Genomic DNA, 230,686 nt, shown 5'->3' with positions numbered 1-230,686 from the left:
GCATGGGCTGGTCCGCAAGGACATTCAAACCTCGGACATCACTTTGCTTTCAGGCATGTTGGGCGCTGCATTGCGTGGCGACACCGAGGCAGAACGGCTGCGTCTGGCACGGCAAGCGCTGCAAATCATCCGACGCGGTCTTCGCCCTGATTAACGCTTTCAAGCTGAAAATTTGTGACTGCTGCCCCCACCATCTATTTGCGCCGCCCTCCTGATTGGGAAGAGCACGAAAAGCCTGCGCTTCCGGGTTCACCGGCAATGCCGCATCACCATCCGCTGGAACGGGTGTGCTACGCGCTGGTGGCGGTGCTCGTCGGTATCACGGGGGGTCTGGGCAACGCCCTGTTTTCCGCCAATTTGCCGACCATCCAGGGGCAGATGGGTTTGACCACGCTGGAAGCTGCCTGGCTCACCGGCGCCTATGTCACCTTCAATGTGACAGCCAATTTGCTGGTCTACAAGTTTCGCCAGCAATATGGCATGCGCCTGTTCACCGAAATCAGCCTTGGCCTGTATGCCTTGCTATGCGTGCTGCATCTTTTCCTGGGCAGTAGCAGCAGCCTGTTGTGGCTGCGTGGGGCCAGCGGGCTGGCTGCTGCGGCCTGTACCTCCCTGGGAACGCTTTACATGCTGCAAGCGCTTCCACGTACCTACGTACTCAAGATGCTGGTGCTGGGTGTAGGTATCAGTCAATTGGCTACACCATTGGCATGGCTGCTTTCACCCAGTCTGCTCGACCATGGTCAATGGCACAACCTTTACATGCTTGAAGCGGGCCTGGCGCTGCTATCGTTCGCAGCCGTGGTACTGCTCAAGCTACCTGCCGGTGTGCACATCAAAGCTTTCGAGCGGCTTGATTTTCTGAGCATGGCGTTGCTCATCCCCGGAGTGGGCCTGCTGGTGGCAGTGCTGGTGCAAGGCACCACGCGCTGGTGGTTCGATGCTCCGGAACTGGCCTGGTTGCTGATTGGTGCCATTGGCTTGCTCAGCGCAGGTTTGTACATCGAGCATCACCGCCCTCATCCGATGTTTCTGACGCGCTGGTTCACCCAGGGCGCCACCATCCGCTTTGTGATAGGTGCCATCGTGCTGCGCTTTCTCACCACAGAGCAAAGCTACGGCGTGGTGGGCCTGATGCGCACCCTGGGCATGACCCCCGATCAAATGCAGCCGCTGTTTGCCGTGATCTTGTTAGGCACCTTGCTGGGCATAGTGCTGTCGTCGGCCACCTTCGGGCTGCAAACCGTGGGCATTCAGCTGATGGCTGCCATTGTCTTGCTGGGCGTGGGAGCGTATATGGACTTTGGCCGCACCAGCCTGGACAGACCACAGAATTTTTTCATCAGCCAATTTTTGATGGCCATGGGCTCGGGCCTCTTTATGGGGCCATTGATGCTGGTGGGCGTTGCGCAAGGCATCAAAAACGGCGCGCACTTCATGCTGACGGCCATTCTCACCATCTCCATCACCCAAAGCCTGGGGGGCTTGATGGGATCTGCTGTTCTGGGCACCTATGAAACCTACCGCCAGCAGGCGTACTCCGCAGCCTTGGTGGAACAAATCGACCCCAGCCATCCCCAGGTGGCACAGCGCCTGCAAATCCACCAGCAAGCTTTGGCGCCACATATCGGTGATCCCACTTTGCGAAGCGCGCAAGCAACCACGCAACTGGCCCAAATCGTGCGTCGTGAAGCACATGTACTGGCCTACAACGATGTGTTCCGCGTTGTGGCCTATGTAGCGCTGGCGTATTTGCTTTGGTCCATCTTGCTGCTGGGCCAAACCAAAATTGCTGCTGCACGCGCAGCGCGGCAGACAGCCAGCAACCCGCATGAAGTAGGCACGGATGCAGCCATGGAGCCCGACACTGCCACACCGCCTGACGACGAGCAGGCGGCCCCAGGAGTTGCACGCTGAACGTCGCCCACTTTTTCAGGCTCCACATAACAAGTCATAACAAACATCGCCATGAACGCTACCCCTACAACACCTTCAACCCCTGCTGCCCCAACGACTGCTGATGCCACACCATCCAGCACCCCAAAAAAAGAGCGCCCCACGCTACGCAGCGCAGTGATCGCCTTATGCATTGCCACGGTAGGTATCCTGCTGGTGATGCGTGCCTGGAACGTTGGTCCGTTTCAAACCAGCGATATTTCCACTGACAACGCCTATGTGCGCGGACAAGTCACTGTGCTTGCGCCTCAAGTCAACGGCTATGTGACGGAAGTTCTGGTTAAAGACTATGAGCATGTGGTGGCTGGGCAGCCTCTGGTCAAAATTGACACCCGCAGCTACGCCGCAGCTTTGGCTCAATCCCAGGCACAGTTGGCCAGTGCACAGGCGCAGCTGGTCAACGCCGCACAGACGCAGGCGCAAAACCAAGCCGCGTTGAAAGCCAGATATGCCAGCCTCAGCGCAGCCCGTGCAGAAGCTCAGCGCGCGCAGGCTGAACTGCAGCGTTTGAACACTCTGGCCGAGCGTGGTGCAGTCTCGCTGAACGAGCGCGACAAGGCACAAGCCACCGCCCAGCTTGCTCGCTCCAATATGGACAAAGCCAGCGCCGATATCGCAATTGCTCAGGAAGCCATCAAAGCCACGGAAGTGAATCGTGGAGCCCTGAAAGCTGCCGTGCAAATGGCCCAAGCCCAAGTCCGTCAGGCTGAAATCAATCTGGAAAACACCACCATTCATGCTCCCAGCGATGGTCAGGTCAGCGAAGTCAGCGTGCGCCTGGGCCAGTATGTCAGCGCAGGCAGCCAGATGCTGTATGTCGTGCCCCCTCAGCAATGGGTAATTGCCAACTTCAAGGAAACGCAGACCGCCCATGTTCGCATTGGCCAACATGCCAGCTTGCTGGTGGATGCGCTGGACGGAGCGCAGATCACAGGCACAGTGACAGAGATCGCGCCCGCAACGGGTTCGGAGTTCAGCGTGCTCAAGGGCGACAATGCCACGGGCAACTTCACCAAGGTGGTCCAGCGCCTCCCCATCAAAATCGCTTTCGATGCCGACCAGCCTTTGGTTCAGCGTCTGCGTCCGGGTATGTCGGTGATTGCGCATATCGACACCTCCAGCGCATCTTGAAAACAAGCCCTGCGGTGGAGGGGGCATGCTGCTGTGCCCCACTCTCGAGCCGCCTGCACGGCGGCTTTTTTAATGCACGCTGGCAAACAAAGGGTATAGCGACAGCAGCAGCAGCCCCGCCATCACACCATTGAAGATGTGCAACGCACGAGGTGACTGCAGCCACCGACCAATCACGCTGCCAAACAAGGTCCACACGCTGATACAAGGGAAATTCACGACCAGCATCACCGCTGCGCCCAGCAACAGGCTGGCCCAGTAGGCGTGGGCACTGGTGTAGGCAGCAACCACACCTACCGACATCAGCCAGACCTTGGGATTCACCCACTGAAACGCTGCCGCCTGCCAAAAGCCAAAGGGCTTGCTGCATGCACTGGCCGAGTTTGCCCGCCCCGAAGTGGCGATCTTGTAAGCCAGCCAGATCAGGTACGCCGCGCCCACATATTGCAGCGCCGTATACAACTGGGGAAACTGCACAAACACCGTGCCCAGGCCACCTCCCACCAACAACAACTGTACCGATGCACCAACACTGATTCCGAGCATATGCGGCAGCGTGCGCTGGTAGCCAAAGTTGGCGCCCGAAGCAGTCAGCATCACATTGTTCGGGCCTGGAGTGATGGAACTGACAAAAATAAACATCGTCAAAGGCAGCAACACGGCAAGATTGGGCACAGCCAGCAGCGAATTCATCACCAACACCTTTTAAATAATCTGGGCTTGCATGGTAGGCCGCATCAACCATACAGTTACCATACGGTCAAACAGATCAATAAAAGCACTGTATGGCAAAAAACATCCAGCCAGTTCTGGCACACAGTCAGCCCCACAACGACTTGGGATGGACTCCCGTACGCCTAGCTGGCGCCCCTTCATTGGCGGAGCAACTGGTCACGCACTGCCAACAACTGCTCAGCAGCCATAGCCTGCGCGCAGGCACACGCATGCCGTCGGTGCGCCAGCTGGCTGATAGCGCTGGCATCAGCCGCGACACCGTGGTGCAAGCCTATGACCGCTTGGTCGCGCAAGGGTTGCTGACTTCACGCCCCGGAGCTGGCTTTTTCGTCAATGCGCAGCGTTTGCCTATGGGCCGCAGCAGTACCCGCCAAGCGCCAACGCTGGAGCCCGATGCCGCTTTTGACACTCCTTTTTTGCTGCGCAGCATCTTTCGCCAGTACAGCGAAGTGAGCTTTGATGGCAGCACAGGTATGCTGCCTGCCAGCTGGCTGGACCCAGACATGCTCAACGCAGCAGTTCGCAGCGTAGGCCGCAGCGCGGGCATGCAATTGCTGAGCTATGGAACACCCCAAGGCTATGCCCCTTTGCGGCAGCAGCTGGCAGCTCACCTGATGACACAAGGCCTGGTCATCGACCCAGAACTGGAGCTGATGACCGTGACCGGAGTCACCCATGGCATGGACCTTGTATTGCGCAGCATGCTGCGCCCGGGCGATGCCGTGCTCGTTGAAGACCCTGCCTGGTTTTTAATGTACGGGCTGCTGCGCTCCATGGGCGTGCATGTATTAGCTGTGCCTCGATTGCGCGACGGACCTGATATTCAGGTGCTGGAACAGCTTGCACATGCCCACCAGCCCAAGCTTTTCATCACCAACTCGGTGGTACACAACCCCACAGGCTTCGGGCTGAGTTTGCCCGTGGCGTATGACGTATTGCGTCTGGCAGAACAACACAATTTTTTGATTCTCGAAGACGATACCTACGCCGACTTCGTGGAGCACCCCACAAGGCTGGCCACTCTGGACCGATTACGCCGTGTCATCTTGGTGGGTGGTTTCTCCAAAACACTGGCTGGCAGTCTGCGCGTGGGCTATATCGCCGCACAGCCCGAGCGCATTCGTGCATTGACAGATGCCAAGCTGCTCAGCGGCCTGACCAGTCCGGAACTTGGGGAACGCGTGGTACACCGCATCCTGGCAGAGGGCCAGTTTCGCAAGCATGTCCAGCGACTGCGCGAACGCCTGGATGACACTCGCCACCGCTGTCTGCGCATGGTGGAAACCTTGGGCTGGAACGTGCACCAGGAGCCGCTGGCAGGTATGTTTGTCTGGGTAGATACAGGTCAGGACACCGAGATGCTGGCCCGCAAAGTGGCAGCGCAGGGCATTTTGCTGGCACCCGGCGTCTTGTTCTCGCCACAGCAAAAAATCTCCACCATGTTGCGCCTGCCGGTAGCCATTGTGGATGAGTCCGCCTCCCAGCAACTTCGGAAACTCATTTAGTTTCAAGCGTCTCCTATGCAGCCACCATCTTGTCTGAATGACCCTGCCCACGACGCAACGCACTTGCAACGCGTCTGGGCCACCGCACAAATACTGATGCGAGAACACCCCGAGGCTGATGCCCAGGTAGTGCACGCAGCGTGCATGTGGCACGACTGCGTGAATCTGCCCAAAAATCATCCACAACGCGCACAAGCTTCTCGCTTGGCAGCCCAAAAAGCGATGCATGACTTGCGCGGACAAGGATTTCCGGAACACAAACTTGCCGCTGTGGCACATGCCATTGAGGCACACAGTTTCTCTGCCGGTATTCCACCCGAAACCATCGAAGCCCGGATCGTGCAAGACGCCGACCGCCTTGATGCACTAGGGCCAGTTGGTATTGCACGGATGTTCAGCGTGGGCGCCCAACTTGGACGAGCCCTTGCACACCCAAGTGATCCTCTGGCACTGATGCGCTCCTTGGATGACAGCTCTTATACGCTGGATCACATTGCCGTCAAGCTGGCCACATTGCCTGAGAGCATGCAAACGGCAGCAGGCCATCGCCTTGGCGCAGAACGTCTGGCCTGGGTTCTCAGCTTTCGCCATGCATTTGTACAGCAGTGGACTGGCATGCAAAAAAGCCCCTGATCCGGGGCTTCTTGGCAAGCGAATTCTTTCAATCAAGCAACAGGCTTGATACGCAGGTGGTAGACGACCTGGGTTTGCGCCAGCAGCAATGCCAGATAAGCCAGGCTCTCCATCAACTCTTCCACCACCATGACTTGGTAGCCATACCAATCCTGCAAATCAATAAAGCCATGGCCTTCCGCATTGGCAGACATGATCATGCACACCACGAACAGCGCCAAAGCCGTGCCAGGCACAGCTCTTTCAGATACCAGGCGCCGCAATACCTGATTCCAGACGCTGTAACGTACTAACAGGTACAAGGCTGCAATCGCCAGGGCACCTACCACATAGGAAATGACAGGGCGATAAGGCAAAAATTTGGAGCGCCAGGAAGGACCCCATTCGGTCATTTCCAGGGGGGGCATAAATGCTGCACCCCAAGCCAGTTCACGCCCCAGAAAAACCATCCAGAACAAGGCCGCGATAATGAAAAATGCTTTAACGCTTTGCGCCTTGAGTGTGCGCGCCGCAGCAATGGCTGCGAAAAAGCCAGCGATCAACGTAAAGGTTTGTATGTCTTCCCAAAGTCCATTTTCCCAACCTGTCCATTGAGGCAATACAAAAGCCAAGGGAAATGCAGCAATCAAACCTATGCCTAATAAAAGATTCCATAGGCCGTAGCGTGGCCGCAAAAGGGGGATCGAAGGGTCCGTAGCGTGGGTGTTATGAGTCATTGAGAACTTATCGCTATCCGTGGGGAAATCGTAAACACGGTCTGCACAAGGTGCACAGGGCAGACAAAAAAGTAGCCTATCCCTATATGGGAAGGCCCGCGTTGACGTTCATCATGCGCTAACTGGCGGTGGGCTGCGTGCTTCAGGCCAATAACTTGCAACCTGCGTGCAGTTCACATTGCAAGTCTACGTTCCAGGCTCTTTGCAAGCTGTCGCCAAAAAGCAATCGGCCCTGGCGATGTCAATCATTGCGCTGACAGCCAGCAAATACCATGCTGGCGCTCACACAAGAGAGCAGGCATGCTGTGTGACGGATCAGAACACAGACGCTCATGATCTTTTGGCGGTGCAACGCTGGTGTGATGGGGAGCTCAAACCGCGAAACTGCTAATAGGCACCTAACTGGTTGATGTTCCGCTATTGTTGCCAGCAAGAAAACAACCATTTTTATACGTGGTTTGCTTATGACACCATTGCATATTGAACAGCACACCATTCCCTTTCTTGATGGGAGTTTGTTTGCGCAAATCTGGTTGCCCGATGGCGCGCAAAAAGCCCCCATCGTGCTGATGCATGACTCTTTGGGCTGCGTTGCGTTGTGGCGGGACTTTCCATCCCAATTGGCTAGCGCCACGGGACGCATGGTGGTCGCTTATGACCGCCTGGGCTTTGGTCGCTCCAGTGCACATGCCGATGCGCTACCCATGAGCTTTGTTGCAGATGAAGCACACCAAGGCCTTGCTCAGGTTTTGCAGCACCTGGGGCTACACACGTTTGTTGTGCTTGGGCACAGCGTTGGAGGAGGAATGGCTGTATGCAGTGCTGCGCATTACCCGCAGCGCTGTGAAAGTCTGATCACCCTTTCTGCTCAAGCCTTTGTGGAAGCACGAACCATTCTTGGGATTCGTGCTGCCAAAAAACAGTTTTCCGAGCCAGGAGCTCTGGACCGCCTGGCCAGGTACCACGGTGACAAAGCCGGCTGGGTGCTGCATGCCTGGACAGATACATGGTTGTCTTCCGCATTTGCATCGTGGAGCCTGGACACGTATCTGCGCAAGGTGCGCTGCCCGGCATTGATCATCCACGGTGAACAGGATGAATTCGGCTCTGCAGCACACCCACAAAGGATTGCCCAAGGCGTGCAAGGTGAGAGCAGCATGCATCTGCTGGCTGGCTGCGCACACATGCCGCATAAAGAACAGACATTGCACTGTCTGGAACTGATCCAGACACACCTGAACCGTTAAGCAGGATGACCGCAACTATCCATCGGTATGCTGATACCAGCATGCGGTCTTCATTGCCAGATGCAAGCGCCGCATTTCAAACCAGACATCGGCCAACAGTTGCGCAGTAACTGCGTAACTTCATCCAAAAAAAATCTGCCTCAAGGGCAGATTCTTGCAATGCTTGCAGCACGCACCATCACGCTTTAACGCCTGTGGCACTGCTGCTAGACATGGTCAGCTTAGTAGCGGTCGCGGTTAAAACCACCGCCACCAAAGCCACCTTCACGGCCACCACGGAAGCCTCCGCCGTTGTTGCCACGGAAGCCGCCGCCCGCAGGGCGCTCTTCACGAGGACGAGCGATGTTGACCATCATGTTGCGACCTCCCAAAGGCTGCTCATGCAGACCTGCGATGGCCGCTTGCGCTTGTTCAGCTGTTGCCATTTCCACAAAGCCAAAGCCTTTGGAGCGACCTGTATCACGCTCCATCATGACCTTGGCAGAAGTGACTTCACCAAATGGCGCAAAGGCTTGCTCCAGATCATTGTCACGTACAGCGTAAGCCAGATTGCCTACATACAGTTTGTTGTTCATAAAACACTCTCTTGGTTGCCGATACAGCCCGAAGCTGCATTCGAAAAGATCAGGGACAAGTCCCTTGGGGTAAATGAGGAACCCAAACATGTGAGACACACATGTTCAGAATTGGAAGGGGGAGAAAATGTATGCACATCTCAGCGACATGCAGCACAAGATTCAAGAACCAATGTAGCAGCGCAACCGCGACTCGAAAAGCATCAAAGTCACAAAGACAACGGCCAAGCTACAAAGAAAATGATTAAAGGCTGATGAAGATCTGCACAAGCCACGCATTCAAATTGCATCAGCTTGTGGAAAACAGTGAGGAAAATGGCAAAGACACCGGCGTTACTGCAAACTTGTGCCCAAAAACATGTCGCAGGCTACAAAGATACAAGCTGACACTAAAAAGCACATATTGGATAAGGGGCACAACTCTATCAGTATTCGCAAACTGCTGATGCCCCCTGAACAGACAAGGCTGTGAGTTCAAAGGTCTAAGCGAAGCCCCAATCAGTGGCTGCAATATGGCCGCAATGCAGACACCGCACGCTTTGCGCCGTTTGCCAAGACCAACACCGGCAATGTCAAGGATCTTGAGATTGTCTGTGGACTGCCTGGGAAATAATGCCTCAGACACATTCCAATCCGCCTGATGAACATGGCGCTTGCGAGAAAAAACCACCAAACGCATGCTTGGCGGTTTTTTGCTTTTACCTTCAACAGCTTTTTTCTTGTTTAGGCTGCCACTTCAACCGTAGCTTGTATCCGCCAGTCTGTGGAGCGCCGCCCTGCTGCACTCAGGCAAAGCGCGGTTTGCGCTTTTCTACAAAAGCCGTCACCGCCTCGCGATGGTCAGCGGTTTTGTGTGCAACCGCCTGGTAGCCTGCCGAGATTTCCAGCAGCGAAGCCAAGCTGCTGTTCTGACCTTCACGCAGCAAACGCTTGGTCATGCGCATGACTGCAGCGGGATTGGCCGCAATCTTTTGCGCCAAGGCCTTCGCTGTGGACAACAGCTCTTCTGCAGCCACCACACGACTCACCAAACCGCAAGCCAGCGCCTCTTGCGCCGTAATGGCTTCACCGGTGAATGCCATTTCCGAGGCCTTGGCCATACCCACTGCGCGTGGCAGCAACCAGGCACCACCGTCTCCAGGCACAATGCCCACGCGCACAAAGCTTTCCGCGAAGGTGGCTGACTCACTGGCAATGCGTATGTCACACATGCAAGTCAGATCCAGACCAGCGCCAATCGCCGGGCCATTGATGGCACAGATGACGGGCACATCCAGCTGGTACAAAGCGTTGGGAATACGCTGGATACCATTACGGTACTCCTCACGAATCAGATCGGGCGTCAAGGCATCGTCAAAAAATCGCTGCATGTCTTTGACATTGCCACCAGAGCTGAAGATAGGCCCCGCCCCCGTCAGGATGATGGCCTTGGCCGAAGTGTCCTTGCGAACCTCGTCACACAGTTGCACAAACTCCTCAACGGCGGTGTTGCCGGTCAAGGCATTGCGGGTTTCCGGCTGGTTCATGGTGACGGTCAAGATGCCGCCGTCGCGCTCAATATTCAAAAATGCCATGGTCAATGTCTCCTTGGTTTGTCTCATGCGCCATACGTCATGCATGAGCTGTCTTGATGGATGAAAACAGTGAGTGCTTTGCTTGCAGCAGCTTTCATCTTCATCATTTTCACTGCAGGGTTTGCACGTCGGTGATGCGACGCACCACGTCCAGCGTCATCCCATCATGCGCCAGCAAGGCCTCACCGGCCACACCGTACCAGTAGGCTTCACTACCCGCTGTTTGCCGCCATGCATGCAGGCGGCGCGTGAATAGCTGCAGGTCGTACTCCTCGGTGAAACCAATCGCTCCGTGAATGGAATGCGCCAGCTCGGACACCACCAAGGCGGCCTCGCTGCAACGTGCCTTGGCCGTGGCCACACGCAAACGGTCGGGCACAACCCCCTCACCGCAGCACCCTAGCTGCGCAGCCATGCGTGCAGCAAACACATGCTCGCTCATCACTGCCAACTGGTGTTGAATGGCCTGAAACTTGCCAATGGGCCTACCAAATTGCTGACGCTCGTTGGCATATTGCAAGGTGCGCAGAAACACCTGATTCAATGCACCAGCCATTTGCGCTGCCACCACCGCAGCCTGCAAAGTGCGCACTTGCAGCGCTGCATTCATGGCGACCACGGACGAAGTCTCCACCTGAGCAGCAGTCCATGTCAGCGTGGCATCCAGGGCACTGGCCTGTGGTGTGCTGTGTGCCTGCGCCGTCCTGAGCAAGCGCCATGCACTACCCGCCTGTGCCAGCACTGCTTGTGCCATTGCACCGTTGCGCACCAGTGCGCAATGCCAGCTGCCATCTGGCTGCACCTGAGCTTGCGCCAGGGCAATGCTGCCAGGCACACGCGGCGCCCCTGCATGCACCATCAATGCCCGGGCAAGCAGCGTTTCGGCCAGCGGTAATGGCAAGGCGTGGGCTCCACATTGTTCCAGCACGCCAAATACCTGGCTCAAGTTCAAGCCAGCACCGCCATCGTCTTCGCTCAACAAGGCGTCTGCCAGGCCGGTAGCCTCCAGATGCTCCCACAGAGCAAGCGTGACAGCCGAGTTGCGCCCTCCCTCCTCGATGGCACGCACCACCGCAGGCGTACATTGCTCTGCCAGAACTTCACGGGCGGCATCGGCAAAGAGATCGTTGTCATTCATATGCATTGCTGTATCTCCTTTTTCAGCGCAAGCCCAGGCCACGGGCAATCATTCCGCGCAGGATGTCGCGCGTGCCACCACGCAAAGAGAACGAGGGCGAAGCCTCTGTGATGTATTTCAGTGTCATCAGCAGCTCCACCGGCACGTCTTCAGTCTCGCGCGCAAACAAGTCTTCAGCGATGGCCGCTGGAATCATTTGCTCCAGCGTCGTGCCCAGCTCTTTGACCAGCGCGGCTTCCACAATCGGGCTTCCGCCCTGCACCAGCTTTTGCTGCACAGCCACCGACATGGCACGCAAGGGAGCCAGCTGGATCAGTACCTTGCCTGCCAGTCGCTGGGCAGATTCCGTCTTCCCCGCGGGTGTGCGCACGTACTGCAACCACTGGTCAAAAAGCACAATCGACGAGAACAAGCGCTCCGGCCCGCTGCGCTCAAATGCCAGCTCGGCGGTCACCTGCTCCCAGCCCTGGCCTTCGGCACCAATCAAGGCATCAGTGCCCAGTTGCACGTTGTCGAAAAAGACTTCACAGAAGTGGCTATCGCCCGAAAGGTCTTCAATGGGGCGAACCGTCACACCTGGCAGCGACAAATCCACAATCACCTGAGACAGTCCTTTGTGGCGGTCCTCTGCGGTGCCAGAGGTTCGAACCAGGGCAATCATGTACTGACAATGATGGGCATTGGTGGTCCAGATTTTCTGCCCGTTGAGCAGCCACCCCTGCGCATTAGGCACGGCACGGGTCTTCACGCTGGCCAGGTCCGAGCCGGAATTGGGCTCACTCATGCCAATACAAAAAAAGGCTTCACCTTTGCAGACTTTGGGAATGTAGAACTGCTTTTGCGCCTCAGTGCCGTATTTCAAAATCAGTGGTGCACTCTGGCGGTCGGCAATCCAGTGCGAGCCCACCGGTGCACCAAAATTCAGAAACTCCTCCACCAGAACATAGCGTGTAAACGCGCTGCGCCCACCGCCTCCATATGCCTTGGGCAAGGTCACACCAATCCAGCCTTTGGCTCCCAGCTGGCGGCTAAATTCGGTGTTGTAGCCTCCCCATGAACGCGCACGAATGTGGGCAGGCATAGCCTGCGTGGCTTCGCGCAAAAAAGCACGCACCTCGGTGCGCAGCGCCTCATCCTCTGCGGGTATGCGCGTCAATGCCAATGAATCCAGCGTGCTCATCCCAAAACTCCTTGTGCTCTGTAAATCTGCAATGTCTCTGCGCTCAGACCCAGAATGCGGCCAAGCACCGCATCCGTGTGTTGCCCCAGCTGCGGTGGCGCATGGCGATAAGTTACCGGTGTGTCGGACAGACGAATCGGGCTGGCCACCAAAGGTACATCGCCAGCCTGCGGATGTGGCATGCGAATTTCCATTCCTCGCGCCCGCACCTGTGGATCGGCAAATACATCCCGCACCGTGTTGATCGGACCGCATGGCACAGCGTGCTGCTCCAGCAAGGCAATCCAGTCTCGCGTACTGCGCGTGACTGTCACTGCGCGAATACGTGCAATCAAGTCATCACGATGCGCCAATCGTTCCGCATTGCGCGCAAAACGCGCATCTTGTGCCCACTCAGGCTCACCAATGGCTTGGCAAAAGCGGGCGAACTGCGCATCGTTGCCCACCGCCAAAATCATGTGACCATCCTGGGTCGGAAAATCCTGGTACGGCACCGTATTCGGATGCGCATTGCCCATGCGCTCGGGCACTTGGCGCCCATACAGATAGTTCATGCTTTGATTGGCCAGACAAGCCACGCCCACATCGAGCAGAGCCAGATCAATATGCTGACCTCGCCCTGTGTGCTCGCGTACCTGCAAGGCAGCCAGGATGGCTGTACTGGCATACAGGCCCGTCAGAATGTCGGTCAGCGCCACACCCACTTTCATGGGACCTTCGCCTGGCGTGCCATCCGCCTGCCCGGTCACACTCATCAGGCCGCCCATGCCCTGAATCAGAAAGTCATAACCAGCACGCTGCGCATATGGGCCGTTCTGCCCAAACCCGGTGACCGAGCAATACACCAGACGCGGATTCAGCGCATGCAAGCTGTCGTAATCCAGCCCATATTGGGCCAGACCACCAGTCTTGAAATTCTCGATCAACACATCGCACTGCTGGGCCAGCTGGCACACCAGTTGCTGGCCTTCAGGGCGGGTGAAATCCACCGTAACCGACTGCTTGTTGCGGTTGGTGCACATATAGTAGGCAGACTCTCCCGTAGGCTGCTGCTGCGCATCAGTCACAAAAGGCGGCCCCCATGCGCGGGTGTCATCACCCACAACGGGGCGCTCCACCTTGATGACTTCCGCGCCCAAATCTCCCAGCGTCTGCGCAGCCCATGGTCCAGCCAAAACACGCGATAGGTCCAGCACTTTCACATGCTGAAGAGCGCTTGGCTGTACATGCTCAGGCTGACTCATTGCTGCGGCACCTTGGCTTGTTGCACGATGCGCTTCCAAAGCGCAATTTCGTTTTTCTGAAACGCATGCATTTGCGCAGGACCGCCCGTCATCGGAATGGCACCAATGCGCTCGTAAAACTCACGGGTCTCCTGGGTCTTGGATATGGCCGTGAACAGCTCCGCCAACCTGGCCGTTTCAGCTGGTGGCGTTTTTGCACTCACCATGGCACCCACCCAGGTGTACGCTTCAAAACCAGGTAGACCGGCTTCGCTGGCTGTGGGTACTTCAGGCGCCGTAGGCACACGTACATCCGATGCCACTGCCAGCACCTTGACGCGTCCACCCCTGGCCAGCTCCTGCACCGCGGTGACTTCAGCAAAGGCGTAATCGACAGTGCCTCCTGCCAGTGCCGTCATTGTCTCTCCAGCGCCTTTGAACGGAACGTGCACAGACTCCATCTTTGCGGTGTCATTGAGCAACTCTCCCATCAGCTGATAGCCCGCTGAACCTGCTCCAAAGTTCACCTTCCCAGGGTTGGACTTGGCGTAGCTGATCAGACCCTTCAGATCGGCATAAGGTGCATTCGGTGCAACTGCCAGCATGGCGGGCGATCGCATCATCATGGTCAGTGGCGCAAAGTCGGTCACCGGGTCATATGGCAATTGCTTGAACAACGCAGCGTTGACCGCAAGAGTGGAATTGCTGCCGATAAAAACGGTATAGCCATCAGCAGGTGCTGACAGCACCTGTTTGACCGCCAGAAAACCATTGGCTCCTGGTTTGTTTTCCACCACCACAGGCTGGCCTGTCAGCTCTTGCAGCTTCTTGCCAAAGTAGCGGGCCGAAGTGTCTGTGCCGCTGCCAGGACCAAACGGAACCACAAACTTGATGGGTTTGGACGGAAAGCTCTGTGCCCAAGCCAAAGGGCTCGCCACTACGGATGCAGCCAGCCAGGCAGCACCCACCAACCAGCCCAGATGGGCTCTGCGATTTGTCATCTTTGTCTCCATGTTTTTGAACACCCTGTCCTCTGCGTGACGGGCTTGGTGAGACAAATTTAGAAGGCGGGCCTAGGATTCGTCCAATATTAAATAAAGACTTTTTGATACTTTTTAGATATCACCATGAACCTGCGCCAACTTCAGCAAATGGTCACCCTGATGGAGACACGGAACTTTCACCGCGCAGCAGCCTTGCTGCACATGGCGCAGCCACCGCTGTCGGTATCCATAAGGCGCCTGGAAGAAGAGTTAGGCGGCAAACTGTTTGAACGCCACAACAGCGGGTTAATCCCTACGCCCATGGCCAAAGCCATTGAGGGCGATGCACGCTCTGCACTCTTCCATGCAGAGCAATGCAAGCTCAAAGCCCAGGAAGCCATGCGTGGTCTGGAGGGACTGCTGCGTATGGGCTTTATTGGCACTGCCACCTACCAGTTGCTGCCGCAACTGATTCCCCAACTACGACAAGCCTTTCCCAAGCTGAAGCTGGACCTGCGTGAAATGACCTCGCTGGAAATTCTGGATGGCATTCAGACGCAGCAACTGGACATCGGTTTTCTGCGTTTCCCTGTTCTAAGCTCTCAGGACGTGGACATCATCGCATTGGAGCGCGATGACTTTGTGCTTGCAGTACCCAGCCAAAGTCCTTTGGCACATTCGCCCGGTGGATGCATTGCACTGTCGCAGGTAGCCCATGAGCCCTTCATCCTCTACGCAAAATCACGCGTACCCAGCCTGGCGGCGCTGGCGTACACGCGCTGCCAGCTGTCTGGCTTTTCGCCCAAGGTGGAGCAAGAAGCCATGCAGGTACACACCATATTGAGCCTGGTGGCATCAGGTGTGGGTGTGGCACTGGTGGCGGGTGTGGCCTGCCGCGCCCTGATGCCCGGCGTCACCTATCTTCAGCTCAACGACACGCCTTCTGCATTTTGTGTGGGAATGGCCGTTGCTGTGCCGCGCAACCACCGCAATGCCTTGGTGAGCAATGTGCTGGCACATGTGCAAAAACACCATCAGACACCAGAGATGCGGCAGGCAGCACCAATGCCAGAAACTTCATGAGCCCTGCACCGCCCTTGCGCAATCCAATCCTGGAGCAGATACGGTGTGCAATGGCCGAGTCGCCGCTGAAACCTCAGTCTGCTTTATCTGGGTGGCTGTTTTCAGGCAGGCCGCCTTTACCACGTGCAGCAGCCGGAATATGGCGCTGCCCCCGTGCGTTGTAGACCGTCAAACGCGTCACGCCCAATTGTGCAGCCACCTTGGCATCTGAGGCTGTGCCCAGCATTGCCACAGCTTCAGGTGTCCAAACAAACGCACCGCCATGCTTTTCGGTGATGGAGGGTACGCCCAGCGCCTGACGCTTTGCCACCACACTGGCCTTGCTCATGCCCCAGCGCTTGGCAAGCTCAGCGTCGCTGTCGGTCCCCAGCGCAGCCAGCATCTCATCGGTCCACTGCACCATGCCAAAGGCCGCAATCCCCAATGCGTTGCGCTTGAGATTCACTGTCTTGGCCGAAGTACCCCAGCGCTCGGCAAGCACCGCATCGGTTTCTTTGCCCAGTAGCGCCAGCATGTCTTGTGTCCATTGCAAAGCGGCTTTGCCCATGCATCTGCCTTTTCTGTGTTGAATACCTATCAGAGATAAGCACCAGAGGTACAGGTACTCGCGGTACAAGTACTTGCAGCCATGACGCAGTTAATGGGTGTGGCCCCAGTAAATCAGCGCATCACGCCCTTCGACCGACAGTGACACCTGTGCACCCACAGGCAAAACCACTTTGGTAGCCACATGCCCGTATGGCAGGCCCTGCAGCACCGGAATACGCAATTGGGTACGCAACCAGTCAATCACGCTTTGCAGCTTGAAGCCCTTGTCATGCGTGGTGAGCTTGAATTCTGTGAACTGCCCCAGGACGATGGCTTTTTGCCTGGCCAGCACGCCAGCATGCAACAACTGCGTCAGCATGCGTTCGATCTTGTACGGATGCTCGCCCACGTCTTCCAAGAACAAGATACCGCCTTGCACCTGCGGAAAGAAAGGCGTACCCAGCAATGACGTCAATACAGCCAGATTGCTCCCCCAGAGTGTGGCACCACCTTCGACATAAAAATCATCAGGCACAGCCCCCTCAGGCTGCTTGGGCATACGCCAGCCAGCGCCTTCGCCATAGCCATAAAGCACATCTTCAAAGCAGTCGAGCATGATGTCGTCCACTTCGTCTTTTTGACCGAAATCGGCAACCAGCGCTGGGCCCGCCCAGCTAACGGCACCTGTCTGCGCCAACAAGGCATTTTGAAAGGAAGTGAAATCGCTAAGGCCCACAAACTGGGTGCCTTGCTCAATACTTTTGGCCACTGCACCATAGTCAATCCCCGGCAAGATGCGCGTGAGGCCATAGCCGCCACGCGAGATCAATGCCACATCGGCACCGCTGGCCGCAGCGCGGTGAATGGCCGCCAGGCGCGTGGCATCGTCGCCTGCAAAACGCTGGTGGCTGCTCAGCGCATCGGCATCCACTTCCACCTGATGGCCCATGCCTTCCAGCCGTTTGACCGCACGCTTGAAAGCGGCCTTGTCACGCACGGCACCAGACGGCGAATACACGTAGATGTGCTTGGGGCCAACGGTATGGTCGTGACCGCAGCAGGCGTCATCATGTGCATGCTGGTGCCCATGCTCGTGGCAGCAATGTTCACCCTGTGCATGCGTGTGCCCGCAGTCATGGTGCTTGTGCGCATGGTCATGTGCATCGCGTCCTTGCTCATGCTGGGCGTGATCGTGTGCATGTTCCTCTGCATGTGCAGAAGTGGCAGCAGCAGCTTTATTCTGTTTGGAAGTCGCCAAAGCGCTTCATGTCACAGCAAGGTGACATGCTCCGTAAAGTGTTTTCTGAGAGTGCTAGGACGCCATCGTCCTGGCTGATGGCGCAAAGTATTCCATAGCCTGCCGTGTACTGGCAGCAGCTTGCGCGGGAACCATAGGCGGCACCGGGGTCTGTTGCAAGGCCTGCTTGTGCTGCATCAAAGCAGGCACTGTGCCCAGCCATGCAGTTTGCCACTGCGCTACAGGCAGCAGACGGTTGTTGGCACTGTGGCTGATCAGACAGCGCCCTTGCTGCAACCAGTCGGCCAGCAAATCAACGGGCAGCGCGGGCAACTGCGCTTGCACCCTGGGCCAGGCTTTCAATGCAGCCCTGTGGCCTGCCTGCACAAACGGCGCCGCAAACAGCGCACGCTGCGTCTCATCCAGTGCGCCTGCCCAACCGGCCTCTTCCATGCCTTGTGCCACGTCCCAGTGCGGTTTGTTGGCTGCCGCCTGTAACCATTGCACCAAAGCCTTTGGTGGCTGCGCATCGGGCCAGACGTCCATCAACCAGCCCCCGACAAATCGCTGCGCCATGGCCTGCGCGACAGACAGGCCCAATCTTGCGCCATCGCCATGCCCCACCAGCACCACATTGCGCAAATCCATCTCCTGCACCAATTGCTGCAACACATCCATATGCCAGCTGGCGCTGTGCGCCTTGTCGCGCTTGGGCTGGTCACTGCGGCCAAACCCGGGTAGATCCGGCACGACCACACGGTGTCCGGCTTGCAACCAATGCGGCAGCAAATGGCGAAAGCTGTAACCCCAGCTGGCAGCACCATGCAGGCACAGCCAGGTCACAGCTGCATTACGCGGCCCTTCATCCACCACGGCCATGCGCAGCCCGGCCAAAGCGGGCAGATCGCGGTGCCACTGCACCGCATACGGCCAATCTCCCATGTCTGCAAATGCGTTGTCGGGATTGCGCAGCGCCGTATCTTTGAGCGGGTGATTGGCCTGTGCCAGAGCCTTGTGCTGCACACGGCGCTGCTGAAAGAAAGTGGACAGAATTGCTGCGCATTCCTCTGCCATTACGCCACGCACTACCTGCGTCTGGTGGTTGATCTGCGGATAGGCAAACACGTCGAGCACGGAGCCCGCCGCCCCTATCTTGGGCTCTGTTGCACCATATACCACGGTGTCCACACGTGCATGCAGCATGGCACCGCTGCACATGACGCATGGCTCCAGCGTGACATACAGCGTGCAGCCATCCAGACGGTAGTTGCCCAGCTTCTGCGCCGCTGCACGCAGCGCCAGCACTTCTGCATGGGCTGTCGGGTCATTGCCAGACAAAGGCGCATTCGCGCCCTCGCCCACAACCTGCCCATCTTTGACCACCACGGCACCCACCGGTACCTCCCCGGCCACAGCAGCACGCTGCGCAAGCTGCAAGGCATGGCGCATCCAATGGTCGTGTGGGTTCTCAAGAGGCTCTGGCATCGCGGTTTCCTGCATGGACGCACATTATCCCGCAGGCAACTTCGGCTTGTCGCAAGCCTTTCCCCCGCGCTAGGGTGGCAATGGGCGCGTTGGCAGCAACGCCGCGCACGCCTGACGCAGCACCGCCTCCACTGAGGGCACCATGGCACTGAAATTGGCAAAACCGTGCACCATGCCTTGCGCTTGAATATGGGTAGTGGGCACTCCGGCCTGCATCAAACGCTGAGCCATTGCCTCGCCCTCATCGCGCAGGATGTCCAGCTCCGCCGTAACCAACACCGTCGGAGGCAAGCCCTGAAGATCTGGCGCCAACCCCACCGAAGCCCAGGAATGCACCGCGCCTTCCGGGCAATACAGTTGCCACATGCGCTGCATATTGCTGGAGGTGAGCATGGGGATATCGCCAAACGCCTGATAGGAATCCGTCTTTGCCTGCACATCGCACACAGGGTACAGCAGCAATTGCTGGCCAATGCCTGCCCATCCGTCGTGCTTGGCTCGCAGGCTGCAGGCCATGGCCAGATTTCCGCCAGCGCTGTCACCTGCCACCATGAGTTGCTGTGGATCACAGTGCAAAGTGCTTGCGTGTGCTGCCAGCCACCGTACGGCGTCATATGCATCAATGAGTGCGGCAGGAAACACATGTTCCGGAGCTAGGCGATAGGCCACTGAACACACGTTCATTCCCGTCAGATAAGCCAGATGGCGACACAGTCCATCGTGGGTTTGCAGTGAGCCGATGCACCAGCCTCCTCCATGAAAAAACACCATCATGGGCGCCTTCTCATCAGGCGTGGAACGGTATAGGCGTGCCTGCATATGCCCGCCGCTGGTGCGGGGAATCTGCATGTCCTCGACCACATGCAAAGGCACAGAGGGGCTAGGCAGCTGAAGCTGCTCCATTGCGGCTCGCAATGCTGGCAGCGCATGCGCCGTGAACTCCATCTCAGCCATGCCTTGAAAGGATTCAAGCACTTGGGCCAAATCCCTGGCTATGCAGGGAAGAACCGCTTGTTGGTGTGTCATCTCTTTGATCCTTATGGCGTTGTGATCACAGCGGCTACGCGGCAATGGCCTCGCGCATGTGCAGCACATAGTCCTCCCACACAGGGGCGCGCATCGTTTCTCGAAAACGTGACTGCGACCACGGCCAGGTATTGGGGATGCCGTTTTTATCCAGGTACCAGCTGTTGCAGCCCGAGCCAAACACCGAGTTTTGGGCTGCCTGCGTGCGTTCTCTGTCATAGGCATCCAGTGCCTCTTGCCTGGCCGACACACCGACAACCACAGGGTCTGTCAGCTTGTCCATGAGCTGGCTGACATAGCCCCATTGCATTTCCGTGGTGTCGATCAATGAAAAGTTGCCGACCGGCGAGGTCGGACCATTCAAAAAGAAGAAATTGGGAAAACCTGGCACCGATATTGACTGGTAGGCAGTAGGCACATCGCTCCATGCCTGCTCCAGCGTTTGACTTTTCAACCCGGTCACCGCCATGGGCCGTACATAGCGATCAGTTTTGAATCCGGTGGCCAGCACAATCACGTCCACGGGGTGCAGCGCACCATCGATGGTGCGTATGCCCCGATCCTCCACATGCGCTATACCTTCGGTGATCAGCTGCGAATTGGGGTGCTGAATAGCGCGGTAATAATCGGGTGAATAAATCAGGCGCTTACAGCCTGCTCGGTATTGGGGCTGCAGTTTGTCGCGAAGGACAGGGTCTGCCACAGATTGGTCCAGATTGTCCTGGCAGATTTTCTGAATCTCTTTGATTTGCTCAGAGTTCGGATCCAGCACGCCTTGGGTAAAGCGCTCCACATTGGCCAGATAGGTGGGCTCACGCTGCAGATACAGCAGCAAATCTCGGTCACTGCGAAACTGTGCTCTTTGCTCAGGCGTGAATTCAGGGTTTTGTACCGGAAATATCCATTGCGGTGTTCGCTGAAAATGCCGTACATGGCTACGCTCTGCCAAAGCCGAAACCATTTGAACACCGGTTGAACCATTGCCGATGATGGCAATTTTTTTTCCATCCAGCGTCACCGAATGGTCCCAGCGCGCACTGTGCAGTACGGCTCCCTTGAAGCAGGACAAACCTTCAATCTGCGCGTAGTGCGGATGGTGCAACACCCCAGTGGCGGCAATCACGACCCTCGCACGATATTGCTTCCCGGATTGATCGTGAAGCAACCAATGATCATCGCACCAATCAGCCTGAGTCACCTCACAGTAAAAACGTGTCTCATGCACCAAGCCGTATTTATCAAAAACCTGCTCAAAATACTGCTGAATTTCACTACCAGGTGGTAATGCACGTGTCCATTCAGGATTGGGTTCAAAAGAATAGGTATAGGCATGGGATGGAACATCGCAGGTCAAGCCAGGATATTTATTATCGCGCCATGTCCCACCCAAGGTATGGGCTTTCTCCACAATCAAGAACTTCTTTCCAGCATTCTTCAAATGGATGCCACTCAAAATTCCGGACATGCCACAGCCAATCACCAGTGCATCGTATATCATGGTTTCTCCTCAAAATAATTCAATAACTTTGGCTGCAGTAAATCCGCCATCCACGGGCAAATTGACACCGGTGATAAAAGATGCCAAATCTGATAATAGAAAAGCCGCAACGTCTCCAACTTCCCGCGCCTCGCCGCAGCGGCCCAGCAAATGCTGCTTTTCAAAAGCCGAACGCGCTGGCATGGCATCCAGCATGGCCGTCATTGGGGTGCGTATCAGACCGGGGCTGATGCTGTTTACGCGCACGCCGTAACGCCCCACATCGGCCGCAACGCTGCGCACCAGTTGAATGACTCCCGCCTTGGACGTGCAATACGCCACATTGCTCGGATTGCCCAACATGCCATTCATGCTGGCAATTGCCACCATGGAACCTTGCCCTCGTTGCTGCATATGCGCTGCCACAGCGCGCATGCTCAGCATGCTGCCCGTAAGGTTGACAGTTAGCACCCGCTGCCACTGCATCAAGTCCATCTGCTGCAAATAACCTACAGCCGAAATCCCGGCGGACGTCACCAGTCCATCAATCCGTCCGTACTGCTGCAACACCCGTGCAACCACTGACTGCGTCATCTCCCAGTTGGTGACATCCAGGCGCTCAAAGACACAACAAGTCGGCAAGGGCTCTCCTTCCTGCATGTCAGCGCACACAGCCAGGCCACCGCAGGCTACAACAGACGCTGCACAGGCTCGGCCAATGCCTGAAGCACCGCCAGTGATCAATACCACCTTGTTTTGCAAACCACTTAATAACTGCATGGGATAAGGCCCTCAGATGAATTCATTCATACACTCAAGATCCTTTTGCATTTTTATAAGAAATGGTTTTTTTATTATTTATGAATTCCCCTCTTTACAAAGTCACTCCTTATTCACAGTCTCTGGTATTTACCCTTGTTTCAGAACATATTACTGTGCCCCTCCTATTTTTAGGTCAACCATGGTTTTCAATTAATTCATATGGACTATTCAAAATCTCTTGCTTGATTGAAAAATTGCATGAAATGGATATGACAGGCAGATATTTATCGTTTTTTCCATAGCACACTCCACAAGGATTTTCATGAACGTTGCAGTCATTACTGGAGCCGCCAGCGGCATAGGGGCCGGGCTGGCACGCGAGGCCATTGCCCGAGGTATGCATGTGGTGCTCGCTGACCGCGATGCGCAAAGCCTCAATCACATCGCGCAGGAGCTGGGCGAACACGCGCTCGCAGTCCCCACCGATGTGACACAGGCCGCTTCAATGGAAAATCTGGCCGAGCAAACTTATAGGCGCTTTGGTCAAGTCGACATGCTGTTCAACAATGCGGGCGTCCTGTCCACTGGCCGCAGTTGGGAGATCTGTGACGACAAGTGGCAACAGGCCTGGCAGGTCAATGTCAACGGCATCATTCATGGGCTGCGTGCGTTTGTGCCACGCCTGCTACAAGCCAACCGCGCCGCACGCATCATCAACACCAGTTCGGTCGGTGGTTTTCTCCCCAGCCCGCTGATGGCGCCTTACTCCGCCACCAAATTTGCCGTGGTGGCACTGACCGAGGCATTGTCCGGAGAGCTGGCGGCACTGAACTCGGCCATACAGGTCTCTTTGTTGGCCCCAGGACCAGTCAAAACGGGCATCTTCAACGAGGCGCCCATGGATGCCTCCCAAGACTTCCACCAGCAGATGCGCAACATGCTTGATGCCCACGGGTTGGACAGTGCGACTTTCGCGCACCGTGTCTTCGATGCCATCGCCGAGGGCGCGTACTGGATCATCCCGCAGCCCGAAACGCTTGATCCATTGCTTCAAGCACGCAATACCCGCATTGCACAGCGCCAGCCCCCTGTGTTTGCCTGGTCGCAAGAAAGCACAGCTGCTTAGGCCCCCTGCTCGCCACATCGGCTGGGTGACGCAATACATGGAACGCATTCACTCACATGCCGTCACGGCGGTTTATTGGCCCTGTGCCTCCCACAAAATGCGCAGCGCAGGGATAATTCGTCCCCTATGTCTCTCCTGCCCCACCAACTCGAACTTTTATCTCCTGCCCGCAACGCCGACATCGGTATCGAGGCGGTGAACCATGGTGCGGACGCCGTCTATATCGGCGGCCCCGGCTTTGGGGCACGTGCCACGGCAGGTAACGAGACGCGCGATCTGGAGCGCCTGGTCAAGCATGCCCACCGTTTTGGCAGCCGCATATTCATCACGCTCAACACCATTTTGCGCGACGATGAACTCGAAGGCGCACGCAAAATGGCCTGGGATATGTACAACATTGGTGCCGATGCGCTGATCATCCAGGACATGGGTTTGCTCGAAATCGACCTGCCCCCCATCCAGCTGCATGCCTCCACCCAGAACGATATTCGCACACCCGAGAAAGCCAAGTTCCTGCAGGACAGCGGTCTTTCGCAAATCGTGCTGGCCCGGGAGCTTGACCTCAAGCAGATCAAAGCCGTGCACGATGTGCTTGATGCCGGTACCACCATCGAATACTTCATTCACGGTGCGCTGTGCGTGGCGTATTCGGGACAATGTTTCATCAGCCATGCGCACACCGGACGCAGCGCCAACCGCGGTGACTGCAACCAGGCCTGCCGCCTGCCCTACGAAGTGCTGGATCAGAGTGGCCGCATCATTGCGCATGAAAAGCACGTGTTGTCGATGAAGGACAACAACCAGTCCGAGAATCTGCGTGCGCTGATCGACGCCGGTGTGCGCAGCTTCAAGATCGAAGGCCGCTACAAAGATATGGCCTATGTGAAGAACATCACGGCCCACTACCGCAAGCTGCTTGATGGCATCATTGAAGAGCGCGAATACTCCGACTACCCGCTGGCGCGCTCGTCTTCCGGCACCACCACGTTCACCTTCAACCCAGACCCGGACCAGAATTTCAACCGTGAGTTCACCGACTATTTCGTCAACGGCCGCAAACAAGACATCGGCGCTTTCGACACCCCCAAGACCCCAGGCCGGGCCGTGGGATGGGTGACACAGGTGGGTGACAAGTGGTTTGAGTTCGAGAGCAACGACAAGACCGCCATCTTCAACAATGGCGATGGTCTGTGCTACTACGATCTGCAGAAGGAACTCGTGGGCGTGCACATCAACCGTGCCGAGAGCGTGAATGCCAAAAAGGGCATCTGGCGTGTGTTCCCCAAAGATCCGATTGGTGGATTCAAGGATTTGCGAAAAGGTCTGGAGATCAACCGCAACCGCGACATGAACTGGGTGCGCATGCTCGATAAAAAGTCGAGCGATCGCCGCATCGGTCTGTGGGCAGAGTTCAAAGAAGTAGCTGAAGGATTTGCACTGACGCTGACTGACGAAGATGGCTTTGTGGGCCACGCCAAGATTGCGCAAGAGCACCAAGCAGCAACCGATGCCAGCAAGGCTGAAACCACGCTGCGTGAGCAACTGGGCCGCTTTGGAGCATCGATCTTTACCGTCAACGATATCAGCCTGAGCATCAGCCAGCCCTGGTTCGTGCCTGCCTCAGCCTTGAACCAATTGCGCCGCGAAGCGCTGGAGTCACTGGAGGCAAACCGAGCCACTGGCTTTGTGCGTCTGCCGCGCGCCACTCCCGTGGAGCCTCCCGTACCCTTTCCTGAGGAAACACTCACCTACCTGGCCAACGTCTACAACCATAAAGCGCATGACTTCTATGTCAAGCACGGCGTAAAAGTGATTGATGCAGCTTATGAGAGCAAGGAGGAGGAAGGCGAAGTCTCGCTGATGATCACCAAGCACTGCGTACGCTTTTCCATGAGCCTGTGCCCCAAGCAGGCCAAAGGCGTGATTGGCGTCAAGGGCACCATCAAGGCCGAACCGCTGCAGCTCATCAATGGCAAGGAAAAGCTGACCCTGCGCTTTGACTGCAAACCCTGTGAAATGCACGTGGTGGGCAAGATGAAGAAGTCTGTGATCAACCAGCACCACAAGGAAATGAAAGAATTTCCCATGCAGTTCTACCGTACGCGCCCAGTCCCCAAGCCAACGGCCTGAAGTGCCATGAAGCACCTGAAAAAGAGCCCGCTTACCAACAAGGTGGCGGGCTTTTTCACATCAATAAAAATGCGCTCACGTATTGGTAAAAACCCTTGAAAGAGCAGTTTGCAATGGATCGTTCATTTTTTGTGCAATCCATGCAAAGCACCATATGGCGCGGCCTGTACGAGTTTTACTCAAAGTTTTCCACAAGTGCTTCCACATGTTGCGGGGATAAGAGTCACCCGACCTTGCAATCCGCTCGCAGTTCCAAATCCAGAGCTTGTGCGCTTTGGCTTCTGCGAAGCTTGAGTGAGTCTGAACACACTTCACAACCTCCTTGCTGCAAAGATCCTATTGGAACGATCCATCCATAGGTAAGTACCTACTCTTCCTTAAAAATTCAGCACACATCAGCCCAACTTGAACCACTGTTCATGAATGTCAGCTTTGTAACAGCCAAACGTCACACTTGGTGACACATCGCTCACACAAACTGTTCATTCATCGTTAGGATTTTGGCGCTGGGCTGCTTCCACCAGAAGCTTGCGCAGTGTCCCATCACAAAGGCGTTTTTGCTCACAATTTGCAGAGACTGCGCTTTCACATTCTTGCGACTGCATGCCTCAGACAGCTCACCATCCAGCGGCTCACGCTCCGCTACAAGGCGACGCCTTGCTTTCCTATATTGACAATGCGCTGGATCAGCTGTTCACAGAGAGCCACTCTGCCAGCATCAGCCAAAGCGACCGTGCCAATGCGCTGGCCGAGTTGCTGGGCCAGCAGTCCTTCGCCCCTCAAACCTGGCAGGAACTCGAGCGTCTTTACAGCGCCTGGATGTATGCAAACCAAGCCACTACGGCGGTGCACACTCTGGACACCCATCAAGGCCAGATTCTGCAGAACCTCCAGGGCGTTGAACTGCTGCAGACACAGGCGCAGCTTGCACTCAGTCGTGCGCAGAGTTTGTCCAGCCACGACCGTGCAGCAGCCCAAGAGGCACTTCGCGCTGCATTGCCCTTCCTGCAGCAACTCGAAGGTGAAGACCTCGCTGCGCCATACCACCACTGGATGTCCCTGGTAGATGCCTGTCAGGCCTATGAATTGGCTGATACCGCCGTTGAAAGTCTGGCTGCACGTTTGGATCCCGATGGAGAAGCTGATTTCTCGACCCTGATACAACCCTGGCTGAGCAAAGCAGCTTGGGCACAAGCACGTGGCGATGCCAACGCAGCTCTGGCCCATGCACACGCTGCAGTGGATCGCATGGCTCAGTTCAGCAAGAACGATTCCTATGCTGACTTTGATGACTGGGCCCAGCTTGGTGACACACTGCAGCAATCCGTGCCCGCCAGCGTGGCACATTGGGCGGCTGTCAGCCAGGCCCATCTGCAGCGCACCGAAACAACACGGCCCAACCTCGCGGTGCAAAAGCACCGTGCTATCTATACCGCCCGCATACAAGCTCTGGCCTGCGCACAGCAGGGACAGATGGAACAGGCGATTGCTTTTGGGCGACAGGCACGCTATGAGCTCTCAGGATATGAAGGCGATGAATTTGTTGCCACCTGGATGGAGTGGCTATATGCAGCAGGCATGCTGGACGAGCTGGCCCCCATTGCCATGGAAAGCGCATTCCACAGCCGCCCAGCCAGCTTGCAAATGGCCTGGAAAGTCGCCCACGAATGCATTGAAAGCGATAGTGCGCACCGTGCGACCTGGGCACGTATTCTGGCGTGGTGCTGCATAGACCGCGAATGCAGAGAGCGCGTACCTGCACCTCCAAAGTCTGCCCAGCAGTATCTGGACATGGTTTTGGCAGAATCTCCCAACGACAGCATCGTCACGCTGATAAAGGGCCTGGAGCTGGCACGCACTCGCAAGCAGTGGGACAAGGCATTACCACTGCTGGAGCAAGGTTGCGCCCAATGCCCCCAGTTGTGCAATTCCGAAGTGGTGCTGATGCTGTGGGCTGCACGCTTTCATATACACGGCGAAGCGGCACTGCAAATGCCTATTCCCACAGCCCCCTCTGGCCAGTGGAGCTATGCCATGGGCGTGGCGCTGGATGACGACGATGACATGAAACCCTATATGGGTGGCAAAAAAAATCTGCCCGCACACGAATTGCGTCAGCCGTTGGTGCAGCACTACTATGAACAGGGCCTTGCACATTTCGAGCATTTCTGGCAAACCGGCCACGGCAGTTTCAAGGATGCGGACATCCACGTCTACTCGATGCTGTGCAACAACCTGGCCATCAAACTGCGCCACAGTGACAACTACCCACCAGCCATTGAGCTTCACCAGCAAGGTCTGGCCACCAGCCCTTTTGCCGAGCATCTGCATGGTCTGCTGTGGTGCTACATCATGCCGGACGACTATGCGGGTATTGCCAGCACCGCCGAAGCACTGTGGCACTTTGCCTGCGAACACGGCTATGGCCGCCACAACCCCTACAAGTACTTCAATTGGGTGGCCGAGGCACTCTACCACCTGGACCGTCCTGCAGAAATCAGCATCTGGCTGGAACGCCTTGAATTGTGGTGGCAGGAAAACGCCGATGAGGACGATCCCGAGGACCGCCAAGCCTATCTCGAATGCCTGCTGATCATGCTGGACTTCTTTACCAACACACACGCCCAATTGGTTGCCCCGCGCTTGCCAGCCTTGATGCAGGAAGTGCGCTCCCTGCGCAATATCGCTCTGCAGCGCCGCATGGGCCGGGTATTGATGGGCTGTGACCAAAATTCACAAGCCTTGCCTTTTTTGCAGACAGCGGTCAGCCTGATTCCAGAGGCCAATGATGACTTTGAAGCCGAGCGTGCAACCGAAGACCTGCAACGCTGCGAGGAAGCACTTTCCGCACCTGCAACCAACAGCAAGCCTTGGTGGAAACTGTGGTGAAAGCAGCCGTTAGTTCTGGCACGCCTGCACTCAGTTACCAAGCCAGAGACGTGGTGAATGCGCCGGACATCAAGGCGCGCATCCAGGCTCGTAGCATCGTACGCGGTGATAGTGCTGAAATTGCGGCATGGCTGGGCAACCACTTTTACCGGCACATCATTGGCAATCTGCAGGCCGAAGCACCTGCAGTACAAGCATTACGCAGCCAGAGCGACTTGCAGCGCTTGATGCCGCAGAACACACCTGCTTGGGCACTCAAGAGGCTGCCAGTGATGCCTCCTGTCCATGACGAACCTGCCTCTCTGTGGTGGATCGATCCAGATAGCCGCGCAGTACTGCTGCTCGAAACGCGCTTGGTCGAGTTTCTATCCAGCCGCGCAGGGACTTCCCTGGAAGGCAAGCTGCAACGTATCAATGCCCCTCAGGCACTTGCACGCTGGACGCTGGAACACCTGGCATTTGAAAAGCGCAAAGCAGCAGGTCACTACGACCACCAGCCCGAAGCCGTCCAGGGCATGCTGCGCACCCCGAACGGAACATTTGTGGAGTTTCTGTCCGCAAGCCCGCAACTGCGCGAAGAAATGGCTTATGAAAGCCAGGAGATGGGGCACTGCGTTGGTCAGTTTGAAAACCGCAAGAACTTGCGTGGGGGTTACGGTGAACGATATGCCACAGCCTGCCAAAAGGGCCAGATGCGCTTGTTCAGCTTTCGCACAGGCAACAACCACCCACGCATCACCATCAATGCTTTTGTGCAACCTAATGGCCTGTTAGCGGTTGAACAGATCAAAGGCAAACAAAATCGCCCTCCCATCGCACGTTATCAGGCTGATGTACTGCATCTGCTCAACCATCTACCGCTGGACGACAGCTTGCCAGATGACGCCCTCGCCATGGGTTTGGTACGCCTGCCCACGCATTTGCTGACCATTAGCGCATCCCCCTGGAAATCGATTGCAGAGTTGCAGCAAGATGACGAGCAGCTATGGCTAATGCAGCAACATCCTGAACTGATCAACCAACTGCCAACGCTGCGCCCTCTGGCGCAATGGATGGCGCTGGCCAGGAACGATGGCTTGTCTGCCAAGACGTTGGAGAAAATGGACATCACACCCGCGTTGCAAGACACCCTGACTCTGACTCGCCAACGTAACGCTGCCAACAACACTCAAGGAGGACTGGCATGAAGCTGCTGCTTCCTCCACTGCTGATCTTCGGATGCCTGGCGGCACTGGCCTTCTGGCTAGCGGGCTGGTGGGGCCTATGGGGTCTGTTCCTGCTACTGGTATGGCTGATTCACAAAGCTTTGGGACGTGCCCAACGCATGCGCAGCGAAGGTCATGTCAACAACTACCGTGCTGGCAGCGAAGAACTCAACATTGCCCTGGCGCTGGCGCATCCCCTGGCCTTTCACTGCGTGCACGGTGGAATTGCCGACGAGCAAGTAATGCCGCCCGATGACCATCTTGCGCAACAGCTACGCCCCATGTTGCTGCATCACCTGGGTCTGCGTACCGATCTGGACGATGTGCAAATCCAGAAACAATTTCCCGATCAATTGCGCCAACGCTGGTTCAAACTGGATTTGCAACAACCCCACTCCAGTGACGATCCTCGTGCTTCGATGGCATTTGCATGCGCACGCGTTGCTTTTTTTGTGCGCTGTGCCCACATGATGGGCTGGGTGCCCAAAGGATTGCACGAAGATATCTTGCGCCTGAATGCCCGCCGTGCTCGGGACTGCTTTGGCGGATGGCTGGAATTTGGCAATGCTTATGCCCGAGGCCGCCAGCAATGGGTGGCATTGGGCCGCTCAGACATACTGGGAGTCGAATTTAGTCAGGCCGATGTATCGCAATGGCTGCAAAGTGACAGCCATCCATGGAATGCCTTGCCCTGGCAGCCAGACGTGGCACCGTCGACAGCCAGTGATGCCATCGATGTACAGCCGGCAGTACCGGCTACCAATGCTTAGGCAGTGCATAGGAATACCGTTTTCAGGACAAAGGCAATGCAAGAAAATCCCTAGCAAAGGCCTTTCCCGATACAGTGCCTTGTCTCAAAACTTCAGTTGCAGCACCTTTGGCTACAGCCAGTATCAATAAAGCGTGTTAGCTAAAGCAATGCAAAAGCCCACCGTTGTTGCTTGCCAAAGCCCCCATCCGCAAGCATGGACTGCACGGCTGCGACAATCAGCTCGCTTCTGATTGCATCCATGCCACGCCTTAAACCTCCTTCCAAAGAAGAAAGCCAACTGCTGCCTGACTATGCAGCACTTGCCGATAGCGCCATTGCCGTACCCGCCACAAGTGCCGAATTTGAAGCGGCACGAAGGATTTTGCTCGCCCAAACAGCATTGGGTTTCGACACTGAAAGCAAGCCACTGTTTCATGTCCACCAAGTCGATACCGGCCCACATGTAGTACAGCTTGCCACACCAGGCGCTGCGTGGATTTTGCAGTTGCACCACCATGCTGCATTGCAATTGGCACGCGAGGTCATTGCCCACGCTGGTATTGCCAAAGTGGGATTTGGGCTGGACAACGACAAGTCCAGCCTACCCAAACGCCTGGGCGTTGAGCTGGCCAATGTGGTGGACCTTGATCGAATCTTCAAGCAATACGGCTATGGGCCATCCACCGGTGTGCGCGCTGCCATCGCATTGGTTTTACGTCAAAACTTTCACAAATCCAAAAAGCAATCCACCAGCAACTGGTCGCTCAAAACACTCAGTGAAGCGCAGATACGCTACGCTGCCAACGATGCGCACGGCCCCGCCATGGTGTATGCCGCGCTGTCGGCTTGGCAGGCCACACAAGCCACATCACCGCCTCCACGCCCCTCACCTCTGGAGCCCCGGCCTGCAATGCAGCAGCGTCCCCGCCCACAACGCGCAGCCTTACTATGCGCCCCCATAAAACCTGGTGCTTGAAGTACGGATTCACGGATTCCTCCCAGCTTGCCGGCAATGGTTGCGCGTCATCTCTCAGGCTTTGATTTGGCATAAGCACATAGCGTTTGCGTCGTTGGCAGAGAAGTCTTTCTTTTTCACAATGGAAGTTTTTAAGACCAACCATTGGAGACAAAAGAAATGCGCCTTGAAACCTTGGCCGTCCATGCAGGCTACAGCCCAGACCCCACGACCAAAGCCGTTGCAGTCCCTATCTATCAAACTGTGGCCTACGCATTTGACAGTGCTCAGCATGGCGCTGATCTGTTTGACCTGAAGGTGCCCGGCAACATCTACACACGCATCATGAACCCCACCACCGATGTGCTGGAAAAGCGTGTGGCCGCTCTGGAAGGCGGCATTGCAGCACTGGCTGTCGCTTCGGGCATGGCTGCCATCACTGCCGCAATCCAGACACTGGCCGAAGCGGGCGACAACATCGTCAGTGCCAGCACCCTGTACGGCGGCACCTACAACCTGTTCGCACACACCTTTCCACAGCAAGGCATTGAAGTACGTTTTGCCGATCCACGCGATCCAGCCAGTTTTGCTGCGCTGATTGATGCCAAGACCAAGGCTGTTTTCATTGAGTCCATTGGCAACCCACTCGGCAATGTGACCGATATTCGAGCCCTGGCCGATGTCGCTCATGCCCACGGAGTGCCACTGATCGTGGACAACACCGTTCCCTCCCCCTATTTGCTACGCCCCTTTGAGTTTGGTGCAGATATCGTGGTGCACTCGCTCACCAAATACCTCGGTGGTCATGGCACCAGCGTGGGGGGCGCCATTGTCGATAGCGGCAAATTCCCATGGGCCCAGCACAAAGAACGCTTCAAACGGCTCAATGAGCCCGACGTCAGCTACCACGGCGTGGTTTATACCGAAGCGCTGGGTGAAGCCGCTTTTATCGGCCGCGCCCGTGTGGTGCCACTGCGCAATATGGGAGCAGCCATTTCACCGCAAAACGCCTTCCAGATCCTGCAAGGCATTGAAACGCTGGCGCTGCGCATGGATCGCATCTGCGAGAACACCCAGAGAATTGCCGAAACACTGCAGCAACACCCCAAAGTGGAATGGGTACGTTACGCCGGGCTGAAAGACCACCCCGATCACGCCATTGTGCAAAAACAATCGCAAGGCCGTGCCTCAGGGATTCTGTCATTCAGCCTCAAGGGCGATGATGGCCGTGCCGCAGGTGCGCGCTTTTTGGATGCGCTGCAACTGTTCACGCGCCTAGTGAATATTGGTGATGCCAAGTCCCTTGCCACACACCCAGCCTCCACCACGCACCGACAACTCGATGCCGCAGAACTGGATAAAGCTGGCGTAACAGAGGGCATGGTGCGCCTGTCTGTTGGCATTGAACACATTGACGACTTGCTTGCGGATCTGCAGCAAGCGCTTGAGCAGGTGTAAACGCCCTTAAACCGCTACTACATATGTCGCGTCCATGAAATGCCTGCTTTCGCAGGCATTTTTTGTTTGCTCCACATAATCAATGAACGCAAAAAAACCGCTGTGAAACACAGCGGTTTGAAAAGCCCCTTGGAGGAGAGCTGGAAATTAGAAGCGGTAACCGACGCCCACACCAACCAAGACGGGATCCAGCTTGACCTTACCCAGGCCCAGACCGTTTTCCTTGGTGTCCATGTACACCTTCTTCACGTCAAAGTTGATGGACCAGTTTTTGTCCAGTGCGTAGTCAAAGCCCACTTGCAAAGCGCCACCCCAGCTGCTGCGCTTGATGTCAGCACCTGGCACATCCAGATCTACGCTAGAGAAGCGTGTGTAGTTAACACCAGCACCAACGTAGGGCTTGAAGGCACCAAAGTTAGTGAAGTGGTACTGAGCCAGCAGTGTAGGAGGCAGTTCCTTGACAGTACCAATCTTGCCAACACCCTTCAAACGCACATCGTGCTTCTGGGGATATGTCAAGATCAGTTCAGCAGCAAAATTAGGTGTGAAGAAGTAGCTGATATCCACTTCAGGAATAGTCTTGTCCTTCACGCTCAGGCCATTGGAGCCTGCAGACTTCAAATCAACATTCACGGCACGAACACGAACTTGCCATTTGCCATCTTGCTGCTGCGCCATTGCAGCACCGGAAGTCATTGCACACAGAGCGGCCACGGCCAACAGAGTCTTTTTCATAATGGATGATGAATTGAGTCCGGGGACAACCCCCGTGACATCTATTGCAACACTCCGTGACAAGCCGCCATTTGCCCTAGGTCAATGCATCACCTGCTTACATTTCACTCTTTTCTGAATTGTTGGAATTTAGCAACAAGCAGCAATTCAGTGGCCAGATGTCGTACCACGCATTCGGTTCCAGATAGAAACGAGAGCCACAATCACGCCGCCAATCACGGCACCGACCAGCACGTGCACGAACAGCGGAAGTACAAATGCCACCACGCCACCTTGCGCAATGAGCACGCTGTCCACCCACGCCTGAATAGGGGCAATACCGTGCACCAGCAAGCTGCCGCCCACCAGAAACATTGCAGCAGTGCCTACCACCGACAAACCTTTCATAAGCCAGGGATTGAACGCAATCAGTCCTCTTCCCAAAGCCTGCATAGCACCGCTTTCCTTACGCATCAGCGCAAGACCCACGTCATCCATACGCACGATGCAAGCAACAAGCCCATACACAAACAAGGTAATTGCCAGGGCGACCACCACAAGCACAGCGACTTGTTTTTCCAGCGGCTGCTCTGCCACGGTGCTCAGCGCAATCGCCAGAATTTCTGCGGACAAAATGAAGTCGGTGCGCACAGCGCCACTGACTTTCTGCTTCTCGTAGGCAGCGGGCTCCATTCCCGCCTCGCGCGCGCCCATGACCGAGGACTGAGCGACGCCTTGGGCCTTGGCCGCTTCATAGTCTTGCCCGGGTACATGTGACGTTTTGCGCTTGTGCAGCGAGTGCAGAATTTTCTCCACTCCTTCAAAGCACAGGAACGCACCGCCAACCATGAGCAGCGGGGTAATCAGCCATGGAATGAATGCGCTGATGAGCAAAAATGCCGGCACCAGCACTACCTTGTTGAGCAGCGAACCTTTAGCAACCGCCCACACCACAGGCAGCTCACGACTTGATTTGACACCAGCAACCTGCTCAGCATTCAGCGCCAGATCGTCCCCTAAGACTCCGGCTGTTTTTTGCATCGCAACTTTACTCATCACACCTACGTCGTCGGCCATAGCCACCGATTTGCGCGCTGCCACCTTGGTCATCATCGCCACATCGTCGAGCACCGCAGCGATGTCATCGAGCAGCATCAATAGTCCGGCACCTGCCATATTTTTCACTTTCCAAAAAGAATGAATACATCTTCAAACGAGATGTGCAGCCATTGTGTAGGAAGACCCCCGCAAACGACCGCTGCCATTGCAGCAAGTCGTTCTCTCAGGCCCGTTGTAATACCTAATCTGGCCGTTCTGATCTGCGCTCAACGCAAAAACTGCTGCGCTATATAGGTACAACTGCCAAGATTATCTGGCTTATTTTTTACCTTCAATAATTGGTGGTGAGCGACTTACCCATTTGCCTGTCCGGTAAAGGCATGGTCTGTTTGACCAATCTTTTTTTGATCGCATTGACTGCTTGCCAAACTGCGCTAGCCCAGCCCTCGCCTGCTGCTAGTACAAACGCATTATCAATTCAGCCATCTCTGCAGCACGCACCGCAGTTATGCTCAGTGCTGACCGGCCTTCATGCAAGATTGCATGCATCCCACACTGCCGTAAATACCCAGTGCGGAATGTATTGCTTCACAAATTATCGTGATGACGGCTCCTTGGAAAGGTGCAGGACGCTTGATTTTCTTATTGAGAAATCCAGCATCAAAGGAGGTTCTTACTGACACGAAAAAGCTACCATCGCGGCACAATGCAGCAGCATGATTTGGCTGTCCGATCACCCGCCCACCAACTTTCTCGAAGCTCTGCTAGCCTTGCTGCGCTGGCTAGGGAAACTGATGGAATGGCTGAGTTTTTAATTCAGAAGCGCTTTTTGTCTTTGATACATATTTTCCTGGTGGGAATATCTCTTTGAAATGCCGGATCGCACAACTCCGGCTTTAACCGTGTTGATCTTTTGCATGGGATTGCTGCAGATATCAGGTATCTGCACGGCGCAGACCATTGCACTGTGCCTCAATCTGCGCCAGCAATTGCAACGCCAGACTGTTTTCAAGATCATCAAACGCATCCAGAGCGGCTTGCGCAGTCTCGGCCCAAGGATAAAGCTGGGCTCCTTGCACCAACTCTTCCAATAAATGCTGTGCTGAAAAATTACCTGCTGCCACAAGTGGACGTGCACGTGCTATCAATGCCAGCACAGCCTGTGGCTCCAAAATAGCAGCATCAGCACTGACCTGCATTTGCTGAGCTTGCCAGAATTCAAGCGCATCGCGTACATCATCCAGACAAGCCTTCATCAACTTGACAAAGGCGCCCGCATGCTGACTAACGACCGCAGCATCACAACGACGTGCTGCCACTTCGATGGTGTCAGCCACATCACAAAGTGCCGTAGCATTCAAATAGCTCGCACTACCTTTTATCTGGTGTACCAGCCCCGCAAGCGCTGACCATTGCCTGGAGGCCAAAAATTCGTCAAAGCGCTCCGGCAAGGTCTCGAAATCTTGCAAAAAACCTCTTAACAATTGCGCACGGCGAGCAGGAGATTTCGCCAGGTTTGCATATGCACCACTTTCGACATCACTCGCCATTTGAACTCCTTTTGCTGTGCTGATCTCCGTAAGCTTGCCGCCATCCTGAACTCGTGTGCCTGTGCACAATTGCTGTAATGCACTGTACAGTGCTGATTCATCAATCGGCTTGGTCAGATGATGATCCATGCCTGCTTCGCGGCTGCGCTGCACGTCTTCGCTGCGCGCTTGAGCTGTCAATGCAATGATGGGCAAATCCTTCCAGCGCAAATGGCGGCGAATCTCACGAGTGGCGGCCAGGCCATCCATATCCGGCATATGGATGTCCATCAGCACCGCATCCACATCCTGCGCATCCAGACAGCGAATAGCATCCCAACCTCCAGCTGCAGTGATGACTTGAATACCTACATGACGCAAGAAGTCTGTAGCCACTTCTCGATTGAGAGCGTTGTCATCTACCACCAGAACGCGTTTACCGTGCAAATCCGCAAATGCGGCCAAATCACTTGGCGCATAACCTGCCATGGCGGATTCACGCTGCATTTCTAACTGCATGTTCTCTGATGACGCACCAAGCAGTGTGTTGTACATGGCAGATTGGGTCACCGGTTTGAGCAAGATCCCTTGCAAATCCACCCCTTGTGCTGCTTCCAGCATGGCTTCTTGCCTGTAGGCAGTCACCATCAAAACTGCAGGCATTTTTTCCAGTTGCGCATCAGTTCTGATATGACGCGCAGCTTCCACGCCATCCATCAAAGGCATGTGCCAGTCCAGCACCACGATATCAAAGGCCTGCTGCTTCACTGCATGGCTGTGCAACTTTTCCAATGCTTCCTGACCGTTGCAGACCAGACTGACCTGCATGCCGAACCCTTCCGCCATTTCAGCCAGCGCCTTGCGCGCCATGCTGTTGTCATCGGCAATCAAAATTCGCAGCCCTTGCAGCGCATTCCCGTGCGCTGCGTGGTGATGCGATTGCGCAGTATCGACCTCATCCATGCGTACCGAGAAATAGAAAGTGCTCCCCACCCCTTTCTCACTGTGCACGCCAATACTTCCTCCCATCATTTCCACCAAGCGCTTGGAAATTGCCAAACCCAGCCCCGTCCCACCATATCGACGAGAGGTGTCTGGCTGGGCCTGACTAAATGGCTGGAACAGGCAACGCAACTGATCCTGATCCAAACCAATACCCGAATCCGTGACAGAAAAGTGCAGCATCGCACCAGATGCTTCATTGCGATGCTCTACCCTCACCACCACGCCACCGGTCTGCGTGAATTTGATGGCATTGCTGACCAAATTAGTCAGCACCTGACCCAATCGCAACGCATCGCCACGCAAAATCACAGGAAGGCCCGGAGCCATGGCATAGGTGATCTCCAGACCTTTTTCTTCAGCCTTCAAAGTCGTGACAGCAGCCACGGTATCTAGTACTGCCTCCAGTTTGAATGGAGCCCCTTCCAGCACCAAGCCACCAGCCTCGATCTTGGAGAAATCCAGGATGTCATTGATGATGCCCTGCAAGACATTGGCAGATTCGTTGATTTTTTCCAGGTAATTACGCTGCAGCGGATTCAGCTCCGTGCGCATGGCCAGGCGTGCCATGCCAATCACTGAATTCATGGGAGTGCGTATCTCATGGCTCATGGTGGCCAGAAAATCACTTTTGGCCCGCTCAGCCTGTTCCGCAGCTTCTTTGGCACTTCGCAATGCGTCCTCAGCTGCTCGCTCGGCAGTCACATCACGCGCGATGCCATCCCATACAGCCCCACCTGATCCAGGGTAGCGCAACGCAGCACGGCAATGAATCCATATCTCGTTGCCTGCCTGGGTACGCAATGCAAACACCTCATCCAGCACATGCCCAGCATCTTGAGCCCCTTGCAATACCCGCAGCAACTGACGCAAATGTGATGGCCGAATGGCCCGTATCAAACTGCCCTGGTGCTGCAAGACTGCATTGGCAGATAAGCCCGTCAAGGACTCAAGCCCGGCACTTAAGAACTGCAGAAGCAGGCGCCTTTCATGACTCCGCAGGAACCTGAAAATGACTCCGGATGGCAAGTTATCAGCCAGCGCAGCCAAACGCTCGCGCTGCTCTTTACCCTCACTGATATCTTGCAAGGTGCCATTGATGGCAATCACCTTTCCACTCGCATCAAGCTCGGCTGCACCCCGCAAATACGCAGCATAGGTGCTGCCATCTCGACGAGAGTGATCGACCTCCATGGCAAAGGGCGTACCATCTTCCAGACACTGCTGCACTGCTGCTTGCAGAAGCATATAGCTTTCCGGCTGAAGCCTGGAGCGCAAATCCTCCAGCTGAATCACAACGGTTTTAGCGGGATCACCAAACAACACAGAGAGCATCTCAGAACACGTGATCTCACCTGTTTTCCCATTCAGCGACCAGTGGCCCAGCCGTGCCTGCTCCTCTGCCGCCTGCAACACCGCCAAATGTGTCTGCGCCTCGGATTCCGCCCGCTGACTTTCTTGCAAAGAACGCTTCAGCACCTGATCTGCCTGATCCAGGCTACGTCGCAAGACTTCAAATTCAGCCACCAGGGCAGGAGGTACTTGGGCTAACCCATGCGCATCCTTGCTCTCTCCCGCAGCGATACGTTGAGCCCGGGCAGCCAGTGATCGAATAGGCTGCAATGCTTTTCTTGCCAGCAGCATGGCCAACAGCAGCGCCAGGCAAATCGCGATGGTGGCAGCACTCAGCATCACCCGAATAGGGCGCTGCGAACGTTGGTTAAAGCTGTGGGCTGACTCCCCTACAACGGCAGCCCATCCTGGCGTTCCTTCAATACGCTGGAAGGCAAAGATAATTTGCCCCCCTTCCAGTGTTTGCGCTGTAAATGAGCCACTACTTCCAGGCTGCTGCACCAAGGTCTGCCAATCCGGTACAGGTTTCCCGATAAATTTTTGGCTATCAACCGAGCGCGCCAATATGCGCCCTTGCCCATCCACTATGGCCAAGATGACTGACACGCTGCCATCGCCATGGCGTGCCAACGCATTGAGCAAATGTTCTGGAGAAGTTGTCAATGTAGCCACCTGAGCCACATACGGAGAGATACTGCTGGGTATCGCCAACACAACCTTCATGCCAGCTTCTGCATCTGCTGGCATCAGAATGTCTGATACCTGCAGCTGACCAGTCTGAGCTGCTTGCACAAGCAATTGCTGCACCGTGGCATCCAGTGCTGTGTCAGACATGTTTTGCCACTGTGCGTTGCGCTTCTCCAGCAGATGGGTCTCCAGCTCTCCGTGCGCAAAACTGGAAACCATGTGGCGACGCAGCTGTACATCCTCACCCACCGCTTGCAACTGCGCAAGATGCTGAAGCACGTTGGCCGTCAGGTCCAGCTCACTGATGGTTGAGCGCGCTACCGTGCGCGCTGTTTCTAGCAACTGCCTCGTACCTGCTTCTTGGAAGGATCGGCTAGCACCATACAAGGTTGCAGTCACAACCCCCAGAGTTGGCAAAAGGACTACAAAAATGATGCCAATGATGGTGAGTCTGAGAGATGGTTGCCGAAGTCCAGCCAGCGCATGCTTTTGCATGAATATCCTTGTGCGTGCAAGCGCTGATTCACCATGCTCAGTGCTGTCTTTGCCGCTTGCGTGACTATATGTGGGTACTTCTTGCCAGACAACAGGATTTGCTGCACCGGGATGACTACGCAGTGATTTGTCTAAGCGCTGCTACACATTCTGCGTATCCTTTTTAAAAAAAGCCCCAAGGTGCAAAACCTTGGGGCTTTTCCAAAAGATCAATTGCCCAGAGCCGTTGATCAACCCAGCCACTTGCGGGCATTGCGCCACACACGCATCCAGGGGCTGAACTCAGACTTGTCACCCGATGTCCAGCTCATCTGCACATTGCGGAACACGCGCTCGGGGTGGGGCATCATGGCGGTGAAGCGGCCATCAGCCGTGGTCACCGCAGTCAGCCCCCCGGCCGAGCCATTGGGGTTGAAAGGATACTGCTCCGTAGGCTGGCCAAAGTTATCTACATAACGCATTGCGCCAATTGCTTGCTCTGGATTGCCACGGAACTTGAAGTTGGCATAACCCTCTCCATGCGCCACAGCGATAGGCAAACGCGAGCCAGCCATGCCTTGCAGGAAAATGGAGGGAGAATCCAGCACTTCCACCATGCTCAGACGTGCTTCAAAGCGATTGCTCTGGTTTTGGGTGAAGCGAGGCCAGTCTTGCGCACCGGGAATGATATCGGCCAGTTCGGCAAACATCTGGCAGCCATTGCACACACCGAGGCCAAAGGTATCGCCGCGACCAAAGAACTGCTGAAACTGCTCTGACAAACGCTCATTGAACGTGATCGAGCGTGCCCAGCCAATGCCCGCGCCCAGCGTGTCACCGTAGCTGAACCCACCACAAGCCACCACACCGGAAAAGTCCTTGAGCTGCGCACGACCCGACTGCAAGTCGGTCATGTGCACGTCCACGGCCTCAAAGCCCGCTTCCGTAAAGGCGTAGGCCATTTCCACATGCGAATTCACACCCTGTTCACGCAGCACAGCCACACGGGGCTTGGCCTGCAGGTTGAGGAATGGCGCAGCCACGTTCTCTTGAGGATCGAAGGTCAGATGCACGTGCATGCCGGGGTCTTGCGGCACACCCGCCGCAGCGTGCTCGCTGTCAGCGCAAGCTGGGTTGTCACGCTGCTGTGCAATCTTCCAGCTCACGGCGTCCCACACCTGGTGCAGATCGGAAAGCGTGGCGCCAAACACCTTGTTGGCATCGCGCCAGATCTGCAGCTCGCCCTTGCCAGCATCCACGGTGGAAGAATCAGGGCGGGTTTTGCCAATGATGGTGGAGCACTGGATCAGGCCGTGCTTGCGCAGCTCATCCATCACAGCAGTGCGGTCTTCAGTGCGAATTTGCAGCACCACACCCAACTCTTCGTTGAACAGCGCGCGCAGGGTCTGCTCTTCGCGACGGCCCGCGACCTGCTTGCCCCAGTTCTTGCCTTCACCAGAATCCATGCGGCTGTCGGAGATGCCATCGCCTTCGGTGATCAGCATGTCCACATTCAGCGCCACGCCCACATGACCGGCAAAGGCCATCTCAGCCACAGTAGCCAGCAAGCCGCCATCACCCTTGTCGTGATAGGCCAGAATCTTGCCCTGCGCACGCAACGCATTCACTGCATCGACCAGCGCAATCAGGTCCTTGGCATCGTCCAGATCAGGCGTTTCATTGCCCGACTGGTTGAGCACCTGACCGATGATGGAGCCCCCCATGCGGTTCTTGCCACGGCCCAGGTCGATCAATACCAAAGACGAATCCTCGACTTCAGCGTTCAGCTGGGGCGTCAACGTGGTGCGCACATCGTCAATCGAGGCAAAGCCGGTGATCAACAAACTCACAGGCGATGTGACCTTCTTGGTCACACCGTTGTCGCTCCACTGCGTGCGCATGGACAGAGAGTCCTTGCCCACGGGAATGGAGATGTTCAAGGCGGGGCACAGCTCCATGCCCACAGCCTTCACGGTGGCGTACAGATCAGCGTCTTCACCAGGCTCACCACAAGCGGCCATCCAGTTGGCCGACATCTTGACCCTGGACAGCTCGATGGGCGCAGCCAACATGTTGGTAATGGCTTCGGCCACAGCCATGCGGCCCGATGCAGGTGCATTGATAGCTGCCAGCGGTGTGCGCTCACCCATGGCCATGGCTTCACCCTTGAAACCCTTGAAGTCCGCCAGGGTCACGGCCACGTCGGCCACAGGTACTTGCCAGGGGCCAACCATCTGGTCACGGTGTGTCAAACCACCCACAGCGCGGTCGCCAATGGTGATCAGAAAGCGTTTGGACGCTACCGTGGGATGTGCCAGCACTTCGATCACCGCCTTTTCCAGCGGCAGACCATTCAAGTCCATAGCGGGCAGCTCGCGCTTGACGGTCGCCACGTCCTTGGTCATCTTTGGTGGCTTGCCCAGCAGCACGTCCATGGGCATATTCACGGGGAACTTCTGGTCACCGGATTCGACGGCGGTGTCTTCCAAAATCAGCTCACGCTCTTCGGTAGCCACGCCAATGACGGCAAAGGGACAACGCTCGCGCTCGCAGAAAGCAGTGAACTGCGCCAGTGATTCAGGCGCAATCGCCATCACATAGCGTTCTTGCGATTCGTTGGACCAGATTTCCTTAGGCGCCAGACCTGACTCCTCCAGGTTCACTGTGCGCAAATCAAAGCGTGCACCACGGCCTGCGTCATTGGTCAACTCCGGGAAGGCATTGGACAGACCACCTGCACCCACGTCATGGATGGCCAAAATCGGGTTTTTGTCACCCTGCTCCCAGCAATGGTTGATCACCTCTTGTGCACGGCGCTCAATTTCTGGATTGCCACGCTGTACAGAATCGAAATCCAGTTCTGCCGCGTTCGTGCCCGACGCCATCGAGCTGGCAGCACCACCGCCCATGCCGATGCGCATGCCAGGGCCGCCGAGCTGGATCAGCAAAGTGCCTGCGGGAAACAGAATCTTTTTGGTCTGATCCGCATCAATCACACCCAGGCCACCAGCCAGCATGATGGGCTTGTGGTAGCCACGGGTGATGTCACCGACTTGCTGCTCGTATTCGCGGAAGTAACCGGTCAGGTTGGGACGACCAAATTCGTTGTTGAATGCCGCGCCACCCAGAGGGCCTTCAATCATGATCTGCAGCGGGCTGGCAATGTGCTCAGGCTTGCCCACTTCGCTACCCCACAGCTTGGAAACCGTGAAGCCTGTCAAACCGGCCTTGGGCTTGGAGCCGCGGCCTGTTGCTCCTTCGTCGCGGATTTCTCCACCTGCACCGGTGGAAGCACCAGGGAATGGCGAGATGGCCGTGGGGTGGTTGTGCGTTTCCACCTTCATCAGCACGTGGTTGATGGCAGATTGCTTTTGATAGCTAGGTGCGCTCACAACATCTGCATTCGCATCAAATCTCGCTACAAAGCGCTCCACTTCATGGCCTTCCATGATGGAGGCATTGTCGGCATACGCCACGATGGTGTGCTGCGGCGAAACTGCTTCGGTGTTGCGAATCATGCCGAACAGCGACTTGTCCTGCGCTACGCCATCGATGATGAAGTTGGCATTGAAGATCTTGTGACGGCAGTGCTCGGAGTTGGCCTGCGCAAACATCATCAATTCCACGTCAGTGGGGTTGCGCTTCAGGCCATTGAAGGCATTGACCAAATACTCGATCTCGTCATCAGCCAGAGCAAGGCCCCACTGCTTGTTGGCAGTTTCCAGCGCCGCACGGCCACCGCCGAGCACGTCCACAAACTCCATGGGCTGCGCCGCCAGTGTGGTGAACAACTTCTCCGCTTCAGCACGGGAGGCAAACACAGACTCGGTCATACGGTCGTGCAGCAAAGCGGCAATTTGTGCTGTCTGCTCTGTCCCCAGTTCAGGCGTACCGCCCAACAGACCAGACTTGAGCTGAATGCGGTATTCAGTGATGCGCTCCACACGGAACACTTCCAGACCACAGTTGCGAGCGATATCGGTCGCCTTGGAGGCCCATGGTGAGATTGTGCCCATACGCGGCGTCACCACCAAAGCGACTCCCTCGGAGGCACCTTCATACGGATCACCATATGCAAGCAAGGCCGCCAGACGTGCAGATTGTTCAGCAGACGGTGGGGCTTCGGTCGCAACCAGGTGCACAAAGCGGGCACTGATGCCCGTGATCTTGGGATGAATGGCGACCAGGTCGGTCAGGAGTTGCTGGGCGCGGAACGAGCTGAGCGCGTTTCCGCCCTCAAACTGAGTCAGATGCAAGGTCACGTGGCGGCCTTTTGGGCAAATTGGAGAGGCAATGCGGCACAGCGTTGCACTGTGCGGTGGCACACCTCACCCCCCAAGGTTCGAGCCCTGAGGACACCGATGGCCTGCACAGCTTGTCGCTGTGGGAGACAGCCTCCGATTGTACTGCGCTCTGCATATTCCCTTCAGGGTCGTCCCTAGGAGCAATCGGCATGGTTTGAGCACGAGTGGGATAATGTGAGGCTATGAGCATCACCATCAAAACCCCTGAAGAAATTGAGCGCATGCGCGTTGCAGGCCGATTTGCTTCAGAAGTGCTGGACTACATCACCCCCCATATCAAGCCCGGCATCACCACTGCAGAGATCGATCGCCTGGGTGCCGAATGCATGGCCAAGCAAGGCACCCGCTCCGCCACCATCGGCTATCAGCCTCCGGGATATCCGCCCTATCCGGGCCACCTGTGCACCTCACCCAACCATGTGGTCTGCCACGGCATCCCCAATGACAAGCCTTTGAAGAAGGGTGACATCATCAATGTGGACGTCACTGTGATTACCGAAGATGGCTGGTACGGCGACAACAGCCGCATGTTCCAGATCGGCCAGGGCACAATTGCGGGCAAACGCCTGGACAAACTGACCTTTGAAGCCATGTGGCTGGGTATTCAGCAGGTCAAACCGGGAGCCACGCTGGGTGACATTGGTCACGCCATCCAGACCTTTGCAGAAAAGCACAACCTTTCTGTAGTGCGCGAATACTGCGGCCACGGCATTGGCCAGAAGTTCCACGAAGAACCCCAGGTGCTGCACTACGGCAAGCCCGGTGAAGGTACCGTGCTGGAAGAAGGCATGGTCTTCACCATCGAGCCCATGCTCAACCTGGGCAAACGTGAGGTCAAGGAACTGGGCAATGATGGCTGGACCATCATCACCAAGGACCGTAGCCTGTCCGCCCAATGGGAGTTGATGATGGCCGTCACCAAGACCGGTTACGACATCCTGACCTGGTCAGACGGCTCCCCCACACCTCCCGATTTCATCAAGAGCATTCGCTGCTAATGTTTAGCTACAGCTTCTGACCGCTCAGGCAGCCTGCATTCGCACGCTGCCTTTTTCTTTGCCGCACCTGGCTTTACTTGGTGCAAACTGGCTGCCTCATGCGCTCGCACTGTTTCAGTGCGCATATTTCTTGCTTGGTTTTTATTCATCCCTATTTATCTGTCTCGTCTGACGAGTCGTATTGCGCCATGAACACCGAACTGAGCAGCCTTCGCTGCGCTTATCGCCAAGAAAAGAATGCCATCAGCGATGGTCTACGCACCCCTGCTTCCAGCACGCGCAGCATCCGCGGGGTACTGCAAAAGCTCTCACGCCTGACCGACAAGCATTTGTGCGCAATCCGCGCCACATCCGGCTTGCCCGATGAAGTTACCCTGATTGCCGTGGGTGGCTACGGACGTGATCAGCTGTTTCCAGCTTCTGACGTAGATGTCTTGCTGCTGCTGCCTGGAGCCCGCACGGATGAGCACGCTGCACTGAAAGAAGATCTGGAGCGTTTCATTGGTGCATGCTGGGATGCTGGCTTGGAAATTGGCTCCAGCGTAAGAACCATTAGCGAGTGCATTGCCGAAGCGCAAAACGACGTCACCACCCAGACCGCCATGCTCGAAGCACGTTTGATTGACGGTGACAAGGCCTTGTTTTCTGAGTTTCAAAAGCAATACCGCGCCAGCCTTAACCCGAAAGCCTTTTTTACTGCCAAAACCCTGGAACTGCGCCAACGCCACATCAAACACGAAGGCACACCCTACTCGCTGGAGCCCAACTGCAAAGAGTCTCCCGGCGGTCTGCGTGATCTACATACGATTTTGTGGGTCTCTCAAGCAGCAGGCCTTGGGCGCACCTGGCGCGAGCTTGCAGCCTCCGGAATCGCTACAGAATTTGAAGCTACCCAACTGGAACACAACGAGGCAACGCTCAGCCTTATTCGAGCCAAACTGCATGCACTGTCAGGCCGGCATGAGGATCGCCTGATTTTTGACCTGCAAACGGCAGTAGCCGAATCTTTTGGCATTCAAAGCCACACGCCTGTTGGCAAGACCAAGCCGGTGCGCGCCAGCGAGGTACTGATGCGCCGCTATTACTGGGCGGCCAAGGCCGTGATGCAACTGCAGCAAATCTTGCTGCTCAACATCCAGGAGCATCTCTACCCCAACAACGCCGAACTCAAATACATTGATGAGCGGTTTTTTGATAAGGATGGCCTGATTGAAGTGTCCAGCGACGATCTTTACCTCAAAGATCCTCAAGCGATTCTGGCCACTTTCCTGACCTATCAAAAATCCCCCGGCCTGCGCGATTTGTCTTCCCGCACACTGCGTGCGCTGTACAGTGCGCGTGATCTGATGGACTACAGCTTCCGACAGGATCCGGTCAACCGCCAGACCTTCATGCAGATTCTTCAGGCGCCTAGCGGGCAAACACACGCATTTCGCCTGATGAACGCAACATCCGTGCTAGGGCGCTATCTGTGGTCTTTCCGGCGCATCGTAGGTCAGATGCAGCACGACCTGTTTCACGTCTATACCGTGGACCAGCATACGCTGATGGTGCTGCGCAATATGCGGCGCTTTTTCATGGCCGAGCATGCGCACGAATACCCGCTGTGCTCACAGCTAGCCAGTGGCTGGGACAAGCCCTGGCTGTTATATCTGGCCAGCCTGTTTCACGATATCGGCAAAGGCCGTGGTGGAGATCATTCCGAAATTGGCGCGATTGAAGTGCGACGTTTCGCACGCCAGCACCGCATGAGCGACGACGATGCCGCGCTGGTGGAGTTTCTGGTACGTGAACACTTGCAAATGAGTACCGTGGCACAAAAGCAGGACACATCGGACCCCGAGGTGATTCGCGCGTTTGCCGAGCGTATGGGCAATGAGCGCCAGCTCACTGCACTGTACCTGCTGACTGTGGCCGATATTCGTGGCACCAGCCCCAAGGTGTGGAATGGATGGAAAGCCAAGTTGCTGGAAGACTTGTTCCACAACACCATGCGCGTTCTGGGCGGACGGGCACCTGATGCGCAATCTTTGGTGGAAGCGCGCAAACGGGATACCTTGGTGCAACTGGCGCTTTCAGCCCAGCCTCATGAATCGCACAAGGCCCTGTGGGACACACTGAGCGTGAGCTACTTCATGCGGCATGAACCCGCTGACATTGCCTGGCACACGCGCCATCTCTCGCGCCATGTGGGTAGCCCCACACCGATTGTGCGCGCCCGCCAGTCATTGGCAGGAGAAGGTGTTCAGGTCTTGGTGTATGCGCCCGATCAGACAGATCTGTTTGCCCGCATCTGCGGTTACTTTGACAAAGCCGGTCTGGCTGTAGTCGATGCGCGCATCCATACGGCACGCAATGGCTATGCACTGGACACCTTCCAGATTTCGTCAGAGCAACTGCATATGCACTACCGAGAGCTGACCACCCTGATTGAAAACGGTCTGCCTCAGGCCATCCAGAGCAAAGAACCACTGCCCGAGCCTATCAAGCGCCGCCTTTCGCGACGCGTGCGCAGCTTCCCCATGGTGCCTCGCGTCACACTCACACCTGACGAGAAAGCCCAAAACTGGTTGCTCAATATTTCCGCCAGTGACCGCGCAGGCCTGCTGTACTCCGTGGCACGTATCCTGGCAACGCATGGCTTGAGTGTGGAGCTGGCCAAAGTCTCGACGCTGGGCGAGCGTGTGGAAGACAGCTTCTTGGTACAAGGATCCAGCCTCTCCAACAACGCCAAACAACTGCAAATCGAAACGCAGTTGGTGCAGATGCTGGAAGAGTAGGCACAACAAAGAAAAGCGCTCGGCACAGATTTCAAAGCACACAAGAATCATTGCTGTCTTGTGATGCTCATCTTCTGCGTCAAGCGCCGTCCTATCTGCTTTCTACCTAAATACCGGCCAACTCTCAGTAATGCGGCGGCAACTCATCACGCAAATTGCGCGGTGCAGACTGCCCACCTTCGGGCACTTGCTGGCGTAGCTGCCGTACTTCGTTGATCAGCACATCCAGTTGCTGCTGCTGGCGGTAGATGGTCATGTTCAACTGCTCAAGCAAGTCGTCGGCATAACTGGCCTTTACCTCCAGGTCCATCACCCGCGCTTCCAGCGCTTCCAGACTTTGGGACTCGCTCATGCTGCCATCGCCTTGGCCAGTCGGGCCACACCTTCACGGATCTTGTCTTCATCAGCAGTGGCAAACGACAAGCGCAGCGTGGATGTATCAGGATGCTGGCTAAAGAAAGGCGCCCCCGGCACAAATGCCACACCTTCTTCAATCGCACGCTTGGCCAGGACATTCGCATCGGCCAGCTTACCGCCCTCGCCTGTCAGCTTCACCCACAGAAACAGACCGCCTTGTGGCTCGGTAAATGACACAGCGTGACCCAGTTCGGAGCGCAAGGCATCCATCATGGCCTTGGCACGTGCAGCGTAGACCTTGCGCACCTTGGCCAAGGTTGCAGGCATATTTCCCGCCAGCAGATATTGTGCAGCGGTAGCCTGGGCAAAAGTGCTGGTGTGCGCATCACTGAACTGCTTGCACATCACGGCCTTGCCCAGCAACTCTGCATTGGCGATCAACCAGCCAATACGCAGGCCAGGACTGAGCACCTTGGACAGCGAACCACAGTGCGCGAGCCACTCTCGGCTACCCAATACCTCGCTGGACAAAGCCAGCAGACTGGCCGGTGGCGGAGCATCGAAATACAGATCACCATAGGGATCATCCTCCACCACCAAGGTCTTGTACTGCACTGCCAGCTCCAGCACGCGCTTGCGACGCTCCAGGCTCAGTGTTGCTCCGCTGGGGTTGCCAAAGGTGGGAATCAAATAGACAAGCTTGGGCTGATGTTCGGCAATCAGTCTTTCCAGCTCTTCAACCACCACGCCGTTGCTATCTACGGGCGCACTGATGACTTCAGCACCATACAGGCGGAAACACTGGATCGTAGCCAAGAAAGTAGGGCCTTCCACAATGACTTTGTCGCCAGGGCTGATCATGCATTTACCCAGCAAGTCCAGCGCTTGCTGACTGCCGGTGGTCACAATCAGGTTCTCGGCATACACATCATTGGCACCTTTGGTGGCCATAAAAGCTGCCAATTGCTCACGCAAAGGCCCGAAACCTTCGGTTGCGCCATATTGCAGCGCCAGCCCAGCATTCTCAGCCAAGGCCTTGCTGGAAGCCTCTTGAATCCCCTGCACATCAAACATGGCGCTGTCTGGGAACCCACCTGCAAAGCTGATGATTCCAGGCTTGCCCAGCAACTTGAACAACTCACGTATGGCGGAGGTTTCAACGTTATCCAAACGTTTTGCAAAATGCATCGAAGTCCCTTTCTTTCAATTCAATACTTTGTAAATCTGTACTTCAAATTACAAAAAATCCCAATAGCCCATTCGAGCAATCAATTTCATTTTTATCAATATCTGAAACTGTGTTTCACCATGCATGAATTCATGGAATCTCAATCATCGTCACTTCAATGCTTTGCTTATTCTGTTTTTATAAATGCACCTGAAGCGGGGGCAGTCTTGTAGATGTCGAGCGGCAGGATTGGGATGCAAGATGAAAGCATGCACTGTCTTTGCCTTGCAAAGTGCAATCGATCATGCATCCTCCCTTCTCTAAAAACGTTGGCCCAACTCAGCCCGAATGGTAGCTGTTGCAAACTGACCGCTTGACGTCCCTGCTTATCACTGTGCTCCTTCCATGCAGCTCAGCACACGCTGCCTGTCACCGGCTTTTATCTCACCTTTGCGAGATGGTGCGAGAAACAACCGAAGGTGGCCGCGCAAACCCATATGGCGGCAGCCTGATGCTTACTAGAGATCGGGCCAACAATGTTGCTGCTTCACAGCATTGTGACCAATGTCACCGAAGGTTTGACCAACCACGCTGTGCAAGTTGTTGCCCCGTGCTGATCGAACATTTCCGATCATCTACAGCGCTTGCGCCACTTTCAAGCTGGTGACAGCGGAACAGCCCAAACGAGCACCAAGCAACTTGAAAAATCCCTTGCATGAGCAGCGATACTATGCCTTGAACTTCGCAGTGGCCGCATACCACGGGCACTGAGTCTGATAAGCCCGAACAAAAACTCAGCACTGACCTGAGTCAGGCAGCTTGAGAAACTGCCGCATGCCCACGCCAAGCACGCCATGAAAAAAACTGAGATTACGCCCTTCTTCGCCACCCTGCGCGAAGCCAATCCTACGCCGCAAACCGAACTGGAATACACCACGGTCTTCGAGTTGCTCACTGCCGTGCTGCTGTCAGCGCAGGCTACCGATGTGGGCGTCAACAAAGCCACCCGCAAACTCTTTCCTGTAGCCAATACACCGCAAGCGATTCTGGATCTGGGGCTGGAGGGTTTGGAGAGCTATATCAGAACCATTGGCCTGTACCGCAGCAAGGCCAAGCATCTGATGGAAACCTGCCGCATTCTGGTCGAACAGCATGGCGGCAAAGTGCCCAACACCCGCGAAGCCCTGGAAGCACTGCCCGGTGTCGGACGTAAAACGGCCAATGTGGTGCTCAATGTAGCCTTTGGTCAGCCGACCATGGCGGTCGACACTCACATTTTCCGTGTCAGCAACCGCACAGGCTTGGCACCGGGAAAAACACCACTGGAAGTCGAAAAGCAATTGCTCAAGCGTATACCCGCCGAATTTGCGGTGGACTCGCATCACTGGCTGATCTTGCTGGGCCGCTATGTCTGCCAGGCGCGCAAGCCCAAATGCTGGGAATGTCTGGTGGCGCCGCATTGCGATTTCAAGCCTAAAAGCCAGTCACCCCAAGCTAGTCAATGACCGCTCAAAATGTCATGAACTGTCTCTCATCTCTTGATGCTTGTTAAGTCTTGACCCAGAACAATAAGTGATAACCCTAGTCTCTCTACATTGTCTTTGTCACATAAACACAAAGACCAAGAAGGACTATCTATGCCAAGCACCTCAGCTTCCCCTCCCCAAGCAGCTACTGCCGCCCCTGCCAAGCTGATGCCCAAAATTGGCTTTGCTGCGGCGATTGCCGCGTTGCTGCTCGTTGTTTTCATGCCCCCGATCGCCGGGCTGCCCCAGGCAGGGCAGATGATGCTGGGCATTCTGGCCTTCGCTGTGATCGTGTGGATGACCGAAGCCCTGGATTACGCAGTCTCTGCACTGGTGATTGGTGCATTGATGATCGGCCTGCTCGCCATCAGCCCCGTCCCAGGCAAAGAAGGTGCTGACGCTGTGATGATGGGCACCAAAGCAGCGCTGCCCTATGCTTTGGGTGGCTTTAGCAATAGCGCTGTGGTGCTGGTGGCTGCGGCCTGCTTCATTGCCGCCGCCATGACGGCCACCCGTCTTGACCAGCGCATCGCACTGCAAGTGCTGTCCTATGTCCCAGCACGCGCCAAACACGTGGTCATGGGGGCCATCCTGGTTGGTTTCCTGTTGTCTTTCTTGGTGCCCAGCGCCACAGCACGGGTTGCATGTCTGATGCCCATCATGCTGGGTTTTCTGACCGCATTCGGCGCAGATCGGCGTAGCAAGTTTGCCGCCTTGGTAGTGATCACAGCGGCACAAACAGGCAGCGTCTGGAACATTGGTATCAAAACCGCAGCTGCGCAAAACATGGTGGCCATTGGCTTTATCGAGCGCCAATTTGGTGAAACCATCACCTGGGGTGACTGGTTTGTTGCCGGAGCCCCCTTCTCTGCCTGCTTGACCGTGCTGCTGTACTTCATCATGACGCACATGCTCAAGCCCGAGATGGATCACATTGAAGGTGGACGCGAAGCCGTACGCCAGCAACTGGTCGCGCTTGGAGAGATGACGCTCAACCAGTGGAAACTCTTGGCCATCACACTGATTTTGCTGGGATTTTGGGCAACTGAAGGGGTGCTGCACAACATCGACACCACCTCCTCCACCATCGTCGCGATTGCCTTGATGCTGATGCCCCGCATTGGCGTAATGAGCTGGAAAGAGTCACAAAAGGGCTTTCCCTGGGGAACTGTCGTGCTGTTTGCCATCGGCATTGCAATGGGCTCAGCTTTGCTCAAAACCGAGGCTGCTCCATGGCTGGCGCAACTGATTGTTAACCATCTGGGGCTGGCCAACGCCACCGCATTTGCCATCCTGATGCTGCTGTCGCTTTTCCTGATCGTTATTCACCTGGGTTTTGCCAGCGCTACGGGTCTGGCATCAACCATGATTCCCATCATCATCAGCGTGCTTCAGGCTGTGGAAACTCCGGGCATCAACCCCATCGGCATGACCATGCTGCTGCAGTTTGTGGTCAGCTTTGGCTTCATCCTGCCTGTAAACTCACCCCAAGGCATGCTGGCCTACGGCACCGACACCTTTGATATCAAAGATTATGTGCGCACCGGCTTTGTGCTGACACTTGCAGCCACAGCGCTATTGGTCATCTTTGCACTGACCTATTGGCCCATGATGGGCTACATGACGCTACCCACTGCAGGTTGATTACCATGGCCTGAAACAAAAAAAGCCCCGTTTGTCGGGGCTTTTTTCAAGAGTCACCCAATGCTACAGCGTGACTTCCGGCCCTAATCGGGCAGCCCGCTTTTGCGACAAACTCTGTAAAACGCGTGGCACGATCAACACCAGCAGCACAATCACCACCAATGTCAGAGACATAGGACGCTGCAGGAAGATCCAGAAGCTGCCCTCGCCAATCGCAACGGCATTGCGCATCTGTGCTTCCGCCAATGGGCCCAGGATCATGCCGACCACCACTGGTGCCGTAGGGAAGTCAAAACGTCGCATCACTACGCCCAGCAGACCAATTGCATACAGCAAAAACAGGTCAAATGTGCTTTGACGCATGCCGTAAGCACCTACCGTGGCAAAAATCAAAATACCGGCATACAGGTAAGGCCGAGGAATCTTGAGCAGCTTCACCCACAGACCCACCATCGGCAAATTCAACACCAGCAGCATCAAATTGCCGATATACAGCGAAGCAATCAAGGCCCATACCAAGGCCCCGGCACTGCTGAACAATTGCGGCCCTGGGTTGATGCCATAGTTCTGAAAAGCACCCAGCAATACTGCCGTGGTGTTACTTGTGGGAATACCCAAGGTCAGCAACGGAATCAACGCTGCCGTCACCGTCGCGTTGTTGGCAGCTTCAGGTCCCGCCACCCCCTCGATAGCCCCTTTCTTCCCAAATTCGGCCTTGTCTTCACCTTTGGCAAGTTTTTTCTCAGTGGCATAGCTCAAGAATGTTGGTATCTCCGTACCACCTGCGGGAATACAGCCAAACGGCGTGCCAATGACCGTCCCGCGCAACCAGGCCGGCAACGAGCGCTTCCAGTCCCGTCGGGTCATATGCACCCGCGTGACTTTGTTTTGCGTCTCCACCACCTTGCCTTCATACAAAGCGGCATACAGCACTTCGGCCACCGCAAACAGGCCGACTGCAACCAGAACGATGTCGATACCGTCCATCAACTCCATCTTGCCGCCGGTGTAGCGAGCTGCACCAGAAATCTGGTCCATGCCGATGCATCCCAGGGCCAGGCCAATGAACAGCGCCGTCATACCGCGCAGACTGCTCTGACCCAGCACTGCGCTCACTGTCGTGAATGCCAGCACCATCAACATGAAATATTCCGGCGGCCCCAGGCGCACCGCGAAATCAGCCACCGATGGTGCAAACAAAGTCACCACCACCGTTGCTACTGTGCCAGCTACAAACGAGCCAATTGCAGAAGTAGCCAAGGCTGCGCCTGCCCGCCCGCTCTTGGCCATTTTGTTGCCTTCCATGGCCGTGACCATACTTGCCGTCTCGCCCGGTGTATTCAGCAAGATAGAAGTGGTGGAGCCCCCGTACATGGCCCCGTAATAAATGCCGGCAAAGAAGATCATGGAGGCGGTGATTTCCACCTTGGCCGTGATCGGCAACAGCATCGCCACCGCCACCGCAGGGCCAATTCCTGGCAACACCCCCACAGCGGTACCCAAAGCACAACCCAGCAAGGCCCACAGCAGGTTGACCGGCGTGGCAGCTACAGCGAAACCCTGCATCAAAGCGTCAAAGAGCTCCATTACAGCCACCCCGTTTCCGTCAGACCTGGCAAGTTAATAGCCAGAAATTGCGTGAAAGCCCAAAACACTGGCGCTGAGATCAGCAAGCCAATGGACACATCCTTGAGCAACGACTTGCCGCTCAAGGTGTTGGCTTGTCCTTGGGCACGGCGCAAACCTTGCACGGCCAAAACAAAGCACAAGGTGCAACTGACGACAAAGCCAAGATGTTCAATCAGGGACGCATTGAGCAGCAAACCAGCAGACACCCATACAAAGGGTCCAATATCCGCATGCTGGCTGCCGCTGGGCGGCGCTGCATGGCGAAAACCGCCCGAGAGCGCCTCCCACACCAGCCAGATACCACAAATGGCCAGAACCACCGTGCACATCCACGGCAAGAAGTTGGGTCCAGCACCACCGTAACCCGCATCGCCGGCAATCATTGCGGCGCCTACGCCCATGACCACCGCCACACCAATCACCGCCACACCCACAGCGGCTTGCCAGCGCGCAGGTGGCGCGCTGATATTGAACTCGGCATCTGGCGGCGAGGAATCAAAGCTCTCAGACATGCAGAGCTCCTTTACGAATTAAACAAGGTCCATCAATTGCACACCCCACAAACGCTGTTGTGAGGTGTTCGAGGATCACACCATGCCTGCGCGGGTCATGGTGTCTTGCAAGGTCTCGAACTCCTTGTCAACAAAGCTTGCAAAAGCATCACCAGCCAGCCATGCGGGCATCCAGTCGTTCTTTTTCAGCGCTTCCTGCCAGGCAGCACTCTGGGTGGCTTTTTCCAGCTTGGCGACCAGTTCGTCGCGCTGCGCCCTGTTCAAACCCGGAGCACCATAAACGCCGCGCCAGTTGCCAATTTCCACATCAATACCCTGCTCTTTGAGCGTAGGAATGTCGACACCAGCCAGACGTTGTGCAGACGTCACGCCAATGGGCTTCATCTTGCCGCTGGAAATGTATTCCGCGAACTCGCTCAGGCCACTGCCTCCCACTGTGACATTGCCACCCAGGATGGCAGAAATAGCCTCTCCGCCCCCTCGGAATGCCACGTAATTGATCTTGGCGGGATCAACGCCTACTGCTTTTGCAATCATGGCAGCAGCGATATGCTCGGTCGAGCCTCTGGAGCCGCCGCCCCATTTCACACTGCCAGGGTCCTTTTTCAGTTGCGTGACCACGTCTGCCATGCTCTTGAAAGGCGAGTTGGTGGGCAAAACAAACACGTTGTATTCACTGGTGATTCGTGCCAAAGGTGTGACCTGCTTGAGCGTCACAGGAGGCTTGCCGGAGATGATGCCGCCCAGCATTACGGCACCCATCACCATCAGGGCATTGGGATCGTTCTTGCTACCGTTGACAAACTGCGCCAGTCCAATCGCGCCAGCAGCGCCGCCCTTGTTGTCGTAAGTGACTGATGAAGCCACGCCGGCATCTTGCAAAGCCTTGCCCAATGCACGGCCTGTGGTGTCCCAGCCGCCTCCGGGATTGGCTGGCAGCATCATTTTCATGGCTGTTGCTTGCGCCCAGCCTGTATGTGGCAGCAAACCCGCTGCTGCCATGGCGGCCATGCTCTTCAAAAAGGTATCGCGTCGCATTGTTTTGTCTCCTGTGTTGCTATGAAATGTCAGGATGGGCGGTGCACATCACAATCTGCACCACTGGCAACCATGATGCGGCGCAGTCCTGTCAAATGGCTGTCTGTAAAAGCTGGTGAAAACCCGAGGCAAATCTCTGCGCAATGCCGCATGACGCAGTGCTAACGTGTGCATCTATGCACATTCTTTTGGTTGAAGATGACAATGCCATGCGTGCCAGCCTGGAGCGCGCGCTGACACGCCGCGGCATCAGGGTGAGCCTGTGCGCCGATGGTCATCAGGCTGCACAGCGCTGGCAAGAGCTGCAACCGGATGCCGTCGTGCTGGATCTGAGTCTGCCTGGAATGGATGGTCTGCAAGTGCTGGAGCAAATGCGCAGCCAAAAATCCACCACACCAGTGCTGATCCTCACGGCCCGCAGCACTGTGGGTGACCGTGTACTGGGACTCAATGCCGGAGCCGACGACTATCTGCCCAAGCCCTTTGATCTGGATGAACTGGAAGCACGCCTGCGGGCTCTGGTGCGCCGAGCGCCGAGCACACAAGCCAGCCCGAACGAGAGCCAGGATACGGTGCTAGGTCATTTGCGACTGGATCGCAGCAGCGGGGCTATCTACCATCTTGGTGAAACCATGGATTTCACGCCACGCGAACGTGCACTCATGCAGGCCTTGCTTGCCCGGCCCGGGCAGGCTCTGGCCAAAGAGCGGCTGTATGAGCTGGTATTTCCAGGCGAAGTTGATGTGAAGTACGAAGCCATTGAAGTTGTGGTCTATCGCCTGCGCAAAAAACTGGCTGGCACAGGCGTGGATCTGGTGACACTGCGTGGTCTGGGTTATCTGCTCAAACCTGCGGCCTCACAGCTCACGCCATGAGTCTGCACACACCACTCCGCACATGGTCACTGCGCAAGCAGTTGCTGGCCGGCATTTTGTTGCCCGTCACAACTTGCATCGCGCTCAACATCTGGTGGGACTACCGATCATCCCTGGAGGTGCTTCACACCGCCTATGACCGCAGCCTGCTGGCATCCGCCAAAACCATCAGCGAACAACTGACCGTGGATGGCTACGACGAGCACGCGCATATTGAAGCCACGGTTCCCTACTCTGCGCTGGAGGCTTTCGAAGCCGATACGCAAACACGTATGTATTACCGCGTCTCCACTATGGATGGTGGCTTGATCTCCGGTTTTGAAGACCTGCCGACATGGAATGGAAAAATTCCGGCGCAACCACCTTATGCGGCATTGGTAGATTTTTATGACAGCACCTACCGTGAGCAACCTGTGCGCATTGCAGCATTGCTGCAACCCGTTGCCAGTGCTACCGGCCGGGGCATGGCAGTCATTCAGGTGGCTGAGACTTTGCAACTGCGCCGCATGCCTGCCTGGCGGTTGCTGCGTGAAACCATCTGGCAGCATGGGGTGCTGTTGCTGCTGATCACCGCCACGGTTTTGATCGTGGTTCAACGCGTCACACGCCCGGTTCGCAACGTTGGCAATGCCATAGGCCAGCGTCCCAGCAATGATTTGCGACCGTTTCAACTCAGCGCAGTGCCACGCGAGTTGCAGCCCTTGGTCGATGGCATGAACCGTGTCATGGAGCGTCTGCGTCTGCTGCTTTCACACCAGAAACGCTTTGTACGCGATACCGCCCACCAGTTGCGCACCCCGTTGGCGGTACTCAAGGTGCAGGTTCAATCGGCACGCCGTGGTGATCTGCCAGCCGAAGAAGCCCTGCAGGAAATCGAGGCTACCGTGGATCGTGCCACTGATCTGGCCAACCAGATGCTGTCGCTGGCCAAAGTTGAGCAGCTTCGCCAGCAGGAAGCACCTATCACGTACTGGGATGCCGTGGTACGTGAAGTGGCACTTGATCTGGCACCGCTGATTGCTGAAAAAATGCTGGACTTTGAATTACAGGCGGACACACCGGTGCAGGTCAAAGCCCACGAATGGATGCTGAGTGAACTGGTGCGTAATCTGCTGCACAATGCCATTCGCCATACGCCACTTGGCAGTGCCTTGCTGGTGGTGTTGAATATGGATGCCAGCCAGCGGCAAGCGCAACTGCGCATCACAGACCAGGGACCTGGCTTGTCCGACGAGCTGCAGCAGCGCCTCTATCAACCGTTTTCTGCAGGTGACAGCCTGCATGGTTCGGGCTTGGGACTGGCGATTTGCCAGGAAATAGTGCAAGCGCTCGGCGGCCAGCTTGAGCTGCGTAACTGCCGCGCATCCACAGGCACCGTAGGCCTACAAGCCATCAGCACGCTGCCTGTACCCGCAACAACCACCAACCAGCCACACTAATACTCAACACGATGTTTGAGTTGCTGCAGAGCTGGCGTTTGAACGCATTTCTAAAACAGCCCAATACCCAGAAAAATTTTATGGACTTCCACGAGCAATTGCACCCCAAAAGATGTACCAAGCACGCCTGCTTGCACCAATGTTCAATTTGCAGCTATGCATTGGGTAGCACTCTCATGTAAGACATAAAATCAAAGAAAAGCCAATGAACATCAACAAGTAGCGCTATCAAAAAAAGGAACCACAATCAGCGCTTTGCACAACTGCAAAGCCACAAGAAATTTCACACAACAGGCAAGGAATCAGAATGGGTGATCAAACACAGATCCAAGCAGCTCGCGTGCTGATCGTGGGCGGCGGTGTCGCAGGACTGGAGATCGCTTCAGCGCTCGGCAAACTCGGTGATGCCAACATTGCCTCCGTCACCTTGGTGGATGCTGACTCTGCCCATGTCTGGAAGCCCATGCTGCACACCATTGCCGCTGGCACCCGAGATTTGGCCCAACAGCAGACCACTTATCTGGCCCAAGCCACTGATGCGCACTTTGCTTACCAGCCTGGGGCAATGGCAGGCCTGGACCGCACTGCCAAAACCATCACCCTCGACCCCATCATGTCCGAGGATGGCCGTGAAGTCGTGCCTGCACGCCAGATTGGCTACGACAAGCTGGTAATTGCAGTGGGCAGTGGTGCCAATGACTTTGGCACACCCGGTGTGCTTGAGCATTGCTACATGATCGACTCGCGCCGCAAAGCCGATGACTTCAACAGAGAAATCCGGTTGCGCATGCTGCGTGGCATGACCGAAGGTGAAACCCTGCAAGTGGCCATTGTGGGGGCTGGAGCCACCGGTGTCGAACTGGCTGCCGAGCTGGTGCAATTGTCCGAAAGCGCCGAAGCCTATGGCGCCTTGGGCAAGGCAGCCAAATTCCAGATTGTGCTGATTGAAGCGGGCGCGCGCATCCTGCCAGGCTTTCCTGAAGAAATTTCACAAGCCACGCAACAGCGCCTGGAAAAACTGGGTGTTCGCGTTCTGGTGAACCGCAAGGTGCAGGCTGCACGTGCAGATGGCTTGATATTGGATGGTGAAGAGCTGGTGCCAGCAGGTCTGAGCGTGTGGGCTGCCGGCGTGAAAGCACCCAACTTTTTATCCACATTGGGCCTGCCAACCACACGTGGCAACCAGCTGATCGTCAATGAAGATCTGCAAACCGCTGACCCAGACATCTACGCTGTGGGAGATTGCGCCAGCTACACCCTGCCCGGTCAAAAGCAGCCACTGCCACCAACTGCCCAGGTGGCGCACCAGCAGGCACGCTATCTGATTGAGCTGCTACCCAAAGTGCTTGCCAGCCGCCAGACCTATGCAGGCAAAGGCTTCGCTTACCGAGATTTTGGTGCGCTGGTATCACTGGCCCATTACGATGCCTACGGCTCACTGGGCAAATTTGGTCTGTTTAACGGTGGTTTGATTCGCGGTCGCTTGGCCATGCTCAGTCATATCTGGCTGTATCGCTCGCACCAGGCACGCCTGTACGGATTTTGGCGGGGTGGTTTGCTGTGGCTGGTGGATTTGATGAACGCACGCCTGCGCCCCACGATCCGGCTGGATTGAGGCTATCACGGTGGCAAAAAAAGCGTGCCTTGTGGCACGCTTTTTTGTAGAAGCAAACGGTTCCTTAAACGCTTTTGGTTGCCACACCTGCAGCGCTGAAACTGGCCATCTCACGCAGAACAGCACAGGCTGCCGTCAGCAATGGCCAGACCGTGGCTGCGCCCGAACCCTCACCCAGGCGCAATTGCCAGTCCAGCAATGGCTGCGCTTGCAAGGCCTGCAGCATCATGTTGTGGCCCGGTTCACCTGAGCGATGGGCATACACACAGCGCTCCAGCACAGCCGCTTGCAAGCGGCTGGCCACCAGCACTGCAGCCGTGGTGATAAAGCCATCCACCACAATCACGCGGCGCTCCTTCGCAGCTTGCAATACAGCGCCCACCATGGTCGCCACCTCAAGCCCACCGATCGCTGCCAGCACCTGCAATGGCTCAGTCACGCTTTGGTGCACTGCCAGCACCTGCTGCAACACTGCCACCTTGCGCTTGACGCCCTCTGTGTCCAAACCTGTGCCCATGCCTGTGACTTGCTCCACGGGAACTGCGCAGAGCTTGGCCAGCAACAGCGAAGCCGTGGACGTATTGCCAATCCCCATTTCCCCGAGCAGCAAGGCATTGCCGGGGAGCCTCTTGACCAGCTCCACACCGTTGCGCATGGCCAAGGCACACTCCTGCTCACTCATGGCCACGCCCTGGCTGCAGTCTTGCGTGCCATAGGCTACTTTGCGACGCCATAAACGCGGTTGCCCCGCTTTGGGCAGCTTGTCCTCGGGGTCTTGTTCACGCGGGGGAAAGTCGCGCGCAACACCACAGTCCACCACATTCAGGGCAATACCGTGCTGACGTGCCAGCACACTCACCGCCGCGCCTCCTGCCATGAAGTTCTCCACCATCTGCCAAGTCACATCCACCGGATAGGCTGATACGCCTCGCGCCGCCAGACCATGGTCTGCAGCAAACACCACCATCTGCGGCGCTTGCAGCACAGGCTGGTCGGTGCCAAGAATGCAGGCAATACGGTGTGCCAGTTGCTCCAGCACACCCAGTGAACCTACAGGCTTGGTCTTGTTATCTAGCAATCCCTGCACGTGGGCAGAAAAACCGGCATTCTGGATGGAAACAATTTCAGGAATAACAAAGGACATACAAGCAATCTTTTACGCAAGAAAGATGGCGCCGAAGCGCCTTGGCAGCAAGTATGCCCTCATCAGCCGCTTCAGCCAGTCGTCCCACATCAAACCCATGCCATGAAAAAACCCGGCAAGGCCGGGTTGGTTTACGGCTAAAAGCCGGTTATCAGCGAATGGGTTCTACAGGCGGTGGCAACACCTGGGGCTGCTGCACTGGAGGTGGCCCGTTGTATTGCACCGGTGGATTTGCGGGCTGTGCAGGTTGAGGCACCTGCACAGTTTGGGTGTATTCACGAATCACACCGCCCCCTTGCACGCTACCGCTGATTTGCGGCTGACGCACACGCTCCACACACGCACGGCGATCATCGTCCGTCTTGAAGACTTCGCAGCGGCGCAATGCATTGCGCTGGTATTCGGTCAATTCATCGCCTGTTTGCGGGTTGGCAGGCCCCACACCACGCTTGCGCTCACCGGCCACAGCGGCAGCCTCATGCTGCTGGGGAGTCGCATATTTTCCCGAGCCATGATGCTTGGGCGCACGCGGATGAGGATGAGCTTGCTTGGCAGGATGATGCGGTGCATGCACAGGCCCAGGAGCAACCGCAGGTGCAACTTCCGGCGCTGACTGGGTTTGCGCAGATACCGTAGCGCAACCGAGCAATGCTGCAGTACACAGAGTCAGGCGCAATGAAGTGTTCCATGGTTGTGTCATCGAAGATTCCTCCTTGGAAAAAACAATGACCACAGCATGCAATGCACGACAAATCTCAGCCTATCGGCTCAACGCGCCAAAGATTGCAGTCTCACACCTACATACAGAGTACGCGCTTACATTGACACACAAAACCAGCGTTTCACCCCAGCTGCCATCCGTGCAAATACATCGTCCAGCGAAGGTGTCTGTGCACCAAACAAGGCCCTCAAAAAACTGGCGTTCTCGAACATGCCATGCCAGTACGTGCCCCAGATATGACTTTGCGCACCTTGCCACACCAGTCCGGCAACCAGCTCTTGTGAGCGCAAGGCCTGCTGCGCCTCCATATCAGCGCGCAGCTGAGTTTGACCGTGGTGTATCTCATAGACCTCCAGGTCAACCCCTGAAAGCGCAGACCATCTGCCCTGCAAGGCTGGCAGATGCACACGCACACGTCGCACAGTTTTCTCGCGCTCAAACAGCGACACCAATGGCAGCAAGCCCAGACCTGCCGCATTGTCATCCACACCGTGCAGATCAATCAGTGCCTCACCCAGCATCTGCAGCCCCCCACAGATACCCAGCACTTTTTTGCCCGCATGGGCATGCGCTGACACTGCTGCGTCAAGTCCCTGCTGACGCATCCAGCCCAAGTCGGCTGCCGTCGCTTTAGAGCCCGGAAGAATCACCCAATCAGCATCTTGCAGCTGCGCTGGACTACGTGCCCAGATCACACGCACGCCTGGCACGTTCAGCAGAGGCTGAAACTCATCATGGTTGCTCATGCGCGGATAAGCCACAATGGCTACCGTGGTGTGCACCACACCTGTCGAATGTGCATGCGCATCAAACACCCCATCTTCTTCGGGCAGGCCATGCTGGTATTGCATGGGGATGGTGGCAACCGTGGGCACCCCCGTCAGGTCTTCCAACATCTGTGGTGCCGGCGCCAGCAAGCTGGCATCACCGCGAAACTTGTTCAGCACAAAACCCTTGATGAGCGCCTGCTCCTGCGGGGGCAGCAAGGCCCAGGTGCCATACAGGTGGGCAAAAGCACCACCACGATCAATATCGGTCACCAGCAGACAATGTGCCTGGCAATGTCTGGCCACACGCATATTGACCACATCGTTGTCGTGCAGGTTGATCTCGGCAGGCGAGCCAGCGCCCTCAATCACCAGGACATCATATTGCTCGCGCAGACTATCGAGTGCCTGCGCAATATGCGGCCAGACATGCCGGCTGCGCTCACGCCACGGCATGGCTGAAAGAGTCGCATCGGCCCGCCCCATCAGCACCACCTGGCTGCGTGTGTCCGCTTCAGGCTTGAGCAGCAAAGGGTTCATGCGCACATCAGGCTCCACACCTGCGGCCAGCGCCTGCAGATACTGGGCCGTGCCAATTTCACCCCATTGCCCATCCAGCGTAGCAACCACCCTGGCGTTGTTGCTCATGTTCTGCGCCTTGAACGGAGCCACCCTCAGACCCTGCGCACGATAGTAGGCACATAAAGCCGTAGCCACCCAGCTTTTCCCAGCATTGCTGGTGGTACCCAGCACCATGATGCAGCGCGCAGACATGCTTATTGCTCCTTCGACAGAGGCAACACCATGCGCTGCAGGATGCGCTCCAGCGCAGCCCCTGTTTCATGGCACAGGCCGGTATGCACAGGCGATGTCTGGATGATGCTGCTGCGCTTGGCGGTCAGCCAATGAAAGCGTGCGCGCAACGGCAGCTGCGCTATCGGGCCTCCTTCGGCTTTCCCTTCGCAAATCGCCACCATGGCGGCCAGATGGCGGCGCACCGTCTCCATATCCACCTGCGGGTCCAGTGCGAGCAGGCGCTGTTCATCCAATGCAATGGCGGCCCGCAAGAAACCTGTGCGCTGGCAAGAAAGAATCACACCTGCGTTGATGAACTCTTCGCGCTCCACACGCGGCACCACACGCACGATAGCGTAGTCATACAGCTCAGCCGCGTGCATCCATCACCCCTTGCAACCAACGGCCACGGTCTTGCAAACGGGCCATGACATAACTTATATAGGCCGCGCGATGGGCCTGAACATCTTGGAGCAGCGGGCTGTCAATGCCATCGGCAGCCTGCTGCAAGAAACAATCCGGCACAGCAGCTACCACGGCTTCCACCACACTGGGTGTCAAGCGTGCAGCCAGCTCAGCATCCACCTGTGCCAAGGCTGTCGCATGGGGCAGCAGCACATGCTCCGCAATCGGCGCAAAAGCCTTACCCGGATCAGCCACCTCGCCCTTCCAGGCGTGGTGAAACGTCAGGCTGGCTCCGTGGTCAATCAGCCAGGGCTCGCGGCGCCACATCAACATATTGGTGTTGCGTGCAGTGCGATCCACATTGCTCACCAGCGCGTCAAACCACACCACCCGTGAGGCAAAGTCAGCATCCAGCACATCCACGGCTGGATCAAAATTCACCGCGCCCGACAGGTAATCCAGCGCCACATTCGTGCCTTCGCTGGCCCGGATCAGATCTTGTATTTCAGGATCGGGCTCGGTGCGCGCGAGCAAAGCATCCAGATGCGCCAGCACAATCTCTGGCACCGGCAGGCCCAGGGCACGCGCAATGCCACCCGATATCACTTCCGCAATCAGCGCGCGCACGCCCTGCCCGGCACCTCGAAACTTCAACACATAGGTGCCCAGATCATCCGCTTCCACAATGGCCGGCATGGAGCCACCTTCACGCAGCGGCGTGACATAGCGCTCCACCCGCACCAAAGGCAGTTTGAGAATTTCAGCGTTCATACGCCATCCTAGCCGCAGGCTGATCTGGCGTGTACGCACCAGTCAATTCCAACGCCTTCCATGCCGACTCCAGGGCTTGCTGTGAGGCCTGCGGCAAAACACCCATGCGCACGCAGCCAGGCAAACCAAAGCTGGCACAGTCGCGCAGCTTGATGCCTTGCGCGCGCAGATCGTTCAGCATGGCCGACATCTGTGTCTGCAATTCCTCAGGCCAGCGCGCCACCATGTAATTGGCTTGATGCCCAGGTATCAGCTGCCAACCCAAGCGTTCGCACATCTGCAGCTGTTGCGCTTTCCATGTCTGTAGTTGCTGCAAGCTGTGCTGCAGCCACTGCTGCACCACCGCGGTGGTCCATGCCTGCAACATCGCCACGCCGTGAGCACCCACCACCCATGAAGGTGCCAATTGCCGCAATGCAAGCAACTCTTGAGCACTCGTGTGCAGCGGTGCAATCGCATAGGCAGCGCGCACACCCGTCATGCCCAAGGCTTTGTTGGGCGTCCACATCTGCCAGATGTGTTCCAGCGGAAATGCTTGCGAGGCTTCCTCCAAACGCAGCGGCGCATAGGCGCAGTCTAATACACGCCATCCAGCATCAACACTGGTTTGCGCCCACAGCGTGCACACCATGTCTTCTTGCCCCAAAGGGCTGGAAGGCGCACAGGCCCAATGCAAACCTGGGCCAGCAGCGCGACGGGCGCGGTCTGCCACAAGCAGCCCCCATACCTGCGCAGCCTGTGCGTAGTCACCATAGTGATGCTCGGGCAAAGTCACGCAGGCTGCGCCTTGGCGCACAGCGTGCATGGTGATGCGATGGATGAACTCGCTGGCACTGCCTGCCACCACGATGCGCTGCGCGCTGACGCCATGAAATTGCGCCAATTGTTCACGCAGAGCCGTGTAGCTGGGGTCGGGATACTGCGCGCAATGCGCATCCTGCAAAGCCTGCACGGCCTGGGGACAGGGTCCACAGGCATTGCGGTTGGTGGAAAAGTCGTGCGCCGGAATGCCCAAGGCATCGGTGCCACCATGTACCCACGCTTCAGCCATAGGCCACCACTGCTGCACCTGCCAGCACTGCCCCCAGAAACACCACCAAGGCTACAGCGCTACCTGCCAGCCGCACGCTGCGCTGCACATGATTGCTCTGCGGCACCTGTCCCTGCGGATTCAGTACATACACGCCGGGCTTGCCCAGTCGCACACCCAAGGCCTGCGCCATGGCGCCCATGGGCCAGCCTCCATTGGGTGAAGGCGTAATAGCGGCATCGCGCCGCAAGACTCGAAAAGACACGCCGCGCCCCGCCACGGCCAGCAACAGTGCTGTGATACGTGCAGGAAGCCAGCTCATCACGTCATCGGCCCGTGCTGCCCATTTGCCAGCCCATTGCCAGTAGCGGCGCTGCTCACCCTGACCGCGCCAGCCAGGGTAGCCCCACATGGCATCCGCCGTATTGCTCAGGCGGTAAAGCGCAGCCCCCGGCAACCCCAGCAAGGCAAACCAGAACAAAGGCGCAATGACCGAATCACACAGGTTTTCTGCCAGTGTTTCAATTGCACTTTCGCGTACCGTACCCGCGTCGAGTTGCATGGTGTCACGACTGACCAGCCACGACAAACGCTCTCGCCCTGCCGGAAGGGATTGCTGCAAAGCGGTTTCCACAGCCAGAACCTCGTCTTTGAGCATGCGCCACGACAGCATGGGCTTGAGTAAAACACCCACCACAAGACCATGCCACCACCACTGTGCAGGTGGCAGCAGCCATTGGCACAAGGCATACACTCCGAAAAACAGGATTGCCAGCACCCACCAGGCCAGCGCGCCCAGTACCAAAGACGTGAAATCTCTGGTTTTCTCGGTGTGGGGCGCAATACAGTTGCCTGCAAACCCCAGCAACTTTCCCATCAGCACTACCGGATGCAGCCAGGCGGGCGGTTCCCCCCATAGACGATCGAGCAACAAAGCCACCAGCACTGCCATGACCGCCGCCATGAGGTGTTGCGCCCAGAACGTTTGCGAGGCGCCTTCTGCGCCCCACATTTGGTAAATCCAAGCTAACGGACTCAATGCCACAGCCAGCACAGATGTGAGATCAATTCCGCTCATTGGCTCTGATCAGGTGATGCCACCGAAGGTGCCTGGCCCCAGCGTTCATCAAACAACATGTCTTCCAGCGGTGCGCGTGCGGCCCACTTCTCTTGTTGCAGCATGGGCTCCGCGTAATAAGCCTGCACCGGCCCCAGACACAGAACGGCCAGTGGATAGCTGCCCTCTGGCATTTGCAGCCATTGCGCCAAGGCCTGCGGGTCATAAATCGACACCCAGCCCATTCCCAGCCCTTCGGCGCGCGCAGCCAGCCACATGTTCTGGATCGCGCAGGCTGCAGAGGCCATGTCCATCTCCGGCATGGTGCGGCGGCCAAAGACATGGGCTTCTCTGCCCGGTGGCAGTGCCACGATCAGCACTTCAGCGGCTTCCAGCACGCCTTGCACCTTGAGCTGCATAAAGTCTTCCTGGCGCACACCCAAAGCCTGCGCCGTGAGCAAGCGCTCCTGCTCCACCAGCGCATGAATCCCTTCGCGCATGCTTCGAGATCGGATGCGGATAAAACGCCACGGCTGCATAAAGCCCACGCTGGGTGCGTGGTGCGCCGCACGCAGCAGACGCAGCAAGACCTCATCGCTCACCGTACCGGGCACAAAGTGGCGCATATCGCGCCGCTCATGGATGGCGCGGTACACTGCCGCGCGCTCTTGCGCAGAAAAAGGCGTGGCCGCAATGGTGTCGTAGTGCTGAAGGTCGTGTGTATCGCTCATGGCTGCATTGTCAGTCTTCAATGCCGCGTTGCGCAGGAATTCCTGCCTTGAATGCATGCTTAATCATGGTCATCTCGGTCACAGTGTCGGCCATATCAATGATTTCCTGAGGGCATCGGCGCCCCGTCAGGCATACGTGCACTTCTTTGGGTCTCGCTGCCAGAGTCTCCATCACCTCCTCCAGCGGCAGCCAGCCGTAGATCAAAGGATAGGTGATCTCGTCGAGCACAACCAGAAAATACGCGCCAGACAGAATAGCTGCCTTGGCTTTTCCCCAGCCCTCGCGTGCCAGTTCAGCCGAGCGATCCAGGTCTTTGCTTTTCCAGCTAAAACCATCTCCCAGCCCTTCGACCGGCAAGCCCACCTGTTCGGCCAGACGATGTTCACCAAAGCGCGCGCTTGGCACTTTCATGAACTGGAACACTTTGACGGCTTTGCCCCGCCCCGTGGCACGAAACGCCAAGCCAAAGGCTGCCGTGCTTTTACCTTTGCCATCGCCGGTGTTGACGATGACCAGCCCGCGGCGCTCGCCCTCAGGTTTTTCGTAGGGCTTTTCAGAAGGAGGTGTTTCAATTTGCATAGCTTTGGGGGCCAACTTCCAAGAGTCGTCAACACCACCCAGCAAACCAAATGTTTGCGACCGTCAGGAGGCACCAAGCCGCAGGCAGTACGCCGGTACGACAAGGCAAAACAACGACGTACCAGGGGTGTTGTTAGCAAATCCAAGTGTTGACTATGGTTTTCGTTCCAAGATTTCAAACAGCTTTGCCCACTGTGGGCAAAGCCATCCACATGCCGTCGACTTCGCGGATGCGAATACGATGGTCAAACACGGCCTCTAACGCGGCATGCGTGCCAGCATCACGCGTATTTCCCTGGTGCAATACATGGCCCGATTGCATAACCACCATGTAGTCAGACTGCAGCGCAATCCCCAGTTCGTGCAGCACACTGATCACCGTGTGGCCGCTAACTACGAGACCTTGCACGGTTTCCATCCATGCACTTTGGTGCGGAGGGTCCAGATTGGCCAAAGGTTCATCCATCAGCAGCACCTGTGCCTGCACGGCCAAGGCACGTGCCAGCAGCACGCGCTGGCGTTCCCCCCCTGAAAGCTCTGCCAAGGGCCGATGCTGCCAATCCCAACACTGACTCACTTGCATGCACTCCTGCACCACGGCATGGTCCTGTGCGCTGGGTGGCGCCAGCCACGCCTGATGCGGCATGCGCCCAAGCATGACAACGTCATAGCTACTCAGTTCCTGCGACACCGCTTCGTTCTGCCCCAGCCAAGACAAGCTGCGCGCACGCGCCTTGGCAGGCCACTCATTCAATGCTTTACCCAGCAGTTGCACCTGCCCTTGCCAGTTTTTACGAGCATGCAGGCCCGCCAAAGCTCGTAGCAATGTAGATTTGCCCGCCCCATTAGGCCCCACAATGGCCGTCCATTGCTGCGCTGGCATCTGCACATCCACACCTTGCAGCAGGCGGTGCGCACCTGCACGCACAATAACATCGCGAGCTTGAAAGGCCCATCTGGAATTTTTAGCTGCATCAGCCATGGCTCACCCCCTTGCCTGCCGCGCAGCATGGCCTCTGTGCATCAGCCACAGCAAATAACTGCCACCCAGCAGCGCTGTAAGTACTCCAACGGGCAGCTCTTCCGGTGCCATCACCCAGCGCGCCAGAATGTCGGCAGTGAGCAAGACCACGCCGCCCATCAAGCTGCTGAGCACAATGCTGCGTGCATGGCCCACACTGACCATGCTGCGCACCAAATGTGGTGCTGCCAATCCCACGAAGGCAATCAAGCCGGTTTGCGCCACCGCTGTGCCGGTCGCCAAGGCCATCACTGCAATCAGCCCCGCACGCATGGGAGCCAGCGGCAGGCCCAGGCTGGCAGCGGTGGATTCACCTAAGGTCAACCCGTCCAGCACACGTGACAAGCCCCAGGCAGCCACCGCACATACCGCCCACGCAACCGCCAGCAAAGAACACGAAGCCCAGCCGATAAAAGCCGTGCTGCCCAATCCAAAGGCTTTCATGGGCTGCAAGATATCGGGGTAGCGCATCTCCAACATATCACGCACTGCACCGAGCACCACGCCCACGACCACGCCCGCGAGCAACAGACGCAAGCTGTTTTGCACGCCTTGCGCCATCAACAAGGTAAGCAACACGGCAAACGCTGCACCAGCGAAAGCCATGCCGGTCATGCCCAGGCGCTGCATCCACTCCATCCCCATGGCTGCCGTACCGCTCAACACCATGGCCACGGCACCACCCAAAGCGGCTCCCGAGGCACTACCCAGCAAATACGGATCTGCCAAGGGATTGCGAAACAGACCCTGCGCCACAGCCCCCGCCAAACCCAGCAAGGCACCAGCCAGCCAGGCTCCTGAAGTGCGTGGCAGACGGATATCCCAGACGATCTGCAACGCCACCGCGTCGCTTTGCATACGCCACACACTTTCCCACCCCGTGCTCCCAACGCTGGCGCCCAGCATCAGCAAAATCGCGGTAGCCAACAACAACAGCGCAGCCAGCCAACAACTGCGCTGCGCACCCTTGGACATACGTGCTTCAACCGCCACGACGAGGCGCTTTCTCCGCCAAGCAGCGGGCAATGATGCGGGCAGCCTCATCCATGCGCGGGCCTGGCCGCACGATGATGCCGGACTCTTCGGCATTGAATGCACACACTCGTTTCTTTTGAACGGCTTCCAGCGTGGCCCAGCCTGGGTAGCTATGTGCAACTTGCATGCTGTGGTTGCCCATCAGAATCACATCGGGGCGTGCACGCAAAATGAACTCCGGGTTCAAGCGCGGAAATGGGCCCATTTCTTCTGGCACCACATTGGCCATTTTCATATGTGTCAGCACCTCACCGATGAACGAGGAGGGCCCTGCCACATACGGCCCACGGCTGACTTCAAAATACACTTTGGCACCTTGCACACCTGCAGGCAGGGACTGCGCTGCCGCATCCATCCCCGCCTGCACACGCTGCCATTCACTTTCTGCCCGCTCTGGCGGCAAGCCCAGCAACACGCCAATGCTTTGCAGCACGCGGTGCACATCGGCCTGGGTACGCGTCTCCAGCGTGATGGTACGCAGGCCCAAAGCCTCCAGGCGCTCCACCACGCGCGAGGCATTGGAGAGCAGGACCACATCAGGCTTCAGCTCCACGATGGCCTCCACATTCGGGTCCATGCCACCTCCCAGAATAGGCAACCTGGTTTGCAGCGATGCTGGCCAGTTCGAAAAGCGATCCACACCCACCAACCTGTCGCAAGCGTCCAAGGCACAGATGGTTTCCGTCAGGGATGGCAGCAAACTGACAATGCGCTGCGGTGACTTTGCTGTTGCCATGACCCGCCCCCTGTCGTCCTTCAACGCAGCTGCTGGCACATCCGCTGCCTGCGCGCATCCCCACCCCAAAGCAGCAAGCACAGTGACAGCACCGAGGCTGCGGCGGAAAAGATTCATCATTTAAGCTGCAACGGTAAACCCGCTGCCATCAATGTCGCGCGGCTGCACACTCGCGCGACGTCCTGGTTCAAGGCACCCAGGGCATCCACAAAGGCACGCACTTCTTTGCCTAATGGAATCACCCCCATGCCGATCTCGTTGCCGACCACCACAACCGGCCCAGGGCAACGTGGCAACACCTCCAAGAAAAAGGCTCGTTGCACACTCCATTCTTCTGTAGCCCATGCACCATTTGCAGCACTTGCGCCTTCCATGGGCATCATCCAGTTGGTCAGCCACAGCGTCAGACAATCCACCACCACCAAGGTGTTGGGACTGCTGTGCGTCTGCAAGGCCTGTGCAAGCTGGCGGGGGGCCTCCACTGTCTGCATACCAGGGACACGCTGTGCACGGTCTGCCTGGTGGCGCGCAATACGCTGGCGCATTTCAGCGTCCCAGGCTTGGCCTGTTGCCAGATAAACTGCATTGTGACCAACACCCGCATCCAACCAGTCGCGCGCAGCCTGCTCGGCACGGCGGGTTTTGCCACTTTTTTGTCCGCCCACAATCAGCTCTTGCCAAGGCTGCATGGTGCTGTTGTTCAAAGTATTCATAAAACCTGCAAATTATGCCGATGTAGCCCGCTCACCCCATTGCACAGGCTCTGCACCTAACAGTGCCGCCACTGCTCGCGGATGCGATGCAAACCAGGCATGAAAATAGCTCGCGTGCACACTGCCATGCTGATAGATTGCCTCGCCCAGCTTCTCTTGTGCTGGTTGCTTGGGCCTGCTGGTTCGAGCCACTTGCACTGCAGAGCTTTCAAAACGCGAATAGTGAAACGTATGCCCGCGCAACACCCCGCCCTGCAGCGCACATTGCTGCATGCCCAGCCCGGCCAGACGTGGCTGCATATGCGCCGCGCCCGGCACGATGCCCCACATTGGCGAACTCTGACCTTGTACAGAATGCAAACTTTCTGCCAAGGCCAACATGCCGCCACATTCTGCCCAGATAGGTTTGTCTGCCTGCACATGGGCTTGCAGATCTGCCTGCAAGACTGAGTTGGCAAGCAATTTTTCGGTATGCAATTCCGGATAGCCCCCTGGCAGCCAGACCGCATCACACGCAGGCAAGCGATCACCAGCCAAAGGAGAAAAAAATGCCAAACTTGCTCCCATGGCCTGCAAACAATCCAGATTGGCAGGGTAAATAAAGCTGAAAGCAGCATCACTAGCCACAGCCACGGTTTTTCCCTGAAGCCACGGCTCAATTCGCGGCACCGCCCCATGGGGTTCATTCGGAAAATCGACCGCCCAACGCTGCCACTCTTGCCAATCCATCAGCCCCAGTGGCGTTTGCCCTATCGCATCGGCAACCAAATTGAGTCGCGCCATGGCATCAGGCAACTCGTGCGCGGCCACCAATCCCAGGTGACGCTCTGGCAGCAACTGCACTTCCTGCCCCTGCACAACACGTTGCAAGGCTCCCAGCCACAATGAGGGCTCGCGCAAGCTGGCTTGCAGCATCTGTGCATGCATGGCACTGCCTACACGATTGGCCAGCACACCAGCCCATGGCAGACCACTTTGGTACTGCTGCATTCCCAGCACCACGGCACCAAAGCTTGCTGCCATGGCCGCTGCATCCAGCACCAGCAACACGGGGATCCCCAACTGCTCTGCCAAATCCGCCGCTGTTGGGCTGCCGTCATACAGGCCCATCACACCTTCGATCAAGATGACATCGGCTTGCGCTGCTGCGGCAGCCAGACTTGCACGCACCTCATCCATGCCCACCATCCAGGCATCCAGGTTATGCACTGTGGCACCACTGGCAAGCTGGTGCCAATAAGGGTCTAGAAAGTCTGGTCCACACTTGAAAACACGCACACGGCGCCCTTGCCGCGTGTGCCAGCGCGCCAAGGCAGCAGTAACCGTGGTTTTACCTTGGCCTGAAGCAGGCGCTGCAACCAGCAGCGCCACGCAACGGTGATGAGGGGTATCAACTGTCATGGTATGGAAAAGCTAGCTATTGGTGTTTTTGCGGCACGTAGGATCTTCTTCACAAGCATGCATTACTGAGGCGTCCACTTCAGACCCACATAGAAGCTGCGCCCCGGGGTTGCGTAATTCCCGCCCTTGGACGAGGAATCGGCCGCCAGCACATAGTCTCGATCGGCCAGGTTATCCAGCCGCATATTCAATGTGAAATCTTTGCCCAGCTGCGTGGACGCCGCCAAGTTCAGCAAGCCATAGCCAGCCAGGGATTTCTTTTTCTCCGTATCCGTGTTGTAGCGACGGCTTGCTGCCTGCATCTCCGCACCCAAGGTCCAGCCCTTGACCATCGTTTCAACCGCCAGCGTGGCATAGCGTTTGGAGCGACGCTGTAGCAAATGCCCTGTCTGGGCATTGTGAGGATTCTGGAAATCCACAGAGCCCGACCACTTCAGCGCTCCGGTACGTAGCGCACCGGAGACACTCACACCCTCCAGCACGGCTCTTTGCACGTTGAGGTAGCAGCCTGCTGCACCGCAGCTACCCAAGCCTGCGCTGTAAGTGACCAGATTGTCGACCTTGTTGCGATAAACACTCACGCCCAGATAGTCGCCCCTGTTTTGCCAACGCAAGCCCAGTTCCGCATTCCGGCTGGTTTCAGGCTGCAAACTTGCATCGCCACTTTGTGAAAAGCGCTGATACAGGCTCGGCACTCTGAACCCGCTTCCGACCGAAGCCGTTGCGCGCCACATGGGGGCAAACTGCCAGCCGTAGGCTGCTGAATAGGTGTTTTTGCTGCCAAAATCACTATCTCTATCGTGGCGTAACGCCAACTGCACACTATGCCCCCCCCAGCTTTGACCGTAGGCCAATGCCACAGCATTTTGCTGACGGTCACGTTCACCAGAACCTGCAAAATCTGCGTTTTCCAACTGGTCTTCGCGCCGCTCCAGATTCAGGCACCACACGCCCCACTGGCTGCGCCACTCGTTTTGGAGCATGAAATTGCGCAACACCGTCTCTGTGCTGTACATCGTGGCAGTCCGTGTTTTGTACACATTGCGCGACTGGCTGGCTGAAATACGCGTGCTCAAGGCAGACGACCAGCGACTTTCCCAATTCAACCCGTATGCATCGGTGTTGCGAATACTGCGGTCATTGCCTTGCACTCGGTTGTCATAGCCAGCATTGGAGTCGGTCGTCAAAGCAGTGAAATCCACGCGGTGCGTTGCGTCAATCTGAAGGCCAAGCCGTGCGTTGGCTGCTTTGCGCAGGTAGCCGTCTTTGTCCACATTGCGCCTTGTGCCACCAGTTTTGGAATCGAAGCCTTCACTCTCCGCATACGACATACCCAACGCGAAGTCCCAGGCACCTTGCGCGCCACGCACGTTAGCACTGGCTTTGCGCGTGCCATAACGACCTGCGCCTATCGAGACAGAGGGCTGCAAGCCAGCCTCGCCGCGCTGGGTGAAGATTTGTACAACACCAGCCATGGCATCTGAGCCATAAACGGCGCCGGCAGCACCGCGCAACACCTCGACCCGCTCAATCGCATCCACAGGCAGTGTCTCCCATGGCGCGCCACCGGAGCCATTTTGTGCATCAATGCGAATGCCATCGATGTACACCGCCGTATGCTGCTTGTGCGCCCCCCGCAAGAAAAACTGGGTCTCCGAACCTGCACCACCCGTACGCGTGATCTGAACACCTGGCACCTTGGCCAAGATATCTTCCAGTGCCAAAGCACCACTTCGTTCAATAGTTTCACGGTCCACAATCGTGACATCCGCCAAAACATCGGAAAGCGGTTGCTCAGTACGAGTGGCCGCCACCACGACCTCATCCATCGATTGCGCAGCCCAGAGCGCGCTTGGCATGCATGCGGCAATCACCACCACAGCCTGCACCTTGCGTGAAGACGAAGCAACGCAGCAACGCTGTTGTTCCAACAAACTCATTTGAAAAATATGAGAATCCGCCCGTGCCAGCCTCCCCGCCAGCAATGGGCAAACCATGCCCACTTGCATGGGCACACCGATGTTGGCCGGTATCCGGGCTGGTTCTTCAACGCCATCGCCTTCCCAAATGCTTGTTCAAGGCATTCAGTGGCTTGTGATGATGGGTTGGGGCAATTGCTTGCGCCAAGAACTCACCGTTGCGGGGGCAGCGCAGGCTAGTGATGTTGAAGTGTCAACACCAACACCCTGCTTCCCGTTGAACTGCAGACTTGTGAACCAAGCTGCGAGCACCAACATATGAGCCAGGGATTTTAATCACGTCAAACGCCATCGCGCTCCCTCCGCGCACGTAAAGAACTTGGAGCAAGCAATCTAATAGGCAAAAACCGCTGAAATTGACAGCTTGAAACAAGCTTTTGTAGCTAAATCTGCCGATCTGCCATAAATTTGCAATTCCCTATAAATGGGCAGTCCTACAATTACAGCAATCCATGACGAAACCATCCATTCTTGATCCCGTTGCTGAGCGTGTAGAGCTGTTACTGGAAAAGTACGAGGCTCTACAACACGCGAATAACTTACTCGCCGAAGAGATTCATGCTTTGCACAAAGAACGTGACTCTTTGCGATCACGTCTGAAGGCTGCGCGCGCGCGCGTGGATGATTTGATTGAACGGCTACCTGCCAACAAGGAGTCCTCTTGAGCCAGATAGAAACCCAGATCCTGCACCAAGAGTATTTGCTCACTTGCCCAGATGGACAGGAAGAACAACTCCTGGAAGCCGTGGAACGTGTGGACCAACAGTTCCAACAAATGCGCGACACCTCCAAGCTACGCTCACGTGAACGTGTGTGCGTGCTGTTGGCTGTGAATTTGGCCTTTGAAAACCTGGAACTGCGCAACCAGTTGCAGTCACTACAGCAAAAACTGGCCACGCACCAGGGCACGCATGGTGCCGAGCACGTGGATACAGGTGTCGATGCATCGCTTGATGTTGATATGGAGCGTTTGCAGACGCTGGAAGCACAAGCTGCGCATGACCAGGCAATTGCCAACGAAATTGTTGAACGTATGAATCAGGTTCTGGCAGAACCTGTCGAAGAGCCTGCTCAAGCGAGTGAGGGACTGCCAGTACCAGAGTTACCCCAGCAGCTTGACGTGTTTGAAGACGCCTCTGCCAAGCAGGCTGCTACATTTACCGCTGCACAAGATCTGTTGTCTAACATAGATTTAGACAATGCCAGGCAAGAGGACTTGACCTCAACTTCTTCGGAAAACCTGTAAAATCCAATTGTCTGCAACCCGCCGGGCTTTATATTGCCTTGAACCAATGCTCATTGAGCACGGGCTTGATATATTGCCTAGCAAGCGTGATCGTCTCGCGTCAGACGAACCCAACGCTAGGCTGCTCTCGCCCACCTGAACCCCCGGTTCAGGTTGACGGCTCGGTGGTCTTGCAGACACCTTCAATCGCACTGCAGCGAATTTCACACCACACAAGCACCATTGCCTCAGCGGCACCACATGGACGGCTTGTAGACCAAGTCCATCCACAACGCTGCCAGAGATACCGCAACCAGCATCAGTCCTGCGATACGCGTTCCCCACTCTGTGCGAAAACGACTGACCCGCCCACTCAGCCAGCGCCAAGCAACCGGTGCAGCTAATAGCCAAAGTCCGCTGCCAAGACCGAAGGCCAGCATGCTTGCAGCGCCGCTCCAGGCGGCCCCTGAAAGCGCAGCAACAAGCACCGCCGAATACAGCAAGCCACAGGGCATGAAAGCCCATGCCACCCCTGTAAACAGCGCTCCACCACGCAATGAAAGAACTGGCTGTACCTTACCCCATACAGACCGCCCCGCACGCTCCAACCATGCAGGTTGCTGCCCCTGAAACAGCATCAGCAACCCCCAGGCCAAGATAGCCAGGTGCATACCCACCCAGACAGGATGCAATGCCGAAGTTTGGTCTGAGAACCAAGCCACCTGCTCCATAGCCAAGGCAGCAACCCCACCCAGAAAACCGTAACCCAGCAAACGCCCCACATGAAACTGGCTGGCACTCCAGTTCAACGCCCATACAGGCTGCGCAATTCTGGCATGCATTTGCACGGATGACTGTCCATGCCCTTGGATCACTGCGTGACAAGGCGCAGCACACATGGCAAGACAATGGGGCCCACCCACGAGCCCCATGAAAAATGCAGTCCAAAGCAAAGAAAGTGTCATAAGGATCAGATGATCCGCGAGAATCTGGCTCTGTTGCGGTCAGCCTGCAAATAGCGGTCAAACACCAAGGCCACACCGCGTACAAAGAACCAGCCCTTAGGCGTCACCTTGATGCAGTCGTCCAGGATTTCCACCAAGCCCTCATCTTGCTGTGAGGTCAGGATCTCAATCTCTGAAGCAAAGTACTTGGTGAAATCAATCAACCAAGCACTGTTGATCGATTCATAAAGCACCTCCCCCTGGCACATGATGGTCATGATCACGGCACGACGAATCAAGTCATCTCGGCTCAGCGCCAATCCACGCACCACGGGCAAGCGCCCTTGATCCAGCAGATCGTAATACTCTTCGAGCGTTTTCGCATTCTGACTGTAAGTTGCTCCCACGCGACCAATCGCTGACACGCCTAATGCAATCAAGTCGCAATCAGGTTGTGTGCTGTAGCCCTGGAAGTTGCGGTGCAACCGTCCCTGGCGTTTGGCAACAGCCAACGCGTCATCAGGCAGTGCAAAGTGATCCATTCCCACATACACATACCCTGCCGCGATAAAACTCTCAATGGCAGAAGCCAGCATGCCGACTTTGTCGGGTGCAGATGGCAGATCTTCCTGATGAATTCGGCGCTGCGGTTTGAAACGTTCCGGTAAATGCGCATAGGCATACAGCGCAATACGGTCTGGACGCAACTGAGCAACTTGCTGAAGCGTCCGAGCAAAAGATTCTGGATTTTGCTTGGGTAGACCGTAAATCAAATCCACATTGATGGATTGAAAGCCCAGCTCTCGCGAAGCAGCCACCAGATCAAAGACCTGCTGAGCCGGTTGCTCACGGTGCACCGCCTTCTGCACATCAGGGTCGAAATCCTGAACGCCAAAGCTCAAACGATTGAAGCCAACCTCTTTGAGCACCGCCAAACGCTCACGCGTTACGGTTCGCGGGTCAACTTCAATCGAGTATTCCCCAGCGGGATCAAACTCAAAACGTTGACGCAACATGAGCCATAGACTGCGCAGTTCATCGTCACTCAGGAAAGTAGGTGTTCCCCCCCCCACGTGGAACTGACTGACCACTTGACCGCGGCCACAGTGCTGCAAATGCAAATCAATCTCGCGCTCCAAATAGCGCATGTACGTCACTGCACGTTCATGGTGCTTGGTGATGATTTTGTTACATGCACAGTAGTAGCACAGAGAATCGCAAAAGGGGATGTGCACATACAGCGACATTGGCTGCTTGGCAGTCGCTGCAACTTTGCGTTGCTTCAGCGCCAAGATATAGTCGCTATCTCCAAACGCCTCAACAAACCTATCCGCTGTAGGGTAGGAGGTGTAACGTGGTCCTGGTACGTCATAGCGACGCAAAAGTTCTGGGGTGACAACGGTCATGTATCTTTTTCCTTGATTCCACGACTTTGCAACAATTGTCAACGTTTATCCTTGACATGAGTCAACATGCCGCTGTAGAACTGGTGTCACAATTTGACTCACATCATTCGCAATCACTTCACCCATTTCGACAATCCTTCATCTTCTTTAACCGCACCAGCCCGTGCCTTCACCCAAGTCACTTTGGCTTCTGAGTACATGACTCCTCCAACCATTAAAGTTACCTGCTCCAACTGCAATCTGCGCGAACTCTGTATGCCCGTGGGTCTGAATGAGCAGCAGCTGCAGCGCATTGACGACATTGTGGCCACCCGCCGCAAAGTCAAACGAGGGGCAACGCTGTTTCGCAACGGAGAGGCATTCACGTCGTTGTACGCGATCCGCACTGGTTTTTTCAAAACCTGCGTGGCAACTGAAGATGGGCGCGACCAAGTAACAGGCTTCCAGATGGCGGGCGAAATCATTGGTTTGGATGGCATCGTGAATGACCACCACACCTGCGATGCGGTAGCACTGGAGGATGCAGAAGTATGCGTTATGCCTTTTGATGGCCTGGAAGAAATTTCCCGCGAAGTAACGGCCCTGCAAAGCCATGTACACAAAGTCATGAGCCGTGAAATTGTGCGCGAACACAGCGTAATGCTTTTGCTTGGCAGCATGCGTGCGGAAGAGCGCCTGGCAGCCTTTATTTTGAATTTGGTACAGCGTCTACACGCCCGAGGCTTCTCATCGTCAGAGCTGGTTTTGCGCATGACGCGCGAGGAAATCGGTAGTTATCTAGGCTTGAAGCTTGAAACCGTCAGTCGCACATTCTCCAAATTTGTGGAAGAAGGCATTGTTGAAGTCAAGCAACGGCACGTACGCATTTTGAACACTGCAGCATTGCAGCGCTTGGTCAATAGTCAGCACGAATGCAATAAGTAAGCCCTATTGGTCGTCTTCATAAAAAAAACCTCCCCTAGCGAAGCGGGAGGTTTTTTTTTCGACCTGATCGCCGGGAGAAATGGGCATCAGACCGCCAAGCATCATGACAGCGAATGTGTGGCATTGAGCTCAGTTTGAGGCAAAGATAAAAGAACCATCACATATCCTGCCACCATAAAAACACCCCAGAAAACAAAAAAAGCCAGCGTATAGACAGTGGTTGGTGTGATCTCTGCACTTTGCCCAAGCCACAACATATCGCGAGGATCAAACATCGCAAAAACCAGCATTTCCATCACCCCTGCTGCCAAGAAAGCTGGCCAGCCAATCCACATCAGATATCTTTTCCACATGTGCTCTCCTTGAGATGAAGTACGCACACATTGTGAGCACCCACTGCTTTTCAGCGGAGTGGGACAAACACTCAATTAAAAACTCTGCTGATCAACACCTCCCGCAGCTTTTCGTCAGGGGTTATGACTCCTAAACCATGTTTATGCATGCTCAAATGCTATAAAAATAGAAGCACAAACTTATTTAGGGGTGAGATCAGGCAAGTCCGCATCTGGTGTAGCAGCGTGGTTGCGCGCGGCATTTGCAGGTGCAAGACTCTTTTCAGACTTACGCAGTTCTTGATTGATGTTAAGACCCTTCTGGTAATAATTTTCATCAACCACTGGATCTGCCCCATTGGTGGCAATCATGGCGGTCACTATCCCTGCAACCACAACAACTGCAGGCCCACCCAGCACCAGCCACATGTGACCATACTTCCACCATGGGCCTGAAGGGGTTTCCTGCTTCTTTGCAATCTGCGTCATACCTAACTCTCTTTGAATTTATCCATATGTGCGAAGCTTGCACCTCGCACACCATTCCAACACTCTCTCAGCGAGGCACCAAGAAGACCGACTTTTCCTTCACATGCCCCTTCCCACTTTGAGCCGCAATCTCGAACTCAATGGGATACGAACCCGGACCGGTAGTTCCATAAGGAATTTGCACCCGTACAGCAACTCCACGCGTTTGTGCTGGCTCCACATCCACCAGAGAACCTTCAGCCATTGTGATATCACTCAATCCCTTGACAGAGACCGAGTAAGTTTGTGCTTGCTCCGTTGCATTCATCACTTGCAGGCGATATACGTTCTCAAGCTTGCCACCAGAGACAATACGAGCCAAAGATGCGCGATCGCGAATCACATCCACTTTCAGCGGTTCACGGACAGCGAGGCTAATCACCATTGCCAGGGTCAAACCCAACAAAATAGTCGAATAAATCAATACACGTGGACGTGCAATTCGACGCAAGATTTGTGCGCTTGTCCAAGACTTGCTCAATGCATTTTCTGTGGTCAAACGAATCAAGCCACGCGGGTACGCCATGTTATCCATAACGTTGTTGCATGCATCCACGCACAAACCACATCCGATGCACTCGTACTGCAAGCCATCACGAATATCAATGCCTACAGGGCAGACCTGCACACACAGTTTGCAATCAATACAGTCGCCCAGACCTTTCTCTTTGTAATCCACATTTTTTTTGCGAGGGCCACGAGTCTCACCGCGCTGAGTGTCATAACTCACAATCAACGTGTCTTTATCAAACATGGCACTTTGGAAACGAGCATAGGGGCACATGTATTTGCACACTTGCTCACGCATATAGCCGGCGTTCCCGTAAGTGGCAAAACCGTAAAACAGCACCCAGAATATCTGCCAACCTCCTTGCAGAGCCAATAGCTCTACACCCAAGTCTCGGATAGGAACAAAATAGCCGACAAAGGTAAAGCCAGTCCATAGTGCTATAGAAATCCACAGCAGCTGCTTAAGCGACTTCTTCCAAATTCTTTCAGCTGTCCAGCCTCCCTGGTCCAAGCGAATTCGAGCACTGCGGTCACCCTCAACCTTGTGCTCGATCCACATAAAAATCTCGGTATATACCGTTTGCGGACAGGTAAACCCACACCAAAGACGCCCCGCAACTGCCGTGAACAGAAACAGTGATAAAGCACTGATGATGAGCAAACCTGTAAGGTAGATAAAATCCTGCGGATACAGCACCCAGCCAAACAGATAGAACCTACGCGCGCCCAGGTCAAACAAGACCATCTGACGCTGCCCCCACTCCAGCCATGGCAAGCCATAAAAGAGCAACTGTGTCAGCCACACCATGGCCCAGCGCCAATTCATGAACTTACCGCTGATAGAGCGCGGATAAATTTTCTTATGCGCCTCAAAAAATGAAACAGTCTTTTCCTGGCTATCCGCTTTGATAGGAATGATTTTTTGCGGTTTTTCTTGCTCGGAACTCATCACTCACACCCCCTAAATCGCACCAATGAAAAAAGCGGCACACAGTGCCGCCTTTGCAATCGCTACGCCGATTAATTACCCGAAGGTTTGTTGGACAAACCCCAGACATAAGCAGTCAGCACGTCAATCTGTGCAGGAGTCAATTTGCTCTTCTGCGCTGGCATTTCGTTCATCTTGCCGTTTGTAATCTGCTCCACGATTCTTTGTTCGCCCCAACCGTGCAGCCAGATATCGTCAGTCAGGTTCGGCGCACCCAGCAAGGTATTGCCCTTCCCATCCATACCGTGGCATGCAGCACAGACGGTGAAGTGAGTCTTACCCAGCGATGCCTTCAGCGAGTCATGCGGGCTGCCCGACAGACTCAGCACGTAGTGCGCCAGATTGCGAACATCTTCCGGCGTGCCAATGGCTTCAGCCTGTGGGGGCATCATGGCCATGCGACCTTCCGTGATGGTCTGCTTAATGTTCTCTGGGGCACCACCACCAAGCCAGTCGTGATCGGTCAGATTGGGGAAGCCTATGCTGCCACGCGCATCAGAGCCGTGACACTGCGCACAGTTGTTCATGAACAGTCGCTCCCCAACTGCCATGGCTTGGCCATCCTTGGCCATCTCTTCTGTGCTCATTGCCGAGAAACGCGCATACAGTGGTGCCAATTCAGCATTCGCCTTTTCGACTTCAGCTTCATAAGCACTGACTTGGCTCCACTGCAGCTTACCGGTATACGCCCCCAAACCTGGGTACGCCACCAGATACAGCAAGCCAAATATGATGGTGATGACAAACAGCCAGACCCACCAACGTGGCATCGGATTGTTCAATTCGCGCAGGTCTTCGTCCCACACGTGGCCGGTTGTGTTGTCTCCATCAGACACTACCTTTTTACGGGCAGTGATGATGAGCAAGATGAGGCAGGCAATGATGCCCACAACAGTAATGCCAGCGACATAGACCGACCAGAAGTTATTTACGAAATCGCTCATGGGATGTTCTCGTTCTGGTAGGGAAATCAGTCTTGCTGAAACGGCAACTGTGCCGCTTCTTCAAAACGGTCCTTGTTGCGGCGGGCATACGCCCACCACCAAATGCCGATGAAGCACACCATCGAAACCAATGTTGCAACAATGCGCATGGTGGTGATATCCATAGCCCGTCCTTTCCTTTTTACTTAAGCGCTGTACCCAAACCTTGAAGGTAAGCAATAACTGCCTCCATCTCGGTCTTACCCTTGACTTGCTCCGCTGCACCAGCAATTTGCTCATCGGTATAAGGCACGCCTACCGTACGCAAAGCGCTCATGCGTTGTGCCACCACGGCGTGATCCACCATATTGGTGTTCAGCCATGGGTACTCAGGCATGTTCGACTCGGGCACCAGATCACGTGGATTGTTCAGGTGAATACGATGCCATTCATCGCTGTACTTACCGCCCACGCGGTGCAAGTCAGGTCCTGTACGCTTGGAGCCCCACTGGAAGGGATGGTCGTACACGAACTCTCCAGCTACCGAGTAATGGCCGTAGCGCATAGTTTCAGCACGGAAGGGGCGGATCATCTGAGAGTGACAGTTGTAGCAACCTTCTCGGATGTAGACATCACGTCCCATCAACTGCAGCGGCTGGTAAGGCTCAACACCTTGCACAGCTTCCGTAGTCGACTTTTGGAAGAACAAAGGAACGATTTCCACCAGGCCACCCACTGCGACCACCAGCAAGATCAGGACGATCATCAAGAAGTTGCTGGTTTCCACTTTCTCGTGGGTGAAACCTTTTTTGTTGTTTACAGACATTTGCGGCTCCTCGTACTTAGGCGTGAGCTGGGTTAACGGCAGGCACTGCCACCTTCACAGAACGACCCGAAGCCACAGTCTTCACAACGTTCCAAGCCATGATCAACATACCGATCAAGTACAGCAGACCACCGATCGTGCGAATCACGTAGAAGGGGTAAGAAGCCTTCACGCTCTCCACAAAGGTGTAAGTCAAAGTACCGTCGGCATTAACAGCGCGCCACATCAGACCTTGCATCACACCAGAGATCCACATTGCAGCGATGTACAGAACGATGCCGATTGTGGCCATCCAGAAGTGCAGCTCAATCGCGGATTTGGAGTGCATTTCCTTGCGGCCGAACAAGCGAGGAATCAGGTAATACAGTGAACCCATCGAGATCAGGCCCACCCAGCCCAATGCACCGGAGTGAACGTGACCCACAGTCCAGTCAGTAAAGTGCGACAGGGCATTTACTGTCTTGATCGACATCATTGGCCCTTCAAAGGTAGACATACCGTAGAAAGACAGCGAAACGATCAGGAAGCGCAGAATGGGGTCTTCGCGCAACTTGTGCCATGCGCCAGACAGAGTCATCACACCGTTGATCATGCCGCCCCAAGAGGGAGCCAACAGAATCAGTGAGAACACCATACCGACGGACTGGGTCCAGTCAGGCAACGCGGTGTAGTGCAAATGGTGAGGACCTGCCCACATATAGGTGAAGATCAGCGCCCAAAAGTGCACGATTGACAAGCGGTATGAATACACTGGACGGCCTGCTTGCTTAGGCACAAAGTAGTACATCATGCCCAGGAAGCCTGCGGTCAAGAAGAAGCCCACGGCATTGTGGCCATACCACCACTGCACCATGGCATCTTGCACACCTGCATAAGCAGAGTAGCTCTTCATAAAGCCAGCAGGAATTTCTGCACTGTTCACTATGTGCAGCAAGGCCACAGTCAGGATGAACGCGCCGAAGAACCAGTTGGCCACATAAATGTGCTTGACCTTGCGGGTTCCAATCGTGCCAAAGAACACGATGGCGTAGGACACCCAGACCAAGGCGATCAAGATGTCGATGGGCCACTCAAGCTCGGCGTATTCTTTGCCAGTGGTAAACCCCAGAGGCAAGGAGATCGCTGCAGCCACGATCACCAACTGCCAACCCCAGAAGGTGAAGGCAGCCAGCTTTGGCAGGAACAACGTGGTCTGGCAGGTGCGCTGCACCACGTAGTAGCTTGTTGCGAACAAGGCGCTTCCGCCGAACGCAAAAATCACCGCGTTTGTATGCAATGGACGCAGTCGTCCAAAGCTGAGCCAAGAAATACCGAAGTTGAGTTCGGGCCAAGCCAGTTGGGCGGCGATTATCACGCCAACCAACATGCCTACCACCCCCCACACGACGGCCATGATTGAAAACTGCCTGACTACGGTATCACTGTAGTGTGCAGCATTGGTTTTTAGAGAATCCATCGGGCACCTCTTAATATGCAGTCGAAAGTGTTCACTGTTACGGTTTTTACGTTGTTGACAAACATCAATCGTCTCGAAGAATGCGCTCGGCCTCTTGTTCGACGCTCTCAAACTGACCGCGGTACACAGCCCACCAAAGCCCTCCGGCAATGAACAGGACCAAAACAACGGACAGTGGAATCAGGAGATACATAATTTCCACAACACATCCTTCCTTAGGCTACGGGGGCAGAGTTGATCAAGGATGGCTGGGACAGCTGTGCTGCAGCTGGCTTCAGCTTTAATGGTTTGGCTAAACGGGCCGCATTCAGAACCACCAGCAAAGAACTCAAAGCCATCCCCAAACCAGCCAGCCATGCAGGCATCCAGCCCATCATTGCCAGGGGAATAGATACAGCGTTGTAGAAGGCTGACCAGAAGAGGTTCTGCCGAACAATTCTTAGCGTTTTGCGCGCCAATCCGACAGTCTGCTGCACGAGTTGCAAATTGTCACCCAGAACAACGAAGTCAGACTTCGCCTGAGCCAGAGGTACAGCTCGCCCGAACGCGAAAGAGGCGTCTGCTCCAGCCAGCACCGGCCCATCGTTGAGTCCATCGCCCACCATTGCGATGCGATGACCCACTTGCTGTAGTGACTTGATAAATTCAAGCTTTTCTTGTGGGGAACATTCTGCTCGGTACTGGGCAATGCCCAATTCTTCAGCAACACGGACGACAGCTTGATAACCATCACCTGAGAGCAATTGCACCTGTACGCCATTGCGTTGTAAATGTGCCAATACTGACTGCGCCTCCAGGCGAACGCCTTCGTGCAGTTCAAAGAAAGCAAGCGACCGAATCTCATGGGGAGAAATCTCCACTGCCAGATATACCGCCTGAGCATCACTGAGCAAATCAGATGTACCTGCAAAGCGCTGTGAACCCAAACGCACCCACATTGCTGAAGAGTTCGCATCCCCTAACGGCACAACTTGCGCACGCAACCCTTGTCCGCTGATTTCTTCAACAGATAGCACCTTCCATTTGGCCGCCCAGGACTGGCCAAAACCGGCAACTGCCCTAGAAACCGGGTGTCTGGAATGCATAGCGATGGCAGCCCCCAACCCTTTGCATGCCAATGCATCGTCCCCCACTGCGGCGCTCATGCCAGCCACCTGAATGCCATCCCGCGTCAAGGTACCCGTTTTGTCAAATACCAGTGTATCGACCGACGCAAGTGCCTCCAAACCCTGCAGATTACGCACCAGGACCCCATGCCTCGCCAGCGTTCCTGCAGCCGTCAGCATGGCCACCGGTGTAGCCAGTGACAGTGCGCAAGGACACGTTACGATCAGCACCGCTGCAGCAACCATCAAAGCTTTCCCAGGATCGGTAGGCCACCAATAGATCGCTGCAGCAGCCGCCAAAACGAGTACAACCACCAAAAATGGTGCGGCAACCTTATCCGCCAGTTGCGCCAGACGCGGCTTTTGCGTTGCGGCACTCTCCATAAGGTCCACAATCTGGGCAAATTTGGTCTGTGAACCGATGTGATCCACCTGAATTTCCACGGCGGCCGTCAAATTGAAGCTGCCTGCAATGACGCGATCACCCTCACCATGCGAGACGGGGCGAGACTCTCCTGTCAGCAATGCTTCATCGGCCTGAGTACGACCTTTCAGAATCCGGCCATCCGCAGGAAATGCCTCCCCCGGTAACACGCGAACAACATCACCGGCATTAATACGGCGCATGGCAACACGCTCAAAACCACCATTGGGCATGCGTTTTTCCACACTGTCGGGCATGCGATTGAGCACCGCATCCAGCGCACCTGCTGTTCGGTCACGCAAGCGTATTTCCAACCAGCGTCCGATCAGCAAAAAACAGACAAACATGGTCAAAGAGTCAAAGAAAACTTCTTTGCCAAACACACCTTCCGGTGCAAACGTACCAACCGTACTCACAATGAAGGTGATGAACATTCCCATCGCCACAGGCAGATCCATGCTGACACGACGATGTTTGAGGTCCCGCCAAGCACCGCGGAAAAACGGCCCACAGGCAAAAATCAACATAGGAATACATATCACCCAGGATGCCCAACGCAGCAGGCGCTCGTACTCCATCGATAAGTCATTTGGATTGGCGTTGTAGGAAGGCCATGCGTACATCATGACTTGCATCATGCAGAATGCAGCGAGCATCCATCGCCACAGAGCCTTGCGGTTATGCGCTTTGCGAATTTCAGAGGCCTGTGCATCGTGGGCAGGAACTGCCCGGTAACCAGCATTTTCAATGGCCTTGATCCATTGCGAAGGCAGTACCTGGTTTGGCCGCCAGACTATACGTGCGCGCTTGGCAGCAACACTGACTTCTACTTGCTGCACTCCAGGCACTGCTCGCAACGCATCCTCGATAGTCAGCGCACAGGTCGAGCAGTACATGCCATCCAAAGCAACCTGTGAGTCCCAAACTTCGACATTTTCGGGAGCAAGCTGCATTGAATCCGCTATAGCCAGCCCATATGGTTTACCGAAGCTATCCCACTCAGCAGGATCATCCAGTAAATTCACTGCACCAGAAGCCATGGGCAAGTGTGCGCTGAAGCCACCACGCTCTGTGCTCAGAGGCGGTTGTTGGGAATCTTGGGACATGGTAAAGAGCGTATCCAGAACGCCACATTCAAATATTGACTTACATCAAGACAAGCAGGAGCGCGTACTCTATGCTTTGAGTCATCACCTCAGTCGAAAAAACCTGGAGATCAACAAGATGTATGAACGTATTTTGGTTGCTACCGATGGCTCTCCGCTGTCTGACAAAGCTGTTAAACATGCCCTTGAAATGGCAAAGTTGAGCGGCGCTGCTTTGGTTGCACTGAAGGTGATCCCGCGCTACCCCCGTAGTTACCTTGAAGGTGGTGCATCGGTGGATATGTCGGAAATCAAACGCATTGAAGCCAAGTGGGCAGAGCAAGCCCAAGACGTGCTCAACAAGATCAAGGCTGAAGGCAAAGAGCTGGGAGTCAGCGTCAAGACCAGCATCGCCAAGTCAGACCTGATTGCAGAGTCCATAATCAGTGCTGCAGAGAAGCAAAAAGCCGACCTCATCATCATGGCCTCGCATGGACGAAAGGGCATCAAGCGTTTGCTGCTAGGTAGCGAAACTCAGCATGTACTGACACACTCGCAGGTGCCTGTTCTGGTGCTGCGTTAATGACGTTCACATCTACCCAAAGGGATCCCCAGGATCCCTTTTTTTATGACGAAATTGGACGTGTCAGCACAACATCGCCAAAGTTTGAGCCTTGCTATTTTGCATGGTGCGCTGCACGATCGAGCAGTGTTCCCGTACCATCGGCATCACATGTGTAAATCGCTGCACATTCACTGAGAAACGCGAGTTTGGACACCCAGCCAAACACTTCCGGTGCGCACACGACGATTTCAGGCTTTCTCTGCTCAATGATGCTCCCGACTTCAGATTGCGCGGTACCAACATCAACCGCTAGCATTTGAGCACCGGCCGCGTCTATTGCTTCACTCAGCATGGCTCGCGCTGGAGCGCAAGCCAGCATCACCAAAACGCAAGCCCCTCTTGACACGGGGAGTACTGAAAAAAGCAGTTTGACAGGCTGCGTGTAAGACTGCCATTGCGCAGTCGTAGTTAAAGTTTGGTTCGCATCAGACATACCGGCATTCTGTCTAAGATCAAGCTCCGTGAAGGCGCTGACATTCAAAAACTGGGGATGCGTTTAGCCAAGAAAGCAGCAATACCTTCTCTATGCTCCACCGAGTCCGCATAGGCGTAGGGTGATATCACTGGCTCAGCACAAGCCAAGTTGCGCAAAGTCTGCTTGTTCAAGCGTGCTGCTTGCGGTGCCAAGCTGGCAATGCGCTGTGCAGTATGTAAAGTGAGCGCCTGCAATTGATCAGCTGGAACCGGATTGGCACACCAGTTCGCAGATGCCATCTCGGAAGCTGAAAAAACTGCGGCCTCCAGCAGCATGCGCCTAGCCATATGCTGTCCAACAGCGGAGGCAACCAAGTGCAGCTCCTTGGGGGCCATGGGGAAACCCAATTTAGCTATAGGTGCACCAAACTTGGCGCCCTCTGCGACTAAACGCACATCGCAGCAACTGGCAATTTCAACACCGGCGCCCATGCATGCACCTGTAATGCAGGCAACGACAGGGACATCACAGGCCAAGATGGCACTTAAGCCTCCCCAGACATCGTTTTCATGAAACTGCTCCAGCATTTGCGCATCAAAGCGGAATGCAGGGTATTCAGAGATATCACCGCCTGCACAGAAAGCATTGCCACGCCCACGAATCACCACGCAACGAATTTCAGGATTGACTTGCAGTCCCGTAAACACCGACTTCAACTCTCGCCACATGTTTCGGGTCATCGCATTGAGCTTGTCCGCATTGTCAATCTCGACTATCCAGATTCCAGTCCCACTGTCTTGCATATCGGCCCAGGGTTGGGCTGTGATTTGACCGCTCACACTCCGCTCTCTTCCAAATTTTTTGTAAAAATATTACCCAATCCCATACTCTTCACACGCTGCGCCCATTGCATGGTGTCTTGCTGGACCATGGAGGCAAATGCATCTCCATAAAGTCCACCCCAACGTATGCCCATGGCCTCGAAATTAGCGAGCATGGTGGGGTCTTGGCCCATCCGCATGAAAACATCGTACATGGCTTGCGCCTGAGGCTCGGTAAGCTGTATGGGGGCAAATAAGCCATACCAGGTGACCGTGTCCAGCACGTTAACGCCCATTTCCTGGGCACACGGTATGTCCGGCAATACTGACGCCCGCTGCTTACCCGTGACCATCAGCGCTTTCAATCGACCCGACCGAATGTGGGGAAGGCACGAGATAAGACCATCGATCATCATGTCTACAGAGCCCGCCAGCAAATCTTGCATGGCCGGTCCTGCACCGCGGAAGTGCACAAACTCATATTGCAGAGATTCCTCATGCTTGAGCATTGCCGAAGCAATATGACTTGATGAGCCAATCCCTGCAGTGGCCATTCGGTAGCGCCCGGGTTTGCGTGCCAAGTCGGCCAGCCATTCCATTACCGTACGTGATCGAATGCGTGCAGGGTTGACCACAACCACCTGAGGCACTTCACACAGCAAGGTCAGCGGACGCAAATCCTCAATCAGATCAAACTCTTCATTGCGCAGCAAAGCACGCACCACTGCTAGGTGGCTGCCACCGATGAAAATATTTTGCCCGTTGGCTTCTGCCTTGGCCGCAAAATTTGCCCCTTGCAGCCCTCCAGCGCCACCTTGATACTGGATACGCAAAACCTGATTGGTGGTTCTCTCAAACGATTGCGCAAGTTGCTTGGCCAATATGGCGCTGGGGCCACCTGCGGGAAAGGGAACAATCAAGTTCACCGGTTTACTCGGCCACGTGGAACTCTTTCGTTGCGCTGTGCTCGCTTGCGTGCAAGCAGGCATTGCGACAGCCATTGCAGCCAACCATTGCAAGTATGCACGCCGCTCTAACACGCTCCCCCTCTTTCTTTATTGATTGCAGCCGCTCGCAAACACTTAGTTGGCTTTGCGCTGCTGAGCCCAGACCCACATCGCCGCACCGGCAAACACCATCGGCAAGCATAACCACTGCCCCATGCTCAGGCCCAGTGAAAGAATGCCCAAATAGGCATCTGGCTCCCGGAAATACTCGGCAATAAAACGCAAGCTCCCGTAACCCATCAGAAACACAGCAGCCACTTGGCCTGGTTTCCGCTCTTTTTGTGCGTACAGCCAAAGCAGCACAAACAGCAGCAAACCTTCCAGCAAAAACTGGTAGATCTGCGAAGGATGCCGTGGTTGCATGGTGCCACTCTGTGGGAAAACCATGGCCCATGGCAAAGAGGGATCTGCAAAGCGCCCCCATAGCTCGCCATTGATAAAGTTACCTATGCGCCCTGCAGCCAGCCCCGTCGGCACGCAGGGAGCAACAAAATCCACCACTTGCAGCCATGAGCGCTTTCGCGAGGAGGCAAACCAGATCATGGCGGCAATAACTCCCAGCAAGCCACCATGAAAGCTCATGCCGCCTTCCCAGACGGCAAAAATTTCCAAGGGATGGCTTAAGTAATAGGCAGGCTTATAGAAAAGGCAATATCCCAAACGCCCACCCACAATCACACCAACCACACCTTGAAACAGCAAATCTTCGACATCACGGCGTGTCCACGCCGCCTCGCCTTGCAAACGGTTAAACGGAGGATGTTTGAGTCGGCGTGTGCCGAGCCACAAGAACAGGCCAAAGGCGGCCAGATAGGTCAGGCCATACCAGTGGATGGCAATAGGCCCTAACTGCAGGGCGACAGGGTCAATCTGTGGATACATCAGCATGGGTGCATTGTGCCGCAGCCGCACGCCCTCACACATACATAGATACAGTGACGATCAGCGTCAATCGCGAATGATTCTGCGTTTCGCATGCATGCAATGCGCAAAATCAGGGGTTTGCACACAGATGATTGAACCTCCTGTCGCTTGCCGCGATACTGCAAGCATCCGTCACTTCAATGAAAAAAATAACCATGCAAGGCCATCCAGAAGTCATTGCCAGCCTCAACGAACTCCTGCGCGGCGAGCTGGCTGCACGTGACCAGTACTTCATTCACTCGCGCCAGTATGAAGACCAAGGTTTCATGCGTTTGTACGAGCGTATCAACCACGAGATGGAAGAAGAGACACAGCATGCTGATGTCATCTTGCGCCGTGTGCTCTTCTTGGGTGGCAAACCAGACATGCGGCCCCATGCATTCACTGCAGGTGAAACTGTGGAAGAAATGCTGCGCAAAGACTTGGCCGTTGAATACCAGGTACGCGACAACCTGCGTGCGGCCATGGTGTTGTGTGAGAAACACCAAGACTTTCAGTCGCGTGACTTGCTTTTGGCACAGTTGAAAGACACCGAAGAAGATCACGCCTATTGGCTGGAAAAGCAGCTGGGTCTGATCGATATGATGGGGTTGGCCAATTACCTACAAGCACAAATGGGCACGGCTGCTTAACCTTGTTTTCAGTATTGCACCACATAAAAAAAGCGCCTTTGAAGGCGCTTTTTTTATGTGGTATGTCCGTCAACAGACACCCAAAATTAACACTACAAGAACATTGCTCACCAATCTTTGCACAAGGCCTCGACCTCCGCAGAAGCTGGCACTTTACCTTTTGCCAATGCTTCTCTGTGCTTGTCCAGACGCTTGAGATCATATAAATAATTCACCATCAGGCCCAGCGACTGCTTGAGACCTTTGCCAGACAAATCTGCCGCCCAGTTGATACGTTCAACCCGCGCACCATTGCCAAGGTGAAAACGTGCAACAGGATCAAGTGGGCGCCCCTTGTCCATACCTTTGCTCAAGTAATACGCCGCGCACCCCATCAAGGCTTTGCGCAGCACATGTGTCTCGCTCCACTGCTGTAAATCTTCACTGGCCTGCACCAACTGCGCAGCCTGTACGGGCGACTCCACGCCCAAAGCCTTTTCAACGGAAGCTTGCTGTTTGGGCGACCACTGCGCAATTACGGAATCTCCGTGCTTGAGCAACCATTGCCGAAAACCAGGAATAGGCGACAAAGTTGCAAAGCTGCGCAGTTTTGGCAGCTCGCACAACAAGTCATCAACCACGCGCTTGATCAGCGAATTACCAAAGCTCACACCACGCAATCCGATTTGGGTATTGCTGATGGAGTAAAAAATAGCCGTGTTAGCTTTGCTCAGATTAGCGCGTGCCCCATGCTCATCCAGCAAAGGGGCAATCGCTGCAGACATCTGCTCGACCAACGCCACTTCCACAAATATGAGTGGCTCATCAGGCATCTTGGGATGGAAGAAACCATAGCAACGGCGGTCGCTATCCACCCGATTCTTCAAATCTGCCCAGCTTCGGATGTCATGCACCGCTTCATACTCAATCAACTTTTCCAGCAAAGAGGCCGGTGAATCCCAGGTCAGTTTGCGCAACTCTAAAAATGCCACATCAAACCAGTTAGAGAACAAGTGCTCCAGTTCTGCATCCAGAGCAACAAAACGCTTATCGCTTTTGGGAAGCTTCAATAGCTGGGCACGCATATCAATCAGAAACCGCATCCCCCCTGTCGGGACGGAAAATCGCTGTAGCAGCCGAGTCCGTGCAGACACCAGTACTTTGCGCAGCGCTATTTCTGCCTGAGCCATTTCCGTGGAGTTACTCGCCTGCTCCAGTTGCTGACGTACTGCGTGAATACGCTGAACATCTGGCCCAAACTCCTGGCACATCAAAAGCCACAGGTCTTCCCTTTGTGCATCATTTGCACCCTCATACCAGTCCATGACGGTCTGTGCGTGCTTGGCAGCCTCCACTTCACTGAGTTGCTCACTAGCAGCCGCTTGCAGGTCGTCCATCAAACGCCTCAGTACATGAGGCGGCAGGGCTTCCTGACCACGTCGTAACGTGGCTTTCAAACGCTCCTCCAATGGGCGCTGCGCTGCGCTCGCATCGGGTTGTGAAGATACGCCACGCAGCTTATCCAGACTACGTGCCAGCCAATCAGAAGCAGTTTTCATGAACAGGATTCAGTGAGAGTCAACAACTAGCACAGAGGTAAAACAATCAACTCGTGCGACTTCATTATCAACACAGCTTTCACCCCCACATTCGCAACTGAGACCTCGGCCTACAAGCAGCGGATCGCAGCGTTAGTGGAGCCACAAACTTCTCCAAACCGAGCACATTGAGGTCACATGCCATCTGTGATACCACGCTGTTTGACCAACTGCTGCACTTGCGCCGTAGTTTGTTCGACCATTGCCTCCAAATCCCGCGGCGTGCCGCCCATGGATGCAACTCCCAGCTTCGCCAAGTGTGCTTGCAGCTGTGGTTGTTGTAGCGCTGCGTTGGCTGCTAGGTTCAGACGCATGACCACGGCATCTGGCGTAGATGCTGGCACGACCAGACCAAACCAGGTAATTGCCAACGCGTTGAGTTGCGGGTAGCCAAGCTCTTGCAAGGTCGGCACCTGTGGCAAATCAGCCAAGCGTGCATGGGCTGCCACCGCAAAAGGCAGCAGTCGAGCCGCTTGAATATGTGGAGCGGAAGATGGATATTGGTCACTCAAAACCTGAGTTTGTCCCGCTAAAACGCTCTGGACCACCGGCCCCATACCTTTGAAGGGGATATGACGCAGACGCAATCCCAGCTCGGCATTCAGCGCCTCCAAGATGACATGGCCAATAGAGCCCACCCCCGAAGACCCTGCCGACCATTCATCACCTTGCTGACGTGCAGCTTTGAGAAACTGCTCAAAATTCATCACCCCAATTGAAGGTGTCACAGAAAACACCGATGCGATAGATGCCAATGGCAGCACCATTTTGAAATCACGCAGCGGTTGCACTCTTGCTGCTTTGAGCACAACAGGGTTAACGGCCAAGGTGCTGATAGAGCCCAGCCCTACGGTATAACCATCGGCATGGGCTTGCGCGACCTGCTCCGCCCCCAGCATTCCACCAGCCCCTGCTTTGTTTTCCACATACACCGTTTGCTGAAGCTGCGCTTGCATCCCCTCGGCAACCAAACGTGCCACGATGTCAGTTGAGCCTCCAGCCGCAAAAGGCACAACCAATTTGATGGGATGCTGTGGAAACTCTTTGATTTGCGCCCAGGCTGGCACCACCACGCTAGCCAACATGGCGCAAGTCAGCATGCGCAAAGTACGATGCCACAACCGGGGATGAAACATCACATCAGCCTTTCACAACCAATTCAGATAAACATTACTAAAAATGACCTGCTAACGAGGCCAAACAAAGGCTCTCAAGTACTGATGTACTGATCGTCTCGAAGAATTCTGCAAGCTGCATACAACAGCGCAAGCTTGTCATCCATGTGGATGAGATTGTCAACCTCGCCCACAGCCATGCTGCACGGACGCAAAAAAGCCGCCTATGAAAGGCGGCTTTTAGCGCTGCGCAGAGATGGTTTAGTCGTCCAGTTTGGACAAATCACGCACCGCGCCAGTATCCGCCGAAGTCACCAACTTGGCATACGCCTTGAGCGCAGCCGACACCTTGCGAGGACGTGGCTGTGCAGGCTTCCAGCCCTTGGCATTTTGCGCTTCGCGGCGACGCGCCAGCTCTTCATCGCTGACCAGTACGTTGATCGATCGGTTAGGAATATCGATACGGATACGGTCACCGTTCTGTACCAAGCCAATTGCACCACCAGCCGCAGCTTCCGGCGAGCAATGACCGATTGACAGCCCCGATGTGCCACCCGAGAAGCGGCCATCGGTCAGCAACGCACAGGCCTTGCCCAAGCCCTTGGATTTGATGTAGCTGGTGGGGTACAGCATTTCCTGCATGCCAGGCCCCCCCTTGGGACCTTCGTAGCGCACGATGACCACATCACCCGCAACCACCTTGTCATCCAGAATGTTCTGCACGGCTTCATCTTGTGACTCGGTCACGTGGGCATTGCCCTCAAACACCAGGATGGACTCATCCACCCCTGCCGACTTCACCACGCAACCGTTTTGCGCAATGTTGCCAAACAACACGGCCAAGCCACCCTCTTTGCTGAATGCGTGATCATAGGAACGAATGCAACCCTCTGCACGGTCCAGATCCAGGCTGGGCCAGCGGGTGTTCTGGCTGAACGCGACCTGGGTGGGAATACCTGCCGGGCCAGCCAGGTAGAACTGTTTGACAGCTTCATCTTGGGTCACCATCACATCCCACTGCGCCAGCGCATCCGCCATGCTCTTGGCATGTATGGTTGGCACATCGGTGTGCAGCTTGCCTGCTCGCGCCAGTTCACCCAGGATGGCCATGATGCCGCCCGCACGGTGCACATCTTCGATGTGGTACTTTTGCGTATTGGGTGCCACCTTGCACAGCTGAGGTACGACGCGCGACAAACGGTCGATGTCTGCCATGGTGAAGTCGATCTCAGCCTCTTGGGCAATCGCCAGCAAATGCAGGATGGTATTGGTGGAGCCGCCCATGGCAATATCCAGGGTCATGGCATTTTCAAACGCCTTGAAACCTACAGAACGGGGCAATACCGAAGCATCCTCTTGCTCGTAGTACTGCTTGCACAACTCGACAATGCGACGGCCAGCCTGCTTGAACAGCGCCTCGCGATCAGCATGCGTGGCTACGACCGTACCGTTACCAGGCAGCGACAGGCCTAATGCTTCAGTCAGGCAGTTCATGGAATTGGCTGTGAACATGCCCGAGCACGAACCACAGGTAGGACACGCCGAGCGCTCAACCTGCGCGACCTGCTCATCGGTGTAGTTCTTGTCCGCAGCAATCACCATGGCATCCACCAGGTCCAGCTTCTTGAACTCAATGACGTTGGTGGTGGGGTTGGCTAGTTTTGTCTTGCCCGCTTCCATCGGGCCACCGGAGACAAAGATCACGGGAATGTTCAGGCGCATGGCGGCCATGAGCATGCCGGGGGTAATCTTGTCGCAATTGGAAATGCATACCAGTGCGTCGGCACAGTGGGCATTGACCATGTACTCCACCGAGTCCGCAATGATGTCGCGACTGGGCAGCGAATACAACATCCCATCGTGGCCCATGGCGATACCGTCATCCACAGCGATGGTATTGAACTCCTTGGCGACACCGCCTGCCGCCTCGATTTCACGGGCAACCAGTTGCCCCAGATCCTTCAGGTGCACGTGACCCGGCACAAACTGGGTAAAGGAGTTGGCAATGGCAATGATGGGCTTGTCAAAGTCGCCATCTTTCATGCCAGTGGCACGCCACAGGGCGCGGGCACCGGCCATGTTACGGCCGCCGGTAGAAGTCTTGGAACGGTAAGCAGGCATGGTGGAGCTAGTTCTTGGAGGAATGAATGTCTCGGTAGCGGGCACTTTCGACCCATCCGATCATTATGGCCCACCCCATGCGCCAAGCTGCTGCGTCTTCCCCCACAGTCCACGGCCTACGACCTTCGCAATTGGCGAATGCAGACATCAGCGCTTGCGGCGCACACCCAGCGCGTCGCGCTGCTTTTGGATACGTGCTTGCTTGCGCTCGCCCATGCGTTCCATGGCTTTGCGCGTCGTGAGACCTGAAAAGTCGGCATAAGCAAACCATGCTGCGCTCAGTGCAAAACCACCGATGACCCACCACCAAGACAGTGCGGAAATACCTGCCACATCCACCACCTGCAGATGTGCCAACACCCGCAGCAACGCCACCAAAGATACCGTGCCTAGCAACCACATTGTTAGATACCCTCCTTCACCATGCCTTCACTGAGGCGATAAGCTGCATTCACACGTTGCACTCTACAATGCTTGCCAGAAAAAGCCCACAGAAGAAAGTTGAGCGATGAAGCATTCTTTGATCACTATTGCATTGACCCTGAGTGTGGTCTCGCCAGCTATGGCCAACCAGGCTTTGGCAACGGCAAAAAACTGCATGGCTTGCCACGCAGTGGAGAAAAAACTGGTTGGACCATCATTCAAAGACGTCGCCAATCGTTATGCCAGCCAAAGTGATGCCGCCAGCAAGCTGGCCAGCAAAATTGTTAAGGGTGGCAGCGGTGTGTGGGGCCCGGTGCCCATGCCTGCCAATAACCAAGTCAGTGAAGCTGATGCCCAGAAACTGGCCGCTTGGGTGCTGAGTCTGAAATAGCCAAGCCTTCCTGCTGAAAGCCAAAAACAAAAGCCACCTTTCGGTGGCTTTTGTTTTTGGGAGGCTCTGCGTATTCCATGCTCCATGTTCTACGAGAGACTGTACTCAATTCAGCATGTAAAGCCTTACGCAAAAGGCGCCCTGTCTCATACAACGCCGCCCCACTTCAACTTCAAAACTGCGTATTGCGCGGTGAGATGTCCAGGGGATCAATGGTTGGCTGATCTGCTCGCTCCGGAGCGTTAATAGTTTTGGGATTTGCACGCAATTGCTGCTCCAGCTGCCCCACATAGGCCGCAGTCGAGTTGTCACTTTCTTGCGCACGCGCATGCAGATGCGATTCCAGCACATCCATGCGCTCCAGCAAGCGACGCTCTTCTTCGCGATGCAGGCTTTCAATCGCTACCCGCAACTCCGTAAACCTAGAAGCTTCAGCCTTGTCCGCCAGTTCACGCTGCGCAGCCATTTCCTTGGCATGCGCACGGGCCTCCAGCAACCATGCACCTTGCATGGCAATGACATAGGCCACAAACACCACTGCCATCAAAGCAGTCAATGCCATCAAGATCAAACCCAGCGGGGCGTCAATGCTCGTAAAACCCAATGACATAGGCACTGTCTGCGCCAAATAAGGGAAGTTAAAAAAGCCCAGTACACCGATCAACACGATGATTAGCACCAGTAATGCAATGCGAGATTTCATACCTGTTTCCTTTACGCTATAGGCTGATTTGTACCTCAATATCTGTTGTGTTTGCGCCAGTTCAGTGCGCGTTTGGGATTCGCTTGAATTCCTACAGGCGAAAAAAAGCCACCTGCTGGTGGCTTTTCTCAAAGCGCTGCTTGAGCGCCATTGCAGGCGAAACCTCAATTGGTTTTGGCCAACTGCTCCAAAATGGCCGGATTCTCCAGCGTACTGGTATCCTGGGTGATGGCCTCGCCCTTGGCAATGGAGCGCAACAGGCGGCGCATGATCTTGCCGCTACGCGTTTTAGGCAGATTTTCACCAAAACGAATGTCTTTGGGCTTGGCAATAGGACCAATTTCTTTGGCTACCCAGTTACGCAACTCATTGGCCAGCACCTTGGCTTCTTCTGGATCGGAGGGCAATGGCCGTTTGAGCACCACGAACGCACAGATCGCCTCTCCGGTCAAATCGTCTGGCCGCCCCACAACTGCAGCTTCTGCCACCAAGTCGGTTTTTGCAACCAGTGCCGACTCAATCTCCATCGTACCCATGCGATGCCCTGATACATTGAGCACATCATCTATACGCCCCGTGATCCGGAAATAGCCACGATCTTCGCTGCGCACTGCACCATCTCCAGCGAGGTAGGTCTTACCGCCCAGCTCTTCAGGGAAATAGCTTTTCTTGAAACGCTCCGGATCCCCCCAGATATTGCGAATCATGCTGGGCCATGGACGCTTTACCACCAGCATGCCACCCGCACCATTTGGCAGTTCATTACCAGTCTCATCCACGATAGCCGCCTGGATGCCCGGCAAAGGCAAGGTGCAAGAGCCTGGCACCAGCGGTGTAGCCCCTGGCAGTGGCGTGATCATGTGACCACCGTTCTCGGTTTGCCAGAAGGTATCCACAATCGGGCAACGCTCCCCGCCCACATTGCGGTAATACCACATCCAGGCCTCAGGGTTGATCGGCTCTCCCACGCTGCCCAGAATACGCAAACTACCGAGATTCCAGTTCTTGGGATGCACCTTTTCATCAGTTTCTGCTGCTTTGATCAGTGAGCGGATAGCCGTAGGTGCGGTGTAGAAAATGGTGCAGTCATGACGCTCAATCATTTCCCAGAAGCGACCAGCATGCGGATAGGTAGGCACGCCTTCAAACACAATCTGTGTAGCGCCTGCAGCCAGCGGCCCATAGGCGACATAAGTGTGCCCTGTAATCCAGCCTATATCCGCCGTGCACCAGAACACGTCGCTGGGCTGCATGTCAAAAGTCCACTCCACCGTTTGCTTGGCCCAGAGCATGTAGCCACCGGTGGCATGCTGCACGCCCTTGGGTTTGCCGGTAGAGCCGCTGGTGTAGAGGATGAACAGCGGGTGCTCTGCCTCCACGGCCACTGGCGCGCATTCGTTACTCTGACCATCCAGCAGCCCATCAAACGTGATGTCACGCCCCTCCACCATGGCGCAAGCCGTGGCCGTGCGCTCAAACACCAGCACACGCTGCACTGCCTCGCAGCCGCCTAAACTCAAGGCCTCATCCACAATCGCTTTAAGAGGCAGCTCCTTTCCGCCACGCATTTGATAGTTGGCGGTAATGACCACTTTTGCGCCCACGTCCACGATGCGCTCTTGAACCGCTTTGGCCGAGAACCCGCCAAACACCACGGAGTGTGTTGCGCCGATACGCGCACAGGCCTGCATGGCCACCACACCTTCAATCGTCATGGGCATATAGATCAGAACCCGATCGCCTTTTTGAACGCCCTGCGACTTGAGCCCATTGGCAAACTGCGCCACACGGTTCAGCAATTCACGATAGCTGACCTTGGTAACCTGTCCATCGTCAGCCTCAAAAATGATGGCCGTCTTGTGCTCAACTGCTGTGCCCATGTGCTTGTCCAGGCAGTTGGCACTGGCATTCAGCTCACCGTCGGCAAACCAGCGGTAAAACGGCGCATTGCTTTCATCGAGAATCTGTGTGAAAGGCTTGGTCCAGACCATGTTTTCGCGCGCCAGCCTTGCCCAATAGCCTTCATAGTCCTGGCTCGCCTCTGCGCATAAAGCGTCATAGGCCGCCATCCCGGAAATACGTGCTGCCTTTTGGGTGGTTTCCGATGGGGAAAACACGCGGCTTTCCACCAACACAGATTCAATCGAGGAACCGGGTGCATTCATGGCTTTGTCTCCTTGCTCTTTGAGGTGTCATAGTTTGAGAGCAAATGTCAGCCCCAGCACTTACATACCACTGACTGCGTGTCAGACAATTCCGAGGAAAACTAAGGACTTAGACAGGGTTAACCATTAGATCATCACCCTAAAATGCCGCCCCTGCGCAATTTTTGCGCGGCTTGGCTACATCTGTTTTCGATTGAATTTATGGCTTCCCTGGACCCGAATACCGAGTCACCTGCACCTCCCTCTTGCAACTCCTCCATGCGTACCCTCCCCAGCTTGATTTTTGCCAGCCGCTGGCTACAACTTCCCCTGTACTTAGGCCTGATTGCAGCGCAAGGTGTCTATGTCTGGCATTTCTTGGTAGAGCTATGGCACCTGATAGAGGCTGCATTCGGCAGCCAGGAGGCCTTGCAGGCACTGGTCAACAATATCGGCTACAAACCCGATGCTCCAGTGACAGGTCTGAACGAGACCATCATCATGCTAGTAGTGCTGGCCCTGATTGATGTTGTCATGATCTCCAACTTGCTGATCATGGTGATCGTTGGCGGTTATGAAACCTTTGTCAGCCGACTGGGCCTGGACAGTCATCCTGATCAGCCCGAATGGCTGGACCACGTGAATGCATCGGTACTGAAGGTAAAGCTGGCGCTGTCCATCATTGGCATCAGCTCTATCCATCTGCTCAAAACCTTTATCAATGCGGGCAACTACGATGTCAAAGTCCTGATGTGGCAAACCATCATCCATCTGGTGTTCCTGCTCAGCGCCCTGGCCATCGCTTATACCGACAAGCTAATCCACAGCCAGCATCCTCCCGCACACTAATTCGCCCACGACACCATCTCAACCGGCCTTTGGGCCGGTTTTCTATTTTTGTCATCTTTTGCCTACATCTGAGACCAGAATGTCTACGAATGCAATGGATTGCATTCATGAATGCTGAAATTTATTCTTGACAACCATATAGCCAATAGTTAGAATACGCACCTCATTAACAACCTGCCATGCAGGTAATCCATGCATTTCTTGCATGGATTCATCTGGTGCAAGCGCTGTATCCGCAGTTGCAGCACCACAGCGCCAGATGTCTGGCACTGATGCACGGAACCGTTTGGATTAAGTGACGCACACACAGAGTGCGCTGCCTCTGCCCTTTCTTCGTGGCCCTTGCGCACTTACGTTGCCATTCGGGCCCGACACACCCTCTTTTCGCGACTTTCCATGATGTGGCAAGGTCGCCGCATCGGTTGGCATGACATTTGGCTTCGCGTGTAGGCCGTCCAAGCACCGCTTGTGACGCGGCTGCACTGTGTTTAACCCCCCAAAGAAAAAATCAAGGGAGGACAACCAGTGGCCAAACAAATTCGCATCGAAAACGTCTTCAAGGTCTTTGGTGAACATCCAAAGCAAGCCTTGGACCTGGTGCGCCAAGGGCTTTCCAAGCAACAAATTCTCGAACGCACAGGTCAATCGATCGGCGTGTTCGATGCCAACTTCACCATTGAAGCTGGAGAAATCTTTGTCGTCATGGGTTTGTCGGGTTCCGGCAAATCCACGCTGGTGCGCATGCTCAATCGCCTGATCGAGCCAACCAGCGGTCGTATCGTCGTTGACGGCCAAGACATCAACAGCCTCAGCGACAAAGATTTGCGTGCATTGCGCCGCAAAGACATTTCCATGGTCTTTCAGTCGTTTGCCTTGATGCCGCATATGACTGTGCTGGACAACACCGCTTTCGGCCTCGAGATGGCTGGTGTCGATAAATCCGTTCGTCAGCAAGCTGCACAAGAAGCGCTGGAGCAAGTGGGCCTTGGTGCCTGGGGCGCCAGCTACCCCGATGAACTATCGGGTGGTATGCAGCAGCGTGTTGGTTTGGCCCGTGCCCTGGCTTCAGACCCATCCATCTTGCTGATGGACGAAGCTTTTTCAGCGCTCGACCCCATCATTCGCACTGAAATGCAGTCCGAGTTGCTGCGTTTGCAGGAAACCAAACGCCGCACCATCGTCTTCATCTCGCACGATCTGGATGAGGCCATGCGCATTGGTGATCGCATTGCCATCATGAAAGATGGCCAAGTCATCCAGGTGGGCACACCTGACGATATCCTGCGCAGTCCTGCTGACGACTATGTCCGCAGCTTTATCAAGGGCGTGGACGCAGCAGCAGTTTTCAAAGCCTCGGACATTGCGCGTCAGGCACTGACCATCATCTCCGAGCACAACGATCGCGGCTGCCGTGCAGCGCTACGTTTGATCGATGATTCCGATCGCGATCACGCCTACGTCTTGAATGCCCGCAAGCGTCTCATGGGAGTGGTTTCCGCCCAATCGCTGCGTGATGCCTTGCATGGCCATGAGGGCATGCTCGGCCTCAAGCACGCATTTATCGACAATGTCGTGACCTGCGAGGCCTCAACACCTGTGGCCGAGCTCTTTGGTCCGATGGCTACTGCGCCCTGCCCGATGCCTGTGCTGGCCGAAGACGGCAAGTTTCTCGGCGTAATCAGTCGCACCACCATGTTGCGCTTCCTGGACCGCGATACACCGCCCGTACCGCCACCGCAGCCAGTACGCCCTCCCGTCACACTCAACCCTTTGTTCCCCACTGGTGAAACCGACTCGCCCTCCATGCTCCAAGAGCATTCGGACAGCGTATCCACCAAACCACAAGGAGAACAAGCATGAGTGAAGTGACTGCAAACAACGACCCTTGGGCAACTGCAGCAGAGCCTGCCACTGCCAGCACAGACCCATGGGCAGCAAGTACTGTAAACACCGCCGAATCTGCGTCTGCCGACCCTTGGGGAACACCTACAACTCCCGATACGGGCGCAGGCACTGACTGGCTGGCTGGAGCCACCAACACGAGCGATACGCCGCTGAACTGGTGGGAACAACTGTGGGCTGATGGTCTGCCGCTTGAAGGCTGGATCAACCAAGGCCTTGAGTGGGTGGTGGAAAACTTCCGTCCTTTCTTCCAGGCTGTTCGGGCTCCTATCGACGCCACCTTGTCAGGTGTCGAGCAGCTCATGTTGGCAGTTCCCTGGCCCTTGCTGACACTGCTGGTTGCCTTGTTTGCCTGGCAGTTTGCTGGTCGCGGTCTGGCCATTGGCACCGCCTGTTCGCTGATAGCCATTGCTGTGCTGGGCATATGGCCTGAGGCCATGGTGACGCTGTCCCTGGTGCTGACCTCTTTGGCATTCTGTATCGTGATTGGACTGCCACTTGGCATTTTGATTGCGTCCAGCGACCGCGCTCAGCGCTGGACCCGCCCCATTCTCGATGCCATGCAGACCACCCCGGCATTCGTCTATTTGGTGCCTGTGGTCATGCTGTTTGGCATTGGTAATGTTCCCGGCGTGATCGTGACCATCATTTTTGCGTTGCCACCCTTGGTGCGTCTGACCAATCTGGGCATTCGCCAAGTGCGCCCCGACCTGATTGAAGCCAGCCGCGCTTACGGTGCATCCCCATGGCAGTTGCTGTGGAAGGTTCAGCTGCCTTTGGCCATGCCCAACATCATGGCAGGTATCAACCAGGCGCTGATGCTGTCCCTTTCCATGGTGGTGATTGCATCCATGATCGCCGTGGGTGGCCTGGGCCAAATGGTTCTGCGTGGAATTGGCCGTCTGGACATGGGCTTGGCTACCGTGGGCGGCCTGGGAATTGTGCTGCTGGCCATTGTGCTGGACCGCATTACCCAAGCCATGGGCCAACCCCACCGCGGCGGAGAGCGCTGGTGGCACCGCGGCCCACTGGGACTGCTGTTCAAACCCAAGAAACAAGCCTGATGCACCACTGCAAACGCTGTTTTGGCAGCGTTTGCAGACCCTTACATTGATTTTTACCTGGAGGACGACGATGACATCCATGATCCGTACAACCGCCCGCACCCTGACCGCCGTGGCAGCAAGTGCTCTGGCGCTCACGTGCATGAGTGCTTACGCCAATGATCTACCCGGCAAAGGGGTAAAGGTTTATCCGCTCAAAAGCTCGATTGCAGAAGAGACTTTTCAGACCTTGCTGGTCATGAAAGCCTTGGAAAAACTGGGTTACGACGTGCAACCCATCAAAGAAGTGGAATACCCCACAGCACACCTTGCGATTGGCAACGGTGATGCCACCTTCATCGCCTCGCACTGGAATCCCCTGCACGCTGATTACTACAAGAATTCTGGCGGCGATGCAAAGCTCTATCGCAAGGGCATTTATTCCGACAATGCCGCCCAAGGCTATTTGATCGACAAGAAAACGGCCGACGCCTACAAGATCACCAATATCGACCAGCTCAAGGACCCCAAGATTGCCAAACTGTTTGACACCGATGGCGATGGCAAGGCGGACATGACTGGCTGCAACCCTGGCTGGGGCTGCGAAGCCATGATTGAGCACCACCTGGATGCTTATAAGCTGCGCGACACCGTCACACACCAGCAAGGCACCTACTCCGCACTGATTGCCGACACCATCGCGCGCTACAAAGCAGGTAAACCCATTCTGTACTACACATGGACACCCTACTGGGTGAGTAACGAACTCAAGCCTGGCAAGGACGTGGTCTGGCTGGAAGTTCCTTTCTCTTCAGCGCCCGGTGAACAAAAAGGCACAGACACCAAGTTGCCCAATGGCAAGAACTATGGTTTCGTCGTGAACAAGCAGCACATCGTGGCCAACAAGGCATGGACCGATAAGAACCCTGCTGCCGCCAAACTGTTTGAAGTGATGCAAATCTCTGTCACTGACATCAATGCCCAAAATCACATGATGAGCCAGGGCCAAGGCAAACCTGCCGATATCGAGCGCCACACCAATGGCTGGATCAAGGCTCATCAAGCGACTTTTGATGGCTGGATCAAACAGGCACTGGCTGCAGCCAAGAAGTAAAGCAGCACTCCATCATTAAGGCGCCGCTTGCGAGCGCCTTTTTTTCATTTTTTCTTTTTGTGCCCATCGCGGCATTCCATCGCCTTGATTCGGGGTAGGCACCCACAACAGGAAAGGAGACTCCGTGCCACACAGCACACACCCAAACCCTCAAACCACCCAATTCAAAACTACACAATGGTGGACGGCCAGTGCATTGTTGAGCGCAATGCTCTGGAGCCATGCCCTGCCAGCAGCTGCTGCAGACCAACCACTGCCTGGCAAAGGGATCAAAGTCCAGCCTATCAAAGGCACTGTTGATGAAGAAGCATTTCAGACCTTGCTGGTCAGTCGTGCGCTCGAGCGCCTCGGTTATGAGGTACTTCCCCTCAAAGACCTGGAAAATGGCACGCAACACGTGGCAGTAGCCAGCGGAGATGCCACCTTCACGGCCACACACTGGATGCCTTTGCACCGCGCCTTTTATGAAAACAACGGCGGTGATAAAGCCTTTTATCGCGCAGGCACCTACTCGCGCAATGCAGTACAAGGCTATTTGATCGACAAGAAAACCGCTGATGCATATGGCATCACCAGCATCACCCAGCTCAAAGATCCCAAGCTCTCCGCTTTGTTCGACAGCGATGGAGATGGCAAAGCCGATTTGACGGGCTGTAACCCTGGCTGGGGCTGTGAGCTGGCAATTAACAAGCATCTGCAAGGTCTGGGCCTTAGCGAACACATTACCCATCGCCAAGGCAACTATCAAGCCTTGATAGCCGACTCAATCACCCGCTACAAAGAAGGCAAACCTATTCTTTACTATGTCTGGACACCGTTTTGGGTCAACACTGTATTGCGCCCGGGCAAAGAAGTGACATGGCTGGAAGTGCCCAATATTCCAAACGCCAGCGGTGATGACAATACGCAGCTGCCCAACGGTAAAAACTACGGCTTTCAGCTCAACCAGCAATACATTCTGGCCAACAAAGCATGGGCACAAGCCAACCCTGCTGCCGCCAAACTCTTTGAAATGATGGAAATCCCCCTGGATGACATCAACGCACAAAACATGCGCATGCGCCAGGGCGCCAACTCCATAGCTGACATCAACAAACATGTAGATGGCTGGATCCAAGCGCACCAAAAGACATTCGACGGCTGGGTGGAACAAGCCCTTGCAGCAGCCAAGTCTCAATAAGGCCTGCCCGGAATATTTGTGTCTACGCACAGCATTGGGTGGCAACATCCAATGCTTTTTCTTTGTGATGCACCAAATGTCTCCAATGCGCCCATAATCACTTTCGTTTTGTTACTTTTAACGACCAATTGATCTATGCGCGATGTCAATAACGTCCCGGTGCAAGGCACTGATGAGCTGCTGGTCAGCTTGTGCAACTCGGTGACCCGTGTCCTCAATGTGGCCACCACCTCACAGGTGCAGTACTCCGGCATGGTCCAGCGCATCCAAAAGACTTATCTCAAGCCTGATATTGGCTGCTTCGTCCTGTTTGACGGAGGTTTTTCAGGGCTGGTCATCATCAACTTGTCCGCCGCAGCCGCCATGGAGCTGTATCGCAGCTATTTGCTGAACATGGGCATGTCTGAGAGTGATCTGGCCAGCTCGCACACCTCGGACGATGTAAGCAATGTGATGGGCGAGCTGATGAACCAAGTCGTTGGTGACTTCACGGGAAAAATCCGCCGTGAACTTCAGACTCACATCACGCAAAATCAGCCCAAAATGCTGGTGCTCAACAAGCAGGTGCAACTCAGTGTGGACGCCAATCTGGACAACCCACAAGCACGTCGGGTAACGTTCTATACCGCCAACAACAATATCTTCTACCTGGAGTTTGCCGTAGATAGCACAGAATTCATCAAGCTGCATGATTTTGATGCCGACGAACTGGTTGACCCTGATGCCATCATTGCGCAAGCAAATGCACACTCTATTCCGCTTCCCACACAAGTGGGCACTAGCAGCACCGATACGGAAACCGAAGCACTCTTGAAATCGCTGGGCATGTAAACAATCTTCAACGCCCACCAGCAAGCCCTGCTTTGCAGGGCTTTTTTGTTGACTAAGCATGCTGCACCTAGTTCACTGAGCAATCATGAGCGTTAATGTGCAGCAGCGCGAAAGCCCCTCAATCACATGTGCTGCGCCCCATAGCCCCAGCCACCTAAAAAAACCGGCACATTGGCCGGTTTACATGGATGTGAAGCACGCTTTAGTGCAAGTGACGTGGTCTATGGCCGCCACCTCCGCGGGGACCATTGCTTCCACCGCTAGGGGGCAACTTGCCAATCTCCAAAGAACTCAACAGGCTGTCAAAGCGCTGCATAAAGAGCTTATCGATTTCAGAAACAACGCCCACCAGTTCTGACGCTTCAAAGTGACGTTCCATCATTTGAATAACGTCCTGCACCAACATATCGCGCTGCACTTTCATAATGGCAGCAGGGTTAGGCCCAACGAACAACATCACAAAGTCGTCACGTGCCTCTTTGGAGCGATCACCCTCTTCTTCGTCAAACTCAGCATCATAGAAAGTCACCTCAATGGCTGCGCCTTCCTGAGCTAGTTCATTAAGGCCCATGCAGACATCATCCAGCGCCTGCCGGAAATCTTCATCGCCTGAAACCGTCCAGCACATTTGCAGTGTGTGCTCTTTGCTGTTGAACTGGATGCCAGGCTCTTCCTCATAGGCGCTGGCGGCACCCGCAGCCAGGGATCGCGCCCCAGCGTACATCCATAGCGGCTTTAGCGCATCCTGCAACTGCTCAAAAGTCACATCATCGCGCAACAGCACTTGGCCGTGAACGTGAATTTCAAAAGGAGCGTTGTAGCTAGACATTGTTCTCTTCAGTTAAAGCAGCAGCGCAAGGCATGCTGCACCCCCATCAATCATGGACGTCTATTTTCGCACGCAACCATTGAATGTGTGTGCATCGCTTCAGTGCCTGCTTTGAGACTGTCAGCATTACCAAAGACAGCTCCCAAAAAACTTCTCAAAAATACTGTCAGACTGAACTGTCCCTGGACAGACAGACAGACCGATGTCTTCGGTGAGGTTTAAAACGTCTCAATGTTGCTAAACATGCCATTGCATGCTTCTTGCCTTGTAACAGAGATGTGCCTGCAGATACGAGCCCACTTTAACAACTGCAAAAAGCTTTTGGCAAAAGCATTGTCAAAGCAAGCTTTTCGCCAGTTCAGGCTTGGCTACCGCTTGCCACCCTTGCCACTTACGACTTGCAAATTGGCAGCTTGGTCTGAATGAGCCGTCGACACCTCGCAAGCTGTGCGCAGGCAGCCCACATCACACAATTTGGTCACTCGTTTGAAGCTGTGCTTAAGGTGCCATCGCTCTGCGCTCCGACCAAGCTGATCCGACGCTGCAACAGCAGTTGTTAGCTGTGAGCGCCCCACTTGTGCTGGCTATGTGTGCTCACGCCTAAACGGCGTGAAGCATTGCCTACGCTGCGGTTAAGGGCCGCGATAGCTCGAAAGCATCAATCCGTGATTATTCTGAGTTTCGTAGCAAATTCATATGCACTCTTAATTGAACAAAACTTAAATTATATGGGTCAACCACACAAATTTAGTCTATTCAAATATCAACCTCAAGCCTAACAAAAAATTCCATTTCTCACTCACTGAAAGCATGAATTAATTTCAATTGATTCATGAAGCATTGACAAGTTTCAATAGCATCCGTATCAAAATACGTTCAGAAATATCCAACTCCAAGATCATCAATCACCCAGCTTTCTCGGTGGTAAGATGATGGCATAAGACTTGATCTTCCTAGCGTCAAGTACTGAAATTTTAGCGTAGTACCAGACATATTCACTTCAGAACAAGGACGAAAAGCTTATGGGTAAACGTGAATATGCAAAATTGGCGCTTCATTCATTGCTGCTACTTCTCATGGCAGGGCTGCTCCTTGGTTACCACCAAGACGACCTCTTGAAGCGAGATCGCAAGGTGCGTGACTCTATGAACAAGCATCTTCTTACACTGATGCATGTACGTGCTGATGCATTCTTTGAAAAATCAAAAAATAATGCCATCTCTATCGCAAAATCTTACACTTTAGAAAATTTTTTAAATAATCCTTCTGCAGAAAACCTTTCCTTTACAAAAAAAACACTAGTTGAACTTCTTTTGCTACATCCATATCTCGAGAAAATTCGATACATAGATAAGAGAGGCAAAGAGCTGATACACATCAGTCGATGGGAGTCATCAGAAAAAACTTTCAAAGAAAATCAGGATAAAAATCATCAGGAAACTAAAAATATATTAGACACTCAAGATATTTACTATTCCAATATCAATCTTGACGTTAAAAATGGAAACGTCGAGCCACCATACACGCCCACGATTAGCGCCACTGTCAAAGTTGAAAGAAATGAAAAGTATTACGGCCTGATCACTATCGATCTAAATGTTGCAGAACTGCTAGAGGGATTACAGACGATGCTGGGCGCCAATTCAGAGCTGATTGTCCTAAACAGTACAGGTGGCTGGATTACCGGAGGTGGTTTTCGTGATTGGCAATTCACCCTCCAACCGTCTCCCTCTGAATCGAACTTGAAGCAACACAACCCTGATTTATGGTCAAGCATTCTTACCCAAAATGAAGGTCAGTTCAAACTCAATGAGCAATGCCATTATTACCATTGGTACAGCACTGATTTCAAAGAAGCTCAATCACCTCGCTGGATTTTTGGATTTCGTTCAAAGAATGAGGAATGCCGACAACTTACTACTGCTGCTATTAAAAGCTGGGCCATACAGCTCTCAGTAGCCCTGGCAATTGGTCTACCCATGCTTTTCCTGGGGCATTTGACCAGATGGCGAGCACGGGAATTGCAACGTGCTCTCGTTGAGAGCAAGGAGCAGTTGGAACTGGTGACCCAGGAGGCAGACCTTGGCCTGTTGCTGGTTGATCATCACTGCCGTGTATGCTGGATTAATCCTGAAGCCGAGCGCCTGCTTGAATGGAGTGCAGCCGATCTAATCGGTGAGAACCTACACGAAAAAATCCACAAGACACCTCAGGGTGAATCCCTGCACACCGAAGCTTGCCCAACCCTTTTGGCGCTGGAAACAGGACAGCGCTATCGAAACGATAATGATCGGATTTTCAACCGATCAGGGAACGAGCTACATGTAAGCATGCGAGTGAGCCCTTATGGCAATGGAGAAGAACGCAAAGCTATCCTAGCAATTACCGATGTGAAGGATTTTGTGGAACGCGAGCGTAACTTGACGGTACTGGCGACCACTGATGAACTCACGAAAGTTTTAAACCGACGTTCCATCTTGAGAGAACTGAAAGCCTTGATAGATAGCCCAGGCACGCCCCCCTGTGTGCTAATGGCTGATATCGATTTCTTCAAGCGAGTCAATGACACACATGGACATGCTGCTGGTGATGCCGTGCTTAAGAATTTTGCAAAAACACTTAGAAACCACCTGCGCAAGGAAGATCTCTTAGGCCGTTACGGTGGCGAAGAGTTCTTAGTCGTTTTGTGCAATACAGATCTTGAAAATGCGTACATCATGGCAGAAAGATTGCGCATAGCTGTGGCTGAAGCTGAATGTATTTGGAACATCGATACAACTATAAAAGTCACCTGCAGCTTTGGTCTTGCCGTTTTCGATGGCACTGAAAAGATCACACAACTAATTGCTCGAGCAGATGAGGCCCTTTACAGGGCAAAAAGCCTAGGACGTAATCAAGTGGTGATATCAAGATAATCAAGCATTATCAAAGTTGTTTTCTCGAGATCACAGGAATGTTTTTCACAAAACTTTCTTTGCGCACTCACGTATTCTTTGAGCGATGTCTCACCAGACCACTGTTACTTAAGTAGAAGAAGTGGTTTTACTCACAAATCCAGTCACGCCCATTGCGCTGCTGCCTGCTGAAAAGATTCTGTTAATTAAATCAATTCGATAAAGCAGCTCAGATGTGCTGTGCGTTCACTTGGGACGTGTCGTAACGAACAATCGTGCACTTCCCTGCCGCTATTACGGCCATGCTTTATCCCACAAGGTCTGGCGACCGGCAGCTTCAAGCCATCCATATCTTTGTCCCCCTGCCTACCACTAGCAGCAGCTTTCCACACTGTGATGCGTGCCAGCGATTTTCGCCTGCGTATTCGCACATTCTTTGGTGCCAACTTCTGGATGCACTTTCATTATTCCTGTCGAGCCGCTAACTCTACCCAGCAAACCCAAGCTTTGCGATTGAGACGAGGCGCGAAGCCGCAGGCAGTACTGGCGTACGACAAGGCGAAGCAACGACGTATCAATGGTTGTGTTGGCAGGTCTTAAAGCTGCAAATCAGGACACGCTATTGCCCTTCCAAACCATCAAAGAAGCTGATGCTTGATGGCAGAGTTGTATTGCGGCCAGCTTGACAAGCAACTGCGTGCGCTTTCAACCTGGCTCTATTCCAAGCCAGATCCTGAAAAACCTCAGTTCATGCATGAAAACCTATGCAGGCAGAGGTTCTAAAAACCAAGCGATTTAAATCGATTTTGGAACAGTCACGTCTCTTTTTGGTGCGCCGAAAGATGCCCTCCAAAAATAGACTGACAGTCATGCAAACGAATTCATCTTGAGATGCGCAGCGATGAAGACCTTTGTGATGGCTCCCGGTGTGGCAACTCCATTGCCTAGAAATTTCTGACACCGCTATCTGATCTGTCTTCATCACATAGCTGCTTGAGCGCTTAACCCGGCTGCTCCTAGCAATTTACAAAAAAACTGACCGGATCAATACGGACTCCTACATTGGGGAGCACCTTTGCAGATCCTAAGTTCATTTCAACAAATAAGGAGTACATATGACAATCCAAGTTTTTGCACAGGACCTGAAGTTTCCTGAAGGCCCCATAGCTCTGCGTGATGGCTCAGTACTGGTGACCGAGCTGCTCAGCCAGTCAGTGACAAGACTCTTTGCCGATGGCCGCAAACAGATAGTTGCCAAAGTCGCTGGAGCCCCCAATGGTGCAGCCCTGGGGCCGGACGGGGTTGTTTACGTTGCCAACAACGGGGGCATGTCATGGGAAGAAAGCGATGGTCTGATCGCACCAGGGCCGCAACCTGACGACTTTATTGGTGGACGCATACAAACCATCGCTCCTAATGGACTGGTGCGCGATCTCTACACGCACTACGACGATGGCCCCATACAAGCGCCAAACGATTTGGTTTTTGATGGCCTAGGAGGTTTTTACTTCACAGACCATGGACAGCGTCGCGAGCACGATATGGATCTGGGATCGCTGAGCTACGGCCGCATTGATGGCAGCATGGTCAAGCGCTTGGTCACACCGCTATTCACACCCAATGGCGTGGGTCTGTCACCAGACGGCAAACGCGTATACGTGTCCGAGACCATCACTGGTCGCATCTGGTGGTGGAATGTCACAGCCCCCGGAGAGCTGCAACGAACAGGTCCGGGTCATGGTGCGAACCTGCTGGTGGGCTTGGGCGGATTCACTTTTTTGGACTCATTGGCTGTAGATGCGCAAGGCAACGTCAGTGTTGCCACCATGCCCCGGGGAGGCATCACCACCATCTCGCCCGAGGGAGAAGTGCTCGATTTCACGCCTGTTCCGCTCCATGACGCCACCGTCACGAATATCTGCTTTGGTGGCCCCGATATGCGCTCTGCATTCATTACAGCCTCAGGCACGGGTCGTCTTTATCAAGCGGCATGGCCACGTCCAGGGCTGGCACTGCACTTCGCTGATTCATTTCCAATCACAGGAGCATCACATGACTAAAGCATTTCAAAACAAAGTTGTCCTTGTCACTGGCGCCGGTTCCGGTATCGGCAAAGCAGCAGCGCTGGCTTACGCCGAGCGCGGTGCAAAAGTCATAGGAGCCGACTTGAATGATGAAGGCGGCCAGGCTCTCGTCCAGGAAGCACTGCAAAAAGGCCTGTACATGCGTTTTCAACATGCAGACATCAGCCTTGAAGACGATGTGGAACGTCTGATTGGCGGCATTGTGTCTCAAGAGGGGAGGCTGGATGTGGCCTTCAATAATGCAGGCATCAGTGGTGTACACGCCCCCATCGTGCATGCTGAAAAGAAAGACTGGGACCGCATCATCGCAGTCAACCTGACCAGCAACTTTTTGCTGATGCGTGCGGAGGCACGTCAAATGCTCAAGCAAGGCAGCGGCGCCATCGTCAACACATCGTCCATCGGCGGCATGACTGGCGCAGCCAATCTTGCGGCCTATGCCGCCTCCAAAGCTGGTCTGATTGGACTTAGCAAAGTGGTCGCCATGGAGTACGCCCCCTTTGGCATTCGCGTGAACGTCGTGGTTCCCGGCTACACCATCACGCCGATGAGCGACAAAACCGCAACCATCATCTCGAATTTTGCTGAGCATTCTCGGCAAGCCACGCCCATGCACCGGGGAGCAGATCCACTTGAGGTTGCAAATCTGGCCCTGTGGCTCAGCTCTGATGAAGCCTCGTTTGTCACTGGTCAGATCGTGGCAGCGGATGGTGGCTACCTGCTCAATGGCATGCCCTTGACCCAAAAGCCAGAGATCTAAACCAATTTGCGCTGTGCAACTTTCGCATTTTGGTTGCAAGCGCACATCACACCCTAACCAGTTAGGAGAAAACATGTCTACATCGTTCCAATCTCAGCGGCGTCAATCACTCAAAGTCGGCGCATTGGCAGCCATCGGGGCACCATTGGCATACGCAGCCAGCACTACACCTCCCGCTATTCACAAAGGGAGCTTGGTTGAACATAGCTTATTCGCCGGTCATTTGGTCTCAGGACCTTATGAGAGAGTGATATTGACACCCGAGCAAGCTCCGCAATACATCCGGAACTACCTCGATTATCTTGATGGCAAGATTGAGTACGAATTCCGCCTCAAGGAATACCACAACCTGCAAGTAGTTGGCTTGCAGTCAGCGTTGGGCGACGTATCGCTAGTGGTCATCGAAAATGAGAATTTGGCAACCTTGCCTGACTACATTCAGCAGACAAAAACCATGTACGTGGTGGACTCGATTGATGCAGTCTATGAAAAAGCAAGACTTAACGGGATTCCCATCCTGCAAAAACGCACACCGAACATCATGGGCGCTCAAGGTCGCCTGCTGCTAGCACCTGGCTACATCATCGAATTGGCGGAAGCCACGAACCAATCTCTGTTCAACCCTGATTTGGAGGCCATGAAACTCCCTCCAGCCCAAAACCTCAGGTCATGATGAATTGCATTTGAAAGTAGACGCAATTTGGTCTCGACTGAGTTTAGCAACACCTGAATCAAGCAGCTTTTGCTGAAACTCTGGCAGCTTCACGTTTGAAGAACCTCGTTTTTAGACTACGTAGCTTAAGAACATTCTTCCCGCACAATGACCTGATATCTGGCCGGTCTTGGCGAGGTCTAAGACTATCAAATCGCGCAGCAAACACCGCGCCTCTTTGAATGCCAAGCGGGCGTTCGAGACCGCGCTGCGCGGTAGCGCATCCCGTCATTGAGCTGGCTCCGCATTCTGAGCTTCATCCCAGCTAGGTTGCCCGTTGGAAGCAGCTACGACCAGAGTAAATTGCTGATGTGTTTGCTGCAGCACCACCTGTAGTTGACAACAAAGAGCTACAGATCAAGTTAGGGCTGCAGAGTTTGAAAAAGTTCTCTGGTGAAGAGCGCTGAGCAAAGCAGGATTGCTTAGCGACAAGCAACGACTAAACGCAACCATAGCTTGCCGTTCACACATCAGGCACAGCTCCTGCGCGTCAGCCGAGGCTATGTTTCTTTGCTTAGTACCACCGCAAACCTTCATGCACGACTAACGTGCAGTTGATGTACTGCGTAAATGCGCCACTCTTTTCGCTGCAAACACCGTACCAGTGCGCACATCACCCATAGCGCAGGGTCTACCCATATCTGCACAAACGCTAGGCCGAGCACACTGCTTCCATCTCTATTGTGGATAAGGGCGCCTAGTATGACTATGTCTTTATGAAGCGGCTACGAAACCGCAAAGTGATTCACATTGTTCAAGCTTTTGTGAGCAGGAATATCGGTTATGCTTAGAGGATTGTCAGTCTGTTGATCAGAGTTGCAGCCTCGGTGGTGAAATTGGTAGACACATCAGACTTAAAATCTGCCGCCTATAACCAGGCGTGCCGGTTCGATTCCGGCCCGAGGCACCATATCCCTTTCGAATCACCCGCTTCCAGTGGAAATCACTCAGTCCTGTGAACTCTCGGGAAAAGATTCGACACACTCAGAAATCTGCCAAGGGAAGATAGCGGATCCCAATGCAGCCAACCTGATATTGGGTAGAAGTTCTTCCATGAAGGTTTTCCAAGACCTGCTGCGCTTGGCCCCTTCATCTACTCAAGCCCACCAAATCAAGCTCGGCTAACACACAGCCACTTGCCTCATTGCATACAGCGCGCATCCCGACCGAGTTTGCCCATCCGTACAGGGCACCATTGTGCTCTGAAGACTGGTCAGGCGGGAGCGTCTATCAACGCACGCATTTGACACTCTTGAAAATTTCGTTGTTGCGGACGAGTAATGCAACACCGGACCATCATCTGGCGACAGCTTGCTACATGAATTCTTTGCGCAAAACGTGCCAAAAATTAGAGCCAACAGCAGTGTGTGCAGGTGTCCACAGTCTAGTGAAATCACAATCAGCAGCATTGGCGCTCGTACGCAAAATGCAGCGCACATATTGCGCCTGATTGCATTAACGAAAAAAGGAGCCGAAGCTCCTTAGTCCCTAGCACCAACAAGCTCAGAATGCTATAGGCATAAATAAATGGAGCGGGAAATCGGGTTCGAACCGACGACCTATACCTTGGCAAGGTATCGCTCTACCAACTGAGCTATTCCCGCATTCTGGAGGCGCGATCCGGAGTCGAACCGGACTAGACGGATTTGCAATCCGTTGCATAACCGCTTTGCTATCGCGCCATTCCAAGGAGCTATGTTAACCCCTCAAACCTGGAGCGGGAAATCGGGTTCGAACCGACGACCTATACCTTGGCAAGGTATCGCTCTACCAACTGAGCTATTCCCGCTTGTGCTTCCAATTGCTTGGAAACCATGAAACTTATCACAGACAAGCTCCAGAAAACCTGGAGCGGGAAATCGGGTTCGAACCGACGACCTATACCTTGGCAAGGTATCGCTCTACCAACTGAGCTATTCCCGCTTATCTTGCGAAGCCTTAAATTCTACAACAGAAATCAAGCATCGCTGCGATGAATTGAATTGTAGCGCAATTTTTTGATGCTCCAGAAGACTGCGCTACAAATTTTCATCAATGCTTCACCGCTCTCGTTTTCTTGGCCACAGTTTTACCAGCCACAGCCTTGGCAGCCACAACAGGCGCCTCATCCTCCAAAGCAACAGGCATGCGCTCCAGAGCGATCTTCAAGACTTCATCAATCCAGCGTACCGGAATGATTTCCAACTCTGATTTCACGTTCGCTGGAATTTCCTGCAGATCCTTCACGTTTTCATGAGGGATCAACACCGTCTTGATACCACCACGCAACGCGGCAAGCAACTTTTCTTTCAATCCACCGATTGCGGTCACCTCACCACGCAAGGTGATTTCACCTGTCATGGCCACATCCGCTCGCACAGGAATTCCAGTCAACGCCGAAACAAATGCTGTCGTCATTGCAGCGCCCGCACTAGGACCGTCCTTGGGTGTGGCACCATCTGGAACGTGCACATGGATGTCGCGCTTTTCGAACGCGCTATCTTCAATCCCCAAAGCACGTGAACGGCTACGCACCACAGTACGCGCAGCTTCGACAGACTCCTTCATCACATCACCGAGGGAGCCTGTGCGCAGGATGTTGCCCTTGCCAGGCATGGTGGCCGCTTCAATCGTCAGCAAATCACCACCAACTTCAGTCCATGCCAAGCCGACCACCTGACCAACCTGATTTTGCTCTTCTGCGCGGCCATAGGTGTACTTGCGCACACCCAAATAGTCATCAAGGTTGGCAGACTTGACGGTTACCTTGGGTTTAAGCTTCTTGAGCTGCAATCCTTTGACTACCTTGCGGCAAATCTTGGATAACTCTCGCTCCAGCGAGCGTACCCCCGCTTCACGCGTGTAATAGCGCACAATGTCCCGGATCGCCTCATCCTTGACTTCCAGCTCCCCCTCTTTGAGACCATTGTTGGTGATCTGCTTGGGCAGCAGATAGCGCTTGGCAATGTTGAGCTTTTCATCCTCTGTATAACCTGCCAGACGAATCACTTCCATGCGATCCAGCAAAGCCGGTGGAATGTTCATGGAGTTGGATGTAGCCACAAACATCACATCGCTCAGGTCGAAGTCCACCTCTACATAGTGGTCACCAAAGGCATTGTTTTGTTCAGGGTCCAGCACCTCCAGCAATGCGCTGGAAGGATCCCCCCGAAAGTCCATACCCAGCTTGTCAATCTCGTCGAGCAAGAACAAGGGATTGCGTGTGCCAACCTTGTCCAGGCTCTGCAGCACCTTGCCAGGCATGGCTCCAATATAGGTACGACGGTGACCACGAATTTCAGCCTCATCGCGCATTCCACCCAAAGCCATGCGCACATACTTGCGCCCTGTGGCCTTGGCAATCGACTGACCCAGCGAAGTCTTGCCCACGCCTGGAGGCCCTACCAGGCACAAGATAGGCGCCTTGACCTTGTCCACGCGCTGCTGCACCGCGAGGTACTCCAGAATGCGATCCTTGACCTTCTCCAGGCCAAAGTGGTCTGCATTCAAAACTTCCTCGGCATTTGCCAGATCGTGCTTGATCTTGGTTTTTTTACTCCAAGGCAGACCTGTCAGCACATCAATGTAGTTGCGCACCACCGTCGCTTCAGCCGACATTGGTGACATCAGTTTGAGCTTTTTCAGCTCGGCTTCCGCCTTCTTGCGGGCTTCGGCAGGCATCCTGGCTGCCTTGATTTTCTTTTCGATCTCTTCCAGGTCGGCGCCATCCTCGCCTTCGCCCAACTCCTTCTGAATGGCTTTGACCTGCTCATTCAGATAAAAGTCACGCTGGTTCTTTTCCATTTGGCGCTTGACACGACCACGAATTTTTTTATCGACATTCAAAATGTCGACTTCGCGTTCGAGTTGCTCAAACAGATTTTCAAGGCGCTCCTTCACATCTGACAAATTCAATACGATCTGCTTGTGATCGAGCTTCAAAGGCAGATGCGCGGCAATGGTGTCTGCCAAACGGCCTGCATCATCAATGCCTGCAATCGACGTCAGAATCTCAGATGGGATCTTCTTGTTAAGCTTGACGTATTGATCAAACTGCTGCGACACCGCACGGCGCAGTGCCTCAATTTCGCTGGCTTGCTCACTGGTCGGCTCTTGCGCAGAAATGGCTTCACAACGTGCCACAAAGTGGCTGTCCTGATCCTCCACACTCAGCAACTTGGCACGTTGCTGGCCTTCTACCAGCACCTTGACGGTGCCGTCCGGCAACTTGAGCATCTGCAAGATGGTGGAAATGCTTCCCACCTCAAACAGATCATCAACCGCAGGCTCATCCTTGGATGCCGTCTTTTGGGCCACCAGCATGATGCGGCGATCTGCCTCCATCGCCAGCTCCAGCGCCTTGATGCTCTTTGCACGACCCACAAACAGTGGAATCACCATGTGCGGGAAGACCACCACATCCCTCAAAGGCAACAGCGGCAACTCCAACGCTGCCTCACTGCTCAAAACAGTAGGTTCTGACATAGAACTCCTTCTCCATCCCGGCATCCTGTGCCAGGACTCATCAATTTTTTGTACCGCAAACTACTGCTTGCAGCGAAATGGGCCTGCCACAAAACAGGCCACACCCCATCAATCAGGCCTTTTTTGCAGCTTCCCGGTAGACCAGCAAGGGGGCTTTGCCCTCTTCAATGGTGGACTCTTCCAAGACCACCTTTTCGACATTCTCGAGGTTGGGCAAGTCAAACATGGTCGACAGCAGCGACTGTTCCAGAATCGAGCGCAGACCACGAGCACCTGTTTTACGAGCAATGGCCTTGCGCGCAATAGCCGACAGCGCTGAAGGACGCACTTCCAGCTCCACGCCCTCCATGGCCAACAGCTTGTTGTATTGCTTGACCAGTGCGTTCTTGGGCTCCGTGAGAATGCGCACCAAGGCTTCTTCATTCAGCTCGGTCAACGCCGTCACCACGGGCATACGACCGACCAGTTCAGGGATGATGCCGAACTTGATCAGGTCTTCTGGCTCGATGTCCTGAAACAGCTCGGTCAGAGAACGGTTGGCCTTGCTGCGCACTGAAGCGCCAAAGCCGATGCCCGATGCCTCGGTGCGGTTCTCAATGACTTTTTCCAGGCCCTGGAAAGCACCACCACAGATAAACAAGATATTCGTGGTATCGACCTGCAAGAAGTCCTGATTGGGATGCTTGCGACCACCTTGAGGAGGCACACTGGCCATGGTGCCTTCAATCAGCTTCAGCAAAGCCTGCTGCACGCCTTCACCGGACACATCACGGGTGATGCTGGGGTTATCTGACTTACGTGAAATCTTGTCGATTTCGTCAATATAGACAATGCCACGTTGTGCACGCTCTACGTTGTACTCGCAACTTTGCAGCAACTTCTGGACAATGTTCTCAACGTCCTCACCCACATAACCAGCTTCAGTCAGCGTCGTGGCATCAGCCATCACGAACGGCACATCAAGCTGACGCGCCAGTGTTTGTGCCAACAAGGTCTTACCTGACCCGGTGGGGCCAATCAGCAGGATGTTGCTCTTGGACAGCTCCACATCATCCTTGCCCGCCTTGTCTTTGTGATTGAGGCGCTTGTAGTGGTTGTACACCGCCACCGCCAGTGTGCGCTTGGCCTGCTCTTGGTCAATCACGTAGTTGTCCAGATTGGACTTGATTTCAGCAGGCGTAGGCAGATCACCGCGTGCCTCGCGCGCGCTGTTGTCCGGTACCTCATCGCGAATGATTTCATTACACAAATCAATGCACTCATCACAGATGAAGACGGACGGACCAGCAATCAGCTTTTTGACCTCATGCTGGCTTTTGCCACAGAAGGTGCAATAAAGGTTTTTTTCGCTGGTTGTGCCTTTTTTCTCGGCCATGGGGGCTACGCCTTGTTTACGTCAATAAGAGGAGAGGATGATAGCAATGTAAAAACGGCGCTACCCGAAGGGGAAAGCGCCGTTTGCTGCTGATCAGCGCTAATGGTTAGGCGCGTTTTTCAATCACGCTGTCAACCAGACCGTAGTCTTTGGCTTCCTGCGCAGACAGGTAGTAATCGCGCTCTGTGTCGTGGCGAATCTTTTCCAGTGGCTGGCCGGTACGCTCCGCCAAGATTACATTCAAACGCTCACGTGTTTTCAGAATTTCACGTGCATGAATTTCAATTTCTGTTGCCTGACCGCGCGCGCCACCCAAAGGTTGATGAATCATGACCTGAGAGTTAGGCAAAGCAAAACGTTTGCCCTTGGCGCCTGCAGCCAGCAGGAAAGCACCCATGCTAGCAGCCATGCCGCAGCACAAGGTGGACACATCTGGCTTGATGAAGTTCATGGTGTCAAAAATCGCCATGCCTGCCGACACACTACCACCAGGAGAGTTGATGTAGAAGGAAATATCCTTCTCAGGGTTTTCACTCTCCAGAAACAGCAGCTGAGCGACCACCAAGTTCGCGGTCTGGTCGTTCACTTCACCAACCAAAAAAATCACGCGCTCTTTGAGCAAGCGGGAATAGATGTCATAAGACCGCTCACCGCGGCCCGACTGCTCAACCACCATGGGCACCATGCCCAAGCCTTGCATATCCAATGCGCTCATGTTTTCTCCAAACGGGGGAACAGAACAAATACTGTAACCAAGAAATGAAATGGGGCTTGTGCTGAAAAGCACAAGCCCCGGATCCAGAACTTTTTTGCCAAACCGCCCAATCACTAACGAGCGATGAGCGGCTTGCCTTGCTCGAGGGTGCCTAATTAGGCTTGACCCATCAGTTCATCGAACGACACTGCCTTGTCGCTTACCTTGGCTTTGCCCAAAACGAACTCGGTCACGTTGTTTTCAATCACAACAGCTTCCACTTCCGCCAAACGCTGACGATCGCCAAAATACCAGCGCACCACTTCTTCAGGCTTCTCGTAGGAAGCAGCCAGTTCGTCTACATGCGCCTTCAGTTGCTCAGGAGTGGCTTCCAGCTTGTTGGCCTTGACCAATTCAGCCACCACCAAGCCCAGACGCACGCGGCGCTCGGCTTGAGGCATGAAGATGTCTTCAGGGATTTCAGCCTTGTCAGCATCCTTGATGCCACGCTGCTTCAGGTCAGCGCGAGCGCTTTCCATCAGGCGAGCCACTTCGGCTTGCACCGAAGCCTTGGGCAGATCCAGTTCAGCCACGGAAACCAGAGCATCCATCACGGCTTGCTTGTTGCGCGCCTGCAAACGGAACTTGACTTCACGCTCCAGGTTCTTCTTGATGTCTGCGCGCAGTGCTTCCACGGAACCGTCAGCAATACCCAGCGACTTCACCAGAGCCTCGTCCACTTCGGGCAGATTGGCTGCTTCAACCTTGTTCAAGGTCACCAGGAAGTCAGCTGTCTTGCCTGCCACGTCCTTACCATGGTAATCCTCAGGGAATGCCAAGGGGAAAGTCTTGGATTCGCCGGCCTTCATGCCACGCACTGCATCTTCAAATTCCTTGAGCATTTGACCTTCGCCAACCAGGAATTGGAAACCTTCAGCCTTGCCGCCGGCAAAAGTCTCACCGTCGATCTTGCCTTCAAAGTCAACCGTCACGCGATCACCGTCCACGGCAGCTTCAGTGGCTGCACGCTGAGCAAAGGTGCGGCGCTGCTTGCGCAGGATGTCCAAGGTCTTGTCGATTGCGGACTCGTCCACATCGGCAGTCAGTTTTTCAACTTCTGCAGAAGCCAGATCACCGATCTTCACTTCGGGAAACACTTCGAAGATGGCCTCAAACTCGGCATTGCCTTCAGCAGCGCCTTCCTTTTCGGAAATGCGAGGCTGGCCAGCAACGCGCAGACCGGCTTCTTGCACGGCCTTGGCAAATTCTTCACCCACCTTGTCGTTCAGCACTTCGTACTGCACAGAGTAACCATAACGCTGGGCAACAACGTTCATGGGCACCTTACCGGGACGGAAGCCGTCCATCTTCACAGTACGCGCAACCTTCTTCAGACGCGCTTCAACTTCGCTCTGGATTGCAGCAAGAGGCAAGCTCAGCGAAATTTTGCGCTCGAGCTTTTCAAGGGTTTCAACTGTAACGGCCATGGTGATTCCTAATTCTGGGGAAATAGTGGACTGTGCCGACTGCAGTTCACAGCCTGCACCGTATTCCGCATAGTCTCACTGGAATGTGGTGCGCGGGGCGGGACTCGAACCCGCACAGTGTTGCCACCGTCAGGACCTAAACCTGGTGCGTCTACCAATTTCGCCACCCGCGCGGTCTTGATAACTACAGAGCTAAATTCAAGTCTGAGTCATAGGTCAATCAGCGATTTTAACCTCGAAAAAAGGCCGCCGCACACTCCTTGGCATCATTTTTCTTCTGCGTATTCAACTTCTGGGCGCTTGACCCGAAAACATGCTGCATACATGGCAGGCAGCGCAAACAAGGTCAACACGGTTGCAACGATCAGCCCCCCCATGATGGCAACCGCCATGGGCCCCCAAAAGACACTGCGCGACAATGGGATCATCGCCAGGACTGCCGCAGCCGCTGTCAGCACAATAGGCCGCAGGCGACGCACAGCGGCCTCCACAATGGCATCCCACGTCGCCACACCGCGGGCACGGTCGGTCTCAATCTGATCAATCAAAATCACCGAATTGCGCTGAATCATGCCCATCAACGCAATAACGCCCAGCAAGGCCACAAAGCCAAATGGACGATCCAGCAGGATCAAAGCCGCCGCCACACCGGCAATACCTAAGGGCCCAGTCATAAACACCAGCAATGCACGACTGAAGCTATGCAGTTGAACCATCAGCAATGTAAACACCAGAAATAGCATCACTGGGATGCCCGCTGCAATGGACAGGGCACCCTTGGCACTTTCTTCCACGGCACCTGCCGCCACGATACGGTAGTCCGCAAGCCCCTGCGCCTGCCACTGCGCCTGCAACCTGTCCATTTCAGGCTGCAGCGCCTGTGTCATGGTGGCACCTTGCAAGCCCGCACGCACATCACCTTGCACTGTGATGGCGTAAGTGCGCGCTTCCCTCCAAAGAACTCCAGGCTCCCAGCCAAGCACTGGACTGGCAATCTGTGCCAATGGAATGGATTTTCCAGAAGCGGTGGGCAAATAAGTGGCTGCCAGGTCGTCCATAGCGTCACGCTCTTGCAGAGGCTGGCGCATAACCATGTCGATCAACTTGTCACCCTCACGAAACTGACCAATGGTGGTGCCTGACAACAATGTCTGCGTGGCCTGCGCAATGGACTGGCTGCTCACGCCCAAAGCTCGGGCTTTTTCCTGGTCAATTTCTAATCGCATGACTTTGACTGACTCATTCCAGTTGTCATTCACACCGCGCATATCGTTGTTCTTGCGCATCACTTCTTTGACCTGGTCTGCAAGCAAGCGCAATTGCGTGGCATCTGGCCCCATCACACGAAACTGAACAGGATATGGAACAGGTGGTCCACTGGGCAACAACTTGGTACGAGCCCGCACCTCTGGAAAGGCCTGAGCCAATTCGGTGGACAAAGTTTTCATCAGCTGGTCACGCACCTTCAAGCTCTGCGGCATGACGATGAACTGCGAAACATTGCTTTGCGGAAAAACCTGGTCCAAGGGCAAATAAAAGCGCGGCACGCCAGAGCCCACCCATACCGTCACGCCTTCCACCCCGGCCTGCTGCCTAAGGTAGGCCTCCATATGTCGCACCACCTGTTCGTTGCCGGCAAATGATGTACCTTCTGCAAACCAGGCATCAACCAAGATTTCAGGTCGGTTGGAGTCCGGAAAAAACTGCTGTTGTACACGGGACATGCCGAACATGCCCAAGCCAAACACCAAGGCAGTTGCACCAATCGTCAGCCAGCGATGGGCAACACACCAATACACCGCAGCACGAAAGCGCTGGTAAAAAGGACTGTCAAACACTTCATGCGGATCTGGGGCAAAACCATCCTTTGGCGCTCTGCGCTTGGGCTCCTTCAAGAAGATGCTGCCCAGATATGGCACAAAGTACACCGAAGCCACCCAACTGACGACCAACGCGATCACCGTGACCGCAAAAATGGCAAAGGTGTATTCGCCCGTCATCGATTTCGCCATGCCAATTGGCAAAAAACCTGCCGCTGTGATCAATGTCCCGGTCAGCATCGGCATCGCTGTGATGTCATAGGCAAACGTCGCTGAGCGCAGCTTGTCGTAGCCTTCTTCCAGTTTGCGAACCATCATTTCCACCGCGATGATGGCGTCATCGACCAGCAAACCCAGCGCAATGATCAACGAACCCAGCGACACCTTGTGCAGACCAATCCCCCAGTACCACATAGCCAGAAACGTGGCTGCCAGCACCAGTGGAATCGTCACGGCCACAACAAGTCCGGGGCGGGGGTCGATGTACCAACGCCGCCACCAGACGGCGGCCCCCTCACGCTTGTGCAGACCCAGGCTGATAAAGCTCACGGCCAACACCACCGCCACGGCTTCTATAAGGACTTTGATGAACTCATTGACCGACTCCGTCACCGCCTTGGGCTGATCCTGAATATTGACCAGCTCCACGCCAACTGGCAAGGTTTGCGCAATATGCGCTACTGTTGCATGCAAGGTCTTGCCCAAGCCAACAATATCCCCCCCTTTGGTCATCGAAATGCCCAGCGCAATCACCTCTCGCCCATCGTGGCGCACTTTGACACTGGGCGGGTCCTCATAGCCGCGAGTGATGTCGGCAATGTCTCCAAGCCTGAACTGCACCCCGGACGTGGCACGCACCGGCATGGCGCGCACCTGCTCCACCGCATCAAACTGCCCGGCAATGCGTACTTGCACCTGCTCTTGAGGGGTTTGAATCACTCCCGCGCCTTCCACCGCGTTTTGCTGATTCAGCTGACCGACCACCTGATTAATGTCAAGTCCCATGGCTGCCAGACGTTTTTGCGAAAGCTCCACAAAAATTCGCTCGCTTTGCACCCCAAACAACTCGACCTTGGCAACATCTTTCACCCGCAATAGCTGCTGGCGCACGTCGTCAGCAAAGGTCTTGAGCTCTGCGTAGCTGTACCCCTCCCCCGACAAGCCATAAATCACGCCATACACATCACCAAACTCATCATTGAAAAAAGGCCCTTGCACACCTTGCGGCAGGCTATAGCGCATATCTCCCACTTTTTTCCGCACGGTGTACCAAAGGTCTGCCACCTCTTGAGGCCTGGAGTTGTCACGCAATTGGAAGATGACTTGCGACTCTCCTGGCTTGGAGTAGCTGCTGATCTTGTCCGCGTAAGGCACTTCTTGCAGCACGCGCTCAATCTTGTCCGTCACCTGTTCAGCCACTTGCTGCGCGGAGGCCCCTGGCCAATACGTGCGCACCACCATGGCGCGGAAAGTAAAGGGCGGGTCTTCGTCTTGCCCAAGCTGAAAATAGGCGGCACCACCTAACAGCAAGATCACCACCATCAAATAGCGCGTCAGCGGAATATGCTGCAACGCCCAGCGCGAAAGATTGAAGCCCTCTTTCTCGGGCAAAAGTTTCTTTTCGGTCATGACAGACTCCAGATTCAGCGCACTTCTGGATAACGGGGCTGGTAAACACTGACCTTTTGCCCCTCCGCCAAGACATGCACACCGGCGGACACCAGTTGCATGCCTGTCTGCACACCGCTGGCAATCACAACATCGTTGCCCTCCACCCCTGCCAGTTCCACCTTATGAGCGTGTACTGTGGAGGTCTGTGCGTCAAACACCCAGACCTTGGATACCCCTTCCTGCTCCAGCACCGCCGTCGACGGCAATCTGATCGCGGAGTGAGGCACACGCCCGGATTGCTCCATCTGCACATAAGCCGTTGCACCCAATGGAGGCTGCCCTCCTCCAAGCACCTGCACTTTCACGGTATAGGTTCGCGTCACCGGATCAGCGCTGGCCGCCACTTCGCGTACCACGCCCTCCATACGTTCAGCTTGTGACCAGATTCGCACATGCACCGCCTGACCTTCCTTGATTGTGCCTTGCACGCTCTCCGGCACAGAAATCACAATATCACGCGCTCCTTCATGCGCCACCACCACCACGGGCGCCCCCGCCGCCACGACTTGCCCAGGCTCTGCCTGTACCGCAGTCACCACTCCGGCTGCATGCGCCACCAGGCGGGTATAGCTGCTCTGGTTGGACTGGGTTGTGGCCTGCGCCTGCGCTTGCTCCAGTTGGGCTTGCGCAGACTGCAGGGTCGCCCGACGCCGATCCAGTTCAACGCCACTAATGAACCCTTGATCTTTCAAGGCTGAAAACCGTTCCCAATCGGCCTGCGCCAGATCGCGCTGGGTTTTTGCTGCTGCCACTTGCGCCTGCGCAGCCTGCGCAGCCAGTGCATAGTCCTGCCCATCCAGCTCTGCCAGCAACTGCCCCTTGCGCACTTCGTCACCCACATTCACCAGCCGCTGCACCAGCTTGCCTGCCACTTGAAAGCCCAGACTCGACTCCGTACGTGCCCGAACTTCCCCCGCGTACTCCACTGTGGCGGTACTTGCCTGCGTCCCCACCTCTATCAGCTTGACTGCCCGAATGGGCTCAGGGGCAGGATCATGACGCGAACATGCAGCCAACAGTCCCATGGTGAGGACACAAACAAAAAGGCCCCTGAAGGGCCACACGACAACAGAAGAATGCATGGTGAAATCAATTACTGACTGATTGGTTAGCAATCTAGGTAAGGCCTTGCGCGATGTCAAGCGACAATGCATTGGTGAATGCCCCTGTCCCCCACCCCACGCAGCCCCGTGCTGCCCCCGTCACACACTACGAGAACTTTCCCGTAGCCTCGTGGCTGTGCCCTGCCCATCTGCGTCAGCCCATTGCCGCCATCTACGCTTTTGCTCGTGCTGCGGACGATATCGCAGACGAAGGCCAAGCCAGCGCCCAAGAACGGCTGCAAACACTGCGCAGCTACCGCCAGGAGTTGTATTCAGTTGCTGAAGGTGCAGCACCCCAGAACACCTGGGCAGCCATTTTTGGCCCTTTGCAATACAACATCCAGCTACACCAATTGCCTGTCGCTTTGCTTGATGACCTGATCAGCGCTTTTATTCAGGACATTGAAAAGACACGGGATGCAAGCACCTACGCAGACCGTACCGCACTGCTGGATTACTGCCGCCGCTCGGCCAATCCTGTGGGACGTTTGCTGCTGCACCTCTACGGCATCAACACGCCTGACGCGCTCACACGCAGTGACGCGATTTGCACCGCTCTGCAACTCATCAACTTCTGGCAAGACCTGAGCGAAGACATCCCGCGCGGCAGGCATTACCTGACTGATACAGACTGCGCGCAATTTGGCGTCACACGCGCCGCACTGGCTGCGCAAAAGGTCACACCAGCCATCCAGGCACTGCTAGCCAGCAATGCGCAATGGGCTCGCGCGCTCATGCAAACTGGCGCCCCGCTGGTACATCACCTACCAGGGCGAATCGGATGGGAGTTGCGTCTGGTGGTGCAAGGTGGGTTATGCATTCTGGACAAAGTCGACAAACAACAAGGCAACAATCTGCATACGCGACACACCATCCAAAAAATAGATGTTCCCCGCATGATGTGGCGCGCACTCTGGATGTAACCCACAGCCCTTCAGCCAGATATCAAAAAGCCGGCATCACGCCGGCTTCGGTAAGATTAGCTTTGGAGCGCCACAGCAGCGCTGCCTCTAATTGAATTCATTGACTCGACAAAGCAGGTGCCGGCATGCTGCGCAAAGCCGCCTGCCTAATGTTGGGCTGATGGGCAAAATGCTGCGCGTGACCGGCAAAGCCATTCGACACTGCTCCGGCTTCCAAGACAAACTTGGCCGACATCTGCGCCATCTGCCTCGCCTGTTCTTGCAAGGCCGTGGAGGCTGCAGAAGTCTGCTCCACCAAAGCAGCGTTTTGCTGGGTGACATCATCAAGGTTAGCCACCGCATCGTTGATCTGCGCCAAGCCTTTGGATTGCTCAAGACTGGCTTCCGCGATCTCACTCACGATATCGGACACACGGGCAATGCTCTGAACAATGTCTTCCATGGTTTCCCCGGTCCGATGTACCTGCTCACTGCCCGTACGCACACGCTCCACGGAATCATTGATCAAGGCCTTGATTTCCTTGGCCGCCTCCGCTGACCTGCCAGCCAAAGAGCGCACCTCGCTGGCAACCACGGCAAAGCCACGGCCTTGCTCCCCGGCACGCGCGGCTTCAACAGCAGCATTCAGAGCCAGGATATTGGTCTGGAAAGCAATCGAATCAATCACACCAATGATGGCTTCTATCCTCTTGGCCGATGTGTTGATATCTTCCATGCTGGAGACCACCTCCGAGACCATCAGGCCGCCGCGCGCAGCCACATCCGTGGCGCCTCTCGCCAACTCGCTAGCCCGTGCAGCGCTGTCCGCGTTTTGCTGCACAGTGCTGGACAGCTCTTCGGTCGCCGCAGCTGTCTGCTGAAGCGAAGCGGCTTGCTGTTCGGTACGCATGGACAGATCGCTAGTGCCCACCGCAACTTGGGTTGATGCCCCGGCAATGGCTTCGGCACCGCTACGCACGCTGAAGATGATCTCGTGCAAATGCCTGCGCATGTCCTCCATTTGCAGCAGCAATTCCGAGATTTCGTCTTTACCACTCACATGCAACTGTTGTGAGATATCACCTGCAGCAATGGCTTTGGCCTCGTTATGGGCCTGCTTGAAGCCTGTTTTCATGCGCTGCAACAAGGAGTAGGACAGCAAACTTGCAGGCAATCCACCCAGCAGCACACACAATGCAAACACGCCAATACTGATGTTGTAACGCGCATGTGCCGCCTGATATGCCTCATCGGCCTGCGTGACCTGCAAGCCCTTGAAAGCACCAACCAGAGCAACCAGCATGTCACCCTCTTCACGCCCCAAAGTCAGGAAGCGCGACATCAAATCACTACTGAAATCACCCGACTCCATTTGCTGCACCAAGGTGCCCAGTTTGCTATTCCAGTCGTTTTGCACACGAGCAGCTTCGGCAAACATGTCTTTGTCCATCCCGGGATCAATCATGGCATCCAGCTCTTTTTGCCATTCCGTACCCAAATTCAGACTGTGCTTGACGATGTCCAGATGCTCCGTGACTGGATGGTCGTGCAGACTGGCCAACGCGCTGTCAGGCGCATGCTGGAAAGACAACAGCATTTGCATACGCGATTGCGCCACACTTTCGTTGATCGAGTCTGCCAACAAGATGCGTTGCAAGGATTGATTGTGCAATGCGCCCAAGCTGTCACGCGCACTCATCAAGCCATACCAGCTCATTCCAATGACCACCGCCATCGATAAAAAGTAAGCAACGAAGACCAGCATGAAGCGCTGCGTCAATCGCAGGGAATTGAAACTGAGCATCTTGTTCTATGTATCTGATTGCAACAAGACAATCTTAGATGGCATGCTCGCCAAACCCCAGCATCTAGAACCACTCACCTGATTCACATCAAGCTCAAGCCTCTTCTCCTCGAATTGCCGCGCCAAATGCCAGCCGTGGGACAATCACACACCATATGACTCCGGAAACCTACGTCCAACAAAAAGCTGCTGCATCGGGCAGCAGCTTTTATTACGCATTTCTTTTCCTGCCCACCAGCCGCAGAGCCGCCATCACAGCGTTTTATGCGTTTTGCCGTGAGGTGGATGACGTAGTCGACGAGGTACAAGATCACGGTGTGGCCGCACAAAAGCTTGCCTGGTGGCAACAAGAAGTCGCTCAAGCCTTTGCCGGCAAGCCCAGCCATCCTGTCATGCAGGCTTTGATGCCGCACACAGCGCCATTCCAGATCGAACAACGCCATCTGCTGGCTGTGATTGAAGGTTGCCAGATGGATCTGGAGCAGACACGCTATCTCGACTATGCGGGCCTGCAACGCTATTGCCACTTGGTGGCTGGTGTAGTTGGCGAGGTGGCCGCACGCATCTTTGGTCAAACCGAAGCTGCGACTACCGCTTATGCACACAAGCTTGGGCAAGCCTTCCAGTTGACCAACATCATCCGTGATGTGGGTGAAGACGCCATGCGTGGCCGCATCTACCTGCCCATCAGCGATTTGCAGCAGTTTGATGTCAGGGCACACGAGATTACAAAGCGCGAATACTCCGAGCGCTTTACCGCGCTCATGCGCTTTGAAACCCAGCGCGCACACCAGCTCTACGAAGAGGCATTTGCACTTTTGCCTGACGCTGACCGACGTGCTCAAAAACCAGGCTTGATGATGGCCAGCATTTATCGCACCTTGCTGCGTGAAATTGAAGCTGAAAACTTCCAGGTCCTGCACCAGCGCATTGGGTTGACGCCGCTGCGCAAACTCTGGCTGGCATGGAAGATGCAGGCCTTGGGCCGTATGTAGCTGTGGGTACCAACTCCTTGCCTTTGCGTATTGCCATTGTGGGTGGCGGCTGGGCTGGCATGGCTGCTGCCGTGCAGCTGCAAGCGCGGAAACACCATGTCCAGGTGTGGGAGACCAGCCGCACCTGGGGTGGACGTGCCCGAGCCTTAGAGCTCCAAGGCCCTCAGGGGCAACAATGGACTGTCGATAACGGGCAGCACATCCTTATCGGAGCCTATCAAGCATGCCTGCAACTCATGCAAACCGTTGGCGTGAGCCCTGCATCCAGCATGTTGCGACTACCGCTGGATTTGCGCTGTGCAGATGGCACAGGCCTGCAACTCCCTGACTTGCCCCCCCCATGGGATGCCGTGCTGGGTATTGCTCGGGCCAAAGGATGGAGTTGGCGTGAAAAGCTGGCTTTGCTGCGCTTGGCCCACACTTGGCAGCAGCGCCAGTTCTGCTGCGCCAGCACCGATACCGTCGCTGATATTTGCCAAGGGCTGCCGGCACGGTTGATGCGCGAATTTGTTGATCCTCTTTGCATCTCGGCGCTCAACCTCCCAGCGGACCAAGCCAGCGGAGCCATTTTTTTGCGTGTGCTGCAAGATGGACTTTTCAGCGGTCAGGGTGGATCTAACCTACTGATTCCGTGCACGGACCTGAGTACGCTCTTTCCTGCCTCGGCAGCACAGTGGCTCAACCGACAGGGTGCACAGCTACACCTTGGCGTTCGTATCGATGACATCGTGCTGCAAGAAGACACCGCCACCTGGCATATTCAGGGCCAGCAATTTGATGCGGTCCTGCTTGCGACTTCCTCGGCACAAGCAGCCCGGCTGGTACAGACGGTGCAGCTTCCCATACCCTGGCAAAAACACGCCAGGCAGTGGGCTGACACGGCCTCAGCATTGCCGCACACAGCCATTGCCACGGTATATGCCTACTCGCCGGAGATACCAAGTCGCCGCGCGTTGCTGCCTGCGCCCATGGTGGCTTTGCGCAGCCACAGCCACGCACCTGCCCAGTTTGCCTTCGACAAAGCCCAGCTTGGTGGCCCGCCCGGTGTTATCGCCCTGGTGGTCAGCGCCAGCCATGGAGACAGAGCATTGCTGGAATCGCAAGTGATAGCGCAGGCACGCTCAGAACTGAAGCTGCCTGATTTGCAGCCGCTAAAAACAGTTATCGATAAGCGCGCCACGTTTGCATGCACGCCGCAGGTTCAGCGCCCTGACACGCAGATAGGACCCGGCTTGTGGGCTTGCGGAGACTATGTGGAAGGCCCATATCCAGCCACATTGGAAGGTGCCGTGCGCAGCGGCAATGCAGCTGCCGATGCTGTGCAGCAACACTTTCAGCAGCTGTAGTACAACCACCAAGCAAGCCTCTTGCCCGGCTTGACCGGGCAGATTCAGATTTCCAGATACCACTGAATCACGGCCTTGGCCACAAAGCCGATAAAGCCCACAGCCAAGCCCAGGAACAGCACAAAAGTGCCGAACTTTCCTGCTTTGGACTCCCATGCCAAATGACCAATGATGAACAGCATGAAGAGGATGAATGCCCCCACACCGTAGGTCATAAAAAATTGCGAGATTTGTTCTTCTGTATAACCAAAGATCACGACACGTGTCCTAGAAACCACGGAGCTTGTGCTACGGCGCTGCCTCCCGCAGCGCAAAGTCCGATGCATCCACCAAATCACGGTAGGCGTGCCAACTGGCATGACCCAGCATGGGCATCACAAACACCAGACCCAGCAATAACGAAGCCAAGCCCAACAATGTAAAAATCACAATCAGCGCCGCCCACAACGCCATAGCGATAGGGTTTTGCAAAATCACCAACCAGCTAGTGCAAACGGCCTGAGGCAACGAGACTTTGCGATCCAGCAAAAAAGGCATGGAAATCACACTGGACGCAAAAATAGGGGCCGCCAGAAAACTCCCCAAACTCAGCCATGCGTAAAACAATGTGCTGTCCGAAGCCAGCATGACATGCTGTACAAAGTCCATGGGCGACGCAATACGCACCGGAGAAAACAACGTGATGAGCGATGCAGAAACCACCACCCAGCCTGTTGCCGAGATAGCCAGCAAAAGGCCAAACTGCACCAGACACCAGTAGTCATTGCTGCGCTTGCTGCTGCCACGTTGCCAATACGTCCAGGTACGTCGCACCAGCCCGAAATCCGCCGCTTCACCACGCTCCAGGGCCCGGCTGATAGCGTACAAGCTAGTGGCGACAGCTGGCCCAATCACCAGAAAACCGGAAAGTGCGCCTGCCATCAACCAAAAGCGATTGTGCCCTACCAGCAGGATCAGCGCACCAAACAGAGCCAGCGCAAGCCCGTGCGCCAAACTCAGCCACGGAGCACGGCAGATATCGCGCCAAGCCAAAGCAAGCCAAGACAAAGGCTGTAGCAACTCAACGCGCTGGGGCATTGGCAAATCAAGCCGAGGGGAACGCAACAAAGTCTGCGGCATACACGGTCTCCTTACCCCCATAGAGCAGTGACTCAGTCAGTCGGCCAAGATCTCACACAGCTCCAACAAGCTGACAACCGTAGCGGGGGGATGCTGATCGTCTAAAGGCCAATCTAAGCCACTGCGGTTGAGCCAAACAGCGTGCATACCCGCATTCCTCGCACCCGCCGCATCCATCTTGGCATCGTCTCCTACGTGCAGAATGGCCGAAGGCGGCAACTGCAAGGCCTGTGCGACGCAATGGAACATGCGTGCATCCGGCTTGGCAAAGCCCGTGCGCGTCACATTGAAACTATCTTGGAAATATTCGCCGATGCCCACGCGGTGCACATCTGCATTGCCATTGGTCACGGCAACTACCGGCCAGCGCTGTGACAGAAATTCCAGCGCCGTCAAAGCATCGTCAAAAAGTTGAACACGCTGTCGTTCGGCAAAAAATATCTCAAACGCAGGGATAGCCAAATTCTCATCATCACCTGCTTGTCGCAGTGCCAGCGCAATCGACGCCTTACGCAACCCGCTTAAATCACCGTGCAGGTCTGGACGCTCAAGCTCAACTTGCAGTCGAATGGATCGCAAGGCCTCTGCGGACGAAAAAACTTGTGCAGTCCGCGCCGCATGCTCTTTTAACCATAGCAGCAAAACTTCTTCGGCCCGGCGAATCGTTGGCCAGATCGGCCATAAGGTGTCATCAAGATCAAGGGTAATGGCACGAATTTGAGATGAGTCAAGCATGAATCAAGAATACTGAAATGGACTAAGGACGCAGTTGTGCTCTTCGGTATGACGGCCAGCTTTTGTCACAATGGCAGACATGCTGTCTCGCTTTGCTCCCGAACCCAAGCTTCCCGCAGGTCAACCCGAACGCACCGGTGTTTTGCTGTGCAATCTGGGTACCCCCGACGCCGCCACGCCCTCTGCCGTGCGCCGCTACCTGGCGCAATTTCTGGCAGATGACCGTGTGGTGGAAATCCCCAAGCTGGCATGGTGGCCCATTTTGCACGGAATCATCCTGCGCACCCGCCCCAAAGCTTCGGCTGCCAAGTACGCCACCGTATGGGATCAGGGCGGAGCCCAAGGCTCACCTTTGATGTATTTCACGGAGCGCCAAGCCACTTTGCTGCGTGGCTGGCTGGGTGACGCAGGCGCTAACGTGCTGGTAAGCCATGCCATGCGCTACGGCAACCCCTCCATAGCGTCGCAGCTTGATGCACTCAAAGCGCAAGGCGCGACACGCATCTTGATCGTGCCGCTGTATCCGCAGTATTCCGGCACCACCACGGCCAGCGTGTGTGATGCCGTCTACGCCTGGGCACAAACCCAGAGGCATATTCCTGAGCTACGTTTTGTGCAGCGTTACCACGACCACAAGGGTTATATCGATGCCTTGGCACAAACCGTGGAAAAGCACTGGCGCGAAAATGGACGTGCTCAAAAGCTGTTCTTGAGCTTTCATGGCGTGCCTCTACGCACTTATGAACTAGGCGACCCCTACCGCGACGAATGCATCACCACGGGGCGTTTGCTGGCACATCGCTTAGGCCTGAGCGACGATCAGTATGTGCTGACCTTCCAGTCGCGCTTTGGCAAAGCCAAGTGGCTGGAGCCCTACACCGAGCCAACATTGGTGAAAATGGCGCAACAAGGTCTGGAGAGTGTGGACATCATGTGCCCAGGCTTTACCAGCGACTGCATTGAAACGCTGGAAGAGATCAACCAGGAAGCCCGTGAAGCTTTTATACATGCCGGTGGCAAGACCTACAACTTCATTCCCTGCCTGAACGACCATAACGCTTGGATTACGGCACTACGAGACATTACGCAGCAGCATATGCAGGGCTGGCCCGTGCAAGCATAAAGCCTCGTCACAAGGAGAAAAAGCCCGGTTGAATGTCTTCGCGACAGGCTTCCGGGCTTTTTCTTATTGAATGGGGAATGGATTATTGCTGTCGATGGGACGGCTGTACTCCACTACTTTGGGGGCTGGAATTTCGTAGTCCGAGAGATCCTTGCCTTCCAGCCATTTCGGCATTTTGCCGCGGCCAGTCCATGACTTTCCTGTCGCAGCGTCATAGTACTTGGCCTGTACTTTTTTCTTCTCCTGAGGCTGGAAAGGAAAGACTTGTTGTGCCGTAAAGCCGAAAGTCGCAATCAGTTCATGGATGGTCTTCAGTGCAGCGGCACTTTCCGTGCGCCGTGCTTGCTCAATGGTTTTATCCAGCTCGCGCTTGCGCGCCAAGAGTTCTTCGTATTGGGACATACCTATCTTCATAAACAAGGCTACATCGCCGGTGGCGTGGCAACCATTTTTGACAAACTGCACATTTTGCTAGAGCTTGCTTGTCCCATGCAGGCAATTTGATGACAAACTTGTTTTTTTAGTGTTTATTTGCGAGCCTGATCAAGCACATTCATGCAGAAGCCATCCAACAATCTGAACGCGAATCGCATAAAACAAACATTTGCGCTTGGAGAGACATGGATTGGCTGGCACCGTACAAGGTTGATTGAAGTCTTGCTGCGCTCCTGTCGCAGGCCTGCATAGAATCACGCTCCGAATCTACGGCCTGCACATTCTTGCAGGCTTTTTAGCGCGGGCAGACAACGTCATCGCCTGCACTACGTGGCTGAGTTCTTGGCCCCGAGGTCTTTGCACCTTGGGGTATTTGCTTTTTGTGGGAGCACCCTACGGTGCACTATCAAAAACAAGGACAACAACAGCCATGACCATTTCCCCCTCTTCGCCTGCTGGGCAGCCTACTGAAGTCAACGGCTACAGCTGGAAAGCCTTGATCGGATCCGCTGTCGGCTATGCCATGGACGGCTTCGACCTGCTGATCCTGGGCTTCATGCTCAGCGCCATCTCCGCAGATCTGAATCTCACACCCGGACAGGCTGGTTCACTTGTGACCTGGACGCTGATTGGCGCCGTCTTCGGTGGCATTGTGTTTGGTGCCCTTTCTGACCGCTATGGCCGCATTCGTGTGCTGACTTGGACCATCGTACTGTTTGCCGTGTTCACTGGTTTGTGCGCCTTCGCTACCGGCTATTGGGACCTGCTGATCTACCGTACCATCGCCGGCATTGGACTCGGTGGTGAATTTGGTATCGGCATGGCACTGGCGGCTGAAGCATGGCCAGCAAGGCACCGCGCCCGTGTCTCCTCCTATGTAGCCCTGGGTTGGCAAGTTGGCGTGCTGGCTGCAGCGTTGCTGACCCCTCTATTACTGCCCGTCATTGGCTGGCGTGGCATGTTCCTGGTGGGTGTGATTCCAGCATTGGTGGCCTGGGTGATCCGCAACAAAATCCACGAGCCCCAAGTTTTTGTCCGCAAACCCAAAGAGACAAAAGCGTCACGCCTGAAAGCCTTCAAGCTGCTGGTCAAAGACAAGGCCACGGCCAAGGTCAGTCTGGGAGTCATTGTTCTGACGTCCGTGCAGAACTTCGGCTACTACGGCATCATGATCTGGATGCCCAGCTTCCTGTCCAAGCAACTGGGATTCAGCCTGACCAAATCGTCCATGTGGACTGCAGTCACCATCGTCGGCATGATGGCCGGCATCTGGATCTTTGGGCAGCTTGCTGACCGCATCGGACGCAAACCCAGCTTTCTGCTGTTCCAGCTGGGGTCGGTCATCATGGTAATCACTTACTCACAGCTGTCCGATCCGACAGCCATGCTCTGGGCTGGAGCTGTCCTGGGCATGTTTGTCAACGGCATGATGGGCGGCTACGGTGCTGTGATGAGCGAGGCCTACCCTACCGAGGCACGCGCTACCGCGCAGAATGTGCTGTTCAACATTGGCCGCGGTATCGGTGGTTTTGGCCCCGTAGTGGTCGGTGCCGTGGCGATGAGCTACGGTTTCCAGATGGCCATTGCCTTGTTGGCCGCCATTTATGTGATTGACATGATTGCCACCGCCTTCCTGATTCCAGAGCTCAAAGGCAAAGAGCTGCATTAAGCCCCTGTTAAGGCGACCCTCGTTAGGTCGCTGATTCCACCTGCAACACATACAAATCTTAGATTTGCTGAGCGGTGTGCGACTTGCTCCGAGATAGCGGCTCCTAGGCTGCGACTCTTTGGCATCAAAAAAGGCACCTTGCGGTGCCTTTTTCTTTGCAGGATAGCGATCACTCAATCAGCCTGAATGTTGGCCTCCTTGACCACCTTGGCCCACATTTCCCAGTCCTGCCTGACCATTGCCCCCAAAGCCTTGCTGTCCTTGAAGTCAGCCGTTGCACCTTGATCCAGCGCCTTCTTCTGGAAGGCAGGATCACTGAGCATGTTGCGCACGTCTGCCTCCAGCTTGCTCACAATATCTTGTGGCGTTTTCGCCGGAGCAAACAAGGCAAACCATGATGTCGCATTGACTGCAGGCAGCCCCGTCTCGGCAGTAGTTGGCACCTTGCTCAAGCTAGGCAGACGCTCTTTGCCAGTCACGGCCAGCACCTTGAGCTTGCCTGCCTGAATGTGTGCCATGAAGGGCGGAGCCGTTCCGAATGTCAGGTCCACCTGCCCACCCAGTAAGTCCTGCAACGCAGGACCCGTTCCCTTGTAGGGCACGTGCACCATCTGAATGCCTGCTGCCTGTTCGAGCTGCACGCCCGTGACATGCTGCAAGGAGCCGTTTCCCGATGAGGCGTAGTTGAGCTTCATTGGATTGGCCTTGGCATACGCCACCAGCTCCTGCATGGTGTTGACCGGCAAATCACCGCGCACCACCACAATTTGCGGCGCGGACAAGACATTCGCTACAGGCACAAAATCAGACAGCGCCCAACTGCTCTTGCCCAGGTGAGGGGAGATCACATGGAAGCCCGAATACTGCATGAGCAGGTTGTAGCCATCAGCTTCCGCACGCTTGGCCTGGGCTGCGGCAATATTGCCGTTACCACCGCCTTTGTTCTCTACCACGATGGTCTGTCCCAGAACTGGCCCCAGGGCTTGCGCTGTCATGCGGGCAGCCAGGTCGGTGGTACCTCCAGCTGACGCAGGCACCACCATATTGATGGGTTTGCTGGGGTAGTTGTCCTTGGCGGCCACAACGTTCCAGCCACTCAGTGCCAGACCTGCAGCCAGCGCAACACGGCCAAATTGTTTGCGGTTCATGTTCATGATTGTTTCTCCTTGGATTTTTGTCATGGGCCAATGCCCTAGCGATACAGGTTTGCTGCCCCCGTTACGCAGCCTGCAAACGTTCCTGCGCACGTGCGCGAATTCCTGGCAATGAGGTGGGCGCCGGATGCAATTGCGACACAGGGCCGGCCTTGACGATGGCACTGGGAATGTCATGGCCGATCCAGCGTGGCAGATCAGCAGCCACCCGCGTCAGCGCAGCCAGATCAACGCCAGTGTCATAGCCCATGAGTTGCAGGGCATGCACCAGTTCCTCGGTACAGGCATTGCCACTGGCCCCAGGCGCATATGGGCAACCGCCCATCCCGCCAACCGATGCGTCAAATCGGTCTGCTCCCGCCGCAATGGCCGCCAACACATTCGGCAGCGCCATGGCCCGGGTATCGTGAAAGTGCAAGGTCAGCACGGTTTGCGGCCAACGCGCCCTGAACGCACTGACCATGGTGTGTACCTGCGCAGGATGGGCCATGCCCGTGGTGTCGCACAAGGTAATGCCCTGCACGCCCATATCGACAAAGCGCTGCACCCAGGCAAACACTTCATCAACAGGCACCTCGCCCTCCATCGGGCAGCCAAAGCTGCACGACAAGGACACATTCACCGCCACGCAGCCTTGCTGCGCCACCGCAATCACGTCCTGCAACCCAGCAAAAGACTGCTCACGCAACATGCGCAGATTGCACAGGTTGTGCGTCTCGCTCACGGACATGACGAGATTGAGCTCATCAGCTCCCGCCTCCATTGCCCGCTGCGCTCCCTTCACATTGGGCACCAGGCATGTCATCACCGTGCCGGCAGGCCGCTCAATGCCTTTGAGCACATCCTGCGCATCGGCCAGCGCCGGAATGGCTGACGGCGAGACAAATGCCGTCACTTCCACCTTGGCCATGCCGGCTGCCGACAGCGCATTCACCATGGCAATTTTCTGTGCCGTCGGTACAAAAGCCTGCTCCATCTGCAAGCCATCGCGTGGCCCGACTTCCTGAATGTAAATACGGCGACCTGCACCCTGCCACACAGATAGCGTACTCATTGGATCACTCCTTGCTCTCGCAACTGAGCAATCTGCTGTGCACTCAAACCCATGCCTGCGAGCACCGCATCGGTGTCATCACCCAGCTTGGGCGCGCTGCTGCGAATCGTGCCCGGTGTGCCAGACAGCTTGGGCACAATACCTGGCACTTCAACGCTGTAACCATCACGGGTGGATTGCTGCAAGATCATGTCGCGGGCACGGTAGTGCGGATCCTCGCAAATATCTTTGGCGGTATAGACCCGCCCTGCGGGCACACGAGCTTCTCCCAGCGCTTGCAGCACTGCATCAATGCTGCGGTCTTGTGTCCACGCGGCAATAGCCGCATCAATCTCCTGTACCCGCGCCACACGACCGGCGTTGTTGGCCAAGTCAGGTGCTGAGCCCAGGTCTTCGCGCCCGATAGTGCTCATCAGGCGCTTGAAAATGCTGTCCCCGTTGCCCGCGACCAAAACCCAGCCATCGGAGCAAGGGTAGGCATTCGACGGCGCAATTCCCGGCAACGCACTGCCAGCCGCTTCACGTACTGCGCCAAAGGCACTGTATTCAGGAATCAGACTTTCCATGACGTTGAACACCGCTTCATGCAAGGCCACGTCGATCACCTGCCCCTGACCACCGTTGACTTTGCGGTGGTACAGCGCCGTCAGCACGCCAATCGTGCCATGCAGAGCTGCCAAAGTATCACCAATTGAAACCCCTACACGCACCGGTACGCGCCCAGGCTCTCCCGTCAGGTGACGCAACCCCCCCATGGCTTCACCAACCACACCAAAACCCGGTAGATCACGATACGGCCCCGTTTGACCATAGCCCGAGATACGCAGAATGACCAGCCCCGGGTTCAGCGCATGCAGCTCCTCGGGCGACATGCCCCAGCCTTCCAGGGTGCCGGGGCGAAAGTTCTCAATCAGCACATCGGCTTCCTTGAGCAACTGGCGCGCCAAGTCCTGACCTTGAGGCTGGCGCAAATCCAGTGCCACCGATTTTTTGTTGCGCGACTGAACCTGCCACCAAACGGAGGTTCCTTCTTTGAGCAGCCGCCAGTTGCGTAGCGGATCACCTGCGCCTGGTGCCTCAATCTTGATGACCTCGGCCCCAAATTCACCCAATGTCTTGCCTGCGAAAGGGCCTGCAATCAGTTGCCCCATCTCCACAATCCGCACGCCCTTCAAGGCTCCAGCCTGCACTCCCAGCTCGGGTTGAATCTTCTCTTGCATCTTCACATCTCTTCCATCAGCACGCCTGTGTTGGCACGCTTTCAATAGACATGATGCAAAGCCTTTCTAGACAGCCAAAACACTTATTGGCGAAACCGCCATCGCATTCCAGCATAGCTACAGGAGAAATCAGTAAATACCCTTATAAATATAGCTACACAAATATGAGCGTATTGCTCAAATGGCAAAGCAAAATGACCGCATGCGTCTCGACCCTATCTCTTTGCGCCTGTTTGTTTCCGTCATGGAAGAACGGGCCATTGCCCGCGCCGCCTCGCGCGAGCACATTGCCACATCTGCAGCCAGCCGCCGACTTAGCGACTTGGAGGCCCAACTCAGCGTACGCCTCTTTGAGCGCAGCAATCGCGGCATTCATCCCACCCCTGCCGCCTACACCCTTCTGAACCTGGCGCGCAACGTACTTGGAGAAATGGATGGCATTGCCCTCCAGATGCGTGAATACGGCAAAGGTATTCGTGGCCACGTGCGCATGATGGCCAATATCTCGGCCATCACTCAGTTTCTGCCCACACAGCTGCAAAGCTTCATGGCGCAACATCCTGAGGTACAAGTGCATCTACAGGAAAAAATCAGCAGCGACATCGCTTTGGCTGTGGCACAGAACAATGCCGACTTCGGCATTCTGAATACAGGCACATACGGCAATGACCTGACATACGTTCCCTATCAAAAAGACGAGCTGATTTTGATTGCACCCACTGGCCATCCTCTGGCAGCGCACCAGTGCATTTCCATGCGCGAGGCGCTGACTTATGACTTTGTCGGTGCGCACACGGGCAGCGCCATCAACGGTCTGCTCACCCGAAGCGCTGCTCAGCTGGATATGCCATTGCGCTTGCGTATTCAAGTCACCAGCTACGACGCGTTGTGCCTGATGGTTGCTGCAGGCTTGGGCGTAGGCGTGCTGCCAAGGCAAAGCGCAGCCTTGTACCGGGGCAGTCTCTCAATTGAAAGCATCACATTGGACGAACCCTGGGCTCAGCGCCAGTTGCTGCTGTGCATGCGCAGCTATGACGCACTGCCCCCCGCTGCCCGCGCATTGGTGGATCACCTCATTGCGCCCCCAACGCCCCATCCAGATTGAGCTGTGCCTATCTATACTGAGCACATCTGCACATACCAACACGCGACCATGCTGAACTACGCCGACCTGCCTCACCTGATTGCTGACGCCCAAGCCATTGACTGGTCGTGCTGTGAACCTCGCCGCAAACTGCACCTTGGCAGTTGGCAAGAAGACTGGGAAGACAACCTGGCCATGCTGGAAAGCTTTGTTGCAGATGGTGCTTACGGGGTGCCCAGCAGCGACATGGACAGTTATGAGCTGCAAGATGCCTGCATGCAATGGGACAACGCAGCAGAGACTGCATCCACCTTGCTGCGGCTGGCACTGGACCGCGGCGCACCGGCCTCCGTGCTGCGCCCACTGTATCTGCAGGTGACGTCCGTCTGGCGCGACTATGCCGACCTGCTACAGCAATCCCGTAACAGCGGCTGCGCGCATACCAGCCAGGCCATCCGTGCAGAGACTTCCGAGTACCAATTTGCACTACAGCTTTTAGCCATGGCCGTGCTACTCGATGAACAAGGCGAAATTCCAGCCATTGTGGAGCACCTGCTGCATTTTCAGTCAGATCGCTTACTGGATTACCTCAGCGCTGCAGCCACTGGGCTGCAAGAGGCTTCGGACGAGTACTTTCACCCCAGCCCTTTTTCAGGCTTGAATGACTTTCTCGATCAATACGGCGATGTGTTCCCCGAGCCTCTGCAGCCCTACCTGGAGCAACACTACGACCGGTTTTTTGCGCTTTCTCCCAAAGAGCAATCCAGGCAGCAGCGTCTCACCGGCCCGCAAGCCTGGGGCTGGTGGGCTCTGGAAGTAGGGGCTTTGGTCGTTCTGTATGACCTTGACGATAGCGTCTTGCGTGACAACCCCCACTACCCTGCTGATCTGGTGGACTACGCTCTGGGCGTGCGCGATTGAACCCACTCCCCTTTCCACAGACGTTGGGGGAGGTGCAAACTTGCATTTCCAAATTTCAGTTAGCTATATGCAAGCAAAGAATTCTTCGTTGTAGGCATATTTCTATCCAGGGACAATACCGCCTTTGCCACATCCATGGCTTTCGCACCTGTCCTTGCACGGATGCTTACTATGAAGAACCATCAAATCCTCGCTCTGGCCCTGACCGTGGGCTCCAGTAGCTGGGCACTGGCTGCACCCGCCCTGCTCACGCCCACTGAACTCTCGCCTTTGCTCACGCAAGCTGAAGTACGGGTTGTGGATATCCGCGACCCCAAGAGTTTTGCCGAGAACCATATTCCAGGTGCCGTCAACGCACCCTATGGCAAGTGGCGCGGCCCAGCCACCAATCCAGGCGAGCTGCCAGACCACGACAAACTGGTAGCCTTGCTGCAATCACTCGGGTTGACCGCGCAGACACATGCCGTGGTCGTCTCCACTGGCAAGGATGCCACTGATTTTGGCGCCATGGCTCGCGTGTACTGGACCCTCAAGTCACTGGGCTTGAAGGAGCTGTCGATTGTCAACGGCGGCATGCAAGCGTGGAATGAGACCAAACTGGCGCTGTCCAAACAGCCCGTCAAAGTGACTCCCAGCACTTACGCCCCCAGCTTTGATGCCAGCTGGCTGTCCACACGCGAAGACATCACGCAGAGCATCAAGCTGAGCAATGCCGTGCTGGTCGACTCGCGCCCTGATGCGTTTTACCAGGGCAAAACGCAAGCCCCTGCCGCCAAGCTTGCAGGCACTTTGCCAGGAGCCGTGCAGCTCGATTTCAACCAATGGTTTGTGCCTGGCACCACCCGGTTTGTCGACACAGACAAGGCCAAGGCCATCGCCGCCCAAATTCAGGTGCCATCGGGCCAGGGCGCCGTCGCCTTTTGCAACACCGGCCACTGGGCGGCCACAGACTGGTTTGGCATGAGTGAAGTTGCAGGTATGCCTAATGTAAAGCTCTATGCGGGCTCCATGGTGGACTGGACCCAGCAGCCCGACTACCCCCAACTGCAAAACGCGCCGGGACGAGGTGAGCAGTTGCTGCGCTCCACCAAGCAGTGGTGGGAGCGGAAGTTCAACTGAATACCTATTGAGAAAACAAGCACACCAGAGCATGAGTTGGCACTTGCAAACACTTTGCATGAAAGCCTGGGCATATGAAGCATCGCTGTAGTGCATGCTAACCGCTCTGGCTGAACCTATTGATAAGAGAGGCAGTCTTCTAATGAAGCGATTACCTTTGGCCATCCTCATGGCCGTTTTCTTTGCCTGGCTGTTGTGGTCAGTATCTGTGCGCCAGGCGGCACTGTTCGCTGTGGGTATTGGCCTGGGTGCCGTGCTGGCAGGCAAGCGCTTTGGCTTTACGACAGGCTGGCGCATGCTGGTGGAGCAAAAAGACCCATCTGGTGTGTTCGGCCAACTCTTGCTGCTGGCACTCGCTGCCTGCATGGCCATGCCGCTGCTGGGCCACTTCCCTGAACTGACCGCAGCACTGGGCCCTCCCAGCGTGAGCCTGATCGTTGGAGCCTTCGTGTTTGGTCTGTGCATGCAGATCGCTGATGGCTGCGGCAGCGGCACGCTGTACAAGGCAGGCATGGGCATACCGATGAATACGGCCATCCTGCCCGTGTTTGCCATCGGCAGCTTCCTGGGCAGCGTGCATCTGGGCTGGTGGCTGGACCTGGGTCGTACCGCTCCGGTTGGCCTGGTCACCGAATGGGGCTGGGATGTGGCCCTGGCCGCCACATTGGCAGGCTTGGCGCTGGTTGCAGCCGCAGTGAGCTTTTACTGCAAGCGTTTCAACCTGAAGGCTGGGCTTGCACCCAAGCCTCTATTTGTACGCAAGTGGATAGTCGGAGCCATCTTGCTGGCATTGTTGGCCACTGCCAATCTGGTGATCGCCGGTCAGCCCTGGGGGGTGGTTTACGGCTTTGGTTTGTGGGCGGCAAAAATTGCCAACACCACTGGCATCATGGATGTGGGCAGCACCTGGTTCTGGAGCCAGCCTGGCAATGCAGCTCGCCTGACCGAAACAGTGCTGCTCGACGTAACCTCCATCACCAACATCGGTATTTTGGCCGGTGCCCTGTGGGTGAGCGCCAACAATCCCGCCAATGCCAAGCCTCTGAGCGGTACACAATGGGCGGTGGCGCTGGTGGCTGGCCTGGTTCTGGGTTACAGCTCTCGCCTGGCATTTGGCTGCAACGTGGGGGCCATGTTCTCCGGCATCTCTACAGGTTCTATCCACGGCTGGATATGGGTACCGCTGGCATTTGCCGGCACCATTTTTGGTTTGCGCATCCGCCGCCACTTTGGTTTTTAAGAAAGGACGCACACCATGCAATCAAACACTGTGCTGCGCACTGCGTTCTGGGTGGTACTCGTGGCCTTTCTGGCCTGGGACTTCCACACTTCCAAACCCGTTGATCTACGCTTTGAAGCGCCCTTGATTGCTGCTGGCTCAGGTCAGGCCGTGCAAGGGGGTCATTGCTCCATGCCAGATTGATTCCAACAGCTCCCCTTGAAAGGCCGCTAATGCGGCCTTTTCTTTTGCGCTCCAGCATTGGATATCCACGTCAATCGCAGCCACCGATACCTGCACGATGTTCGCCTGCGCGACCCAAAATTTGTAACTTTATAAATACATCATTAACAATCTGCCACAATTTCGGCCATGTAAGCGCTGAAGACCATGGGTCAGACAAGCACTCATGCACACCCTCCAGAAGTGCAGATTTTTTAAAAAACACAGGGTTTAGACATGCAAGCAATGAGGAATCTGAGTATTCGCACCAAGCTATGGCTATTGGTTGCGGGGTTGTTGATACTGACAGTCAGCATCACTGCCGCACTGGTTCACCAACTCAATACCAGCAACCAGCGTTTGGCGAACATCTACGAAAACAACGTAGTACCCATGCAGCACCTGAAGCTGATCTCTGACAGCTATGGCATCAAGCTGGTGGAAATCAGCAACAAAGTCTACAACCAGCAAATCCTGGCGGAATCAGGCAAAGATGACCTTGCGGCCATTAAAGCCAATGCGGAAGCGGCATGGAGCGCCTATCTGCAAACAAACATCATGTCCGAAGAGCAAGAAGTGGTGAACCGCGTGGGTACTTTGATAGAAGCTATCACTCCCCGTATCAACGATTTGCTGCGCCTGTTTGAGCAGCAAGACCACGACTCCTTGGGCTCTTTCATCGAATATCGACTCTTCCCCAGCGTCAGCCCTCTGGCTGCCAACTTGCATCAGTTGACCACCATGCAGGAACAACAGGCCCACCTTGCCTATGAAGAAGCGCAGACCGCCCTCAAGAGAACCTTTACCCTGGCAGCAGTGGCTCTGGCTACACTGCTGGTGCTGGCCTTTATCGGCGCTACCTTAATTATCCGCACGATCACCCGCAATCTGGACAGTGCTGTCCGAGTGGCCGAAACCGTGGCCCAGGGCGACCTGAGTTCACACATCGAAGTCACCTCCCGCGATGAGCTGGGTCGTTTGATGCAGGCTCTGCAAAGCATGAATAGCAACCTGATTGGCATCGTCAACCGCATTCGTGAAAGCAGCGAATCGATTGCCACGGGCTCCACTCAAATTTCCACCGGCAATAACGACCTGTCACAACGCACAGAGGAGCAAGCCAGCAACCTGCAGCAAACTGCAGCCAGCATGGAGGAGCTGACCTCCACGGTTCGCCACAACACCGACAACGCGCAGCAAGCCACCGCTTTGGCTCGTGATGCAGCACAGACTGCGAGCCAAGGCGGTCTGGCGATGGAGCAGGTCACGCGGACCATGGAAACCATTTCTGCCAGTTCGCGCAAGATTGCCGACATCATCGGCGTGATTGATGGCATCGCGTTTCAGACCAACATCCTGGCACTCAACGCTGCCGTGGAAGCTGCCCGCGCTGGCGAGCAAGGCCGGGGATTTGCTGTAGTGGCCGGCGAGGTGCGAGCCTTGGCTGGTCGCAGCGCGGAAGCCGCCAAAGAGATCAAGCAATTGATCCAGCAAAGCGTGAACCAGGTCAGCGAAGGCACCCGCCTGGTCGATATGACGGGACAAACCATCCAAGACGTGGTGCGCCAGGTGCAGGGTGTTTCAACCCTGATTCAGGAAATCAGCAATGCCAGCCAGGAGCAAAGTCAGGGCACCAGCCAGGTCAGCGATGCGATTGCACAGCTTGACCAGGTCACCCAGCAAAACGCTGCCTTGGTGGAAGAAAGCGCTGCGGCAGCCCAGAGCCTGAGCCATCAGGCCTCAGAGCTGAACCAATTGGTCGCCACATTCAAAACTGGAGCGCACACCGCAGCAGCAGTGCATGCAACAACACCCCAGTTGGCCCCAGCGCCTGCGGCACCCAGAGCCGTTGCAACTTCAATAGCACAAGCAGAAGAGCCAATGATGCTCCACTAAGACTCAGCAACGCTCACAGCAAAAAAGGCCTTGGCATTCACCAAGGCCTTTTTTGCTGAACACGGATGGACGACAGTCAATGCTGCTGTTGTTCTTCCAGCGCCATCGCGCGCGCTTGGGCCATGCGGTAATTCGCCCACCGCTGCAACAACCGAGGCACTACCACCAGCGCAATCACAATCAGCAACAGCATCAACGAAATGGGCCGTTGAACAAAAATTGCCCAGCTCCCGTTGCCCACCGCCAGCGCTTGGCGCAACTGCACCTCGGCCAACGGCCCTAGTGCCAGGCCCACAACCAACGGTGTCAGCGGAAAATCAAAGCGCCGCATGACCACGCCCAGCAGCCCCATGCCGAAGAGCAAAAACAGGTCACCCACCCTTTGGCGCATGCCATACACCCCAGCCGTGGCCAGCACCAGCATGGTGGCATACAACTGCGGACGAGGAATGCGCAGCAACACCGTCCACATACGCACCATCGGCATATTCAGCACCCACAACATCACATTGCCGATAAACAGCGAAGCGATCAGTACCCACACAAAGCTGTGTCCACTGGTGAACCACTGTGGTCCAGGCTCGAGCCCATAGTTATGGAATGCTCCCAGCATGACCGCCGTGGTATTGCTGGTGGGAATACCCATGGTCAGCAAAGGAATCAACGCAGCAGTCACCGTAGCATTATTGGCAGCTTCGGGCCCCGCCACTCCTTCAATGGCACCTTCGCGGCCAAACTCTGCACGGTATTGCTCACGCACCACGTAGCGCTCGGAGGCATAGCTCAGATAAGTTGGCATATCAATGCCGCCTACGGGCACGCAGCCAAAAGGTGTCCCAATCATCGTGCCGCGAAGCCATGGACGCCAGGAACGTTTCCAGTCCGAGCGCGACAAGCGCACCCGCCCCACGGTATTCAAGGTGACACGGGCATGCCCTTCGTACATGGCTGCATGCAACACCTCAGCCACCACAAACAAGCCTACCGCCACCACCACCATGTCAATGCCGTCATGCAGCAACGGCAAGTCTGCCGTCAGGCGCTCCACACCACTGACCGTTTCTTTGCCCACACATGCCAGAGCCAGCCCAATGAACAGGGCCGTCATGCCACGCAAAGTGCTTTTACCAATGGCTGCGCTCACCGCGCCCAACGCCATGACCATCAGCATAAAAATCTCTGCAGGCCCCAGCTTTCGTGCCACATCGGCCACCCAGGGCGCTGCCCAAACTACAAACAGTGCAGCCAAAGTGCCTGCAACGAAAGAGCCTATCGCTGCCGTAGCCAGTGCAACCCCTGCCCGCCCGTTAAGCGCCATGCGATTGCCCTCCATAGCTGTGACCATGCTGGCACTTTCGCCGGGGGTATTGAGCAAAATCGATGTGGTGGAGCCGCCATACATACCGCCACAGGCAATGGCGATAAAGAAGATAAAGGCCTGGGTGATATCCACATGAAAAGTCATGGGCAACAGCAGCGCCACCGCCACCGATGGTCCAAACCCCGGCAACACACCCAGCGCCGTTCCCAGTACACATCCAGCCAAAGCCCAGGCCAGGTTCTCCGGAGTGCTGGCCACCAGCAATCCCTGCCACAAAGCCAGCATCACTTCCATATCGACCACCCTGAGGGCAATGCAATGCCCAGAATACGCGTAAACACCCCATAGACCGCTGCCGCAATCAGCAACCCAATGGCAATATCCGATAGCAAGCGCTTACCACAAACCTGACAATGCGGCTGAGCTGCCAAACGCAGGCCTTGCAACGCAAACACATAGCACAGTGCTGCAGCCACGATGAAACCACTGAACCGGACCAACAATGCACTCAGCAGCAACCCGGCACTGACCCACACCCAAGGCATTATTTGCACGCCGACAAGCCCCAACAGCGTTTCCGAATTGCGCCAGCCCCCATGGCGCGCCTCCCACACCAGCCACAAACCACACAGAAATAGCACGCCTGCGCATAACCCTGGCAGCAAGCGTGCACCACCGTCGATAAGTTGCTCCTGCGCTGGCAGCAGCCAAGTTCCCCACGCCAGCACCAATGCCACCAATGCCACAACCACACCTACGCCGGTTTGCCATGCTTTGCCAGGTGATGTTTCTGGAAGCCGCCCGTCTTCCTCAAGTGCCTGCACAGGCACTGCTGAGTCTTGCTTTGTCATGTCTCGCACCTTCTTTGTGATTGTGTTGCCAAGTCAGCCAACACAAAGGCTGCCACCGGCTGCCAGGTGCTGTTCTGCGCAGGATCAAGCTTGTTTGGCAAGCCGCATCATCCCGTTCATCGGCACATCTGCAGTCGGTAAAAACCCGCATTTTTGCGCCAGGCAGCGCGATGGAATACCCATCGTTTGCGCATCAAGCAAAATATGTACATGAGTGATATTTCTTCCATGCGACTGGATAAATGGCTGTGGGCTGCCCGCTTTTACAAGACTCGCAGCTTGGCAGTGGAGCAAATCAACAAAAACAGGGTGACCGTCAATGCAGCGTCAGCCAAGGCATCACGCGAAGTTCGCGTAGGAGACACTATTGCCCTGCGCCAAGGCGATGTGCCCAAAACCGTCAAAGTGCTTGGCTTGAGCGCCATTCGCGGGCCAGCCCCTACGGCGCAGCAGCTTTACCAAGAAACCGCCGACAGTGTGGCACTGCGCGAGCAACTGGCGGAACAACGCCGCCTTGCGCCAGAGCCGGCCAGCACCATTGCTTTACAACACGATGGACGTCCCAGCAAGAGGGACCGTCGCCATATTGAACGCGCACGCAACCAGTGGAATGACCGCTGGAGTGCCAGCATGGACGACAACTGACAACTGAAACACAGACATGCACTTCATGTCTGCCTCAGGGGGCAGTGCGCTGTGTAGATGCATGAAGAGATAACCGTTCATCGGAACTTTTACTCAAAAGCTGCTCCAATCCCTGCTATTGATTTGTGAACATCAACCTTAAAGGTTGCAAGGGATTCCAGTGATTTTTCAAAAGTTCTCAGCGCGCAGTGCACGCGCTGTAGCAGCATCCATCGTAGGTGCAGCGTTGCTCTCGGCTTGCTTGGGCAATGCATCTCCCAAACCCACGGCCGCGCCAGCAAGCAATGCGGCAAGCACCGCCTCAGCACACGCAGCTTTCCAGGATTGCCGACAGTTTTTTGCAGCAGGGCAACCACCTGCAGTCGCACCACAAGCCAAGCTCCGAGACCTGTGTTTTGAGGCTTTTGCCATCATGCACAATGGCAACACACGCACCCCCATGTTTGTTGCCCAGCGCATGAACCGTGCTTTGGTCGCCGATGCCGATGAAAAGCGCAGCGACAAGTTCTATGCCGATGCCCGCTTGCCCAGCACCGAGCGTGCAGAGCTGAGTGACTACAAGCGCTCAGGCTATTCACGTGGCCATATGGCTCCCGCCGCAGACATGCCCAACTCCACAGCCATGGCACAAAGTTTTTCCCTGGCAAATATGGTTCCCCAGTCCATCAAGCAAAACGGCGGCCCCTGGGCTCGCATTGAAAACGACACACGCCTTTATGCGGGCCGCGCCAAAGGGGATGTGTTCATCATCACCGGCCCGGTGTATGAGACCAATCCAGTCACCATAGGCAGCAACCAGGTGGCTGTACCTGCCTATTTGTACAAACTGGTGTATGACGCCACCACCAACCGCGCCTGGGCGCACTGGCAACCCAACCAGGACAATGCAAAAGTGACCAAGCCCATCAGCTATGCGGAGCTGGTGGAGCGCACGGGCATTGAATTTCTGCCGGGAGTGAAACCCCAGTGACCATCATTGTGCCTACCATTAGCGCTCAGGAGACCGGTGACTTTTTGTAGGTGCTGCATTGGATACAACACCAGCTTACACAACTGGTGCTGTTTGCAAAATGCGTTCCGCCAGCAGCATGATGGCGATACCTACCATCAATACTCCCGACAGCCGTGAAACCCACTGGGCTGCAGTAGGTCGTGCGCCCAATACATGCCGCGAACCCAACCCCACCCCCATATAGACAACCGCACAACTTGCGGCATGCAACACACCTAAAACCACAATTTGCACATTCACAGGCCACTGTGCAGTGTGTTGCACGAACTGGGGCAGCAACGCCAGCAACAGCAACAGTTGTTTGGGGTTCATACCACTCACAAAGGCACCTTTCGCCAGCCAGTGCCAAGGCGTATCGCCAGTCTGCCCCTGCGCAACACCAGCCTCTGAAGGACGAAGTAGCATGGAAATTCCCAGCCACAGCAAATACCCAGCCCCCAGCCCTGTGATAACCGTTAGCACCATCGGATGCTCGGCGACTACGGCTCCAACACCTGCTGCAACTGCCAAAGTGGCCAATATGGCTCCGAGCGCGAGCCCAGAAACTGCAGGTGCCACTTTGGAGCGTCCTCTCAGCCCCGCCGAAATGGCATACGCCCAATCAGCACCCGGCGTAATCACCAATAACAAAGAAACAACCCAAAAAGCAGCCATTGCAGACACTGACACCACACACCCACATGGTTTTGAATATGCAGCAAGGATATGAAGAGCACCAGAGAATGTGCTTCCAATAAATCCCTCAAAAAATCCCAATTGAGGGAAAATCCACCCCATGAATGCCTTGGATCGAAAAATTCTTGCCGAACTAGAAAATGACGGGCGTTTAACAGTGACCGAACTGTCCGAACGCGTAGGTCTGAGCGTCTCCCCCTGCCACCGCCGGGTGCGGGCGCTGGAAGAGTCTGGCGTCATTCGTGGTTATCGGGCACAACTGGATGCCTCAGCCCTTGGGCTGGAGTTTGCGGCACTGGTCTTTGTCACACTCACTGGCAGCAAAGCCGTAGCGGAGTTCGAGGAAGCTGTGGCGTTACTGGAAAACGTGGTGCAAGCCCAGCGCCTATTTGGCGAGCCTGACTATTTGCTTCACGTGGTCGCGCGTGACTTGCCCGCATTTCAGCGCTTTTACGACGAGCGGCTGACAGCCCTGCCAGGCATGCACCGCATGACATCCACCTTGGTGATGAAAGAAGTAGTGGCACACCGTCCGCTCACGGCAGCAATGGATTGACTGTGATGAATCTGACCCTGCACACCCGATGCAGCCTTCTGCCAAGCTGGGAACACTGACACTGCACGCCACATGGAGCGAATGAAACTCCTCTGGCTCTTAGACCTTCACCTCGCTACAACAACTGCCGGGTACATCCAACCAGCGCCACGCCGCTGCTTGCAGTGCTGACAAAGCGCCTGTTGTCATCAAGCGGATTTGCGCAGCCTGCGCATAGGCGCCGGTCGGCGCATTCATAGACTCTGGTGGGGATAGCATCTGCGCCTTGTCCAGCAAGCGTCGCGTCTGCCGCGCTACAGCAGCCCCAGTGTCTATGAGCTGCACATCCGGCCCCAGAATTGCGCGCAGTTCCTCCTTGATAAAGATGTAATGCGTGCACCCCAGCACCAGCGTATCCATCTCCCCTGTCTTTAAACCGAAGGCGCCCAAAGCAGACAGGTAACGTTTGCACAGTGTTTCAATTTCTGAGCCATCTGCGATGGTCTGTACCTGCTGCTGGGTGCTTTGCTCAATTGCACGCGCCAAGCCATCACAGGCCTGCACATGAAAGTGCACATGCTGACCATAATCAGCCTGCAGTTTTTTGAAGCGACGACTCTCCACAGTTCCGCGCGTGGCAATCACCCCCACATGATGGGTTTGGCTGGAGGCAGCAGCCGGTTTGATCGCTGGCTCAACGCCTATCAATGGCAACTGTGGCATGGCAACACGTAAGGATTCCACCGCTGCCGCTGTAGCGGTATTGCAAGCGATCACCAACGCTTTGATGTCATGCTGCTTGGTCAGGTGCTGCGCAATGGCATGGGTACGCTCCGCCACAAATGCATCGCCACGCTCACCATAAGGTGCATTGCCGCTGTCTGCCAGATAGACGAAGTTTTCATATGGCAATTCGTGGCGCAGTGCTTGCAGCACGCTCAAACCTCCAATACCGCTGTCAAAAACGCCAATTGCCGAAGTCGCCAAAGTCATGATGGGAAAAAAGGTCTCGCAAGAAGAGGTGCCAAAGAGGCAAGTATGCGCTTGTGCTGACCGGCTATGCAGTCCCATAAACAACAAGCCCCTGCGCACTGATGTCTTGCAGGGGCTTGTTGTCGGGAAAGCAAAGCATTACGGCATGCTTTCCAGATAGCTGGCCACCGCACGAATATCCTGGTCATTCATGACCTTGGTGACAAAAGCCATGTTCGGATCGGAACGTACGCTACTGCCGTCGCGATAGCGCTTCAGTGTGAGATCTACATACCCTGCGTGCTGTCCTGCAATGCGCGGCAGCCGCTCATTGCCACGGCCATCTGCGCCATGGCAGTTAAAGCAGATACGCTCGTAATAGGCCTTGCCCTTGGCATGCAGCGCGGCATCTTTGGGAGCGCGTGAAGGCGGCTGCTCCTTTTCATAGAAAAGCACCATCCCGACCATCTCATCACGATTCATGGCTCTCAAGATACCTTCCATGAACTCATTTTTGCGCAGGCCTTGTGAAAACTGGCGGATTTGTTCCACCAGATAAGCAGGATTTTGGCCATCCAGATAAGGCACCTCCAAAATCGCTTGACCGTTCTGGTTTCCGTGGCAATTGACACACACTGCAGCCACTTTTTTACCCAGTACGTAAAGTTTTTGCTCAAGTTCAGGACTTGATTTCGCCTCCAGCAACCGAGCCTGCAGTTCAGCTTGAGAAATGTTTTTTCCCTGTTGCGCATAGGCTGCTTGCCCAAGCACAACTGACAGCAGCGCTACGTTCAGCACGGTTTTGAAGCAAAAGTGCAAAGGGGCAAGAAAACGCAAATGCATGGGAAGATCCAGGGCCAATAACAAGATGTAACGCCTTCATTATCTGTACATCTTTGCGCTTTACCAGTCATCGCGACAAGCTCACCAAAGCTTGATCTAGCACCTTGCCAAAGCCTCCAAAGCGCGCTCTCTCACTGCGCACTGCCACAAGACTGCACTCAGCCTCATACCACTACCCAAGCACGCTGTTGCACGCACACTCCCGCTTTGACTTGGCGCAACCAGCTACGTCGCAATGCCCTGGCTGTAACAGGCAACCAGCTTCTGCCAGACTCCTGCCCCGCGCTCATACACACTCATTGCGACTTTGGAACTGCAAGGCGCAAGCTAACCACATCTTTCCCAAAAAAACTCCGCTGCACCTGCAGCAACGCCGGCATGGGTTCGGACGGCAACTCGTCATAGCTTTCACTGTCAATGCAGAACTCAAAGAACATATAGCGGATGTCTTCCACCTTGAGTTGATAGCGGCAACTGTAGCGCCCAGAACTCCTGTAGGTTTTCACCATGGCAGGCTCCTGCACTTGTACCGACCATAGCTTGGTGATCACAATCGGCAAAGTCTGCGCCACATTCATCCAGAAAATCAAGACCATGAAAGCTATGCTGCCCACACCCAGCAGCACGCGCTTGACCGGCCCTGCTCCCAGCCATGGACCAGAAGGAGCCCATTGCCCCTTGCGGTAGAAATACCACATGCCCAGCAATGCGCCCAGCGTAAGCAGCGCCACCACCACCCAGGACACTTGCTGCCAGCGCGCACTCGGCACAAAGCTACGCACAAACAGCATGGGCACCATGGCACCCAACATAGTCACCACCATGCAACTGATGACCCATTTTTGTCCGCCAGTGGCATCATGCTGCCAAAACCAGCGCTGCCAACCTCTTTTACCCTCTGCTGCCATAGTCCTTTTTCTTTGAAATCGATGCGCACCTCAGCGCATGCTTCTCACGCAGCAACAGCTGTACCCATGGAGCGCGCTGCGCACTGGCGCGAAATCTGCCAAGCAAAATCCCGCGCACATCTTAGATGCAGCTAGCCCATGAGCGTAGAGCATTTACGTCAGCTCACATGTTCACAGCACTCTCAGCGCTAAGCCACAAGTGCCGCTTTACGGCGAGCACGGATATCCAGCCCCCAGCCCATCAGCGCACCCACAGCGGCAGGCACAAGCGCCATTAAAGGAATCCAGACCACGGCCAGGCCGTTTTGCACATCTGACACGCGATCCACACTCGCATGCGACCACAACGCAAACCCCAGCCCCAGAATGCAGGAGGGCCACATGGCATGAGGGAAACGGTACAACCAAGTCAACCCCAGCAAAGGCAGCCACAAAACGGCCCCAAGGGCGAATAAGAAAAGATTCGCAGTGAGGCCGTAATGCCAATATCCCGCAGCATCGCCCGCCAGATAAGGCAAGAACACTCCCAACCCTACAATCGCCAGACGCACCATGCGCCATGTGCGTTGAAAAGGCCGGGAACTAGAAGTTGGCATGGCAATTCTCCTGGCAAGGTAGCGCACTCTATAGGGCACATCCAAGAAGCCGTGCACGTCATCTAGAAGCAGGATGGCTTCATGTCGGCACACAAGACATCAGCTACCAACCTATGTTTCAGCCACCGCGCACCATGGACAGGATTTTTGCAGTGTTCAAGCCTCTTGCAGTCTCCTGTATCTGAGGCATATAACGCGCCTGCAGTTGACGCCCATCCTGCATCACGTGTTGATAGGCATCCTTGAGCATGTCAGTGCTCAAAATACGCCCACCTGCGTAGTACTGGTTGGCCACATGGCCCAAAGCATAGGTGCTGGCAAAGCTCATGCCACTGCTCACAGCCTGTTTCCCCAGCCCTCCTAACAACCCTCCCCCCAACTTGCCGAGCAAACCACCCAGCAATTTGCGCCCAGCCTCCTCCAGGTACTGCGATGTCAGCCCCACCCCCAGAGTTGCCAGCAAATCTTTGATGTGGCCACGGTCCAGTTCATAGCCATAGCTTTGACCGATTTGGTAAACCAGACGCATCTGCAGCGGAATGATGGCCAGCGTAGACAAATTCTCGGGCAGCAATTCAATGGCACCGTTCAGGATGGATACCTTCAAGATCTTGCTGTCCATCTCCTGCACAGACAATGTGCCTGAGCGCTGCTGTGCTGCAGTCTGGGGCAAGCTATCGACAGCCTGCGGATGGGGCACATTGGCATCTGCTGGCAGATGAACCACCGCTTCCGGCGCATCAGCCACCTGCACGGGTGCATCAGCCACGGCATGGGCCTGCGCATCAAACTGGGTATATGCAACATCCACGGGTGCAGTCGTAATGGCCGCGTTTGTTGCTGGCGAAGCTGCTGTCCCCGAGCCCTGCGCCAGCGCCTGTCGCAGCTGCGTTAAGAACGACTCCTCTTTCGGGCTGGTATTCCCGTCTGCGTCGCACACACACACTGACATTTCATAGGCCAGCTGACGAGATTCTGCGCTTTGCAGCTGCGCCACTGCAGACTCCATATTCACGCGCCGCAGCAAAACATCCTGGTACAGGCCTGGCAGATTAATGGACTGATCACCTGCCAGGCCCTCTGCCACTTGGCGAATCTGCTCGCGTTCACGATCATGTTTTTCGCCGTCGGCAAACGATGCCAGCAAACACAGGGTCAGAGTGGCTCGAATTTCATCGTGTGTCATGCAGTGTTCCAAAAATAAGGGAAAGCGAATCTGAGTCAGTCACACAATGAAGGTTCCCCCATCTCTTTTCAAGGCCCAGCCGAAGCTACATGCTCTGCACTGGCATTACCTGTTGGGAACGTCTTACAGCAAAAAAAGGAGAAAAATTTTTCGCAATTATCCGTGGTTGCGGCGAAGAAACAGACCACATGACGAAGCAAACTACGCATGTACTATTGGATAGCTTACTGTGTCAAGACCTATTACAGACAGCTCCCTAGAAGAGAGCGGAGGAAAATTTATTCTCAAAGTAGTCGATTATAGGAAAGCTATTGACTAAAATCCACCAACCTTGCCTAATTAACTCCAATTCCACGCAATACACTGTCGACTTCCATTGCCATATTCAACATATTGCTCTTCAGTGCATCATAAATAAATACCTAAAATAAAAAAACCCATCACGCTAACTTGCGCCCAGAAAAACATCCCATACGGCAATAGCATACCTCGAGAAGCCCAACGCCAAAGTTGTGATGGATGTTGAGCACCACAGCGCCAAACCGCGAGAGTACAGAAAACAAAATAAAGTCCACAAACCAATACTGCGACAAAAAATATAAACAGCAATTCTAATTTCTCATTTAAATTAAATATCCCAGTTTGTACTGAAATCAAGCCAAACATCAGTATTAACAGGAATAGTCCCAGTAGCAGGTGCCCCCCACAAAAAGCAACCAGAACGCCTTCCATAGTGGCTGGCTACCATGCAGAAAACTCCGTCGATGCCTAAAAGGCGCCGAATCAACTTCAATCATATGTAGGCTCCAAAAAGCATGTATATTTGTGCGAATGGTCAGTAGTAATATTGAAGTGAATCAAATCATCTGTATCTTCAACACTGTCAGTGTCCCGGATGATTGGCTGCTTAAAAACAAGCGACCTGTGCTTCATGGCCGAGAGGTGATAAAGGTGGTTCTGGCAACATGGCAGGCATCTGCCAAGGATGCTGCCATGAGGATTGCCCTGCACAAAAACGCAGCCACACGCTTGGCATTGCAGCAATGCTAGCGGCACTGGCGACGGCGCACAGCCTCATGCTTTCTGCACTTCCTCTCGCCTACGCCCAAACACTTGATCCCTGTTGAATCCATCAGCAGGAGCAGTCCTGATGAACTGCATGTGTAAGGCACCTGCAAATTCAGATCAAGTTGTCGTCTGCATCGTGTGCTGAAGTCTGGAACTGACTATGTAATGCCACACAGTTGCCGCACCGATTGCACCATCCAAGTGGTTTGTCTGAGCGCCAAACCAAACAGGTGCTTGAGCGGCCAACAAAATTGAGTCGCTGCATCCGAGAACTTCAGCTACGCCCGCGTTTGCCGTTGTCAGCGGCAAACCAGCACATGCGCTTAGCCAGCCATACCGTCAACGAGTCTCGGGCTTTTAGGCAGGCGTTGTATTGCTTCCAGTGCGAAGCTTACAGGACGGACTCATGCACCAAGCCTACAACTTGGCGGACAAGCTTTTTGCAACAACGCCTGTCCACCCTTTACACCCCTCACAGGAACGACGCAAGCAGATCTTTGCAGAGAAAGAACTGCTGCATCTTCTTCAGAAACTCACGCTTTAGGCCCGGATGCTTCTGCCTCCCGGTGCACATGTGTGCGCGAGTTTTTCAAAGGTTCCTTAATAAGCCAAGCATGCTGTTGGTCAACTCATTACAAACACCAAGCACCGGTTGTTGGCAGGCATGGCATGGTCTGCCGCCAAGTGCAAGCCATGCTGCGCGGCCAGTTCCTGAACTGCTTCGAAATCGCGAATGCCACTGGATGCATCACGTGCTTTCAGCCACGCATCAAAAGCGCGGTTGCTCTCAGTGGTGAACATTCCCCCGTAGTTGAACGGACCGTAGACCACCAATACACCGCCTGCAGGCAAATGTTGCCCCAATAAGGCAAAGAGCCGCTCAACCAACGGCCAAGCCACTATGTGCAAGGTATTGCTGGTAAAGGCTGCATCGAATGCACCACTCTCTGTCTGCGGCCAGGGACTGCAGGACAAGTCCATCTCCACAGGCAAGCGTAAGTTGGGTGAGGGCAAATGCGCATGCCATGCGGCAATACCTGCATGCAGCGCAGGAAGCTCACTGGTCTGCCAGATCAGATGCGGCAAACGAGGAGCAAAGTAGACGCTGTGCTGACCTGTACCAGAGCCGATTTCCAGGACATGCTTGCGATCAGCGAAGGCGTGCTGCAGCACTTCGAAAATCGGTGCCTGGTTGTTTTCGCAGGAAGGAGCGTGCATACGGTTCATGCCATACATGCTGGCATAGAAAAGCACGCCAAGATACAAGGAGTCTTTGCCATTCCGACCACAACAGCCTATGGCCTATGGCACACAACCATGTTTGGCAGGCAGCGAAGCCAGTGACTGGGTCTTCAGACCACTCCGTTCAGAACGTTATGTGCACTGAGGCGGCACTTCGACTCGCTGGCCCATGGTAGACCGCTTCAATGTTGTTGCCGTCTGGATCAAGAACAAATGCTGCGTAGTAGCCCGGATGATAGGCCCGCTCACCCGGCGCACCATTGTCTGTGCCGCCATGCGCCAGTGCTGCCTGGTAAAACTTGCTCACCATGTCCGGATCTCGCGCCTGGAATGCCAGGTGATGCCGGCCTGTGAGCGCCCCCAGAGCGGCAGGGCTGTCGGCGGCAGTGACAAACAGCTCATCCACCCAGAAGTATCCATCGCCGGCTCCGCCGAGAGGCACACCCAGCGCAGCCATCACTGCTTCGTAAAATCTTTGGCTGGCAGCCAAATCTCGCACGACCAGCTGAATGTGATCAATCAGGCGACCTCGATGCAGCTCTTGGGTTTCCATAACGCTCTCCGATCTGGTTTGTCTGCGTCTTGCTGCTGCGAAGCAGCATGTCCCACAAATGCATGGATCATAGCCACACGAATGTGGGCAAGCAACGTGCTTGGATGCTTGCTGGCGGTAGCTTTCAAGTCAACAAAAAACCGCCCGAAGGCGGTTTTCATTAGCAGCTTATTTGCTACTGCGCAGTTCATGCACCAGCGACGCTGATGCCTTTGAACTCACCCGTTGCAATCTTCTCTTTCCAGATAGCAGGGCCAGTGATGTGAGCGCTGGTGCCGCCGGCATCCACGGCCACAGTCACGGGCATGTCGACCACATCGAATTCGTAGATGGCTTCCATGCCCAGGTCTTCAAAGCCCACGATCTTGGCAGCCTTGATGGCCTTGGAGACCAGGTACGCTGCACCACCCACAGCCATCAGATAGGCCGACTTGTGGTTCTTGATGGATTCAATGGCGACTGGCCCACGCTCGGACTTGCCGATCATGGCGATCAGACCGGTCTTCTCCAGCATCATGTCGGTGAACTTGTCCATGCGGGTAGCGGTGGTGGGACCTGCTGGGCCAACCACTTCGTCACGCACAGGATCCACAGGGCCGACGTAGTAGATCACGCGGTTGGTGAAATCCACTGGCAGTGGCTCGCCCTTGGCCAGCATGTCCTGAATGCGCTTGTGCGCAGCATCGCGGCCGGTCAACATCTTGCCGTTGAGCAGCAAGGTATCACCAGGCTTCCATGAAGCGACCTCTTCCTTGGTCAGCGTGTTCAGATCCACGCGCTTGGACTTGTTGTAGTCTGGTGCCCAGTCCAGCTTGGGCCACACGTCCATGGATGGAGGGTCCAGGAACACGGGGCCGGAGCCATCCAGGACAAAGTGGGCATGGCGAGTGGCCGCACAGTTGGGGATCATTGCCACAGGCTTGGAAGCCGCGTGCGTGGGGTACATATTGATCTTGACGTCCAGCACCGTGGTCAGGCCACCCAGGCCTTGCGCGCCAATGCCCAGCGCATTGATCTTTTCGTACAGCTCCAGGCGCAGCTTTTCCACATCATCCAACTCTGCACCGCTGGCTGCCTTTTCCTGCAGCTCATACATGTTCAGGTCTTCCATCAGGCTTTCCTTGGCCAGCAAGGTCGCCTTTTCCGCGGTGCCGCCAATGCCGATACCGATCATGCCGGGTGGGCACCAGCCAGCGCCCATGGTGGGGATGGTCTTGAGCACCCAGTCCACCAGATCGTCACTGGGGTTCATCATGATCATCTTGGACTTGTTCTCGGAGCCGCCGCCCTTGGCCGCCACGGTCACTTCCACGGTATTGCCGGGCACGATCTGCACATTGATCACGGCAGGCGTGTTGTCCTTGGTGTTCTTGCGCTTGAAGTGCGGGTCTGCGACCACGGAAGCACGCAGCGTGTTGTCTGGATGGTTGTAACCACGACGGACACCTTCGTTGATGGCATCTTCCAGTCCCATGGTGAAGTCGGCCCACTGGATGTCCATGCCAACCTTCAGGAACACGTTCACAATGCCAGTGTCCTGGCAGATTGGGCGCTGACCGGTGGCAGCCATCTTGGAGTTGGTCAGGATTTGCGCCATGGCATCCTTGGCGGCAGGGCTTTGCTCGCGCTCATAAGCACGGGCCAAATGCTGGATGAAATCCGGCGTGTGGTAGTAGCTGATGTACTGGAGGGCACCTGCGATCGAATCGATCAGGTCCTGCTGACGGATGGAGGTGGTCATCGTGGAGCTTCTCTGGTTGTTGTAGCGCCGGTTGCGCGCAAAAAATCCCGTCAATTATCAGCCCTTCTGGAACGGAAAGCGAGGCAAAGACCTACAAGTCTTATATAGGACTTGGCAATAGGGGCACATCGATGGGAGTGATTGAGAATTACTCTCAGGCACTGCGTTAACATCAGACTTTCTTCACCCCTTGAGCGGCAAGAAGAGGCAGCCAGAACCCGGTTCCAGCAACCCATGCCGCAGCACCTTTACGGAGCTTTGCACCATGACTGCGACTCGTCTCGAAAAAGACACTTTTGGCCCCATCGCTGTTCCAGCGAACAAACTCTGGGGCGCACAAACCCAGCGTTCACTCCAGAACTTCGACATCAGCGGAGAACAGCAGCCGCGTGAGATCATCTTCGCGCTGGCTCAGGTCAAAAAGGCCAGCGCCACCGTCAATCACCAACTCGGCTTGCTGGATGCACAGAAGGCACAAGCCATCAACGCTGCTGCCGATGAAGTGCTGGCCGGCAAGCACCCCGATGAATTTCCGCTGGTGGTCTGGCAAACTGGCTCGGGCACGCAAACCAATATGAATGTGAACGAGGTGTTGGCCAACCGCGCCAGCGAACTCCTCGGTGGTGAACGCGGCGAAGCGCGACTGATCCACCCCAACGACGACGTCAACAAAAGCCAATCCAGCAACGACGTCTACCCCACTGCCATGCACGTCGCAGCCGTCACAGCCATCGAAAGCAAGCTGCTGCCCGCCATCGCCAAACTGCGCGCCACGCTGCAGGCCAAAAGCGAGGCGTTTGCCGAGATCGTGAAGATTGGCCGCACCCACTTGCAAGACGCCACACCGCTCACATTGGGCCAGGAGATTTCGGGCTGGGTGGCCCAACTGGATCACAGTGAAAAGCATGTACGCGCCGCGCTGGCACATTTGCACGAACTGGCACTGGGCGGCACCGCAGTGGGCACGGGCTTGAACGCCCCCAAGGGCTACGCAGAAGGCGTGGCGCAGGAGCTGGCCAAGCAGACCGGCTATGCATTTGTGACATCGCCCAACAAGTTTGAAGCGCTGGCCAGCTGTGACGCGCTGGTGCACGCCCATGGCGCGCTCAAAACACTGGCCGCCAGCCTGATGAAGATTGCCAACGATGTGCGCTGGCTGGCCAGCGGGCCGCGCAGCGGGCTGGGAGAAATCTCCATCCCCGAGAATGAGCCCGGCTCGTCCATCATGCCCGGCAAGGTCAACCCCACACAGTCAGAAGCGGTGACCATGCTCTGCGCCCAAGTGTTCGGCAACGATGTAGCCATCAACTTTGGCGGCGCCTCGGGCAACTTTGAGCTGAACGTGTTCCGCCCCATGGTGGCGCACAACTTCCTGCAAAGCGTGCGCCTGCTGGCCGATGGCATGGTGAGCTTCAATGACCATTGCGCTGTGGGCATCGAACCCAATGTGGCTCGCATTGAAGAGCTGGTCAACCGCTCGCTCATGCTGGTGACGGCATTGAACCCTCACATCGGCTACGACAAGGCCGCCTTGATTGCCAAAAAGGCGCACAAGGAAGGAAGCAGCCTGCGTGATGCCGCGATTGCGAGCGGGCACCTGACGGCCGAGCAGTTCGATCAATGGGTGGTTGCCAAGCAGATGGTGGGCAACCTCTAACGCTTGTACGCTGCTTCAGCGTACGCAGCCTTTGCATCTTTCTGGTGCTACACGTTGGCAAGTCGCTGCGCGCCGGGGCAAAGATAAGGAGCAACTCTCATGCTGATTACATTGACGCGAGACAGCGTTGCCCCTGGGGATGACATGCAGGCGCCCCATCGCCTGCAACTACCGCTGGCAGATGGCATGACCCTGTTGGAGTTGCTGCATCCATACGGACCTCTGAGCGATTACTTACCCGCTGTCGAAGGCATGTCCACGCTTTGGGCCGTCCAGTTGAACGGCCACCATGTGGCCGATTTGCGCCACTGCCACAAGCTAGATCCGATGTTGCAGGCCACCCTGCGCGCAGCCGACCTCAGCTTGTCCGACGGTGAAGTCTTTTTACAGGCCATCGGGCAGCAAGCTTTGGCCTAGATTGCAAGCAATCCAGCCTCAAAAGATAAGTTGGAAATAAAAAACCTACTTATTAATTGTTCCAGGAATAAAGCGTTTTCCCTAGGATCAGCATCCATTGATTGATTTGCTGTTCTGCTCCATGTCTGCCGCGCTTGCTTCTTCTACTTCTTCATTCGTTTTTCCATTCACCATTACGCCTTCTGGAAAAGCCCTGGCAGCCGATATCAGCGGACTGGACTTGTCCAAGCCGCTGAACACAGCCACAGTACAGGCCTTGCAAGCCGCCTGGGATGCACACTTGGTACTGCGTTTTCGTGGTCAATCTCATTTGAGTGTGCAAGACCACATCCGCTTTTCCGCTTACTTTGGCCCTCTGGACCAACGTCCTCAAGCAGCAGCTCAATGGCATGCCAGCACCGCTGAGCTACCGCTGGAAGTGGCTGTCATCTCCAATCTCAAACAGGAAGGCAAGCCCATTGGCGCGCTGGGTGATGGTGAGGCTGTCTGGCATGCAGATATGACCTACAAACCCGATCCGCCCAAGGCAGCGCTGCTGTTGGGCCGGGAAGTGCCTGACAGCGGAGGCGACACCCACTTTGCCAATATGTACGCCGCTTATGAGACTCTGCCCGCCGATTTGAAAGAGCAAATTGCTGGATTGCATTGCGTACACGATGCCAGCCGCAATAGTGCTGGTCAGTTGCGCCTTGGTTTTGCAGACAACACAGACCCACGCCTGACCGTGGGCGCAGTGCATCCTCTGGTGCGTGTAGATAACAGCACCGGACGGCAAAGCCTGTACCTGGGCCGCCGTCGTAATGCCTACGTGCAAGGCCTGAGCCTCGAAGACAGCGAAGCCTTGCTGGACGCTCTGTGGGCGCACGCCACACAGCCGCACCTGACCTGGAGTCAGCAATGGCAAGTCGGCGACCTGGTGGCCTGGAACAACAACGTCACCTTGCACCGCCGCGACGCTTTTGACGCAAGTGCACGCCGCTACATGCATCGCACCCAGGTTGGCGCCACTGCAGCCGCCTGAGCGAACCCTTCATTTCCACACTTGCCACCCTGCTGCTGAAGTACGCCGTACTTGGGCAGAGCCAGGCTAGCCACGACCTGATTTTCCCAACATGACTGCCTCTCTCCACTCCGCTCTCACCTCTCGCCGCACATGGCTGCGTTGGTCGCTGGCTGCCTCAGCCAGCGCTGTGGCTACCCCCTGGGGTTTGCATGCTGCGCATGCAGCAGCACCGCTGCTCACCTTGCCAGCAGTACCCGGAAAAGCCGTCACCATCATCGTCGGCGGGCCTGCCGGAGGAGCCACCGATGGCGTAGCCCGCGTGATCGCCCAAGCGCTGTCACACAGCTTGGCACGCGAGGTGATTGTGGACAACAAGCCCGGCGCGGGTGGCACCATCGGCTCCAAACTGGTGTCACAGTCCAAAAATGATGGGTATACGCTGCTGCTGGGGCAGATTGCACCCAACGTGCTCTCCCCGTTGATGCAAAATCCGCGCCCTTACGACCCCATCACCGGCTTCACGCCGATTGGCCAGATTGGCAACACAGCATCTGTGCTGGTGGTGCCCGCCAACGGACCCCAAACATTGAAAAAAGCGCTGCGCATCTGGAAGCAAAAAGGCAGCTTCAGCTACGCATCCACTGGCGTCGGCTCTGGTGCGCATTTGCTGGGGCATTTGATGGCTTCGTCGCTCGAAATCGAGGGCTTGCATGTGCCTTACCGAGGCAGCCCCTTTGCCTTGCAGGATTTGACAGGCGGCCGTGTAGACGCCTTCTTTGTCACAGCAGGCGCATTGGGCTCATATCTTGAATCGGGCAAGCTGATCGCTCTGGCCACAGCGTCACGCGCACGCAGCCACTTCTACGCCCAACTACCCACACTGCGTGAAGCGGGTCATTCCACAGTCAGCAACGAAGGCTGGTTTGGCCTGTTCGCTGCGGCCCAAACGCCGGCAGATATCGCCAGCACTTTGCACCAGCACCTGAATGCCGCGTTGCAGACAGCAGAGGTCAAGCAACAGTTGCAATCCCTGGTGGTAGACATTGCGCCCAGCGCCAGTCCTGAGCAATATGCAGACTTCATCCGTCAGGAAGTCGCACACTGGAGTCAAGTTCTGGCACGTATGGGCAGCAGCCTTCAAGCGACCTGAGCACCCGCATAGCTCGTTTGAAAGCACCCATAAAAAAACCGCTGCGGCTTTGCGCCCAGCGGTTTTTCTCACGGTGTTCATGCGCCCATACGTTCCTTGCGATAGCGCAGCAGACTGCGCAAGCACAACAGCGCACAGCACCAGTGCAACAGCGCAAGCACCAGCACCTGAGTCATCAGCAGCAATGAAGCCGAATTGACCAACCAGCGCGGCAAAACTCCGTAGTTAAGCAAGATCGCGGTCAACACCCCACCCAAAACATAGATCAACACAGCGCCTTGCGCCCATGCCTCCTCGCTCTCAGCATGCTTGCGTCTGGATATCACCAGCAGGCCCACACAGGCGGCAATCGAAATCCATGCCTGCCACAACCCAAGCTGTGCCAGATAGCTACGTGCATCGTGCCAATATGGCACGGTGGCAACGATGACTGGCGCGGCCAACACACTCACACTGGCCACCAGCATCCACAAAACCGCCAAGAGCAGAGGTATTTTGAGTGATTCTGTGGCTGGCCTCATCTGCTGAGTACGTGTAGTTTTAGAGGTATTTGACGGCCACGATTTCGTAGCGGCGTACCCCACCAGGGGCTTGCACCTCGGCGGTATCACCCTCTTCCTTGCCAATCAGGGCACGTGCAATCGGACTGGAAATGTTGATCAGACCGTGCTTCAAATCTGCCTCATCTTCACCCACGATCTGATAGGTGACCTGATTGCCGGTGTCTTCATCTTCCAGATCTACGGTCGCACCAAACACCACGCGGCCATTGGCTTCCAGTTCAGTGGGGTCAATGATTTGCGCCGCCGAGAGCTTGCCCTCGACTTCCATGATGCGGCCTTCAATAAAGCCCTGGCGATCTTTGGCCGACTCGTACTCGGCGTTCTCGCTCAAGTCCCCCTGGGCTCGCGCTTCAGCGATGGCCTGAATCACTTCTGGGCGATCCACGGTCTTCAGACGCTGCAGCTCGGCCTTGAGCTTTTCAGCACCACGCTTGGTAATTGGAATAGTTGCCATGTCAGTTTCTCCACATACGGCTGGGCGTACACGTGCAAACCTGCACAGTCGCGCCACAAGGGCATGTCCAGAGCGCCACACGACGTGGCTGGTTTGGGACACCCCAAAAGCAAACCGCCGCGCAGTGAGCCGCGCGGCGGTGTTCCTAGGTTCAGGAGTGAATTATGCCGTGTTTACGGCCAGTCACCCCTCAGTAAAACCCGACGAATGTGACTTAGTGCGTCAACATCGCGTGCAGCTCTTGCACGGAATGCACGTCGAGGTTGCCACGCATGGCCTTCATGCCTTCCACGGCTGCTTCCGCGCCGAAGATGGTTGTGAAGGTGGTCACACGCGCCAGCAACGCACTGGTACGGATTTGGCGCGAATCGGCAATGGCATTGCGACGCTCTTCCACGGTGTTGATGACCATGGCGATTTCGCCATTCTTGATCATGTCCACAATGTGTGGGCGGCCTTCTGCCACCTTGTTCACGGCCTGCACCGCAATACCTGCTTCTTCCAGCGAGGCCGCAGTGCCACGGGTAGCGCACAGCTCGTAGCCCATGCCCACCAATTCCTTGGCCACAGCCACGGCACGTGCCTTGTCATTGTTTTTCACAGACAGGAACACCTTGCCCTGCTCAGGCAGATGCACGCCGGCACCCATTTGGCTCTTCACGAAGGCTTCACCAAAGGTCTTGCCCACGCCCATGACTTCACCGGTGGACTTCATCTCTGGGCCGAGGATGGTGTCCACACCAGGGAACTTCACGAACGGGAACACGGCCTCCTTGACGCTGAAATATGGCGGCGTGATTTCCTTGGTGACGCCTTGCTCGTCCAGCGTTTCACCCGCCATGCAGCGTGCGGCCACCTTGGCCAGTTGCACGCCCGTAGCCTTGGAGACGAACGGCACGGTACGCGAAGCACGGGGGTTCACTTCCAGCACATAGATAATGTCCTGGCCGTCTTCCTCCTTGATGGCAAACTGCACGTTCATCAGGCCGACCACATTCAGGCCCTGAGCCATGGCCGCAGTCTGGCGCTTGATTTCAGCGACGGTGTCTGCCTTCAGGTAGTAAGGCGGCAGCGAACATGCGGAGTCGCCCGAGTGGACGCCTGCTTGCTCGATGTGCTCCATCACGCCACCAATGTACACAGCCCCGGTCTTGTCGCGGACACAGTCCACGTCGCACTCGATGGCGTTGGACAGGAAGTGGTCCAGCAAAACGGGCGAATCGTTGGACACCTTCACGGCTTCGCGCATATAGCGCTCCAGATCACGCTGCTCGTGCACAATTTCCATCGCACGGCCACCCAGCACGTAGGAAGGACGCACCACCAGGGGGTACCCCAGGCCAGCAGCCTTTTCCAGAGCTTCGGTTTCAGTGCGTGCTGTTGCGTTGGGGGGCTGACGCAGACCCAGATCGTTGAGCAGCTTCTGGAAGCGCTCACGGTCTTCTGCCGCATCGATCATGTCAGGCGTGGTACCAATGATCTTCACGCCTTCACGCTCCAGACCCAGCGCCAGCTTCAGCGGAGTTTGGCCGCCATACTGCACGATCACGCCATCGGGCTGCTCCACATCCACAATTTCCAGCACATCTTCCAGCGTCAGTGGCTCGAAATACAAACGGTCCGAGGTGTCGTAGTCAGTCGACACGGTCTCGGGGTTGCAGTTGACCATGATGGTTTCGTAGCCATCTTCGCGCATGGCCATGGCGGCATGCACGCAGCAATAGTCGAACTCGATGCCCTGACCGATGCGGTTGGGGCCACCGCCCAGCACCATGATCTTCTTCTTGTCGGAAGGCGCGGCTTCGCACTCTTCGTCGTAGGTCGAATACATGTAGGCAGTGTTGGAGGCAAATTCTGCCGCACAGGTGTCCACGCGCTTGAACACAGGGCGCACATTCAGCGCCTTGCGCGCTTCACGCACAGCCTTGTCGGTGGTGTGCAGCAGCTTGGCCAAACGGCGGTCCGAGAAGCCCTTTTGCTTCAGAGTGCGCAGGGTTTCGGCATCCAGCGATGCCAGCGCGCCTTCCCCCTTGGCGGCAAACAACTGGTCCAACTCAAGTTCGATCTTCACGATCTCTTCGATCTGCACCAGGAACCACTTGTCGATCTTGGTGATGTTGTGCACCTCGTCCAGCGACCAGCCAGCCGCAAACGCATCGCCCACATACCAGATACGGTCGGGACCAGGTTCACCCAGTTCCTTTTCCAGGATTTCGCGGTCCTGGGTCTTTTCGTTCATTCCGTCCACGCCCACTTCCAGACCGCGCAATGCCTTCTGGAAGGATTCCTGGAAAGTACGGCCAATGGCCATCACTTCACCGACGGACTTCATCTGCGTGGTCAGTCGGTTGTCGGCAGCCGGGAATTTCTCGAACGCAAAACGTGGGATCTTGGTGACCACATAGTCGATAGTGGGCTCGAACGAGGCAGGTGTGGCACCGCCGGTGATTTCGTTCTTCAGCTCATCCAGCGTGAAACCGACTGCCAGCTTGGCTGCAATCTTGGCAATCGGGAAACCGGTTGCCTTGGAAGCCAGCGCCGAAGAGCGCGACACACGGGGATTCATCTCAATGACGATCATGCGACCGTCCTTGGGGTTCACCGAGAACTGCACGTTGGAGCCGCCCGTATCCACACCAATCTCACGCAGCACCGCCAGCGAGGCGTTGCGCATGATCTGGTATTCCTTGTCAGTCAGCGTCTGGGCAGGCGCCACGGTGATGGAGTCACCCGTGTGCACACCCATGGGGTCCAGGTTTTCGATGGAGCACACGATGATGCAGTTGTCCGCGGTGTCGCGCACCACTTCCATCTCGTACTCTTTCCAGCCCAGCAGCGACTCTTCGATCAGCAACTCGTTGGTCGGCGATGCTTCCAGACCGCGCTTGCAAATCGTTTCGAACTCTTCCGAGTTGTAGGCAATGCCGCCACCAGTACCGCCAAGCGTGAAGCTGGGGCGAATCACCGTGGGGAAGCCCACGCGCTTTTGCACTTCCCAGGCTTCGTCCATGCTGTGTGCAATACCCGAGCGTGCAGAACCCAGACCAATCTTGGTCATGGCGTCCTTGAATTTCAGGCGGTCTTCGGCCTTGTCGATGGCTTCAGGCTTGGCACCGATCAGCTCCACCTTGTACTTGTCCAGCACGCCGTGCTTCCACAAGTCCAGCGCGCAGTTCAGCGCAGTCTGTCCACCCATGGTGGGCAGGATGGCGTCAGGACGCTCCTTGGCGATGATCTTCTCGACCGTCTGCCAGGTGATGGGTTCGATGTAGGTGACATCCGCTGTGGCGGGATCGGTCATGATCGTCGCTGGGTTGCTGTTGATCAGAATGACCTTGTAGCCTTCTTCGCGCAATGCCTTGCAGGCTTGCACGCCGGAGTAGTCAAACTCGCAGGCCTGACCAATCACAATAGGGCCAGCGCCAATAATCAGGATGCTTTTAAGGTCGGAACGCTTAGGCATTTTTGTGGTTCTCCATCAACGCGGTAAAGCGGTCGAACAAATAGGCAATGTCATGAGGTCCGGGCGACGCTTCGGGGTGGCCCTGGAAGCAGAAGGCAGGCACATCGGTACGCTCCAGGCCTTGCAGCGTGCCGTCAAACAGGCTCACATGGGTGGCGCGCAGATTGGCTGGCAAGGTTTCCAGCTCGACCGCGAAGCCGTGGTTCTGGCTGGTGATGCTGACGCGGCCAGTATCCAAGTCCTTGACCGGGTGATTGGCACCGTGGTGGCTGTTTTGCATCTTGAAAGTTTTGGCGCCCGAGGCCAAGGCCATGATCTGGTGCCCCAGGCAAATTCCGAACAAAGGCTTCTTGGCCGCCATGATTTCCTGCGCCGCAGCAATGGCGTAGTCACAAGGCGCCGGGTCGCCGGGGCCGTTGGACAGGAACACACCATCAGGATTCAGGGCCAGCACATCCTTGGCGGGCGTTTCAGCCGGCACCACAGTCAACTTGCAACCACGCTCGGCCAGCATGCGCAGGATGTTGCTCTTGACGCCAAAGTCATAGGCCACCACGTGAAACCTGGGGTTTTCAAGCTTGCCGTAGCCTTCACCCAGCTTCCATTCGGTTTGATCCCATTCGTAAGCGGTTGCAGTGGTCACTTCCTTGGCCAGATCGAGACCCTTCATGGCTGGAGCGGCCTTGGCTGCGGCCAGTGCTTCGTCGATCTTGATCTGAGTGACCGCTTCGCCTGCGGCCAAACCTACGATGGCGCCGTTTTGCGCCCCCTTGTCACGCAACAGTCGGGTCAGCTTTCGGGTGTCAACGTTGGCAATGGCAACGGTGTTGTTGCGAACCAAATATTGCGACAAATTCTCGCCCATGCGGAAGTTGCTGGCGAGCAATGGCAGGTTCTTGATGATCAAACCTGCGGCATGGACTTTGTCTGCTTCCACATCCTCTGCGTTCACACCATAGTTACCGATGTGGGGATATGTGAGCGTAACGATCTGCTGGCAATAGCTGGGATCCGTCAGGATTTCTTGATAGCCCGTGATGGCGGTGTTGAACACCACTTCACCTACCGTGGTGCCTTGTGCACCAATGGAATTGCCAATAAAGACCGTGCCGTCTGCGAGCGCCAGAATGGCGGATGGGAAGCTTCCCTTAAGAGACAAAAGCACTGGGTTCTCCGGTTTTAAGTACGGTTACGCCCAGCGCGAGCCCCTGACCTAGCGTCAAGAGCAAGTTGCTTGTCTGCAATGTGGATGGCGAGGAAAGCGTCGCTAGGCGTAAGGAAATAATGCTGAAAAGCCTCTCATTATATCCACCTTGCTTGCAGCCGTTTATTAATCCCCAGTTTGGGGCTTCATCACTTCAGAGCACTTACTGCACTGGCATGCAAGCAAATCGCTGCGGCAGCAGCCACGTTCAGGGACTCTTCCCCGCCCGGCTGCGCAATACGCACATATTGCGCAGCCAAAGCCTCCACGGCTTCTCCCACGCCCTGCCCTTCATGCCCCATCGCCCAGGCGCACGGCCAAGGCAACGTCGTTGCATGAATCAGATCACCGCGATGTGAACTCGTGACCAGCAGCGGCACCTGCAACTGCTGCAGGACTGCAGGCTCCACCCCCTCCACGAGATGAAGCGCAAAATGCGCCCCCATTCCTGCGCGCAGCACTTTCTGGCTCCACAAGGCTGCAGTCCCCTTGAGGGCCACGATTTGCTGAAAACCAAATGCGGAAGCTGAGCGCAAAATCGAACCCACATTGCCCGCATCTTGCACACGATCCAAGACAATCGTGGCGACACCAGCCAGCACTTGTACATCCGCAGCCCATGGCATCACATACCCCATGCGGGCAGGCGACTCCAAACCACTAATATCGGCAAACAGTGCATCGTCCAGAACGACGACTTTAGCCGCTGCCGTCGCCCATTCGGAAGGCACTTGCGACCAGAAAGATTTGGCAAACACAGCCACCTTGGGCTTGAGACCGCGCGTGAGTGCCGCACGGCACAGGTGATCGCCTTCCAGCCACGAATAGCCCAGTTTGCGGTACATACCGCTTTCGCGGGACAAGCGACGCAATTCTTTGACAAACGCGTTATCGCGCGAGCTGATTTCTGTAATGTTCATACAGTTGTGACTGCAGCTTGAACCACTGCAAATCTATGAATAACGTGAGTGACTGGTGCAAAGCTGCGGCGATGCTCCGGCGTAGCACCCAGGCTGTTGAGTGCTTGCAAATGCGCTGCCGTGCCATAGCCTTTGTGTGCTGCAAAACCATATTCGGGATAAGCACGGTCAAACGCCTCACACCAGCGGTCTCGGTGCACCTTGGCCAAAATGGACGCAGCGGAAATGGCCTGCACTTTGGCATCGCCTTTGACAATGGCTTCTGCGTGCACATCCAGTAAAGGAATGCGGTTGCCATCGACCTGCACCAAAGCAGGTTTCAGACGCAGTCCATTGACCGCTCTTTGCATCGCCAACATGGTGGCCTGCAAGATATTGAGGCGATCAATCTCTTCTACCGAAGCCTCTGCAATGGAGAAGCACAAAGCCTTGGCACGGATTTCATCAAACAGCTTTTCACGGCGATTGGCCGTGAGTTTTTTGGAATCTGCCAGGCCTTCAATCGGATTCAAATCATCCAGAATCACAGCGGCAGCCACCACAGGACCAGCCAGCGGGCCTCTGCCTGCTTCATCTACACCCGCTATCAAACCCGGGGCATGCCATTGCAGGCAGCTTTGCTCAGGAAGCGATGACTTTTTGGATGGCATGGGCTGACAAGGTTGTGGTGTCTTTATGCAATGCATGGTGCAAAGCACTAAAGCGTTCTTCTACGGTCCGGACTTTGGCACGTGCATGCGAACTGTCATCCAGCCATTGCGCAACAGCATCAGCCAATGCACGCGGCGTGGCTTGCTCTTGTAGCAACTCTGGAACCACAAAATCGCCACACAAAATATTCGGCAACCCCACCCAAGGCTGCAATTGCTTACGCTGCATGAGCTTGAAGCTCCAAGGATGCATGTTGTAAGAAATCACCATGGGGCGCTTGAACAAAGCCGCCTCTAGCGTAGCTGTGCCACTGGCAATCAAGGTGCAATCACACGCGGCCAGCACATCATGCGATTGACCTCGCACAATTTTCAGCCACCCTGCTACACCCAACTCATGTGACAGCGCCACCAGCCTGTCGTGCAATGCAGGGACTGCAGGCAAGACAACTTGCAGATTGGGCTGCGCCTGTTTAAGCAATGCAGCAGCTTGCATGAATGGCCTGGCAATATATTGCACCTCAGCTCTGCGGCTACCAGGCAATAGCGCAAGCACGGGCTGTGTTTGCACCAAGCGCAGACGCTCACGCGCAGCAGCCCGGTCAGGCTCCATCGGTATCACTTGCGCCAGAGGATGCCCCACAAATGTGGCAGGAATATCATGTTGCGCCAAAAGCGCAGGCTCGAATGGAAAAAGGCACAACACATGGTCAGCTGCTGCGCGAATCTTGTGCACGCGCTCCGCACGCCATGCCCAGATGGAAGGGCAGACGAAGTGCACAGTCTTGATACCCGCCGCGCGAAGATCGCGCTCCAATCCCAAATTGAAATCTGGCGCATCAATACCCACAAACACATCCGGACGCTCTTGCAAAAGCTTGGCACGCAACTGTTTGCGGATCGACAAAATGTCCCACAAGCGCATCAAGACTTCAAAGCTGTAGCCATGTACTGCCAGACGCTCGCTGGGCCATAAAGCCTCAAATCCGCGCTGCTGCATGTGCGTGCCGCCAATGCCATAGCTGGGCACTTGCGGCCATTGGCGTTGCAGACCATCCAAAAGCAAACCGGCGAGCAAGTCTCCTGACGTCTCGCCGGCCACCATGGCAACGCGTGGTTGCGGAATCTCTAGTGAAGACATGGCCTTAGCGTGCAATACCTCTGGTTGAAGCAGCCAGGAACGACTGCATCATGACAATATCTTGCGCTGCCTCTGGAATTTCTGCCCGCAACTCACCAATAGCCTGTTGCGCTGCTTCCAGCGTCATGCCCTGGCGATAAAGCAATTTGTGCATTTGCTTGACGGCTCGCAAGCGCTCGGGCGAGAAGCCCCGGCGTCGCAGACCTTCAATGTTGAAGCCACGCACTGCCAGAGGATTACCCTCAATCATCATGAAGGGAGGGACGTCTTGGGCCACACGGCTGGCAAATCCCGCCATGGCATGCGCTCCAATTTTCACAAACTGGTGCACACCGGTCAGTCCACCAAGAATCACCCAGTCGCCCAGGTGCACGTGACCAGCCAAAGTGGCATTGTTGGCCAAAATGGTGTTGTTACCAACCACGCAGTCGTGCGCAATATGCACGTAAGCCATGATCCAGTTGTCACTGCCTACACGCGTCACCCCTTCGTCTTGGCTGGTACCCGTATTAAAGGTACAGAACTCTCGAATGGTATTGCGATCACCAATCACCAGCTGCGTAGGCTCCCCCGCATATTTTTTGTCCTGGGGCTGGGCGCCCAAAGAAGCAAACTGGAATATGTGGTTATCTGCACCGATAGTGGTGCGCCCTTCAATCACGCAATGCGGGCCAATGCGAGTGCCTGCACCCACGGCGACATGCTCACCGATGATGCTGTAGGCCCCCACAGACACGGAAGGGTGCACCTTGGCACCCTCGTGAATGATGGCGGTTGGATGAATGTTTGCGCTCATCAAGCCTGCTTCTCAGGACCCACATAGCGCATGGTGCACATGAGCTCGGCTTCGCAAGCCACCTCATCACCCACACGCGCAACACCTTTGAACTTCCAGATGCCACCGCGCACGCGGTCGATCGAAGCTTCCAAGATCAGCTGATCTCCCGGTTCAACAGGGCGCTTAAAACGCGCAGAGTCAATACCGACGAAATAGTAGATATTGTTTTCATCAGGCACTTGTCCCATGGCGTCAAAAGCCAGTAGACCAGCTGCTTGCGCCAAAGCCTCCAGCATCAACACACCCGGCATGACCGGACGCCCCGGGAAGTGCCCCTGAAAAAATGGCTCATTGAACGTAACGTTTTTAACCGCACGAATGCGCTGATTGCTCTCAAGCTCAATCACTCGGTCCACCAACAAGAAGGGGTAACGGTGTGGAAGCTGCTTGAGAATTGCGTGAATATCCATTATCAAATTCCGTTATTGCTGTTCTGCGCCGCTAACGCTTTCTCCAGCTTTTTAATGCGCTCTCGTAGCGCGTGCAATTGTTTGAATGATGCAGCATTTTTCTCCCACTGCTCATTTGTCTGCAGCGGAAAGATGCCAGTGTACAAACCAGGCTGATGAATCGAGCGCGTCACCATTGAAGTCGGTGAAATACTGGTTCCATCTGCAATCGTCAGATGCCCCAGGATATTAGCCGCACCACCGATTGAACAATTGCGACCCAGTCGTGCACTACCGGCCACTCCTGCATTTCCTGCAATGACCGTGTGCGCACCGATATGCACATTGTGTGCGATTTGAACGAGATTATCGAGCTTCACACCATCTTCGATGATGGTGTCATCCAGTGCCCCCCTGTCAATACAGGTGTTAGCACCTATCTCCACATCATTACCCACACAAACTCGGCCCAGTTGCTCGATTTTCACCCACGCCCCAGCTTCGTTCGCAAAGCCGAAGCCATCAGCGCCAATCACGACACCAGGGTGCAGCAAGCAGCGCTCACCAATCTCACAATCATCGGCAACCGTAATGCGCGAGCTCAGCACCGTACCAGCACCAATCTTTACGCCGGCACCAACCACGCATTGAGGGCCGATATAAGCACTTTCTGCGATCTCTGCAGAGGCATCGACTACAGCGCTGGGATGAATACCAACAGGCTTTCCCCCTTGTCTTTTTGCGCGCCAAAACTGGGTTAGCTTGGCAAAATAAACATAGGGATTTGCAACAACAATGCAAGCACCGCGCTCTGCAGCAGCCTCTCGCATTCCAGGCGCAACAATGACACAGGCCGCCTTGGAGGCGGCCATCTGGGCAACATACCTTGGATTGCTCAGGAAACTGATGGATCCAGCATCTGCCGTCTCCAGCGGGGAAATGCGAGAAATTTCCTGTTCTCTCGCTCCCCCGACTAGTTCCCCACCCAAGGCATCAAGGATTTGTCCAAGTTGAACAATCACATGATGTCCTTGTCGGTTTACTTCGATGCGTTGTTCAAAGCCTTGATCACCTTGTCAGTGATGTCATGCTTTGGGTTTACATATACCGCTTCTTGCAAGATAACGTCGTACTTTTCAGACTCGGCCACTTGCTGAACAACACGGTTGGCTTGCTCCAGTACACGCGCCAACTCTTCGTTTTTGCGCGCATTCAGGTCTTCCTGAAATTCGCGGTTTTTACGCTGGAAGTCACGGTCTTGATCAACCAGATCTCGCTGCTTGGAAATGCGCTGGCTCTCCGACAGAGTGGGAGCGTCGCGCTCAAAAGCTTCCGAAGCAGACTTCAGATTTTTTCCTGCGGCCACCAAGTCGCGCTCACGCTTGGAAAACTCTTGTTCCAACTTGGTTTGCGCAGCCTTCGCAGAATTTGCCTCACGGAAAATACGATCCGTATTGACAAAGCCAGCCTTGAATTCTTGGGCATAAGTTGTCAGAGCCATGCTACCCAGCAAGGCGGACAGTGCCAGTGTGCGATACATTTTTTTCATTAGAAAGACGTTCCGATTTGAAATTGAAGCTTTTGAAGCTCATCACCCTCTTTCTTACGAATCGGGGTAGCCCATGCAAGACGCAATGGCCCTAACGGAGAAATCCAGCTCAAGCCAATACCTGCAGATGCACGCAACTCATCAGCCTTGAAAGGATCATTTTCGCCGTAGATGCCGCCAACATCAACAAAGGTGAACCATCGCAAGGTCTTATCATTGCCCGCGCCAGGGAATGGAGCGATCAATTCAAAGTTCATTACGGCTTTTTTGGCACCACCCAAGTATGAGTAGCTACCCGAGCCATAGTTCTCAATGGCGCCATCCACGCCAATGTATTGGTTCGCCCGTGGGCCCAGGCTACCCTGCTCGAAACCTCGAACAGAGCCCAGACCACCGGCATAGAAATTCTTGAAGATGGGGTAGCTCTTGCCCCCCAGACCCTTACCCCAACCCAGCTCCGCATTCATCGCAAAGGTGACAGCCTTGGTGACAGGCAGATATTGCTGGAACTGGTAATTGGCCTTGACGTAGTTGAGGTCTCCACCGGGCGACCACTCCGCATTAAAGCGCTGATAACGTCCCGAGTTAGGCGCCAGAGCGCTGTCGCGGGAGTCCCGTCCCCAACCAATGGTCAACGGTATTGCCGTTGTGCTTTTATCTGCAAAAGGCGCATACTGAATCGGCATGTATACGCCTTCATCAATCGACGTCTGCTCAACACCTACGCCAAAGTACACCGTATCAATTTCACTAAAAGGCACCCCAAAGCGGATCGACGCCCCCTTGGAAACGATTTTGTACAGGTCTTCCGCATCCACGAGATCATCGCCTACATAGACGTCCCCTGAATATGGGCGAGATGTACGGTAGTACGCATCGATGGTGCGAGAGATACCGTCTTGTGTGAAATAAGGATCCGTCGTGCTGACAACCAGGGTACGGTTGTATTTGCTGGTATTGACGTCCAGGCCCAGGTAATTTCCCGAGCCAAACGCATTTTCCTGCTTGATACCGAAGCTCAGAGAGACTTTTTCAGCGCTCGAAAAACCTGCACCCAAGGTCACTGCGCCGGTGGGTTTTTCTTTCACATTAACCACCAGATCCACCTGGTCAGGAGAGCCTGGGATCTCTTGCGTATCAACATCCACCTCGGTGAAGTAGCCCAAACGATCCACGCGGTCGCGCGACAGCTTGATCTTGTCTCCGTCATACCAGGAAGACTCGAACTGGCGGAATTCACGACGAATCACTTCATCGCGCGTGCGGTCATTGCCTGTCACCAGAATACGACGCACATAGGCACGACGCGAAGGCTCCGCACGCAAGACAAAAGACACGCGATTGTTCTCGCGATCAATTTCCGGTACAGCTTCTACCCGCGCAAACGCAAAGCCAAAGTTACTAAAGTGATCCGAAAAGGCCTTGGTTGTCTCCGTTACCTGATCTGCGTTGTAGGCCTGGCCTGGGCGAATTTTCACCAGCGACTTGAACTCGTCGTCACGTTCCAGGTAGTTGCCTTCAAGCTCAACACCCGAGACCACAAACTTTTCGCCTTCATGGATGTTCACCACCAGCGAAATCTTTTGCTTGTCCGGAGAAATGGCAACCTGTGTGGAGTCGATACGGAAGTCCAGGTAACCGCGCTGCAAATAGTAGGAGCGCAGGGTTTCCAAGTCAGCATTCAGCTTGCTGCGCGCATAGCGGTCAGACTTGGTGTACCAGCTCAGCCAACCACCTGTATCTTGGTCAAACTGCTTTTTGAGCGTCGACTCGCTAAATGCCTTGTTACCAACAATACGAATGTCGTTGATCTTGGCTGCATCACCCTCGGTCACCGAGAAGGTCAAGTTGACACGGTTGCGCTCAATAGGTGTCACCGTGGTCACCACTTCAGCGCCGTACAGACTGCGATTGATGTACTGGCGCTTGAGCTCTTGCTCCGCACGGTCAGCAAGTGCCTTGTCGAAAGGGCGACCTTCAGCCAGGCCAACGTCACGCATGGCTTTCTGCAAAGCCTCTTTGTCGAATTCTTTGGTCCCGACAAATTCAACACCGGCAATGGTTGGGCGCTCTTCCACCACCACCACCAGCACGTTGCCATTTGCTTCCAGCCGGACGTCCTTGAACAGTCCAAGTGCAAACAAGGAGCGAATCGCGGCAGCCCCCTTGTCGTCGTTGTAATCATCCCCGACCCGCAAAGGCATGGATGCGAAGACCGTTCCAGCCTCAACGCGCTGCAGGCCTTCCACACGGATATCTTGAACCTTAAATGGTTCCAAAGCCCACGCGGCCTGGGCTGCGCAAAGCAAGGCCGCGACGGCAGTAACCGTACGAACGCCAAAACTATTTTTCGAGAGTTTCATTTGTGATGCAGGCGCCAACTTCAAAGTTCGGCAAAGTGACAAAGTTGATTAGCCCCAAAGGCGGCTGATATCGTTGAATAAAGCGATGGACATCATCATTAGCAAAAGGCCAATGCCGACCCGCTGAAAACGTTCCATCCAAACGTCGCTGACGGGATGCCCTGTGACACCTTCCCAAAGATAATACATCAGGTGCCCGCCATCCAATACAGGAAGCGGCAACAGATTCAGGACGCCGAGACTAACGCTGATGAGCGCCAAAAACAATACGTATTGGGTCAGCCCCAGGCTTGCAGACTTGCCAGCGTAATCCGCTATGGTTAAAGGACCACTCAAATTCTCTAGAGAAGCCTGCCCAATGAGCATTTTTGCCATCATTTGCACGCTTAAAACTGAGATTTCCCAGGTCTTGATCACCCCTGACAGCACCCCGTCGAACAAGCCTTTTTGCACAAGAACCATCTCGGGGTCACCACCCACGTACGCTCCGATGCGGCCAATCTGTCCCTCAGGCGTGCTCTCCAGCTGCGGAACCACTGAAATGGTTAGCGATTGTTTGTTTCGCTCAATACCCCACACCTGTGTCTGCCAATCTCTGTCTGCTCCTGCCAGTTTGATCAGCGCCCTGAGCTGGGCCCCATCCTTGATGGCATGACCATTGACGCTGCGCACCACATCCCCCGACAGCAAGCCAGCCGCCTCTGCAGGCATGTCCTTGGAAATTTCTCCAAGCACTGCAGGCGTCCAAGGTACATCAATACCAATGCGCTTTAATGCGGCCTGATCCAGATTGCCACCAGACAGCGTGGAAGTAGCAATCAGACTCTGACCTTGCTTGGCACTTTCGGTGTTGAACCAAGACAGTGATATGTCTTGTCCATGTAGTGCTGCCTGCGTGAGCTGCCAACGCAGATCTTCAAAAGACTCCACGGGCACAGCTTCGTTTTGCCCGATCTGCACGGACTGGACAGCCTCACCACCTTGCAAACCCGCTTGCTCAGCCAACGTTCCGGACTGGGGAGCCGACAGCACAGCCTTAGGTTGCTCCATCCCTACCCAGTTCACCACGCTGTAAAGCGCAATGGCCAGCAGCAAGTTGGCCAGCGGCCCAGCGGCCACAATTGCAGCCCTCTTGCGCAAAGGCTGACGATTAAAGGAGCGGTGCAACTCAGCTTCAGGGACAGCCGCCTCACGCTCGTCCAGCATGCGCACATAACCACCCAATGGCAGTGCAGCCAAAACGAACTCGGTCTCGGTGTTTCGTCCTCGCCATTTGATCAGCGGCTTGCCAATTCCAATCGAAAACCGCAGAACCTTGACACCGCACGCGACAGCAGCACGGTAATGTCCGTACTCATGAATGGCTATCAACAAGCCCAGCGCAATGATGAACGCAAGCAATGTCAGCATGAAATCAACACCTCTGCGGTTGAATGCGCCATATTAAGCGGCAAGCTTTGACAGCATTCCTGACGCAACGCTTCGTGCCTCATCGTTCAAAGCCAATAAATCCTCCAGGCAATGGGGACGTGCTGGTTGCAATTTTTCCAGCGTTGCCAGATTCAGAGCATGAATGCGGTCAAATCTCAGCTGGTTTGACAGAAAGGCCGCAACAGCCACCTCATTGGCGGCATTGAGCACAGCGGTCGTGCCTTCCGGGGCTTTCAATGCCTGCCAAGACAGATGCAAACCCGGGAAACGCCGGGCATCTGCTTCTTCAAATGTCAATGCGGCAAGCGTTGAAAAATCCAGGCGCTCAACGCCACTTTCAATACGCTGCGGCCATGCTAGCCCACATGCGATCGGCACGCGCATATCTGGTGTACCCAGTTGCGCCAGTATGGATGCATCCTTGAACTGCACCATGGAGTGCACGATTTGCTGTGGATGGATGACAACCTTGATCTGATCAGGCTCTACATCAAACAACCAACGCGCCTCAATCACTTCCAGCGCTTTGTTCATCATGGTGGCAGAGTCCACCGAAATTTTGCGCCCCATCGAAAAATTCGGGTGCTTGCAAGCCTGTGCCGGCGTGATTTCAGCCAGCGTAGCGGGATCTCGTTGGCGAAAAGGGCCACCTGATGCAGTCAAAAGCAAGCTGTCGATACGTGACTTCCAGGTGCTGCGATCTTCTGGCAGACATTGGAAGATGGCAGAGTGCTCGCTATCAATTGGCAGCAGTGTGCACTGATTGGCATGGACTGTTTCCATGAACAGCGCACCACCCACCACCAATGCTTCTTTGTTGGCCAGCAGCAAGCGCTTGCCAGCCTTGGCAGCGGCCAAACAGGGCGACAGACCCGCTGCACCCACAATGGCCCCCATCACGGCATCAACATCCGGGTGTGCGGCAATCTGCTCCAGCGCATCCGACTCAGTCAGCACTTGCGTAGCGATACCGTTGGACTTCAATTTATCAGCCAACTGCTGCGCATGGACTGCACCGACCATGACTACATAGCGCGGCTTGAACTCAGCACACTGCGCCAACATCAGTTCAACTTGGGTCGCTGCACTCAGTGCAAAAATTTCATAGTCATCAGGATGTCGACGCACGACATCCAAAGTACTTGTTCCAATTGAGCCCGTCGAGCCCAACACCGTCAAACGTTGTTTCATCACTGCACCAAAGAAGTCAGCATCATGGCCAGAGGCAATGTAGGCAGCAAGGCATCAATACGATCCAGCACACCACCGTGACCTGGCAAAAGCTGGCTGCTGTCTTTAAATCCCGCACTGCGCTTGATCAAAGACTCCACCAAGTCCCCAACCACACTCATAGCCGCCATGAACAAGGCCGCGACCAACAACAGCCAAGCACCCTGCTCGTAAAGACGTGAATAAAAACTCGCAATCTCCGCACGCTGAGCCACATCCATCCAGACCCAGACAAAAGCCATCAGTACCACACCCAGAGCGCCGCCCCAGGCTCCTTCCCAGCTCTTACCGGGACTGATCGATGGTGCCAGCTTTTGCTTGGTGAACCGCAAACCCAAAGCACGACCAGAGAAATACGCAAAGATGTCTGCCACCCATACCAGGGTTAGGACCGAGAGTAAGAAATTGATGCCAATTTGACGTGCCTGCACCATGGCCAAACCGGCAACCCACAAAGCCAGTAAACCGACGACCCAGCGCAGCGCCAAAGGAATGCGACTCCATGCCGACACACCAGCCTTGATCAACAAGGCACTCGCAAGTACCCATGCGCCTCCGGCCACCACCCACAAAGTGGTGTAGGACTTGGACAACCAGCCCAACTGCCAGGTCAGCAGGCATATCACCAACATGATCGCACCAGTAACCACGGCACCAGCGGCTCGCAGCCCGTTCAAGCGGGCCCACTCCCAGGCTCCTGCGACAAGCATGACCACGACAATGACGTTGAAAGCAATTGGGTTTGACGCAAACATTGCTGGCAACAAAATGGCCAGCAACACCAAAGCCGTGATGACACGCTGCAATAGCATGGGAGTCTCTCCCTTGTTAAACAGTCACCTGCGAAGTCGGCAACTGCGAGATTTGTTCAGATGTTTGGCCGAAACGACGCTCTCGGCGAGCGTAGTCGGCAATGGCAGCATCCAGCTCCGAGGCACCAAAGTCTGGCCATAGCGCGGGGCTGAAATACAACTCCGAGTATGCCGCCTGCCAGAGCAAGAAATTACTTATCCGGAATTCACCACCCGTACGAATCAACAAGTCCGGATCCGGCACATGCGCCATGCCCATGGCTGCATTCAGTGTGTGCTCCGTGATCATCTGCCCCTGCTGCGCCAAACGCGCAGCAGCTTGCACGATATCGCTGCGGCCACCATAGTTGAAACAGACATTCAACACCAGACGCTCATTGCATGCCGTCAAGCTCTCTGCCTGCACGAATCCTGCCTTGACTTTTTCGGACAACCTATCGCGCTCGCCCACAAAATGCAGTTGCACGCCCTCTTTGTGCAGACTGGGAACCTCGCGTCCCAGCGCACCTGCCAGCAGGCTCATCAAGCCTGAAACTTCTTCTTCCGGGCGATTCCAGTTTTCAGACGAAAAGGCAAAAACTGTCAATACCCGCACTCCACGCGCAATGCAATGGCGCACACAATTGCGCAAGGCTTCAACGCCTTGCTTGTGGCCCGCCAAACGTGGCAAAAAACGCTTTTTTGCCCAACGCCCATTGCCATCCATAACGATGGCAATGTGGCGGGGAATAACAATGGATTGGGTCAACTCTATTCCCCGCTAGCACCAGCGCTTTAAACAGCCATGATTTCCTGCTCTTTGGCCGCGACCAGAGCATCAATTTCTGCAATGTGCTTGTCAGTCAGCTTTTGCACTTCGGCTTCCGAACGCTTTTGATCGTCTTCCGATGCTTCCTTGTCTTTCACCAGACGCTTGACTGCTTCGTTGGCATCACGGCGCAGATTGCGCACAGCCACCTTGGAAGCCTCGCCCTCGTTGCGCGCCAGCTTGGTCATTTCCCGGCGACGCTCTTCGCTCATTGGAGGCATGGGCACGCGAATCAGTTCACCCATGGAAGCAGGGTTCAAGCCCAGATCGCTTTCACGAATCGCTTTTTCCACTTTGGAGGCCATGTTCTTTTCCCATGGCTGCACACTCAGGGTACGCGCATCCAGCAGCGACACGTTTGCCACTTGTGACAGCGGAACCATGGAGCCGTAATACTCCACCTGAATCACATCCAGCAACTGAGGGCTGGGACGCCCCGTACGCACACGGGACAGATTGTTCTTCAATGCCTCGATGGACTGTCCCATCTTGGTTTCGGCGGTTTTCTTGATTTCAGCAATCGTCATATTTCTTACCTCTGAAAGCAAACGGCCTTCCATGCTTACACAAGGAAGGCCTCAGGTCGCTTTAAATTAATCAAGCGTGTACCAGTGTACCCTCGTCCTCACCCATTACCACACGCAGCAATGCGCCAGGCTTGACGATGGAGAAAACGCGAATCGGCAACTTCTGGTCACGGCACAAAGCAAAAGCCGTAGCATCCATGATGCCCAGATTACGACCAATCGCTTCATCAAAAGCCAGCTTGGTGTAACGGGTAGCCGTGGGGTCCTTCACTGGGTCAGCAGTGTATACGCCATCCACCTTGGTGGCCTTCAAAACCACTTCCGCACCAATTTCTGCACCACGCAACGCTGCAGCTGTATCAGTGGTGAAGAAAGGGTTACCCGTACCAGCGGCAAACACCACTACCTTACCTTCTTCAAGGTACTGCAGCGCTTTGGGACGTACGTAGGGCTCCACCACCTGCTCGATACCGATGGCAGACATGACGCGCGCCGTCAGACCTTGCTTGTCCATGGCATCTGCCAAAGCCAGCGCATTCATGACGGTTGCCAGCATTCCCATGTAATCGGCGGTAGCGCGATCCATACCGGCCGATCCACCTGCCACACCACGGAAAATATTGCCCCCGCCGATCACCACGGCAACTTCCACGCCAACCTTAGCGACTTCAACGATCTCTGACACCATGCGCTCAATGGTGGCGCGGTTGATGCCGAACTGATCATCCCCCATGAGCGCCTCGCCAGACAGCTTAAGCAAAATGCGCTTGTGGGCTGGTTGAACTTGTGTCATGGGTAACTCCGGTATTGTGCGTGGTTATGGATTGGGAATCGGTCGAGAGCAGCAAGGCCAGGCGGTGATTAAGCGCCCTTGGCAGCAGCCATTTGGGCAGCCACTTCAGCAGCGAAGTCGTCTGCCTTCTTCTCAATGCCTTCACCCACAACGTACAGGGTAAAGCCCTTTACGGTGGTATTGGCAGCCTTGAGCATGGCAGCCACGGTTTGCTTGCCATCAGCAGCCTTCACAAACACTTGGTCAGCCAAGGAAACTTCCTTCAGATACTTCTGAACAGAACCTTCTACCATCTTGGCGACGATTTCAGCAGGCTTGCCGGATTCGGCAGCCTTGCCTTCAGCAACGGAACGCTCCTTGGCGATCAGTTCAGCAGGAACATCAGCAGAAGTCAGAGCCACAGGCTTCATGGCAGCCACGTGCATCGCGACATCCTTGGCAGCAGCAGCATCACCATCGAACTCAACGATCACACCGATGCGCGAGCCGTGCACGTAAGTTGCCAGGTTGCCTTCAAAGCGCTTGAAGCGGCGGAAAGACATGTTTTCACCGATCTTTCCGATCAGGCCCTTGCGCACGTCTTCCAGGGTGGGACCAAAACCATCCTGCTCGTATGCCACGGCACCCAGTGCCTCTACGTCTGCTGGGTTGTGCTTGGCAACCAACTGAGCGGCAGCAGCGGCCATTGCCAGGAAGCTGTCGTTCTTGGAGACGAAGTCTGTTTCGCTGTTCACTTCGATCAGGGCACCTACGTTGCCATCAATGAAGGAAGTCACCACGCCTTCAGCGGTCACACGCGATGCAGCCTTGCCAGCCTTGGTACCGAGCTTCACACGCAGCAGCTCTTCAGCCTTGGCCATGTCGCCATCAGCCTCAGTCAGAGCCTTCTTGCATTCCATCATGGGCGCATCAGTCTTAGCGCGCAGTTCAGCCACCATGCTTGCGGTAATTGCAGCCATCTTGTTTCTCCGTATTCAGTTCAAATCGTTACAGGATTTCAGCTTAAAAAAAGGGGGCTACCTTGAGCCCCGCTTTTTTATCGCGACAGGTCGCGCAGCCAGGACTTAGGCAGCGGAATCTTCCACTTCGACGAATTCGTCAGCACCTTCGCCGGCAGCAACCTTGGCCACGTCGTTCAGACGGGCTTCACGGCCTTCCAGGATAGCGTCAGCGATAGCGCGAGCGTACAGAGCAACTGCCTTGGCAGAGTCATCATTACCAGGAATCACGTAGTCGATGCCATCGGGATTGTGGTTGGAGTCCACCACACCGATCAATGGAATACCCAGCTTCTTGGCTTCGGAAATAGCGATCTTGTGGAAACCAACGTCGATCACAAAGATAGCATCGGGCAGGGTGTTCATGTCTTGAATACCGCCGATATCCTTTTCCAGCTTTTCCAGCTCACGAGCAAACATCAGTTGCTCTTTCTTGGACAGAGTTTCCAGACCAGCTTCTTGCTGAGCCTTCATGTCCTTCAGGCGCTTGATGGAAGTCTTCACTGTCTTGAAGTTGGTCAGCATGCCGCCCAACCAGCGCTGGTCCACGAAAGGCACACCTGCGCGCTGAGCTTGCTCAGCCACCAGTTCGCGGGCCTGACGCTTGGTACCAACCATCAGAATGTTGCCGCCGTTAGAAGCCAGTTGCTTGGCAAACTTCTGGGCTTCCTGCAGCATAGGCAGGGACTTTTCCAGGTTGATGATGTGAATCTTGTTACGGTGACCGAAGATGAACGGAGCCATCTTGGGGTTCCAGAAACGGGTTTGGTGACCAAAGTGGACACCTGCTTCCAGCATTTCGCGCATGGTAACGGACATGATTTTCTCCAAAAGGTTGGGTCTTAAATGCAGCTCGATTTTGCGGGCCTCATGGCCGTGCAACACCTTGAGGGAGCTGATTTGCGATTTACTTTGCTAGTTTTGCCCAGAACAATTCCAAGCAACCAACCGCAAAGCCGAAAAATTTTAGCACAAGACAGCCAAGATTCTTGCAAAGCCATTGACTTACCAATTTCATGCTTTGTCCAAGCGACAACATGTCACTTGAGATTTCTTTGCGAATGGTCCTATGGTTGCTGTGCTTTGCACGTCAAAATCCTTACTTTCGCAATAGCGCCTATATGCCATGAATATCGCCATCGTGGGAGCCGGCATCACCGGCATTTCCACAGCCTTGGAGCTTGCCCGAGACGGACACCACGTCACCGTCTACGAACAAATGAATGCCGCCGCTGAAGACGCCAGCTTTGCACCAAGCGGCTGGCTTTCACCGAGTGCCGCGCAAAGCCTTGCGGCTCCAGGCGCGGGCATGGACCTGCAGCAAATGCAAAATGGCAACGGACTGCTTCAGGCTTCCAGCATGATTGGCTCCGCCACTTGGCGCTGGATGCGGCAATGGAAAAAGCACGAGAAAAATGCTGCAGAACACGGCAATCATGCTTTCAGTCAAGCACTGCATGCCCTCAGCAATTACAGCGCGAGTTTGCGCTGGCAAGATTGTGCTGACACCGACATGGCTGCCGAGCGCAAATCTGGATCACTGGTTTTCCTACGCACACCACAGGAGGTCGAGTTCTGGAATGCGCAACTTGATTTGCTCCAAGCACAGGGCACATCCATCCAACTTGCAAGCCCCCAGCAAGCACAAACTCTGGAGCCGGGGCTTGGCCAGGAGATTGCCTGGCTTAAAGCCCTGCACTTTCCCGAAGCCGAGTCCATCAACCCACGCTTGTGGACACAATTCATGCGCATGCAAGCGCAAGAGATAGGCGTGCGCTTCGTTACAGGTACGTCCATTCAAAGACTGCACCATCAGCCCACGGGAGTGGAAATCGCCGGACAGATGAAGCCCTACGATGCAGTGGTGCTTTGTACCGGCGCCAACCAGCATTTGCTTTCTACACTGGGTCTTCAACTTCCCCTGATGCCCATAGCCGGCTATAGCATCACCGCTCCAGTGCGGGATTCGCTGCATGCTCCACGCGCAGCCATCATGGATTGGTCGCAGCAAGCCATCATCAGCCGCATGGGTCAGCGCATTCGCATCACAGCAGGCCTGGAAATGGCCAGCCCTGCCGATGCCCCGCACCACAAGCCAACCCTGGAACGGATGTATCGGTTACTCAACGACTGGTTCCCAGGTGGCGCCCAGCTTTCTTCGGCTCAAGTACAAGTTTGGCGCGGCGTGCGCGGTTATTTACCCGATGGTCTGCCTGCATTGGGCAACAGCGGTCATGCCGGTATCTGGGTCAATCTGGCGCATGGCAGCCATGGCGCAAGCCTGGCCTCAGGTTGCGCGCGCGCACTGGCCGACATGCTGCTCCAGCGAGCACCCGCCATCGACATGCAAGCCTTCTCTCCCTTGCGCTTTTAGGAGCCTTCATCCATGCTGCATCGCATTCACTGGCACAACACCGCTCCTCAGCCGCTGTGGAATGCGCGCAGCAGCAAACACATTGAACACGCCGCACTGGCACAGCCCCAGCAGCCCAGCTTGATGCTACGCGCTGGCCGCTCCGTTGCCCAGCTTGCATGCGCCATCGCCCCTCACGCCCGCAAAGCCTGGGTGCTGTGCGGTCCCGGCAACAACGGAGGCGACGGTCTGATCGCCGCCTACCATCTGGCCCTGCACGGCCTGTCAGTCGGTGTGCACTGGCTTGGAACGCCCGAGCAATGCAGCATAGACACCCTTCAGGCATGGCAACTCGCCCAGCAAATGCCCATCCAGTGGCTCACCCTCTCAGAGATCCCCCGCCTCAGCAACAACGATGTCATCGTGGATGCCCTGCTCGGCTTGGGGCAACGTGCCAGCACCACCCCAGTCTCCACCGGCATCCAGCTGTTGCTGCAGCACAGCTACCTCAGCCCTGCCCACTCACTGGCTGTTGACCTACCAACCGGCCTTGACACAGACCATGGTGCCTGGTTGCCCGGCTACGCTCCCAGCACAAGCTGGGCTCCGTCGAGCCGACACACTCTCAGCTTGCTGACCCTTAAAACCGGCCTCTTCACCAACCATGGTCGCGATGCCTGCGGAAGCATTTGGTGGGACGACCTGGAGTGCAGTACTCACCTAAAGCAACATACACCTGATGCCTGGCTTAGTGCTGCGCCACCCGATGCACAGCGCCCACACAATAGCCACAAAGGCAGCTTTGGTGATGCACTCATCATTGGCGGCGCACCAGGAATGACAGGCGCAGCGATTCTGGCTGCCAGCGCCGCCTTGCACCATGGCAAAGGCCGCACTCTGGTGCACCTGCTAGGCAACACAGAGCCTACCATCTACGCACCATTACCCGACCTGATGCTGCTGGATGCCGCAACAACCCGCGCGCAAATTGCAAACAGCACTGTTGTATGCGGCTGCGGTGGCGGACAAGCTATCCGTGCCTGGTTGCGCGATGTGCTTGAGCACGCTCCGCGACTGATTTTGGACGCTGACGCACTGAACGCACTGGCAAGCTCCGAAGATTTGCAAGCCACTCTGCGCTCGCGACATTCCCGCAACCTAGGCACCGTGCTTACCCCACACCCACTCGAGGCCGCACGCCTGTTGGAGCAAAACACGGCACAGGTGCAGGCACAGCGAATGCAAGCTGCTCAAACCCTGTCCGAACGCATGCAATGCACGGTTTTGCTCAAAGGCTCAGGAAGCGTCATTGCTAGTCCCAAGCTCACCCCGCACATCAACCCCACCGGCAATGCACGCCTGGCGATAGGTGGCACCGGCGATGTGCTGGCAGGACTTCTCGCGGCACGCTGGCAGCCCGGCATGTGCGCACACACAGCCGCCACCGACGCAGCATGGGAGCACGGCGCATTGGCAGACCAATGGCCTCAAACCCAGGCACTGACTGCCTCCGAACTGGCCAAAGCCCAACTTCAGAGCATTCACTGCTCACGATAAGCCATCTGCACAGAATCATCCAGCGCCTCAATAGATCCAGCTACCTAGATCCAACCATTGAAGTGCCAGAAAACTCCACACAAGCAGCACTGGTCAGCAATGCTTGCGCAAGAGCAAGGTGTTAGCGGCGCTTTCTCGCCGCTTTGGTTGCTGCCTTGCCTGCTGGTTTTGCAGCCCCGTTTTTCTTTCCATGCACAGCACCAAAAGCAACTGCTGCAGGATCAGCCCAAGCAGCTCCTGCCTGTCCCGCAGTCTTGTGCTGTTTGGAAGCGGCGCGCTTCTTGTCCTGAGAACGCGCTCGAGGAGCTGGCTCAACATATGGTGACGAATCTGAATCACGTCGTTCACGGCGAGCATCACGTTGACGCCCCGCTCCATTGCGCATGGGTGCAGCAGCTGCATCGTCTTGCACGATACGGAAGTCAATCTTGCGACCATCCAAGTCCACACGACTGACTTGCACCTGCAGGCGTGTACCAATGGTGTAGCGCACACCCGAGCGCTCGCCACGCAACTCCTGACGCTGCTCATCGAACTTGAAGTAGTCACCTCCCAGCTCGGTGATGTGCACCAGACCTTCCACATACATGGCATCCAGCGTCACAAAAATGCCAAACGTTGTGACCGCAGTGACCGTACCCGAAAACTCTTCGCCCAAATAGTCGCGCATGTATTTGCATTTGAGCCAGGCCTCCACATCGCGACTGGCTTCATCTGCCCGGCGCTCATTAGCGCTGCAATGCAGGCCCGCAGCTTCCCAACCCGCCATTTCCGCCTGCGCCAGCTTGCTGCGCGGCTTGATTTGCGGCTCCGTCACCCGGCTGGCCAAGCGTTTTGCCAGCTTCTCCTGCGCTTCACCCGGAGTCGGCAATTTAGGCAGCTTGTACTTCGCGTCCAGCAATATGGACTTGATAACGCGGTGCACCAGCAAGTCCGGGTAACGACGAATGGGACTGGTGAAGTGCGTATAAGCCTCGAACGCCAAACCAAAGTGCCCCGCATTGTCTGGCGTGTACATGGCTTGCATCATGGTGCGCAGCAGCATGGTGTGGATTTGCTGCGAATCGGGCCTGTCTTTGGTGGCATCCGCAATCGCCTGAAATTCCGCAGGCTTGGGCGAATCGCTCACCGACATATTCACCCCCGTGGCCTTCAAGTAGCCACGCAGCAAATCTATTTTTTCAGCTGATGGTTTGTCGTGCACACGGAATAGCGCTGTGCGCCCGCTTTGCTCAATAAAGTCTGCCGCGCACACATTGGCCGCCAGCATGCACTCTTCAATCAAGCGATGCGCATCATTGCGAGTGCGCGGCACGATTTTTTCAATCCGGCCATTTTCGTCGCAGACGATTTGGGTTTCCACTGTGTCAAAGTCCACTGCGCCGCGCTGGTGACGCGCCTGCAGCAACGAGCGAAACACGCCATGCAGATTCAGCAGATCAGGCACACGTGCTTTGCGCTGCGCAGCCTCTGGACCGCGTGTATTGCTCAGAATGGCCGCCACCTCGGTATAGGTAAAGCGGGCATGGCTGTGCATCACGCCGGGATAAAACTGATAGGCATGCACCTCACCTTTGGCCGTGACCAGCATGTCACAGACCATGCAAAGGCGATCCACGTCCGGATTGAGCGAGCACAGTCCATTCGAGAGCTTCTCAGGCAGCATGGGTATCACGCGACGCGGAAAGTACACGCTGGTGGCGCGATCATAGGCATCCACATCAATCGCATTGCCGTTTTGCACATAGTGACTCACATCTGCAATCGCCACCAGCAGACGCCAGCCCTTGCCACGACCGACCTTGGCAGGCTCGCAGTACACCGCATCATCAAAGTCACGCGCATCTTCACCATCGATGGTGCACAGCGGCACATCACGCAAATCGATGCGATCTTTACGATCTTTGGCCATCACCTTCTCGGGCAATGCTTTGGCTGCCTCCAGACACGCATCCGAGAAGATATGTGGCACGCCGTATTTGCGCACGGCAATCTCAATTTCCATGCCCGGGTCATCCATTTCCCCGAGCACTTCAACAATGCGTCCCACTGGCTGACCAAACAAGGCTGGTGCCTCAGTCAACTCCACCACTACGACCTGGCCGGTTTTCGCACTTCCGGTAGCCCCTTGCGGCACCAGCACATCCTGCCCGTAGCGCTTGTCTTCCGGTGCCACCAGCCAAACGCCACTCTCCTGCAACAGACGTCCGATCAAGCTCTTGGTGGGGCGATCAACAATTTCAACAATGTGCCCCTCTGGGCGACCGCGCTTGTCCTGGCGAACAATATTGACGCGTACCCGATCCTTGTGGAGCACAGCACGCATTTCATTGGCGGGGATGTAAATATCGGCATCGCCATCGTCACGAATGACAAAGCCATGCCCGTCTCGATGCCCTTGCACAATCCCTTCAATCTCTTTAAGTGAAGTGCGAGAGTTGGTGCGAGGGTCCATTTTTTTGCTATACAATCTAAATCTTTCCTGAAAAGCCCAGGTGGCGGAATTGGTAGACGCACTAGTTTCAGGTACTAGCGGGTAACTCCGTGGAGGTTCGAGTCCTCTCCTGGGCACCAAGTTTAACGACAACTGCTTGCAGTGTTGGAAAACAAAAAGTTCACAAATTACCAAGTGAACGTTTTGTTTGGAAGTAAACTACTCTTTTCAGCGAAATATGAAATTTATTGAAAGACCCTAACGGTATTCAGTAAATATCAGCCCAGGTGGCGGAATTGGTAGACGCACTAGTTTCAGGTACTAGCGGGTAACTCCGTGGAGGTTCGAGTCCTCTCCTGGGCACCAAAATTTGCGATGCTTGCTTGTTCGGCAGGCATCAACAAAAGCAAGTTGTTGAGTGCTACCTCACTTATAAAGTAACAATTTGTCTTTTGCCCAGGTGGCGGAATTGGTAGACGCACTAGTTTCAGGTACTAGCGGGTAACTCCGTGGAGGTTCGAGTCCTCTCCTGGGCACCAAAATTTGATCCGGCATATGTATATATATGTATGCCACGAAGCTAGATTGCCGGGTGCTACCACACTCCCAGAAAAAGCAATATGGCTTTGCCCAGGTGGCGGAATTGGTAGACGCACTAGTTTCAGGTACTAGCGGGTAACTCCGTGGAGGTTCGAGTCCTCTCCTGGGCACCAGACACATCAAGCCGTTGTATGCAAATACAACGGCTTTTTTTGTTGCGCACCTCTCTCATCAGAAGAAAAAAAGCCAGCACCTGAAAATGGTGCTGGCTTGAAGAGCTCGGTGTAGGCATCCAAACGTCGAATGCCCACACGCAATCAGCAGTTACTTTCGCAACAAAGGCTTGAGCACATTCTGCAGTCGACGTGCTTGCGCATCGCTGTGCTTGGAAGCCAGCACCGCAGCAACATCTTCCGCCCAGGTTTCGGCAGGAGCGGGAGCATTCCGGCGCGTGAGCAGTTGCAGCTGCAGCATGCGGCGAGCAGACATATGCTCTGCAGGCGTTGCCGTATCAGAGGCGATCTCCAAGCGCAGCATGGCTTCAGAGGCATCGCTGGCAACCGGTGCAGCCACCGCCTGCGACCAGGCATTGCGCACCTGTGCCGTCACCTTGCCACCCAGCTCCTGAGCCGTAGGCACAGCCTGCGCATCACGCTTGCTCCACGCCTCCACCAGCTTGCTCAAGGCCTCGCCATGGGCCTGTGCCGCCAGTTTACGCAATGCAAACTGTGCACTTTCCATGGCATCACGCTGCGCACGGAAAGCGGCATCACCCAAGCGAGGACTACGCTCAGCGCGCATGGGACGCGCATCTTTACGTGCTGGACGTGCATCGCGTGCCGATGTCGCAGCCGCCTCTTTTTTGGCACCAGGGCGGTCATCACCACGTACCGCAACCACAGGACGCTCCAGCTTGGCTGCATCAGAGGCTGTCGATTCCGTAGCAGCCTCTGGCTCACTCGCCACTGTCGACTCTTGCGGTTGATGACGCACAGCTTCTTCCAGCGCTGACATGGCTGCGCGAATCTGCTGAACGTCACCCGAGGCATTGGCCGCCTGCAAGGCCTTCGAGGCCTCCAACACAGCACGATCGTGAGCGGGCAGATTCTCTAGCGATGGCGCACGACCTCGCTCTGCACCTTTGCGGTTGAATGCATCATCCAAAGGCTTGCGGAAAGCATCCCACAACTTTTGCTCGTGCTTGCGATCCAGAGGCACAGCCTGCGCCTCGGCCTGCCAACGTTGCTGCAAAGACTTGACAGCATCGATCCGCAAAGTGGGTGCGTCCGACAATGCCTGCGCCTCCTCAATCATGGCATGGCGACGATCCAGGCTGGCTTTTTGCGCCGCATGCAAGGGAGCCTCCGCCAAGGCCATGGCTTGCTTGAAAGATGCCTGCAATTCAGCGAACACTTTTTCACCGACATGACCACCTTCGCGCCAGCGCTCGGAGAACTGACGCAGTGTGCGTGCGACTGCCTTGAGGTCTTGAGCATTGGCGTTGGCCGCAGCCCACGCCTTGATTTCCTCGATCAAAGCGACACGCGAGGCTTTATGCTGCGTTGACTCTGCACGCACGCGCTCCAGCCAGGCCTCCACCTGCTTGTAAGCATTGTTGCAAGCTTCATCAAACTTTTTCCAAAGCGCATGGTTCGGCGCAGCACCCTGGTCTGCAAGCTTCCATTGCTCACGCAACTGGCGCAGCGATTCTTGCAACTTGCGCCCCCCCAAAGTCTGTCCGTCTGGGCGCGCCAGCAAGGCCTCGGCTTTGGCGATCAACTCTTCACGCAAGCGGTCTACTGTCTGTGGCTGCCAGCCCTGCGCATCTCCCGCAGCCAGCAATTGCTCGTGCACCTGCTGCGCTGTGGCCTCATCCAGCCAACGGCCATGCTGCTTGAGTACCGCGCGCACAGCCTGAATAGCCTGGCCCTTCTTGCCTTCAGGGGCAGCCTGCAACACTTTCAACGCAGGGGACAGCGCCTGTGCTGCAGCCTGTTGCTTCTGTGCGCTATCAGGCTTGACCGCCTTGATGACAGCCTTAACTGGTGCCGCAGCCAGCTCCGAAGGCAATCCACGAGCTACACGGATTTCATCCGCCCAGACCGGCACCGGAGGCAGCGCGGCTTTTTCGTCTGCTGCCGCAGCCTGCGTCAGCGCCAGGGCAGATTGGTAAGCCTCCCAAACCACCAACAGTTGCGCACGCGACGCATCCAACTGCGGCGGAAAGCGAGCGTCCACACTGGCCCAGCTGGCATCGTTGGTCAACTCTTCAGCCTGTGCCTGCCAATGGGCAACATCAGCACGCAGACCTTCTTGCGCAGCCTCCGCATCGCGCCAAGGCTTGGTCGACAGTACTTCAATGCGCTGCGCCAGCAGCACTGCTGCTTCACGTTGTACCTGTACGCGATGCTGCAAATCTTCAATCGTCTTCACACGCTCCACCAGTTGCTGCTTGAGCGCAGACAACGGCTCGCGCGACAAAGGAGCTCCTGCCTTGGCGGCATCACGCTGCCAGGACACCGCTTCCGCAACATTCAGCGTAGTGGCAGCCAACAGAGCATTGGCCTTCTCGGCCCACTCCACGGCGATCACTTCTTGATCTTTGGCGCGACGAATGTCATCCATGCGCTCACGAACCAGGCGCGCAACGCTTTTATCGCGCACGCTCAATTCTTTAAAAACTTCTTGCAATTGCGCGTCAGTCGGCTGTGCAGACAGCCAATCACGAATACGGGCGGCACGTTCACCCGAAGTGGCGGCCGAAAACGCACCACCAGTCAGTGCATCTAGAGGATGTGCCTCGGAGTGCTTGGCTGTGGAAGGATTCATTTCAGGTGCGTCGGACATTTTGCTGCGGATAATTTAGAAATCATGAAATAGGAAAACAGCCCTTCATGCCCAAGGCATGAAGGGCTATGTATATGGCACAAGACTCACAAAAAGCCTGTGCAATGCTTAGCGGGTATTTTCGCCGCTAATTGAAAAGACCCAAAGTATCACTGGACAGAAATGTTCAATAACACCGACGGGCTGGGCTCGCCTGCAGCTTTTGCGCCCACAGCGCCCAAAAACACGCGCTTTGGGTCTACACCTTGCACCAACAGATAATCACGCACATTTTGCGCCCGCTCTGACGCCAGGTCATGCCAGGCGGTGGCAGGAATGACCATGTTTTGCAAGATCAGGGCTTCCATCTCCTCACGAGCCAAATCCTTGCTCAAGCCAAGCATGTTGCGAGGAAGGTCTTTGACTGTCTCTCGATACACACGCTTGAGAGCAGCAAGCTTTTGCTTTTCGCTACGCACAGGCTTATCGGCATCTCCATCCTCTGTCGCATCGGTGCCTTGCACCCGACGCTCCAGTTGGGCCTGTTTCCATCCCTGCTCTTCAGCTACATGATCAGCCTGCCCTACCAATGTCAGCTTGAGCTGCGGCTTGTCGTTCATTGCCTTGGCCAGTTGCTGCAGATTGGTTTGTGCTTGCTTATCCAACCTGGACTGTCCGGGGGCAAAGTTGATGCCACTGCTCTCATCGTCCGAAGCAAAGGCACCCGTCAACAAACTAAACGGTGCCGTGACCGCCTTGCGAATGATGTTGCCAATGATCTTGAAGACGACAGGCGCAATGCGGAACTGTGGATCGTTGAGAGAGCCACTGATGGGCAAGTTCAGATCAATAACACCATTGCTGTCTGCCAGCAATGCCACCGCCAGACGCACGGGCAATGACGCCGGAGCACCTTCTACAGGCTCTGAAAAAGTGAGCTGGTTCAGCACCAGTTGATTGCTTGCCGTGAGCTGTCCATCAGGCTGCACCTCATAGCGCACATCCATGCTGAGCTTGCCCTTCTCAATACCGTGCCCCGCATACTTAATAGAGTAAGGCGTGAGGGGAGACAAATCCAAGCCTTGCACCTGCGCACGCACATCGAGCGCCAAGGGCTGTGCCAGTGGATTGATGACACCATCCACATTGAGCCGGGCAGTTCCTTGCGCCACGCCTTCAAGCGTCAACTTGGCCAAGGCAGGCGCTTCACCCGGCGCCACTGGATGGGAGGAGAATGCCTCCAAACTGCCATTCAACGCCGTTAGGTCAGCGGTGTAGTTCGGCTGGATGAAATAGTCGGAAAATTTGATCACCCCGCCGTGCAAGGCAATCGGCCCCATATCTATCCGCGCAGAAGGCTCTGCTGGTGCTGCCTCTACTTTCAGCACCTCTTCTGAAGGCTTGCCCAACTCTGCACTACCCTCATCTTCAGCAGGCGCATCACTTTTAACCAGATTCTGCAGGTTCAAGCGGCCCTCAGGCAGCACCACCACGCGCGCGTAAAAGTCTTGCAGTTCCGTGCTGCGTACCTGAACGTGTGGCGGTTGCGCTGGCTGCATATTCAGCTGCACACCCTGCAATCGCAGCTGCTTCCAGCGCAACAGGTCCTCCGCACCCAACGTTGGCGATGCATGAGGCCCTTGCACAGCTTGCGAGGCTTTTTCATCGCCAGCAACAGTTTGCACATGAACATCAGTAACCCGGCCTTGCCCCTGCAACTGCAACTGCGGCCCTTTGGGACGTTGCGCATACTGCACATTGCCATCAAAGCTGGCCAAGGCGCGCACAAGGCGCACATTCATATAAGGAGCCATATAAGGCTCAAAGGCTTGTAGTGGCAAAGCATTGAGTTGCACACGACCTTTGGTGAGCAATGGATCCAGTTGCAAACTTCCCTCATAAGACAAGCCCCCCGGCTTGCCCCAACCACCACGTCGCGTACGCTCTGCCATGCGTGCAGACAGCTTCGTTTGCGCTGTGCCCTTGATGCTGTCCACGTTCTGCATTCGCAGTTGGACATCCGTCAATTTGATGGCCAAAGGCATGCTGCCTAGTGATGCATCGGTCAACTCCACCTGCCCTGCCGCCAGCTCCATGTCCTGCACCAATACTTGCCACGGCTTTCCGGCAGGCGATGCCACTGTCTCTTTGCCCTTGGCTGGTGCACCCACCACGGGCTGCAACCATTGCTCATACATCCAGCGGCCCTGGGCATTGCGTTGGACACGTGCAGTCGGTGCATTCAGCGCAATATGCTCCACCTGCACCTGCTGGTCCCGAGTATCCAGCTCAAGGTTACGCAACTGCAAACCTGTCCAGGCTACTTCTGGTATTTTGGTCTGACCCAGGGATACCGACTCGATCGCCAATGAAGGAACCTTGGCGTGCAAGCGCCCCTGCTTCCAAGCAATGCCAGCCGTCAAAGATGCCAATCCCCCGACTGGCAACTTCAACCACTGTTTGGCATAGGCCTGCAGCGCCTGGGCATCCAGTTTATCCACGATCAATGTCGCATGCCCACTCTCCAAGCCCCCCTTGCCCGTGCTACGAACACTGCCACGCGAGGTCCGGTCTTCGCTTTGCAGTTGCGCGCTCAGTTGCCATTGCGCATCTGTACCCATCGGCCACTTCAAGTCTTGCGCGTGCAATTGCAGGTGATCCATCCGCAAGCTGGCACCAGCTTGTCCCAAATCATCGCGCCAATTCGCCCAGCCGCCTTCAACGTTAAAGCGATCAACCCATAGTTTCCATTCTGGACTGGCAGCAGAACTCTCAGCCGCAAGCGCTGCACCTGAACCCTGCCGAGCAGAAGCAGCCTCAGGCGCCATGGGAAGCAACACTCCATCAGCTCTTCGATGCACATGCACAAATGGCTGTTTGAGAGTCACATTGGTAACTCGAACCTGCTGCTGCAAAGGACGTGTATCCCCCAGCTCCACCTGAACCTGCCCCCATCCAGCCAGCGGTTGCTTATCGCGATCTTGAAGTTTCAGGTTCGACAACTGCAGCGTACTACCTTGCAGCTGCACCGTGGGCTGGTCTTTCTGTTCAAAATTGACCAGCAAGGATGCATCCAACTCGCCTTCTTGCAGTCGTATGGGCAGATACTCTGGTAGATAAGGTACATATGTAGCCAGGTCAAACTGCTTGATTTCCAATTTGGCCTGCGTGCTCTGCGTCGCATCGAAAGGGGTGCTCACAGCCTGAGAAGCTATTTCGCTTCCATTCAGACGCATGGAAAGCTGAGGCAGAACCTTGACTTCGCGCTGCGAAGAGAGCGTGCTGATAAATGGCAACTGCAGTTGCAAAGCCTCTATGGTGTGCAAAACACCAGTTGCTTTATCGTTTAGCTCAAAACGACCATCACGAATCTGGATGTTATAGAGCGCCATCCGCGTCGGCCCTGCTGCAGGATCATCCGGATGCGAATCTTGCTGAAGTTTTTCCAACACATCCGCAAAATCCCATTTGCCATCTGCCTCCTGGCTGACACGCACCACCGGCTGATCCATTTCAACAGCATCCAGCACAGGCGCCCAGCGCAACAAGCTGGTCAGCGATGCATTGATATATGTGCGCTCTATAGAAAGTGCTGGTGCCCGACCTTGCAAGCCTGCGACCTCCAGGCCATGCACTGTCACTGCCAACGCCCATGGCGACACGTCAACACCACGCACAGTCACCGTACGGCCCAGCGCTTCCGAAGCTTTATCCTGGATTTGTTGCGCAACAACCCGTGGCATGCCCAGCCACAAGCCCCCCCAGATGATGCATACAGCGCCAACTGCCATTGCAGCCTTACGACCCACTCCTTTGCCCCACCCAGCATGTTTTATCTTTGTCATCGTTATCGCCACCCGTATCGGTGATTACCAGCCTTCAGACCTTAACGTTCACCACCGCAAGACGGTGACAAGCTCAGAAAAATTGACACTGTTTCCTGTATGCAGTGCACACCACTTGATATGACCGCTTGTCCGAAAAACATTTCTTCTATCAAACTCATAAATTAATTCAAAAAAAACACAGCCATGTCTTTAGTTTCATAGCAGTCAACCCATTGACAAATGCAGCACACTGAGAAATTACCGACAGTTACAACCAATGACATGTACATAAACACATACTCATAATTTCCAAAAGAAATAAAAAATACAATCTTAAGTATTGACTAGTAATTTAGACGATCCTTAGAATCCGCCAACTTCAAATCACAAGACTTAGCTCATCGTTGTTACTTCACTTCCCCTAAAGGGGAACGTTCATGCCCTCTAGGCGCTGAGTAAGCGCATGAAACAGTAGCTATCGGATTCAGGCTGGATCTTCGAAGTGACCTCGTACGGTCACTCCGCCCACGCCTCAAGAAAGGAAACGCCATGTCCAACCCAGGAAACTGGCTGACTTCTATACGCACAATCGCGTCAGATATCACCGAAGGTTTTCTTGAAATTACCCACAACGGCTTTGCCCTGATCGGTCTGATCGTGGCATTAGCCGCCGCCGCTTTGCTGACACAGCCTGATTGGCGTGTCCAAGGTGAATCACAGCTGCGTACCTGGCTTCAAGATCGCTACGTTAATGTTGTAGGCTTCACCCCCGAGCCTGAAGCCATTGAACGCACAACGGCCGTCAACCCGCAGGAATTGCCTAAAGATCAGGCAGCCGTCGCTTTCTGGATCAGCAAAAAGTACCGAGTTGCGCCGGAACCTATTGCAGCCATCGTGGCTGAAGCCTACAAGCAAGGTGCACAACAAAAGCTCGACCCCACCCTGATTCTTGCCGTGATGGCTGTGGAGTCGAGCTTTAACCCCTTTGCCCAAAGTTCTGTCGGTGCACAGGGTCTGATGCAGGTGATGACCCGTGTTCATACCGAAAAGTACGACAACTTTGGCGGCAACCACGCAGCATTTGATCCGATCAGCAACCTGCGCGTGGGCACCGCCATACTCAAAGAATACGTCCAGATCACCGGGTCAGTGGAGGGCGCGCTGAAGTACTACGTCGGCGCAGCCAATCTGCAAACCGATGGAGGCTATGCAGCCAAGGTACTGGCTGAACACAACCGTCTGCGCCATGTTGCTGGCAACAGCACGCCTACCACCTCTGCCAAACCCGCACTGATTGCCAAGCGCATGATCACCCCGATCAAAGAGGCAGTTGATGCCGAAATGGCAACGGCATCCCTAGCTGCCAACAACCATGTGCCAGAGCAAACCCAGGTAGCACTCAGCTCCAATCTCTGAGCCCTGGCTGCACATACGCAACAAAGCGCAAATATTTGCAATGGCCATCAAGCCTTGCTGTACTTGCGCTTTGTTGTTTCTGGATGCGGCTCGCTAGGCTACACTTGCAAGGTACGCAACTGGCGATAGGTATGGCAGGGTTTTATCAATGCCATGCTGACGTGGAATCGCTGCAAAAGACTTCTCATAGGCCCTTTGCCAACCACCGGGGAGCGTACCGCCCAGACTGATCGGGCGTTTCAGCCGTTCGCCTGGGCAGCCCTTTTCAAGGGAATACAAGTTCACAGGACTGCCAAATCATGTTCCAACGCACCAATACCGTCGAGATCGTCGATCCCGAAGTTTTTGCCGCCATTCAGGCTGAAAACCAGCGCCAGCAAGATCACATCGAGTTGATCGCCAGCGAAAACTACTGCTCCCCCGCAGTGATGGAAGCCCAGGGCTCTCAACTGACCAACAAGTACGCCGAAGGCTACCCGGGCAAGCGCTACTACGGTGGCTGCGAGCACGTAGACGTGGTCGAGCAACTGGCGATTGACCGTATCAAGGCCATCTTTGGCGCAGAAGCGGCCAATGTGCAGCCCAACTCCGGCTCTCAAGCCAATCAGGCAGTGTTGATGGCCTTTGCCAAGCCTGGCGACACCATTCTGGGCATGAGCCTGGCCGAAGGCGGTCACCTGACTCACGGTATGGCGCTGAACATGTCCGGAAAGTGGTTCAACGCCGTGGCCTATGGCCTGAACGAGAAGGAAGAGATCGACTACGAACAGATGGAAGCTTTGGCCCGTGAGCACAAGCCTCGCATCATCGTGGCTGGCGCTTCGGCTTATGCGCTGCGCATCGACTTCGAACGTTTTGCCAAAATCGCCAAAGAAGTTGGTGCCATCCTGTGGGTTGACATGGCCCACTACGCCGGCCTGATCGCTGCAGGCGTGTACCCCAACCCTGTGCCTTTTGCAGATGTGGTCACCACCACAACACACAAGAGCCTGCGCGGCCCCCGTGGTGGCGTGATCCTGATGAAGGCTGAACACGAAAAAGCCTTGAACAGTGCCATCTTCCCCGGCCTGCAAGGTGGCCCTCTGATGCATGTGATTGCTGGCAAGGCAGTTGCATTCAAGGAAGCGCAGTCTCCCGAATTCAAGGCTTACCAAGAGCAAGTCGTGAAGAACGCCAAGGTGGTGGCTGATACGCTGACCGAACGCGGTCTGCGCATCGTCTCTGGTCGCACAGAAAGCCACGTCATGCTGGTAGATTTGCGCGCCAAGGGCATCACCGGAAAGGCTGCTGAAGCAGCACTGGGCGCAGCGCATATCACCATCAACAAGAACGCCATTCCTAACGACCCCGAGAAACCATTCGTGACCAGCGGCATCCGTGTCGGCACCCCCGCAATGACAACCCGTGGTTTCAAGGAAGAAGAAGCCCGCATCACCGCCAATCTGGTGGCTGACGTGTTGGAAAACCCCAACGATGAAGCCAATCTGGCACGCGTACGTGAAGAGGTGGCCAAGCTGACCGCCCGCTTCCCTGTTTACAAGTAATTTGCAGCTCTATGAAGTGCCCTTTTTGCAGCCATCCAGACTCCCAAGTTGTGGAAACCCGCGTGGCCGAAGAAGGGGCCTTCATTCGACGAAGGCGCCAATGCCTGGGCTGTGCGAAACGCTTTACCACCTATGAACGCCCCGATGTGAGTTTTCCAACGGTGGTCAAAAAAGATGGTCGCCGCATTGAATTCAGTCATGAAAAGCTGCAAGACTCTTTCACACTCGCTTTGCGCAAGCGCCCCGTCGCTTCGGCTCAGGTGGATGCCGCCATTGAGCGTGTGCAAGAGCAATTGCTGACTGCAGGTGTGCGAGAAGTCCCCTCCAGCCGCATCGGAGAGCTGGTAATGCAAGAGCTACGCAAGCTCGACAAAGTTGCCTATATCCGATTTGCCAGCGTCTACCGCAGCTTTGAAGACATTGATGACTTCAAACATCTGGTGGATGAGGTTCGCACCTGAGTCGTGACGATGTTCACAATAAAAAATGCCGCAATTGCGGCATTTTTTATTGACCAAGCACAGCAAGCTCCAGCCGCAGTGCCTTCATGCACACCAAGCTTGGATCTGTACCAGCAAATCCAAGCTTGGACGCAGGTCCCTTAAGCGGCAGATGCCGGAATCGGTGGAACGATCTGCTGTACATCGCCGCACTGCGCCCGATGGCGCAAAGCGTGGTCCATTACGACCAAGGCCAGCAATGCTTCTGCAATAGGAGCTGCACGAATGCCCACACAAGGGTCGTGGCGTCCCTTGGTGATCACGTCAGTGCTTTGCCCATGCACATCAATCGATTCGCGCGGACTCAAGATGGAGCTGGTGGGCTTGATAGCGATGGACACTTCCAAGTCTTGACCAGTACTGATACCTCCCAGAACTCCTCCCGCATGGTTGGTGCGAAAGCCTGCCGGACTCAGTGAGTCGCCGTGCACAGTGCCTCGCTGCGCCACGCTGCCAAACCCGGCACCAATCTCCACACCCTTGACCGCGTTCAACCCCATCATGGCGTATGCAATGTCGGCATCAAGTTTGTCGTACAAGGGCTGCCCCAACCCCACGGGCATTCCCGTCGCCTGCACACGAATTCGTGCACCACAGCTATCCCCCGCTTTGCGCATAGCATCCATATAGTCTTCAAGCTGCTGCACATCTGAAACTGGTGCAAAGAAAGGGTTGTTGCGCACATGCGCCCAATCTTCAAAACCAATAGGCAACTCGCCAAGCTGCGTCATGCATGCCCGAAACTCGGTGCCCAAGTGCGTTTTGAGCCATTTTTTAGCTACCGCACCAGCGGCGACTGTTGGTGCCGTCAAACGTGCCGATGAGCGACCTCCACCACGTGGATCACGAACTCCATATTTGTGCCAGTAGGCGTAATCCGCATGACCTGGGCGAAAGCTCGCCGCAATATTTGCATAGTCTTTGCTGCGTTGATCAGTATTGCGGATGAGCAGGCCAATGGGCGTTCCCGTGGTAACACCTTCGTAAACACCCGACAGGATTTCAACTTGGTCAGGCTCTTGCCGCTGGGTCACATGTCGGCTGGTACCTGGTCGGCGGCGATCCAGGTCAGCCTGGATATCCTCAGTGGACAGCGGCATGCCCGGAGGACAGCCATCAATCACGCAGCCGATGGCTGGACCATGCGATTCACCAAAGTTGGTGACAGTAAAAAGTGTTCCGAATGTATTGCCGCTCATAGTGCCGTGGATTATGCCCGCGCAAAGAAAGAACACCTTGGCGCACTACTGACGGCTTGCTTGTATTTGCAAAAAATTCCTGAAAGCCACTTGCCAGGCTATGGGCTGCAAGACGGCAAGATGTGCAGCGCAAGCGGACGCTTCAAGTGTGCTTGCAACATCCCCAGAGATTTCCCCATATATTCGCGAGCACCACCTGGACCGGGGATTCTGCAACGGAAGACTTCGATTGCTTAAACCCCGATGCCCCTTTGGTGGGGACTGCTGCCACCATAAATACCCTCCGTCGGCACCCCTACCACGCCCACACCGACCAGCGCTGAGCGATATCAGCTTTACCAAGCACTTTGAAGCCTTAAGCGCCAGATGCTGGAGGGTTTGTCCATGGGAAAATCGCAGAACCATTTGCTTCACGCAATGTATCAGGCGTTAGAGCAGATCACTACCCAAGTCTGCAGTCGCACATTGTGGTGAGCATGAAAGACGTGCGCATAGAGCTTAACAATGGTGTCTCAGACACTGTGGCCTTAACTGGCGCAAGGTCAATGACCATGAAATGGCTCAAGATGCTGGATCGTGTGAAAACGCCGCATGTGCATGTACAGACAGAATTACACGCCTGATGGGCTGTTCCTACCAAACACCATGAAAAAAGGTTTTGGGTACATTGCTGCTGCACTCCAACACTCAACGCAGCTCAAAGGAGTTGCACTGCCGATGGGGGCTTGCCTGTCTGCATTTGTGTTCCACTGCCAGGGGAACGAGACTCCATCAGATGCAGCATGCAGCACCTAGCTCGCAATGGCAGCCTCACGCACCTGCGCAATCAGTGCATGTGGAAAGAGTGTGCTGCACAAACCTTGCATATTTGGCTTGGACGGCCAAGCGCAAGACAGATGTTCAGCTTTGCTGCGTGGTACTGTCTTCCGATTCTGGCCAGTCACGGATATAAGCCTTAAGCAGTTTGTTTTCAAAGTTTTGGCTATCCACCACTGCCTTGGCCACATCGTACAAGCTCACGACACCTGTCAGTTGGCGGTTGTCCATCACCGGCATGTAGCGCGCATGATGGTCCAGGATCATGCGACGCACTTCATCCAGCTCTGTCTCTGATGTGCATGTCAGCGGCGCATCATCCATCACCGAGCGCACACGCGTCGTGCCCAGGTTGCCTCCGTTTTTGGCGATGGCCTGAATCACTTCTCGGAAAGTCAGCATGCCCACCACATCATCGTGCTCAATCACGACCAGTGAGCCTACGTCCTTTTCAGCCATCAACGCTACAGCGTCAGCTAAGGCATCATCGGCCTGCGCCACATACAAACTGTTGCCCTTGAGGAGCAGGATGTCGCTCACTTTCATTTCGGTATATCTCCAAAATCAGGCCGCTGCTACCCAATGCAGCGGCTGTCACACAAATATAGCCCACAACGCAAGCGTACAGGCGTTTGTGCGCAACTAAGCGAACATTTAGCTAGCAGCGTGATACCCAACATCAACAGCCCTGCCTGCTCGCATAAAGGCGCATCTTCATCCCCACAGCATCCGCACAAGACTGCCGAGCAGTGCCTGCAATTGCACAACAAAGCACTTTGAATGCCTAAGTCCCTAGCAAGCCGTCACCAATAGTGCAGACCAACGTCCGCTTCTGTGCCAGCATTCACGCCATTCACAAAAAAAGATGGAGATATTGCATGCCTGGTTACAGCGATCCTGGATTTGACACATTGAGCCTGCACGCAGGCGCCCAACCCGATCCAGCCACAGGCGCACGCGCCGTGCCCATTCATCTAACCACATCGTTCGTCTTTGAATCCAGCGATCACGCAGCAAGCCTGTTCAACCTTGAGCGCCCCGGCCACGTCTACAGTCGCATCAGCAATCCCACCAATGCCGTGCTGGAGCAGCGCGTCTGTGCATTGGAAAACGGTGTGGGCGCTATTGCAGTAGCCAGCGGGCAGGCAGCGCTGCACCTGTCGATTGCCACGCTGATGGGTGCTGGCAGTCACATCGTGGCCAGCACAGCGCTGTATGGCGGTTCACAAAATCTGCTGCACTACACGCTGCGCCGCTTCGGCATTGAAACCACCTTTGTGCAGCCCGGAGACATTGACGGCTGGCGCGCTGCGGTGCGGCCCAACACCAAGCTTTTCTTTGGCGAAACCGTCGGAAACCCTGGCCTGGATGTACTGGACATCCCCACCGTTTCTGCGATTGCGCATGAAGCCGGAGTGCCTTTACTGGTGGACTCCACCCTCACTTCTCCATGGCTGATCCAGCCCTTTGCGCACGGCGCCGATATCGTTTACCACTCAGCCACCAAGTTTCTCTCCGGTCACGGCACGGTGATTGGTGGCATCGTGGTGGATGGCGGCAAGTTCGACTGGGACAAGTCCGGCAAATTTCCAGAGCTGACCGAGCCTTACGACGGCTTTCACAACATGGTGTTCACCGAGGAAAGCACCACCGGCGCCTTCTTGCTGCGTGCGCGCCGCGAAGGTCTGCGCGACTTTGGTGCCTGCATGAGCCCACACAGCGCCTGGCTGATTTTGCAAGGCATCGAGACACTGCCGCTGCGCATGGAAAAGCACATGAAGAACACCGAGAAAGTGGTGCAGTTTCTGGCCAGCCACCCGCTGGTCAGCCGTGTTGGACACCCCATGCTGGAAACCCACACTTCGCATGCGTTGGCTCAAAAACTGCTGCCACGCGGCGCTGGTTCCGTCTTTAGTTTTGACATTGCTGGCAACCGCAATCAAGGCAAAAAGTTCATCGAGACACTCAAGGTATTCAGCCACCTGGCCAATGTAGGGGACTGCCGCTCTCTGGTCATTCACCCAGCCAGCACCACCCATTTCCGCATGAGCGATGAAGCACTGGCACAAGCCGGCATTGGACAAGGCACGATTCGTTTGTCGATTGGACTGGAAGATGCCGACGACCTGATTGACGATCTCAAACGGGCACTGAAAGCCGCCGAGAAGGCCGCGTAATGGATGTCCGCTGCTTTGCGCTGGCAGATACCGAAACCGTGATGCAGCTCTGGAGCGACTGCGACCTGACTCGCAGCTGGAACAATCCCTATAAGGACATAGAGCGAAAGCTCAGTGTCTCACCCGAACTTTTTTTGGTGGGTTGCGATGCTGCAGGGCAGGTCATGGCTTCCATCATGGTGGGCTATGACGGACACCGCGGCTGGGTCAACTATCTGGCAGTACACCCCAGCCACCAATGCCGGGGACAGGCCCGCGCTCTGATGCAGCAGGCTGAACAGCTCCTGGCGCGGCTTGGATGCCCCAAGCTCTCTTTGCAGGTGCGCACAGGCAACCAACAAGCACTCGATTTCTACACCCACCTCGGCTATATCGAAGATCAAACAGTCACGATGGGCAAACGCCTCATTGCAGATTTCTAAAACAGGCCCATCCAACTTTTTTGGAGACAACAATGCAAATTAACGTGCAAGGTGTAAACATTTACGCTTACACCGGCGGAAAGCAATTCGATACGAATCAACCCACTGTCATCCTGATTCATGGTGTCCTGTGCGATCACAGCGTCTGGGCATTGCAAAGCCGTTATCTGGCCAACCACGGCTGGAATGTGCTGGCCATTGATCTGCCTGGCCACTGCCGCAGTGAAGGCGATGCTCCCACGTCGGTCGAAGCAGCAGCCACCTTTATCGAACATTTGATGGATGCAGCAGGCCTGGAAAAAGCCGCGCTGATCGGGCACAGCTGGGGCAGTCTTATTGCCCTGCAAGCTGCGGCACAACTGGGCTCACGCATCACCCACCTGGGTTTGGTGGGCACCGCCTTTCCCATGAAGGTTTCGCCAGCATTGCTGGACAGCGCGCTGCGCACGCCTGACAAAGCCATCGCCATGATCAACACTTTCTCACGCGCCACGCTCTCTCCACCCAACGGGGCTGGCAGCTGGGTATATGGAGCAGGCATGGCGCTGGGCCAACGCGTGCTGGCCAGCAATCGCAACACCAATTTGCTGCACACAGGCTTTAGCGCCTGCGACCAATACGCCAACGGCGAGCAAGCCATTGCGCAAGTGCAATGCCCGATCTTGTTTGCCCTGGGCCAGCAAGACCAGATGACACCACCCAAGGCAGCCCAAGGCTTGATCGCTACAGCCAAGGCAGCGGGAAAAACTGTACAGCTTGCAATGCTGCCCATGGGCCATAACCAGATGACGGAGTCTCCCGACGAAACCCTGTTTGCCCTGTACAACTTCCTCAACGGTTAATTGCCAATCCTGTTGAGCAATCCAGCCCTGCTTTGCAGGGCTTTTCTTTATTGCACTGCCGCGAGACATGAACACCCATTGTCTCTATAAGTATGTGGACTCGTCCACTCGAAAGATGGAGGCCTGCATGTCCAGCACTACAACACCGGTTGATGCCAAGGCATTCACCAGCTTTACCGAGTTCTATCCGTTTTATCTGAGCGAACACAGCAACCGAATTTGTCGTCGCCTGCACTTTGCAGGCAGCACCCTTGGTTTGCTCTGTCTGGTGCTGGCACTGTGGCTGCGCCAGCCTTGGTTTATTGTGCTCGGCCTCTTTTTGGGTTATGCACTGGCCTGGATCGGTCACTTTGCCTTCGAGCACAACAAGCCCGCCAGCTTCAAACGCCCGCTCTACAGCTTTATGGGTGACTGGAGAATGTATGCCGATATCTGGCGGGGGCGCATCCGCCTGTAACGCGGCTTGCGCCTACGGACAGCTCATGCGCGAAACCGGCATATTAGGCGTTCGCCCATTCGGAGTATCGCCATTTGCTGCGCGCCCTTTTACGCTTGATGCAAGCGCCTCCCGGCCTTGCGATTGATTTCACACAACCAGCCCACGCCCCGGCACTTGCTCCAGCCGACGGTGTCTCATGGCGCATTTTCTCCAACCCTGTATCGCTGTTTATTGGTGGTGTGAGTGCTGTCCTTCTGGAGCTGGCCGAGCCGCGGGTGCGCACCGGGGTGTGGGAACACAGCAGCTTTCGCAGCGACCCTCTGGGCCGCCTGCACCGCACTGGCTATGCCGCCATGGTCACCGTTTACGCGCCACGTGCGCAGGCAGAGTCCATGATTGCACACGTGGTGCACATGCACGAAAAAGTGCGCGGCACAACACCGGACGGGCAAGCCTACAGCGCCAATACCCAAGAACTGCTCGACTGGGTACAAGCCACTGCCATTTTTGGTTTCACCCAAGCCTATAGCTGCTTTGTCCGGCCCATGACACCGGATGAAAAAGACCAGGCTTTTGCTGAGGGCCAAGCATCTGCGAGCCTGTATGGTGCCCATGGCTTGCCCAACACTTGGCAGCAATGGGAACAATTGCTGGCGCACACCAGCAGCACGCTGGAAGGCCATCCCATCCTGGCTGAATTTATCGACATCATGTGCCACAGTCCGATACTACCTGGCCCCCTGCGCCCCCTGCAGTTGCTACTGGTCAAGGCCGCAGTGCACATCACACCCTCACCAGTGCGAGAGATGCCACCGCTACAAGCTTTGGCGCTGCGCCCTTGGCAACTGCGGCTCGTACGCACTTTGGCTTGGCTGGCCGAGCGATGGCCACTCCCCATGCTTCCCCCGGCACAGGCTCGGCAACGCATGCAAATGCGCAGAAGATAAATAGTACGCAAACTCTATGTATAAAAAAACGGGCTGACCAACCCGTTTTTACGCGCTTATGAAGCAGACCCTATGCCGAACGACGCTTGCCATACAAGGTATCAATGTCCAGGGCATAACGCTCCAAGATCTGTTTGCGCTTGACCTTCATGGTCGGAGTGAGCAATTGGTTTTCCACACTCCAAGGCTCTGTGGTCAACAGCAATGCCCGTGGCTGTGCATAGCTGGGAAAGTCTGTGCTCAGCGCCTGCAAGCGCCTGAGCACGGTCTGCACCACCATGGGTTGGCGCAGCGTTGCCGGGTCGCTCGCATCCCAGCTATTTTCAGCAGCAAACAAACCCCAGTTTTCTTCGTTGAGCACAGCTATCGCGCTTATGAAAGGGCGATGGTCGCCCAACACCATGATCTGCTCAATCAGCGGATCGCCCAGCAGTGACAACTCCACATCCGCAGGAGAAATCTTTTCACCGGTGGAAGTGACAATGATTTCCTTCAAGCGGCCCATCAAACGAATGCGCCCCTTCACCAATTCAGCTTGGTCACCGGTGCGCAGCCAGCCGTCTTCCGTGAATGCCGCAGCAGTTTCCTCAGGGCGCTTCCAGTAGCCCCTCATCACGATCGGACCGCGCACCTGCAACTCACGCTGCTCACCAATGCGCACCTCCACACAGGGCAAAGGTGCGCCTACTGTGGCTGGATCGTTGCTGTCCAGAGTGACCACTGAAATCACCGGCGTGGTCTCGGTCATGCCATAGCCTTGCAGCAAGGGCACATCGAGGGCCAAAAAGTCTTTGGCTGTTTTGTGAGGAATGGCTGCGCCACCAGTGATTGCCATGCGAATGCAGCCACCAAACAGTGCTGCAATTTGCTGGGCAATGGTGTCATATGCCGCAGGCTTGGGGGCACCAATCAGCGATGCATCGTGTTTGTGCAAATCTGTGATGTCTTGCCGCGCACAAAAGTTGGCCCAACCCCATTCCACCGCAGCAAAGTAAGCCTGACGCTCTTCTTGCGAGCCTGCCAGAACTTTCTCAAGCACCTTGGCATGGGCCCGCTCATAAATGCGCGGCACGCACACCAGGATGGAGGGCTTTTCTGTCTGCATATCCTGCATCAGCAATGCAGCCGAGCGGGCATAAGAAGTACAGGCGCCACAGGCAATCGCCAGGTAGTAACCCACGGTACGCTCGAAGGTATGCGAAAGTGGCAGGAACGACAAAAACCGATCGCACTCATCAGGCTGCAACCGATCCACAAATGCGCCCACATCAGCCATCACGTTGGCGTGCGTCAACATCACGCCTTTGGGCTTGCCGGTCGTACCCGAGGTGTAGACGATAGCAGCCACATCACTGGCTTGCGGCAAGGGAGGTACATGCACAGCAGCCAACGCCTCCCCCTCCTGCAACCAGTCTGTCAGTGAGATGATACGAGGCCCCCCCACTGCAGACGCTGCACTTTCTGCCCATTCCGTGACCACGACAGTGCGCAGTGTGGCCATGGGGTATTCCGTAGCCTGCAAGCGCTCCCATTGGATTCGCGTGGACACCACCAGCAAACTGATCTCGGCGTTGTCAAAAATGTAGGCAATGCTGGCGGGGTTGTCCGTGGTATGCACGGGCACTGCAATTGCCCCCATCTGCAAAGCCGCCTGATCCATGCACATGGCATTCACACTATTGGGTAGCCAAATTCCTACCCGGTCTCCATGCGCAACATCACTGCCCTGCAAAGCACGGCAAAAACGATTGACTTGTACGCCTGCTTCTCGCCAACTGAGCTGTTTCCATGGTTGATCCTTACCCGCGAATTCTCGGTAGGCAGGTAGGTCAGGAGTAGCAGCCACGCGTGCGTTCAGCGCGTGGGCCAAGGTAGGTTGCAACCAAGGCTGAGAGATAGATGCGCTCATAAGCAATCACCAGAAATAAATGCACCAAAGCGCAGCCTAGAGCCATGCTCTGGCAATGTTTGTAGGTAGATATGAAGTTTGTCCGAAGGCTGGACCCAAGGCGATCTGCAGCAGTGCTGCAACGAACATTTCGTTTTGCCGTCACTGCACAAAAATACGATTCACGCCGTCCAAATGCAATGGCCCTGGCAAGCGCCCGCATTTGTCAAAAATGCAATCACTTCACCAAGGCCACAAACCTTCAAAAATAGAAGCATAAAGTTCTTACCTATCAAGGGTAAAAACCTTAAAACATTAATATTTTAACGCGGTACATTCAAACTTGCAGCAGTGCTGTCTTCTCCCGCTGGGGACTCTGTGCCCGGCAGCTTTGGCAGGGCGTCACGCAACAGACAATGCTCCCAGCCTGCGCTTTGCCACAGCTGCTCTGTAGTTGGCGTATGGGTCAGCAACATATGCTCAATCAACGGCGCTAGCAGCGTGTGATCGGGGTCTGCCAACAAGACATAACGTGGCTCCCCTTCTTCCAGGTAAGCGGTACCTGTATCAGGCATAGCCCCCACCCAGCGAATAGTGGTCAACGCGCTCAACGCAGGCTCCAGTTGCAAGCGATCCACCCGCAACCGTTTGGCCAGCGCCATGGAAGGCAGGCCGCGTTGCGCTTGCGTGCGCAGCGGCTCCAGGGCGGCAATGGTTTCTAAAGCCAGCTCCATCTTCCAGCCGGTTCGGCGCAAGTCACGGCCCGTACCCACCAACAAACTGGGCATATACGCCGCAACTACGGCTCCCAGCAAAAAGATGACCCAGCAGGTGTAAATCCAGATCAGCAAAATAGGCAGCGTCGCGAACGTGCCGTAAATGGCCGAGTACGTAGGCACCGTCGACAGATACAGCCCCAGCACAGTCTTGGCCAATGCCATGCCAGCCGCAACAAACAGCCCCCCCGCCCACGCATGCCGCCATTTGACTGGTGTATTGGGCACAAAGTGATAGAGCGCAGCCATGGCTGCAGACAGCAGCAAAAACTCCAAAGAGTTAAAGCCCATCTGCAAGCCTTCAGGCAAGCCAGCCACCAACCCTCGGGATGCAGACAACACATACGAGGTGGTGGCGATGCTCAGGCCCATCAGCAAAGGGCCAAAGGTGATCACACCCCAGTAAATCAACAGCCGCTGACCCAGTGGACGCATGCGCTGCACACGCCAGATGTGATTGAGCGTTTTGTCCATGGTCAAAATCAGACTCACCACCGTAAGCAGCAAAAAGGCCAGACCCACGATACCAAGCTGGCTCGCCTTGCTGGCAAATTGCATCAGATAGTCCATCACCTGCTCAGCAATCTCTACAGGAATCAAACTCTCCACCAGCCAGCGTTGCAGCGTCTGTTGCAAACGTCCAAAGCTCGGAAAAGCCGTGAATACCGAGAGCAATACTGTAAAAAATGGCACCAACGCCAGCAATGTGGTGAAAGTCAGACTGCTGGCCGTCAAGCCGAGCTGGTCCTCTCCGAAGCGCATTTTCAGAGTGTGCAATGTATTGCGCCATGGAAAAGACTTGAGCGTTTCTTTAAATTGACGCGCGCGCTGTCGCGCTCGATGGAAGGTCAGTGGCATGGGCCGTATGATGCCATCCCAATGAATTCTGCAAGCAACAACCTTCCAGGCAGCGATGTGGCTGCCACCCGATGGCTGGCCGTTGGCAGCCTGCTTGGCCTGATTGTCCTCAGCGTAGCCTGGGAGCTATGGCTGGCACCGCTGCGTCCCGGAGGCTCTTGGCTGGTGCTCAAGGCACTGCCCCTGTGTATTCCGCTCGCGGGCCTGCTCAAGCGCCGCATGTATACCTACCGCTGGGTCAGTCTGGTGGTCTGGCTTTATTTCACCGAAGGGGTGGTACGCGCATGGAGCGACCAAGCCCCCGGTAACTACCTGGCCATGCTGGAAATTGCCTTGTGCCTGCTGCTTTTTGTCGCGTGTACGCTGCATGTGCGTCTGCGCCAGAAAGCTGCAAAAACAGCAACTCAGCAGACCTGAATTTCCCTTTCACACCATTCTGAGAACCTCGATGGATAGCAAGCATTTCATCACCACCTTGCGCGGCATTGTGGGCGACAGCCATGTGCTGACCGACGGCGACTTGAGCGCCTACGAACAGGACTGGCGAAAACGTGTGCATGGCAAAGCCTTGGCCGTGGTACGCCCGGCCAGCACCGCCGAAGTGGCCTCCGTAGTCAAAGCCTGCGCTGCGGCCGGCATCTCCATCGTGCCCCAAGGCGGCAATACAGGGCTGTCGGTCGGCTCCACACCAAACAACTCTGGACAGCAGGTGGTTCTCAGCCTGCAACGCATGAACAGCATACGCAGTTTGGATCCCGACAACCTCACGGTCACAGTGGAAGCTGGCGTCATCTTGCAAACCTTGCAAGAAGCTGCAGACAAAGCTGGATTTCTCTTTCCGCTGTCGCTGGCAGCGGAAGGCAGTTGCACACTGGGTGGCAACCTGGGCACCAACGCTGGCGGCACGCAGGTGCTGCGTTACGGCAACACGCGTGAGCTGTGTCTGGGTCTGGAAGTGGTCACCCCGCAAGGCGATATCTGGGAAGGATTGACAGGCCTGCGCAAAGACAACACAGGCTACGATCTGCGCGACTTGTTTATTGGCAGCGAAGGCACGCTGGGCATCATCACCGCTGCCACCATGAAGCTATTTCCGAAACCTGTGGCACAACTCACGGCCTTTGCAGCAGTCCCAAACATGGACGCCGCCGTGCGCTTGCTGGGGCTGGCCCACCAGCACCTCTCTGCAGGCCTGACAGGTTTTGAAGTGATGGGCCAATTTGCGCTCTCACTCGTTGTCAAACACATGCCGCAATTGCGCGTGCCATTTGCCGATCTGGCCGATGCCCCTTATTGCGTTTTGCTGGAAAACTCCGACAACGAATCCGAAGCCCATGCCCGCGCGCGCTTTGAATATCTGTTGGAACTGGCGTTTGAAGACGGCTGCGTGCTGGATGCCGTGGTGGCCGAGAGCATGTCCCAGGCGCACGATCTGTGGCACATTCGCGAGAGCATTCCGCTGGCTCAAGCCGAAGAAGGCCTGAACATCAAGCACGACATTTCCATTCAAGCGTCCAGAATTCCCGCCTTTGTGGAGCACACTGATGCAGTGCTTTACAGCAAGATTCCAGGTGTTCGTTTGGTGAACTTTGGCCACCTTGGTGATGGAAATCTGCATTACAACGTACAAGTACCAGAAGGTCAGGATGGAAAAGCCTTTCTGCAGGAGAAAGAAGGCCTGGTCAATGATTTGGTCTATGACGCTGTCGCCAAATTTGGAGGTTCATTCTCCGCCGAGCACGGCGTTGGCGCACTCAAGGCCGACAAGCTGGAGCACTACAAATCACCCGTAGCACTGGGCATGATGCGCGCCATCAAGCAGGCACTCGATCCGCAAGGCATCATGAACCCTGGCTGTATTCTCAGAGCTTGAACTCTCTACAGCCGCCAAACAAAAACGCCACGCAATGTCGTGGCGTTTTTTGTTGTTTGGATCGAGTCCTCAACCTTTGGGTAGGCTTTTTTGGTTGTCCACCATGGTCTGCACATCTTTGGGCCAGGGTACATTGATATGACTGGGGTCTTGGTACTCCGAGACTTTGCCTTCATGCAACATCCACACACGCACTGCATTTTGCGCTGCGTCCACCACCACAGCCGCAGCTTCGGTACCACCTTCATGGGGTCTGTTGCCCGTGATGAACCAACGCCCCGCCTCTTCAGTCAGCGGGCTGACGGTGCGCAGGTTTGACAACAAAGTTGGGTACTCCTTGCCCATCAAATGCTTGAGCCGCTCGGCCAGCACACCCTGCTCCAAAAAGCTGACATTGCTATCGCTGGGGTAGGAGCCCAGATACTGCTTGAGTTCCCCAAGGGGAGAAGCATTGCTGCCAGGCTGATCATGGCTAGGCAAGGCATCCGCTTTCTGCGCACTTTCTGCAACAAGCGCTGCGTCACTTCCCAAGCCCTGCACTGCATCGGTATTTGCTTCGGCTGGCGGTGCTGATTGCACATTCCCCCCCGCCGCAGAGCTAGCCCTCGGAGTAGGCGGCGCAGGCTCACAGGCAGCCAAAACACCTGCTGCGGTCAAAACAGCCAAGGCATGCCAAGGACTGAGTAAACGTTTCATAGGCTCTCTCCCACGTTAGATGCTCACAAGCACATTTAAAACATCACTTCATGCACCAAAGTGCACACATTTTTCGCAGATCTCACAATAAGAATACGCGCATTGTTAAAACAAACCAATTCGATGTCTGTCCGCCGACGTCGCATATCCAGCGTGAACAATCCATCCAGAAGGCAAGCACCCCACCGCGCCCGATGGCAGATTGCCTGTGCTCATCCGGCACAGTTTTTTCTCATTCATTTGTTGCGTCAATATGATGACTTTATGCGCCATCTCTAGGCACACCGTGTAAGCAAAAGTGCCTCCTGAATCCACGAACATTGAGGCTTAGGAAGTACCAGAGACCGTAGTGGTCAAGTCTGGGTCGGGGCCATCCAAGGACATCACACCGCTTCTTGCCGAGCTTGCTATACGATTCCCCTCTCAATTTGTCACATTGGCCCATGAAACAGTATCTTGACCTCGTACAGAACATCTTTGACAACGGCAGTTGGCAAGACAACCGCACGGGCGTACGCACCCTCAGCATCCCGGGTGCAATGCTTCGATTTGACTTGCAGGAAGGTTTTCCTGCCATCACTACGAAGAAGCTGGCGTTCAAGTCTGTCATGGGCGAATTGGCCGGGTTTCTGCGTGCATCGCGCAGCGCTGCAGATTTTCGTGCACTAGGTTGCAAGGTATGGGACCAGAACGCAAACGAAAATGCGCAATGGTTGGCCAACCCTTACAGGCTGCGGGAAGATGATCTGGGTCCTGTATACGGGGTTCAGTGGCGTGAGTGGCCTGCATACAAGCTCATTGACCCCGCGCAACCTCAAGGCCATGCCCAGATTGCAGACGCCATCACACGCGGCTTTCAACAAATCGGCATTCTGGAAGGAGCCGATGGAAGACCGTCTGGCATGCTGTTGTACAAAGCCGTTGACCAGCTCCGCCAATGTCTTGACACCATCATCAAAGATCCGGGCAGCCGCCGTATTCTCTTTCACGGCTGGAACTGGGCTCAGCTTGATGAGATGGCACTGCCTCCATGTCATCTTCTCTACCAATTCCTCGTCAACAAAGAGAAGAAAGAAATCTCGCTTTGCTTATATCTTCGATCCAACGATGTGGGGCTTGGCACACCCTTCAATGTGGCAGAAGGAGCTGCGCTGCTGCATCTTGTCGGGCGCTTGACAGGCTACAAACCGAGATGGTTCACCTACTTCATCGGTGACGCACATATCTATGAAAACCACGTCGACATGCTCAAGGAGCAACTGACGCGCGAGCCCTACCCCTTGCCTCAGCTCGTCCTTTCAGATCGCATTCCTGACTATGCGCTCACCGGTAAATATGAGCCTGAATGGTTGGAAAAAATGGAGCCTTCTGACTTTGCGCTTGAGGGGTATCAACACCACCCCCACATCTCTGCCCCTATGGCTGTCTAAAAGGCGTCGAGCACCAGCCGCATGGGCTGGGTGATACCAGTCAGAAACTGTACTGGCAGCTGGGAAAGTTCAGGCGGTCACCAGTACACAGCGCCGCCTGCATACCACGAGACATTGCCAAACAGATTTACCCGCAACGCAATGTCCCGAGAAGAGAGGAAGCGACAGGCCCTTTGCACTGTCAGCAACTGCATGCAGACGGTGCGCGCCTTCGCTCCCTATTTTTATTACTCATTACCAAGACCAAGCGCTGCCCAGCTCCTGGTTTCTCAAGGTAATAAGGCATCCGTATCCCAGCTCAAAGCCTTTACTCCACCTTGTATTTGAAGTCGCCGCCCTTGCTTGCAGTCACTTTAACGCGAGCAATCGCTTGGCCATCCACCATGCGATCAAGCACAGCGCCAGCTACTGCGGGTAGCAAGGTGCCGTTAATGATGTGATCGACATTGCGGGCACCAGAATCCACCTCGGTGCAACGGGCCAAGATGGTGTCCACAACAGCCTCTGTCCACTCAAAACGTGCGCTGTGGCTGCTTTGCACACGATCGCGAATACGGCCAAGCTTGAGCTTGATGATGCCTTCAAGCACATCATCACTGATGGGGTAATACGGAACGACTTTCATTCGCCCCAAAAACGCTGGCTTGAAATGCTTGAAGAGCACCGGCCTCAGAGTTTCAACCAGAGCATCAGGCTCAGGCAGCTCCTGCGCTGGCTTGTTCAGACAGGTCTGCATGATCTGCGTTGAGCCCACATTGGAAGTCAGGATGATGAGCGTGTTCCGGAAATCAATGGAACGGCCTTCTGCGTCATCCATTTCCCCTTTGTCAAAGACTTGGAAAAACATTTCCAGCACATCAGGGTGTGCTTTTTCCACCTCGTCCAGCAACACCACGCTATAGGGATTACGGCGGACAGCCTCTGTTAGGACGCCGCCTTCGCCATAGCCGACATAACCAGGGGGTGAGCCCTTTAGGCCAGAGACACTGTGTGCCTCCTGGTACTCACTCATATTGATGGTGACAAGCTTCTTTTCTCCGCCATACAAGATATCGGCCAGCGCCAATGCGGTCTCCGTTTTACCCACTCCCGAAGGACCCACAAACATGAAGACGCCACGTGGCTTGTTAGGGTCTTCCAACCTTGCACTGGCAGTACGTACACGCTGAGCTACTGCTTCAAGTGCATGATCTTGGCCAATGACTCTTTCTGCCAGCAGCGGGGCCAGTCCACGCACAGTTCTGATTTCGTCTTTGACCATGCGCCCCAAAGGAATGCCTGTCCAAGAAGAAACAATTTCAGCCACCACATGGCCATCAACCTGCAACGGCACGATGCCACTTTCGCCTTGAAGTGTGCGCAATTGCTGCAAAGCCTCGTGCAACTCCGACCTATCTTGGCTGGTCGTGGGGGCGGACTGTGCCATTGCCGCACGCAAGGTCTGAATGCGCTGAACCAGCACTTGTTCACTTGCCAGGCGGCTTTCATCCTGCGCCAATTGATCTTGTGCAAGCTGCAATCGTTGCGTCAATTCATCCAGCCGCTGAACAGACTTAAGAGTTTCTCCGGCACGCTGCATATCGGCTTGCAACGCCTGAATTTCTTGCTGCAGACGGCTCATCAATTTCCGGCCATCATCTATCTGCGCTGGCGTTGCACTTTGCCCCAATGCCACACGGGCACATGCAGTATCCAACACGCTCACCGCCTTGTCTGGCAACTGGCGTCCAGTGATGTAGCGGTTGGACAACCTCACGGCCTCTGTCACTGCCTCGTCCATCACAGTGATCCCAAAGTGCTTGGACATCAATGACACCATGCCGCGCAGCATGGCTGCCGCCAGCTCTTCGCTTGGCTCATCGACTTTGACAACTTGAAAGCGCCTCGCCAGAGCAACATCTTTTTCAAAATACTTTTTGTACTCCGCCCAAGTCGTTGCGGCAATCGTTCTCAACTCACCGCGCGCCAAAGGTGGTTTCAGCAAATTTGCTGCATCACTTTGCCCAGCAGCTCCGCCTGCACCAATCATGGTATGTGCTTCATCGATGAACAAAATAATGGGTGTCGGGCTCTTTTTGACTTCATCAATCACACCCTTGAGTCGATTTTCAAACTCTCCTTTCACGCTAGCACCGGCCTGCAGCAATCCCAGGTCAAGTACGCGCAATGACACATTACGCAGTGGCTCTGGCACATCCCCTGCAACAATACGAAGTGCGAGGCCTTCAACCACTGCCGTCTTACCCACTCCAGCTTCGCCGGTAAGGATGGGATTGTTCTGTCTTCGGCGCATCAACACATCAATCATTTGGCGGATCTCCGGGTCCCGCCCAATCACTGGGTCAAGCTTGCCATCGCGCGCATGCGCTGTAAGGTCGTTGGTATATTGATCCAGCGCTGGCGTATGCACAGCAGACGCTGTATCCACGACTCCAGAGCTCACTGGTGAATCCACATGACTCGCATCTTGGACTTCACTTGAACCGCGCGTGAGCTCATGAAACCGATGCTTGAGATCCTCTTTGCTAATCTGGGCAAATCGCGTAGAGCCACGTAGCGCCAATTGGGCCAGATCAGACTCCGTCAACAATGCCAGCAACAAATGGCCCGAACGTATCTGCGCTGCACCTTCATCAAGTGATGCCAGAAGCCACGCATGCTGAAGCAACTTTTGCAGGTATTGAGAAAACACTGGTGTACGCGTATTCCCATTCTTGAATCCTGCCAACTCATGTTCCAGGTCAGCTCGCAACCCACTGGCACTGACACCAGAAGACTTGAGGATGGTTGCAAAATCACTATCAGCATGCTCGAGCAAAGCAAGGAACAAGTGCTCGAGATCCACCTCGTAATGTCCTTGCGCCATACAAATATTAGCGGCACGTTGTGTTGCAAGGCGAGAAACGCCGTTCAGCTTGGTAATCAGGGTCTTTAACGATGTGGTCATAGGTATGCGAAGTCATCTAATCATGGGAAACTGGCTGGAACAAAGCACTTGTCTTGTCAAAGGCATGAGACAAACTGACTTGCACAACCCGGGTGTTTCTTTTGCTTATCGCTCCGAGAAAAAATCACTGCCTGGCATTGCATTCGCCTGTCCTTTCATTACATATCTGCTGCAAGCACGGCACTGTTTATCTGTACGGCTCATGCCAGCAGTTCCAACTCATACATGGCATCGCTACGATCGACAGCGCTACCAGCTTCATCACACAAAAAGCAATTCCAACCGAGGCGTGCATCGCCTTGCGCCGTCAACAAAACCGGGCCAATTGCCTTCCGATCAAGAATCAGGCGCACCTCATACTCATAGGTCACACCTGCCAACGCTTTAAGCATCCGGGACAACGCACGCGCATGGGACTGTCCTAGATAAAAAGCATCAAAAGCACGCCTGTCCAAAGGACCAACCCACAACCGCAGCCGCAAATCGCGCTGCCAAACACTTTGCCCAACCAAAGCTGTGTGTCCGAGCACTGCATTGGTTGAGCCCAGAGATGTGCACTGATGCGCAGGAACTTGGTACCACTTGCCCACGAACTGCTCGATTCGGATAGGGCAATCAAAATGCTCACACAAAACCCGCTGCAAATAAGCTGCTGATAAAGGGCGTTGCCTTGTCGCTTCCGCATAAAGCCCCAAGGTCTCATCAAACACACCATCGCTTGCATAAGGCTGTGCTGAATCTTCGAGCTTTCGCCCTCCACCGCCTAACCAAATCAGTGCCTGAAGGTAATCACGTCGTTGCTGCTGCTCATCGCCTATAGCAAGCCGATATTTACGCCAGGCCCGATAAAAATGGTGCACGGCTCGCTGAACAAAAATATCCAGAAATGCCGTGGCCACGCGCTGCTTGCTTTCTTGCTGGCGCCGCAATAGCTGCTCTGTATAAGCAGAAGGCAATGCCCCATGGGCGCCAAGCAGGCTAAAAAAGGCAGGTGTAATCTGAACATGGCCGATACGGACGTTGTGCCAATCCGTTTGCGCATCCAGCCTTTTCCCCTGTTCGTCATAGATCAGCAATGCCTCAATCTCACTAGGGGGGAAACTCAAAGATGTGGAATTGGAAAAGCTGATCTTGTCTGCCAGATCACGCGCCGACACTCCCTGGCGCTTCAACAACTTCTCCAGCAACACCAGCGCCTGGAAAAACTCAAAGCGATAGAACTGCTTGTGCAGCCGTTGCGCTACAGAAGCGTGGAGTCGCCGCTGCGAGGTTTGCATCGCGCCAATTCCTTTTCTTCTTGCTGGGCCGAAAGCACGACCAACTGCGTAAAACTATTTAAGTTGACGTAAAGCCCGAAAAAGCGATCCAGCACCGCCACAAATACCTGCAAGCTACTGCCGACGAATCGTGATTCATCAATGCGCAAAATCACCTCGATGCCACGTACAAAGGTGGCAAAAGGTTGTCCCGGCAACCACTGCAGGCTCTGCCTATGCGCGATATCAACCAGGCTTTCAATTTGCTGAATGGAGACAGACGATCGCCTCCAGTCATACAGATACAGTAGCTCACGCAACGCCGAAGCATCTCCATCAACCAAAGACTGGTGGCTCAACGCAAGGTGCGAAACCAAGCGCCAATGCATACTCTTTCCGCGCTGCTGCCTCAAGGTGGCCGTTGGTCGACGCAACAACTTGATGCGGCCGGACTGGGAGTTGCCCTCTAAAAATAGATCGCCGTCAGACTGACCAAATGACAAAATCGTCGGTAAATCCCGATTGGTGCAAGTCACCATCAAACTGAGTGTTTCACTCTGAAAATCCATCGCATTGAAGTCTGCGTCAAACAGGGAGATCTCCGTCTCATAGCCCGGGCTGCGCCCGGCCACCTCGGTATTGCGTCGTGACAGCCAGTAATGCGCATCACGCTGTGGCGTCTGACCGTGCTTGAGTGAGTAAAACGGCTGAAACTGCACCACACAATCGCCCTGCACGGTCTGACGAACCAACTGGACACTGTCAATGCTGTAGACCTCAAAAGCGGAGGCACTGCGACCATCCACCACCACCGGATAGGCGCTAGTGGTATGCGACAAGCGAATAGGATCGCCAGGCCTCTCGAAAAGGTTAACCACCGGTGTACAGCCCGTCTGGAAATGCTTCGCAGAAGTTTCTTGCAACATTTCGGATGCATGAGAACCAACACGCAAGCCTTGCAGAGCCAAGTGCAGCGTCACAACCTTACCACTGGGCAGGCAACGGCGCAGTGCCGCAATATCGATGTCAAAAAAATAGAACTTTTCAGGAAATGCGAAATGCTCTGCCAGCAGGCCCAACGCGGGATGGCTGCGACTTGACTGGGGCACTAGCAATTCATCTTCACCAAAGCCTACGGGACGCAATGGCACATGCTCCAGTTCACTCCACCGACCACTGGCGTCTGCCTCAACATAAGCAGCACAAATATTGCCTAGCAATGCGTCCATAAGCAAAGACGCCATGGATGTCTCTGCATCCACAAAGACGCGCAAACTATCCTGCTTGGCCACTGTCCAACTGCTCTCACCGGCACCAATGGTCAAGGAAAGGCATGAAGTCGCATGTCTGGGCAAAACTACATTACCTGCCCCTACAGCAAGCGGCTGGAAGCGGGCATGTGTCACCTTCAACGACGACAGTACGACGTCATACGCTGTACGAAATCGGCAAGGCACACCTTGAACCGCATGCGAAAGCAACTCAGTGTGTCGAGGCACCAACGAGGGCTGACTCGCACTCACATCAGGTGGTAGTCCAAACTGCGCAATGGAACAACTTGGAAAAGGTTTTAAGTACTGTGGATACAGTGCATCGAGCAATGCTTCCGTAAACTCTGGATAGTCATCATCAAGTTTCTTGCTGATACGGGCACTCAGCAAGGCAAACGACTGAATCAACCTCTCGACATGCGGATCCTCACTCCCATCTTGCGATAGTGTGAGACGAGCTGCGATCTTCGGGTAATTGGCTGCGAAGACTTGTGATTGCTTGCGCAAGAACGCCAGTTCACGTTCATAAAAAGGCAACAGGTCTTGCATCTAAAAATGAGGTATTAATTGCCTGTGCTTCAATGGCCTGCAGGCTTAGGTTTAGGCCTAGCCTTGGAAACCGAATACTGGAGAGTGGTTGGCTGCAACATGGCATCAAAGTTGACCGGTTCGCGCATTCCAGGCAGCTGCAACAAGGCAGAGATGTTGAAGCACAAAACACTGCTTACTGCGCTTTTCGTACCAACCAAAGAAACCTCTACCTGGCACAAACGAGTCTCATGACGAGCGATAGCGTTTTGCAAGGACTTGCAAATGTTGATGCGGTCGTAATAGTTGGCCAGACTCATACCCGCAAAATCTGCGACTCCATACGTCAGAATCGATAACCGACATTGCGGGTACAGCTCAAAGTCGTCCTCCCCCAAGCTAATCCGGCTGTTGAGCAAAGACTCCAGATCTCGAGCCACTACGACTTTCATCTCCTCTACCGACATCCTCCTAAGGACTGCTGAAGGTGAGTTCACTTCATCAACAAAAAGCTTATCGAATAGTCCGGGTTCGAAACCATTCATGTTCGCAACATCCCTGCCATAAAAAAACCTGGGACTTCAATGCAGCAACGACAGCACTTGACTGGTCTGGCTGCACTGACCCCAGGTTGTAGCGATTTAGACTGTGTAAGTCTTATCGTTTTTAGTGAGACTCCATGCGCCCTTGGAGTTACCGCTTTGGTTACCACCGATTTTCTGCTGTGTGTAAGTCCACTGCACAGCCGCATACTTCAGCGAGAAGTCCTCGGTAGGTACGCCTTCCGTCTTCACCAAGGGGGTCACACTGGCGATCAAGACATACTTGAGTTTGATGTCCAGATAGCGTACGCGCTTGCCTTCACCGTCAGCACGGTAGAACTCGATAGCAACCTCGTCAAACGTGGTACCACCGGAAGCGTGCTGATAAAGCAAAGGACTGACAACGTCCAAAGCCTTTGTGAAGACCATTTCACCATGCTCACAACGTTCGGCGGTGTGACCACCAGAGGTCGAAGCCGTGGCAGATCGAGGCTGCACAATCTTGTGTGACCACGAATCGACTTCAATCCAGTCCTTGTGGTCCTTGTCCTGCGATTCCCCATTGATATTGGGGCCACTGAACTTAACGTAGATGTCCTTCATGCATATCTCCTAATCAACAAAAAAACAAACAAACGCTCGAGGAAAGGCAGGGTCCATGAGTGGAACTTGCCGGGGAAAAAGGCCACGCGCACTTACGCGCAAATAGCAACCGAGAATCAGCCAGCTGCCTTTGGCAGATCAGCTACGAGTCGCAAGGAAATCGACAATTCGTCAAGCTGGAAGTGGGGACGCAGGAATGCAACGGAGCGATAGACACCAGGTTTTCCTGGCACCTCCATGACCTGAATAGATGCCTCACGCAAAGGCAATTGCGCTTTTTGCTCCTGGGTTGCGTTGTCGTCTAGCAGAACGTATTGAGAAACCCATCTATTGAGAAAGCTCTCCACGTTCTGGGCAGAAGCAAAGCTACCGATCTTGTCGCGCATCATTGCTTTCAAATAGTGAGCAACACGCGAGACTGAGAAGATGTATTGCAACTGGGCAGACAGCACCGCATTGGCGTTTGCACTGTCCGTGTTGTATTTCTTGGGCTTCTGCACAGATTGCGCGCCAAAAAATGCCGCGTAGTCTGTGTTCTTGCAATGAACCAGCGGAATAAAACCAAGATCGCTGAGCTCCTTTTCCCGGCGGTCAGTAATAGCTATCTCTGTCGGGCACTTCAGAGCCACTTCCCCTTGATCGGTCTTGAAGGTATGTGTAGGTAGATCCTCAACCAAGCCCCCACCTTCCACACCACGGATTGCCGCACACCAACCAAAATCGTCAAATGCAGCGGTCAAACGCGTGGCAAACGCCCAAGCAGCATTGCACCAGAGGTATTTGGAATGGTCTGTGCCATCAACGTCTTCCACGAAGTTGAAGCTATCCACCACAGTCCCTTGCTTGGGATCGTATGGCAACCGCCCCAAGTAACGCGGGAGAGTCAGGCCCACATAGCGCGAGTCCTCAGATTCCCGGAATGACTTCCACTTTGTGTATTCAACCGTATCAAGCACCTTCGCCATATCACGAGGACGCCCCAGGTCGGCAAAGCTTTCCAAGCCCAATAATTCAGGCGAAGCAGAAGAAATAAACGGAGCATGGCAAGCCGCGGCAACGTGCGACATCTGCTCCAAGAAGTACATATCCTCTGGCTGGCGCGTGATCTCGTAATCACCAATCAATGTTCCAAAAGGCGCTCCACCAAATGTGCCGAACTCCTCTTCGTAGACTTTTTTGAACATCGCGCTTTGGTCAAACTCGATGGCTGATTTGAAGTCTCGAACCAGATCACGCTTGGTAGCATGCATCACACGGATTTTGAGCATGGCACCGGTATTGGACTCCTTGCACAGATAGTCCAACCCTCTCCATGTGCTTTCCATTTTCTGGAATTCAGGTGCATGCATGACAGCGCTGAGCTGATCAGAAATGAGTTGATCAAGCTCTGCAACACGTGCATCAAGGGTCGCCGATAAGTTGTCGGACACCAGCACATTGCCATCAAGCACCTGTGCCACTAACTCACTCACAATATCCCGGGCACGTGCATGCTCTGCATCAGATTTGGCAACTTTACTTTGCTCGACAATCTGATCGAGCATATCGATTTCTGCGACGGACTCCACCTGAGGCTGAGCGGCTGCAACAGTCTGGTTGCTCATAATTTTTCCTCACTCACCTTGCTTCTTGGAAGAACTCAGCGTCTGCAACGCCTCTGTATTGCTCAAGACATCAGCCAAAAGCTCTTCAAGCTTGTCATTACCCGCCAACTTATTACGAAGATCCGCCAGCTTGGAGCGAGCCTCGAGCAGCTTGCGCAAAGGCTCAACCTGTGACACCACCGCTTCAGGCGAAAAATCGTCCATGGAGTTGAAAGACAGATCCACAGCTATGGATCCACCCAACGACTCATCAAGCTTGTTCTGGACCTTGAACGCAACGCGAGGTGCAATTCCTTTCATCACATCATCAATGTTGTCTCTATCAATGTTGACGAAGTTGCGCTCTTTAAGCTTGGGCAAATCTTTTTCGGACTGCCCCGCCAAGTCGGCCACTACCCCCACCACAAAAGGCAACTCCTTCTTCTCAATCGCGTCACCCAGCTCAACGTCGTAAGTCAGTTGCACCCGAGGGGGGCGAACTTTTTGCAGTCGCTTTTGAATGCTTTGTTTTTTAGTTGCCATATAGATCTCTTCAAGAATGCAGGCTTACCCTAGTTAGACCGTCAGTTGCAAAACATGCAATTACTGCAAGTTGCCAAACGGATTACCAGTAGGCTTTGGCGCAGCAGCTGGCTGAGGTTTTGGAGCAGCAGGTGCACGTTGAACTGGGCTACGGCGAACAGGTGCTTTCTTCTTGGCTGGCTCCAATACGGGCTGCCCCAAGGTCTCGCGCAACATCAGTGCAAGTTTCACAGCGTCTGTCTTGGCATCTCCGGCCAGTTCAGCGTCATTGCGCAACTCTTCCAATGAGCGAACAGCCAGTCTCAGTCCCCCAACCGCAGTCACGCTCTTTGCTTCGCGATTGGCAGGATCACGTCGCAGCGTCTCCTCAGCAGCGACGATGGCCTGGCTGTAGTGGCCTTGTTCAAAATGAATCTGAGCGACCTTTGCCCATGGTGCGCCCTGTGTTGGGTTATCAGCCGCAATTTTTTCGTAGGCCAGAATGGCCGCGTCACGCTTGCCGGTCGTCATCAACTCATCTGCATCGGACATCCTCTGTGCATAAATCTGGTCTGCCGAATTGGATCCATCAATGGATGTCGTTGCACAGCCACTCAAAAGACCAGCACAAAGCAAGACTGGAGCTACGCAGGAAATTTTCAGCTTCAACATAAATTTAATCTCACCACTTACCAAATAAAAGAACGCTTGCTATCTTGATTTGCGCTGAAAAAAAATAATCAACCATTCAGCAAGAATCGCCTTTCAAATTAAAGAAAGAAATTCGGCGCAGATTAAATACTTGATTAAACATCAGCAGCTCAAGCGTGAACAGGAAGGAATCTAACATATGAGACTCTCTTCTTTTGTTGCAATACATTCACAAAAAAACATATAGAAACAATATTTAGACAAAATAATTGCCCAGCATCAAAAATATTTAACCTTGATTAACAAATAAATTCAGTCTAAATCCCTTACATATTGTTAATTTAATTTAGCAAGCATCCAAGAAAGCCAATATGGCAGGCTCTCTGTGTCGAAATTGACTGAAATCAAGATTTTTGCACCGTTATATTTCAATGAAATTAGAAAAAATTGATCTATCCCAATATAAGGATCCAGCAGAAGCAATAGATAGCCGGAAGCACTGGAGTGCTTTATAAAATCGATTAATTCAAAAGTGCGATTTGCCGCGGCGACTAAATACAAACCATGAAAAAAACAGCACACTTGTTAACAATTGCTTCCATCTCCACTGCCTTGCTCACAGGTTGCTCGACCCCTGTAGCGGCTGTTGGGAGTGCTGCACTAAAGATCATGGGCATCGCCCAAACCGAAGTCCCGGAGGAACAGAAGCCCCCGCGCCCTATACCGCTACAGATACAGGCGGGCAACAACCTCAACTCCGATGAAAAACAAAGAGCACAGGCTGTTGTTGTACGCATCTATCACCTCAAAGACGCCAACGCCTTCTGGCTTGCTCCTTATGACGCCTTCATTCAACCTGACAAAGATCGTGAATTACTTGCAAATAATTTGGTAGCAGTGGAAGAGGTCACACTGTCTCCTGGCCAAAGCTACGATGTGATAACAAAAGTTCCACGACAGGCAAAATACGTTGGCATCGTCACTCTTTTTTATTCACCGTCACCGCAGCGTTGGCGAATTATTTTTGATGCGGAGAAATCAGAGAAGACTGGAATATTAGTCGGCATTCATTCTTGTGCGATGACTGCAACCCGCGGTAGCATCCAGGCTTCGCAATCTCCAAATCAAAAATTGCAGGCCAACACAGACTGGAAAAGCCTTCTTTCAGTCAAATGTCCTTCAACCTCGTGAAATATTTCACAGCGTAATTTTTCCAAACGTGAGCTACACATCAAAAATTCTTTGGGGAGAAGGCCTTTTTTTGCGCCCCCAACATTTTCAGAGACAAGACGCATATCACGAGTCTCGTCTACACCATACGGCGCTTTCTCTACACCCATATTATCGAGGCGTGCGCTCGATTTCCTTTGATCTTGATGCGCTTGCAAGCGGCATGCTGCGCGCCACGCAGCTGTCCGTCATTTTCCCGGATGGCGAGCCATATTCTGCGCCAGGAGCCGACAGGCTCCCACCTGCAATTGCGCTGGAATCTCTGCCTCCCGATCAGGCTGAATTCACCTTCTATCTCGCCCTCCCTCCCACCAAAGAACTTGGTAACAACAGCAGCGGACAACGCGCAAGCCCAAACGAAACGGCCATGACGCGCTATTTCAATGAGCCGACGAACTGCAGCGACCTCTTCACCAATGCCATCAATGCTGAAGTCATCTACCTTCGCAAAAACGTACGTCTGATTGCAGATAGCGAGCCTCGCGACCAACTCATAACGCTACCCGTTGTACGAATCCGGCGCAGCACCTCCGGTGGCTTCGAATTTGACACCTCCTTTGTTCCTCCCACTGCATCGATTGAAGCCAGTCCGGTGATCTACCAGCAATTGCGAAGACTGCTTGACATGCTGCAGGCTAAAGTCAATTCGCTTTATGGCTATCACCGAGAGCCGAGCAAGAACATCATCGAGTTCCGCTCAGGAGACATAGCGTCGTTCTGGTTGCTACACACCGCCAATGCAGCATTTGCTTCACTCTCACACCTGTTTCGCCAGCCTGCGCTGCATCCGGAGCGCCTCTTCCAAGAGCTGCTGTCACTGGCAGGAAGCTTGATGACCTTCACCAAGGCACACACCTTGGCCGACCTTCCCACTTACGACCATGACAACCCTGGGCCCGGTTTTGCTGCGCTCGACGTGCTCCTGCGCGACCTGCTGGACACAGTGATTTCGACACGCTATTTCGCTATCACCCTGACCGAAACGCGCCGCTCCTTTCATGTGGGCCATTTGGACTCCGGAAAAATCGACAGCAAGACAGCGTTCTATCTCAGTGCCAAAGCAAGCATGCCAAGTGCTGAATTGCTGGAGGCCATCCCGATGCGCCTCAAGCTGGGTGCGCCAGATGACGTCGACAAACTCGTACTTTCGGCCATGCCAGGGGTCCGACTGAGCTACGCGCCACAAGTACCGCCAGCCATCCCAGTTCAGCCTGGAGCTTGCTACTTCTTGCTTGACGCCCGCAGCCCGCTTTACGAACGCATGCTTCAAGCACAAAGCGTGGCCATCTACACGCCAAACGGTATTCCTGATCTCCAGATCGAACTCATTGCTGTTACATCATGAACACCAAAGCACCACCCTCACTCATTGCAGGACTGCCCCCAGGGCTAGCACCATCACGATCAGGAGAGTCTCGTCAAGGCCCCACCAGCTTGCTTGACCTGCTTTATGACGGGCTTGTGATGCTGTTCTTGCTCAAGAACAAGAACACGCCTGCACAAGCAGACGCTTTTTTTCAAGAAATACAGCGCTACTTGAGTGATTTTGAACGCAATGCGCGCAAAGCAGGTGTCAGCGCCGAAGAGATATACGCAGCAAAATACGCGTTCTGTGCGAGTGTTGACGAGTTCATACTGACCAACCCAGAGGCACCCATACATGCTGACTGGGAGCGTCGCCCACTACAGTTGGCATTGTTTGGCGAGCAGCTAGCCGGAGAAAATTTCTTCAACCTGCTGGAAGAACAGCGCACGCTTGGAGCGCCACGCGTCCAAGCCATGGAAGTCTTCCATATGTGCCTCCTGCTTGGCTTTCAAGGCAAGTACATGCTTGATGGTCAGGAAAAACTCGCCTACCTCAGCGCACGCCTGGGCGATGAAATCACCAGCATCAAGGGTCAGCGTGCACCTTTCGCCCCACATTGGCAGCTACCTGATCTGATTTCCCACGCTCTCAAACGCGAAGCACCTCAATGGGTGGTTGCAGCCGTGTTTTCGCTGATTGGCCTCGCCACCTTCGTTGGCTTGTCAACGCACCTTGGCACTACCTCACGTGACACGCTTTCTACCTACCAGAACATCATCCAGCTTGGCCCCCGGCAGGCCAACCTGACGATCACCCTTCCCTAGCCTGATTCAGATCGCCCATGCCCAGCATCACCGAGACCTTATGGAGCCACAGCAACCTTAGCGCCACACTGCCCCGCCAGCACGCTCGATTGCTGCAGCTGCAGCTGCCTGATGGTGCACAAGCTCCGGCTCTGGTTGTCGAGCGCATGAGTGGTCGCGAAGGCATCAATGCACTGTTTGCATTCGAGATTGACACCCTGTGCGCCGATGCAGGTTTTGACCCGGGCACCCTCATTGGCCAGGAGCTGACACTGCGCGTGCTTAAAGCCGATGGCAGCTATCGGGCCTGGCACGGCATGCTGACAGGTTGCGATGCCCTGGGCGGCGACGGCGGCCTTGCCTGCCACCGGCTGTATCTGAGGCCCTGGCTTGCGGCACTTGCGCAGCGCCGTGACAGCTATGTCTGGGGTCAGCAAACGCTGCCAGACATCCTGGCGGACATTTTTGCCGATTACCCCAACGCCTGCTTTCAGATACAGGCCCAGCAAGCCTTCAAGCCCTATCCCACACGCGTGCAGTACCACGAGAGCGACCTTGACTTCGTGCTGCGCCTGCTGGCCGATGAAGGCCTGAGCTTGCGCTTTGAACACGAGCAGGAGCAGGCAAGCACAGGCGATGCGCCACAAGCCCCCTCTCGCCACCGGCTGGTCATTTTTGATGCGCGCAATGAGCTGCCCAGCTATGCACACAGCCCCATCCGCTTTCACCGCATCGATGCCACAGAAAGCAGCGACAGCATCAGCCACCTGGAGGCACAGCGCCAAGCAATTGCCTCCAGCATCAGCGTAGCCTCGTGGAACCACGCCCGCTTGCATGCCCCCAGCGCGCAAGTGCGCTCGGTGCTGGAGCTCGGT

General features: G+C 55.2%; 193 protein-coding genes, 10 tRNA genes, 2 pseudogenes and 2 riboswitches (1 of these 207 cut by a window edge). Of the genes and pseudogenes, 77 read left to right on the top strand and 128 right to left on the bottom strand.

Going from position 1 to position 230,686, the window contains the following annotated elements; genetic code table 11:
- The 3 genes in view from QEP11_RS13925 to QEP11_RS13915 are tightly spaced (at most 51 nt apart) and all read left to right on the top strand, a layout consistent with a single transcriptional unit that may run on beyond the window.
- On the top strand, positions 1 to 154 hold the 3' portion of the coding sequence (locus tag QEP11_RS13925) for a TetR/AcrR family transcriptional regulator (protein WP_284337240.1). Its footprint begins 404 nt before the window's first position; 154 of the gene's 558 nt are visible here — the last part of the coding sequence; its start codon lies beyond the left edge, outside the window; the stop codon is at positions 152 to 154.
- Between the two features lie 20 nt (positions 155 to 174).
- Complete coding sequence (locus tag QEP11_RS13920) at positions 175 to 1,917, top strand: MFS transporter (RefSeq protein ID WP_413788735.1); 1,743 nt, start codon at positions 175 to 177, stop codon at positions 1,915 to 1,917.
- Positions 1,918 to 1,968: 51 nt separating this feature from the next.
- Positions 1,969 to 3,087, top strand: a complete 1,119-nt coding sequence (locus QEP11_RS13915; protein ID WP_284337239.1) for an HlyD family secretion protein — start codon at positions 1,969 to 1,971, stop codon at positions 3,085 to 3,087.
- Positions 3,088 to 3,156: 69 nt separating this feature from the next.
- On the opposite strand, the gene QEP11_RS13910 is transcribed toward QEP11_RS13915, so the two are convergent.
- The gene (locus QEP11_RS13910) at positions 3,157 to 3,780 is read right to left on the bottom strand and encodes a LysE family translocator (RefSeq protein ID WP_284337238.1); all 624 of its coding nucleotides are present in this window, start codon (positions 3,778 to 3,780) and stop codon (positions 3,157 to 3,159) included.
- Between the two features lie 92 nt (positions 3,781 to 3,872).
- On the opposite strand from QEP11_RS13910, the gene QEP11_RS13905 reads away from it, so the two are divergent.
- Complete coding sequence (locus QEP11_RS13905) at positions 3,873 to 5,327, top strand: aminotransferase-like domain-containing protein (protein ID WP_284337237.1); 1,455 nt, start codon at positions 3,873 to 3,875, stop codon at positions 5,325 to 5,327.
- Between the two features lie 15 nt (positions 5,328 to 5,342).
- Complete coding sequence (locus QEP11_RS13900) at positions 5,343 to 5,960, top strand: HD domain-containing protein (RefSeq protein WP_284337236.1); 618 nt, start codon at positions 5,343 to 5,345, stop codon at positions 5,958 to 5,960.
- A gap of 32 nt (positions 5,961 to 5,992) precedes the next feature.
- Here QEP11_RS13900 and QEP11_RS13895 read toward each other — a convergent pair whose 3' ends face one another.
- A complete protein-coding gene (locus QEP11_RS13895; protein ID WP_284337235.1) occupies positions 5,993 to 6,676 on the bottom strand; it encodes a hypothetical protein in 684 nt (227 codons plus the stop codon).
- Positions 6,677 to 7,140: 464 nt separating this feature from the next.
- On the opposite strand from QEP11_RS13895, the gene QEP11_RS13890 reads away from it, so the two are divergent.
- Complete coding sequence (locus QEP11_RS13890) at positions 7,141 to 7,923, top strand: alpha/beta fold hydrolase (protein WP_284337234.1); 783 nt, start codon at positions 7,141 to 7,143, stop codon at positions 7,921 to 7,923.
- Positions 7,924 to 8,165: 242 nt separating this feature from the next.
- On the opposite strand, the pseudogene QEP11_RS13885 reads toward QEP11_RS13890, so the two are convergent.
- From QEP11_RS13885 to QEP11_RS13860, 6 genes and pseudogenes are all read right to left on the bottom strand, one after another.
- Positions 8,166 to 8,498: pseudogene (locus QEP11_RS13885) on the bottom strand (RNA recognition motif domain-containing protein); the annotation flags it as partial.
- Positions 8,499 to 9,283: 785 nt separating this feature from the next.
- Positions 9,284 to 10,072: a crotonase/enoyl-CoA hydratase family protein gene (locus QEP11_RS13880; protein ID WP_284337233.1), complete on the bottom strand. Its 789-nt coding sequence runs from the start codon at positions 10,070 to 10,072 to the stop codon at positions 9,284 to 9,286.
- 109 nt (positions 10,073 to 10,181) lie between these two features.
- Positions 10,182 to 11,210, bottom strand: coding sequence for an acyl-CoA dehydrogenase family protein (locus QEP11_RS13875; protein ID WP_284337232.1), 1,029 nt, complete (start codon positions 11,208 to 11,210; stop codon positions 10,182 to 10,184).
- 22 nt (positions 11,211 to 11,232) lie between these two features.
- Complete coding sequence (locus tag QEP11_RS13870; RefSeq protein ID WP_284337231.1) at positions 11,233 to 12,390, bottom strand: acyl-CoA dehydrogenase family protein; 1,158 nt, start codon at positions 12,388 to 12,390, stop codon at positions 11,233 to 11,235.
- Complete coding sequence (locus QEP11_RS13865; RefSeq protein WP_284337230.1) at positions 12,387 to 13,634, bottom strand: CaiB/BaiF CoA transferase family protein; 1,248 nt, start codon at positions 13,632 to 13,634, stop codon at positions 12,387 to 12,389. Before QEP11_RS13865 ends, QEP11_RS13870 begins: the two co-directional genes overlap by 4 nt.
- Positions 13,631 to 14,614, bottom strand: a complete 984-nt coding sequence (locus QEP11_RS13860; protein ID WP_284337229.1) for a Bug family tripartite tricarboxylate transporter substrate binding protein — start codon at positions 14,612 to 14,614, stop codon at positions 13,631 to 13,633. Before QEP11_RS13860 ends, QEP11_RS13865 begins: the two co-directional genes overlap by 4 nt.
- A 126-nt stretch (positions 14,615 to 14,740) precedes the next feature.
- On the opposite strand from QEP11_RS13860, the gene QEP11_RS13855 reads away from it, so the two are divergent.
- Entirely contained in the window at positions 14,741 to 15,679 is a 939-nt protein-coding gene (locus tag QEP11_RS13855) for a LysR family transcriptional regulator (protein WP_284337228.1), read from the top strand.
- Positions 15,680 to 15,752: 73 nt separating this feature from the next.
- Here QEP11_RS13855 and QEP11_RS13850 read toward each other — a convergent pair whose 3' ends face one another.
- From QEP11_RS13850 to QEP11_RS13825, 6 genes are all read right to left on the bottom strand, one after another.
- Positions 15,753 to 16,226, bottom strand: coding sequence for a hypothetical protein (locus tag QEP11_RS13850; protein ID WP_284337227.1), 474 nt, complete (start codon positions 16,224 to 16,226; stop codon positions 15,753 to 15,755).
- 90 nt (positions 16,227 to 16,316) lie between these two features.
- Positions 16,317 to 17,465: an LD-carboxypeptidase gene (locus tag QEP11_RS13845; RefSeq protein ID WP_413788734.1), complete on the bottom strand. Its 1,149-nt coding sequence runs from the start codon at positions 17,463 to 17,465 to the stop codon at positions 16,317 to 16,319.
- Positions 17,466 to 17,519: 54 nt separating this feature from the next.
- The gene (tadA, locus tag QEP11_RS13840; RefSeq protein WP_284337226.1) at positions 17,520 to 18,929 is read right to left on the bottom strand and encodes a tRNA adenosine(34) deaminase TadA; all 1,410 of its coding nucleotides are present in this window, start codon (positions 18,927 to 18,929) and stop codon (positions 17,520 to 17,522) included.
- Between the two features lie 69 nt (positions 18,930 to 18,998).
- Positions 18,999 to 19,955: an alpha/beta hydrolase gene (locus QEP11_RS13835; protein ID WP_284337225.1), complete on the bottom strand. Its 957-nt coding sequence runs from the start codon at positions 19,953 to 19,955 to the stop codon at positions 18,999 to 19,001.
- Positions 19,956 to 19,989: 34 nt separating this feature from the next.
- Positions 19,990 to 21,453, bottom strand: a complete 1,464-nt coding sequence (locus tag QEP11_RS13830) for a flavin-containing monooxygenase (RefSeq protein WP_284337224.1) — start codon at positions 21,451 to 21,453, stop codon at positions 19,990 to 19,992.
- A 9-nt stretch (positions 21,454 to 21,462) separates the two neighbouring features.
- Positions 21,463 to 22,212 (bottom strand): SDR family NAD(P)-dependent oxidoreductase, encoded by a 750-nt coding sequence (locus QEP11_RS13825; protein WP_284337223.1) that lies wholly within the window; start codon positions 22,210 to 22,212, stop codon positions 21,463 to 21,465.
- Between the two features lie 304 nt (positions 22,213 to 22,516).
- Between QEP11_RS13825 and QEP11_RS13820 the strand changes: the two genes are divergently transcribed.
- From QEP11_RS13820 to QEP11_RS13790, 7 genes are all read left to right on the top strand, one after another.
- Entirely contained in the window at positions 22,517 to 23,320 is an 804-nt protein-coding gene (locus tag QEP11_RS13820; RefSeq protein ID WP_284337222.1) for an SDR family NAD(P)-dependent oxidoreductase, read from the top strand.
- Between the two features lie 126 nt (positions 23,321 to 23,446).
- Positions 23,447 to 25,450 (top strand): peptidase U32 family protein, encoded by a 2,004-nt coding sequence (locus QEP11_RS13815; protein ID WP_284337221.1) that lies wholly within the window; start codon positions 23,447 to 23,449, stop codon positions 25,448 to 25,450.
- A gap of 603 nt (positions 25,451 to 26,053) precedes the next feature.
- Positions 26,054 to 28,339 (top strand): hypothetical protein, encoded by a 2,286-nt coding sequence (locus QEP11_RS13810; RefSeq protein ID WP_284337220.1) that lies wholly within the window; start codon positions 26,054 to 26,056, stop codon positions 28,337 to 28,339.
- Positions 28,336 to 29,526: a hypothetical protein gene (locus QEP11_RS13805; protein ID WP_284337219.1), complete on the top strand. Its 1,191-nt coding sequence runs from the start codon at positions 28,336 to 28,338 to the stop codon at positions 29,524 to 29,526. The genes QEP11_RS13810 and QEP11_RS13805 overlap by 4 nt, the downstream gene beginning before the upstream one ends.
- Entirely contained in the window at positions 29,523 to 30,314 is a 792-nt protein-coding gene (locus QEP11_RS13800) for a DUF1266 domain-containing protein (protein WP_284337218.1), read from the top strand. Before QEP11_RS13805 ends, QEP11_RS13800 begins: the two co-directional genes overlap by 4 nt.
- A gap of 240 nt (positions 30,315 to 30,554) precedes the next feature.
- Entirely contained in the window at positions 30,555 to 31,271 is a 717-nt protein-coding gene (locus QEP11_RS13795; protein WP_284337217.1) for a 3'-5' exonuclease, read from the top strand.
- A 159-nt stretch (positions 31,272 to 31,430) separates the two neighbouring features.
- Positions 31,431 to 32,708 (top strand): O-acetylhomoserine aminocarboxypropyltransferase/cysteine synthase family protein, encoded by a 1,278-nt coding sequence (locus tag QEP11_RS13790; RefSeq protein ID WP_284337216.1) that lies wholly within the window; start codon positions 31,431 to 31,433, stop codon positions 32,706 to 32,708.
- 147 nt (positions 32,709 to 32,855) lie between these two features.
- Here the strand turns inward: QEP11_RS13790 and QEP11_RS13785 are convergent, their stop codons facing one another.
- From QEP11_RS13785 to purL, 4 genes are all read right to left on the bottom strand, one after another.
- Positions 32,856 to 33,443, bottom strand: coding sequence for an OmpW/AlkL family protein (locus QEP11_RS13785; protein WP_284337215.1), 588 nt, complete (start codon positions 33,441 to 33,443; stop codon positions 32,856 to 32,858).
- Positions 33,444 to 33,590: 147 nt separating this feature from the next.
- Positions 33,591 to 34,598 carry a DUF808 domain-containing protein gene (locus QEP11_RS13780; RefSeq protein ID WP_284337214.1) on the bottom strand — a complete coding sequence of 336 codons (1,008 nt, stop codon included), beginning with the start codon at positions 34,596 to 34,598 and terminating at the stop codon, positions 33,591 to 33,593.
- Between the two features lie 818 nt (positions 34,599 to 35,416).
- Positions 35,417 to 39,547 (bottom strand): response regulator, encoded by a 4,131-nt coding sequence (locus tag QEP11_RS13775; protein ID WP_284337213.1) that lies wholly within the window; start codon positions 39,545 to 39,547, stop codon positions 35,417 to 35,419.
- Between the two features lie 230 nt (positions 39,548 to 39,777).
- The gene (purL, locus tag QEP11_RS13770; protein ID WP_284337212.1) at positions 39,778 to 43,788 is read right to left on the bottom strand and encodes a phosphoribosylformylglycinamidine synthase; all 4,011 of its coding nucleotides are present in this window, start codon (positions 43,786 to 43,788) and stop codon (positions 39,778 to 39,780) included.
- 224 nt (positions 43,789 to 44,012) lie between these two features.
- Between purL and map the strand changes: the two genes are divergently transcribed.
- Both map and QEP11_RS13760 read left to right on the top strand, forming a co-directional pair.
- Positions 44,013 to 44,828, top strand: a complete 816-nt coding sequence (gene map, locus QEP11_RS13765) for a type I methionyl aminopeptidase (RefSeq protein ID WP_284337211.1) — start codon at positions 44,013 to 44,015, stop codon at positions 44,826 to 44,828.
- A 188-nt stretch (positions 44,829 to 45,016) separates the two neighbouring features.
- Complete coding sequence (locus tag QEP11_RS13760) at positions 45,017 to 47,608, top strand: [protein-PII] uridylyltransferase (protein ID WP_284337210.1); 2,592 nt, start codon at positions 45,017 to 45,019, stop codon at positions 47,606 to 47,608.
- A gap of 124 nt (positions 47,609 to 47,732) precedes the next feature.
- Here the strand turns inward: QEP11_RS13760 and QEP11_RS13755 are convergent, their stop codons facing one another.
- Positions 47,733 to 47,960 (bottom strand): SlyX family protein, encoded by a 228-nt coding sequence (locus QEP11_RS13755; protein ID WP_284337209.1) that lies wholly within the window; start codon positions 47,958 to 47,960, stop codon positions 47,733 to 47,735.
- Complete coding sequence (locus tag QEP11_RS13750; RefSeq protein ID WP_284337208.1) at positions 47,957 to 49,153, bottom strand: aminotransferase-like domain-containing protein; 1,197 nt, start codon at positions 49,151 to 49,153, stop codon at positions 47,957 to 47,959. Before QEP11_RS13750 ends, QEP11_RS13755 begins: the two co-directional genes overlap by 4 nt.
- Positions 49,154 to 49,987: 834 nt before the next feature.
- On the opposite strand from QEP11_RS13750, the gene nth reads away from it, so the two are divergent.
- On the top strand, positions 49,988 to 50,638 hold the full coding sequence (gene nth, locus QEP11_RS13745; RefSeq protein ID WP_284337207.1) for an endonuclease III: 651 nt from the start codon (positions 49,988 to 49,990) through the stop codon (positions 50,636 to 50,638).
- Positions 50,639 to 50,770: 132 nt separating this feature from the next.
- Positions 50,771 to 52,303, top strand: coding sequence for an SLC13 family permease (locus QEP11_RS13740; protein ID WP_413788733.1), 1,533 nt, complete (start codon positions 50,771 to 50,773; stop codon positions 52,301 to 52,303).
- Between the two features lie 63 nt (positions 52,304 to 52,366).
- On the opposite strand, the gene QEP11_RS13735 is transcribed toward QEP11_RS13740, so the two are convergent.
- The 3 genes from QEP11_RS13735 to QEP11_RS13725 form a co-directional block, all read right to left on the bottom strand.
- On the bottom strand, positions 52,367 to 53,890 hold the full coding sequence (locus QEP11_RS13735) for a tripartite tricarboxylate transporter permease (protein ID WP_284337206.1): 1,524 nt from the start codon (positions 53,888 to 53,890) through the stop codon (positions 52,367 to 52,369).
- A complete protein-coding gene (locus QEP11_RS13730) occupies positions 53,890 to 54,444 on the bottom strand; it encodes a tripartite tricarboxylate transporter TctB family protein (RefSeq protein ID WP_284337205.1) in 555 nt (184 codons plus the stop codon). Before QEP11_RS13730 ends, QEP11_RS13735 begins: the two co-directional genes overlap by 1 nt.
- A gap of 75 nt (positions 54,445 to 54,519) precedes the next feature.
- Positions 54,520 to 55,482 (bottom strand): Bug family tripartite tricarboxylate transporter substrate binding protein, encoded by a 963-nt coding sequence (locus QEP11_RS13725; RefSeq protein ID WP_284337204.1) that lies wholly within the window; start codon positions 55,480 to 55,482, stop codon positions 54,520 to 54,522.
- 176 nt (positions 55,483 to 55,658) lie between these two features.
- On the opposite strand from QEP11_RS13725, the gene QEP11_RS13720 reads away from it, so the two are divergent.
- The 3 genes from QEP11_RS13720 (at position 55,659) to QEP11_RS13710 (ending at position 59,411) form a co-directional block, all read left to right on the top strand.
- Entirely contained in the window at positions 55,659 to 56,357 is a 699-nt protein-coding gene (locus tag QEP11_RS13720) for a response regulator transcription factor (protein WP_284337203.1), read from the top strand.
- Positions 56,354 to 57,796: a sensor histidine kinase gene (locus tag QEP11_RS13715; RefSeq protein ID WP_284337202.1), complete on the top strand. Its 1,443-nt coding sequence runs from the start codon at positions 56,354 to 56,356 to the stop codon at positions 57,794 to 57,796. The genes QEP11_RS13720 and QEP11_RS13715 overlap by 4 nt, the downstream gene beginning before the upstream one ends.
- A gap of 307 nt (positions 57,797 to 58,103) precedes the next feature.
- On the top strand, positions 58,104 to 59,411 hold the full coding sequence (locus tag QEP11_RS13710) for an NAD(P)/FAD-dependent oxidoreductase (protein ID WP_284337201.1): 1,308 nt from the start codon (positions 58,104 to 58,106) through the stop codon (positions 59,409 to 59,411).
- A 64-nt stretch (positions 59,412 to 59,475) separates the two neighbouring features.
- On the opposite strand, the gene cobT is transcribed toward QEP11_RS13710, so the two are convergent.
- The 15 genes from cobT to QEP11_RS13635 all read right to left on the bottom strand — a co-directional run bounded on the left by cobT (position 59,476) and on the right by QEP11_RS13635 (position 74,258).
- Positions 59,476 to 60,555 carry a nicotinate-nucleotide--dimethylbenzimidazole phosphoribosyltransferase gene (gene cobT, locus QEP11_RS13705; protein WP_284337200.1) on the bottom strand — a complete coding sequence of 360 codons (1,080 nt, stop codon included), beginning with the start codon at positions 60,553 to 60,555 and terminating at the stop codon, positions 59,476 to 59,478.
- 151 nt (positions 60,556 to 60,706) lie between these two features.
- Positions 60,707 to 61,255, bottom strand: coding sequence for a hypothetical protein (locus tag QEP11_RS13700; RefSeq protein WP_284337199.1), 549 nt, complete (start codon positions 61,253 to 61,255; stop codon positions 60,707 to 60,709).
- Between the two features lie 116 nt (positions 61,256 to 61,371).
- Positions 61,372 to 62,817: a cobyric acid synthase gene (locus QEP11_RS13695; protein ID WP_284337198.1), complete on the bottom strand. Its 1,446-nt coding sequence runs from the start codon at positions 62,815 to 62,817 to the stop codon at positions 61,372 to 61,374.
- 2 nt (positions 62,818 to 62,819) lie between these two features.
- A complete protein-coding gene (locus QEP11_RS13690; RefSeq protein WP_284337197.1) occupies positions 62,820 to 63,221 on the bottom strand; it encodes a DUF3037 domain-containing protein in 402 nt (133 codons plus the stop codon).
- A complete protein-coding gene (locus tag QEP11_RS13685; protein WP_284337196.1) occupies positions 63,208 to 64,014 on the bottom strand; it encodes a HipA family kinase in 807 nt (268 codons plus the stop codon). The genes QEP11_RS13690 and QEP11_RS13685 overlap by 14 nt, the downstream gene beginning before the upstream one ends.
- On the bottom strand, positions 64,004 to 65,065 hold the full coding sequence (locus QEP11_RS13680; RefSeq protein ID WP_284337195.1) for an aminotransferase class I/II-fold pyridoxal phosphate-dependent enzyme: 1,062 nt from the start codon (positions 65,063 to 65,065) through the stop codon (positions 64,004 to 64,006). Before QEP11_RS13680 ends, QEP11_RS13685 begins: the two co-directional genes overlap by 11 nt.
- Positions 65,058 to 66,122, bottom strand: a complete 1,065-nt coding sequence (cbiB, locus tag QEP11_RS13675; protein WP_413788732.1) for an adenosylcobinamide-phosphate synthase CbiB — start codon at positions 66,120 to 66,122, stop codon at positions 65,058 to 65,060. Before cbiB ends, QEP11_RS13680 begins: the two co-directional genes overlap by 8 nt.
- On the bottom strand, positions 66,119 to 66,832 hold the full coding sequence (gene bluB / locus QEP11_RS13670) for a 5,6-dimethylbenzimidazole synthase (protein ID WP_284337194.1): 714 nt from the start codon (positions 66,830 to 66,832) through the stop codon (positions 66,119 to 66,121). The genes cbiB and bluB overlap by 4 nt, the downstream gene beginning before the upstream one ends.
- Positions 66,833 to 66,842: 10 nt before the next feature.
- A complete protein-coding gene (gene cobO / locus QEP11_RS13665; RefSeq protein WP_284337193.1) occupies positions 66,843 to 67,412 on the bottom strand; it encodes a cob(I)yrinic acid a,c-diamide adenosyltransferase in 570 nt (189 codons plus the stop codon).
- Positions 67,413 to 67,587: 175 nt separating this feature from the next.
- Positions 67,588 to 68,394, bottom strand: coding sequence for an ABC transporter ATP-binding protein (locus tag QEP11_RS13660; RefSeq protein ID WP_284337192.1), 807 nt, complete (start codon positions 68,392 to 68,394; stop codon positions 67,588 to 67,590).
- Between the two features lie 3 nt (positions 68,395 to 68,397).
- Positions 68,398 to 69,408, bottom strand: coding sequence for a FecCD family ABC transporter permease (locus QEP11_RS13655; RefSeq protein WP_284337316.1), 1,011 nt, complete (start codon positions 69,406 to 69,408; stop codon positions 68,398 to 68,400).
- Positions 69,409 to 69,415: 7 nt separating this feature from the next.
- Positions 69,416 to 70,321 (bottom strand): ABC transporter substrate-binding protein, encoded by a 906-nt coding sequence (locus QEP11_RS13650; protein ID WP_413788740.1) that lies wholly within the window; start codon positions 70,319 to 70,321, stop codon positions 69,416 to 69,418.
- Entirely contained in the window at positions 70,321 to 70,917 is a 597-nt protein-coding gene (locus QEP11_RS13645; protein ID WP_284337190.1) for a bifunctional adenosylcobinamide kinase/adenosylcobinamide-phosphate guanylyltransferase, read from the bottom strand. Before QEP11_RS13645 ends, QEP11_RS13650 begins: the two co-directional genes overlap by 1 nt.
- Positions 70,918 to 70,929: 12 nt before the next feature.
- Positions 70,930 to 72,318: a cobyrinate a,c-diamide synthase gene (locus QEP11_RS13640; protein WP_284337189.1), complete on the bottom strand. Its 1,389-nt coding sequence runs from the start codon at positions 72,316 to 72,318 to the stop codon at positions 70,930 to 70,932.
- A 62-nt stretch (positions 72,319 to 72,380) separates the two neighbouring features.
- On the bottom strand, positions 72,381 to 74,258 hold the full coding sequence (locus QEP11_RS13635; protein ID WP_284337188.1) for a TonB-dependent receptor plug domain-containing protein: 1,878 nt from the start codon (positions 74,256 to 74,258) through the stop codon (positions 72,381 to 72,383).
- A gap of 67 nt (positions 74,259 to 74,325) precedes the next feature.
- Positions 74,326 to 74,568, bottom strand: a riboswitch (cobalamin riboswitch).
- A gap of 181 nt (positions 74,569 to 74,749) precedes the next feature.
- Here QEP11_RS13635 and QEP11_RS13630 point away from each other — a divergent pair.
- Complete coding sequence (locus tag QEP11_RS13630) at positions 74,750 to 74,962, top strand: DUF904 domain-containing protein (protein ID WP_284337187.1); 213 nt, start codon at positions 74,750 to 74,752, stop codon at positions 74,960 to 74,962.
- Positions 74,959 to 75,543, top strand: a complete 585-nt coding sequence (locus tag QEP11_RS13625; protein ID WP_284337186.1) for a cell division protein ZapA — start codon at positions 74,959 to 74,961, stop codon at positions 75,541 to 75,543. The genes QEP11_RS13630 and QEP11_RS13625 overlap by 4 nt, the downstream gene beginning before the upstream one ends.
- Before the next feature lie 227 nt (positions 75,544 to 75,770).
- Here the strand turns inward: QEP11_RS13625 and QEP11_RS13620 are convergent, their stop codons facing one another.
- Both QEP11_RS13620 and hemN read right to left on the bottom strand, forming a co-directional pair.
- Positions 75,771 to 76,487: a sulfite exporter TauE/SafE family protein gene (locus tag QEP11_RS13620; RefSeq protein ID WP_284337185.1), complete on the bottom strand. Its 717-nt coding sequence runs from the start codon at positions 76,485 to 76,487 to the stop codon at positions 75,771 to 75,773.
- 5 nt (positions 76,488 to 76,492) lie between these two features.
- Complete coding sequence (gene hemN / locus QEP11_RS13615; RefSeq protein ID WP_284337184.1) at positions 76,493 to 77,872, bottom strand: oxygen-independent coproporphyrinogen III oxidase; 1,380 nt, start codon at positions 77,870 to 77,872, stop codon at positions 76,493 to 76,495.
- A gap of 198 nt (positions 77,873 to 78,070) precedes the next feature.
- Between hemN and fnr the strand changes: the two genes are divergently transcribed.
- On the top strand, positions 78,071 to 78,796 hold the full coding sequence (gene fnr / locus QEP11_RS13610; RefSeq protein WP_284337315.1) for a fumarate/nitrate reduction transcriptional regulator Fnr: 726 nt from the start codon (positions 78,071 to 78,073) through the stop codon (positions 78,794 to 78,796).
- A gap of 101 nt (positions 78,797 to 78,897) precedes the next feature.
- Here fnr and QEP11_RS13605 read toward each other — a convergent pair whose 3' ends face one another.
- From QEP11_RS13605 to QEP11_RS13565, 9 genes are all read right to left on the bottom strand, one after another.
- Positions 78,898 to 79,092, bottom strand: coding sequence for a hypothetical protein (locus QEP11_RS13605; RefSeq protein WP_349816778.1), 195 nt, complete (start codon positions 79,090 to 79,092; stop codon positions 78,898 to 78,900).
- 237 nt (positions 79,093 to 79,329) lie between these two features.
- Entirely contained in the window at positions 79,330 to 79,617 is a 288-nt protein-coding gene (locus QEP11_RS13600; RefSeq protein ID WP_284337182.1) for a FixH family protein, read from the bottom strand.
- A gap of 67 nt (positions 79,618 to 79,684) precedes the next feature.
- On the bottom strand, positions 79,685 to 81,115 hold the full coding sequence (gene ccoG, locus QEP11_RS13595) for a cytochrome c oxidase accessory protein CcoG (RefSeq protein WP_284337181.1): 1,431 nt from the start codon (positions 81,113 to 81,115) through the stop codon (positions 79,685 to 79,687).
- A 71-nt stretch (positions 81,116 to 81,186) separates the two neighbouring features.
- Entirely contained in the window at positions 81,187 to 82,098 is a 912-nt protein-coding gene (gene ccoP / locus QEP11_RS13590) for a cytochrome-c oxidase, cbb3-type subunit III (RefSeq protein ID WP_284337180.1), read from the bottom strand.
- A gap of 26 nt (positions 82,099 to 82,124) precedes the next feature.
- Positions 82,125 to 82,262 carry a cbb3-type cytochrome oxidase subunit 3 gene (locus tag QEP11_RS13585; protein ID WP_284337179.1) on the bottom strand — a complete coding sequence of 46 codons (138 nt, stop codon included), beginning with the start codon at positions 82,260 to 82,262 and terminating at the stop codon, positions 82,125 to 82,127.
- 17 nt (positions 82,263 to 82,279) lie between these two features.
- On the bottom strand, positions 82,280 to 82,903 hold the full coding sequence (gene ccoO, locus QEP11_RS13580; RefSeq protein WP_284337178.1) for a cytochrome-c oxidase, cbb3-type subunit II: 624 nt from the start codon (positions 82,901 to 82,903) through the stop codon (positions 82,280 to 82,282).
- A 16-nt stretch (positions 82,904 to 82,919) separates the two neighbouring features.
- Positions 82,920 to 84,359, bottom strand: a complete 1,440-nt coding sequence (ccoN, locus tag QEP11_RS13575; protein WP_284337177.1) for a cytochrome-c oxidase, cbb3-type subunit I — start codon at positions 84,357 to 84,359, stop codon at positions 82,920 to 82,922.
- Between the two features lie 64 nt (positions 84,360 to 84,423).
- On the bottom strand, positions 84,424 to 84,561 hold the full coding sequence (ccoS, locus tag QEP11_RS13570) for a cbb3-type cytochrome oxidase assembly protein CcoS (RefSeq protein ID WP_284337176.1): 138 nt from the start codon (positions 84,559 to 84,561) through the stop codon (positions 84,424 to 84,426).
- A gap of 13 nt (positions 84,562 to 84,574) precedes the next feature.
- Positions 84,575 to 86,929, bottom strand: a complete 2,355-nt coding sequence (locus QEP11_RS13565; protein WP_284337314.1) for a heavy metal translocating P-type ATPase — start codon at positions 86,927 to 86,929, stop codon at positions 84,575 to 84,577.
- Between the two features lie 184 nt (positions 86,930 to 87,113).
- Here QEP11_RS13565 and QEP11_RS13560 point away from each other — a divergent pair, with 184 nt between their 5' ends.
- Positions 87,114 to 87,557 carry a universal stress protein gene (locus QEP11_RS13560; protein ID WP_284337175.1) on the top strand — a complete coding sequence of 148 codons (444 nt, stop codon included), beginning with the start codon at positions 87,114 to 87,116 and terminating at the stop codon, positions 87,555 to 87,557.
- Positions 87,558 to 87,651: 94 nt separating this feature from the next.
- Here the strand turns inward: QEP11_RS13560 and QEP11_RS13555 are convergent, their stop codons facing one another.
- The 4 genes from QEP11_RS13555 to lgt all read right to left on the bottom strand — a co-directional run bounded on the left by QEP11_RS13555 (position 87,652) and on the right by lgt (position 90,730).
- Entirely contained in the window at positions 87,652 to 87,891 is a 240-nt protein-coding gene (locus QEP11_RS13555) for a hypothetical protein (RefSeq protein ID WP_284337174.1), read from the bottom strand.
- Positions 87,892 to 88,076: 185 nt separating this feature from the next.
- Positions 88,077 to 88,853, bottom strand: coding sequence for an enoyl-CoA hydratase/isomerase family protein (locus QEP11_RS13550; RefSeq protein WP_413788731.1), 777 nt, complete (start codon positions 88,851 to 88,853; stop codon positions 88,077 to 88,079).
- The gene (locus QEP11_RS13545) at positions 88,850 to 89,761 is read right to left on the bottom strand and encodes a Bug family tripartite tricarboxylate transporter substrate binding protein (RefSeq protein ID WP_284337173.1); all 912 of its coding nucleotides are present in this window, start codon (positions 89,759 to 89,761) and stop codon (positions 88,850 to 88,852) included. The genes QEP11_RS13550 and QEP11_RS13545 overlap by 4 nt, the downstream gene beginning before the upstream one ends.
- Before the next feature lie 156 nt (positions 89,762 to 89,917).
- Positions 89,918 to 90,730 carry a prolipoprotein diacylglyceryl transferase gene (gene lgt / locus QEP11_RS13540; RefSeq protein WP_284337172.1) on the bottom strand — a complete coding sequence of 271 codons (813 nt, stop codon included), beginning with the start codon at positions 90,728 to 90,730 and terminating at the stop codon, positions 89,918 to 89,920.
- Between the two features lie 191 nt (positions 90,731 to 90,921).
- On the opposite strand from lgt, the gene bfr reads away from it, so the two are divergent.
- A complete protein-coding gene (bfr, locus tag QEP11_RS13535; protein ID WP_284337312.1) occupies positions 90,922 to 91,398 on the top strand; it encodes a bacterioferritin in 477 nt (158 codons plus the stop codon).
- 107 nt (positions 91,399 to 91,505) lie between these two features.
- On the opposite strand, the gene QEP11_RS13530 is transcribed toward bfr, so the two are convergent.
- From QEP11_RS13530 to QEP11_RS13515, 4 genes are all read right to left on the bottom strand, one after another.
- Positions 91,506 to 92,936, bottom strand: a complete 1,431-nt coding sequence (locus QEP11_RS13530; RefSeq protein WP_284337171.1) for a malonyl-CoA decarboxylase — start codon at positions 92,934 to 92,936, stop codon at positions 91,506 to 91,508.
- 173 nt (positions 92,937 to 93,109) lie between these two features.
- On the bottom strand, positions 93,110 to 94,111 hold the full coding sequence (locus tag QEP11_RS13525; RefSeq protein WP_284337170.1) for a Bug family tripartite tricarboxylate transporter substrate binding protein: 1,002 nt from the start codon (positions 94,109 to 94,111) through the stop codon (positions 93,110 to 93,112).
- A 240-nt stretch (positions 94,112 to 94,351) separates the two neighbouring features.
- Positions 94,352 to 96,211: a dihydroxy-acid dehydratase gene (ilvD, locus tag QEP11_RS13520; RefSeq protein WP_284337169.1), complete on the bottom strand. Its 1,860-nt coding sequence runs from the start codon at positions 96,209 to 96,211 to the stop codon at positions 94,352 to 94,354.
- Between the two features lie 147 nt (positions 96,212 to 96,358).
- Positions 96,359 to 96,613 carry a TIGR04438 family Trp-rich protein gene (locus tag QEP11_RS13515; protein ID WP_284337168.1) on the bottom strand — a complete coding sequence of 85 codons (255 nt, stop codon included), beginning with the start codon at positions 96,611 to 96,613 and terminating at the stop codon, positions 96,359 to 96,361.
- A 106-nt stretch (positions 96,614 to 96,719) separates the two neighbouring features.
- Between QEP11_RS13515 and QEP11_RS13510 the strand changes: the two genes are divergently transcribed.
- Complete coding sequence (locus QEP11_RS13510) at positions 96,720 to 97,025, top strand: c-type cytochrome (protein WP_284337167.1); 306 nt, start codon at positions 96,720 to 96,722, stop codon at positions 97,023 to 97,025.
- A 172-nt stretch (positions 97,026 to 97,197) separates the two neighbouring features.
- Here the strand turns inward: QEP11_RS13510 and QEP11_RS13505 are convergent, their stop codons facing one another.
- Both QEP11_RS13505 and acs read right to left on the bottom strand, forming a co-directional pair.
- The gene (locus tag QEP11_RS13505) at positions 97,198 to 97,728 is read right to left on the bottom strand and encodes a LapA family protein (protein ID WP_284337166.1); all 531 of its coding nucleotides are present in this window, start codon (positions 97,726 to 97,728) and stop codon (positions 97,198 to 97,200) included.
- Between the two features lie 164 nt (positions 97,729 to 97,892).
- Positions 97,893 to 99,893: an acetate--CoA ligase gene (gene acs, locus QEP11_RS13500; protein WP_284337165.1), complete on the bottom strand. Its 2,001-nt coding sequence runs from the start codon at positions 99,891 to 99,893 to the stop codon at positions 97,893 to 97,895.
- 258 nt (positions 99,894 to 100,151) lie between these two features.
- Between acs and QEP11_RS13495 the strand changes: the two genes are divergently transcribed.
- The 6 genes from QEP11_RS13495 to QEP11_RS13470 all read left to right on the top strand — a co-directional run bounded on the left by QEP11_RS13495 (position 100,152) and on the right by QEP11_RS13470 (position 106,791).
- Positions 100,152 to 100,721, top strand: a complete 570-nt coding sequence (locus tag QEP11_RS13495; protein WP_284337311.1) for a TIGR00645 family protein — start codon at positions 100,152 to 100,154, stop codon at positions 100,719 to 100,721.
- Positions 100,722 to 101,246: 525 nt separating this feature from the next.
- Positions 101,247 to 102,581, top strand: a complete 1,335-nt coding sequence (proV, locus tag QEP11_RS13490) for a glycine betaine/L-proline ABC transporter ATP-binding protein ProV (protein WP_284337164.1) — start codon at positions 101,247 to 101,249, stop codon at positions 102,579 to 102,581.
- Positions 102,578 to 103,687, top strand: a complete 1,110-nt coding sequence (gene proW / locus QEP11_RS13485; RefSeq protein WP_284337163.1) for a glycine betaine/L-proline ABC transporter permease ProW — start codon at positions 102,578 to 102,580, stop codon at positions 103,685 to 103,687. Before proV ends, proW begins: the two co-directional genes overlap by 4 nt.
- Before the next feature lie 70 nt (positions 103,688 to 103,757).
- Positions 103,758 to 104,780 carry a glycine betaine/L-proline ABC transporter substrate-binding protein ProX gene (gene proX / locus QEP11_RS13480; RefSeq protein ID WP_284337162.1) on the top strand — a complete coding sequence of 341 codons (1,023 nt, stop codon included), beginning with the start codon at positions 103,758 to 103,760 and terminating at the stop codon, positions 104,778 to 104,780.
- A 208-nt stretch (positions 104,781 to 104,988) separates the two neighbouring features.
- Positions 104,989 to 105,960, top strand: a complete 972-nt coding sequence (gene proX / locus QEP11_RS13475; RefSeq protein WP_284337310.1) for a glycine betaine/L-proline ABC transporter substrate-binding protein ProX — start codon at positions 104,989 to 104,991, stop codon at positions 105,958 to 105,960.
- Between the two features lie 135 nt (positions 105,961 to 106,095).
- Positions 106,096 to 106,791: a DUF3334 family protein gene (locus tag QEP11_RS13470; protein WP_284337161.1), complete on the top strand. Its 696-nt coding sequence runs from the start codon at positions 106,096 to 106,098 to the stop codon at positions 106,789 to 106,791.
- Positions 106,792 to 106,993: 202 nt separating this feature from the next.
- On the opposite strand, the gene QEP11_RS13465 is transcribed toward QEP11_RS13470, so the two are convergent.
- Positions 106,994 to 107,620 carry a DUF6806 family protein gene (locus QEP11_RS13465; RefSeq protein WP_284337160.1) on the bottom strand — a complete coding sequence of 209 codons (627 nt, stop codon included), beginning with the start codon at positions 107,618 to 107,620 and terminating at the stop codon, positions 106,994 to 106,996.
- 1,022 nt (positions 107,621 to 108,642) lie between these two features.
- Between QEP11_RS13465 and QEP11_RS13460 the strand changes: the two genes are divergently transcribed.
- The 5 genes from QEP11_RS13460 to QEP11_RS13440 all read left to right on the top strand — a co-directional run bounded on the left by QEP11_RS13460 (position 108,643) and on the right by QEP11_RS13440 (position 114,980).
- Positions 108,643 to 110,535 (top strand): sensor domain-containing diguanylate cyclase, encoded by a 1,893-nt coding sequence (locus QEP11_RS13460; RefSeq protein WP_284337159.1) that lies wholly within the window; start codon positions 108,643 to 108,645, stop codon positions 110,533 to 110,535.
- 1,094 nt (positions 110,536 to 111,629) lie between these two features.
- Positions 111,630 to 112,574, top strand: coding sequence for an SMP-30/gluconolactonase/LRE family protein (locus QEP11_RS13455; protein WP_284337158.1), 945 nt, complete (start codon positions 111,630 to 111,632; stop codon positions 112,572 to 112,574).
- Positions 112,567 to 113,358 carry an SDR family NAD(P)-dependent oxidoreductase gene (locus tag QEP11_RS13450; RefSeq protein WP_284337157.1) on the top strand — a complete coding sequence of 264 codons (792 nt, stop codon included), beginning with the start codon at positions 112,567 to 112,569 and terminating at the stop codon, positions 113,356 to 113,358. The genes QEP11_RS13455 and QEP11_RS13450 overlap by 8 nt, the downstream gene beginning before the upstream one ends.
- 73 nt (positions 113,359 to 113,431) lie before the next feature.
- Positions 113,432 to 114,031 carry a hypothetical protein gene (locus QEP11_RS13445; RefSeq protein WP_284337156.1) on the top strand — a complete coding sequence of 200 codons (600 nt, stop codon included), beginning with the start codon at positions 113,432 to 113,434 and terminating at the stop codon, positions 114,029 to 114,031.
- Between the two features lie 860 nt (positions 114,032 to 114,891).
- Positions 114,892 to 114,980, top strand: a tRNA-Leu gene (locus QEP11_RS13440).
- Positions 114,981 to 115,598: 618 nt separating this feature from the next.
- Here QEP11_RS13440 and QEP11_RS13435 read toward each other — a convergent pair.
- The 11 genes from QEP11_RS13435 to QEP11_RS13385 form a co-directional block, all read right to left on the bottom strand.
- Positions 115,599 to 115,674, bottom strand: a tRNA-Gly gene (locus tag QEP11_RS13435).
- Positions 115,675 to 115,678: 4 nt separating this feature from the next.
- A tRNA-Cys gene (locus QEP11_RS13430) sits at positions 115,679 to 115,752 on the bottom strand.
- 31 nt (positions 115,753 to 115,783) lie between these two features.
- Positions 115,784 to 115,859 (bottom strand) — tRNA-Gly (locus QEP11_RS13425).
- Positions 115,860 to 115,917: 58 nt separating this feature from the next.
- Positions 115,918 to 115,993, bottom strand: a tRNA-Gly gene (locus QEP11_RS13420).
- Positions 115,994 to 116,101: 108 nt separating this feature from the next.
- The gene (gene lon / locus QEP11_RS13415) at positions 116,102 to 118,534 is read right to left on the bottom strand and encodes an endopeptidase La (RefSeq protein WP_284337155.1); all 2,433 of its coding nucleotides are present in this window, start codon (positions 118,532 to 118,534) and stop codon (positions 116,102 to 116,104) included.
- A 112-nt stretch (positions 118,535 to 118,646) separates the two neighbouring features.
- Entirely contained in the window at positions 118,647 to 119,909 is a 1,263-nt protein-coding gene (clpX, locus tag QEP11_RS13410) for an ATP-dependent Clp protease ATP-binding subunit ClpX (protein ID WP_284337154.1), read from the bottom strand.
- A gap of 106 nt (positions 119,910 to 120,015) precedes the next feature.
- Positions 120,016 to 120,624: an ATP-dependent Clp endopeptidase proteolytic subunit ClpP gene (gene clpP / locus QEP11_RS13405; protein ID WP_284337153.1), complete on the bottom strand. Its 609-nt coding sequence runs from the start codon at positions 120,622 to 120,624 to the stop codon at positions 120,016 to 120,018.
- A gap of 155 nt (positions 120,625 to 120,779) precedes the next feature.
- On the bottom strand, positions 120,780 to 122,090 hold the full coding sequence (tig, locus tag QEP11_RS13400) for a trigger factor (RefSeq protein ID WP_284337152.1): 1,311 nt from the start codon (positions 122,088 to 122,090) through the stop codon (positions 120,780 to 120,782).
- A gap of 86 nt (positions 122,091 to 122,176) precedes the next feature.
- Positions 122,177 to 122,263 (bottom strand) — tRNA-Leu (locus QEP11_RS13395).
- A gap of 93 nt (positions 122,264 to 122,356) precedes the next feature.
- Positions 122,357 to 125,539, bottom strand: coding sequence for an efflux RND transporter permease subunit (locus tag QEP11_RS13390; protein ID WP_284337151.1), 3,183 nt, complete (start codon positions 125,537 to 125,539; stop codon positions 122,357 to 122,359).
- Between the two features lie 14 nt (positions 125,540 to 125,553).
- The gene (locus QEP11_RS13385) at positions 125,554 to 126,606 is read right to left on the bottom strand and encodes an efflux RND transporter periplasmic adaptor subunit (protein ID WP_284337150.1); all 1,053 of its coding nucleotides are present in this window, start codon (positions 126,604 to 126,606) and stop codon (positions 125,554 to 125,556) included.
- A 110-nt stretch (positions 126,607 to 126,716) separates the two neighbouring features.
- On the opposite strand from QEP11_RS13385, the gene hpnC reads away from it, so the two are divergent.
- On the top strand, positions 126,717 to 127,607 hold the full coding sequence (hpnC, locus tag QEP11_RS13380; RefSeq protein WP_284337149.1) for a squalene synthase HpnC: 891 nt from the start codon (positions 126,717 to 126,719) through the stop codon (positions 127,605 to 127,607).
- A gap of 97 nt (positions 127,608 to 127,704) precedes the next feature.
- Here the strand turns inward: hpnC and QEP11_RS13375 are convergent, their stop codons facing one another.
- Positions 127,705 to 129,351: a methyl-accepting chemotaxis protein gene (locus QEP11_RS13375; RefSeq protein WP_284337148.1), complete on the bottom strand. Its 1,647-nt coding sequence runs from the start codon at positions 129,349 to 129,351 to the stop codon at positions 127,705 to 127,707.
- A gap of 194 nt (positions 129,352 to 129,545) precedes the next feature.
- Here QEP11_RS13375 and hpnD point away from each other — a divergent pair, with 194 nt between their 5' ends.
- Positions 129,546 to 130,385, top strand: a complete 840-nt coding sequence (gene hpnD, locus QEP11_RS13370) for a presqualene diphosphate synthase HpnD (protein ID WP_284337147.1) — start codon at positions 129,546 to 129,548, stop codon at positions 130,383 to 130,385.
- A gap of 2 nt (positions 130,386 to 130,387) precedes the next feature.
- Positions 130,388 to 131,731 (top strand): hydroxysqualene dehydroxylase HpnE, encoded by a 1,344-nt coding sequence (gene hpnE / locus QEP11_RS13365; protein WP_349816777.1) that lies wholly within the window; start codon positions 130,388 to 130,390, stop codon positions 131,729 to 131,731.
- A 44-nt stretch (positions 131,732 to 131,775) separates the two neighbouring features.
- On the opposite strand, the gene QEP11_RS13360 is transcribed toward hpnE, so the two are convergent.
- The 3 genes from QEP11_RS13360 to QEP11_RS13350 all read right to left on the bottom strand — a co-directional run bounded on the left by QEP11_RS13360 (position 131,776) and on the right by QEP11_RS13350 (position 133,585).
- On the bottom strand, positions 131,776 to 131,988 hold the full coding sequence (locus QEP11_RS13360) for a DUF2788 domain-containing protein (protein ID WP_284337308.1): 213 nt from the start codon (positions 131,986 to 131,988) through the stop codon (positions 131,776 to 131,778).
- A gap of 31 nt (positions 131,989 to 132,019) precedes the next feature.
- Positions 132,020 to 132,808, bottom strand: a complete 789-nt coding sequence (locus QEP11_RS13355) for a DUF2189 domain-containing protein (protein ID WP_284337307.1) — start codon at positions 132,806 to 132,808, stop codon at positions 132,020 to 132,022.
- 78 nt (positions 132,809 to 132,886) lie between these two features.
- A complete protein-coding gene (locus QEP11_RS13350) occupies positions 132,887 to 133,585 on the bottom strand; it encodes an HAD family hydrolase (RefSeq protein WP_284337146.1) in 699 nt (232 codons plus the stop codon).
- 79 nt (positions 133,586 to 133,664) lie between these two features.
- On the opposite strand from QEP11_RS13350, the gene hemH reads away from it, so the two are divergent.
- On the top strand, positions 133,665 to 134,708 hold the full coding sequence (hemH, locus tag QEP11_RS13345) for a ferrochelatase (protein ID WP_284337145.1): 1,044 nt from the start codon (positions 133,665 to 133,667) through the stop codon (positions 134,706 to 134,708).
- A gap of 63 nt (positions 134,709 to 134,771) precedes the next feature.
- Here hemH and QEP11_RS13340 read toward each other — a convergent pair whose 3' ends face one another.
- Positions 134,772 to 135,110: an H-NS histone family protein gene (locus QEP11_RS13340; protein ID WP_284337144.1), complete on the bottom strand. Its 339-nt coding sequence runs from the start codon at positions 135,108 to 135,110 to the stop codon at positions 134,772 to 134,774.
- A 463-nt stretch (positions 135,111 to 135,573) separates the two neighbouring features.
- Here QEP11_RS13340 and QEP11_RS13335 point away from each other — a divergent pair, with 463 nt between their 5' ends.
- On the top strand, positions 135,574 to 136,812 hold the full coding sequence (locus QEP11_RS13335) for an MFS transporter (protein ID WP_284337143.1): 1,239 nt from the start codon (positions 135,574 to 135,576) through the stop codon (positions 136,810 to 136,812).
- 173 nt (positions 136,813 to 136,985) lie between these two features.
- On the opposite strand, the gene QEP11_RS13330 is transcribed toward QEP11_RS13335, so the two are convergent.
- The 3 genes from QEP11_RS13330 to QEP11_RS13320 form a co-directional block, all read right to left on the bottom strand.
- Positions 136,986 to 137,966: a Bug family tripartite tricarboxylate transporter substrate binding protein gene (locus QEP11_RS13330; RefSeq protein ID WP_284337142.1), complete on the bottom strand. Its 981-nt coding sequence runs from the start codon at positions 137,964 to 137,966 to the stop codon at positions 136,986 to 136,988.
- A gap of 64 nt (positions 137,967 to 138,030) precedes the next feature.
- Positions 138,031 to 139,020 carry a hydroxymethylglutaryl-CoA lyase gene (locus QEP11_RS13325; RefSeq protein ID WP_284337141.1) on the bottom strand — a complete coding sequence of 330 codons (990 nt, stop codon included), beginning with the start codon at positions 139,018 to 139,020 and terminating at the stop codon, positions 138,031 to 138,033.
- Positions 139,017 to 140,240, bottom strand: a complete 1,224-nt coding sequence (locus tag QEP11_RS13320) for a CaiB/BaiF CoA transferase family protein (RefSeq protein WP_284337140.1) — start codon at positions 140,238 to 140,240, stop codon at positions 139,017 to 139,019. The genes QEP11_RS13325 and QEP11_RS13320 overlap by 4 nt, the downstream gene beginning before the upstream one ends.
- A 202-nt stretch (positions 140,241 to 140,442) precedes the next feature.
- Between QEP11_RS13320 and QEP11_RS13315 the strand changes: the two genes are divergently transcribed.
- From QEP11_RS13315 to QEP11_RS13290, 6 genes are all read left to right on the top strand, one after another.
- The gene (locus tag QEP11_RS13315; RefSeq protein ID WP_284337306.1) at positions 140,443 to 141,345 is read left to right on the top strand and encodes a LysR family transcriptional regulator; all 903 of its coding nucleotides are present in this window, start codon (positions 140,443 to 140,445) and stop codon (positions 141,343 to 141,345) included.
- A gap of 48 nt (positions 141,346 to 141,393) precedes the next feature.
- The gene (locus tag QEP11_RS13310; protein WP_284337139.1) at positions 141,394 to 142,245 is read left to right on the top strand and encodes a PoNe immunity protein domain-containing protein; all 852 of its coding nucleotides are present in this window, start codon (positions 141,394 to 141,396) and stop codon (positions 142,243 to 142,245) included.
- A 171-nt stretch (positions 142,246 to 142,416) separates the two neighbouring features.
- Complete coding sequence (locus tag QEP11_RS13305; RefSeq protein ID WP_284337138.1) at positions 142,417 to 143,364, top strand: sulfurtransferase; 948 nt, start codon at positions 142,417 to 142,419, stop codon at positions 143,362 to 143,364.
- A 142-nt stretch (positions 143,365 to 143,506) separates the two neighbouring features.
- The gene (locus tag QEP11_RS13300) at positions 143,507 to 144,604 is read left to right on the top strand and encodes a YeeE/YedE thiosulfate transporter family protein (RefSeq protein ID WP_284337137.1); all 1,098 of its coding nucleotides are present in this window, start codon (positions 143,507 to 143,509) and stop codon (positions 144,602 to 144,604) included.
- A 15-nt stretch (positions 144,605 to 144,619) separates the two neighbouring features.
- Positions 144,620 to 144,787, top strand: coding sequence for a hypothetical protein (locus tag QEP11_RS13295; RefSeq protein ID WP_284337136.1), 168 nt, complete (start codon positions 144,620 to 144,622; stop codon positions 144,785 to 144,787).
- Positions 144,788 to 145,051: 264 nt separating this feature from the next.
- Positions 145,052 to 146,701, top strand: a complete 1,650-nt coding sequence (locus QEP11_RS13290) for a methyl-accepting chemotaxis protein (protein WP_284337135.1) — start codon at positions 145,052 to 145,054, stop codon at positions 146,699 to 146,701.
- A 76-nt stretch (positions 146,702 to 146,777) separates the two neighbouring features.
- Here the strand turns inward: QEP11_RS13290 and QEP11_RS13285 are convergent, their stop codons facing one another.
- Together QEP11_RS13285 and QEP11_RS13280 are read right to left on the bottom strand one after the other, a co-directional pair.
- Positions 146,778 to 148,316, bottom strand: coding sequence for a tripartite tricarboxylate transporter permease (locus QEP11_RS13285; RefSeq protein WP_284337134.1), 1,539 nt, complete (start codon positions 148,314 to 148,316; stop codon positions 146,778 to 146,780).
- Positions 148,307 to 148,873: a tripartite tricarboxylate transporter TctB family protein gene (locus QEP11_RS13280; RefSeq protein WP_284337133.1), complete on the bottom strand. Its 567-nt coding sequence runs from the start codon at positions 148,871 to 148,873 to the stop codon at positions 148,307 to 148,309. The genes QEP11_RS13285 and QEP11_RS13280 overlap by 10 nt, the downstream gene beginning before the upstream one ends.
- Before the next feature lie 210 nt (positions 148,874 to 149,083).
- On the opposite strand from QEP11_RS13280, the gene QEP11_RS13275 reads away from it, so the two are divergent.
- Together QEP11_RS13275 and QEP11_RS13270 are read left to right on the top strand one after the other, a co-directional pair.
- Positions 149,084 to 149,518: an RNA-binding S4 domain-containing protein gene (locus tag QEP11_RS13275; RefSeq protein WP_284337132.1), complete on the top strand. Its 435-nt coding sequence runs from the start codon at positions 149,084 to 149,086 to the stop codon at positions 149,516 to 149,518.
- Between the two features lie 163 nt (positions 149,519 to 149,681).
- Positions 149,682 to 150,488: a DNA/RNA non-specific endonuclease gene (locus QEP11_RS13270; protein ID WP_413788739.1), complete on the top strand. Its 807-nt coding sequence runs from the start codon at positions 149,682 to 149,684 to the stop codon at positions 150,486 to 150,488.
- 75 nt (positions 150,489 to 150,563) lie between these two features.
- Here QEP11_RS13270 and QEP11_RS13265 read toward each other — a convergent pair whose 3' ends face one another.
- Complete coding sequence (locus QEP11_RS13265) at positions 150,564 to 151,184, bottom strand: LysE family translocator (protein ID WP_284337130.1); 621 nt, start codon at positions 151,182 to 151,184, stop codon at positions 150,564 to 150,566.
- Between the two features lie 121 nt (positions 151,185 to 151,305).
- Here QEP11_RS13265 and QEP11_RS13260 point away from each other — a divergent pair, with 121 nt between their 5' ends.
- Positions 151,306 to 151,761 (top strand): Lrp/AsnC family transcriptional regulator, encoded by a 456-nt coding sequence (locus QEP11_RS13260; protein ID WP_284337129.1) that lies wholly within the window; start codon positions 151,306 to 151,308, stop codon positions 151,759 to 151,761.
- A 99-nt stretch (positions 151,762 to 151,860) separates the two neighbouring features.
- Here QEP11_RS13260 and murI read toward each other — a convergent pair whose 3' ends face one another.
- The 10 genes and pseudogenes from murI to QEP11_RS13210 form a co-directional block, all read right to left on the bottom strand.
- Entirely contained in the window at positions 151,861 to 152,733 is an 873-nt protein-coding gene (murI, locus tag QEP11_RS13255) for a glutamate racemase (RefSeq protein WP_284337128.1), read from the bottom strand.
- A gap of 138 nt (positions 152,734 to 152,871) precedes the next feature.
- Positions 152,872 to 153,555, bottom strand: coding sequence for a c-type cytochrome (locus QEP11_RS13250; protein ID WP_284337127.1), 684 nt, complete (start codon positions 153,553 to 153,555; stop codon positions 152,872 to 152,874).
- Between the two features lie 296 nt (positions 153,556 to 153,851).
- Positions 153,852 to 154,379, bottom strand: a complete 528-nt coding sequence (locus QEP11_RS13245) for a hypothetical protein (RefSeq protein ID WP_284337126.1) — start codon at positions 154,377 to 154,379, stop codon at positions 153,852 to 153,854.
- Between the two features lie 272 nt (positions 154,380 to 154,651).
- Positions 154,652 to 155,059: a hypothetical protein gene (locus QEP11_RS13240; protein WP_284337125.1), complete on the bottom strand. Its 408-nt coding sequence runs from the start codon at positions 155,057 to 155,059 to the stop codon at positions 154,652 to 154,654.
- Between the two features lie 118 nt (positions 155,060 to 155,177).
- Entirely contained in the window at positions 155,178 to 156,245 is a 1,068-nt protein-coding gene (locus tag QEP11_RS13235; RefSeq protein ID WP_284337124.1) for a YcjF family protein, read from the bottom strand.
- A 408-nt stretch (positions 156,246 to 156,653) separates the two neighbouring features.
- On the bottom strand, positions 156,654 to 156,977 hold the full coding sequence (locus QEP11_RS13230; protein ID WP_284337123.1) for a hypothetical protein: 324 nt from the start codon (positions 156,975 to 156,977) through the stop codon (positions 156,654 to 156,656).
- A gap of 317 nt (positions 156,978 to 157,294) precedes the next feature.
- Positions 157,295 to 157,701 (bottom strand): annotated as a pseudogene (locus tag QEP11_RS13225) (transposase); the annotation flags it as partial.
- Between the two features lie 236 nt (positions 157,702 to 157,937).
- The gene (locus QEP11_RS13220) at positions 157,938 to 158,540 is read right to left on the bottom strand and encodes a DUF938 domain-containing protein (protein ID WP_284337122.1); all 603 of its coding nucleotides are present in this window, start codon (positions 158,538 to 158,540) and stop codon (positions 157,938 to 157,940) included.
- A 139-nt stretch (positions 158,541 to 158,679) separates the two neighbouring features.
- Positions 158,680 to 159,108, bottom strand: coding sequence for a VOC family protein (locus QEP11_RS13215; protein ID WP_284337121.1), 429 nt, complete (start codon positions 159,106 to 159,108; stop codon positions 158,680 to 158,682).
- Between the two features lie 187 nt (positions 159,109 to 159,295).
- Positions 159,296 to 160,849: a fumarate hydratase gene (locus QEP11_RS13210; RefSeq protein ID WP_284337120.1), complete on the bottom strand. Its 1,554-nt coding sequence runs from the start codon at positions 160,847 to 160,849 to the stop codon at positions 159,296 to 159,298.
- A 265-nt stretch (positions 160,850 to 161,114) separates the two neighbouring features.
- Between QEP11_RS13210 and fumC the strand changes: the two genes are divergently transcribed.
- The 4 genes from fumC to QEP11_RS13190 all read left to right on the top strand — a co-directional run bounded on the left by fumC (position 161,115) and on the right by QEP11_RS13190 (position 165,076).
- Positions 161,115 to 162,506 (top strand): class II fumarate hydratase, encoded by a 1,392-nt coding sequence (fumC, locus tag QEP11_RS13205; protein WP_284337119.1) that lies wholly within the window; start codon positions 161,115 to 161,117, stop codon positions 162,504 to 162,506.
- 99 nt (positions 162,507 to 162,605) lie between these two features.
- Positions 162,606 to 162,923 (top strand): hypothetical protein, encoded by a 318-nt coding sequence (locus tag QEP11_RS13200; RefSeq protein ID WP_284337118.1) that lies wholly within the window; start codon positions 162,606 to 162,608, stop codon positions 162,921 to 162,923.
- A gap of 121 nt (positions 162,924 to 163,044) precedes the next feature.
- Complete coding sequence (locus QEP11_RS13195) at positions 163,045 to 163,944, top strand: TauD/TfdA dioxygenase family protein (protein ID WP_284337116.1); 900 nt, start codon at positions 163,045 to 163,047, stop codon at positions 163,942 to 163,944.
- Positions 163,945 to 164,035: 91 nt separating this feature from the next.
- A complete protein-coding gene (locus QEP11_RS13190; RefSeq protein WP_284337115.1) occupies positions 164,036 to 165,076 on the top strand; it encodes a Bug family tripartite tricarboxylate transporter substrate binding protein in 1,041 nt (346 codons plus the stop codon).
- Between the two features lie 77 nt (positions 165,077 to 165,153).
- Here QEP11_RS13190 and QEP11_RS13185 read toward each other — a convergent pair whose 3' ends face one another.
- The 20 genes from QEP11_RS13185 to rpsB form a co-directional block, all read right to left on the bottom strand.
- The gene (locus tag QEP11_RS13185; RefSeq protein ID WP_284337114.1) at positions 165,154 to 165,558 is read right to left on the bottom strand and encodes a hypothetical protein; all 405 of its coding nucleotides are present in this window, start codon (positions 165,556 to 165,558) and stop codon (positions 165,154 to 165,156) included.
- Between the two features lie 58 nt (positions 165,559 to 165,616).
- Positions 165,617 to 166,093, bottom strand: coding sequence for a transcription elongation factor GreA (gene greA / locus QEP11_RS13180; protein ID WP_284337113.1), 477 nt, complete (start codon positions 166,091 to 166,093; stop codon positions 165,617 to 165,619).
- Between the two features lie 214 nt (positions 166,094 to 166,307).
- Positions 166,308 to 169,556: a carbamoyl-phosphate synthase large subunit gene (gene carB / locus QEP11_RS13175; protein ID WP_284337112.1), complete on the bottom strand. Its 3,249-nt coding sequence runs from the start codon at positions 169,554 to 169,556 to the stop codon at positions 166,308 to 166,310.
- Complete coding sequence (carA, locus tag QEP11_RS13170; protein ID WP_284337111.1) at positions 169,549 to 170,721, bottom strand: glutamine-hydrolyzing carbamoyl-phosphate synthase small subunit; 1,173 nt, start codon at positions 170,719 to 170,721, stop codon at positions 169,549 to 169,551. The genes carB and carA overlap by 8 nt, the downstream gene beginning before the upstream one ends.
- Positions 170,722 to 170,909: 188 nt before the next feature.
- Positions 170,910 to 171,680 carry a TrmH family RNA methyltransferase gene (locus QEP11_RS13165; RefSeq protein ID WP_284337110.1) on the bottom strand — a complete coding sequence of 257 codons (771 nt, stop codon included), beginning with the start codon at positions 171,678 to 171,680 and terminating at the stop codon, positions 170,910 to 170,912.
- Positions 171,677 to 172,330 (bottom strand): ribonuclease HII, encoded by a 654-nt coding sequence (gene rnhB / locus QEP11_RS13160; protein WP_284337109.1) that lies wholly within the window; start codon positions 172,328 to 172,330, stop codon positions 171,677 to 171,679. Before rnhB ends, QEP11_RS13165 begins: the two co-directional genes overlap by 4 nt.
- Entirely contained in the window at positions 172,302 to 173,471 is a 1,170-nt protein-coding gene (gene lpxB, locus QEP11_RS13155; RefSeq protein ID WP_284337108.1) for a lipid-A-disaccharide synthase, read from the bottom strand. Before lpxB ends, rnhB begins: the two co-directional genes overlap by 29 nt.
- A gap of 4 nt (positions 173,472 to 173,475) precedes the next feature.
- Positions 173,476 to 174,267 (bottom strand): acyl-ACP--UDP-N-acetylglucosamine O-acyltransferase, encoded by a 792-nt coding sequence (gene lpxA / locus QEP11_RS13150; protein WP_284337107.1) that lies wholly within the window; start codon positions 174,265 to 174,267, stop codon positions 173,476 to 173,478.
- Positions 174,267 to 174,722 carry a 3-hydroxyacyl-ACP dehydratase FabZ gene (gene fabZ, locus QEP11_RS13145; RefSeq protein ID WP_284337305.1) on the bottom strand — a complete coding sequence of 152 codons (456 nt, stop codon included), beginning with the start codon at positions 174,720 to 174,722 and terminating at the stop codon, positions 174,267 to 174,269. Before fabZ ends, lpxA begins: the two co-directional genes overlap by 1 nt.
- A complete protein-coding gene (gene lpxD / locus QEP11_RS13140) occupies positions 174,722 to 175,720 on the bottom strand; it encodes a UDP-3-O-(3-hydroxymyristoyl)glucosamine N-acyltransferase (RefSeq protein WP_284337106.1) in 999 nt (332 codons plus the stop codon). Before lpxD ends, fabZ begins: the two co-directional genes overlap by 1 nt.
- Before the next feature lie 17 nt (positions 175,721 to 175,737).
- Positions 175,738 to 176,247, bottom strand: coding sequence for an OmpH/Skp family outer membrane protein (locus QEP11_RS13135; protein ID WP_284337105.1), 510 nt, complete (start codon positions 176,245 to 176,247; stop codon positions 175,738 to 175,740).
- A complete protein-coding gene (bamA, locus tag QEP11_RS13130; protein ID WP_284337104.1) occupies positions 176,247 to 178,610 on the bottom strand; it encodes an outer membrane protein assembly factor BamA in 2,364 nt (787 codons plus the stop codon). Before bamA ends, QEP11_RS13135 begins: the two co-directional genes overlap by 1 nt.
- 48 nt (positions 178,611 to 178,658) lie before the next feature.
- Positions 178,659 to 180,020 (bottom strand): RIP metalloprotease RseP, encoded by a 1,362-nt coding sequence (rseP, locus tag QEP11_RS13125; protein ID WP_284337103.1) that lies wholly within the window; start codon positions 180,018 to 180,020, stop codon positions 178,659 to 178,661.
- Between the two features lie 33 nt (positions 180,021 to 180,053).
- Entirely contained in the window at positions 180,054 to 181,232 is a 1,179-nt protein-coding gene (gene ispC / locus QEP11_RS13120) for a 1-deoxy-D-xylulose-5-phosphate reductoisomerase (RefSeq protein WP_284337101.1), read from the bottom strand.
- Entirely contained in the window at positions 181,232 to 182,083 is an 852-nt protein-coding gene (locus tag QEP11_RS13115) for a phosphatidate cytidylyltransferase (protein ID WP_284337100.1), read from the bottom strand. Before QEP11_RS13115 ends, ispC begins: the two co-directional genes overlap by 1 nt.
- A gap of 16 nt (positions 182,084 to 182,099) precedes the next feature.
- Positions 182,100 to 182,837 carry a polyprenyl diphosphate synthase gene (uppS, locus tag QEP11_RS13110; protein WP_413788738.1) on the bottom strand — a complete coding sequence of 246 codons (738 nt, stop codon included), beginning with the start codon at positions 182,835 to 182,837 and terminating at the stop codon, positions 182,100 to 182,102.
- 20 nt (positions 182,838 to 182,857) lie between these two features.
- Positions 182,858 to 183,418: a ribosome recycling factor gene (frr, locus tag QEP11_RS13105; protein ID WP_284337098.1), complete on the bottom strand. Its 561-nt coding sequence runs from the start codon at positions 183,416 to 183,418 to the stop codon at positions 182,858 to 182,860.
- Between the two features lie 70 nt (positions 183,419 to 183,488).
- Complete coding sequence (gene pyrH / locus QEP11_RS13100; RefSeq protein WP_284337097.1) at positions 183,489 to 184,211, bottom strand: UMP kinase; 723 nt, start codon at positions 184,209 to 184,211, stop codon at positions 183,489 to 183,491.
- 68 nt (positions 184,212 to 184,279) lie between these two features.
- Entirely contained in the window at positions 184,280 to 185,170 is an 891-nt protein-coding gene (gene tsf, locus QEP11_RS13095) for a translation elongation factor Ts (RefSeq protein ID WP_284337096.1), read from the bottom strand.
- Positions 185,171 to 185,275: 105 nt separating this feature from the next.
- Positions 185,276 to 186,028 (bottom strand): 30S ribosomal protein S2, encoded by a 753-nt coding sequence (gene rpsB / locus QEP11_RS13090; protein WP_284337095.1) that lies wholly within the window; start codon positions 186,026 to 186,028, stop codon positions 185,276 to 185,278.
- Between the two features lie 307 nt (positions 186,029 to 186,335).
- Between rpsB and QEP11_RS13085 the strand changes: the two genes are divergently transcribed.
- Positions 186,336 to 187,583 (top strand): NAD(P)/FAD-dependent oxidoreductase, encoded by a 1,248-nt coding sequence (locus tag QEP11_RS13085; RefSeq protein WP_284337094.1) that lies wholly within the window; start codon positions 186,336 to 186,338, stop codon positions 187,581 to 187,583.
- Positions 187,584 to 187,595: 12 nt separating this feature from the next.
- On the top strand, positions 187,596 to 189,119 hold the full coding sequence (locus tag QEP11_RS13080) for an NAD(P)H-hydrate dehydratase (RefSeq protein ID WP_284337093.1): 1,524 nt from the start codon (positions 187,596 to 187,598) through the stop codon (positions 189,117 to 189,119).
- A 121-nt stretch (positions 189,120 to 189,240) separates the two neighbouring features.
- Here the strand turns inward: QEP11_RS13080 and rnr are convergent, their stop codons facing one another.
- On the bottom strand, positions 189,241 to 191,574 hold the full coding sequence (gene rnr / locus QEP11_RS13075) for a ribonuclease R (protein WP_284337092.1): 2,334 nt from the start codon (positions 191,572 to 191,574) through the stop codon (positions 189,241 to 189,243).
- Positions 191,575 to 191,608: 34 nt separating this feature from the next.
- Between rnr and QEP11_RS13070 the strand changes: the two genes are divergently transcribed.
- The 4 genes from QEP11_RS13070 to QEP11_RS13055 all read left to right on the top strand — a co-directional run bounded on the left by QEP11_RS13070 (position 191,609) and on the right by QEP11_RS13055 (position 192,266).
- A tRNA-Leu gene (locus tag QEP11_RS13070) sits at positions 191,609 to 191,693 on the top strand.
- Positions 191,694 to 191,834: 141 nt separating this feature from the next.
- Positions 191,835 to 191,919 (top strand) — tRNA-Leu (locus QEP11_RS13065).
- Between the two features lie 88 nt (positions 191,920 to 192,007).
- A tRNA-Leu gene (locus QEP11_RS13060) sits at positions 192,008 to 192,092 on the top strand.
- An 89-nt stretch (positions 192,093 to 192,181) separates the two neighbouring features.
- A tRNA-Leu gene (locus QEP11_RS13055) sits at positions 192,182 to 192,266 on the top strand.
- A gap of 151 nt (positions 192,267 to 192,417) precedes the next feature.
- Here QEP11_RS13055 and QEP11_RS13050 read toward each other — a convergent pair.
- Together QEP11_RS13050 and QEP11_RS13045 are read right to left on the bottom strand one after the other, a co-directional pair.
- Positions 192,418 to 194,940 (bottom strand): DUF349 domain-containing protein, encoded by a 2,523-nt coding sequence (locus QEP11_RS13050; protein WP_284337091.1) that lies wholly within the window; start codon positions 194,938 to 194,940, stop codon positions 192,418 to 192,420.
- Positions 194,941 to 195,089: 149 nt separating this feature from the next.
- Entirely contained in the window at positions 195,090 to 198,764 is a 3,675-nt protein-coding gene (locus QEP11_RS13045) for a DUF748 domain-containing protein (protein ID WP_284337090.1), read from the bottom strand.
- A gap of 531 nt (positions 198,765 to 199,295) precedes the next feature.
- Between QEP11_RS13045 and QEP11_RS13040 the strand changes: the two genes are divergently transcribed.
- The 3 genes from QEP11_RS13040 to nrdR all read left to right on the top strand — a co-directional run bounded on the left by QEP11_RS13040 (position 199,296) and on the right by nrdR (position 202,167).
- A complete protein-coding gene (locus QEP11_RS13040) occupies positions 199,296 to 200,162 on the top strand; it encodes a lytic transglycosylase domain-containing protein (RefSeq protein ID WP_284337089.1) in 867 nt (288 codons plus the stop codon).
- Between the two features lie 105 nt (positions 200,163 to 200,267).
- Positions 200,268 to 200,426: riboswitch (ZMP/ZTP riboswitch) on the top strand.
- Positions 200,427 to 200,461: 35 nt separating this feature from the next.
- A complete protein-coding gene (gene glyA, locus QEP11_RS13035) occupies positions 200,462 to 201,706 on the top strand; it encodes a serine hydroxymethyltransferase (RefSeq protein WP_284337088.1) in 1,245 nt (414 codons plus the stop codon).
- Between the two features lie 11 nt (positions 201,707 to 201,717).
- The gene (gene nrdR, locus QEP11_RS13030) at positions 201,718 to 202,167 is read left to right on the top strand and encodes a transcriptional regulator NrdR (RefSeq protein ID WP_284337087.1); all 450 of its coding nucleotides are present in this window, start codon (positions 201,718 to 201,720) and stop codon (positions 202,165 to 202,167) included.
- Positions 202,168 to 202,307: 140 nt separating this feature from the next.
- Here nrdR and aroC read toward each other — a convergent pair whose 3' ends face one another.
- Both aroC and QEP11_RS13020 read right to left on the bottom strand, forming a co-directional pair.
- Positions 202,308 to 203,405 (bottom strand): chorismate synthase, encoded by a 1,098-nt coding sequence (gene aroC, locus QEP11_RS13025; protein WP_284337086.1) that lies wholly within the window; start codon positions 203,403 to 203,405, stop codon positions 202,308 to 202,310.
- A gap of 900 nt (positions 203,406 to 204,305) precedes the next feature.
- Positions 204,306 to 204,767 (bottom strand): CBS domain-containing protein, encoded by a 462-nt coding sequence (locus QEP11_RS13020; protein WP_284337085.1) that lies wholly within the window; start codon positions 204,765 to 204,767, stop codon positions 204,306 to 204,308.
- Between the two features lie 332 nt (positions 204,768 to 205,099).
- On the opposite strand from QEP11_RS13020, the gene QEP11_RS13015 reads away from it, so the two are divergent.
- The 5 genes from QEP11_RS13015 (at position 205,100) to QEP11_RS12995 (ending at position 209,048) form a co-directional block, all read left to right on the top strand.
- Positions 205,100 to 206,398: an O-acetylhomoserine aminocarboxypropyltransferase gene (locus tag QEP11_RS13015; protein WP_284337084.1), complete on the top strand. Its 1,299-nt coding sequence runs from the start codon at positions 205,100 to 205,102 to the stop codon at positions 206,396 to 206,398.
- Positions 206,398 to 206,820 (top strand): GNAT family acetyltransferase, encoded by a 423-nt coding sequence (locus QEP11_RS13010; protein ID WP_284337083.1) that lies wholly within the window; start codon positions 206,398 to 206,400, stop codon positions 206,818 to 206,820. The genes QEP11_RS13015 and QEP11_RS13010 overlap by 1 nt, the downstream gene beginning before the upstream one ends.
- Positions 206,821 to 206,852: 32 nt before the next feature.
- The gene (locus QEP11_RS13005) at positions 206,853 to 207,662 is read left to right on the top strand and encodes an alpha/beta fold hydrolase (protein ID WP_284337082.1); all 810 of its coding nucleotides are present in this window, start codon (positions 206,853 to 206,855) and stop codon (positions 207,660 to 207,662) included.
- 127 nt (positions 207,663 to 207,789) lie between these two features.
- Positions 207,790 to 208,119, top strand: coding sequence for an Mpo1-like protein (locus tag QEP11_RS13000; protein WP_284337081.1), 330 nt, complete (start codon positions 207,790 to 207,792; stop codon positions 208,117 to 208,119).
- Between the two features lie 98 nt (positions 208,120 to 208,217).
- On the top strand, positions 208,218 to 209,048 hold the full coding sequence (locus QEP11_RS12995) for an oxygenase MpaB family protein (protein ID WP_284337080.1): 831 nt from the start codon (positions 208,218 to 208,220) through the stop codon (positions 209,046 to 209,048).
- A 70-nt stretch (positions 209,049 to 209,118) separates the two neighbouring features.
- Here QEP11_RS12995 and QEP11_RS12990 read toward each other — a convergent pair whose 3' ends face one another.
- A complete protein-coding gene (locus tag QEP11_RS12990) occupies positions 209,119 to 210,957 on the bottom strand; it encodes an AMP-dependent synthetase/ligase (RefSeq protein ID WP_284337079.1) in 1,839 nt (612 codons plus the stop codon).
- 302 nt (positions 210,958 to 211,259) lie between these two features.
- The gene (locus tag QEP11_RS12985; RefSeq protein ID WP_284337078.1) at positions 211,260 to 212,474 is read right to left on the bottom strand and encodes a YhjD/YihY/BrkB family envelope integrity protein; all 1,215 of its coding nucleotides are present in this window, start codon (positions 212,472 to 212,474) and stop codon (positions 211,260 to 211,262) included.
- 117 nt (positions 212,475 to 212,591) lie between these two features.
- Here QEP11_RS12985 and QEP11_RS12980 point away from each other — a divergent pair, with 117 nt between their 5' ends.
- Entirely contained in the window at positions 212,592 to 212,987 is a 396-nt protein-coding gene (locus QEP11_RS12980) for a DUF2069 domain-containing protein (protein ID WP_284337077.1), read from the top strand.
- Between the two features lie 31 nt (positions 212,988 to 213,018).
- The gene (locus tag QEP11_RS12975) at positions 213,019 to 214,443 is read left to right on the top strand and encodes an FAD-binding oxidoreductase (protein ID WP_284337076.1); all 1,425 of its coding nucleotides are present in this window, start codon (positions 213,019 to 213,021) and stop codon (positions 214,441 to 214,443) included.
- A 69-nt stretch (positions 214,444 to 214,512) separates the two neighbouring features.
- Here QEP11_RS12975 and QEP11_RS12970 read toward each other — a convergent pair whose 3' ends face one another.
- Positions 214,513 to 215,139 (bottom strand): hypothetical protein, encoded by a 627-nt coding sequence (locus QEP11_RS12970; RefSeq protein ID WP_284337075.1) that lies wholly within the window; start codon positions 215,137 to 215,139, stop codon positions 214,513 to 214,515.
- Between the two features lie 443 nt (positions 215,140 to 215,582).
- Here QEP11_RS12970 and QEP11_RS12965 point away from each other — a divergent pair, with 443 nt between their 5' ends.
- Complete coding sequence (locus tag QEP11_RS12965; RefSeq protein ID WP_284337074.1) at positions 215,583 to 216,569, top strand: thymidylate synthase; 987 nt, start codon at positions 215,583 to 215,585, stop codon at positions 216,567 to 216,569.
- A gap of 307 nt (positions 216,570 to 216,876) precedes the next feature.
- Here QEP11_RS12965 and tssH read toward each other — a convergent pair whose 3' ends face one another.
- From tssH to QEP11_RS12925, 8 genes are all read right to left on the bottom strand, one after another.
- Entirely contained in the window at positions 216,877 to 219,516 is a 2,640-nt protein-coding gene (tssH, locus tag QEP11_RS12960; protein WP_284337073.1) for a type VI secretion system ATPase TssH, read from the bottom strand.
- 200 nt (positions 219,517 to 219,716) lie between these two features.
- A complete protein-coding gene (gene tssG / locus QEP11_RS12955) occupies positions 219,717 to 220,793 on the bottom strand; it encodes a type VI secretion system baseplate subunit TssG (protein ID WP_284337072.1) in 1,077 nt (358 codons plus the stop codon).
- Positions 220,757 to 222,592: a type VI secretion system baseplate subunit TssF gene (gene tssF, locus QEP11_RS12950; protein WP_284337071.1), complete on the bottom strand. Its 1,836-nt coding sequence runs from the start codon at positions 222,590 to 222,592 to the stop codon at positions 220,757 to 220,759. The genes tssG and tssF overlap by 37 nt, the downstream gene beginning before the upstream one ends.
- 29 nt (positions 222,593 to 222,621) lie before the next feature.
- On the bottom strand, positions 222,622 to 223,116 hold the full coding sequence (gene tssE / locus QEP11_RS12945; protein WP_284337070.1) for a type VI secretion system baseplate subunit TssE: 495 nt from the start codon (positions 223,114 to 223,116) through the stop codon (positions 222,622 to 222,624).
- A 96-nt stretch (positions 223,117 to 223,212) separates the two neighbouring features.
- Entirely contained in the window at positions 223,213 to 223,716 is a 504-nt protein-coding gene (locus QEP11_RS12940; RefSeq protein ID WP_284337069.1) for an Hcp family type VI secretion system effector, read from the bottom strand.
- A gap of 116 nt (positions 223,717 to 223,832) precedes the next feature.
- On the bottom strand, positions 223,833 to 225,320 hold the full coding sequence (gene tssC / locus QEP11_RS12935) for a type VI secretion system contractile sheath large subunit (protein WP_284337068.1): 1,488 nt from the start codon (positions 225,318 to 225,320) through the stop codon (positions 223,833 to 223,835).
- A gap of 9 nt (positions 225,321 to 225,329) precedes the next feature.
- Entirely contained in the window at positions 225,330 to 225,842 is a 513-nt protein-coding gene (tssB, locus tag QEP11_RS12930; RefSeq protein ID WP_284337067.1) for a type VI secretion system contractile sheath small subunit, read from the bottom strand.
- Between the two features lie 60 nt (positions 225,843 to 225,902).
- Entirely contained in the window at positions 225,903 to 226,373 is a 471-nt protein-coding gene (locus tag QEP11_RS12925) for a tetratricopeptide repeat protein (protein ID WP_284337066.1), read from the bottom strand.
- A 663-nt stretch (positions 226,374 to 227,036) separates the two neighbouring features.
- On the opposite strand from QEP11_RS12925, the gene tssJ reads away from it, so the two are divergent.
- The 4 genes from tssJ to QEP11_RS12905 form a co-directional block, all read left to right on the top strand.
- Positions 227,037 to 227,663 (top strand): type VI secretion system lipoprotein TssJ, encoded by a 627-nt coding sequence (gene tssJ / locus QEP11_RS12920; protein WP_284337065.1) that lies wholly within the window; start codon positions 227,037 to 227,039, stop codon positions 227,661 to 227,663.
- A 28-nt stretch (positions 227,664 to 227,691) separates the two neighbouring features.
- Entirely contained in the window at positions 227,692 to 229,047 is a 1,356-nt protein-coding gene (gene tssK / locus QEP11_RS12915) for a type VI secretion system baseplate subunit TssK (protein WP_284337064.1), read from the top strand.
- Entirely contained in the window at positions 229,044 to 229,832 is a 789-nt protein-coding gene (icmH, locus tag QEP11_RS12910) for a type IVB secretion system protein IcmH/DotU (RefSeq protein ID WP_284337063.1), read from the top strand. The genes tssK and icmH overlap by 4 nt, the downstream gene beginning before the upstream one ends.
- Before the next feature lie 17 nt (positions 229,833 to 229,849).
- Positions 229,850 to 230,686, top strand: an 837-nt coding sequence (locus tag QEP11_RS12905; protein WP_284337062.1) for a type VI secretion system Vgr family protein, incomplete at its 3' end; no start/stop codon positions are given.

The sequence above is a fragment of the Comamonas halotolerans genome, assembly GCF_030162935.1.
GTDB lineage: Bacteria > Pseudomonadota > Gammaproteobacteria > Burkholderiales > Burkholderiaceae_C > Comamonas > Comamonas halotolerans.
This window is presented reverse-complemented; position numbering and strand designations above follow the sequence as displayed.

Bases quoted from the DNA above. Each gene is read 5' to 3' on its own strand.
- tssC (WP_284337068.1), bottom strand. From the start codon at position 225,320: ATGAGCAACCAGACTGTTGCAGCCGCTCAGCCTCAGGTGGAGTCCGTC.
- pyrH (WP_284337097.1), bottom strand. From the start codon at position 184,211: ATGACACAAGTTCAACCAGCCCACAAGCGCATTTTGCTTAAGCTGTCT.
- QEP11_RS12990 (WP_284337079.1), bottom strand. From the start codon at position 210,957: ATGAGCGCATCTATCTCTCAGCCTTGGTTGCAACCTACCTTGGCCCAC.
- QEP11_RS13330 (WP_284337142.1), bottom strand. From the start codon at position 137,966: ATGAACATGAACCGCAAACAATTTGGCCGTGTTGCGCTGGCTGCAGGT.
- QEP11_RS13680 (WP_284337195.1), bottom strand. From the start codon at position 65,065: ATGGCTGAAGCGTGGGTACATGGTGGCACCGATGCCTTGGGCATTCCG.
- proX (WP_284337310.1), top strand. From the start codon at position 104,989: ATGCTCTGGAGCCATGCCCTGCCAGCAGCTGCTGCAGACCAACCACTG.
- QEP11_RS13080 (WP_284337093.1), top strand. From the start codon at position 187,596: ATGCTGCATCGCATTCACTGGCACAACACCGCTCCTCAGCCGCTGTGG.
- QEP11_RS12975 (WP_284337076.1), top strand. From the start codon at position 213,019: ATGGATAGCAAGCATTTCATCACCACCTTGCGCGGCATTGTGGGCGAC.
- clpP (WP_284337153.1), bottom strand. From the start codon at position 120,624: ATGAGCGCATTGGATATGCAAGGCTTGGGCATGGTGCCCATGGTGGTT.
- QEP11_RS13265 (WP_284337130.1), bottom strand. From the start codon at position 151,184: ATGGCTGCTTTTTGGGTTGTTTCTTTGTTATTGGTGATTACGCCGGGT.
- QEP11_RS13010 (WP_284337083.1), top strand. From the start codon at position 206,398: ATGGATGTCCGCTGCTTTGCGCTGGCAGATACCGAAACCGTGATGCAG.
- QEP11_RS12995 (WP_284337080.1), top strand. From the start codon at position 208,218: ATGCAAGCGCCTCCCGGCCTTGCGATTGATTTCACACAACCAGCCCAC.
- QEP11_RS13280 (WP_284337133.1), bottom strand. From the start codon at position 148,873: ATGACAAAGCAAGACTCAGCAGTGCCTGTGCAGGCACTTGAGGAAGAC.
- QEP11_RS13685 (WP_284337196.1), bottom strand. From the start codon at position 64,014: ATGAACGCTGAAATTCTCAAACTGCCTTTGGTGCGGGTGGAGCGCTAT.
- lpxA (WP_284337107.1), bottom strand. From the start codon at position 174,267: ATGAGCGCAAACATTCATCCAACCGCCATCATTCACGAGGGTGCCAAG.
- QEP11_RS13605 (WP_349816778.1), bottom strand. From the start codon at position 79,092: ATGGAAATGCTGGTTTTTGCGATGTTTGATCCTCGCGATATGTTGTGG.
- cobO (WP_284337193.1), bottom strand. From the start codon at position 67,412: ATGCAAATTGAAACACCTCCTTCTGAAAAGCCCTACGAAAAACCTGAG.
- QEP11_RS13005 (WP_284337082.1), top strand. From the start codon at position 206,853: ATGCAAATTAACGTGCAAGGTGTAAACATTTACGCTTACACCGGCGGA.
- QEP11_RS13750 (WP_284337208.1), bottom strand. From the start codon at position 49,153: ATGCATTTTGCAAAACGTTTGGATAACGTTGAAACCTCCGCCATACGT.
- QEP11_RS13635 (WP_284337188.1), bottom strand. From the start codon at position 74,258: ATGAGTTTGTTGGAACAACAGCGTTGCTGCGTTGCTTCGTCTTCACGC.
- tssF (WP_284337071.1), bottom strand. From the start codon at position 222,592: ATGCAAGACCTGTTGCCTTTTTATGAACGTGAACTGGCGTTCTTGCGC.
- proW (WP_284337163.1), top strand. From the start codon at position 102,578: ATGAGTGAAGTGACTGCAAACAACGACCCTTGGGCAACTGCAGCAGAG.
- QEP11_RS13250 (WP_284337127.1), bottom strand. From the start codon at position 153,555: ATGCATTTGCGTTTTCTTGCCCCTTTGCACTTTTGCTTCAAAACCGTG.
- QEP11_RS13560 (WP_284337175.1), top strand. From the start codon at position 87,114: ATGTATGAACGTATTTTGGTTGCTACCGATGGCTCTCCGCTGTCTGAC.
- QEP11_RS13735 (WP_284337206.1), bottom strand. From the start codon at position 53,890: ATGGAGCTCTTTGACGCTTTGATGCAGGGTTTCGCTGTAGCTGCCACG.
- QEP11_RS13210 (WP_284337120.1), bottom strand. From the start codon at position 160,849: ATGACCACCTCCATCCGTCAGCAGGACCTGATCGATTCGATCGCAGGT.
- greA (WP_284337113.1), bottom strand. From the start codon at position 166,093: ATGGCAACTATTCCAATTACCAAGCGTGGTGCTGAAAAGCTCAAGGCC.
- QEP11_RS13875 (WP_284337232.1), bottom strand. From the start codon at position 11,210: ATGAATGACAACGATCTCTTTGCCGATGCCGCCCGTGAAGTTCTGGCA.
- hemN (WP_284337184.1), bottom strand. From the start codon at position 77,872: ATGACCGTTGTCACCCCAGAACTTTTGCGTCGCTATGACGTACCAGGA.
- QEP11_RS13495 (WP_284337311.1), top strand. From the start codon at position 100,152: ATGCGTACCCTCCCCAGCTTGATTTTTGCCAGCCGCTGGCTACAACTT.
- QEP11_RS13710 (WP_284337201.1), top strand. From the start codon at position 58,104: ATGGGTGATCAAACACAGATCCAAGCAGCTCGCGTGCTGATCGTGGGC.
- fnr (WP_284337315.1), top strand. From the start codon at position 78,071: ATGACTCCTCCAACCATTAAAGTTACCTGCTCCAACTGCAATCTGCGC.
- tssE (WP_284337070.1), bottom strand. From the start codon at position 223,116: ATGAATGGTTTCGAACCCGGACTATTCGATAAGCTTTTTGTTGATGAA.
- bamA (WP_284337104.1), bottom strand. From the start codon at position 178,610: ATGAAACTCTCGAAAAATAGTTTTGGCGTTCGTACGGTTACTGCCGTC.
- QEP11_RS13730 (WP_284337205.1), bottom strand. From the start codon at position 54,444: ATGTCTGAGAGCTTTGATTCCTCGCCGCCAGATGCCGAGTTCAATATC.
- frr (WP_284337098.1), bottom strand. From the start codon at position 183,418: ATGACGATTGCTGAAATCAAGAAAACCGCCGAAACCAAGATGGGACAG.
- nth (WP_284337207.1), top strand. From the start codon at position 49,988: ATGAAAAAAACTGAGATTACGCCCTTCTTCGCCACCCTGCGCGAAGCC.
- tssH (WP_284337073.1), bottom strand. From the start codon at position 219,516: ATGACCACATCGTTAAAGACCCTGATTACCAAGCTGAACGGCGTTTCT.
- QEP11_RS12925 (WP_284337066.1), bottom strand. From the start codon at position 226,373: ATGTCCGATGCAGATGAGTTGATGACGACCGGCAAGCGTGACGCGGCC.
- QEP11_RS13640 (WP_284337189.1), bottom strand. From the start codon at position 72,318: ATGACAGTTGATACCCCTCATCACCGTTGCGTGGCGCTGCTGGTTGCA.
- QEP11_RS13850 (WP_284337227.1), bottom strand. From the start codon at position 16,226: ATGGGCAAAGCCGCTTTGCAATGGACACAAGACATGCTGGCGCTACTG.
- ispC (WP_284337101.1), bottom strand. From the start codon at position 181,232: ATGAAACAACGTTTGACGGTGTTGGGCTCGACGGGCTCAATTGGAACA.
- carB (WP_284337112.1), bottom strand. From the start codon at position 169,556: ATGCCTAAGCGTTCCGACCTTAAAAGCATCCTGATTATTGGCGCTGGC.
- QEP11_RS13865 (WP_284337230.1), bottom strand. From the start codon at position 13,634: ATGAGTCAGCCTGAGCATGTACAGCCAAGCGCTCTTCAGCATGTGAAA.
- QEP11_RS13505 (WP_284337166.1), bottom strand. From the start codon at position 97,728: ATGAAATCTCGCATTGCATTACTGGTGCTAATCATCGTGTTGATCGGT.
- QEP11_RS13760 (WP_284337210.1), top strand. From the start codon at position 45,017: ATGAACACCGAACTGAGCAGCCTTCGCTGCGCTTATCGCCAAGAAAAG.
- ccoP (WP_284337180.1), bottom strand. From the start codon at position 82,098: ATGAGCGATTTCGTAAATAACTTCTGGTCGGTCTATGTCGCTGGCATT.
- rseP (WP_284337103.1), bottom strand. From the start codon at position 180,020: ATGCTGACATTGCTTGCGTTCATCATTGCGCTGGGCTTGTTGATAGCC.
- QEP11_RS13085 (WP_284337094.1), top strand. From the start codon at position 186,336: ATGAATATCGCCATCGTGGGAGCCGGCATCACCGGCATTTCCACAGCC.
- QEP11_RS13350 (WP_284337146.1), bottom strand. From the start codon at position 133,585: ATGCTTGACTCATCTCAAATTCGTGCCATTACCCTTGATCTTGATGAC.
- cbiB (WP_413788732.1), bottom strand. From the start codon at position 66,122: ATGAGCGGAATTGATCTCACATCTGTGCTGGCTGTGGCATTGAGTCCG.
- QEP11_RS13775 (WP_284337213.1), bottom strand. From the start codon at position 39,547: ATGCAAAAGCATGCGCTGGCTGGACTTCGGCAACCATCTCTCAGACTC.
- QEP11_RS13790 (WP_284337216.1), top strand. From the start codon at position 31,431: ATGCGCCTTGAAACCTTGGCCGTCCATGCAGGCTACAGCCCAGACCCC.
- QEP11_RS13565 (WP_284337314.1), bottom strand. From the start codon at position 86,929: ATGGCTTCTGGTGCAGTGAATTTACTGGATGATCCTGCTGAGTGGGAT.
- QEP11_RS12965 (WP_284337074.1), top strand. From the start codon at position 215,583: ATGAAACAGTATCTTGACCTCGTACAGAACATCTTTGACAACGGCAGT.
- bfr (WP_284337312.1), top strand. From the start codon at position 90,922: ATGCAAGGCCATCCAGAAGTCATTGCCAGCCTCAACGAACTCCTGCGC.
- QEP11_RS13115 (WP_284337100.1), bottom strand. From the start codon at position 182,083: ATGCTATTGCAGCGTGTCATCACGGCTTTGGTGTTGCTGGCCATTTTG.
- QEP11_RS13460 (WP_284337159.1), top strand. From the start codon at position 108,643: ATGGGTAAACGTGAATATGCAAAATTGGCGCTTCATTCATTGCTGCTA.
- lpxB (WP_284337108.1), bottom strand. From the start codon at position 173,471: ATGTCTTCACTAGAGATTCCGCAACCACGCGTTGCCATGGTGGCCGGC.
- QEP11_RS13290 (WP_284337135.1), top strand. From the start codon at position 145,052: ATGAGGAATCTGAGTATTCGCACCAAGCTATGGCTATTGGTTGCGGGG.
- QEP11_RS13880 (WP_284337233.1), bottom strand. From the start codon at position 10,072: ATGGCATTTTTGAATATTGAGCGCGACGGCGGCATCTTGACCGTCACC.
- map (WP_284337211.1), top strand. From the start codon at position 44,013: ATGAGCATCACCATCAAAACCCCTGAAGAAATTGAGCGCATGCGCGTT.
- QEP11_RS13725 (WP_284337204.1), bottom strand. From the start codon at position 55,482: ATGCGACGCGATACCTTTTTGAAGAGCATGGCCGCCATGGCAGCAGCG.
- QEP11_RS13195 (WP_284337116.1), top strand. From the start codon at position 163,045: ATGTCTGCCGCGCTTGCTTCTTCTACTTCTTCATTCGTTTTTCCATTC.
- tssB (WP_284337067.1), bottom strand. From the start codon at position 225,842: ATGGCAACTAAAAAACAAAGCATTCAAAAGCGACTGCAAAAAGTTCGC.
- tig (WP_284337152.1), bottom strand. From the start codon at position 122,090: ATGGCCGTTACAGTTGAAACCCTTGAAAAGCTCGAGCGCAAAATTTCG.
- QEP11_RS13000 (WP_284337081.1), top strand. From the start codon at position 207,790: ATGTCCAGCACTACAACACCGGTTGATGCCAAGGCATTCACCAGCTTT.
- ilvD (WP_284337169.1), bottom strand. From the start codon at position 96,211: ATGCCTGCTTACCGTTCCAAGACTTCTACCGGCGGCCGTAACATGGCC.
- QEP11_RS13650 (WP_413788740.1), bottom strand. From the start codon at position 70,321: ATGAATCTTTTCCGCCGCAGCCTCGGTGCTGTCACTGTGCTTGCTGCT.
- QEP11_RS13900 (WP_284337236.1), top strand. From the start codon at position 5,343: ATGCAGCCACCATCTTGTCTGAATGACCCTGCCCACGACGCAACGCAC.
- QEP11_RS13135 (WP_284337105.1), bottom strand. From the start codon at position 176,247: ATGAAAAAAATGTATCGCACACTGGCACTGTCCGCCTTGCTGGGTAGC.
- QEP11_RS13820 (WP_284337222.1), top strand. From the start codon at position 22,517: ATGAACGTTGCAGTCATTACTGGAGCCGCCAGCGGCATAGGGGCCGGG.
- QEP11_RS13050 (WP_284337091.1), bottom strand. From the start codon at position 194,940: ATGTCCGACGCACCTGAAATGAATCCTTCCACAGCCAAGCACTCCGAG.
- QEP11_RS13780 (WP_284337214.1), bottom strand. From the start codon at position 34,598: ATGGCAGGTGCCGGACTATTGATGCTGCTCGATGACATCGCTGCGGTG.
- QEP11_RS13015 (WP_284337084.1), top strand. From the start codon at position 205,100: ATGCCTGGTTACAGCGATCCTGGATTTGACACATTGAGCCTGCACGCA.
- QEP11_RS13655 (WP_284337316.1), bottom strand. From the start codon at position 69,408: ATGTCCAAGGGTGCGCAGCGCAGTTGTTGGCTGGCTGCGCTGTTGTTG.
- QEP11_RS13455 (WP_284337158.1), top strand. From the start codon at position 111,630: ATGACAATCCAAGTTTTTGCACAGGACCTGAAGTTTCCTGAAGGCCCC.
- ccoN (WP_284337177.1), bottom strand. From the start codon at position 84,359: ATGGATTCTCTAAAAACCAATGCTGCACACTACAGTGATACCGTAGTC.
- QEP11_RS13165 (WP_284337110.1), bottom strand. From the start codon at position 171,680: ATGAACATTACAGAAATCAGCTCGCGCGATAACGCGTTTGTCAAAGAA.
- fumC (WP_284337119.1), top strand. From the start codon at position 161,115: ATGACTGCGACTCGTCTCGAAAAAGACACTTTTGGCCCCATCGCTGTT.
- QEP11_RS12985 (WP_284337078.1), bottom strand. From the start codon at position 212,474: ATGCGCTTCGGAGAGGACCAGCTCGGCTTGACGGCCAGCAGTCTGACT.
- icmH (WP_284337063.1), top strand. From the start codon at position 229,044: ATGAACACCAAAGCACCACCCTCACTCATTGCAGGACTGCCCCCAGGG.
- QEP11_RS13235 (WP_284337124.1), bottom strand. From the start codon at position 156,245: ATGACACACGATGAAATTCGAGCCACTCTGACCCTGTGTTTGCTGGCA.
- cobT (WP_284337200.1), bottom strand. From the start codon at position 60,555: ATGTCCTTTGTTATTCCTGAAATTGTTTCCATCCAGAATGCCGGTTTT.
- QEP11_RS13870 (WP_284337231.1), bottom strand. From the start codon at position 12,390: ATGAGCACGCTGGATTCATTGGCATTGACGCGCATACCCGCAGAGGAT.
- QEP11_RS13600 (WP_284337182.1), bottom strand. From the start codon at position 79,617: ATGACGCAGATTGCAAAGAAGCAGGAAACCCCTTCAGGCCCATGGTGG.
- QEP11_RS12970 (WP_284337075.1), bottom strand. From the start codon at position 215,139: ATGAAACGTTTACTCAGTCCTTGGCATGCCTTGGCTGTTTTGACCGCA.
- QEP11_RS13260 (WP_284337129.1), top strand. From the start codon at position 151,306: ATGAATGCCTTGGATCGAAAAATTCTTGCCGAACTAGAAAATGACGGG.
- QEP11_RS13295 (WP_284337136.1), top strand. From the start codon at position 144,620: ATGCAATCAAACACTGTGCTGCGCACTGCGTTCTGGGTGGTACTCGTG.
- QEP11_RS13220 (WP_284337122.1), bottom strand. From the start codon at position 158,540: ATGAACCGTATGCACGCTCCTTCCTGCGAAAACAACCAGGCACCGATT.
- tssG (WP_284337072.1), bottom strand. From the start codon at position 220,793: ATGCAAACCTCGCAGCGGCGACTCCACGCTTCTGTAGCGCAACGGCTG.
- QEP11_RS13340 (WP_284337144.1), bottom strand. From the start codon at position 135,110: ATGTCCCAATACGAAGAACTCTTGGCGCGCAAGCGCGAGCTGGATAAA.
- hpnC (WP_284337149.1), top strand. From the start codon at position 126,717: ATGTCAAGCGACAATGCATTGGTGAATGCCCCTGTCCCCCACCCCACG.
- QEP11_RS13755 (WP_284337209.1), bottom strand. From the start codon at position 47,960: ATGAGCGAGTCCCAAAGTCTGGAAGCGCTGGAAGCGCGGGTGATGGAC.
- QEP11_RS13385 (WP_284337150.1), bottom strand. From the start codon at position 126,606: ATGGGACTGTTGGCTGCATGTTCGCGTCATGATCCTGCCCCTGAGCCC.
- QEP11_RS13510 (WP_284337167.1), top strand. From the start codon at position 96,720: ATGAAGCATTCTTTGATCACTATTGCATTGACCCTGAGTGTGGTCTCG.
- rnr (WP_284337092.1), bottom strand. From the start codon at position 191,574: ATGGACCCTCGCACCAACTCTCGCACTTCACTTAAAGAGATTGAAGGG.
- QEP11_RS13555 (WP_284337174.1), bottom strand. From the start codon at position 87,891: ATGCTGAGTGAAGCAATAGACGCGGCCGGTGCTCAAATGCTAGCGGTT.
- QEP11_RS13785 (WP_284337215.1), bottom strand. From the start codon at position 33,443: ATGAAAAAGACTCTGTTGGCCGTGGCCGCTCTGTGTGCAATGACTTCC.
- QEP11_RS13660 (WP_284337192.1), bottom strand. From the start codon at position 68,394: ATGGCTGATGCAGCTAAAAATTCCAGATGGGCCTTTCAAGCTCGCGAT.
- QEP11_RS13895 (WP_284337235.1), bottom strand. From the start codon at position 6,676: ATGACTCATAACACCCACGCTACGGACCCTTCGATCCCCCTTTTGCGG.
- QEP11_RS13810 (WP_284337220.1), top strand. From the start codon at position 26,054: ATGCCTCAGACAGCTCACCATCCAGCGGCTCACGCTCCGCTACAAGGC.
- QEP11_RS13690 (WP_284337197.1), bottom strand. From the start codon at position 63,221: ATGCACGCGGCTGAGCTGTATGACTACGCTATCGTGCGTGTGGTGCCG.
- proX (WP_284337162.1), top strand. From the start codon at position 103,758: ATGACATCCATGATCCGTACAACCGCCCGCACCCTGACCGCCGTGGCA.
- QEP11_RS13515 (WP_284337168.1), bottom strand. From the start codon at position 96,613: ATGTGGTTGCTAGGCACGGTATCTTTGGTGGCGTTGCTGCGGGTGTTG.
- QEP11_RS13835 (WP_284337225.1), bottom strand. From the start codon at position 19,955: ATGACACACCAACAAGCGGTTCTTCCCTGCATAGCCAGGGATTTGGCC.
- QEP11_RS13530 (WP_284337171.1), bottom strand. From the start codon at position 92,936: ATGAAAACTGCTTCTGATTGGCTGGCACGTAGTCTGGATAAGCTGCGT.
- QEP11_RS13800 (WP_284337218.1), top strand. From the start codon at position 29,523: ATGAAGCTGCTGCTTCCTCCACTGCTGATCTTCGGATGCCTGGCGGCA.
- aroC (WP_284337086.1), bottom strand. From the start codon at position 203,405: ATGAGCGGCAATACATTCGGAACACTTTTTACTGTCACCAACTTTGGT.
- QEP11_RS13630 (WP_284337187.1), top strand. From the start codon at position 74,750: ATGACGAAACCATCCATTCTTGATCCCGTTGCTGAGCGTGTAGAGCTG.
- QEP11_RS13045 (WP_284337090.1), bottom strand. From the start codon at position 198,764: ATGACAAAGATAAAACATGCTGGGTGGGGCAAAGGAGTGGGTCGTAAG.
- QEP11_RS13905 (WP_284337237.1), top strand. From the start codon at position 3,873: ATGGCAAAAAACATCCAGCCAGTTCTGGCACACAGTCAGCCCCACAAC.
- glyA (WP_284337088.1), top strand. From the start codon at position 200,462: ATGTTCCAACGCACCAATACCGTCGAGATCGTCGATCCCGAAGTTTTT.
- QEP11_RS13915 (WP_284337239.1), top strand. From the start codon at position 1,969: ATGAACGCTACCCCTACAACACCTTCAACCCCTGCTGCCCCAACGACT.
- QEP11_RS13300 (WP_284337137.1), top strand. From the start codon at position 143,507: ATGAAGCGATTACCTTTGGCCATCCTCATGGCCGTTTTCTTTGCCTGG.
- QEP11_RS13390 (WP_284337151.1), bottom strand. From the start codon at position 125,539: ATGACCGAAAAGAAACTTTTGCCCGAGAAAGAGGGCTTCAATCTTTCG.
- QEP11_RS13335 (WP_284337143.1), top strand. From the start codon at position 135,574: ATGACCATTTCCCCCTCTTCGCCTGCTGGGCAGCCTACTGAAGTCAAC.
- QEP11_RS13325 (WP_284337141.1), bottom strand. From the start codon at position 139,020: ATGAGTACGCTATCTGTGTGGCAGGGTGCAGGTCGCCGTATTTACATT.
- QEP11_RS13645 (WP_284337190.1), bottom strand. From the start codon at position 70,917: ATGAATACTTTGAACAACAGCACCATGCAGCCTTGGCAAGAGCTGATT.
- QEP11_RS13795 (WP_284337217.1), top strand. From the start codon at position 30,555: ATGCCACGCCTTAAACCTCCTTCCAAAGAAGAAAGCCAACTGCTGCCT.
- QEP11_RS13445 (WP_284337156.1), top strand. From the start codon at position 113,432: ATGTCTACATCGTTCCAATCTCAGCGGCGTCAATCACTCAAAGTCGGC.
- QEP11_RS13620 (WP_284337185.1), bottom strand. From the start codon at position 76,487: ATGACACTTTCTTTGCTTTGGACTGCATTTTTCATGGGGCTCGTGGGT.
- QEP11_RS12940 (WP_284337069.1), bottom strand. From the start codon at position 223,716: ATGAAGGACATCTACGTTAAGTTCAGTGGCCCCAATATCAATGGGGAA.
- QEP11_RS13230 (WP_284337123.1), bottom strand. From the start codon at position 156,977: ATGGAAGGCGTTCTGGTTGCTTTTTGTGGGGGGCACCTGCTACTGGGA.
- QEP11_RS13855 (WP_284337228.1), top strand. From the start codon at position 14,741: ATGAACCTGCGCCAACTTCAGCAAATGGTCACCCTGATGGAGACACGG.
- QEP11_RS13245 (WP_284337126.1), bottom strand. From the start codon at position 154,379: ATGGTGGTGACTATGTTGGGTGCCATGGTGCCCATGCTGTTTGTGCGT.
- QEP11_RS13910 (WP_284337238.1), bottom strand. From the start codon at position 3,780: ATGAATTCGCTGCTGGCTGTGCCCAATCTTGCCGTGTTGCTGCCTTTG.
- rpsB (WP_284337095.1), bottom strand. From the start codon at position 186,028: ATGTCCGTTACCATGCGCGAAATGCTGGAAGCAGGTGTCCACTTTGGT.
- rnhB (WP_284337109.1), bottom strand. From the start codon at position 172,330: ATGCCATCCAAAAAGTCATCGCTTCCTGAGCAAAGCTGCCTGCAATGG.
- QEP11_RS13310 (WP_284337139.1), top strand. From the start codon at position 141,394: ATGCTGAACTACGCCGACCTGCCTCACCTGATTGCTGACGCCCAAGCC.
- bluB (WP_284337194.1), bottom strand. From the start codon at position 66,832: ATGAGCGATACACACGACCTTCAGCACTACGACACCATTGCGGCCACG.
- QEP11_RS13860 (WP_284337229.1), bottom strand. From the start codon at position 14,614: ATGACAAATCGCAGAGCCCATCTGGGCTGGTTGGTGGGTGCTGCCTGG.
- nrdR (WP_284337087.1), top strand. From the start codon at position 201,718: ATGAAGTGCCCTTTTTGCAGCCATCCAGACTCCCAAGTTGTGGAAACC.
- QEP11_RS13700 (WP_284337199.1), bottom strand. From the start codon at position 61,255: ATGACACAACCATGGAACACTTCATTGCGCCTGACTCTGTGTACTGCA.
- murI (WP_284337128.1), bottom strand. From the start codon at position 152,733: ATGACTTTGGCGACTTCGGCAATTGGCGTTTTTGACAGCGGTATTGGA.
- QEP11_RS13190 (WP_284337115.1), top strand. From the start codon at position 164,036: ATGACTGCCTCTCTCCACTCCGCTCTCACCTCTCGCCGCACATGGCTG.
- hemH (WP_284337145.1), top strand. From the start codon at position 133,665: ATGCTGTCTCGCTTTGCTCCCGAACCCAAGCTTCCCGCAGGTCAACCC.
- QEP11_RS13375 (WP_284337148.1), bottom strand. From the start codon at position 129,351: ATGCTGGTCTTCGTTGCTTACTTTTTATCGATGGCGGTGGTCATTGGA.
- QEP11_RS12980 (WP_284337077.1), top strand. From the start codon at position 212,592: ATGAATTCTGCAAGCAACAACCTTCCAGGCAGCGATGTGGCTGCCACC.
- clpX (WP_284337154.1), bottom strand. From the start codon at position 119,909: ATGGCCGAGAAAAAAGGCACAACCAGCGAAAAAAACCTTTATTGCACC.
- lgt (WP_284337172.1), bottom strand. From the start codon at position 90,730: ATGCTGATGTATCCACAGATTGACCCTGTCGCCCTGCAGTTAGGGCCT.
- ccoO (WP_284337178.1), bottom strand. From the start codon at position 82,903: ATGTCTGTAAACAACAAAAAAGGTTTCACCCACGAGAAAGTGGAAACC.
- tadA (WP_284337226.1), bottom strand. From the start codon at position 18,929: ATGCCAGAGCCTCTTGAGAACCCACACGACCATTGGATGCGCCATGCC.
- QEP11_RS13450 (WP_284337157.1), top strand. From the start codon at position 112,567: ATGACTAAAGCATTTCAAAACAAAGTTGTCCTTGTCACTGGCGCCGGT.
- acs (WP_284337165.1), bottom strand. From the start codon at position 99,893: ATGAATGCACCCGGTTCCTCGATTGAATCTGTGTTGGTGGAAAGCCGC.
- tsf (WP_284337096.1), bottom strand. From the start codon at position 185,170: ATGGCTGCAATTACCGCAAGCATGGTGGCTGAACTGCGCGCTAAGACT.
- QEP11_RS13285 (WP_284337134.1), bottom strand. From the start codon at position 148,316: ATGGAAGTGATGCTGGCTTTGTGGCAGGGATTGCTGGTGGCCAGCACT.
- QEP11_RS13275 (WP_284337132.1), top strand. From the start codon at position 149,084: ATGAGTGATATTTCTTCCATGCGACTGGATAAATGGCTGTGGGCTGCC.
- QEP11_RS13215 (WP_284337121.1), bottom strand. From the start codon at position 159,108: ATGGAAACCCAAGAGCTGCATCGAGGTCGCCTGATTGATCACATTCAG.
- lon (WP_284337155.1), bottom strand. From the start codon at position 118,534: ATGTCAGAACCTACTGTTTTGAGCAGTGAGGCAGCGTTGGAGTTGCCG.
- QEP11_RS13890 (WP_284337234.1), top strand. From the start codon at position 7,141: ATGACACCATTGCATATTGAACAGCACACCATTCCCTTTCTTGATGGG.
- QEP11_RS13465 (WP_284337160.1), bottom strand. From the start codon at position 107,620: ATGTCTAGCTACAACGCTCCTTTTGAAATTCACGTTCACGGCCAAGTG.
- QEP11_RS13740 (WP_413788733.1), top strand. From the start codon at position 50,771: ATGCCAAGCACCTCAGCTTCCCCTCCCCAAGCAGCTACTGCCGCCCCT.
- QEP11_RS13815 (WP_284337221.1), top strand. From the start codon at position 23,447: ATGTCTCTCCTGCCCCACCAACTCGAACTTTTATCTCCTGCCCGCAAC.
- QEP11_RS13720 (WP_284337203.1), top strand. From the start codon at position 55,659: ATGCACATTCTTTTGGTTGAAGATGACAATGCCATGCGTGCCAGCCTG.
- QEP11_RS13525 (WP_284337170.1), bottom strand. From the start codon at position 94,111: ATGTTTCATCCCCGGTTGTGGCATCGTACTTTGCGCATGCTGACTTGC.
- QEP11_RS13315 (WP_284337306.1), top strand. From the start codon at position 140,443: ATGCGTCTCGACCCTATCTCTTTGCGCCTGTTTGTTTCCGTCATGGAA.
- QEP11_RS13040 (WP_284337089.1), top strand. From the start codon at position 199,296: ATGTCCAACCCAGGAAACTGGCTGACTTCTATACGCACAATCGCGTCA.
- ccoG (WP_284337181.1), bottom strand. From the start codon at position 81,115: ATGAGTTCCGAGCAAGAAAAACCGCAAAAAATCATTCCTATCAAAGCG.
- QEP11_RS13585 (WP_284337179.1), bottom strand. From the start codon at position 82,262: ATGGATATCACCACCATGCGCATTGTTGCAACATTGGTTTCGATGGTG.
- QEP11_RS13715 (WP_284337202.1), top strand. From the start codon at position 56,354: ATGAGTCTGCACACACCACTCCGCACATGGTCACTGCGCAAGCAGTTG.
- QEP11_RS13825 (WP_284337223.1), bottom strand. From the start codon at position 22,212: ATGCAGTTATTAAGTGGTTTGCAAAACAAGGTGGTATTGATCACTGGC.
- QEP11_RS13320 (WP_284337140.1), bottom strand. From the start codon at position 140,240: ATGCAAGAGAAGATTCAACCCGAGCTGGGAGTGCAGGCTGGAGCCTTG.
- QEP11_RS13240 (WP_284337125.1), bottom strand. From the start codon at position 155,059: ATGCCAACTTCTAGTTCCCGGCCTTTTCAACGCACATGGCGCATGGTG.
- tssJ (WP_284337065.1), top strand. From the start codon at position 227,037: ATGAAAAAAACAGCACACTTGTTAACAATTGCTTCCATCTCCACTGCC.
- QEP11_RS13470 (WP_284337161.1), top strand. From the start codon at position 106,096: ATGCGCGATGTCAATAACGTCCCGGTGCAAGGCACTGATGAGCTGCTG.
- QEP11_RS13355 (WP_284337307.1), bottom strand. From the start codon at position 132,808: ATGCCCCAGCGCGTTGAGTTGCTACAGCCTTTGTCTTGGCTTGCTTTG.
- hpnD (WP_284337147.1), top strand. From the start codon at position 129,546: ATGACTCCGGAAACCTACGTCCAACAAAAAGCTGCTGCATCGGGCAGC.
- QEP11_RS13305 (WP_284337138.1), top strand. From the start codon at position 142,417: ATGAAGAACCATCAAATCCTCGCTCTGGCCCTGACCGTGGGCTCCAGT.
- QEP11_RS13695 (WP_284337198.1), bottom strand. From the start codon at position 62,817: ATGTCTGCGCGCTGCATCATGGTGCTGGGTACCACCAGCAATGCTGGG.
- QEP11_RS13200 (WP_284337118.1), top strand. From the start codon at position 162,606: ATGCTGATTACATTGACGCGAGACAGCGTTGCCCCTGGGGATGACATG.
- QEP11_RS13830 (WP_284337224.1), bottom strand. From the start codon at position 21,453: ATGATATACGATGCACTGGTGATTGGCTGTGGCATGTCCGGAATTTTG.
- QEP11_RS13020 (WP_284337085.1), bottom strand. From the start codon at position 204,767: ATGAAAGTGAGCGACATCCTGCTCCTCAAGGGCAACAGTTTGTATGTG.